Source organism: Paenibacillus monticola, assembly GCF_009664975.1.
In the GTDB taxonomy this organism is placed as follows: Bacteria; Bacillota; Bacilli; order Paenibacillales; family Paenibacillaceae; genus Paenibacillus_AQ; species Paenibacillus_AQ monticola.
Genome location: NZ_WJXB01000001.1, coordinates 115,344 through 346,029 on the forward strand (window position 1 = coordinate 115,344; position 230,686 = coordinate 346,029).

The following is a 230,686-nucleotide window of genomic DNA, read 5'->3' on the forward strand; positions in this document are numbered from 1 at the left end:
TGAGGAGCAGCTTCCAGAAATGCGATAAATGCATCGCTTGGTAATCAGGTAATTAGGCGGACACAGAATCCGTTATTGACCTGAAATTCAGCTAAATGGGTCTCTGTATCAACGAATAACGGAACCTCAGTCCGCTCAAGTCTCTTTTTGCCATCCTGAGCCGTAATAAGGTCTGTACAGTCCGTCTACGGCTTGCATCTCTATTATCTGGCGGCTCTCGACAACAATTTAGAGTGTTTGGCTTGACGTGGGATGCAACTAATACCGAGGAACGACAGCTTTTGGCGGAATGATGTATTTCTTCCAACAATATTTCCATAAATAGCCTATTATAGATACAATAATGTATGAAATACAACATTACATGCCAAAAGGGTGTCTACAGCGAGTGGAAGATGGATTTCATACAACATTTTGTCGCTGCTGTGTCGTCAGGAATAGTAATGCTGTATTTCATACATCATTTACGATTTTTCAAACCTTGTATTGGGCAATATTTTTCTTATGTTCCTCCGAAGAAAGGATGAATAATGATGCAGCGAAAAATCAATCCGCTCCTGCTCGTCTTCAGTCTGCTAGGCGCTGGGGTCGCCTTTCTTATAGGCGAACTGCTGCTGAGCCGCTGGCTTGGCGATATGCCGTCTATTTTGCTTGTCGGCATTTATTTTGCCATAGTAGCGCTTGTTGTCGGAGTAGGCTGTCTGCTGGCGGAGATGATCTCGCCAACGCTGAACGGATACTCTTGGAAACAGCGCTACCTGAGTTTATCGTGGAAGCTGCTGCCGCTGACCGTGGTGCTGCTGTTTGGAGTTGGCGCGGTCACGGAGTTCGTCTATGAGCTGAACTTCGGCGGCGTGAAGCCGGTTAAAGATGTAGTGATGGTCATTGATGACTCCGGCAGTATGATGCAGAGCGATCCGAATAACAGCCGTTACTCGGCGGCTCAGTCGCTGGTGATGCAGATGGATGAAGATAATCAGGCAGCTGTGCTGACCTTCAGTGATGACACTCAGGTTGTTCAGCCATTGATCTCGCTGTCCAAACCGTCAAACCGTGATAAAGTATCGGCTGCCATCGGCAATCTGCAGACCACTGAAGGCGGCACGAATATTAGCGGAGCACTTAACGAAGCGTTGAATGTAATCAATGGTGATGGCCAAACTGCCCGGGGGGCTATGGTTATTATGCTGTCCGATGGAGCCAGCCAATTCGATACTACGCGTGAGTTGCAATCCTATGTGGATCGCGGCATAGCCGTGAATACGATTGGACTAGGTATGCAGGACCCGGCAGGCTCTGCACTGCTTCAGGATATCGCCAACGCAACGGGTGGACAATATTATGATGTCACGGACGCAGGCCGACTGGGCTCGGTGTTCCAGCAGATTTATGATCGTCTAGGAGACCGGACCCTGCTAACTGATCGTAGTGACGCGACCAAAGATAGCCCCTATTATGCAGTGGTTAGAATACTAGCGCTGCTGTTGATTGGCGCGGCACTTGGACTGGGGCTGGGCATTGTGTTCGATAACCGTCATTTAGCCAAAAGCTTCGGCATAGGCGGTGCGGTATCGGGTCTGTTCGCCGGTCTGATTCTGGAGTTCGGCCTTAGCAGTCATTCCTTCCTTAACGGTCTTATACGCCTAATAGCCCTGCTCGTTCTGGCAGCCATCCTTTCCTTATTTACGGGAATTGTGCCCGTAGGAGAAGGACGACTATATCGTGGCAGCAGACGGAACACAGAGGTTCCTGCAACAGCGAAGGACAGCTTTCCTGTGCCACGCAGAAATAGGGGCAGCAAAGGATTTTAACGCAGCTGAAAGGAGCCTACAATCATGAGGTACGCCGAAGTGGATTCATCCACACCGGTCATTACGGATGTCACCTCCCGGGTGGAGGAACGTTTCTGTACGCTGAGCTGGCGCTGGCCCGAAGGGGTGCAGGCGGTCTGCATTCATAAGACTGCCGCAGAGGATCGGGAGAGCGGAGAAGTCCCACCGCCCGGGATGAAGCTCTATACCCGTGAGGAATATAAGGCTAATAATGGTTACCGTGATCGGCTGGAAGAAATCGGTCTGGTCGCGTATACCGTATACATCCGCCTTACGGAGGATGGAGAGACCCTGCTGGTGCGGCAAAGTAATGCTGCCAACCGTATAGTGGTCAGCGCAGGGAAAGCGCGGATCTATTATTCCATCCTTCAGAACAAAGGCTGGTTTGGGAAGCAAAAAACAGTACATATGGCGATTACGGCGGAGGTGCCGGTACCGCGGGATGTATTGTGCTATGTTAAGAAGCGGGGCGGTCATCCGGCGGGCAAAGAGGATGGTGTGCTTTTTCCATTCGTGCAGGATTTCGCTGCCGGGCGTAATGTGCTTCCGCCTATTGAGATCGGCAAGGAGGACTTTGTGCGCATCTTTTTTACTGATGGCCGCAAGTACGGGCTTTATTATGAGCTGGTGCCGGAGTGAGCTCAATTTCTGCTTATGAAGCGAGTTTTATGGCGAAGTCAATCGAGATGTGAATGTCCATAAAACTTTAGGAGGATGAAGAAATGTCTTTTTTTAGCCGCTTTATGAAAAAAAACCAGCCGCAGCCACGGCCGCTCTTTTATGATATTGTGTGTCCGTTTTGCTTCACCAAGTTTGATCCTGCGGATGTTGTCTTTCGGGCTATGCATAGCCGGGAGGACGATGAGAATTACGCGCTCGGTGAGGATGATGCGCTGAATAAATATCGCGAGCGTTTCGGGCTTGATTCGGTAGATGATGTGGAAGCGATACTTAAACCAGTTGATATTCCTGAGGAGTATCATCATTACACCGATCATGTGCTGACGGGTCTGACCGACCGCTACGGTGTGCTCACGCGCAGACGGCTATGTCCGTCCTGCCATAATGAGCTGCCTGTAACAGCGGGCAAGGTTCCGAGCAACATCATCTCGATCATCGGGGCCTCCCAGGTTGGGAAATCAGTGTATATGACCTCATTGATCCATACGCTGCAGAATACGACGGCGGGCCATTTTGACGCTGCTTGTATGCCGCTAAATGCCGAGATCAGCCGCAAATTCCGCACACTGTATGAAGAACCGCTCTTCGAGCGCGGGGACCTGCTGGCCTCTACGCAAAAAGAGAGAATGCAGGAGCCGTTTATCTTTCAGTTTGTGTTTAAGGATGAGGAGAAGCCGCCTTTGACGCTGGTCTTTTTCGATGTGGCTGGTGAAGGCATGGTGGATCAAGATTATCTCGGGCTGCACGGACAGCATATCAAGAACTCTGCTGGTATTCTGTTTATGGTCGATCCGCTGCAAATCCGCTCCATTCGGGAGAAGATTCGGATTAACATCGGTGACCGCCCCGGCGAATGGGTCTCGCAATATGACGAGCCGCGCGATGTGGTGCTGACCATGTTCGGTGATTTCATCGCCTATCAGGAGAAGAGCAAAACCGATATTCCGACAGCCATCGTACTGGCCAAGAGTGATATGCTGCATTCCTTGAAGGATGAGGATGGCGATTACATCAAATCCAACAGCAATGTGTTCAATAACTACGTTCACCGCAAAACGTTGAATCTGGATGAGGTCCGTAATATCGACGGTGAAATCAGCCGATTTATCAGCAAGGTGGACCGTCCGTTCAAGGATACGATGGATGTGTACTTCTCTAATACCGGCTACTTTGCCGTATCTGCACTGGGCAGCAATCCCGTCAATCAGAAGATTGAAGGTGTGGTCAGTCCGATCCGTGTGGACGAGCCGTTTATCTGGCTGCTGCACAAGCTGCATTATATTGAGGGGAGCGACGGCCCGTGAGTACCTTTTCAGGGTCCAAGATCACTCAACAGATGTATACCCGTGAGCGCCGCGGGGTGTACCGTTCGACAGAAGGATTTGATACGGTAGCGAAGTCGGAGAGTCTGGACAATAATTTTGTCAAAAAAACATTGCATCCCTTCTGCCTCTACGATGCGCCAGCGGAGCTGACTGTGCGTGGGGAGAAGCAGGAATCGTTATATCCGGCTGCGCTGCACCTGTTCCATACGGAGTCAGGTGAAACGGTTATTGGAAACAATCAATATCAGGCGACGGATTTCACCGGTCAGCGCAGTGCTTTTTTCGCGCATAACTATGTAGTTCCTGCCTCCCGTGCGGAAGAGATTGTGTTGAGCTACGCGGACTGGCTGCAGGCCGACTTTGCGGGGAGTTATGAAGGAGAGCCGGGGGGCACTTTGCCGGAGCTTACGTCTATTCCTGTCTTGCGCAAAGTGCGGCGCTCCGATCCGTTAGCGGTCTTACGCTCACTGGGTTTTGGAGAAGAATTATTCAAGGCGTTGCTGCAGGCTGTTATGACCTCGGTGGCTGGCAAGAAAAAAATATATGTGACGCTCGATGTGCCGATCTCGGAGCTTTCGGTACGGGCCGCGGAGCTTACAGAGCTTCTGTACGCTGCGCTGCCGTATGAATTCCGCCGGAGGCTGGGTGTGATCACGTATGCCAATGAGCCCAAAAGCCGCAAATATATCCATCTTACCTTTGTGGAAAAGGGTTCGCTCCGCCCTGGGGACCGCAGTGTAGAGAAGGATTTCACCTTCGACCTGGTCACAGGCCGGATAGGCAATGCAGATTTCGGTGAATCCCGGCAGCCCTACGCAGATTTGGTGTGGAAGATGCTAGGACGGAAGGCGGGCGGATTGGATGACTTTGCCCGTTTTGCCGATTCCATGCTGGCTGGAGAGAGCGGAGAGCGTAAGCTTTCCCCTGCACTCTATAATGAGCTGGCTGTTTTTTATGAGATTGAACAGGGCGACGAGGCTCTATACACCGAGAACAAAAGTGCGGTGCTGGGCGGATTGCTCTCCTATCTGCAAGCAGACGATGCCATAGATACGAGAGTTCGACTGAATGATATGTTTCTGGAGCGTTTTGACCGTGAATATGATCTCATTCGCCAAAAAGGCATTCTCGTGCCTGCGGTTATGGAAATCTTCAAAGAGTATTTCACGCTGAAAGGGCATACCTATAAGGTTAAAGTTGTTGATTATTTCATCAATGGCATGCTGAATAGTCAATCGGCCGGACGTGAGGATGTACTGGGCGTTGCTTACGGTATTATCGAGAGCAATGATGAGCTTAGTGCGGCCTTTTTCAAACGAGTGCTGGCTCAGCCCGTGTTCCGTAAACAGCTGCTGGAGCCTTATATTGAAGCCCGGCTGGCTGCCGCAGCCAAGTCCGCTGATATTATGGGCTTTGTGGTCCATTGGGGGCGCTTTCTGCCGGAGGCGCTGCAGCAGCCTTTTGTCAGTGATGCGGTCAGGGACTATTTGATGGAGAAGTTGCAACAGGAGACTGATCCGGTGGCGGCCGTTGCGGCGATTCATGAAACAGTAGATAAGGTGGAAAAAGAGCGGCGCAAAGGGGCCGGGCTTACAGCTGAGGTGTTATCGCTATTGCAGGAGCTTACGACGGTGGCAGATCGCTTTTTGCTAAACCGATTGTCGCTCTCTGAGATGTCGCAGGAGCAACTGCTGGAAATCGCTTTTTTAAGCTATCCCGGGGAGGGAATGGCCTGGCAGCCACCGCTTGATCTCATCAATAAGCAAAAAGCCAACGCACTTCGGGCCGCTTACCGCTGGTTTGGTGAGGAGAAGCCGAACGAGGATATTTTCAATGAGCTGTCGCTGAAGGAATTGGATGATGTGCAACTGTTAGGCAGACGTTGGTTGCAGGAGGCACGGACGCTGGAGCCGTTCGATCGGCTTCCGCTGGCTTTCTACCACAGCAGTGACCGCGAGGGCGGACCGCTTGATTATGACGAGCTGCTGAAGCTGGTCAATCGCAAAGCCGGAGCGGACAAAGAGGGTGTCTATCGGTTTCTGGCCTGGTCACAACGGAATCCTTTGTTCACCATCTCGAATAAGAAGCTTCATCCAGGTTACCGGCGGGCGATCCTGAAGTATTTCCAGAAGCATGACCGCGAAGCTTTCAAGAGCCGTGATTTCCGTAAAAGCTATGTTTCCGCGGCAGGCCCCGCCCTGCAAAATGTCTACAATGAAGCTCGCTCCCAGCTGGCTTCGCCGCTGGCGAGGTGGATCAGCCGCAGCCGATTTCAACTCCTAATCTCCGGCTCTCTGTTGGGAGTCGTGGTGATTATCGCTATTATTATCATTAGCATGCTGCGTCCAGAGGGGGCAGGCACCGCCTTGCCGGAGACAAGTCCTTCGCCAACCCCCGCTCAAACGGCCGTTAGTCAGCTTCCCCCTGCTTCGGTGTATCTGAAGAGCAACAGTGATGTGGAGGTTGGCAGTGTACTGGTGTTCACCTTCGCCAAAGCTGACGAATGTCTCCAGTTCAAGCCGACGGAGATTGGTCTGGTCGACTCCGCAGGGAAGATTACGGATACTTATAAAGTAGTCACCACCAAGAGTACCTGTCCGGTTCCAGCTTCAGGAACGCCAGGGACTGCAGATCAGAACAACGCCGCTACTGGCGGGACCGCAACAGACGGAGATTTCGTTGGGGAAACAGCATCGAATGATGAGGCCGCTGCGTCCCCGAATACTACAGGCGGTAAGGATTCAGCCTCTGCTACTGCGACGGGTGGCTCCGAGCCAACAACGGCACCCGATAGGGGACAGGCTACCTCACTCCAGGTTGATGTCACACTAGAACCGGGAAGTGTGTTAGTGGAAGGCAGTATGCTCAAAGCCGGGGATTACAAGCTGATCTTGCAGCCAGATCCAGGCCCAACATCAACCCCTGACTCAACTGAGCCAAGTAATGATCCCAGCGCAGTACCCTCAGCTACCGCAAGCCCGGAAGTAACAGCCGAATAAAATCGTAAACTCCTGGAACTGTGCAGGACTTGTACCGAGAGGTAAGGTTCTGCGCGGATTCAGGAGTTTTAATTTTTAAATAAGTATTTACATTCTACAAATTTGATGTATATAATGTACTTGAATCAGTTGCAATTAAGTTTTGCTTTTTTTTTGACTTTAACTGTGCTTAATTCGGAAACATATACTGTGAAGTAGGAGGAGATTTAAATGGATACTTTAGCAATAGTCCTTCAGGTATTATTAAGTCTGATTTTTCTAATGGCAGGGTCTATGAAGGTGTTTGGATCGAAAATGCAGGTGGAAAACTTTAAGCATTTGCGACTGCCGCAATGGTTCAGAGTTGTTACCGGATTGATGCAGTATATTGGAGTCATTGGTCTTATCGTTGGCATTTGGGAGCCTAGCTGGGCGGCATGGGCAGGCATCTGGTTTGGAATTATGATGCTGTGTGCGGTCTTGTCTCATGTTCGTGTTAAGGATTCAGTAGCGAACTCCCTTCCCGCCTTCGTGCTGATGGTGCTGGCTGTTGCAGTCACCGTGATCCAATATTCGGAATTACTCAATTAACATGAATTACTGCTGCTAATATGACCCGCGTAGGCCTTCAAGACTCATTACCTTACATTTATGCCTCTAATTCACCACTAGGAAGCTAATTTTCGGAATATGGAGGGAATTAGCAGCATTAATTATAGCTAACTTCAGAATCAAGCCTAAATTCAACGATTTAGAAGCACGACATGCTGTTAAAATCATTGCATTGCATGTTGTTGGGTATCCGAGTGAGTTCATGTATAGAATGCATTAAGAAATCGCTTATCTGGTGAGTAGTGGATGGAAACTCCATTCGGCCGGGGGCGGTTTTTTTGCATCTCATGAAGAGCGGGTTGCTTCCTCGTGTGTTGCCCATGAAGGGGAATACATCATATAATGTGCTTATGCTGAACGCATATTGAATTTTAGGTGAATTAACCATAGATAACATAGAAGAAAGGAGAATAACCAGTGAGTGTAGCGAATAGAGGGATTGATTTTGGTCCTCCACATTTTAAAATAGCGATTCACGCGATTGTAGGGTTAGCCACAAGCGGTGGCATATTGTCCAGTGCGATGATTGCCAGCAAAGTGGATTCCCATGCCACCTTTTTGCGCAGAATACTTCAGGCTTTGGCAAGTGCAGGGATTGTTGAATCCAAGGGTGGGCGAGAAGGGGGATACATGCTCAATAAACCTCCAGCCGAGCTAACCTTAGGAGATATTTATAATGCAGTAGCGATTGTTGGGCGGGAACCTCTCGAAGAGGTTTGTTGTGGGGAGGCAGGTGAACAATTGGATCTGGAATTGGAAAAAATCCTCTGGGAAACCGAGCAGCATACGATTCAATATCTGCATCAGTTTACGATTGCCTATGTCATGTCCCTTGTGAATATATCCTAAACACCGTACAATGAATTAGAACTATTTTTTGAACAATAAAATTAAATATTAATTTTGAAAAAGGTGCAGGTTCTGTCATGAGAACCTGCTTAAAAGGGAAGTCCGGTGCAAATCCGGCGCGGTCCCGCCACTGTAAATGCAGAGCAGCTCTTTCATAGGCCACTGTCCTGGAACTCAAGGATGGGAAGGCGAAGAGACGCGATGGATGCATAAGTCAGGAGACCTGCCTTTTTCGTGAACGTTTCTATTCTTCGAGGGGTGAGAATGTGGAACATATGTAGATTGACTGTGTCACTGGAGCTTTATGCACCACAGACCTCAATATATGTATTCTTCCCGGACCGCCCTTATTTGGGCGGTTTTTATGTTGCGTTATAGGAATTTTATAATACCCAATTCATTCACAGAAAGAGGTTAACCATGAAGAATATTTTCTCCTCCAAGCTGCTTACGCTTGGTCTGGCCTTATTGCTCGTCATTTCGATTCTGGGTACATCGCTTGTTCCGGCTGGACAGGTCTATGCTGAGGCACAACAGTCCGCTGTACAGGAAGGGACTGTGAGTGTGACTGCGGCGACATACGCGGTCGCCGAGTTTGTTTTGAACAGTGGGGTGCAGACAGAATGGCAAGCTATGGGTCTGGCCCAAGCTGGCTATAGAGTACCAGACAGTTACATTCACTCCCTTGAGAATCAAGTGAAGACGGCTCAAGGCAATTTCTCTAATGTTACGGATTACGCTCGGATAACGCTTGCTGCAAAAGCGATTGGTGCCGATCCGGCCAGTTTTACTGACAAGGGTTACAATCTGATTGAGAAGATTTATAACAATGACAAAATGAGCGGCCAGACGCTCAATAATCCAGTCTATGCACTGCTGGCCTTGGATTCAGGTCATTATACCGTTCCTGGGGATGCGTTATGGACAGCGGACAAGCTGCTCACTGAAATTCTGTCCAAACAGAATACGGATGGCGGTTTTACCTTAAACACGGGAGCTAGCGATGTCGATATGACGGCGATGGTCTTGACTGCGTTAGCTGCTCATAAAGATAATTCAGCGGCCAATTCAGCGGGACAACGGGCAGTAGCCTGGTTATCCGCAGCACAGGATGGCAATGGCGGATTTGGGATTAGCAGCGAGAGTGTCTCACAAGCGATCATAGGTCTTGCTTCTTTTGGAATAGACCCTGATGGTGCTGATTTCACCAAAAACAATATAGAGCTCATTGGAAAATTGTTGAGCTTCCGACTCGCAGATGGCAGCTTTGCTCATAGTCAGAACGGCAGCTCTGATGTTCTTGCTACACAGCAAGGATTGCAGGCGCTGGTTGCCTATAACCTGTTCAATAAAGGCGGCAACGGCAAATTATATGATTTCTCTAATCCAGCAGTGCAGAACCCGCTAGTATATGTTCCGCTTACCGTAGAAGGTCCTGAGGGTACCTTGGCACAGGGAAGCACGTACGCAGGGAATGTATTTGAGGCTTTGCAGAAGCTGGCGACAGAGAAGAGTCTTCCGTTAGTAATCACTAAAGATAATTATGTCACGGGAATCGGGAATGTTGTGGCTGGGAACTATGGCGGATGGGATGGCTGGAGCTATGTCGTATCGCGTGCTGGCCAATGGATCTATCCAGATGTAGGCATGAGCGGCTTTGCACTGCAAGCTGCAGACCGGGTGTTGATTTATTATGGGGGAAGCGATACTGATGTTGTCAATTCCGTAATAATCTCCCAGGGACAGCCTACAGAAGAAACACCTTTTACGGTCACTGTCACGAAGAAAAAATGGGTTTGGAACGGTAATACCTCCACCTCAGATCCAGTAACAGCACTGGCTGGTGATGTAAAGGTTCAAGTTGGAACTCAGACGGTTTCCACAGATGCTTATGGGGTAGCGTCATTTGCTGGCCTCTCGGCTGGTAATTACTCGCTGACAATAACCGGTTACCGTTCGGAGAATGTACCGGTTGTAGTGAAGTACACGCAAGCCTTGAAGGTTGCACCTAAAAATGTAACAGCCTCACTGTCCGTCGAAGGACCCCAAGGTCCTATCGCTGCGGGAACCTTACAAGCTGCCAATGCACTTGAAGCATTACAGCAGTTGACTACTTTAAACCATATTCCAGTAGATATTACTGAATCTTCTTTTGGCAGCTATGTATCAGGTATTAATGGAATTACGAGTGGTACTTACGATGGATGGTGGAGCTTCGTAGTCTCACGTAATGGTGAATGGATCTACCCAAGTGTAGGCATGGATGCCTTCAAGCTGCAGGAGTCAGACCAAGTGCTTGTCTATTATGCAGGAAGTACTACACAGGTAGTCAATGCTGTGGCCGTTTCCCCGTCACAACCACAGCCGGGACAGCCGTTTACAGTAACAGTCACCCAGAAGCAGTGGGTATGGAATGACACTACGTACACTTCTGACCCTGTGATTTCATCGGCAGCTAATGTGCAGGTATCCATTGGTGGCAAGACTGAAACGACTAATGCTCAAGGTGTGGTGTCTTTTGCTGGGGGACTGTCAGCAAACACTTATACTATAGCCGTTACCGGTTATGTAGCAGATCGTACACCTACGGTGGCTCGTTATACACAGTCACTGGTTGTTTCTTCGCCCGCCGCAGCTACGGCTACAATCTCCGTAGTCGGGGATAGTGCGCGTGGAACGATTCTAAATAGTACTAAGGTTGCTCTGAATGCAGGAGATACCCCATACAGCCTGCTTGTTCGCCAATTGGGCAACAAGGTCACTACTGATGGCAGCGGGTCAAGTTTGTATGTAAAAGCAATTGACGGCTTGGCAGAATTTGACCGCGGACCCTTAAGTGGCTGGATATATTTTGTCAACGGTGCCTATCAGAATGTTAGCGCAGGCGCGTATATTCTCAGTAATGGTGATACAGTGAATTGGCGTTATACCACTAACGGAGGAACTGATCTGGGCCAACCGGCGGCAGGTTCGTCCGGAACAGGTGGTTCCGGATCTGGGGCGGCAGTAAGCATCACTGTAGACAACACACTGCCGCTCAATCAAGTGGGAGAGACAACAGCCGTTACCAATTTGAGCACCAAAATGACAGCGGCACAAGCGGCGGTACTGGGCAAAACTTTGGCGGCTAATACAGTATCGGTTACACAGGAGGTTACTTCAGGCGCTCCAGCCACTCTGACGGACAGCACACACGAAGTGCAATTGCAGATTCCAGCTGGAGCAGTTTCGGGTCCGGTCAAGATTACAATGCAGGAGCAGAGCTCGAACCGCAGTGAATTGGTGTCTGGTTTGTACGAGTTCACCCCTGACGGCACCAAATTCACCAAGCCCATTGATTTAGCAATTACGGTCCCGGTGACCACAGATTTCCCGGGCAATCTGGTTGTGGCTTGGCTCAACAAGACGACTAATCAATGGATTCCCGTTCCATCCAGTCTGGATGTCAAGACTGGAGTCATCACGGGCAAGGTCAGTCACTTCACTTCGTATGCAGTCATTGACCGCAGCAAATGGGAACCACAGCAAGAACAGCTAAAGAGCGATATCGCCGCTGTGGCGAAGAATATTGCAGCAGCCGGAGAGATTAGTGCTTGGCAGGCTCTTGGTCTGGCTCGATCCGGCAATGTGGTGCCGTCCGGTTTTTTAGCTGGAGTGAAAGAGCAGTTAATCGCGAACAAAGGCGAATTCCGCAAGGTTACCGATTATGAGCGCACGGCTTTGGCTGTAGCCGCTAGCGGCGGTGATCCGCTGAATATCGGCGGATTCAACCTGATCGAGAAGATATACAACAATGCGAATATGATTAAGCAAGGCAGCAACGGACCGATTTTTGCACTGATTGCCTTGGATAGTGCAGCATATAGTGTGCCTGTCAATGCGCAGTGGAATAAGGAAAGCTTGCTCAAGTGGATTCTGGAGCAGCAAAACACAGACGGCGGCTTCCCGCTGACCACAGGTGAGGCGGGTAATGTAGACATAACCGCTATGGCAGTTGCCGCACTTTCGGCTCATGGAGAGCAGGCGGGTGTGAAAGCCGCTATCGACAAAGCGATCAACTGGCTGTCACAGCAGCAGTTAGAGAACGGCGGCTATAAGCTGTCCGGTGAGGAGAATAGCGAGAGTGTAGCTCAGGTTATTATTGCTCTGTCCGCAGCGGGTGCAGGCCCTAATGATTCCCGGTTTGTCAAAGCAAAGGGTGGGCTTCTAAGCAACCTGGCAGCTTTTAAAAAGGCAGACGGGGGCTACGCCCATGCCCCAGCAGACAACATAAGCAATAGCCTTGCGACCGAGCAGGTGCTCTTGGCTCTGACGGCCTATGACCGTTCCCTGAACGGGCAAGCAAAGCTGTATAGCTTATCTTCCGTCCCTACTGCAATAAGTGTGGTCTTTGCCGATGAGCAACAAATTTCGGCTTGGGCGCTGGATGCCGTACATGCGGCCTATGATAGAAAGCTGATGCAAGGTGTCAGTGGCAGCAGCCTTATATTTGCACCTAAAGAGAACATTACACGGGCACAGTTTGCAGCATTGCTGCTGAGATTGACACACAACACGCCAGCAGCGGCTTCCACAGCACCTGTATTCAGCGACGTGAAGGCTGGAGCATGGTACTATGGAGATGTGCTGAAAGCGAAAGAGTTGGGTATTATTGACGGGATCAGCGCGACAGCTTTTAATCCGAATGGGACGATCACCCGCCAGGATATGGCTGTGATGATTGCCAGAGCGTTCAAACTGGCGGGTCCCGCTGACGCGCAGAGCTTTAAAGACGAAGGTAAGATCAGTCCGTACGCCTCGATTGCCGTACATTCTGTATCAGAGCTGGGTTATATGACCGGCTTTAATGGAGCCTTCGATCCTTCAGCTTCTGTCACTAGAGAGATGGCGGCTGTGGTTGCTGTCAGATTGCCCTAAACACTTGTCTTAACATCCAATTGAAATTATATAGAGAATGGATGGAACGGGGGAGGCTTTTGCCAACCCTCGTTCTTTTCCCTTTTTACGGAGGTGTGCAGAATAATGTCCAAACAAGCTTCACGTGTATATACATTACTAACAGTCCTGCTTATAGCGTTGGTTCTGGTGGTTGGATGTTCTTCCGGTGAACCGCAAGCTTCTGGTTCACAAACGACTTTAAACGTTAGCGATAATTTGGAGAGCAGCGCGGCGGAAGCGGGAGCAGGAGCGCCTGCATCCGAGCCTCCTGCGACTGGCGCCAACGCGTCTGCGCAAGCCGCAGCCGCAGGCGAAGGCACAGCACAGCCATCGGCTGCCGCGCCGAGCGGCAAGCCTGCGGCTGCTTCCGGCCCGGAGTCGACTCCGGCTCCGGCAGGAACTACACCGGCAGCAACGCCCAGCTCGGCTGCCGGCAATGCTGGTTCTGCTTCTAAGGCTTCGCCAGAAGCAGATCACGCAGATGGAAGCTCTCCATCTGCGAAGGGATCTGTGCCGTCTATAGCTGCTGCACAGCCGACGGCTACGGATAAGCCGCCGTCCACAACGAAGCCGGCGGCAGCAGTTCAACCCGCAGCTTCGGTGAAACCTGCGGGAAACGCAGCAACAGCAAGTACCGCCACAATATCCATTGTGGGGGATAAGGAGTTTGGCATTATTATGTCTGCGACCTCAGTGAATGTGGAGGAAGGCGACACTGTGCTGGATCTGCTCAAGGCAATCACCCGGGCGAATAAAATGCAGATGGAATTTAGCGGTGCCAAAGGATTTTCTTACATCGAAGGCATTGATAATTTGTACGAATTCGACCATGGTGCAGAGAGTGGCTGGATGTACCGTGTAAATGGAGAGTTCCCAAGCAAAAGCGCTGGGGCCTATACAGTGAAGCCTGGAGATATTATCGATTGGCTGTACACGCTTGATATGGGCAAGGATATCGGAGCCAAGAGGCCATGAACAAAGGCTTCCGTTCCATGCATCCAGCCGTAGCTTTATTGTATTATGCAGGGCTGCTGCTGTTCGCGGCTCTGCTGTTTCACCCCGTGTTTTTGCTTACCGAAATGATCGGAGTGTTGAGTCTGCTGCTTATGCAGAGGCAGGGGCGGCATTTACTGCGAGCCCTGCCCTTTTACTTGCTGATGGCCGGTTCTGTTGCAGTAATGAATCCATTGTTCTCGCATAGAGGCGCTAATATCCTGTTTTATTTGCTGGATCAGCCGATTACGCTTGAAGCCGTTCTCTATGGGGTGATGATGATGCTGGTGCTGCTGACGATTTTTATCGTATTTAGGTCTTATAACTACACGGTTACAACAGATAAATTTATGTATTTGTTTGCAGCAGCAGCACCCAGAACTGCATTGCTGAGCCTGATGGCTATCCGGTTTGTACCGTTGTTCCAAAGGCGTCTGCGCCAAATCACCTTAATTCAGAGCACTAGAGGCATTAACGTTAACTCGGGTAAGTTGCGTAAAAGAATGAAGGACGGCATGACGCTGCTCAAGGTGCTCTTAACGTGGTCGCTGGAGGAGGCGCTGCAAAGTGCGGATTCAATGAAGGCCCGCGGCTACGGTATCCGCAAACGCAGCACTTACGGAATCTACAAGCTGGACCGGCAGGATATCTGGATCTTAATTGTGCTTGCGGTTAGCGGCCTGTGCACGCTGCTTGGCTGGCTACAAGGCTACGCCATGCTGGAGATCTATCCACGCATGAAGCCTGCGGTATTCAGCTGGGGCGAAGCTGCTATGTTCGCGAGCTTTTGCCTGTTCGTGCTGACGCCTTTAGGGCTGGAAGGAAAGGAGAAATGGTTATGGAGATCATCACGGCGGAGCGGTTATCCTTCCGTTACCCCGATGAAAGCAGGAATTCGCTCGATGAGCTTTCGTTCTCGGTAAATGAAGGGGAGTTTGTAGTGCTCTGCGGACCTTCGGGCTGCGGCAAAACAACACTCCTGCGTCACCTGAAGCGGGAGCTTACACCCGTGGGGACCGGTAGTGGAACGCTCAAGTACCAAGGCCAACTGCTGGCCGAGCTGTCACCGGAAAGAGCGGCCGGAGAGATCGGGATGGTGTTCCAGAATCCTGATGCGCAGATTGTGATGGATACCGTATGGCATGAGCTGGCTTTTTCCATGGAGAATATGGGCTATCCGCCTTCAGTAATGCGCAGCAGACTGGCGGAAATATCCGGGCTGTTCGGGTTGGAGCCTTTGCTATATAAGTCGGTGCATGAGCTTTCTGGTGGACAAAAACAGCTGCTAAATCTGGCCTCCGTCCTGCTGCTTCAGCCCAAGCTGCTGCTGCTGGACGAGCCGACCTCACAGCTGGACCCCGTAGCTGCTCGGGAATTCATCGGAATTCTACAGCGTTTGAATGAGGAAATGTCGATGACTATAGTCATCAGCGAACATAGGCTGGAAGAGGTACTGCCCTTGGCTGACCGTGTCCTGCTGTTGGAAGATGGGGCCTTGAAGGCTGAAGGCAGCCCTCGGGAAATGGTGCGGAGGATCGGCAAAGAGCTATCCTCGTCTCATTTAGCTTATTTGCCTACGGCAGCTCGTCTGTTTCTACGACTATCGCCTGAGGCGGAGTATGCGGAGCTGAATTCCCTTCCGCTGACCGTTCGCGAGGGTAAGCAATGGCTGCAAAAGCGGCGGTTATTGGAGACAGATGCTAAAGGAATGGCGGTTGCGGGATCTGTGGCAAATACAGGACTATCCACCGATGCAGAGGTTCTGCTGAACTGCCGTGAGGTTACCTTCAGGTATGAGCAGGATGGCCCGGAGGTGCTAAAGAAGCTGTCGTTATTGCTATTTCGGGGTGAGCTTCTGACCATTATGGGTGGGAACGGTGCCGGGAAGTCCACACTACTGCATGTGATTAGTGGCCTTGCGAAGCCACAGCGAGGCAAGGCGGAGCTGGCCAAGGGAGTAAGTGCCGGCTATCTGGCACAGAATCCGCTGCTCTATTTCAGTCAGGACACGGTATTGGAAGAGCTGCAGCATATGGCTCATTATGCCGGGATGACGGAAGCAGAGTCCCAGCATGAAATTGCCGAATTGACCGCTATCTTTCAGCTTCAAGACCTATGGGGAAGCCATCCGCAGGATATTAGCGGTGGACAGCAGCAGAAGGTCGCACTGGCGATGGTATTGCTGCTGAAGCCTGATATCCTGCTGCTGGATGAGCCTACCAAGGGACTAGATCCTGGGGCTAAAGAAAACCTGGCCTCGCTGCTGCTGCATTTGCGAAGCCAAGGCGCAAGCATCATCATCGTGACGCATGATGTGGAGTTTGCAGCCAGACATGCTTCACGCTGCGCAATGCTCTTTGACGGAGGTATTACGGCGGAAGGTACGCCGGAAAGTTTTTTTAGTGCGAATTATTTCTATACCACAGCTGTAAACCGCATGGTGCGGGATTGGCTGCCGCAAGCATTGACCATAGAGGATGTGAATTAAGCAATGGCACGGTTTCGCTTTCCGCTCCTGATTGCCCTGGCGCTATTTGTAGTGATACTGGCGCTTACTGCCGCACTGAAGGACCGTCATTATATCCTGCTTAGTCTTGTATTGGTTGCTGCAGCGCTGTTTCCGCTATTTGTAAGATTGGAGCGCCGAGCGCTTGAATCGCGCGAGCTGGTCCTGTTGGCTGTATTATCTGCTGTAGCTGCCGTCAGCCGGATTCCATTTGCTGCCTTGCCCAGCGTTAAGCCGGTGTCAGCAATCGTAATCCTTTCGGCCTATGTATTCGGAGCGGAGGCTGGGTTCATCATCGGGGCCGTTGCAGCGCTTGTCTCCAATATTTATTTTGGTCAAGGTCCCTGGACGCCCTGGCAGATGTTCGCTTGGGGAATGGTCGGCCTTACAGCTGGCTGGTTGCGCAATACCAGGTGGATGCGAACAAGAACCGGAATGCTAATCTTCGGCTTCATCTGGGGATTTCTGTTCGGCTGGATCATGAATATATGGTATATTATCAGTTTGCCCGATGCTTTTAGCTGGGGGCTTGTGGCCGCTGCCTATGCTTCCAGCTTTTATTTTGATCTGGCCCATGCGTTATCAAATGTCTTCTTTCTATCCCTATTGGCTGGAGGCTGGATCAAGGTATTGCAGCGTTTCCGCAAGAAATATGGCCTGCTGCAGCAGGAGTAAAGACCTACTAATGAGATTAGTTTCAGGACTCATACGACATATTATTTATAATTCGACAATATTTTCATTGGCGATGTCATGTATTCGACCTTTTTCGCCGATATACTAGGTATATGTAATGTCATCTAGAGGGCGGGATTGAGACATGAGGAATTTGCAAGTGAAATACAAAATGGCACTACTGATGGTAGTAGTTATTATAATGCTTTTTGCAATAGGGATTACCGGCATTGTCACAACAGATAAAATGGCTGGCAGATCGACGGATACCTATAATGAGAACTTGCTCCCGATTTCCTATATTACGCAAATACGGGGCAATAATCGGGCTATTGAATCTTTTTTACTAGAAAATCTATTGTCAACGGATGATACAAGGAATAAGAAGCTTACTAACAGCATCGAGCAAAATATTCAAAAAAATGATGATCTGTTAAGCAAGCTGAAGCTGATCTACTTCAACGATAATACGGTTACCGATAAAGTAAACGAGTATATTTCCTTACTGTCGAATTATCGAGCCCAACGCGATAATATTATCCAGCTCGGCGATAATAATATGGATACTGAAGGATATGACTTATTCTCAGGAAGTGAATTTAGTAGTTCCCGAGAGAAGATGGTTACTCTACTTGATGATACGGCTGAATTGCTGCTTAAAGATGCCGCGGTTCATAACAAGGATACCGTTGCTAGCGCAGATAAATATAAAATGCTAAACATTATTTTTATTACTGTAGTTTGGATCATTTGTGTTTTGATCAGCGTGGTGATCACCCGGTTAATTACGAAACCACTGAAAGAGCTGCAAGGGTTAATGAAGCGTGCGGAAGAAGGAGATCTGACAGCTACAGTTGTCTATGATTCCAATGACGAGATCGGCCTTATTAACCGCTCCTTTAATAGTATGCTTGGCAGTCTGCGGACAATGATGCAGGGGGTCACGGAGAGTGTGGAGATGTTATCGGCCTCCGCGGAGGAGATGAGCGCCAGTGCGGTGCAGACCTCACTAGCTTCAAAAGTAATTGCCGAGACCTCCGGTGAGATAGCAGACGGCTTTGATGAACAGATGGGCAGCATTAACCGAACTTCGCAATCAGTGCAGGCTATGGCAGAGGATATATCAGCGGTTAAACGTAGCAGTAATGAGATGTCAGACCTTATGGCTATAGCCGCCGGTTCAACGGACCGCGGTGCGGATGCTGTACATCAAATCATCATACAAATGAAAGAAATCGATACAAGTGTGACAGAGAGCCAGGAGATTGTCAGTAATCTGGGTAGACTTTCGCAGGAGATCAATACTATTATTACGACCATTAACGGAATTGCCACCCAGACGAATCTATTGTCGCTCAATGCATCGATAGAAGCAGCGAGAGCAGGTGAGCATGGCGAAGGTTTTGCTGTAGTTGCCGATGAGATACGCAAGCTGGCGGAAGCAACGGGGGTAAGCTCGCTGCAAATTACAGACATTATTACACACATTCAGCAGCAAACCGGAAGTGCCGTAGAGTCGATGGTAATGGGTTCCCGGTTAGTATCGCATGGCGTAGTACAAAGTGAGCTGGTATCCCAGGCTTTTGTAGAGATTCAGAATTCTATAAAAGACTCGACCCGTCAGACTGAGGAGATCAGAGCGGCTATGGGTCATATTTCAAAAGAATCACAGGGCGTCGCTGAGGCTATGGATCAGGTTCAAGCGATCTCGAATAAAGGAGCAGAGGATATTCAAGACACAAGTACTGCTAGCGAGGAACAACTTACTGCTATGGGGGAAATGTTGGCTTCAGCTCAGTATCTGGCTACACTGGCAGAGGATCTGCAGAAGAGTCTATCGCGGTTCAGGTTGTAGTCATTTGTTTGTACTTCGAAGTTATAAAAGATAAAAGACTCGCCAGTCTCCGATACTTGGAGATTGGCGAGTCTTTGTTTTGCATAGCCCTTATTAAATTCAAGTGGACTTAAGCGTACCAGCCCCATACGAAGATAAACAGTGTACCGAATATCGTGACCAAACCAACAAATAATGCGTAGGCAAGATTGAGGTATAGTTCTTTCTTGGTCTCGGTATTTTCACCAATATGCATGAACAGGAACAGCTGCAGCGATGCCTGAATCAGTGCTGTAATTAACAGAATAACAATGTTTGCTGAGTCAGACAGATCAGCATAGAGCACTGTGAGTGCAGCGGCAGAAAGGACAAGAGAGGCCAGATAACCCATCACATGGCGAATTGGAAACAGTTGCTTCATCATGTTACATCAGTCCTTTCAGGTAGACGAAGCTGAAGATAAAGATCCAGACGATGTCCAAGAAATGCCAGTACAGCGAGAAGATAAAGGTCTTATTGGCGGTAGCCGGATTAATACCTTGACGCCACAACTGGATCAGAATCGCTCCACCCCACAGGAGTCCGAAAGATACGTGTGCTCCGTGCGTTCCGAGCAGTACAAACAGACTGGATAGGAACCCGCTTGTCTGGAGTGTAGCACCTTCGTGAATGTAGGTTAAGAACTCCATAACTTCAATACCAGCGAAAGCGAGACCCATCAGGAGGGTGATGCCGATAAAGACCATCATCGCTTTTTTGTAGCCATGCCGCATAGCATGAACCGCAAGGCCAATCGTGAATGAGCTTGAGAGCAGCAGGAAAGTCTCATACAGCACTGGGCCGATTTCGAATATCTCAGGTCCGCTGGGACCACTGGCGAAGCGGTTAACCATCACTAAGTAAACGGTGAATAGAGTGGCGAACAGCGCAATCTCGGCTCCAAGAAACACCCAAAAGCCAAAGATCTTATTGCTGTTCTCCTCAGTCGAATATTCTAGCGGCTTAGACGCATCTATTTTCATACAGTCTCACCCCGCAATTTCTTTTCTGTAGCGATAACTTCTTCGGCTGAAATATAGAACCCGTGGTCGCGGTCAAAGGACATGGTGGCCATGACAATAACGATACCCACCGCGGCCAGAATTGCCGGAATCCAGAGACTAAATACCATGGAGAAGCCAAAGATGAAGAAGATAACACCCATGATAAACGGCTTGCCAGTGTTGCTAGGCATATGAATTTTGGTGATCTTCTCCTCAAAGAGCGGGATATTATCTACCTTGGAAGTCCAGAAGGCATCGCGAGTTTGTACTTTTGGAACAATGGCAAAGTTATAAGCCGGAATCGGACTATTCGTTGCCCATTCCAGAGTACGTCCATCCCAAGGATCTCCGTTGGTATCCTTTGGCATATAGCGTGTACTCCAATAGATGTTGTAGACCAAAATAACAAACCCGATACAGAGACCCACCGCCCCGACAAAAGAAAGCGAATTGAGCGGACCAAAGCCTGTTTCTGCAGAGTAGGTATATGTCCGCCGAGTCATTCCCATCAGTCCCAACAGGAATAGCGGGAAGAAGGTTACGTTAAAGGAAATCGCAATCCACCAGAAGGCATGTCTGCCCAGGCGGTCATTTAGGCGGAAGCCGAATACTTTAGGGAACCAATAATGGAAGCCCGCAATAACGGCGAATACCGCGCCAGGAATCAGAACGTAGTGGAAATGCGCTACTAGGAACATGGTGTTATGGTACTGATAATCGGCACTAGCCATCGCCAGCATGACACCGGTCACTCCACCAATCGTAAAGATTGGAATAAAGGCTAGCGTGTATAGCATAGGGGTGGTGAAGGTGATTCGCCCTTTTCGGAGGGTGAATAGCCAGTTAAATATCTTAACCCCTGTCGGTACAGCAATAGCCATCGTTGTAATGGAGAAGAAGCCGTTGACCATTGCCCCTTGGCCCATGGTGTAGAAATGGTGAGCCCAGACCAGGAAGGACAAGAGCGAGATAATCACCATACTGAAGACCATGGAGGTGTAGCCGTACAGGTTCTTCTTGGAGAAGGTCGCGATAATCTCGCTGTATATACCGAAAGCCGGCAAAATAACGATGTAGACCTCGGGATGTCCCCATACCCAGAACAGGTTGGCCCAGAGCATATCCATTCCGCCGTTCGACATAGTGAAGAACTGAGAACCGAATAGCCGGTCAAACATCATCAAAGCAAGTGCTACGGTCAGCACTGGAAAAGCGAAGACAATAATTACGTTTGTAAGCAATGCGGACCAGATAAACATAGGCATCTTCATCAGCTTCATACCTGGTGCGCGCATTTTCAGAATCGTCACAATGAAGTTGACACCCGTTAGCAAAGTACCGATACCGGAAATTTGCAATGCTAGGGAGTAGTAATTGTTACCCACTGTCGGGCTGAACTCCAGACTCGCGAGTGGGAAATATGCGGACCAGCCGGCATCCGGCGATCCCCCGATAACAAATGAAATATTAAGTAGCATAGCTCCAAAGAAGAAGAGCCAGAAGCTGACTGCATTCAGACGAGGAAAGGCAACGTCTCTAGCCCCGATCTGCAAGGGAACGATAACATTCATCAGTCCGATGATAAACGGCATCGCCATAAAGAGGATCATGATCAAGCCGTGAGTGGTAAAGACCTCGTTATAATGCTGCGCATCCAGAAATTTCATTTCCGGCGCTGCGGTTTGCAGGCGCATCATCATAGCGTCAACGCCACCGCGGAATAGCATGAGCAGTGCAGCAAGGATGTACATAACCCCGATACGTTTATGGTCTACTGTGGTCAGCCATTCGCGCCAGAGGTAACCCCACTTTTTAAAATAGGTTAGACCGATGATAATTCCGATCGTAGCCAGAGCAATACTAATCATTGCTCCGTAGATCAACGGTTCGCCATGCACCTTAAATCTTTCAAAATCCATTAGGGTAGCTCCTTTCAGGTTGTTCAATTAAACTTATAGCTAGTTGCTATCGTGTGTATGTTCTTCTACCGCTGAGGTAGGTACAGGCTCATCAAGCTCAGGATTAGGTACACTGTCAAATTCCGTTTCACTGGCTGGTGCCGGTGATGGATGGATCTTTGTGTTGTCCTGATGCTCCATGCTTCCGTTATCCATATCCATGTCCATACCGTCCTCGGAATTCATTTCACCATGATCCGCCGGAGGTGGGCTAAAGGTTAGATGGGTCGAGGAGTAGGTTTTACGTCCGAGATGCTCCATCGCTAGCAGACTCTTGAATTCTTCTTCTGTGAGTGCTGGTGCGGTTTCCTTAACCTCTTTCACCCAATCATCGTAAGCTTTGGTATTCATCGCGAGTGTCTCAAACTCCATGTAAGCAAATCCCCTACCGCTGAAGTTTGCGTTCTTACCAATAAAAGAACCTTCGGAGTCCGCAACCAGGTTAAGCTTTGTAAGCATGTTACTCATCGCATACTTCTGGCCTGCTAATTGAGGAATCCACAGACTGGTAATGGTCCCGAAAGAATACATGCGGAATTCTATTGGGCGGTGAGTAGGGATATTAACGTAGTTCACCGTTTCAATGCCTTCCTCCGGATAGCTGAAATGCCATTTCCAATTCGATGAAGAAGCGTAAATAACGAGCGGTGTCTGATTTTTATAATCCGCTGGAACGTTCTCAACAGCACTGGTCGTCTTAACGGTAATGACGGAGAGGAAAGCCACAATAATGATAGGAATGGCAATCCAAAGTGCTTCCAGCCATTTATTGCCCTCTTCATGTGGAGGTACATAACCTTCATTACTTTTTTTGGCACGATATTTCACAAGGATAAAGATGTATAAGATGTACACAACAGCCAGAACACCGAGCATCACAAGAATGGAGAGGATGATCGTATCCGATATCGTTCGTGCGGCTGGCCCCTTCGGATTCAGAACAGTGAGTGAACTGCACCCTGGTAAGAGGAAGACAAGACTGAGAAATAAAACATATAACGGCCCCTTTTTGTTCATGTTGTACTCCTTCCTTATATAGGACTTTTTCAAAATATAAGAATTTATATGCTTCACGCAATATTTATCCTTATATTTCTCGAAGAAACGGGCGCCGCCCATTTGAAGGACGGCGAAGTCGTTTCATCTTGTTAGCCGAAAACATTAACCTCTACCTATAGTAAGAATTTTGGGGAGATAATGCAAAATACATATTTTATCCAAATTTCCATAAAGGACCTTAATAATGGCGATCTAGTTAAATATTTGTGATCATTTTGTTACAGGTATCTAATGATATGATAAAGATCACTGTCATGGCGCTACTTTCTTTATTTTTTCCATTATTCAAAATTTGTTCAATGTTTCTGTATTGTTACTTAATCTGTCACATTTATTTTACTCGAAAAAACTTAAAATTAAGCGCTTTCTTGAGAATGCGACAGGATTCGACAGATGTTGCAGCGAGCTGAAGAAAGAGCCGGATTCATTTTGCAGATTGAAAAGGTAACAATTCGTCTGCATTCGGTTACAATCTCTCAAATTCCAATCTATTTATGTATGATAAAGTGATAGGTAAATATACATTGATGGGAGTTTGCTGCTTAGTGTCTACAAAGAGAGTATTGTTATTATTTATCGGTTTATTCATCTGTTTATGTTTGACTAGTGAGTCGGGAATAGCCAGTGCAGCGAGTATTGAATCCCTTAAATTGGGAGTCAATGATCATTTGACCGACATTGAAGCTGTATCTGTAAAAGATTCGTATTATGTTCCGCTTCGTGACTTGGCAGGAGAGTTGGATTTAACGCTCACGGGTTTAGTGAACGGGATAGAAGTTAAGGGACAGACGCGATCGCTCAGAATTTTAAAAGATAATGCGAATGCCGTTCTTCAGGATGGAAGCACGATCTCACTCGGCACATTCCAGCAACAGGGGAAGCTGATGGTTCCGCTGCGACTGGTTGCTTATCTTGGGTTTACTATTTCCTTTAAACCTGAAGAATATTTATTGAGAGTACAGGATGCTAAGACTAAATTAACGGATGATGCATTCGTGAGCCAATATAGTAAGGAGTTGAAGCCAGCAGAACCACCCGCAGTAGCTCCGGAAGTAGCCACCGCTAAACCGGGCACTACCGTATTTCTAACCTTTGATGATGGGCCTTCGGCAACGACCTCACAGCTGCTGGATATCTTAGAGAAATATGATGTGAAGGCAACCTTTTTTATGTTGGGGCCACATATCAGTGACTACCCTACTCAGGTGAAACGCATTACGAAGGGCAAATATGGAGTGGGCTTGCATGGGATGACACACCGGAAAGAGAAATTTTATGCCTCACCAGCAGCTGCACTGGCAGAAATGCAGGGGGATAACGCAGTGTTGAAGAAGGTAACAGGGATTAGCACTACGCTGATCCGACCGCCATATGGAAGTAAACCTTATTTTACCCAGTCGTTCAGAGATAAGGTATTAATTCAGGGTTATCACCTGTGGGATTGGAACGTAGATTCGGAGGACTGGAAGTATAAGGATGATAGCGGGACGATTTATAATTTGGTTATGAATCAGGTTCATAAGCTTAAGCGGGCTAACGTCAATCCGGTGATTCTGATGCATGATCAGAAGGCAACGCTAAAGGTTCTGCCGCGCATTCTGAGCTCTCTAAAGAAGGAAGGATATCAGTTCCAGATTATTACTAAGGATCTACATCCGGTGAATTTCTGGAAGGATGAACGGTAATCACTACAGATAAGACTCTCTCTTCTATCGACTCAGTTCACATGCTATGTTATCATTATAGTCTGATAACGTGTTAACGAACTAAAGCACGCTGTGAAGTGTGTTATTTTCTAGGGGGAATAGAGAGATGAAGAACAAAGGATTGTTGATTTTGGTATTGGTTGTAGTGATAGCGACATTGGCGGGCTGCTCCGGTGGCAATGATGGCAAGCTGGTGATCGGAATAGATGATAAGTTCGCGCCAATGGGCTTCAGGGATGACAATAACGAGATTGTTGGTTTTGATATAGACTATGCGAAGGCAGCGGCTGAGAAAATGGGTAAAGAGATCACCTTCCAGCCGATTGACTGGTCTGCCAAGGAATCAGAGTTGAACAGCGGGCGCATTGATATGATCTGGAACGGATACACAATCACAGATGAACGTAAGGAAAAGGTTTTGTTCACTAAACCTTATTTGGAGAATAGTCAGGTTGTAGTTGTATTGGCAGATTCATCGCTAACGAAGCTGGATGATCTGGCTGGCAAAGAAGTCGGGTTGCAAAGTCTCTCGTCGGCCGCTGATGCACTCGATGCAAATCCAATCAAAGAGAAAATTGGCAATATCTCCGAATATCCAGATAACGTGCTTGCCCTGACAGACCTCAAGACCAAACGTCTCGATGGTGTTGTTATTGATGAAGTGGTAGCGAGATATTACATGTCCAAAGAACCGGATAGCTATAAGCTGCTGGATGAATCACTGGCGCCTGAGCAATATGGCATCGGGATCAAGAAAGGCAATGAAGCATTGCTTACGGAGCTGCAGAGGGCTCTGGATGAGTTGAACAGCGATGGAACGGCTGCGGAAATTTCAACGAAATGGTTTGGGGAGAACAAGGTACTGAAATAGATTGTAATCATTTAGGAGTCGGTAGTAGACATGAATGTGGAATATATAATAAAGATTGCCGGGCCTATGCTAGAGGGAGCACGAACAACTGCGTTGCTGTTTCTGATCGTCATCGCGGTGTCGATTCCGTTAGGATTTCTGGTTACATTGATGGCAAAGAGTGCTATAAAGCCATTGGCATGGATTGCACATAGCTATATTTATGTTATGCGCGGAACACCACTATTGCTGCAGTTGCTGTTCTTTTGTTTTGGACTGCCACAGATTCCGGTGATTGGGCAGTATCTCGTTATGGATCGTTTTGTCGCAGCCAGCTTGGGCTTTATCCTTAATTATGGTGCTTATTTTGCCGAGATCTTCCGTGGGGGGATGCTCTCGATTGATAAAGGGCAGCATGAAGCGGCCAAGGTACTGGGCCTCAGCAAATGGCAGACACTGCGTAAGGTTATTGTTGCCCAAATGTTCCGGGTCGCCTTGCCTGCAGTAGCGAATGAATCGATCTCTCTAGTCAAAGATACTGCCCTACTGTACGCTGTTGCCGTACCTGAGCTGCTGAATTATGCCAAAACGGCTGTAAACCGTGATTTTACAGTAACCCCATTTGTTGTGGCGGGTGTTATTTACTTGCTAATGACATTGGTCTTGACGTTATTCTTCAAGACACTGGAGAAACGCTTCAAATTCGAATAGAAGGACTGTCCAAATATGAGTAGCATGATAGAAGTAAAGGAGCTGCAGAAATCATTCGGCAGCCTCGAAGTGTTGAAAAAGGTTACATTTGCTGTGAATCCTGGAGAAGCCGTCGCAGTTATTGGGCCTTCTGGTTCCGGGAAAAGCACGATGCTGCGCAGTCTCGTACACCTGGAGGAGGCAACCGGTGGCAGTATCATCATTCACGGCAAGCCCCTGGTCAAGGATGGAAAATACGCCAGCGCTGCTGAGATTCGTGAGATTACCTCCCCTATGGGTATGGTATTTCAGCATTTTAACCTGTTCCCCCACTTAACGGTACGTGGGAATTTGGAGCTTGCTCCACGTACACTGAAACGGGAGAGCATTAAGGATATCACCGCCAAAAGCAAGGACCTGCTCTCCAAGGTGGGTCTTACCGATAAGGGTGACGTGTACCCATCCATGCTGTCCGGAGGACAGAAACAGCGCGTAGCTATTGCCAGAGCGCTCATGCTCAATCCGGATATCCTGTTGTTCGATGAACCTACCTCCGCACTTGATCCTGAGCTGACTGGTGAGGTGCTGCGTGTCATCCGCCAGCTTGCAGAAGAGCACATGACGATGATCATCGTTACGCATGAGATGAACTTTGCCCGTGATGTAGCGGATCGTGTGATCTTCATGGACAATGGGGAGATTGCGGAGTCTGGAACACCTGAGCAAATATTCGGCAGCCCGCAGCTGGAACGGACCCGAATGTTTCTGAGTCGGGAGTAGATGTTGATACTCTATTTTAGCATTTCAAATTGCCTACAAAAGTATATAAAAATAGGGCTGTCCCATCGTAGATTCTTTCTACGAATGGAACGGCTCTATTTTTTGGATAAATCCTGTATTTTATCCAACATTCATCTCAAAAAAGGCCTGCAAAAGCAGAATTCGTGTATAAAATCCAATATTTAGTTCAAAAGAGACTCCGTAGCTAACGTATGTTGGATTTTATCCAACATTTAGGTAATGAGAGTGAATTAATCAAATAAATCTTGGATTTTATCCAACTTTTTTGTTTAAGAGAGAGTGAGTAGGAGCAAGAAATAGATGGTCTGCTTTACAGAGACAACTTACTTTTTAGATAGTGGGAGTTTTCCTGGTTATTGCTGCCGAATATGAGGCGAAGGGTAGCGTCTGTTTTACAATATATTTATCCTTCTGTTGTTTCAAGAAACAACTGTCGTCCGTAAAGGACAATGAAGAGCCTTATTCTTTGTTGTTGACATAAAGCAGTAACTGTATTAATAATAGTAGTACAGTTAATACACATTGGCAGATACGCTGATGATGCAACAAAGTGAAGGGAGGATTGTCATGTTCGAACTGGACGTTCGCAGTCGCAAGCCGATTTATGAGCAGTTGATTGATAAGGTCAAGGAGATGGTCCAGCATGGTATTTTGCAGGCGGATGAACAGCTGCCTTCCGTACGTACCTTATCCTCACAATTGACCGTGAACCCCAATACCATTCAGAAGGCATACCGAGAGCTGGAGCGTGAGGGGTATATCTACTCACTGCAAGGGAAGGGCAGCTTCGTATCCCCCCTACAGCAGGGACAGAATGAATCCCAAAAAGCAGAGTTGCGAAATGAATTGCTGCGGTTAATGGCAGAGGCGGTTTATCTCGGATTTACAGCATTAGAGATTGGTGCGTTATACCGCCAAGTAGAAGAGCAGAGAGAAAGGGGGAATAATAGTGATTGAGATGCGGGGAGTCACCAAGTTATTTCAAGGCGAAAAGGCTGTAGACAGCATTTCGTTAACCGTACATAAAGGAACGATCTATGGGCTGCTGGGCTCGAACGGAGCAGGAAAGACTACACTACTCAAAACGTTGGCTGGTATTTATTCGCCAGAAACAGGGACGGTGAAGGTAGAGGGGGAGCCGGTCTTTGAAAATCCGGGAATGAAGCAGCGTATTATGTTTATGCCGGACAGTCCTTATTTTTTTCCACAATCCTCGATCAGTCAAATGGCTGCATTTTACCGTTCGATTTACCCACAGTGGAGCCAGTCGAGGTTTAAGGAGCTTGGAGCAGTCTTCCCGCTGGATACGAAGCGCAAGCTTAGTCGTTTCTCGAAAGGCATGCAGCGGCAAGCTTCCTTCTGGCTGGCACTTTGCTGTATGCCAGATGTTTTGATTATGGATGAACCGATTGACGGTCTGGACCCAGTCATGCGGCGGCAGATCAAGAATCTGCTGTTTCAGGAGGTTGCCGAGCGCCAATTGACGGTCATTATTTCCTCGCATAATCTGAGGGAGATAGAGGATCTATGCGATCATGTAGGCATCATGCATGCCGGTAAAATGCTGATTGAGAAGGATCTGGATGATCTGAAAGCAGACACACATAAGGTACAGGTGGCCTTCCGGGATGAACGGCATGAGGCTGCAATATCCGCCAAGCTGCAAGTTCTACATCAGGAGCGCCGGGGCAGTGTCAATCTGTATATTGTTAAAGGGGAATCCGAGCGAATTGCTAAGGTTTTTGAAGTCTATGAGCCTTATGTGTTCGATCTGCTTCCATTAACTTTGGAAGAAATCTTTATTTATGAAATGGGGGATGCCGGATATGACGCCCAGCCGATTATTCTTTAATAGCAGCATCATTCGCCAGAACCTCCGCCAACATGGCTGGATCGGTATTATCTATGCACTTGGTCTGCTGTTTGCGTTGCCCGTGCAGATGTTCACGAGAGAAACACATAGTTCATTGCCACAAGAGATTAAGAATTTATTTCAAATAGGGAATGGCATCCAATCGCTGTTTATTGTTGTGTTCCCTGTTGCTGCAGGGCTGTTCCTGCTATATTACCTTCAGGGCAAATCACCATCAGATCTATGGCACGGTCTTCCTTTTCGTAGGGAGCATCTGCTTGCCACCCATCTGTTAAGCGGACTGCTGTTACTACTGCCTCCAGTCTGGCTGACTGCTGCGGTTACAGCGGTCGTGCGGCAATGGGGCGGGAACATGTTTAGTTACGAGGGAGCGGATATTTGGAGCTGGTGTTTAATGGTAAGCCTGCTTACCATTTTTCTATTCTGCTTCAGTGTGTTTGTAGGGATTTGTACAGGCCAATCCATTGTGCAGGGAATTATCACGTATATTCTCCTGTTACTACCTGCTTTTCTGATCTTATTAATGAATTCTCATTTATCCGTCTATTTATACGGTTATCCTTATGTGTATAATGTTAATTCCAATGCCGAGATATGGTCTCCTCTTATGCATATCATGAACATAGCGGCTAATCCCTTCAGTGTGAAGGAAGTGTGGATTTATGGAGCTTTGTCTGTCGTATTTATCATCATGTCCTTCCTGCTATATCGTAAGCGTCATGTAGAAAAAGCAGGCCAGGCGATTGCCTTCACGGCGTTCAATCCACTCTTTAAAGCAGGCGTAATGTTCTGTGCGATGCTGATCTGCGGAACCTATTTTACCTCCGGTAAGCAGCAGTTAGGCTGGGTGATTGGTGGATATGCGATAGGAGCGTTGATTGGCTATGTTGTTGCAGAAATGATTCTTCGTAAAACCTGGCAAATATTTACCCGCAGAGTTCCGTTGGAATGGGCAGTGTATACAGTGCTGATAAGCCTACTTCTCTATATCCCAGCATCGGGATTAACGGGGTATGAGAACAGAGTACCTTCGAACGATAAAATAAGCGGTGTCTTTGCAGGTGGGAATTACTGGATGCGGGATTACTCTCAAGATACGCTTGCCAACTTGCCGATAGATCAAGATCCCTTCTCCAGCGACAAGGATTATATTGAGGCTGTTCGTAAGCTGCATCTTGCACTAGCCGCTGTACGTCCGGAGAGGAATTCCCAATCTGTAGCCAATTATACCCGTTATCAATCCTTTACTTTGGCTTATCAGCTGAATAACAGCCGCAAGCTGGTGAGGGAGTATCTAGTCCCCGTCAAAGGTTTTGAACCGGAACTCAAGGCAGTGATGGAGACGGAAGCCTACAAGAGTGAGGCTTATCAAATGTTTCAACTGGAAGAGAACACATACAGAATAAGGTTAAGCAATCGAGATAAAGTAGTAGACATCTCCAATCCTGTCGAAATTGCTGAATTCAAAGAAATTCTGAAGCGGGAAATTCTCAACATGTCTTTTGAAGAACAAACAAGCGATAGGACGCCACAAGCTTATATAGAAGTGTACTCTGACCAGAAGCAAAACGTAAATCGTAGTAGTCTTTTTTATGAATGGAAACCCTTCTATCAGGAGCTGGAGAGCTGGTTGGTCGAAAAAGGTTATGCCGATAGGGTTCGTACAACATCTGCAGAAATTAAATCCGCCGAGATTATGAAGGATGACTTTGACGGCAGAATTTCATATGAAGAGCTGTACAATCCTGAGAAACATGTGGAGCTTGCCCGCAGTGAAAAGCGTACGGCTGTGACTGCAGACAAGAATTTTATTACCTCCATCTTGGAGCATGAGCGGGACTTTGCAGCCAGAAACGGAATGATTCTTGTGCGAATGGAGTATAAGAACGGCAACACTGAATATGTTCAATTGGAGGACTCTGATCTGACACCTGCGTTAAGGGCTTTACTTCCTTAGGTTACGTGTATATGGCTTGCAGGGCAGACGCTGAAGCAGTATATTTATTAAACAATCAGGTCATGGATGATAGAGTCCATGGCCTTTGTTTTATTTTGATGAGGTCAGTGGAACTGGTAAAGGAGGCGAATGCGATGAACGAAGTACCCGATCATCTGGATCACGGATTACAGATCATCTTTATCGGTTTTAACCCCAGCCCTCGTTCTGGAGAGGAAGGACATCATTATGCGAATCCACGCAACCATTTCTGGAGAATACTGCATCAGTCCGGACTGACGCCGCGTTTATATAACCCTTCGGAGGATGGAGAGCTGCTGAAGCTCGGACTGGGCTTCACGAACATTGTTGCCCGCCCAACCCGTGGGGCGGAGGATATCACTCGTGAAGAATATAAAGAGGGCCGAGAACTGCTGCGAGCTAAGCTCGAGCAATTTCGGCCGGAAGTGGCTTGTTTTGTAGGCAAAGGCGTCTATACGGAATACAGCCGGAGATCTAAGGTTGATTGGGGATTTCAAGAGGAGGCCGCGGAGCCTCTGGTTGACGGAGTGCGTGAATTTGTAGCACCGTCTTCCAGTGGCCTTGTACGCATGCCACTGAATGATATTGTTGACATCTACCGGAGGTTATACAAGTTTACTGGAGATGTTGCGTCAGGTTTGGATCAACAGTAGAATGATTGACGATAAAGATAGGCAGACACTCACGAGGCACAACACGATAACAACCTGCTTTTGGTTCAGTCCTGCCCGAAGCAGGCGGTAGTGGACCTGGGTAGCGTCGGCTTGATAGATGGACTTCCCTTGGATGAAGCGTTTGAAGACGACAAAGATATTGTCGAAGATCGGTACGCCCATCGCCAGAATCGGGATGAAAATCGACAGGACCGTCGCCTGCTTGAAGGCACCATCGAGCGCAATAACAGCAAGGATGAAGCCGAGAAAGGTTGCGCCTGCGTCACCCATGAAGATTTTGGCAGGCGGCTTGTTATAACGTAAATAAGCAAGGGTAACGCCTACGAGTGCGATCGCCATAACAGCGGAAGTAGATTGTCCTTTAGCCAAGGCAACAATGAACAGGGTTACGGCTGAAATAGCGGTCAGTGCACCAGCTAGACCATCCATGCCATCCGAGAAATTGATCACGGTAGTCACGCCAAAAATCCAAAAAATGGTCAGTAAGAACTGCAATATAACTGGCAGAACGATATAATCCCCAGAGAATGGGTTGTAGAATCCGGTAAAGGCGTTTCCGGCCAGATAGACAAGAACTGCCGCGGCAACCTGAACAATCATTTTGGGCAACGCGGGGAAATCCTTACCCTTAGTTTTGTACCAGTCATCCACCGTCCCAATGGTCAGTAGCAGCACACCACCGATGAATATAGCTAGGGTCTCCATAGTAAAGTCACGGGCAAACACTAAATAGGTAATGAAAAACCCGATAAAGATAGCGTAGCTGGCTGTAAGCGGGATAGGTTCTCTATGTATTTTTCGCTCAACGTCCTGCCGGGGTTTGTCCACAAAATCAATGCGGAAAGCCAGTCTGCCGAGCGGTGGTATTAACAAATAAACAATGGAAAACGACAACAGAAATGCTAATAAATATAAAATGATGTTCACCGCCGTTTTCTCTTTAAAATAACATATCTGCCCATGACTTACCTTAAAAAGTGATAAATTGTCGATTGCTAGTCATATTTTAGAAAAATATATTTATGGAGGTACATATGAAATACGAAATCATTTTATTCGATGCCGATGACACGCTGTTTGATTACGGAATGGCAGAAAGCCATGCTCTATATAACACGTTTGCCCAATTTGGCTTGCCAACGGGCGCGGACGATTATGCCGCCAGCTACAAGGAGATTAACCACGCGCTCTGGAAGGATTTGGAGCAAGGCCGGACTACTTCTGCAGCTCTGCGGGTGGAGCGTTTCAATCGGCTGTTTGTAGCGAATGAGCTAAGGCTGAATTCAGAGGAGTTTAGTGCAGCTTATCTGCGATACTTAGGCGAGGGGACGTTCCTCATTCAAGGGGCTATTGAGCTTTGTGAAGAGCTTGCCGACTTTAGGCTGGCGGTTATCACGAACGGAATTAAGGAAGTGCAGACCTCCAGAATTCAGGGGTCTCCGCTGTGCAGCACCTTTGAACAGATTATTATCTCTGAGGAAGCGGGCAGCCAGAAGCCGGAGACGGGTATTTTTGATTATGCTTTTGCCAAGCTTAAGATTGCGGATAAGGAAAAGGTACTGATTGTGGGCGACTCTCTGACCTCGGATATTCAAGGAGGAATTAATTATGGTATCGATACCTGTTGGTTTAATCCGCTGGGTAAAGTGAATGACTTGGGAGTCCAGCCGAAATATGAAATACGTAGTTTGTCGGAGCTGATTAGTATCGCTAGAGGGTAGCCAGAATAAGTTGCAAATAGAAAAAGATTGGAAGTCCTCTCTCGGTGTTATATATAGGAGAAAGCAATAGTTCTGACAACAGAGGAGCGGATCGTAATGAAAAAGAAATGGCTCATCGCAGCCGTGGTCGCCAGCATGACCATAACCGGTTCAGCCGGCGTGTACGCAGGCGCCAAATTAGAGCAAATCAAGGCCTATTTGAATCACAGCATCGGTCTTGTCGTAGATGGCAATCCTTATTGGATGAAGGATGGTAACGGCAAGACACTAACTCCGATTACATATGAGGGGCTTACCTATTTGCCGGTTCAGTCGGTTGCCAACGCCTTGAAAGTGCCAATTACGTATGACGCCGCCAATTATAAAGTGCGGATCGGACTGAATAGCGCAATCCCCATTGCAACTCCGACTCCAACAGCGGGAAACGGCACAACAACCCCCGTCTCAAGTAACTCACGACCGGTTAATCTGCCACAGGATTTCCCTATACCTGCGGATGCGGTCATTTCCACAACCTTGGATACTGATATCGATGGTGTGAAAAAGGTAGCTTTCACCTATTCTACACAGGAAACGCTTGATATCATGGGATTTGTCTACAGCGAATATGTGCGGATCAAGAAATTGGACAATTCAACGCAGACTATAACCTCTACTACAGTTAAAATCACTGGCAGACTAAGTGGGACAAGTCCACTCTCGATCACAGGAAAAGCTTCAACCGCGCGTCCTGGATATAATAACTTTACTATTACATGGTCAGAAAGCTAAAGCTCGGGATGATTTAGCGAAAAAAGGCAAGTTTCCGCAGTATGGGGAACTTGCCTTTTTGCTATTGCAACGTTCAATCGTTCAAAGGATTGCTGGATTATTGGTGTGTATCCAACGGCTTGAGGTAGGCCTCAATTTGTTCCCGCTTTGACTCCAGGAATGGAGGCAGGGCTAGTGATTCCCCGAGATGCTCCATAGGCTCATCGGTCGCAAAGCCTGGTCCATCTGTAGCCAGCTCAAACAAAATGCCATTCGGCTCGCGGAAATAGAGGGAGCGGAAGTAGAAACGGTCGACGAAGCCTGAATTGGGCAAACGTAGTGTGCCCACACGTTCGATCCATTGCTTCAGCTCTTCTTCGTTATCGACGCGGAACGCGACATGATGCACACCGCCCCGTCCGAGATGTTCCAGCTCCAGATCGTTTCGTTCCTCCAGATGAACCTCTGCACCCGAGCCGCCTTCTCCGGTCTCGAATACAATTACATCCGGTTGTCCGGCTACTGTTGAAGGATATGTGCTTTTACGGCGAAAGCCAAGCAGTTCTTCAAGTATTACAGCCGTTAGATCGGCCGTTTCCACGGTTAGATGCGCAGGCCCCAGACCGACAATGCCATACTGAGCAGGAACCGGACTTTTTGCCCAAGGCTTGCCACCTGCGACACCCTTATTAAACTCATCGGATACCAGCAGGAAACGTTGTCCCTCAAAATCGCGGAAGGATAAGGTCTGTCGGCCTCCTAGCACCGTAATCGCTCCGTGCTCTACATGATATTCCGTAAAACGCTGCTCCCAGTAGGTAAGCGCGGCATCGTTAGGTACACGTAGAGAAAGGGCGGAGATACTATTATTACCGTCGCGGTTGTGCCCCGAATTTGGGATTTCAAAGAAGGTCAGCTCTGTTCCGGGATTACCCTGCTCGTCTCCATAGAACAAATGATAGACGGAGATATCGTCCTGGTTAACCGTTTTTTTGATTAGACGTAAGCCCAGTACTTCCGTATAAAATTTGAAATTTTCCGGTGCTTTGGCTGTAATGGCGGATACATGGTGAAGTCCTTTTATTGTTAAACTCATCTGTGTAGTACCTCCTAGTGAAACATCATGAATAATATTAAGTAACTATAATTTTAATAGTAAACTTTGCAAATTGCAAGAGGGACCCCAACATTCTCAAAAGGCGGACGGAAGTTAAGGATCGGATATACTAGTTTAAACGCTTTAGTGGATGTTTAATCGTATTCTTTTGCTTTGATTGGTATATTAGCTTTGTTAAGTTTGGAGTGAGGGAGAGAAGTGTATGCATACGAAAGCCAGCTTATTGAAACAACTGCAGGAGTTGGAGCTTGACCCGCAAGGGACGATTCTAGTGCATTCTTCTTTAAAAAGTATGGGTGAAGTGCAGGGAGGTGCGGACACGGTTCTGGATGCTTTGGTCGAATATATGCGGGACGGGCTATTGGTATTGCCCACACATACCTGGGCTTATATTAACACGAATAATCCACGCTTCTCGGTTAAGGATTCTCCTTCCTGTGTCGGTATTTTGCCGGAATTGTTCCGTGCTCGTAGAGGGGTCGTTCGTTCCTGGCATCCGACACATTCGGTGGCTGCGCTGGGGGCGGATGCAGCAGAATTCACGGCAGGCGATGAGTTATGGGACACACCATGTGCCCGTGGCTCGGTCTGGGGCAAACTGCTTGACCGGAAAGCAGAGATCGTGCTGCTAGGCGTAGACCTGCGGCGGAACACGTTCATCCATGGCATCGAGGAATGGGTCAATATTCCCGGTAGAATGACAGATGAACCGGAGCAACTGTACACGGTTACTCCTGACGGAACTGTGTTATCTGTACCGTCCCGCAGGCACTGCGGTCTTTCCTGGTCGCAGCATTTCTGGAAGGTAGACGGTGTTCTGCGCGAGGCTGGTGCAATGCGTAAGGGGAGCTTCGGGGATGCAGCGGTTAGGGTGTGCGGCACGGTGGAAACCAATGAACTTCTCAGCCGGATGCTGGCAGTGAACCCGGATCTGTTCTCGGATAATGAACCTTTGAAGGGTGAATATAACAAACTGTAAGCGTGGGTGTATCCTCAATCTGGCTAGACCCTATCAATGTATGGTATATTATTCTCACATAAAACATAGTAAGGAGATTGGAAATGGAAAAAACATTGGTCTTTGGTCACAAAAATCCGGATACGGATACGATTTGTTCGGCAATAGCATATGCTGCACTTAAGAAAGAACTGGGCTGGGATGCTGAGCCTGTTCGTCTGGGAGAAGTAAGTGGTGAAACACAATTCGCACTGGATCACTTTGGAGTGCCAGCTCCACGTCTAGTAGAGAACGTAGCCGCTGAAGTGAAACAGGTTATTCTGGTTGACCATAATGAACGCCAACAAAGCGCGAATGATATTGATCAGGTACGTGTTGTTGAGGTTATTGACCACCACCGGATCGCTAACTTTGAGACGGCTCATCCCCTGTACTATCGTGCTGAGCCCGTAGGCTGTACAGCTACAATCCTTAACAAGTTGTATAAAGAAAACGGAGTCGCTATTCCTAAGGAGATCGCTGGTCTGATGCTTTCCGCGATCATTTCTGATTCCTTGCTGTTCAAATCACCAACCTGCACACCAGAAGATGTAGCTGCAGCACGTGAACTAGCCGAAATCGCTGGCGTAGACGCTGAAACCTACGGATTGGCTTTGCTCAAAGCAGGTGCTGATCTTAGTGACAAGACGATTGCGCAACTCGTTTCTCTTGATGCCAAGGAATTCAAGATGGGCGCATACAAAGTCGAAATCGCGCAAGTAAATGCAGTGGACGTTAACGATGTACTCTCCAAGCAAGCCGAACTGGAAGCTGCACTTACGTCCATAATTGAGGAAAAGGGTTTGGATCTGTTCTTGTTCGTCGTTACAGATATCCTGAACAACGATTCGGTTGGACTGGCTCTGGGACGTAATGCTGGAGCAGTAGAACAGGCCTACAATGTGAAGCTTGACGACAATAAAGCCATCCTTAAAGGCGTGGTTTCCCGCAAATCGCAGATCGTACCGATTCTTACGGAGACGATGGCGAAACTGTAACCAAGATTTCAACTTATAAGCAGAGCCCTTGCCCAGATCATTTGATGATTGCGGTGGGGCTCTTTTTAGTGGCATAGTTTCACTGAAAATATCGCCTTTGCTGAACTGCATTCTCTGCAGCAAAGTCCTGCATTCAACATATGGAGAAGTGCGTGATTTTTTGTTTTCTTGTGCTTTCTGCTACAATATTTCTAGGACTACTAATTGGATGAAACTATACTGTTCTGACTATGACAAGGAGGGGATTCCATGATTCAATTATATACCGCTGACTCCGCACATCGCTTTGACCACGGCTGGCTAAAGGGCAGTCATGTTTTCTCGTTCGGGGATTTCTATGATCCTGATAATACAGCCTTTGGCCCGATGCGGGTCTGCAACGATGACACTATTTTTCCGGGGAGAGGTTTTGGTGCCCATCCACATAGTGACATGGAGATAGTCTCCATTGTTCTATCGGGAAGGCTTCGGCATGAAGATAATTTAGGGAATGTAGTGGAGACAACCTTCGGTGGCATTCAACGAATGTCGGCGGGTACGGGGGCGATCCATACAGAGCATAACCCTTCTGAAGATGAACCTGTACGTCTGCTGCAACTATGGTTTATGCCCCGAACACGTGGCACTGCGCCATCCTATGCCACAGGCCGGTTCGATCCAGCCAAACTAAATGGGAAACTGCTGCCGATTGTCGCTGCTGAAAGTTCAGAAGAGGTCGTTGATATTGGCCAGGACATGACGATTTATCTAGGTCGGTTGGACGTAAGCCAAGAGCTGGTATTTAAGCAGGAGGCCGGAAGACGCATATTTATATATCTTGTCGAAGGGGTGCTGGAGGTAGACGGGAATACAGTACTGCATCCAGGTGATTCGGTACGCATTACCGAGATCAGCGAGCTTAAGCTTGTCGCCTCGGAGGCTGCTCATGTCATGCTGATTGATTTACCTTGATTTGCTATAACTTGTAGGAGGGATGAGAAATGGCGCAGGAGAGAGTGTTGGTTAAACATTCAGTAACCGGACGTTTGCTGCTCAGCAGCACTGATGGGCTAACTTATACCTTTGATCATGCAGGTGAGCTTACGCTGGTAACTATAAATGGTGTACCTGCAGACAAAGGAGCAGCAGTAGTGGAGCTCAAGTCCGAGTTGAATGTGTTCCGCTTCGAGGAACCGCAAGGTGGACCCATTATTAAGCATTGGTATTATGTCGGCGACAATCCGGTTACCTATGATGAAGCCGCCCAGCGGCTAACACTGTCAGTGCAATCGGAGATTGAGTATCGGCCGGATCAATATTGGGAATGAGCCGGGAAGTAATATTGCAAGCTGCTCACACAAAAATAGACTCTCCTATAATAGTTGTATGTGCAACTTAATATAGGAGAGAATTCTCATGGGCACGAATTACCACAGTACATTTCTAACAATAGAGGTTAGATTGTGGTGGAATCCAAATAGAATATACATAAATTTTCACAGTAAAAGCACAAATTATGTTGACAATTATGTCTGCATATACTAGCTTTGTTATGAAACATAACATTAATGATAGATAAGAGACAGGAGAATTGGAGAAATGGAATTGTTTGCAGCAATGGAGCGGGACGATTATGAGGAACTATTGTTTTGTCAGGATAAGGCATCAGGATTAAAGGCGATCATCGCGATTCATGACACGACACTAGGTCCCGCACTAGGTGGAACACGGATGTGGACTTATGCTTCCGAAGAGGAAGCCATTGTGGACGCGCTTCGATTGGCGAAAGGTATGACTTACAAGAATGCTATATCTGGGTTGAACTTGGGCGGTGGGAAAACAGTTATTATTGGGGACCCCAAAAAAGACAAGAACGAGGCCATGCTCCGCGCCTTTGGAAGATACATACAAGGCTTGAACGGCCGTTATATTACGGCTGAAGATGTAGGCACCACCGAAGAGGACATGAACATCATTTATCAGGAGACTGATTATGTTACTGGAACTTCACCTAGCTACGGTTCCTCTGGCAATCCTTCTCCAGCTACGGCTTATGGCGTATACATGGGGATGAAGGCAGCGGCCAAAGTGGCCTTTGGTAGTGATTTGCTGGAAGGCAAGACCGTGGCTGTTCAAGGTGTGGGGAATGTAGCGTATACGCTGTGCAAATATCTGCATGATGAGGGAGCACAACTTATTGTAACGGATATTAACAAGGAAGCTGTAAATCGTGCAGTAGAGGCTTTTGGTGCAACGGCAGTTGATCCCGCTGATATCGTGGGGGTGAACTGTGATATTTATGCTCCTTGTGCACTCGGTGCAACCATCAACGATGTTTCACTTCCCCTCCTAAAGGCAAAGGTTGTCGCTGGTGCGGCTAACAACCAGTTGAAAGAACCCCGGCATGGTGATATTCTGCATCAAATGGGGATTGTCTACGCACCCGATTATGTGATTAATGCGGGCGGGGTAATCAATATTGCCGATGAACTAAACGGCTATAATAAAGAACGTGCTCTAAAGCAGGTAGCGAAGATTTATGATAGCATCACCCGTGTGCTGGAGATTTCAAGTACTAGTGGCATTCCCTCCTATGCCGCTGCCGATCACCTCGCACAGGAACGTATAGCTTCCATCCAGAATAGTCGTAGTACCTTCCTGCAGAATGGCAATCATGCTCTTAGCAGAAGAAATTTGCGCGGATAAAGTGAATTTGGTGCGAATTAATCCATAAGGTGAGAAATGTCGTGGACAATCTCATGGATAATTAGGAAGATAGAACCAAATCCAAGGTTGATTTGAAAGGTGAATGTCCATGTCGGCACTAAATATGGAGTCTTTAACGAATTACGGAAGAGGGGAGTCCTATTTTGACGGTTCCCTGCTAGAGTACATTGGCTGGTGTCTGGTTGGCTGGTTAGTGACGGTTTGTACCTTGGGCATATGCTATCCCTGGTCGATCGTGATGATCTATCGCTGGAAAGTAGAGCATACGGTGGTGGAAGGCCGGCGGTTACGGTTTGAAGGAACAGCAGTAAGCCTATTCGGACAATGGATCAAATGGTTCCTTTTATCGATTATTACCCTTGGAATTTACGGATTCTGGGTGTTTATCAAGCTGGAACAATGGAAGACTAAGAACACTTATTTCCAGTAATGATTTCAATCACCTTTTGAGATCAGCACTCTACATACAAAACTCGGCACGCCCTTATCCGGAAATTGATCCGGTAGAGCTGCCGAGTTTTGTTGTTGAATAGGCCATTTTTTATCATTCTAAATCTGGAACTTTATTGTACCTTTTGTGGTTCAGGATAAGTGACGCCTAGTGTATCGACAGTTACCTTCTTCATCGCTGGCGGTTGATTTGGTCGATCTGAATTGTCACGCGGAAGATTCACGATGCTGTCAACAACCTCAAGTCCTTCTGTCACTTTGCCGAAAGCGGCATAGCTTCCATCAAGACTCGGGTAAGTGTCAGCCATTATAAAGAATTGGGAACCAGCAGTATTGGCTTCCTGAGATCTTGCCATGGAAAGAATTCCCTTCGTATGCAGCACGTTATTAACGAACCCATTGCTGGTGAATTCTCCGGCAATACTGTAACCCGGACCGCCCATGCCTGTACCGTCAGGATCACCCCCCTGGATCATCATGCCCGGGATCACTCTATGAAAAATAGTGCCGTCATAGAAGCCTTTTTGGATTAATGAGATGAAATTGTTCACCGTATTCGGCGCTACCTCAGGGTAAAGCTCAGCCTTAATGATGCTCCCATTATCCATTTCGATAGTCACTATGGGGTGGCTAGCCGTTGCCGAAGGTAGTCCTTCTGTTGCCGTAACGGCATTCCCTGTTGCAGCATTGCTGTTGTCCGGTTTATTCCCGCAACCCGCCACAACTACCAGTAGTATACAGACCATCATCAGAAATAGGCCGTGTTTTGTTCGTCTAAGCTTCACTAGTCAATCTCTCCTTTATCGTGGAAGAACTCATTGTCATTATTCATAATAACTCCTTTGCCCCACTTCTTGCAAAAGTCAGGTGAGCTACTTGGGATTGGCACATGTTCAAAAGAGGTTTAGAATAATAGGGGTGCTTCCGAGAAAACAGCAGAAAGGGTGTGTGCATATTGAATTTTTCATGGAAGCGGAATCTGGTTGTACTCTGGATAGGCGTTTTCTTTTGCAGCATGGCGTATACAATCTCGATTCCATTTCTCTCTATCTTTCTTACCGATGATCTCGGCATAACCAATAATCTGGAGCTTTGGTCGGGTATTAGCTTTGGCATCACCTTTTTGGCCAGTGCCTTGATCTCTCCCTTCTGGGGATCTTTGGCTGATAAATATGGCCGTAAACCGATGCTTATCCGTTCCGGCTTTAGTCTTGCGGCCTTGTATTTGCTCAATTATTTCGTGCATGATCCATACATATTCCTGATCGTGCGTGTGCTTCAGGGTCTGCTGGCTGGTTTTGTTCCGGCTGCCATTGCGATGGTAGCTACCAACACCCCTGAGGACAAGACGGGTTATGCCCTCAGTATTATGTCTACAGCGGGAGCAACGGGCAGCATTTTGGGACCGTTAATCGGCGGTGTAGTCAGCTATTATTCCGGTAACCGTAACGCTTTTTTATTCTCGGCGGTTATGGTGCTAGTCTCGGCACTGATCGCTACTTTTTTTGCCAAAGAGGAGAATTTCGACCGTTCTGCTCCTAGATCCCACGTTAGTGATGACATTAGGGAAGCGCGGGGCAACCGAATATTTATTACATTGGTCTTACTGGCGGGTATAAGTACCTTTTCAGTTATGACTTTAGAGCCACTGATTCCGATCTATTTGCTGGATATGGGCATTTCCAAAAGTAGTGCCTCCTTAAGCTCCGGAATCGTGTTCTCTGCTGTGGGCATTGCTACCGTAATTATGGCTCCACAGTGGGGAAGAATAGGAAGTCGTAAAGGCTTTGGGGGTGTCTTGTTTATTGGGCTCATTGGCGGGGGTATCGGGAATATACTGCAGTTTTTTGTCTCGGGATATGTGGAGTTTGCGGTGCTGAGGTTTGCCTATGGCTTGTTCTATGCTGGGGTACTTCCCTCCGTAAATGCGATGATTGTGCAGGTTATCGAGCCGAGTTTTCGAGGTCGGGCCTTTGGTCTTAATCAAGCGGCAACCCAACTGGCAACGATGGCCGGACCGATTATTGGCGGTTTGCTCGGCGGTTTGATTCCGATACGCTGGGTGTTTATTCTCAATGGGGGGCTGCTGCTTGTGGCAGCGCTATTGGTTAAGTCCCGTAAGCTGGATGCTCAAATTGTAGCTGTGCGTGCAGTTGGGCAATAGGTCATAGACAACAGAAAGCAGTCAGCCTCCATAACCGGAGACTGACTGCTTTTTGAATATCAATGGAGAAGGGCCATTCCTAATCCACGATTAATCCTCTTCACCCTGGGAGCCGTTTAATACGTCGATTCCAGGCATCACATCTGTCGGTGGGGACGCAGGATCAACTGCCGATTCTGGATCAATGTCGTCAGCATCAGGAATATCCTCTAGCGGAAGGTCTTCATCCTCATCTAGGGGAGGCTCTTCGTCATAATCAATAAGGCCTTCGCTTAATCCAGCGGTCTCCGCTGCGAGCGCCGCATCGGACTCCAGCAACTCGTCCCGCTCCGGTGCTGGAGAAGCAAGGATGCTTTCCTCGCGGTCAGCCCGCCGGCCAAGTCCGGAATCCGGAACGTTTAGACCAATATCAGCGGCCAGATATTTATCGCCTACCAGAACGGGATCGGAGCCATCATCAACGATACCATCGAAATCAACCGGGGTAGCTCCAACGGGCTCATGGCTTGTCAGTGATGACTCGAGGGAGCTTACAGGACGTAAATCATCCACAGGAATATCTTGTTCCGGCGGAATATCTCCCAACTTTGTGTAACGCTCGTATGCAAAATCGGCTTCAGTCTTATTGAATTCGTTGCCCATAGCCGTTCATCTCCTTTTTAGTCATGCTCATTAAATCCCTATAATAATAATTTACCCTCTCATGAGATAGCGAATCTTCTCACGGATACAGTCCTGTGCTTAATATATTCATTCAGGTGCTGTATTAACCCCTTTACATTTCAAATTATACGTCTTATTTCGAGCTGTTTTGCGGAGTAGTGGCAGGTATAAGTGCGAAGACTGTCGAAAATAAGAATCAAATGAACCACATAAATACAACTAACGACTTACTGAGGTGCCAGGATGAAGTTGCCCTTACAAAAGACAGCGGCTGCGATGTTAGTTCTTTTGCTGCTGACTGCTATATTATTCATCGGAATTGCCATGGAGTTTAGCGGACACTCGGAGACTGTCTTGGCTAGTTGGGAACTGAAATGGGCAAGTACAGGTGACGTACCTACTACCGAAGATTCTGCGGCAATATCCGAAGCGGATTGGGTTAAAGTAATAGCAATTGGGAGTAATCAGATTGTACCAGAAGGAATAACTGCAGCTTGGCAGCGTTTTTCTTTACCCTATTATACAGAGAATTCTGCATTCCTAATTAATAAAGTCTATGGAAATAATATTAAGGCCTTTCTAAATCATAGTTTAATCTATGACTCGCAAGGACAAAGTAATTATAATGGCAGCAAAGTTCTAATACCCTTACCGGAAGATGCTAGTGGAGGGCAGATCTATCTGTGGAGCAGTAGTGGCGGTAAAGAGTTTGGCATAGAGGGCGGAATTCGGGTGGGCAGCTATGGAGAGCTGCTTGCTTTTTATGTGAAGCAAGATTTAATGGACCTTATCATTGGGGCAACATTAATTTTTATGGCTATCGTGCTTTTAGTATGCTCACTGTTTCTCAAAAGAGAGCTCTTTTCAAGCGGCTTGCTGCTGGTGCTCGTTATTTTATCCTTTGGCGTTATGGTGGTTACCTATTCTCCTTTTCTACCGCTTATTCTAAGCAACCATGGCAGAGTAATCGAGTTGATTTTTGATTTAGCTTTGTTTATTCTGCTGCCAGCATTCACATTCTATTTCGAAAAAATATTTGGTCCCGGCAAGAATAGCATAGTCACCCGTGTCCGCAAATTTCAGATGGGCTATTCGGTATTTTGTGTATGTCTGGCTATGCTTAATGTACTTGTGTCTTACCAACTTGCAGATTTCTATAAATTCATGTCAGTTACTGGAATTGGTGTCTTAATAAGTCTGCAGCTTATTTTCCTGCTGGTCTTGACGATCATATATGCCTATTCTGGCAATACGGATGCCATTATTTTCTCCATTGGGTTCTCTGTATTTACCATTCTCTCTCTCTTTGAACTGGTCTTGTATTATATGTCTTCCGGAGAATATCACTTCTACTGGTGGAAATGGGGCATGGTGATATTTGTGGTCTCATTAATTGTCATTCTGGGCCGGAGGTTCGCGAGGAATCATGAGCAGGTCATCGAATATTCGCGTGATTTGGAGCGATTTAATGATAATTTGCAGCGTTCGGAGAAAATGGAGATCATTAGCGAGCTGGCCGCTTCTGTAGCTCATGAAGTACGCAATCCTCTGCAAGTCACACGTGGTTTTCTACAGATTCTTGGGGAAAGATCCAGTAAGAAGGAGAAGGAATATCTGCAAATGGCAATGTCAGAGTTGGACCGCGCTTCACTGATCATTACAGATTTCCTCACCTTTGCCAAGCCGGGACTCGAGACGGTTGATCTGCTCGAAGTTGATGAAGAACTGAAGCATGTGGCTGGTATTCTGGTTCCGTTGGCTAATCTGCAGGGTGGAGCAATAGAGCTTAAGGTAGAGAGGGGCCTTCAGGTGCTAGGTAGCTCTGCCAAATTTAAGCAAGCCTTTATTAACATTATCAAGAACAGTATAGAATCCTTGCAGGAAGAGGGGCTCATTACGGTTACAGCTTGGAAATCGGAAGATGAGATCATCATCAGTGTGCATGATAACGGAGAAGGTATGAATAGTAGTGAGTTGGCGCGGCTGGGAGAGCCCTATTACTCCAATAAGACTAAAGGAACGGGTCTTGGACTTATGGTAACCTTTCGCATCATTGAGGCCATGGACGGCTCCATTCAGTTTAAGAGTGAAAAAGGCGAGGGTACCAAAGTTGTCGTTAATTTACCGGTTACTGTAAGGAAATAGAAATTATTTTTGCTAGTTCCGTTTTTTTGAAGGAATGGCCGAATTCTAAGCGAAATAGGTATAACAAACTTTCTTCTGAGGTGTTACATATGCGCTTGATAGCCAAAATACTTCATATAACCGCATTGCTCTTTCTACTCTTCACGGCATTCGGGTCTCTCATAACAGCAGCGGCGAGTCAGTCCCCCTCAGATGAAATTACAAAATGGCAAATGAAGTGGGATCAGTATCAGGATCAGCAAGGGTGGATGAATGTTGATTCCCTTCAGGGAGCACCGGAGTTACCTTCTGGCGTTTCGGCTGCCTGGACCAGATTAACCTTACCTGCGCTGAACTATGCATCCCCATCTATATATATTGATACTTTATATGCGCTGCATGTAAAGGTGTATGTAGAGAAAAAGCTTATTTTCGAGGGGAGTCGCAGTTACATAAAGGATAACTATTCTTTGCTTATGCCCCTCAGTCCTAAAGATAGCGGCAAAACCTTATACATATGGACGGAGACACTACAGGATCGAATCGGAATCAAGGATAAATTGGTTATCGGAGAGCATAATGTCTTAATCAATGCTTATATTAAAAATGGACTTGTAGACGTTATTTTGGGCAGCGCCTTTTTCTTTGTAGCATTAGTGTTGTTTGTGTGTGCTTTCTATCTGAATAAGGAGTCCTTCGCTAATGCAGTTTCCCTGGCGATCGTCATTGCCTCCACGGGTATCCTTTCTATTACTTATTCCCCTTTTGTATATACCTTTTACAGCTATCTGGGTCCGATCAGTATTGTGCTGTTGGATGTGGCATTATTATCCTTGTTGCCTGCACTTACCTTCTTGTTCGAAAAAATATTTGGTGGCGGCAAGTTTGGGATCATCCGGCGGTTTCGTAAATTTCAGGTTGTCTATTCCTCGTTCTGTTTGCTTTGTCTTATTCTCAATTCCCTTTCAGGCAACCGTTATGTTGAATTTTATTATTTTATATCTACAACGATTATCGGATTCATTCTGATCTTCCAGTTCATACTGCTGATCGCCTGCGTAATCATTTACTCGTTCAGAGGGAATAAGGATGCGATCATTTTTGCTATTGGATTCGGAACAGCTGCCCTTACGGGTGTGAGCGAATTGCTCTGGTATTATATCCGGAAGGGTAATTATGATTTATTCCTGTGGAAGTGGGCACTCGTAGTTTTTATTATTTCCTTAATTGTAATTCTTGGACGGAGGCTGGCTCAGAATCATCAGCAGGTTGTCAAATACTCCAGTGAGCTGGAGCTGTTCAATAATGAATTGCAGCGTTCGGAAAAAATGGAGATTATAAGCGAGCTGGCTGCATCGGTTGCTCATGAAGTACGTAATCCGTTGCAGGTAACACGGGGGTTCTTACAGTTGCTTAGTGAGAAATCCAGCGGTGATGAGAAAAGATATCTCACAATGGCCTTAAGTGAGCTGGACCGTGCATCGAGCATTATTACAGATTTCCTGACCTTTGCCAAGCCGGAATTCGAGCAGATCTCCACGCTTAACCTCTACGATGAATTTAAGCATATTGAGAGTATATTACTGCCGCTCTGTCATATGAACGGTGGCAAGTTGATATTGGATGTGGCAGATCATTTATGGGTGCGAGGGAATTCTTCGAAATTTAAACAGGCATTCATTAATATCATCAAGAACAGCATTGAAGCGCTTGGGGATGAAGGGACTATTCAGCTGACCGTATATAGTAAAGCGGATAAAGTGTTCATTCATATTAAGGATAATGGAGAAGGCATGAGTCCGGAAGTTCTGATCCGGTTGGGTGAGCCGTATTTCTCCAACAAGACTAAAGGAACGGGATTAGGTTTGATGGTAACCTTCCGAATCATTGAGGCGATGCAGGGGGACATACATTTTATAAGCAAAAAAGGAGTGGGGACAGAATCCATCACTATGCTGCCATTGGCAGGAGATCTGGAAGTTCCCACTCCTTAAGAAGTTTAACCAGGTGTCTTACCAAGAACCGAGTGTTGTAAGATCGGTCTTCATTACGCCTGAGGATGGACTTGGAGGAATCACGAGATAGAATGCATCAGAACCCTCTTCTACAGCTTTCAAGGTAACACTGTCGGGAATGATAACACCTAACGCTTCTTTGAGGGCTAATTTCGGATCTGTGAGTAGTTTTTGCTTAAAAATCGGATCTTCCCATGCTTTCTGGATTACTTGATTTCTAAGAATTGCTTCTGACACAATAATCACCCTTCCCAAATGGTTATATTTTCCTCATGAGTATAGCATGTGGTTATTTCTATTTCTATCATTTTTTGATATTTTTTGATAACCAATAATAGAGGCCGCCATTTTGAAGAATCTGCTTCTCCGCTTCGATCGCTGCTGAGATATGCTGCAAATTTCTAACCAGCACTTGATGGAAGGAAATTAGCTGTGGAGCATCTATTTCATAAACAGCGAGCTTGTTATGAGTCGCCTCTGCGATCTTGGCATAAGTATTCAAACCGCTAGTCGTAAAGATGAAATCTTTGACTTCTCCCTCAGTAAGTGTCTTACGGTCGTCTGAAAGGTGGCTGCGGGTGAGTGACAACAGGCAATTATAATTATTCTCAGCCAGATCCTGTTCCCAATCCTCGTAATCGTCAAGCATTTGCAAAGTAAGCAGTACATCATCGATTAGGTCTTCAGATTGAGCAACCAAAGAATCACTACCTGAGAGAAGCAGGATGCCGGTGCTCGATAATTTGAGCGGACTGGCTTTGTGGGCGATTTTGACTCTGTCGTTTAGAAAGTAGTCTCGTTCTCTTTCATGGCTTACACTGTCTGCCCATTGTGAGATATAGTGGTTGAAGGAGGACCAGAATGATGAATTGGGCGCAAAGTAGGATCTGTAAATATTCAGAAACTCAATATAAAGCAGGTTGGCCAGTGGTAGCTTGGCATGAGCGGAATCCGTGCTGTCCATTAGATCATCCTGAATAAAGAAATACAGCATAAAGAATACGTTGCCCATCGACAATTTGTAAGTATCATCAGGGGAAAGATTATATCCTTTCTGAAACCAAAAAGGTAGCAAGTAGCATATGTAGTTTTTATGGCTTCCTGTTGTAAATACGTTAAAATGATCAAGATAGGATATGCCTTGAGAATTTAAGGGTTCAGGAAATTTGGAGATGATAGATCTACTTTCTTGAAACACCAAGCGAAGCTCTTCCTCATAATCATAAAGCCAATCCATAGGCGTATCTCCTGTCATAATTAATGAATTTATGGAAAAATGTGGCTTGTTCGTCCTGATTATAATCCTCTCAAAAATTCATTTCAATATAAAGTTTGAGGATGTTTAATAAATAGAAGAAGAAGAGTTGCGTTAGTTGCAGAAGGGATGAATGGGATGGAGAAAATCGTCTTTGGATTGCTTGGCGGAGGCTGGAGAGCGGAATTTTATTTGCGGATTGCCAAAGCGCTTCCGGAACAATTTGCCGTTGCCGCCATGTACGTTAGAAATACGGATAAAGCTGAAAGCTTAAGAAAGACTTGGGGAGTAGCAGTCTACAGCACGCTTGAGGAGTTCATTGCAGCTGGAGGATACTCCTTTGCTGTTGTGAGTCTGAAGCGCGAAGTAAGCAAGGACTATATTATCAAACTTTGCCGTGCCGGAATTCCAGTATTAGCGGAGACTCCTCCTGCGGAGGATCTGGAGCAATTGACTGAGCTATGGAACCAAATTAGCACTTCCGCAATTGTACAGATTGCCGAGCAATATTTGTTTCAGCCCATGCATGCCGCTAGAATAAGGCTAGCCCGCTCCGGAGTACTTGGAGAAATCAGCCAAGCCCAAGTATCCGCAGCCCATGGGTATCATGGAATCAGCCTGATGCGACAACTGCTCGGTATTGGATACCAAAACGTCACGATTCGCGGTCAGAAATTTCAGTCGCCTATAGTGAACGGACCGCAGCGCAGCGGACCACCAACTTTAGAAAGAAGGGTTCAATCTGAACAGATAATTGCTACTTTTGATTTTGGAGATAAGCTGGGATTGTTTGATTTTGTTGGTGATCAGTATTTCTCATGGATTCGTGGAAACCGTATTCTGGTACGAGGGGATCGTGGTGAAATCATAGGTAATGAGATATCTTGGCTACAGAGCTATGATACGCCTTTGTATAGTACATTGCGTCGGGTGGATGCCGGACATGGCGGTAATCTGGAGGGGTTTTATCTTAAGGGTATTATGGGGGATGGAGAGTGGTTATACCGCAATCCGTTTACTCCGGCTCGATTAAGTGAAGATGAGATTGCGATCGCAGAAAGTCTGCTCCGAATGGGACAACATGTTCAGGGAGGACCTTCTTTTTATAGTCTGGCGGAAGGCAGTCAGGATCAATATTTGGCACTGCTGCTGGAGCAGTCGGTGAATACAGGCGAGGTGATCATTTCGGAAAGCCAGCCTTGGTCAAAGGGTAAATAGTGACGTATCTATTATAATGAAGCGTTGTAAACAAGAAGAAACGGCTTTGCCGTCCTCTGAAAGAGGCGGCACCCGTTTCTTCGAGAAATATAAGGATAAGTTATCGCGTGAAACATATAAATTCTTATATTTAAAAAAAACGGCTTGGTAAGTCGGAATTCTTACCTTTTCCCGACTTACCAAGCCGTAACCACGTGGAATTATTTCTTAGCTGAACCGGAAAGAATAGCTGTCAAATTCTCGTACTGGCTGCGTAGTCGAATTAACTTTGAGGTGCTTTGCTCCAGACCGCCGAGCCGGTTGCGTTCAGTCCAGAGCTGTCGATATTGATGAAGGAGTAAGTCGAGATCCTTAATCTGCTCTGTGATGAACAGTGGATCAATGAGTTGAGGTTCTGAAGCCAACATTCGTTTGATTCTGCCTAGCTGTATCGCATGCTTCACGAAATGGATACCGTTCTTCAGCTCCTTCAGAACAAGCTCGGCATCATCGCATTTCAGAGAGAGTCCATCCAGTCGACCATCAATCTGTTTGATATATACTTCCAAGCGCTCGAAATGTTCTTCTGTAAGTTGCTCAACCATAAGTACATTGTCCAGATTACATCGCAGCAGCATGGACATTTCTGTATCGTTTGAACGAATAATAGGGGATTCGAGCTTATAATAGTTTCCGAGATCCAGTAGGAGCTGGCCGATGTTCTCGGATTGGTCTTGGAAAACCGATCTATTCAAGTAGCCTGTGACATCAGCTTGCTGATTGGTATCTACACTCCACGCAACTGCGGCACCGTATACGAATCCGGCATAACTGACCGGAAGATGTTGCCAGTGACCAAAATCACCCCAGTCCGTGATCAGATAACCAATGGCACCATTATTTCTACCGTGAATAGCTGCGCTGCGCAGATTGGCCAGCATGTTGTCGCTGCGTCCCGTAAGGGAGTTCCAAGAGTTGGTCCCAGGGCAGACATAGAACGGAATTTCAGCGTCACGGAATTTTTTAGTATCTGCCTCAAAGGGATGCTCGGCAGTATAGCCCCATTCCATGGCAATAATATTTTTGGGAAGTTCAGCAATCAGCTCTGGGTATTGGATAATGATATCGCCCCAGAACTGCATCGTTTTACCGCGACTGACCACCAGTTCATGTATTTTCTGCAGAAAAGATAAATAAAGACGGCCCTTGCCTTGTGTTTCGGCAAGTGCTTTGCTTTTGCCGAGTCCCAGTTCATACGTTTCATCGCAGCCTACATTGAACTGATTAGAGCTGAAGTACGGCAGCAGATCATCATACATTTTACCCAAGAGACTGACTACGGCAGGATCTTCTGTATGAAAGGTTCCGGCCCGCATAAATAATCCTTCTGGATAGAAGTCAGCAGCATACATTTCCTCGGGCAACATGAAGCCTTCAGGGATCTCCGCCAGTTGATTGAATTCAGGTCGGGAAAGCCAGTCTTCCATATGTCCGAAGCTATTCTGGTTAGGAACCAGTTCAATATAACGTTCTCGACAGTAAGCATCCAGCAGCAAAATTTCCTCACCCGTGATCGGTGTTTCAAGCTCTGAAACCTGTGGGAAAGACTCATAGGCAAATGGAGAACCTTCTATATATAGCTGCAGTTGATTCATCTTCAAATCGGCCATAAGATCAACGATCCGGTACAGCGTTTCTTGCTTCGGTATTTTGTTCCGGCTGATATCGATCATCACACCTCTGGCTCCAAAGTCTGGTTCGTCCCGGATATGCAGTTTTGGAATAGTTCTACCGGACTGTTCCACTAGCTGCTTCAATGTTGCTACTGCATAAAAGGCTGCCTCAGGAGAACTATAGAATACCGAAATACCGCTTTCTTCAACAAGGATTTCATAGCCTTGTGCGGGCAGTTCAGGGTTATAACTAAAGTTACAAACAGACAGGACCGCTGAACGAGTCCCGATGGATAAAGGCAGGCTCAGTTGTAGAACCTGTGAGATTACCTGCTGGAGCTTACGGGCAGCAGGCATGGCATTACGATCTGTGGCATTGGCCAGCACAATGCTTCCGGTTGCAGGGATATGAAAGAATCCCTCAGACAAAGTAAGTTCACGCGGATTAGGAAGAAGTAATAGGGAATGGTTGGTCATAGAGTAGCCACCTTTGGTCATATAGAATTAGGATCATCTTTATCCATAACAATATCACTATGAATTTGAGGAAGGAATGTTTACCATGCCCAAGGTCATGGATTATATGGTCAGCCCGTATCCGATACGAATTATTGACCCCAAGGTTGAATCCTCCAGGTTGAAGCTAAAGGCTATCCGGATTGGACAGGCGGGTCATTTACCTGGAAGAACATTATTTCGTTCAGACGTGTTTTTTGAACAGTGGGCTGTTGTATACATAGTTTCTGGAAATGGTTCTTATACGGAGAATGGCGGTAAAGTGCAGCAGGTAGATGAGGGCAGCTTGTTTTTCTTCCGTCCAGGACATAGCTACAGCTATGGACCGCCACCTGGTGGTAGCTGGGATGAGTATTATATTAATTTTAGCGGAACACGTGTTTCCGAATGGCTTGAATCTGGTCTAATTGTCGGGGGAATTGTATTTCAGAGTGATGCTACTCAGGAACTACTGTCTACTTTCGAAGAAGTTCTGAAGCGAATGGACGGTGGTATTCCCGTAGATGCTGATCGGGCGGTCGTACTGCTGGAAGGAATGCTGCTGGAATGTTCGGTGATTATTAAAAAGAATAGCCGGTCTTCACAGGTGGATCTTATGCCAGAGCTTCGAGCGGATTTGAATTCCTGCGTGTATGGTGAACTGGATGTGCAGCAGATTGCTGCCAAACATCACATTTCCATGTCAACGCTTCGTCGTCAGGTAAGACACAGTAGCGGCTATCCCTTGTATGAATATATTCACCGCCTAAAAATGGCTGAGGCGAAGCACCTATTGCTGAATTCTTCGCTGCAAGTTAAAGAGATTTCCGGCATGCTACACTATAGCGATTCGTTCTATTTCTCACGATTATTTAAGAAGTACATGGGCATTTCACCTCAATTATGCCGGAGTAATGTATAAGTGGTGACATGCACAGTCGATTGATATCGTATGTTGTCGTAATTTGAGGATTTATGTTGACGATTTTTAGTAAAAAGTGATATTATTTAGTTAATATTAACAGAATTAACGGGCTATGTTGGAGATGAACTCATGAGAGAATTCTACTGCATCAGTTGTCGCACACTCCACAAGGTGGATGCAGGGGACCATTCACTTCGCATCCTTTCCACCGGCTATCATATTGTGGGGGAACAACGCTATCAGATTTGTATCTGTGATTTGGCACAACCGCAATTGGCTATTCCTCAGAGTTAGACATAGATCAGCAAACCATACGTAATCGCTTAGAGAAATCGTTGATATAATTACAAAAATAGCCTGTCCACAGAGTGGATAGGCTATTTTTGTAAAGAAGGAGAAAATTGAAGTCGTATTAATTTGAATATATGGATATTTATGAAATAATCAATGAAAAATAAGCAAAAAAATGCACTAAATATTTGCAATGTAAACGTTCGCATGAAAAAACTCAACTTGTTATTGTGATTTTTCTCATGTATGATGCTTTTAACACAGCACTATATGGGCTCGCATTTTCCACAAAACTGGAGAATAGGGTGGTGGGATGAAAATCAAATCAACTGCAGAAGACAAAATGATTGCTTTTTACAGATGCTTTTCTTTGTCCCTCACATCGTTGATGTATCTCCTGGATAGGACGGGGCCTTCTGTCATATATAAATCCTTAATCGTCGTGCTATTATTCTTACTTGCCCAACTATTCACGTTTAGTTACCGGACATTAAGAAACAGACCGCGGGTCCTAATGCTTGCTGTAAGCTTAGAAATGGCCGGAATCATTATGCTCACGTTATTTACTGGTGGATATGACAGTTCTTTTAGGCTCTATGTACTAAATCCTGTTCTAATTGCTGCAGGATCATTATCATTTTATTTCGGATGGAGTCTTCTCCTAAGCTATATCGGCATAATTGTCGCGTTTTGTTACCTTTTCCTGAATTCCGCGAATAAATCTTTTTCAGAAGCAATACTGGAGAATGGAAACCTGTTTCTAGCCCTGGTACTTGCGGTTATAATAATGCAAATGGTTAATCGTATGAAGCGCCAACGTGAGGAAGCGAATGCCCGCACAAATGAAACGATGGAGCACATCAAGTCGCTTTATCACATTGTGGAAACCTCTAGTCAACATGATTTCATGAACATTGGCCAAGTGATTACAGATTATGTGGTGAAACTTACGAAACTGGATAGAGCATTGTTCTGGTTCGCCAAAAAAAGTGGGGAGCCTGCTCCGCAGAGCCAGCAAACGGGCTGGCCACAGGAAGAGGAACGTTTTCTTTTTTCAGAACTGGAGAAGCATGAGCATGAATGGCGATTGCAGCGAGAGCCAGTATTCAAAAGCTTACCAGGACTCGGAGACTTTCTGTTTATGCCTGTACGGATGAGTACCCGCTTCGTAGGTATGATTGGAGTTAAACTGGAATCCTCCGAGGGATTGGAAGGCCGCAGATGGTATATTCAACAATTGATGTTTCTGTCTGAGCTGAGTGCAATTATTCTTGAACGCCATGAACTTGGCGTGATTGAGAATCGGTTGATCATCACCAACGAGCAGAATCGGATTGCAGATGAAATGCATGATAGTGTGTCCCAGAGTCTTTTCGGCATTGTGTACGCCACGCATTCTCTGAAGCAGACCTGGAGAAAGATGGAGGAAGCTCTTCTGGAAGAACAAATTGAGCTTATTCATGATTCAGCGACCAAGGTTGCCAAAGAATTGCGGATTACCATTTACAGTCTTAGTTCCAAGAAGAGCGGTGGTCCTACATGGATCGGTATGGTAAGATCACATCTAAAAAGCTTATCCAGATTAAACGACGTGGAAATCGAGCTTAAAATAACGGGTGATGATTTCAGTCTCCCTTATCCATATCATAAGGCACTCTTCCGGATTATATCCGAGGCAACGGGCAATGCCATTCGTCATGGCGCTGCCAGTCGTGTTGAGGTTGAACTGTCACTAAAGCCAAATTGGATCAGGCTATCGATAAGCGACGATGGAGTTGGCTTCGATACGGATCTGTTAGGGACCGAATCTGAAGATAATACCAGCGGACTCGGGATGAAGAATATGCAATATTTAACACAATCGTTCGGTGGTGACTTTCAATTGTCCAGTAATGAGAATACGGGCACAAGAATTTTAATTTCAATCCCTGTCGGTGTGGCTGAATTAAAGAAAGCATAAACTTTAGGCAGGAGGTCGATTAAAGTGAAAATCGTCATTGTAGATGATCACCCTTTAGTGAGAAGAGGATTGGCAGCTGTCATTTTGATGCAACCCAATCTACAGTTTGCTGGTGAAGCCACGAATGGCCAAGAAGCGCTTCTGGTAATTGAGGAGACGCAACCGGATCTTGTGCTGATTGATCTGAAGCTTGCTGATGAGTCGGGGCTGGATGTAATTAAAGCTGCGCGTGCGCGCGGGGTAGTCAGCAAGTTCATTCTACTAACTTCTTCAGCGAGTCGGGAAGACTTCCTGAAGGCGGAAGAAGTACTGGTCGATGGATATGTGCTGAAAGAAGCACTGCCCGAGGAACTGCTGTTTGCTATTCAATTAGTATATAAGGGACGCAAGTACTATGATCCCGGATTGATGGAAGACAAAATGCGGATGAGCGGCAACAGTCCTACTGATGAACTGACCCCGAAAGAGAAGGAAGTACTGATTGAGCTGGGACAAGGTGCTTGCAACCGCGATATTGCCTCGCGCCTCTTTATCAGCGAATTCACCGTAAAGAAGCATGTCAGCCAGATTTTGGCGAAGCTTCAGGTTGCAGACCGTACACAGGCGGCTCTGTATGCAAATGCGGTAGGAATCACCAAATACGAAATGTCTTTTGAATAATACGTACTCATAAGAGGTACTGGTAACTGAGCACGGACAAATGTCCGTGTTTTTTTGTGCGTTCCTTTAAGTTCCTTGTCAATGGTACTAAAGTATACCCTCACCCCACTCTAAAGGGGTAAAGCTACTCACTCCAAAGTGAAGAGGAAAGGGATGGTAGGAGCCATGTGGCAAACGGTAGGGCTTGGTAGAATAAAAAGCAAGATAGTTGAAACTTTCATGAATGCTTTCAGAATGAAGTTTACGCGGAAGGAGGGTTACTGTGGAAAGGACGATTTTGGATTACATTAACCTGATTAAGAAAAAGTTATGGTTGATCATGGTGTTTGTATTAATCTCATGTGCTACTACCTACTATGTCAGCAAAAACTTTGTTGTACCTATCTACTCCGCCTCCGGACAGCTGCTGGTCAACAACATTGCAAATGTGCCTGAGAGTAATAACCTTAATAATTTGAACTTCAGCCTCAATCTCATTGAGAGCTACAAGGACATTCTCAAATCGCCTACTATTATGAAGAGTGTAGCAGCGGCTCACCCGGAATTCAATCTATCAGAAGGACAATTGGCTGGCAAGCTGCAGATTAAATCTACAGAGAAAAGTCAGGTCATTAACTTGAGTGTTCAAGATGAAAGCTACACCAAGGCTGCCGAAATTATAAACGCAGTTTCGCAGACGTTCATTCGTAGCTTACCGTCACTGATGAGCGTAGATAATGTAACATTGCTGACACCCGCTGATCCGGCTGATGTTCGAGGGCCTGTCAATAGTGGCTTTATGATGAATATTATCATCAGCTTTGTAGTATCGCTTATGGCAGCATTAGGAATCATTCTGTTGATGGAAACACTCAACGGTACGCTCCGTTCCGAGAAAGAAGCGGAATTTGACCTCGGTCTTCCGGTCATTGCTACGATCGCTACGATTCGCAAACGCGATTTAGGTAAGGCAGCAGCTTCTAAAGCAAGAGTAGGGGAGGGTGCTTATGTTACGGCTGAATAATAGTCTCATTACTGATATCAATCCTTCTTCACACATATCGGAGTCGTTTCGCTCGCTGCGCACCTATATCCGCCAGCTCGCGGTAATGCAAGGGACTGGAGGCAAGGTGTTGCTCTTCACTTCAGCTGAGGGCGGGGAAGGCAAGACAACGATGCTATCCAATCTTGCGGTTTCTTTTGTACAAGATGGCAAGAAAGTAGCCGTTGTTGATTGTAATCTGAGGCATCCAGGGTTGCATACAGTCTTTGGTATTGAAGGCAGTGAAGGACTAGCAGCTTACTTAAGCGGTCAAGAGGAATCAGATAAGATTTCAGTTCTTGGAACCCTAGCTAACCTGTCTGTTATCCCTGCTGGCAGATCCCATGTCAGTCCACCGGATTTGCTGGGCAACGCAAAAATGACTATTTTGTTGAATGAGCTTAGAGCCTCTTATGATCTTGTCTTGCTCGACTCTCCACCTGCGATTGAGTACAGTGATGCACGAATCTTAGCTCCTCTGGTGGATGGCGTAATCCTTGTGGCAAGGCAAGGCAAATCCAAGCGGGAATCTCTTCGTAAGGTGAAAAGTTTGCTGGAGCAGACGGGTTCCAAAATTCTCGGTATCGCCATGAACCAAACCAAATAACTATTGCTCAGTGCAGGCTCACAAAACTTTTAGGAGGTAAGCGTGATGAAAAAGGTGAAAAAAGTAATCATCCCCGCAGCAGGGCTAGGAACTCGCTTTCTTCCTGCGACGAAAGCGATGCCTAAGGAAATGCTACCGATCATCAACAAACCTACCATTCAATACATTGTAGAGGAAGCCATTGCTTCCGGTATTGAAGATATCATCATTGTTACCGGCAAAGGGAAAAGAGCGATTGAAGATCATTTTGATAATGCATTTGAATTGGAGTCTCGCCTGCTGGAAGATGGGAAGTTGGAACTACTTAAAGAAGTTCAACGTTCTTCCAAGGTGGAAATTCACTATATACGCCAAAAAGAACCTAAAGGTTTAGGCCACGCTGTATGGTGCGCAAGAAAGTTTATCGGTGACGAACCCTTTGGCGTTATGTTAGGTGATGACATCGTAACAGGACAAATACCTTGCCTGAAGCAGTTGATGGATCAATATGAAGAAACTCAGAATTCAGTAATCGGTGTACAGGTGATTCCAGATGAATTTACCAACCGTTACGGCATTATTGAGCCGGATCAGCAGGACGGGCGATTATACCGCGTTAACAATTTTGTCGAGAAACCACCGCTCGGAACAGCACCTTCCAACTTGGCTATTATGGGACGTTACGTGTTCACACCTAAGATTTTTAAATATTTAGAAATGCAGGAAAAAGGTGCCGGAGGCGAGATCCAACTGACAGATGCCATCCAGAAGCTGAATCAAAGCGAACGCGTATATGCTTATAACTTTGAGGGTACGAGATACGATGTTGGTGAACGCCTCGGTTATATTTTGACAACATTGGAATTCGCTTTGCAAAACGAGGATTTGCGTTATCCCCTCATGGATGCAATGGCAGAATGGTTAAGCAAAGCAGGACAACCCACAATCGGTTAAAAAAATGCACCGTAAATATAATAATTAGGAAAAAGGAGAGTTGAGCATGCAAAAACTGCCGGAAGATTACGAGTACGTCCTGCCGAAACTTTACATGCTGCACGCCAAAGAAGGAACGAGAGAAGCAGATTCTTATCTGTTTATGAAACGGATGATCGATATCTTTTTCTCCGCTCTTGGACTTCTCGTGCTGCTGCCTCTGTTTGTTGTAGTGGCCATCCTAATCAAGCTGGAGGATCCGAAAGGGAAAGTATTCTTCCGGCAGAATCGTGTAGGCAAAGATGAAAAACAGTTCCCCATGTATAAGTTCCGCTCTATGGTATCCAATGCCGAAGAGCTAAAGGAGAACTTGATGGCCTATAACGAGGTTAGTGGTGCGATGTTCAAGATCAAGAATGACCCACGCATTACACAGACTGGTAGGTTTCTGCGCAAGAGTAGTATAGATGAGCTTCCACAGTTGTGGAATGTATTGGTTGGGAATATGAGTCTGGTGGGTCCCAGACCCCCACTTCCGGACGAAGTAGCGCAATATTCGGAATATGACAAGCAACGTCTTACTGTAACCCCTGGCTGCACCGGCTACTGGCAAGTTAATGCCAGAAATAGTGTCGGCTTCGAGGAGATGGTACAGCTAGATCTAACCTACATTCATATCCGGAGCACCATGCTGGACCTGAAGATCATTGCCAAAACAGGCTTGATGCTGTTGGGTTCCAAAGATGCTTATTAATACTATGGAAATTAGGTGAATGCCGATGCGTGAATACGGAGACGTTCCCCGTTTATCCATTATCATTTGTACTTACAATCGATCAGCACTGCTAATTAAGACACTTCAGTCCTTATTATTACTGGAGAATTTAGAGCAGGCCGAGATCATTGTTGTGGATAATCACTCTAAGGATGATACGGCAGCTTCCGTGGGAGAGTTCATAGACACACACGGAGCTAAATTAGATATCTATTACATGCTGGAGCCTGTGCAAGGATTATCAGCTGCACGGAATACAGGAATTCTAGCTTCAAAGTCAAAATGGATTGCTTTTCTTGATGATGATGCAATCCCTTGCAAGAGCTGGATCACTACGATAATCAATACTTTTGGAAGTAAGCCGGAAGTGATGGCTATGGGAGGCAAGATTGCTCCGATATTCGAAACGAAACGTCCAGAGTGGTTGATTAAGCCGTTCGAGCTTCCGTACACGATCGTTGATTTGGGAAACCGGATCAAGGAATATCCCGGACGGCTTCACCCGTGCGGCGCTAACATGGCTATGCGCAAGATTGTATTCGATATCAGCTTGTTCCCGCTAGAACTAGGTAGAAAGGGAGATTCCCTACTATCCGGTGAAGAGTCCTGGTTATTCGGACAGATTCAGGCAGCAGGGCATTCCATTCTCTACCATCCGCGGATGGCGGTTAACCACTTCGTTCCGGCACAACGTTTGACCGAAGCATGGATTATGAAAAGATATTACAGCCAAGGCATATCCAACGCTATGAAGAGCGAAGGTGTAAAGGACAATCTGCTCCTGCTAGGAAAGACGGCTGCTAAAGTAGCATACATACTAGCCGATTCGATCCTCTCAAGAAGTCAGGGAAGAAAACTTCTGAACAAATGCAGGCTGGAGAGTATTCGCGGAACTCTTCATATGATCTGGAACCGGAAGAGGCAATCTGCAGCGGGGTGAGGAATGACATGACTAATTTTGAGTGGGGCTCCAAATTAAACGTTTTGCCATACGGGATGCTCTATCTCATGTCCGCCCTGCTTCTGGGAACAGCGGTGATCTACCAGCCGGTGATTGCGATAGGCGTAGTATTCCTAATTATTTTGCTTGGTGTCTCAATCTCGCGTCCTGATCTAATCAGCTATTTCGTTCTCCTGACCACGGCGATATCGATCAACTTCTTATATGACGGTAGTCTTTTTGGAGTAGAGATATTGTCGCTCTATAAGCTAGGTATCCTGATGTTGCTGGTGCCTTGTATTCTGGTTAACGGCTTGCGTTTCCGACTAAGTTATCCTCTCTGGGCAATGGTAATTCTAGTGTGTATCACCTTCGGCTTCTCGATCTGGTTGCCGCAGATGAGTTCCTCCATTGCCATTAAAGCTTTCATTGGTTTATCACTTCCGTTTGTTTTTCTCTTAATTAATTGGAAAAAAGAAGTGGCCGAACGGCATATCCGGATGATCTGTTTATTGCCCGTAGTAAGTGTTCTGGCAGGAGTATTGCTCCAACTGGTCCATCTTCATTCCTTACTGGATGTCGAGTTTACAGGTGCTGTACGGATCCAGGGTGCGAATATTCCAGCGCATCTGGCTATGCTGGCCTTTATGGGGGTTGCCATTCCGTTTATAGAAATTAAACGAAATCCGCAACGAGCCCGCTTTTTTTATATCATGTTAGCGCTGAACTTCTTCATCCTTGTCGGAACCGGGACACGTGGACCGATCTTAGCACTGAGCCTAATGGTGCTCTACTACTTCTACGATATCTTCCGGCAATATGTAAAGGGTAAAACAAAATACCTGATTCCGCTGGTGTGCTCGATTGTTTTGATCTTTGCCGCCGTGTATACGCAGCTCGACAATCTCGAGAAGCGCTCTTTTCAAAGATCGACCGATACAGGTGTTGACTTGTCTGGTCGGGCGGAGGCTTGGGAGTATTTCTTGAATAAGGTAGCTGATTCTCCTTGGTCCGGTAGAGGACTTGGAGCAGTCACTGTGGCGAATGACGGTACATTGTACAAAGGTTTTGTTGTTCCCCACAACGAGTATATCCGGTTTTACTTCGATGGAGGGTACATCGGCTCCATACTGTTGTTGTTATCCTTATTGGCAGTATTCATTCTGGTTTACAAAGCTTTGGCACCGCCGGTAAAACCCTTTTATCTGCTATTTATTGCAGCGTTTCTGATCTATTCTTTCTCTGACAACACGCTGTCGACGGTCCAATCCATTATCCCGTTCTGTTGGTACCTAAACTGCCTGTATCGATCTTCACAGCCAACCGATTCCCCACAAAAAGAAGTGATACGATGAATCAAGTGAATATGTTTGATGTCAAATTCGATAATTATGATTTCATGGACCTGCTTGAGTACATTGATAAGACGATCAGGGAACGGAGTCAGTCTTATATCCTGACCTGTAACGTGGATCATGTAATCAAGCTTCGCAAGGACAAAGAGTTCCAAACGGTATATTCCGAGGCGGGAGCCGTTGTCGCTGATGGAATGCCGCTGATCTGGGCTTCCAAGATGCTAGGCAAGCCATTGAAACAGAAAGTATCCGGTGCGGATCTCTTCAGTCGTCTGGGCAATGCTTTTGAGCAAAGGAAGTACCGGCTGTTCTTCCTGGGCTCAGCAGAAGGCGTACCGGAGCGAGCTACAATGAATCTTAAAGCGGCCTATCCCGGAATGAATATTGTTGGCTGCTATTCTCCATCTTACGGATTTGAGCACAATGATGAAGAGAACCAACGGATTATAAAGATGTTGACTGAGAGCCAGCCCGATATTGTATTCGTCGGCGTGGGTGCTCCCAAACAAGAGAAATGGATTTATCGACATTACACCTCTTATCAGGCTCCGATATCTATCGGAGTTGGAGCAACTTTTGACTTTCTCTCAGGTTCCGTGAAACGGGCACCGGATTTTATGCAAAGAACAGGCTTGGAATGGTTCTGGCGGTTAAGTCAGGAACCCGGGCGATTATGGAAAAGATATCTTGTCGATGATGCTCAATTCCTGATTCTTCTGCTAAAGGAGCTGCGTAAGCGGGATAAGGATAAGGGAGGAGGATAGGAAGATGATGAACCGCAATGAAGGGAGCTTCACTCTTCCATCCCTGTCGTCGATCAAGACAGCTGGCATTATAGGAGTGGTTGCCGCCATTTGCATGGTATTACCCCTAATGATTGGTTTTGGCAGCGCGAAGCTAAGCGCTACAAGCAGTCTGCAGGGAGTGATCCTAGCCGGCATCCTATTCCCGGCCTTTCTGCTGGCCCTGCTCAGACCGCGCTTGCTAGTATCTTATACTTTGCTAATCTGGGCGGTTGCTCCGGAGCTACGCCGTATATCCGATTGGTCAGAGGGAGTTTATCACTCCGTATCACTGCTCAGTCTGGCGCCCTTGCTAACCGGGGCAACATTGGCCATTCCAGTACTGAGAGAGATTCACAAAATACAGAAATCCTCCACCCGAATTATCCTGTTATTCGCTGTAGCATTGGCTTACGGGGCCTTGATAGGTTTGGCTAAGAACGGTATGGGCTCGGTGTACGACCTGGCGAACTACATTGTTCCGCTGCTGCTGCTGCCCTATTTCGCGGTTACACGGTTCAAGCCCAAGGATATTGACCGGTTGCTGTATGCCTACGCTAATATCGCGGTTTTGGTGGCATTGTACGGAATTGTGCAATATCTAACCGTTCCACCCTGGGATGCCTTTTGGATGAGGCATGCAGATATGATGTCCATCGGGACACCTTATCCCTTGGAAATCCGGGTCTTCTCTACCCTGAACTCTCCGGGTCCGGCAGCAACTTTTCTGGTGTTTGCTTTAGTGCCGATGATTCTGGAGAAAAGATGGCAGGGAACACTGCGTTGGATTGGCGTTCTACTCGTGGTGGTATGCCTGCTTACTACCTTAGTTCGCTCGGCATGGCTGGTACTGCTAGTTATGCTGTTGGTGTATATCGGGACTTCACCATCCAAAGGAAAGTGGAAGACATTACTCCAAATTGTATTCGTTGCAGCGGCTCTGTTCTGGATTGTTCCCAAGTTACCCGGAGCAGAGGGGCTGGTTGCAAGGATGGAGACGCTCACCTCTGTTTCGGAGGATCATTCCTATAATGAGCGGCTTGGCCTATGGCAGAATATGCTGCCAATGGTTGCTGCTAACCCGGTAGGTCAGGGAATTGGCAGCGTAGGCCAGGGAACAAAGCTCGGGAATGGCGGTGAACTTGGTGAGTACGGCAATATGGATAATGGTTTTATTGCCTTGCTGCTCACCTTTGGAGTGATTGGGGCCCTGTTCTTCTTCGGAGCTTTGGGGGCCATTGCCAAACAAATTGTTTCCCGAGTAATTAGCAAAGACAATCTTCAATCGTACGCCCGCCTTTCATTGGCAGCATGGACAGGGGCCGTGGTTAGTCTGGTTTCAGACAATGGCTTTCCTGGATTAAAAGGTTACTTGATCTGGATGCTGATCGGCTTAGGCCTCAGTGCAAAAGAGATTATTGAGAGCAGCAGAAAGAAGGGAACGCCCCATGCAGCAATTGAACGCAAAATCACTTCCCATTAGCTCCGTTTGGTCTTCACTCCGGCATTTTACGAAGAGTAAGGACAATAGCTCGGCAGCCGTCAAGACTATGTTCGTCAGCGTATTAATCCTGCTGGTCAACATGGTCACCGGTGTACTAACGGCCCGGTATCTAGGACCAACTGGCCGTGGGGAACAGACAGCAATGGTGAACTGGTCACAGTTTCTGGCGTTCAGCATGAGCTTCGGTATTCCTTCGGCATTGATCTACAATGCCAAAAAAAACCCGGATGATGCCGGGCTGCTGTATCGCATATCCTTACTAATTGCGCTGTTCTTCGGAACCGCCGCCATGATTATAGGTGTGCTGATTCTACCCTATTGGCTGAAATCTTTTAGTCCAGACGTTATCAGGTTTGCACAATGGTCCATGATCCTTTGTCCGCTGATTGTAGTCACTCAGGTGAATAACGCGACCTATCAATTCAGAGGGGATTATAAGAGATTCAACTGGCTGCGCTATCTGATTCCTTTACTTACACTAGTGGCAATCGGAATTTTGATCCTTCTGGATGCTATGAATCCTTTCACCACAGCACTAGCATATCTGGTTCCATCGGTGCCGATCTTCATCTGGATGACGATTTCTCTGCTTCGCACTTACAAGGTGAAGATGAGAGATACTTATCTTAATTTCAAAAGATTATTCACTTACGGGCTTGGCTCCTACGGTAACGACTTGCTCGGACAGTTCTCTTATTATATCGATCAGATCATTATCGCCGGCTTGCTAAGACCTGCTGATCTGGGGCTTTATGCAGTAGCCGTGAGTCTTTCACGGATGGTCAACTTCTTCTCGAACTCGATTACAGTGGTGTTGTTTCCTAAAGCCTCTGAGATGTCTAAGGAAGATGCCATCGCCCTTACCTTCAAAGCTTTCCGAATCAGTACTACCTTTACACTATTGGGTTCGCTGCTCTTAATGCTAATCGCCCCTTTAGTTATTCCGCTGCTGTACGGTAAAGATTTCAACACAGCATTGCATGTATTCCGCCTTCTACTGCTGGAAGTAACGATAAGCGGTGGGACACTTATTCTGGCCCAAGTCTTTATGGCGCTTGGCAAGCCGAAATTTGTATCCATCCTCCAGGGTGTTGGTTTGCTCTTGGTCATTCCACTACTGTTTCTAATGGTACCGAAATTCGGGTTAATTGGAGCGGGTGTGGCTATGCTCTCGTCGGCTGTACTGCGGTTCATATTTATCATACTCAACATAAGGTACAACCTGAAAGTAAAACTACCGCGTTTACTCATCAACAAAGAAGATATCCAATGGATGAAGACGACGATGAATTCCTACATTCGAAAAAAACCAATGGACGCTAACAGATAACTGGAGCGTTAAATTGGCACATAACAAAAAAAGGAGGAAACCTTCATGGATTCAGTGACAAGCGTACTTGGCGGCCCGGGTAGTTATCCCATCTCAGCAGTCATCATTGCTCAGGATGACGAAGTTCGAATAGCCCAAGCCATTCAGTCTTGCAGACTATTCGCCGACGAGGTGGTTGTAATCGACGGAGGCAGCAAAGACGGAACGGTCCAGTTGGCTGAAAGCTTGAATTGCCGGGTGTTCGTCAATCCATGGCCCGGATACGCGAAACAAAGAGAATTCGGAGTGGAACGCGCGGTCCATGATTGGGTCTTCCTTATTGATACCGATGAAGTAGTCAGCCAAGAGCTGGCGGCAGATATTCTTGAACATAAGCGTGGGCTAACGGATGTAACTGTGGCTTACTCGCTTTACCGGATTGGTGATTTTCTTGGGAAATGGCTGGATCGTGGTGAGTATCTTGTACGCCTATACAATCGCAAGGAGTATGGGATCCGCAACAGTCTTGTGCATGAAATGCCCGAGGTTTCGGAGGACCGGGTTGTTCGTTTGACTGGAACACTTTGGCATCAGGGCTTCCGCAGCATCAATGATCACGTGGCCAGATTCAATAAATACACTGATTTGGAAGCACAAAGCGCATATGCCAGCGGTAAGCCATTTCGGCTCAGTCACCTGCTGCTTCGTCCGCCGGCACGTTTCCTGCAGAAGTATTTCCTGCACGGATTGTTCAAGAAAGGATTGTCTGGTTTCGCAGTATCGGTATTTTGGGTGATGTATGAATTCATGGTCGGCTTCAAGCATTACGAACTAAACAGCGCAGGTAAGCTGGCCCAGCACAATGCCATGCTTCCCGCTGAAAAGGAAGAGAAAGGGGAGAGAAGCTATGCCGTACAGTGACGGACTGAACATTATGACGACGGGTCTTAGTTGGCCATCGTTACAGCCTGGCGGACTCAATACCTATTTCAAATCCGTTTGCGAGCAGCTCTCCTCACGCAACCGGGTACACGCGCTGATCTGCAGTCAAGAGACGCCGTCTACCTCGGAAGAGTTGATTATACACAATGCAGGTGATCCGAAAGAAACGATCTGGAAACGTAAGGATGCCTTCCAGCGTAAGGCAGCAGATCTAATGGGGAACGGCAGTGGACGCATTGATATCCTGTACTCCCATTTTGCCCCTTATGGTATTGGTCCGGCGATAGAAGCGAAGAAACGTGGAATTCCGGTAGTGATGACCTTCCATGGTCCATGGAACGAAGAGATGAAGATCGAAGGCCAAGGGATTAAGCATCGGGTCAAGACTACCATCGCCAAATCGATAGAACATAAGGCTTATAAGCTGGCAGATAAATTTATTGTACTTAGCGAGACCTTCCGCGATATGCTGCACTCCTTGCATGGTGTGCCACTGCACAAAATCATAGTTATACCGGGAGCAGCCAATGTGGAACGTTTTGTTCCCGCTACGAACCGGTTGGCCATCCGCCGGACCTTGAATTTGCCGGAAGGAGCTACCACTGTATTTACAGTACGGAGACTGGTAAATCGGATGGGGCTCTTGCAGTTGCTGGAGGCTTGGAAGCAGGTAGCAGAGCGTTTCCCCAATGCAATTTTGCTAATCGGAGGCAAAGGTCCACTGCGCGGAGAACTGGAAGAAAAGATCGCTGATTATGGGCTTAGCAACAAAGTACGGCTGCTCGGATACATTCCTGATCATGAATTAACCTCTTATTATCAAGCCGCCGACTTGTTCGTGGTTCCATCTCAGGCGCTAGAGGGCTTTGGCCTTATCACCGTCGAGGCAATGGCCACAGGGACGCCAGTCATGGCTACTCCAATTGGTGGCAACAAAGAAATATTACAAGCTTTTCGGCCAGAGATGCTGTTCAAGAGTGCAGCTAGCGATGATATGGCTGAAGGTATGATTCATATGTTGAGTAATCGTAAACTGCTTCCCAGTCGTGAGGAATGCAGGGGACATGTACTGGAGAAATACACATGGGAGAATGTTGGTGAACAAGTAGAATCTGTCTTCCTTCAAACTTTGGGAAAGGGTGTGGCTGCAGGATGCTAAGAGTAGCTTATATTGATCACACCGCCAAATGGAGTGGTGGAGAGGTTGCCTTGTTCAATATCCTTACCAATATCGGAGAGCAGATTGATCCTCTGGTCATTTTGGCGGAAGAAGGTACACTGGCGGAACGGTTGCGGGAAAAAGGGATCGATGTCCGAATTATCCCATTAGATGAGAGTATTCGCAGCCGCGGTCGGAATGCTGTCAATCTGGGAGCACCAGCCGCAGCCTTCAAGCTTTTGGCTTATGGCCGTAAGCTGGCCCCTCTCTTGAAGCAGGAAAAGGTAGTCTGTGTGCATACCAATTCCTTGAAATCAGCACTGTATGGAACCATCGCAGCCAAGAAGGCGGGTGTTCCACTGATCTGGCATATTCGGGATCATATCGGAGCCCCTTATCTGAAGCCCGTTGTGGCCAAAACCATCCGCGTGCTGTCACGTCTGATTCCGAACGGTGTCATTGCCAATTCCCACTCTACGCTGAATGCATTGGAGTTGCCGAGTTCGAAGAAAACGCTGGTTGTTTACTCCGCCTTCGCCAAAGCTATTGGAGCCGGGATCGGCAAACGGGATCAGAAGACCTTCAACGTCTTGTTGGTGGGTCGGTTAGCACATTGGAAAGGCCAGCATATCGTGCTGGAGGCAGCCAAGGCTTTCAAGCAGGACACGCGGGTGAAGTTCTGGCTGGCGGGTGATGCTTTGTTCGGTGAAGAGGAATACAAACAAGAGTTGATTCAGAAGATGGCGAAGGATGAACTCACCAACGTTAGTCTACTGGGACATGTGGAAGATATACAAGGATTAATGAATAAAGCGGATTTGCTGATCCACACTTCGATCACTCCTGAACCCTTTGGTCAGGTCATCGTCGAAGGCATGGCAGCGGGTCTACCGGTGATTGCCTCTGCTGAAGGTGGCCCGGTAGAAATTGTGATACCCGGTGAGACAGGGCTGTTGATCCAGCCAGGAGATGCCAAGATTCTTGCAGATTCCATCACATGGATGCTAGAACATCCCGAGGAAAGAAAACGGATGGCTGATAATGGAATGAGACGGGTGAAGGAGCATTTTGTAATCGAGAATACAGTCAGGGACATCGTCGACTACTACAAGGGATTGCTGGCGAGCACCTAATCGTTTGAACCCAGTAACTCTGATGATGATGCTCCATAAAACTTTGAGGATGATTCACATGAAAATTGCGATAGCGCATGATTACTTAATCCAAATGGGCGGAGCGGAAAGAGTGGTTGAGGTATTCCACCAGATGTATCCGGAAGCTCCAATCTATACAACGGTTTTTAATGGAAGCCGCCTGACTGAGAACCTCAAAGATGCTGATATCCGGACCTCCTGGTTGCAAAAAATTCCGGGAGTGAAGACCAATTTTAAAGGGGTGCTGCCACTTTATCCTATGGCCATCCGTGATTTGGACTTTCGTGGTTTCGATATTGTCCTGAGCTCCAGCAGTGCTTTTATGAAAAGCATTCAGGTGCCGCAGCATACGTTTCATCTTTGTTATTGCCATACTCCAATGCGCTTTGCCTGGGATTATGACACCTACATGGAACGGCAGTCAAACTCAGGCTTGTTCAAAAGGTTGCTGAAGGTATATATGCAGCAGCTCAAGACCTGGGACCAAAAGACATCCAAAAATGTGAATCAATTTGTAGCCAATTCTTCAGTAGTGAAGAAACGGATACAAAATTACTATCACAGAGACTCGGATGTAATCTTTCCGCCTATTAATACGGCCCGCTTCAAAAGCTCTTCATCCATCGGTGATTACTATCTGATTGTTTCCCGCCTGGTATCCTACAAGCGGATTGATTTAGCAGTAGAAGCCTTTAATCGTAACGGCCTAAAGCTGTATATCGTAGGTGACGGACCAGACAAGAAACGTTTGGAGGGAATGGCCAAGAAAAACGTTTCGTTTCTCGGTAGGCTGGAAGATGAGCAGGTTACAGGGTTGATGGCCCAGTGTCGGGCTTTCGTTTTTCCAGGGGAAGAAGATTTCGGCATTACACCGCTGGAGGCTAACGCTGCAGGTAGACCGGTCATTGCTTATCAGGCTGGTGGGGCACTTGATACCATCGTCCCTTATGTCAACGGTGTGTTCTTTCAGCATCAAGAGGTTGAAGATTTATTGAGAGCCATTCACGAGGTAGAGTCTTATGCCTGGGATATCGGTCAGATTGTCGGGCATGCACAGAAATTCGATGAACAGACATTTATGGTCCAGTTTAAGCAGTATGTGGAACAGGCTTATGTTAATTTTCTAAAAGGAGGATGATTGTATGAAGCTGGCAGTAATCGGCACCGGCTATGTCGGTCTTGTATCAGGCGTATGCTTTACGCTTAACGGAAATCATGTCGTCTGTGTGGATAAGGATGAAGAGAAGATCAACAAGCTGAACCGGATGGAATCTCCCATCTATGAGCCGGGAATCGAGGCGCTGATTGAAATGAATCTCCGGGAGGGAAGGTTATCCTTCTCCGCAGATCTGCAGGAATCAGTGGGTCGTTCTAATATTGTCATCCTTGCTGTAGGTACGCCCTCCCTGCCCAATGGAGAAGCTGATTTGCAATATATCGAAGGGGCTGCAGCGGAAATCGCGCAAGCGATGGAAGGCTACAAAATCATCATGACCAAATCGACCGTTCCGGTAGGAACGAACGAGAAGATTCGCAAGATCATTGCTGAACATACCCAGCATCCTTTCGATATTGTGTCAGCCCCTGAGTTTCTGCGTGAAGGATCGGCGATCCAGGATACCCTGCATCCTGACCGGATCATTATCGGAATCGATAATCCGAAGCTGGAAGAGGTCATGAGGGAGCTTCATAAGGGATTCACAGAAAATGTATTTGTGACTGATATCCGCAGTGCGGAAATGATCAAATATGCATCGAATGCGTTCCTGGCCACGAAGATCTCTTTTATTAATGAGATTGCGAATATATGCGAAAAAGTGGGAGCTGATGTGACCGAGGTGGCTCAAGGCATGGGTATGGACCGAAGAATCGGCTCATCCTTCTTGCAGGCCGGCATCGGTTACGGAGGCTCCTGTTTTCCGAAAGATACCAATGCGCTCATCCAAATTGCCGGCAATGTTGATTACGAGTTCAAGCTGTTAGAGTCCGTAGTCGAGGTAAACAAAGGGCAGCGGTTCATGATCATCTCCAAGCTTCACGAATCTCTGGGTGATCTGCGCGGAGCCGTTATCGGAATTTGGGGCTTGGCGTTCAAGCCGAATACCGATGACGTTCGTGAAGCGCCTGCACGTGAGATCGTCGAGGCACTGGTAGCAGAGGGAGCTACAGTTAAGCTGTATGATCCGATTGCCGCTGATAATTTCAGGAAGCAATATGATCATCCGCAACTCCGCTGGTGCGGCCTGCCAGAAGAAGCAGCGGAAGGCAGTGATGCCGTTTGTCTGCTGACCGATTGGGCGTTGTTCAAGGATATTGATCTGCATCAGTTAGCGAAAGTTATGCGTCGGCAGATTCTGATTGACGGCCGCAACGTCTACTCCAAGCAGCAGATTGAAGGTACTGGGCTTGTGTATCATTCTGTTGGGCGTCCACAAATGGGTGGTCTCAGCGGGTATTCACCCAGTGTAGCTGGTGCAGTTTAAACCTATAACACATAAATAATGAGGAGGGTTCACTTATGAAACTAGTACTATTATCAGGTGGTTCAGGTAGACGGTTGTGGCCTTTGTCCAACGATTCGCGTTCGAAACAATTTCTGAAGGTACTTGAAAGCCCACTGGGTGAACCGGAATCCATGGTACAACGGGTATGGAGACAACTTCAGGAGACGGGCATGGCGGATTCCTCTTATCTAGCCACAGGCCGCAGTCAAGTAGAGATGATTCAGAGCCAGCTGGGTTATGACGTGCCTATCATTGTCGAACCGGAACGCCGCGATACCTTTCCTGCGATTGCGTTGACGGCCACCTATCTATATTCAGTAGTGGGGGTTTCTCCGGATGAGACTGTAGCAATCTTACCTGTTGACCCTTATGTGGAAGCATCCTTTTTTGATACGGTAGCCCAGCTTGAGCGGACGATGCTGGAAAGTGGTGCAAATCTGGCGTTGATGGGTGTGGTTCCCGAGCATGCTTCGGAGAAATACGGTTATATCATTCCTACCACAGAAGCAGCGGGTGAGAGTGGATATTTGCGGGTGAGTCATTTTCAGGAGAAACCGGAACGAAAGCAGGCCGAAGAGCTCATAAGTCGCAATGCCTTGTGGAACTGCGGCGTGTTTGCCTTCCGGTTAGGATATTTACTAGATATTTTGCAGCAAAAAGGGCTGCCTCTTAATTATGAAGACTTGCAGAAGCAGTATAAATTATTGTCCTCAATCAGCTTTGATTATGAAGTGGTGGAAAAAGAAGAGAATATCGTTGTACAGCCGTATGAAGGCTTCTGGAAGGATCTTGGAACGTGGAATACATTGACCGAGGAAATGAGCAGCAATCATGTGGGCAAAGGTTTCATTACTGCAGATTCCGTAGGAACCTGCTTGATTAACGAACTCGACATTCCAATCACGGTCATTGGTGCAAAGGATTTAATTATCGCAGCCAGCCCTGATGGAATATTAGTCACGCATAAGGCAGAGAGTCCGCGGATCAAAGAAGTGCTGAAAGCTTTTGAACAAAGACCGATGTATGAGGAACGCCGTTGGGGTCATTACAAAGTTATTGACTATGTGAAGTATGAAGAGGGCAATGAAGTGCTGACCAAGCGGATCTTTATATCCGAGGGCAAAAACATCAGCTATCAGTTGCACCGCAAACGTAGTGAGATCTGGACTATTATCAGCGGCGAAGCAAGTATCGTGCTGAATGAGAAGATGCATAACGTTAAGGCAGGCGATGTCGTGCGTATTCCCGAGGGGACCAAACATGCCATTCTGGCGCTGACTGATGTTGAATTTATTGAGGTACAGACCGGCTCCGAGCTGGTTGAGGAAGATAATATTCGTATTACCTTGGACTGGAAAGATATCGAGCTACAACAGTTCATTTCATAGGCCTAAACTATCTATTTAACCAATTTTGACGGAAACAAAACGGGTAGAAAGTCTCAATTTTAAGGAAATTTTGTAAATGAACTAAACAAAAATAAAATAGAGTCGATACATACGGTAAGAGGGAAAATTCCTTCAAAACGATAAAGGCAAACCTATCGAAAGATAGGGACGCAAAGCTAAAGGGCCTTCGCAAGAGTGGCAGCCTGGCTACCGAAAGGAAGATGAATTTGAAAGCTCATCGTATGTATCGACAGTTCTGCATGTTTCTGTCACTAGTTCTGTTTGTCATTGCTATTCCACTTGGAATGGGGATTGCACCATCTACTGCAGGAGCAGCAACAAGCTCTGGAACACCGGTTAACGCAGCCGCATCACCTGAAGCAGTAAAGCTGCTTACTTATCTCAATTCGATTTCGGGGCAAGGCATTATCACGGGACAGCATGACTATCTGGAAAGTCCGGATGAAATCAGCAACAAATTAAAGGGAACCAGCGGTCAATACGCTGCTCTTCACGGCTATGAACTTGGCGCAATCACTGGCCAAACAGAAGCTACCGTAGCTTCACAACGGAAGAACGTAGTTAACAGTGCTATCAACTGGAGTAAGAACGGCGGTATTGTCGCCATGACCTTTCATGAGAAACTGCCGGGAACAACGTATGACTGGTCCAATGTTCAAAAGACGATTAGTCAGTCGGATTTCGACAAATACGTAACACCGGGAACGACACAGTACAACAGTCTAATTGCCGATCTTGACAAAGTGGCAGTATCCTTGAAAAGCTTACGTGATGCTGGAGTTCCAGTACTCTGGAGACCCTATCATGAAATGAACGGGAATTGGTTCTGGTGGGGAAAGAAAAATAATTTCGCTGCACTCTGGAATATTATGTATGACCGTTTTGTTAACGTTCATCAATTAAACAACCTGTTATGGGTATGGAATCCTAATGCACCTAACGCTTGGGCTGATTCTTATGCTCTAACGTACCCTGGTGCGGATAAGGTTGACATTCTCGCAGCAGATATATATGACAATGACTATCAGCAAAAATATTATGACAGCTTGCTTAGTCTGGCTTCAGGCAAACCGATTGCTATCGGGGAAAATGGGCAAATGCCAAATACGACAAAGCTGCTGCAATCGCAGAATAAATGGGTATATATGATGAACTGGGGAAAAATGCTTTACGAGAATAACACCACAGATACCATTAAAACCTTCATGAATAACAGCTACACGCTAACCCGGGATGAGTATAAATCGGGGGTGATACCGTCCGTAACACCAACACCGACAGTAGCTCCGACGGCAACACCAACGCCGACAGTGTCTCCGACGGCAACACCGACGCCGACAGTAGCTCCAACGGCAACACCAACGCCGACAGTAGCTCCAACGGCAACTTTTTCTTCGGGGGATCAGGCTCCTGCACTGAATGGTTTGCATGGTGAATATTTCAAGAACATGCTGCTTACAGGGACAGCAGTTCTAGTGAGAGACGATGCTAATATCAACTTTAACTGGCGCCAGGCGGCACCGGATGCTGCGCTCGGTATCGACAATTTCTCGATCCGTTGGACCGGAAAGATTAAGCCGCTCTATAGTGAAACTTATCAAATTTATACTGCATCGGATGACGGCATACGCGTCTGGGTAGATGGGAAATCGGTAATTGACAGCTGGATTAAACAAAGTGGAACTGAACGTCAGGGAAGCATTGATCTTAAAGCCGGTCAACTATACGATATTAAAGTGGAATATTATGAGAATGCAGGGGATGCACGAGTAAATCTGATGTGGCAAAGCCCAAGTCAGGTAAAAGGAACGGTACCTTCAAGTGCATTGTTCATTAATGCTAGTTCTTCTGTTGCTAGTGCAGCATCTTCGTCATCGCTTGCAGCGACGGCAACACCAACGGCGGCACCGACACCGACACCAGCGTCGACGGTAACACCAACATCAGCGCCGACGGCAACACCAACAGCGGCACCGACGGCAACACCAACAGCGGCACCGACGGCAACACCAGCAGCGGCACCGACGGCGACACCAGCAGTTGTTAATGTTGTTGCACCGGCTACGAATGGACTGCAAGGTGAGTATTTTGGCAATATGCAACTATCAGGTAATCCAGTGATTGTACGTAATGATGCTGCTCTAGACTTCAACTGGCGTCTACTCTCACCGGATGCAACACTAGGCGTTGACTTCTTCTCTGTACGCTGGAGCGGTAAGATTAAGCCCTTATATAGTGAAACATATCAAATATTTACAACTTCAGATGATGGTATCCGTGTCTGGATCAACGGCAGTCTCGTTATTGATAGCTGGACGAAACAGAGCGGAACCGAGCGTCAGGGAAGCATAACCATGAATGCCGGACAGCTATATGATCTTAAAGTTGAATATTACGAGAATCAGGGTGATGCAAGTGCACGTCTGATGTGGGGAAGCCCAAGTCAAGCGAAAGGAGCGGTTCCTTCAAGCGCCCTTTTCCTCCCCTCGTCTATTCAGGATTAAATAGGTAGCTGTATTTATTACTAAGGCTGATACAGGTTAAGCAGTTATAATAATTCCTTTCACTCGATGCTTAGTGGCCCTGCTTCTTAGCAGGGCTACTAAGCTATAGACTTCATTGGTCCGAAGTTGCTTGTCCAAAAAGCAGGGGAATCATCTTTGTTACCTGCGGCGGCTCTTGGCTACCAGAAGGAGGATTACTTTGAACACTTACCGTAAGTACCGGCTATTGACCACTGTAATACCTATTATCATTATTTTAACTTTGATACCTTGGGGGGAAGTACGCAGCCTCCCTGTGGCCCGAGTAATAACAAGCACATCACCTGTTACGCCAGTGAATCCAGCAGCTTCTGGGGAAACCAAAGAACTGCTCAGTTATCTGGTGAACCTCAGTGGTAAGGGAATGATTTCAGGACAGCATGACTATCTGGAGACTCCCGACGAATTTAACAATAAACTGAAGAATACCACTGGGCAATATGCAGTATTGCATGGTTATGAGTTGGGAGCTATTAACAACCAGTCCGAGAATACGATTGCCTCCCAGCGTCAAGCCGTGGTGGAGAGTGCGATCAAATGGAATAAAGGCGGCGGGATTGTAGCTATGACATTCCATCAGAATCTTCCAGGAACTTCTCCGGAATGGTCCAATGTTTCCATGAACTTGAGCCAGGGGAATTTTGATGCTTACGTTACACCTGGAACTCCTCAATATAAGAGGCTGATTGCTGATCTTGATGAGATTGCTGTATATCTGGGAGAACTGCGAGATGCAGGGGTCCCGGTCTTGTGGCGGCCCTATCATGAAATGAACGGCAACTGGTTCTGGTGGGGACAAAAGGACAATTTCTCTAAGCTCTGGAACATTATGTACGATCGATTAGTGAACACGCACAAGCTGAATAATCTGCTGTGGGTCTGGAATCCAAATGCGCCAAATGAGTGGGCGGACCCTTATCAATCTTATTATCCAGGAGCAGACAAGGTGGATGTTCTGGCAGCAGATATTTACAATAGCGATTTTAAACAGTCCTACTATGAAAATTTGCTTGACCTTGCCGCAGGCAAACCTATTGGTATAGGTGAGAGTGGGGAACTACCAGACCCCTCCATACTATCCCAAACACAAAGTAAATGGGTTTATACGATGACATGGGGAAAGATGCTGACAGAGAATAACGACCTGCAGCAAATCAAAAGTTTCATGAATAATAACTACACAGTATCCAGAGATGAGTATGTCCGTACAAAAGGCACTAAGCACGAAGGTGCAGCGGTTGTCACCCGTAACGGTTTAACCGGCGAATATTATAATAACGCAGAGCTAGCCGGTGCTGCGAGCCTAACCCGTAATGACGACATGATAAATTTTAATTGGCATGGAGGTTCACCGGCAGCAGCGATAAGCAAAGACTCTTTTTCCGTACGTTGGCAAGGTAAGATTAAGCCGGTTTATAGTGAGAAATATAAATTCTCAGTCTCATCTGACGACGGTGTCCGTGTCTGGATTGGCAATAAGCTGATTATCGACAGCTGGAAGAAGCAGAGTGGTGTCACGCGTGAAGGAAGTATCCTACTGACCACAGGGAATATCTATGATATAAAGGTTGAATATTACGAAAATCGCGGCGATGCGAGCATTCGCCTAATGTGGGAAAGTCCGCTTCAGAAACAGACTATAGTTCCTCAAAATGCATTGTTTCTGCCCTGATGCATGAAGAAGCTTAAGGGTCAAACAATTCAGAAGAAAGTGGGGGGACAATGGAATGAGAGCGAAGAGGAAAAAAAGAAATAAACCCTTACTGATCTTACTAAAGTTCGCCGCCTTGGCTGTCATGTTCCTATTGTCTGTTTCTGTCTTTGGATCGGATGGAACGAAGATTGATGAGGCTAATCTGGATATGCCTGCTCAGACAGCAGCTAATAGTTCGGAGTTGCCGGAGGGTACTGTATTATGGAGACTTGGGCAACATGACGGGTCGACTCATGAGTTTGCTGCGGCAAGCTCCTCTAATGCCAAGAAAATATTCAGTATTGCCTCTTCTGGAGTGAAGACTACTGCTCTGCAGAGCATTCCATCGGGTCTTGATGGAGTGAATAATCCAGAGTTGAAGATTACGTACCAGCTTGATAAGATCCCAGCCAATGGGGTTTTATTTCGCGTAGGAATAATAGATGCTTACAAATCAGTTCCGCAAATGAGTGTTTTTTCCAACCAGCAACTATCAGGAATTATTCAAATTGCTGGAGTATCAGGTACGGATAGCAAATATAGTTTCCGCAAAACTTATGAGCTGTACATTCCTAAAGAGCAACTGCAGACGGGAACCAATGAGCTGAAGCTACGAACTACTCATAGTATTTATGCTTCTGATTCGGAAGATAAGTACACATGGTGGACTTGGGATGATCTCAGTTTGGAATCGCTGAATTCTCCAATTAAAGAACCCATTCATGGCAGCTATGCATTGACTGGCACCATGGTGAACAACAAACAGTTTTATTTTGACGAAGGTGCGGTAACGCATTTGCCTTATATTATGAAATGGCTCGGTATAGCTTACAGTGGCAATATTATGCGTACCAGCTGTGCCAGCGATGTAGGGCGTTCCTGCTCCAATATGGAGGATTATTACAAGGAATTGAAGGATTATAATATGCAGTCCGTAGCACTGTATTTGTACACTGGTGATATCAAGCTTAAGGCGGATGGTTCGCTGCCGGATGATGCAGTGAAGAAGCTGACTGATTATTTTGAACAGTACGGTACTTATTTTCAGTATTATGAAGTAGATAACGAACCGGGCCTATTTAATAGATCCAAGGCTGTAAATTTGGCTGTGGCCCAGTGGCTGAATACGAAAGGCAAAGAAATGGCGCCGCATGTACAGACCGTTGCACCAGGATGGGCTTATTGGCCAAGCTACGATGAAGATTCCTGCGGACATCAGAATGCAACGGTGCGTGAGTGTGGCGACCCGGATGGATGGGAACGTGATCCGGAGCAGCGTATGGAGCTGGAGAAAGTAACTGATTTAACTAACGGACATTCCTATGGGAGCTCCTATATTTTTAGCAACGGCGGCAGTTTTACGGAGAATCTAAAGACCTTCGGTGGAGCTACAAATGGACTTAGCAAAAAAATGCTGACTACCGAATTCGGTACTTCTGATAGTCATGTGGATGACTATCAATATGGTGCTACCGAAAGAACGGCAGCCGTATTTGACCGAATTATGCGCGGACATATTGGTTATGCCGATATGTTTGTGCAGCATGCTGCTTTTTTCAAGAATTTTAGTTTATTCAAATATGGCTTTAATCTGGAGGAGCATGACCCGGCTAAAACGGAGATTTATTATACAAAAGAAAAAGAGGATTCACGCGTTAGTATTATGAGGAGACTCAGTCTGGCTTATGCCACTCATGGTGCACCGCTAACCTATCAAATTACTAATAAGACAGCTTTAGCGGATAAGTTAGTTTATGTACGCGCTGTGGATACCTCGACTTTGGAGCCGCTTGCGGGCAGTGGAGCCACTTCGAACAAGGTGCTGGTTAACTTCGTTAATTTCGAGGAAACAGCGCAGACCGTTACTGTAAATGTAACTATGCCTAAGAAAACGGTCTATGAGGGTGAACGCTTTGGTAATGGAGATACGTATGAAGCCGCACGAAGTTATGTGACTGGGAAGAAAGCAACGCCTGTGCTAACCTTTACAGAGACTTTAGCGCCAGGGGAAGCCGTACAATATATTTTGGAGCCTTCATCGGAGATGAAGGCTTCTGCTCCGCAAGGCTTTAAAGCCACTGCCGTAAAAGGTTTATCCGTTGCGTTGAACTGGCTGGAGGCTCCGGGAGGAAGTTATGAAGTGCTTCGGGCGGATGGTTCCGGAAGTGAGCTGAAGGTTGTCGCTTCCAAGGTGCAGGATACGCATTATACGGACCCTAATTTGAATGAAGGTACATTATACTCATATGCAGTAAGAGTGACTGGCGCAAAGTTGATGTCTTCGACCGTACAGATTACAGCTACCGGATTGGTTCCTTTAGACCGTACCGACTGGAAGGTATCCTCCAATGTAAATACTACTGCTTCTGATCCTTTTAGTGCCATTGACGGTGATCGGCGTACACGTTGGGATACTGGTGTACATCAGGTTCCTGGGGAGTATTATCAGATCGACTTAGGGAAGACACATAGCATTGAAGCAATAGATCTTGACAGCACATTATCAGCTTATGATTATCCAAGAGGGTATGAGGTTTATGTCTCTAATGACGCCAATAACTGGACATTGATAACTTCCGGCAAAGGCAACAAGGAGATTACAACGATTCATTTCCCTGAGGTGAGGACGCAGTACGTCAGGATTGTACAGACAGGCTCTGGTGGGAATTACTGGTCCATTCAGGAAATGCAGATCTATTCCAGAGAATAAATGAAGACGGCTTCGGTTCCGCTCCTAAGGAGTAAGAATCGAAGCCGTTTTATTTTAAAAGGAATTGAATAAGGGTAATAATAACAATGTACAAGAAAGGCGTGAATCTAACTTATGACTCAACTTGCGGACAATGTTATTTTATTGCTGGCCGCACTGCTGCTCGTAGGCGTGCTCTCCACCAAATTTTCAACCCGTTTTGGCATGCCAGCATTGGTGCTTTTTATTGCCGCTGGGATGGTACTAAGCCGTTTTATTTATTTTAATAATGCTTCTTTAACACAGATCATCGGAATTTTCGCGCTGGTTGTTATTCTGTTTGAGGGAGGAATGCAGACGAGTATAAAGGAAATTCGCCCCGTGATCCGGCCAGCCTTATCCTTATCCACAATAGGTGTCTTGCTGACGACCGCCATTGTAGGGGGATTCGCCAAGCTTGTGCTTGGTGTGCCTTGGGCAGAAAGCTTTCTGTTTGGCGCAATAGTGGGTTCAACGGACGCGGCAGCAGTCTTTTCAGTACTTGGTGGCAAAAACATTGATAAACGCCTAACCTCAACGCTTGAGGCAGAGTCTGGCAGTAATGATCCTATGGCGGTATTTTTAACCGTTTCATTGATCGAATGGATTCAGCATCCTGATATGGCTTTATGGAGGCTGTTTTTTTCTTTTGTGTGGGAAATGGGCATCGGATTATTGTTGGGTATATTGCTCGGTAAAGTGGCTGCGTATATGATCAATAAAATCAATCTGGATTCCTCTGGTCTGTATCCGGTAATGGCAATCGGTTTTGCCGTGTTGACCTACGGTTTAGCAGCAACAGTACACAGCAGCGGCCTGCTTGCCGTTTATGTTATGGGCCTTACGCTCGGCAATACCGAGCTGATGTATCACCGTACTATTATGAATTTTAACCATGGCTTTGCCTGGATGATGCAGATTTTCATGTTCGTTTTGCTGGGCTTACTAGTGTTTCCGCAAGAGCTAGCGAGTATTGCCTGGCAAGGACTGTTGCTATCTGTCATATTAATGGCTGTAGCCAGACCTATCGGAGTCTTTGTAAGTCTGTATTTTGCCAAATTCAACTTTCGTGAAAAAACACTGCTCTCCTGGGCGGGTCTTCGTGGAGCGGTTCCAATTGTACTGGCTACCTATCCCTTGCTTGCTGGCCTTGCACACGGGCGTTTATTCTTCAATGTGGTCTTCTTTGTTGTGCTAACCTCAGCTGTTATACAGGGAACCACGATATCACCGTTGGCTTCCCGGTTAAAGTTAGTCGGACAGGAAAACGAAGCGCAGCCTTCTCTTATGGAACTGGTAGCATTGTGTCAGACGGACTCTGAATTCAATCATATCGAAATCGAGTCACATATGCCGATTGCCGGTATGCAGATCGCGGCAATAGGATTGCCAGACGATATTCTGTTTACGGCGATTATACGAAATAGAAATATTGTGACCCCACACGGAAGCACAGTGATTATGAAGGGTGATACTGTATACGTGCTCAGCCCTAAAGCTAAGCGCGAAGAGATGAAGGCATTCTTTCGGAGCGCCAAGGGTAAGGTTGCGGAGGCGGATATCACCACAATGTAATAGTTCCTTCCACAGCCAGGTGATTTGTTACAATATGGGTGCATTTCGATAAATGTGACGTTACTAACAGGTTATAAAAGGAAAGAAAGCTATGCTAGAATTTGCAACAACAAAATTTTTGCAATAGATTGCAAAAAGGATGATCTTATGTTAAATTATATATAGATTTAGAACGAGTCTAAATATAATATAACATAACAACAAACTATTCTCCGGGAGGTTTTATTAATGAGTACACAATTGAAAAGCCAGACAGAACTGCATGCTGCTTTGAATCGCCAGACAGCGAACTGGTCATTACTCTACGTAAAGCTGCACCACTATCATTGGTATGTTAGCGGGTCACAGTTCTTTACACTACATGCCAAATTTGAAGAACTCTACAATGAAGCTACCGGTTATGTTGATGTTTTGGCTGAGCGCTTACTGGCTATTGGCGGGCAACCAGCTTCTAGTATGACGCAATATTTGGCTCTTTCCGAGCTGCAGGAAGCACGCGGTGGCGAAGATGCTAAGGCGATGGTGACTGAATTGGTTAAGGACTTTACTACTGTTGCTGAGGAACTACAAGGTGTAATCACAGCTGCGGAACAACTGAGTGACCAGCCGACTGCTGATTTGTTAATTGGCATTAGAAGTAGTGTTGAGAAACATGTCTGGATGTTAAATGCCTTCCAAGGCTAAGACAGAATTTCAGTTCTGACAGAAAAAAAAGCAAGTCTCCGGTAAGGGGACTTGCTTTTTAGCGAATATCAGCACAATGGTTATTTAATAAATACGCCCCCAAAGGGCAAGGCTTCACGCAAAAAGCGCTTGATAATCCCATCCTCATTATTGTCCCGTTCAAAGCGACGACTCTGCCTGCCTGCCTGAAACAGTACATATCCATGCCCAGTCATTTTCCAGTGATAGCTCATATGCTGGCTGGCTAGATGGTTGCCGTACACAGTAAGTTCAAGCTGGGCATTCTCTGGATAAGCAACTACACTGCCGGCATCTACATAAAGCGGCTCTAAGGGATCAAGCTCTGCTTCACACACAGTTCCCTCAGTCAGTATGCCGATAGTGCCATGGCCAGAGAATTTAACCTTGATAATATCTCTGGTGATGAACATATTTTTCATACTCAACACCCGTGTCTGCATAGTGATACCTTTGCTATAGAAGAAAAGATGCCTGAAGTCGTAGAGCAGATCGCTTTTCCCATCCATTTGCAGAGTCTTTATGCGATATCCTGGGGGGAGGGCTGCGACGAACCGACAAGGACCAGACAGATCGGAACGAATCAGCTTGCGCTTGCGGTACATGCCTTTTACATCCATTAGTCTATCTGCCCGTCCAGATGAGGGACCCTGATACGCAATAATCTGCTGTGGATGCAGTACATGAACCTCTTCATTCTCTCCTATTGTGAAGGCTACGGCTTGTCCACTGCCGCTATCTCCTTCATCTTGGATATCGACGTTCATACTCAATCCCCCTTGTAGTTACCCAAATTACCGCAGACGATCTCCTCTTCTAGAACGATGCCGCATACCGAAACGAACCAGTCGTGTCAAAATAAAATAACCAAGTACAAGACCTATTCCCGTAAACACGGTTATCTTGATTTTGTGCAAATAAGATTCACGAGCCGTACGGTCATCTCGTAATTCATCAACCACCTTAGTCAATTGAAGATTCTGTTCCTGCAAGGCGGCATTCTGGGTACGATACGTATCCATCTCTTGTAGCGTTTCACCTAATTGATCTTGTGTATTCCCAAGCTCGTCTTTGGTCTGCTGCAGTTCTTCTGTTGTCTGCCGGTAACTTTCCTGTAATTGATTCACGTCACTTGGTAGCTCCGAGAACTTTTGCAGTCCATTATATATATCATTGAAATAATTAGCGTGGGCTGCAGGCACCGGAAGGGCAGCCGATATCCCGAGCAGAAGCAGGGCCGAACCTAATAGTTTCATGAACTTGCGACATCTATTTTCTTTCATTAGACTCACCACCTAGTATAGGCTTATATTACCCTTATTTTATCATAGCTTGACAGCGTCCGACAGTTTATGGCTAAGAACAATCTTCTTACAGAATTGAGCAAAGGCCATGAAATATCGTATACTTTGGACGAGAGGGGATAGTTGTTATGAATAAATGGCTCAAAACAATATTATTTCTGGCCGGATCAGCGCTTTTGACGAGATTCATTCCTTTTTCGTCCTTGTTTCGCAATCTGGATACGATGATCCATGAATTTGGTCATGCGTTGGTTACTTTGCTGCTTTCGGGTAAAGTTCTGCGCATAGAGCTGTACGCTAATCATAGTGGTGTGACGTATTCGGCGATTCAAGCGGGTGGAAGGGCGATATTAGTATCATTGGCTGGCTATCCACTGGCCTCATTATTTTCACTGTTGCTATTCTATTTATATGCCAAAGGCCGGCATCAATGGGGACTGGTGCTTGCTACCGGAGTGGCGGTACTTATGCTGCTGCTATATGTGCGTGGTAGCTTCGGCGTTCTTTGGTTAAGTGGTTTTATTGCATTGAATGTTGCGATGGTAGTCTTCTGGAAAAAGGTTAGCAAATACTATTACCTCTTGCTGGCCTTTCTGACACTGGAAGAGTCTGTAACAGGTACTCTATATTTACTATCTTTAGCGTTAATATCACCAGACCGTGCCGGAGATGCTAGTAATCTTGCGAGGCTTACACCGCTGCCAGCCGTAGTATGGACCTTATTGTTTTTTGGTATCTCTTTGTTGTGCGCCAAGTGGGCACTGGGATTCTTCTTCAAAGGGGATAAGAGGCGAGCTCAGCAGAGCTAATAGATAGAATTACAGTCAATGTTTCGTCAAAATCAGACAAAACGGCATTTAACCCCAAGAGGCAGTCTACTTTTTTAGTAGGTTGGCTCTTTTTTTGTCGATATTATAGAACCGAACGTATATTCCATGACAAGGAGTTGTCCGCCAATATTGGTACATTAATAGAAGACCCAAAAAAAGAAAGAGGTGGAAATATGCAAGCAAGTATCCAGCCCATATTTACATGGAGTAAAGAGCGTATTTTTGCAGGTGGAGCCCAAAGTATAGCTTTGCTTGTCGAATGGAAGGGTGTCACTGCAATAGAAGAATCTCAGAAAAGAAGCCGTAAGGTAGTTGCACGTGAAATTGAGCTGAGAATTTGGTTTGAACCCCATGTAAAGTTCACCCAGAGTTATGGCTGTAACGTAGAAGCTGGGGAAGGGCGTTCGCTGTTGCTCAAATTGGGTAAGTTACAATCTGGACAACGTAATTATGTGGTGTTGGAATTTGCATTGGCTGCTATGCCTGCCGGCAGATATGAAGCCCTCTGGCTGCAGTGGCAATATAAACAGCGGCAGGGAGAACGAATACGAGAACTGCCCGTACAAAAATTAGGTTTGGAATACACTCATCATACAAGTGTACTGGAAGACTCCAACAGCTTTTATGTGGAGAAGCATATGGAATTATTGAAGACAAAAAAGGTGCTCGAAGACGCAGTAGAGCTGCGGAAAAAGGGACAACTCCTACCAGCCCATGAGCATCTCCGTCGCCATGCTGATAAGCTGTTGCTATTAGCGGTACGTTCAGGAGATCATTTATTACTAAAAGAAGCAGAAATACTATATCGGCAAAGCGAATTTGTACTTCATAGAGACGATATAGCCGTTGGACAAATATCATATAGAATGGGTCTCATGTGATGCATAAAAACGAAAATTAGAATTATACATATGATCACAATTTTCATCAGTATGAAAAAGTGAACAGCGGAAAATGTGACTTCTAATTATGGTAATATAGTAAAATAGTTCTATTATATTTTTGTAAATCTCGGTTTTTAAACCACTAGTCATAGATATAAAAGACTAGTTTTTCGTAAAATAATGGGCCTATTTTACCATATATCAAGGAGAATTGAATATGACAGACCGATTAATCCGATTGATGCGCATCATTACGCTAGTTCAAGCCAAACCAGGAATACTGGCGCGTGAATTAGCCGAACGCTGCGGCAACAGTGAGAGAACGATATACCGGGATATGGATGCACTTAGTGCAATGCATATTCCTATTACCCATTTGGGACATGGAAAAGGTTACGCTTTTATTGGGAATTTCGCACTTTATCCTTTGGACTGGTCAGAAGATGAGGCCATAGCATTTTCACAACTTCTCAACATTATGAAAGATATCAAACCTTTATTGCCCATGGATTTTGAAAGTGCCTATGAAAAAGTACTGGCGAGCGAATACAAACACAAGGCTGAACGGGAAGAAAAGATGGAGAGTGCCAAAAGAGAAGCAGGGACGATCTGGCTGGAAAGAAGCAGCTCCCAGGTGGAGCAGCCACCCTTTCTGACTGCCATTCTGGCAGCGGCGCTGAAACAAAAGAGTATTCAGGTGGATTATAGTGAAAACGCTTATGAAGAGAAAGGGATTAAGATTGACCCTTATTGTCTGGTTCCATTGGAGAATCGGTTTCATCTCATCGGCTTCTGTCATCATTTTGGTGTTATTCGAACTTTTCATCTTAATGCTTTTTCGAGTGTGAAGCCCTTGAATCGCTGGTTTTCCAAGAAGCAGTTTGATTTGCAGGCCTTTATGAAGCAGAAATGGTCTTTGGATCGGGATAGCCTGCAGATAGAGTTTAAAATCAGGTTTTCCGAACGAATGATGGATAGAATTAAGGATGAGGAAATGGCCATCAAGCCGAATAAGGTGGATCGTCAGGCGAGGCATATTCATTTTAAGGTAGCTATTGATCAGGATATAAGCTTCATCCGGTGGATTATGAGATTTGAAGAGGAAGCAGAGATCATCGAGCCCTCATACTACAGGGAAGCGTTGAGGAATCAGTTGGAGAAATGGATTATGTTATATAAATAACATTATCTTACTTTTATTCTAGTAGAAATAAATCACATAAAATCGATAGTGTTAGCTATTGTGATAAATCGCTCTTGTGCATCCCTGATTTATATAGTAAGTTATACATTAAATAACAACTTTGTTGCTTTAAATCGTTATTATTATCATTAGATGTTAGGTTCGAGTCAATATATCTCTCTGTTATAGGAGAGATTTTCTTTTGTGGCATTTGACCCTAGTTCAATTTTTAAATAGAAGAGAGGGTTCATCTTGATCCAGCCAATTCTGAAGATTGAAGATCTGCACACCCATTTCTTTACCGACCGCGGTGAGGTTCCGGCGGTTGATGGCGTCGATCTTTATATTAATCCTGGAGAGGTACTAGGTATTGTTGGAGAATCGGGTTGCGGCAAAAGTGTCACTTCCCTATCGATATTAAAGCTGGTTCCCAATCCACCGGGCAAAATAGTAAGTGGCCGTATTCTTTTTAAAGGCAAGGATATCGTACCGCTTAAGGAAAAAGAAATGCGCAAAATTCGTGGTGACTCGGTCTCTATGATTTTTCAGGAACCGATGACTTCGCTTAATCCATTGTTTACTGTAGGGCAACAAATTATAGAAACAGTGCGTTTGCATCGTGGGATGTCCAAAAAAGAAGCGCGTGAGCATGCGGTGGAAATGTTGCGTAAAGTAGGTATTCCACGACCTGAAGCCATCATTGATGAATATCCTCATCAGTTATCGGGAGGTATGCGCCAGCGGGTCATGATCGCGATGTCGATCTCCTGTAATCCTGAACTGCTAATTGCTGATGAACCAACGACGGCACTCGACGTAACCATTCAGGCACAGATTCTGGATCTCATTCGCCGTCTGAACGAAGAGCAGGGAACTGCGGTAATGATGATTACTCACGATCTTGGAGTTGTGGCGGAAATGTGCCACCGTGTCGCTGTTATGTATGCTGGTAAGGTTGTTGAAGAAGGCAGCGTGCATGATATATTCAAAAATCCGCTTCACCCCTATACAAGAGGACTAATAGAGTCTGTTCCAAGAATGGAAGAGACCCGGGAACGGCTGTATTCCATCCCAGGCAATGTGCCTATCCTCAGTAAAGATATGCAAGGCTGTCGCTTCGCACCACGATGTGCACACGCTATGGATATATGTCATCAATCTCTTCCTCAGCTGACCCTGCAGGAGGAACGTCACAGCTGCAGATGCTGGCTGCATGAAAGTCAACAGGAGGACGCGGTATGAGTGAGAGCCTGCTAGAGGTCAAGAGCCTCAAAAAGTATTATCCGATCAACAAAAGTTTTTTTAATAAAGCTCAAGGATTCGTTAAGGCAGTGGATGATATAACTTTCTCGGTAAACAAAGGGGAGACCTTTGGTCTGGTAGGAGAAAGTGGTTGTGGTAAATCTACAACAGGCCGTTCACTGTTGCGTCTGATTGAGCCAACGGCCGGAGAAATCTGGTTTGAGGGACAAGATATTACAAAGCTGTCTATGGAAGAGATGCGCAAACGACGTCGCGAGATGCAGATTGTATTTCAGGACCCGTTCTCCTCACTTGATCCACGCAATACCGTACAACGTATTCTGGAAGAACCGTTGATTGTTCATGGCGTAGGCAATGCCAAAGAACGTCGTGCCGCTGTAGAGCGGCTTGCAGATGTAGTTGGTTTAGCGAAGGTGCATCTGCAGCGTTATCCGCATCAATTCTCGGGCGGACAGCGTCAGCGGATCGGGATAGCCAGAGCCCTGGCGCTGCAACCAAAGCTAATTATTGCGGATGAGCCAGTGTCTGCGCTTGATGTATCTATCCAATCTCAGGTAATTAACCTGATGCAGGATCTGCAGAGTGAATTCGGCCTAACCTATATATTTATTGCCCATGATCTCAGCGTAGTGAAGCATATATGCGATCGGGTTGCGGTTATGTATTTGGGTAGAATCGTTGAGATTACCGACAAGGATAAGTTGTATTCTCATCCACTTCATCCCTATACACAAGCACTATTGTCGGCTGTGCCAGAACCGGACCCGGATATTCGCAAGGAACGGATTATTCTGCAAGGTGAGGTGCCAAGTCCTTCAAATGCACCAGTCGGCTGTGCGTTTAACACGCGTTGTCCCCGGGTGATGGATGTATGTCGGAATCTAAGACCTGCTCTGCTGGAAACTGAACCTGGACATTTGACTGCCTGCCATTTATATGAGGGGGAAGTTAAGACATTGTTGGCTTAATTAATCATTAAGTAGTAGGACCCTGATATTTGCCTTGGTTTATCGCAGTGCTCTGGCGCTGCTCCAAATAAACGTTTTTATATTTCTAATAGAAGAAGGGAGTTTTCTAGAGATGAAGAAATGGAGTAGTCTTTCACTGGTAATGGTGCTAAGTGCAGTATTGGCCTTAAGCGGTTGCGGAGGAAACAACAACGCAAACACAGAAGCGACTGCGGGAACAAATACAGCAGCAACGACTGCACCGGAGAGCTCACCTGAGGCAACTGCTCAGGATACATTAATTGTAGGTCGTGGTGGGGATTCTGCTTCACTCGATCCTGCTATCGTTACCGATGGTGAATCTTTGAAGATTGCTCATCAAGTATTCGACTCCCTTTTGGAGTACAAACCAGGTACTTCTGAAGTACAAGCTTCCCTTGCGGATAGTTGGGAAGTTACTCCAGATGGCTTGACCTACACATTCAAACTGCATCCAGGTGTGAAGTTTCATGATGGAACTGACCTAAATGCTGAAGCAGTAGTATTCAACTTCCAGCGTTGGAGTGACCCGAAGAGCGAATTCAAATTTGAAGGCGATTCTTTCGACTACTTTGATTCTATGTTCGGACCTGATGGTAGCCGTGTCATTAAAGAAGTAAAGGCAGTTGACGCAACTACAGTACAATTTATCCTGAACCAACCGCAGGCGCCTTTCCTGCAGAACATCGCTATGACTTCTTTTGGTATTGCCAGCCCGACAGCAATTAAAGAGAAGAAAGAGAACTTCAAGAATGAACCCGTAGGAACAGGACCGTTCGTCTTCAAGGAATGGAAACGTAATGATTCCATTACGCTGGACAAGAACGCTACCTACTGGAAAGAAGGACTTCCTAAGCTGAATAAGGTTATCGTACGTTCCATTCCTGATAACTCGGCTCGCTTTAATGCTCTGCAGAACGGTGAAATCGACTTGATGGAGGATTTAAGTCCGGATGATCTGTCCACTCTCGAAGGAAACACTGAATTGCAAAAAATTGAACGTCCACCGTTCAATGTTGCGTATCTCGGCTTTAACTTCAAGAAGAAACCTTTTGATAATGTGAAAGTAAGACAAGCACTTAATTATGCCGTAAACAAACAAGCTATCATTGATGCTTTCTTTGCAGGACAGGCAACGGCTGCTGTTAACCCAATGCCGCCATCCCTATGGGGCTACAACGACAGCGTGAAGGACTATGATTTTGATCTGGACAAAGCGAAGGCGCTGCTAGCAGAAGCTGGTTACCCTGATGGTCTGCCAGATACTGTAACACTGTACGCAATGCCAGTATCCCGTCCTTATATGCCTGATGGTAAGAAGGTAGCGGAAGCCATTCAAGCAGATTGGGAGAAAATCGGCGTCAAAACCGTTATCGAATCTCCAGAATGGGCTACTTACCTGGATGATACAAAGGCTGGCGAGAAGGATGATATCTTCATGCTCGGCTGGACTGGTGATAATGGCGACCCGGATAACTTCTTGTATACTTTGCTGGATAAGGATGCAATTCCTGGTAACAACCGTGCATTCTATGCCAATGAAGAGCTGCATACCATTCTGATCAATGCACAGAAGGAAACCGATCAAACCAAGCGGTCCGATCTGTATAAGCAAGCACAGGTTATTATCAAAGAGGATGCACCGTGGATTCCATTAGTGCATACTACACCGCTTCTAGCTGCTAAAGCTAATCTGAAAGGTTTCGTTCCTGGACCGACAGGTACGGAATACTACAGTGAGGTTTACTTCGAATAGTCTTATGTATAATATATTTTCTCTTGCCGCCGCTAATAGCGGCGGCAAGTATGTTGTTTATCGAAAATTGGGGTCCTAGCATAAGTAGTTGAAATAAGCTTTAAAGCATAAGCTCCACTTTGTGGAGCTGTTTTATAATTACACCTTTGGAAGGTGAGCCAACTTGAACTCCTACCTATTAAAACGTGTTATGGTACTAATTCCCGTATTAATCGGGATGACGATTATCGTCTTCTCTATCATTCATGCCATTCCTGGCGATCCGGCAGAGACGATCCTCGGTCAAAAGGCTACGGAGCAGTCCAAGCAGGCGTTGCGGGAACAACTGGGTCTCGACAAGCCATGGCTGCAACAGTATTTTAACTATATGGGTGAATTGCTACACGGTGATCTTGGTACATCGATCCGTACCAAAACGCCAATTGCCAAAGAAATTATGCCATATTTAGCGGCTACTCTTGAACTGACGGCAGCCAGTATGCTGTTTGCCACTTTCGTAGGGGTGAATGCAGGTATTCTGAGCGCCTGGAGGCAAAACTCATGGTTTGACTATACCGCGATGATTATCGCTCTAATTGGAGTATCCATGCCGATCTTCTGGCTTGGTCTAATGGAACAATTGATATTCGCATTAAAGCTGCATTGGCTGCCTTCTATAGGAAGGATGGACCAGCGTAACCCAATCGAGACTATCACTAACCTCTATGTTCTTGACAGCCTATTGGCGGGACGCTGGGATCAGCTATGGATAGTCATTAAGCATTTGATCCTGCCAAGTATTGCTCTGGGGACGATTCCTATGGCCATCATTGCCCGGATGACTCGCTCCAGCATGCTGGAAGTCATGAACTCCGATTATATCCGTACGGCAAAAGCCAAAGGCTTGTCGCAATTTCTGGTTGTGTACAAGCATGCGCTGAAGAATGCGCTGATTCCCGTGCTGACCGTGGTTGGTTTGCAGACGGGGGCGCTGCTTGGTGGTGCTGTGCTGACTGAAACGATCTTTGCTTGGCCGGGCGTGGGACGGTATATATTTGAAGCGATCAGCTCGCGTGACTACCCTGTCATTCAGACAGGTATTCTGATCATTGCGTTTATCTTTGTCTTTATCAATCTGCTTGTGGATCTTATGTATGCCGCTATAGATCCGCGCATCAACTACAAGTGAGGGGTGAACCTATGGCACAGACAGCAATAAATGTAACTCCTCCGAATGTACCTGCCGAAAAGGTATCCAGTCCTTGGCGCGATGCGTGGAAGGCCTTTCGCAAGAACAAGACGGCAATGGTCGGACTTTACATTATTGTATTTTTTGTATTGATTGCAATTTTTGCACCATTGATTGCACCTTATGGTTTCAAGGAACAGGTGCTGGTTAACCGGTTGAAGCCACCTTCTTCTGCGCATTGGTTCGGTACAGATGATCTCGGAAGAGATCTGTTCACCCGTGTGATGTATGGCGCACGAATTTCGCTCTGGGTTGGATTCTTCTCGGTTATCGCTTCCATTTTTGTGGGTACCATTCTTGGTATTCTGGCCGGTTTCTATGGTAAATGGATTGATATGCTGATTTCTCGCCTGTTCGATATTCTACTGGCGTTTCCGAGCATACTGCTAGCTATAGCTATTGTAGCTATTCTGGGTCCATCTCTGCAGAATGCGTTGTACGCCATTGCCATCGTTAATATTCCGACCTATGGACGTCTTGTACGTGCCAAGGTACTCAGCTTGAAATCTGAAGAATATATTACGGCGGCGAGAGCTATTGGAATGACAAATACCCGTATTCTGGTCACCCATATTCTGCCCAACAGTCTAACGCCAATTATCGTGCAGGGTACGTTAGGTATCGCAACAGCGATCATTGAAGCAGCCGCACTTGGGTTCCTGGGTCTGGGTGCCCAGCCTCCTGATCCCGAATGGGGCAAGATGCTCTCAGACTCTCGTCAGTTTATCCAAAAGGCTCCTTGGACGGTGATCTTTCCAGGTCTGTCCATTATGTTGACAGTGCTGGGCTTTAATCTGATGGGTGACGGTCTGCGTGATGTACTGGACCCACGGATGAAGAATTAGAATTTGCAGATAACCCTTTCAGCAAGAAATTGCTGAAAGGGTTATTTTTTATGTTTATAAATTCTGAATATGTCCATTAATAACTAATTATAAACAAACATAACTAAAAGTATAGAAAAATGAAAAAGTATATGCTAGAATGACTTCTAAACATATAGATAAAATTATTGGGAGGAATGGAAATGTTCAAGAAATGGGCAACAGGATTGCTTGCGATCGCCATCCTATTGGCAGTGGGTTTAACATCGGTACCTCAGGGGAATGTGGAAGCGGCAACCAAGAAGACAGAGATCATAGTATCTGCTGCAGCAAGTCTGCAAGACAGCCTCGACAAGATAGCGGTGCTGTATGAGAAGCAGCATCCTGATATCGACCTCGTCTTTAATTATGGCGCATCCGGCACATTGCAGAAGCAAATTGAACAAGGGGCTCCAGCGGATCTCTTCTTCTCAGCAGGAGATAAGCAGATGAATGCTCTGGTAGATGCTGGATTGATTGCGGATCACAAGATGCTGCTCAAAAATCAACTCGTACTGGTCGTTCCTTCCGAGTCAAAAAGTAAGATTACGACTATTACACAGCTTACGGATAAAACATTCAAAAAAGTCGCTGTCGGTCAACCGGAATCAGTACCCGCAGGTCAATATGCTCAGCAATCATTGACAACCAAGAAGGTGTGGGATACACTGCAAAGCAAGCTGATATTCGCTAAGGATGTTCGTGCGGTTCTCTCCTATGTAGAGACGGGAAATGCTGATGCAGGCTTCGTATATAAGACAGATGCGCTTACCTCTAATAAAGTGAAAATTGCCCTAACTATAGGCTCTTATGCACATAAAGCTATTAATTATCCGGCTGGAGTGGTTAAGGATACCAAGAATCTGTCAGCCGCAAAGGCGTTCTACAGTTATGTTCAAACTAAAACAGCAAGCGATATCTTTACAAGCTACGGATTTTTGCTTCCTTAACTACTAATTTCACTACTAAATTCTCACATAAGCGGGTTGAAGGTATATGGACATCAATTGGACCGAATTTTTTGCCCCGGTTTGGTTGTCGGTCAAGATCTCAGTGATTACCAGCATAATTGTGTTCATCTTGGCAGCAGCTGCAGCCAGAGCGATGGCAAACAAAAAGTTCCCTGGCAGAAGTCTGGTGGAAACGGTGCTGCTGCTGCCTCTGGTCTTGCCACCGACGGTCGTAGGGTTTGTATTACTAGTTATCCTAGGCCGCCGTAGTTGGATTGGCAAGCTGTATGAGCAGTTTACGGAGCAGACCATTCTGTTTACATGGGGTGCAGCCGTTATTGCGGCAGTCGTCGTAGCCTTTCCCCTCGTATACCGCACCGTTAAAGCCGGATTCGAGGGGGTTGAGAAGGATCTTGAGGATGCTGCGCGTGCACAAGGAGCCAGTGAGCTACAGGTACTGCGTTATGTAACTATTCCTTTGGCTGGCCGATCGTTGGCTGCTGGTTATGTGCTGGGCTTTGCTCGCGGATTAGGGGAATTTGGAGCTACCATTATGGTGGCCGGTAATATTCCAGGCCGAACACAGACGGTACCTACAGCTATCTATGTTGCAGTCGATGGCGGTAACATGACTTTAGCCTGGATGTGGGTGTGTTCCATTATTGTTATCTCGGCCGTCATGCTAATGTTCATAAACCGTCATTCTTAATTATTTAACTAGATGAATAGGAAAGCCCCAGCTTTGCCTCTGAACCTTGGCAAGCTGGGGCTTTTTATTGGATGAGTACTTCAGGTCTCGAAAATGACTTTTCCCGTATCGCTGAGGTCATAACCATGGATGGAGCCAAGCTCATTCTGGAAGGCTGACGAACGAAGGATATCAATAACCGCATGGATCCATTGCTCTTGACCGGTTTTTTTGACCATAACGAGATCATAACGCTCCTGAATCAGGGGGATGAATTCAATACCGTCGATTATTTTGGCGGCCTTTTCTGTGCCGATACCCACATCAGCCTCGCCTCTAGCGACTTTTCCCGCTACTGCAAAATGGCTATTCTCCTCGGTGAAATAACCGGTCAGGCTTGCTGATTGAATGCCATGCAGTCGTAGCTGTTCATCTAGAAGCACCCGTGCACCAGACCCACGCTCCCTGTTGATTAATGTAAGTCCTTCCTGCTTCAGATCAGACCATTTCGTAATGCCCTTCGGGTTTCCCTTCTGCACATAAAATCCGGCGCTCCGAGCAAGCATGTGAACAACGATGTAGGAGAAGCCAACCAGCAGCTTGCGGATATAAGGCAAATTGTATTCTCCCGTATCTCCATCCAAAAGATGCGTACTGACGATATCCGATTCGCCTTGGTACATGGCAATTAAGCTGTCTAGACTGCCAGCGTAAGAACGAAGAGGACGGGTAGAGGGTAGACTGCGCTCCAGGTGTGTGGCTAGAATATCCAACGACATATCCTGACCAGTAATCACAATATTTCGTCCAGCTGCTTTGGCTTGAGACGCCATAGAATGCGGGAAAAGCTGCTGAACGACCGGATGGCTTGGATTAGCATTCATGATATTAGTAGAAGTTTCACTCCGTGAATTCTGTTTATAGGCCTCCAGATCGGAGAGATCGACACGCATCTGTTTGCCGACACGGTAAGAGGGCAACTCGCCTTTTTTGATCAGATCATATACTTTCAATTTGGATATTTTCAACAATCGGGCAATTTCTTCGGTCGTAAAAGATGTGTTCTCAGACATGGATGAATCCTCCTAGGTATTGACTACTGCAGCAGCACTTCAAGTGAGTGTCATACTAGCACAAGCCTACCTTATTTTGTGGTCCTGTGCAATTACAGAAGACCTAGGAGGGGCCGAGTTTAGCTCAACTTAATACATGTCCACTTGTTGGGTATTGGATAATCTGATCATTTCCGAAACCGTTACAAATCGGAAGCCCTTTTTTTCTAATTCAGGCAAAATAATCTGGAGAGCTTGTCGGGTCTGCGACTGTCCATGGACATGATCGTGAAACAGCACGATGTCGCCATTATGTGCATTTTGAATAACTTTTGTGGAGATGCTGTATACCCCTGGACGATTCCAGTCATGCGTATCCTGATGCCAAGACCACAGAACTGGCTTTAAGCCCATACCGTTGGATACATCTATTAAGGTCTCATCGTACATGCCGCCCGGCGGTCGAAACAAAGCGCTTGGTTTGCCGGAAATCTTGATAATTTCATTCTCTGTGAGCGCCAGCTCCTGCTGGATTTGCTGCTCGGTAATAGGCTTTTTAAAATAAATATGGTTATAGGTATGGTTAGCTAATTCATGCCCCTCGGCGACCACTCGTTTGGCCACGTCCGGATAAGCTGCTATTCTTTTTCCAATGGCAAAAAAAGTGCATTTCGCATGGTATTCATGCAGTACCTTGAGAATCTGGTCAGTCTCGGAGGGGTCCGGGCCATCGTCGAAAGTAAGGGCAATTACCTTTTGGTTAGTATGTACTTCCCAGATCATATCCCCTCGCTGTTCATAATAGAAACGGTTTTTCTCATGGGGACTGCTTTGGGCAGAAATAGAAGTAGTAAAGCCTAAGAGGAGCATAAGTGTCACACTTATAATTCTGGTACATGGTTTCATGGGTTCACCTGTTTTTTACTTTAGAATGCTCTAAAGGCCGGATGAAATATTCATAGAGGAGCATTCTAAAGAACAAATTCATTAAAGCGTGAAAGTTTATATGAAAATGACTTATAATTAACACTAATACAGCATAATGAATAGGGGCAGCAAAGAAATGACACTTATTGAGAAAAGAGAGCACAGGCAATACCCGGAGATTACTCGGCTAGAAACGTCAAGAGCCGCCTATGAACGCGATTATTCGCGTCTGATTCATTCGCCGACCTTTCGTCGGCTGCAGGGGAAATCACAGGTGTTTGGTGCAGGAACCGGGGACTATTACCGGACGCGCCTTACCCATTCCTTGGAGGTAGCGCAGATTGCTCGCGAGGCGGCCAAAAGCTTGCTGCGTTCCTACCCGGAGGTAGAAACAGGGCAGGCTGAGAATCCCGGTCTTGTTATTGATACTGAGGTGGTGGAATGTGCGGCTATTGCCCATGATTTCGGCCATCCGCCGTTCGGGCATAAAGGGGAAGAGGTGCTCGACAGCATTCTGCAGCAGCTCATCGAAGATAAGACGAATGAGGAAGCTAAGCGGGCAAATGCGGGTCCGGTGCAACGACAGTTGATTCATGAGAATATGAAGCGGCGGTATGAGCATTTTGAGGGCAACGCTCACAACTTCCGTCTGATTATGTTCCTGGAGAAACGTGAGAATATTGACGGACTCAACCTGTCTGATGCTGTGCTGCTGGGGATTAACAAATACCCTTTTCCCGGCACCGTGCTCAAAAAAGGTATGTATCTGCATGAATGGAACTATATCTCAGACATCCGTAATCAATGGGGCATCCCTGCCGGTAAGAAGACACTGGAAGCCCAGCTTATGGATCTGTGCGATGATATTGCCTATTCAGCACATGATCTGGAAGATGGCATAAAGGCAGGTAAGATTGAGGTACACGAGCACTTTATGAATGATCCCTACACCCAGCGGTTAGTTGTGGAGAAGATCACGACGCTGGAAGATTTCTTTTGGAAGGACTGGAAGGAAGAGGGCATCCACGCTAAAGTTGCAGAGGTGTTAAGTTCGTTCCTTCGAGTCTGGGAGGAGAAGATGCCAACCTGTGAAAATGATTATTCCCGGACCCGCCGTGAAGTTAAGGCTTATTGGGTGAGTACCTTTGTTGCCAGCCTTGGCGTTATTCCGGATGGGGATTGGAAGAAGGTCACTTTTATTAAGGAAGGCCAAGAAGACGAGGATATGCTGCGGACGGTAAGTGTACTGAAAAGCTTTGCCTGGGTTACGATGATCCGTGATTTGCGTGTTCAGCGGCTGCAGAAGAGAAGCGAGTGGATTTTGCGCCGGTTATGGGCAGCTTTCCTTGATCCGGATACCTCAAAGGCGATCATTCCTTCAGATTGGCTGCAGCGTTTTGAGAAGGACCAGAAGCAGATCAAGCCGATCTGGACCTGGGAGCATATGGTGATTGATTATATCGCTGGTATGACGGATTCTTTTGCCGAAAAAATCTACAATGAGCTATACGGTCTGAAGGTGGGTTCGATTTACGATTTGGATTAGTTAGTTCTGAGCACAGCCCGGCCGCTTGCTATAGGTGTGATAAAGAGGGCAACGCCGGTGCTGGAACGCTTGAAGGATGGGCAACTGCATCTTTTTTTTTGCTTATTTATGAAAATGAAAAGTAACACTATGGAAAAATATGAAATGTTTTTGAAAAGGCTAGGGGGGCGTACATATGAATAAAAGTCCGGGAGTTAAGAACTCTGCTGGCAAGAGGTTCGGAGGAAAATTTACAAACGTGGTACAGAACAGCAGACAAAGTATTAGCTTCAAGATGGCCGCCAGCTATGCCGTATTGGCGCTCTTATTTTTGCTTTCCGGATTAACTTCAATTTACCAAATGAATGGCATGCAGAAGAATACGGATGATCTCGTCAGCCAGATGATCCCTGCCCTGGACAGAATCCACAATCTGAATTATTACACCGAGCATATCATGTCTATTAGTATGCAGCATATCCAAAGCTCCGATCAGGCGGAGAAAGAGAAGCTGGATGAGGAACGGAATCAGTATATCCGTAAGGTAGCAGATACCATGAAGAGCTATTCGCAAACACTGGGAATAGAAGCTCAGAAGCAGCAATTTCAATCTCTGAGCGCTAAATGGACTGAATTCTTGAACATTAACAATCAGGCAATCAAGCTGAGTACCTCGAATGATGATGAGCTGGCGCTGGAAGTATCCAATAAGGGGATATCCGCCTTTAATTCAATGCAGACCGACCTGGTGGCGCTGGTTAAGAAGAGTCAGGATGAGGCTGCGGCCAAGGGCGAAATGTCAGTTCGCATTTTCCATACTTCTCTTACACTGATCATTATAATAATTGCACTGGTTCTACTAGTTATTGGAGTGATCAATAGTTTCATTCGCCGTAATTTGATCTCTCCCCTCAAAAGAGTAACCGGGCATTTACAGCGAATTGCCGGAGGTGATTTGACCGCTGAGGATACTTTTATCGCTAATCAGGATGAGGTCGGATTGTTGGCCAAGACCGTGAACGAAATGAACAGAGCTCTGTTGGAAATTGTAAATCGTATCCGAAATGTCTCACAAATCATTGGTGATCAGAGTGAAACGTTGGTGGGTTCGATATCGGAAACGAAGGAAGGTGGCATTCAGATCGCTGCTACTATGGAAGAATTAGCAACCGCCGCTGGAAGTCAGGCCGAAGCGGCTGTAGATGCTTCCAAAGCCATAGAAGATCTGAATATGCTGATAGAAGCTTTTGCCAATAAAGGAAATGAGCTTACGCTTCATTCCCAGCAGGTACTGCTTAAGGGTGACCATGGCCAAGTATTAATGGAAAGCTCAGTGGCCAAGATGGGGCAAATTTCACAAGTAGTATCGAAATCGATGGAGAATGTACAAGAGCTGAATCGTAAGAATGAAGGGATATTCCGGTTGGTAGGTTCCATTCGCAGCATTTCCGAGCAAACCCATTTGCTGGCGATTAATGCCGCTATTGAAGCGGCGAGAGCCGGGGAGAGCGGTCGTGGCTTCGCAGTTGTAGCCACGGAGGTTCGCAAGCTGTCGGAGGATGTGCAGCGGACCGTTTCGGAGATTACCGGGATTACGCAAGGCATTCAGCAGGACTCGCAGGAAGTGGTTAGATCATTGCGTGAAGGGGTCAAGAAGACAGAGGAAGGCAGCCGTCAAATTGTTGAAACAGGGGAAGCTTTAGCCGAAATTAACCAATCGGTTCAGGGGATGGCAGCAACGATCGAAACGATGAGTAATGATCTCCAGCAGATGACGGGGTCCAGTGAATCCATGAATGAGTTCAGCCAGCACATCTCGGCGTTATCTCAGCAATCTGCAGCAGCAGTAGAGGAAACCGCCGCCTCTATCCAAGAGCAGGTTCACTCCACGAGTGAAGTGGCCGCAGCCATTGAGTATCTGAAGAAGTTATCTGGAGAGCTGAAGGAATCTGTAACACGCTTTCAAGTGTGAAGTAAAGGAATGGGGTATCCCAGTTAGCCGATTAATGGCTACTGGGACACCCCATTTTTCAAAATAGAAGAATTTAATACTGGCGGCTGTAATCAATCAAATTACGTGAGGGTGAACCTGTCTCTACATAAGATTTCATGTTGTGGATAAAAATATCGACAACCCGCTCAGCATAGCGGTCTGTAACCCCAGCGCAGTGGGGAGTGATGATAACCTGCTCCATGGCCCAGAGAGGATGATCCTGCGGTAGAGGCTCCGTCTCAAATACATCCAGCCCTGCTCCACGGAGATGTCCGCTGTGTAGAGCTGCAATCAGGTCTTCTGTATTGGTGGTATCGCCCCGGCCGATGTTAATATAATAAGACCCCTGCTTAAAGGCGGAGAAGATGCTGGCATTAAACAAATGTTGTGTCTCATCGGTAAGCGGGAGTGAGTTGATAATGAAGTCACCCTGACTAACGGCTTCCTGTATATGATCGGTGGTGAATACTTGGTCAAAATCAGCCACTGGATGGCCTGAACGGCTGACACCGATCGTCTTCATCCGAAAGGCTTTGGCAATTCGGGCTGTTTCACTGCCAATGGCTCCAGTGCCGGCTATAACGACTGTTTTGTCGGAGAGCTCACTTTCACTGCCGTCTGAGTGCCACAGGCGATTCTGTTGATTGCGAACGGCTATATGCAGGTTCCGTGTAAAGAGCAGCATGAAGCCAAAGATCACTGCCGAGATAGGCTCCGCATGAACTCCAGTAGCGTTGGTTAAGAGAATGCCCCGTTCTGCCAATCGTTCAAGCGGTAGCTTCTCAATTCCGGCAGACCAGGTCTGCAACCAGCGGAATGCTGAATCTGGGCGCAGCAGTGTATCGCTGATGCCTTTTGCCCAGCCGATGACAATTTCCGCCTCTCCAAGTTGCTGCAGATCAGGATTCTTGGAGTTTCCCTCTAGTAGTGTATAACCTGGGGCAACGGCTCTAATACTCTCTTGCTGCTCGAATGTTAGTGGATGAAAATAGATGATGGATTTAGTCAAGATGTTTCCCTCCCGTTATACTATTTAATGAATGTGGACAATGTATAAGTTTAAGAATAACAAATCTGCCCGGAAAGGTGAAATGGAGATGGAAATGAAGAAGTCTGCCAACCAAACTGAGCGTCTATTCATTGCGATTAGAATACCCGCCGAGATTCGTGAGGCTATGGGACGCATCAGTAACCGCTTGTCACAGCAATTGCGCTTTGCCAAATGGACATTTCCTGAGGATTATCATATTACGCTGCAATTTCTGGGTGACACCCCTGTGGAGGATATTCCTGCTCTAATCAAGGTGCTGAAGCAGGTGGCTGCGGAAAGTACGCCCTTCGAATTGGCGTTGCAGGAGTGGGGGACATTTGGTGTTCCGGCTGCTCCGCGGGTATTGTGGGCGGGTCTTTCCGGGAATATGGACGAGCTGAAACAGCTGCAGCAGAAAATAACTTTGGCTACGCTTCCCTTAGGATTTAAGGCCGAAGCGAGGGACTATAATCCCCATCTTACTCTGGCTCGAAAATATCGTGGCGATAATCCTTTTAGTGCTGACTGGCTTCAAGACTTGCATAGGCAGGAGGTTGAGGCGGAGCCTGGACTTACAGGCCATTACTGGACGATTGATAGTATTATGGTGTATGCTACCATGATGCATGCCATTCCTATGTATGAAATTATTGAAAACATATCATTTTTCTAAAAAAATCGACAGGAAAGTTTTCAAAGCTTCCATTTTCGGTTACATACAAATAGGAATGTGCCGTAAAATAGGAGGAATAAAATGTTAATTTTCAAACAAAACCGCTGCATTGCGCTGCTTGTTGGCGTGATCCTAGTGTGTTTCTCTGCTATAAGCTTGCTACATCCTGGACAAGTCACGGAGGGGAAGCTGCAAAAGGTACAAATGGCTAAGTTGCAGTCAGCCGGTCGGGCTTCCGTGCTTGCTCTTGTTCCACACGTAGCGTTATCTAGTGGGACGAAGATAAATAGTACCGTTCATTCTAGTCTTACTAACATAGCCACTCATCTTAGTCCCGCCTGGAAGCCGGACCAAAAAACGGAATGGGTCAGCCGCACCCAGCTTACGCAAGCAACTACTGCACAACCTGCAAGTGTTCACGTGAAGGCTGCTGTAATCACACCTTCGCTAGCAGCGCAGAAGGTGCTGAAACAGACAGCGATAGCAACAAAAGTGAAGCAGGCCGTTGTCAAAAAGGCCATAATCACACAGCAACACCCCCCCGCAATATTATTCTTCTCCCGGACGAAGCTATTAAGCCAGGACCAGCAAAGTCAGGCCACCTGGAAATACGCAGTATCCGAAGAAGACCTGCTTCTGCTGCAGAAGATTGTAATGGCAGAGGCGGAAGGCGAACCGTACCAGGGCAAGGTGGCAGTCGCCAACGTTGTTCTGAATAGGCTGCGGTCAGCCAATTTTCCCGACACGATATACAAAGTAATCTTTCAAAAAAGCCAGTTCAGTCCTGTAGCGAACGGACGCTTTGAACGGGTGAAGCCCAATGGGGATAGTATCAAGGCAGTGAATGCTGCACTCTCCGGAGTAAAAGAAGTCACTGACGACACTTATTTCTTTCTGTCGCTAAAGCTAGCCCAGGATCTTACAGTGAAGAATTCGCGGGAGTATGCCAAGACGATCGGGGATCATACTTTTTATAAATGATTTGACGAATCTGTTAACCTCAGCTATATATAGGGTAAACTAAACTATATGAATCAGGAGGGAACAGCAGTTATGAAAATCACCTATTACGGCCACTCAGCTCTGCTAGTGGAGACAGAGAGTGCCAAAGTTATTATTGATCCTTTCTTGTCAGGGAATCCGAATTCTGGTATTTCGCCTGAAGAGATTTCTGTAGATGCCGTTCTGCTTACTCATGCTCACTCCGACCATTTCGGAGATGCTCTAGAGATCGCCAAGCGTAACGATTGTCCAATATTTGCTGTCTATGAGCTTGCGGACTATTGCCAGGCTAAGGGTGCGAAGGTGAAGCATATGAATATAGGCGGCAGTCATACTTATGGCACCATTACCGTCAAATATACGCAAGCCTTTCATTCTTCTTCTATTCAAGAGGGCGAATTCTGGATTTACGGTGGACAGCCTGCGGGCATTCTGTTGACGATGGACGGCAAGACTTTATTTCACTCCGGTGATACGGCATTATTCGGGGATTTGCGTCTGATTGGAGAAAGGAATGCCATTGATATTGCAGCCTTGCCTATCGGCGATATGCTGACCATGGGACCTGATGATGCTTTGCTGGCTGCACGCTGGCTGCGGGCGGAGAAAGTTATTCCGTTGCACTATAATACGTTCCCGGCTATTGCCCAGGATGGTGCGGATTTCTGTGACCGGCTGAAGCAGGAGGGAATCGAAGGCTTCCCGCTTAAGGCGGGGGAGAGTATAGAAGTCTAATGTGAATAGGGGTGGGCAGGGATTTCTTGCTCCACGCGTAGAGACAATATCGTATAAATCCAGCATTAATGTAGCCGTTAATTTAGGTGGAACGCCTGAATGGTTGCAGTTCGACTCAGGCGGACTGTAGATCCGCTATTTTTCTTTCGAGGGGTGTGCGGAAGAGGAAGCGGACTCAGAAGACGCTATTGAAGCTAAAACAGGTTCTTTTGGAAAGAAATTTAATCAATAGCTTCCCTTGAGTCCGCCAAACTCCCAACTCGCCTGATTTCGAGCAAATAGGGGCTTTTCAGTCCGGACGTTTCTTCTTATCGAACGATGTATTGAATATGTCAAAGCGGCAGGATCACGCGTATTCAGCTACACGCTATACGAAACTGGCGTAGAGTAACGGACAAAATAATTGCGTAATAATTTGGGGACGAACCAAAGTGGAAGCATTTAACATGAATTAATGTTGCTAATGTAAGCTATGTACCGTAGTGGCACGAAATGCTGTTAAGCAAACCAGCCTCCTGAGTTTAGGCAAAGATCAAATGAGTAATGCAATTGTTCTGCTGTAACGGTTCGTCCTAAAATCTAAAGAACCTCAAATCCACATTTCAAGTGGATTTGAGGTTCTTTGTTTTATAATTCATTAAGATATGAAATTCGCTTAAGGTGTCAGATATACAGGTTCTTCATTTCGGGCTTGTGCCCGTGAACCTTGGGCTTCTCTAGCCCTATCTACCGTATTGCCTAGAATCTCCAGTACAGTTGTGGCGCAATTGCTCGGCTGATGGCGGTCCGGTGCAAGTCTGCGTCTGCGCTGCTCTTCCAAGGCTGCATATTCACGAAGCAGCAAGGAGAACCATTTGTTCACTACAGTTGAATCCAATACTTCTGCTAAGCCAAGTTCGACAAAGTATTGGCAATTCTTCTCTTCCTGGCCAGGAATGGCTTTATAGAAAAGCATGGGAATTCCCTTAGCCTGACCTTCCGTGCAGGTCATCCCACCAGGCTTGGTAATCAGCAGGTCGGAAGCATCCATCAGCTTATTGATTTCACTGCTGTACCCAAGAATTTTAACATTAGGATGCTGGAGCAGAGGGTTTGCCCGCATCTTGGCTACTAATTTGTCATTGCTGCCCATGCAGAATATGAGTTGGATCTCACCCATCCTCGCTGTGAGGGAGTTCATGATTTTTTTGCCGAACATTAACCCCCAGCCGCCGCCCATTATGAGCACTGTCGGGATATCGGAAAGACCCAGTTCTTTACGCAGCACAGTCTTGTTGGAACGTTCCCAGAACTTTGGATGTACCGGAATTCCGGTCACTGTTACAAGCTCAGGATCGATTCCCCGACCGGTCAGGATCGACTTGACCCGTGGAGTAGACACTAGATAGCCATTAACCTCCGAATTGACCCAGCTGCCGTGGGCATCATAATCAGTAATCAATGTATAGAGCGGCACGTTGAGCCCACGGCGCTTTAATCTGGAGATGACAGCCCCCGGAATAGGATGGGTGCAGATAATCAAATCCGGCTTTAGCTGCTCAATGACCTGTGAGGCATGTGTATAAAAAATCCGGTGAAGCGCCAGCTTGGTCAACCGGTTCAGTGATTTATCATATTGTGTTTTATACATCATGCCGACCAGCTTTGGCTGACTGCTGACCGTCTTTCGGTAAGCGGAAAGAATCCAAGGAGCTACAGTCGGGTTAAGGAACTTACCCAGTTCAATAACTCGGCACTGAACATCAGGGTTCAGCAGCTTGATTCCTTCGGCTAGAGCATAGGCTGCCCCTGTGTGGCCCGTACCGAAGCCTTCCGAAAACAGCAGTACTCTTTTCTTTCGCATAAGTTCACCTGCTACTTTCCTACTCGATAGAATTGCTAACTCTCTTCTTATTATACTAGGAAAAACACTTTACTTCTCACATTATACAAATTAGACGTAAATAGAAAGTTAAAACACTGCAAAAATTAAAAATATAAATATTTGCCCAGAGTCTTGCAAAGGCCATGACAAAGTGATAAAGTAATAAATGACCAAGTGACCGGATTAGTAAAATGGTCAAAAGCGCATGGCAACGATATTTTCTGGAGAAAGGAAGTGTATAGATGGCTGTGATAGATCGAAGGCAGCAAGTGCTGAAGGCCGCGACTAAATCTTTTTCATTATTCGGCTATAAAGCAACTACAATGGATCAGGTCGCTAAAATAGCGAATGTTGGCAAGGGCACTATTTACACCTTTTTTACAAATAAAGAGCAGTTGTTTGATGAGATCTTGCGCGATGTAACGTTAGAGATGAAGTCGATTGCCGAGCGGGAAATCAAACGTGATAAACCCTTCTTTGATAATCTGCACCGTGTGCTGGATGCTCTGCTGGATTTTCGAAGCGAACACGAGCTGTTCATTAAACTTTCCCAGGAGAATCGCGAAGTCGGAACGCCGCAGGCGCAAGAAGGACTAGACAAGATCGAGAACGTTGTTCTTGAGTATTTGGAAAGGGAGGTGGAATTCGCGATTCGTCAGGGAGAGATTAAGCCCTGTGATCCCAAAATCATATCAATGGTAATGTTCAGACTATATATTGTACTGACTGCTGTACTGAACAAGACGCACAAACCTTTAAGCAAAGAGGAAATCAAGACGTACTTTCATTTATTTTTGGCTGAAGGATTGGCGCTGTAAGTGTTAGGCACATGAACTGAATAATCGAGTGATTTCCAAACAGGATAGCGCTCGGGATTTTTTTATGCTCATGACTGACTAAATGGGGAAAGTGGTCAACTGGTATTACAGAAAGTTTCACGAAATAGCATTTCTTGAAGCAATTAAAGAGAGCATAAGGAGAGAACCAGAATGAAATCATTATCCGTGTTTACCAAGGACCTTGGTGCAGCGCTTAGAAATCCTAAAGTGCTTATTCCAATGTTCGTTGTCCTGTTCATTCCGGTGCTGTACAGCGGATTGTTCCTGAAAGCATTCTGGGATCCATACGGCAAAATGAGCGATTTGCCTGTCGCTGTCGTGAATGAAGATAAAGGCGCCGATTATGAAGGCCAAAAGCTAACTGCCGGAAATGACATGATTGCAGAGCTCAAAAAGACCGATGGCTTCCAGTGGAACTTTGTCACCCGCGCACAAGCGGATGCCGGACTTAAGGACAATAGCTATTATATGGCGATTGTGGTCCCAGAAGACTTCTCCGCCAAAGCGACGACACTTCTGGATGATGAGCCGCAGCAGGCCAAAATTATTTTTGAGCCGAATGAAGGCTATAACTTTCTGGCTGGCCAGATCGGTGGCACGGCTGTAAAGGATATTAAGACAAAGGTATCGGCTAAGGTAACAGAAGCTTATACAGAATCTGTATTTGATAAGATTACAGAAATCTCCACCGGGATTGGTGAAGCGGGAGATGGAGCAACCCAAATCGCCGCTGGCGCGGGAAAGCTGGATGACGGTGCCGTCAAGTTGCAGGAGAATCTGCTGTTGCTGACAGATGGAACTGGGAAGCTGCTGAATGGCGTAGCGCCACTGACTAAAGGCGTAACTGATCTGAATACCGGTGCAGCGGCACTGGAATCCGGCAGCAGCACATTAGCCGGCGGCTTGCAGCAATTATCCGCTGCGCATAAGCAGCTTCAGGATGGCGTTACGCAAAGCAGCGCGGGCAGTAAGCAATTAAGTGACGGCTTGCAGAAGACGGCAACTGGTGCTGCACAACTGCAGGCTGGAACACAGTCAGCAGTAGAAGGCACTACCAAGCTGCAAGCAGGAACTGCCTCTGTGGTTGATGGCAGTGCGAAGCTGCAAGCAGGCTTGACCTCCTCTGTGGACGGCAGTGCCAAGCTTGCAGCCGGTCTGAAAGCTTCGACCGATGGCAGCGTGAAGGTAAGCGCGGGCGCTAAAGCAGTAGCCGATGGGCTGCAGCAGCTGGCGAAATCCGATCCACAGCTGGCAGCTAGCCCAGCCGTACAAAAGCTGCTGGCTGCTAGCGCAGCAGTCGCCACAGGAACCGAACAGCTGCAGCAGAGTCAGCAGCAGTTAGCCGAGGGCGCAACTGCACTGCACAGCGGTCAGGAACAGCTGGTGCTTGGTGCAGATCAGCTGCACACAGGTGCGCAGCAGCTGGATGCGGGTGTAACCCAGCTGCACGAGGGTGCACAGCAGCTTAATGCAGGCAGCACACAGCTGCTGAATGGCCAGAAGCAGCTGTCTCAAGGTGCAACCACGCTTGCAGCCGGCGGCAATAAACTTGCTGCTGGAATGAAGCAGTTCGGCGCGAAACTTAGTGAAGCTGCCGCAGGCGGCACTCAGCTCGCCGCAGGCGGTAAAGCGCTCCAAGCCGGAACATCGACACTCCTGAGCGGCGTAGGCCAGCTGGGTAGCGGTATCAGCTCTGTAGCTGATGGCTCGAAGCAATTGTCTGATGGTGCAGGCGAGCTGAAGAAAGGTATGGATGAGCTGAAATCCGGTTCGAATGAATTAGCAAGTAAGCTCACTGATGCTGCTGCACAGACAAGTACAGTGAAGAAAACAGATGCAATGGTGCAAATGTTCGCTCAGCCTGTAGAAATTGAGACGCAAGTCGTCAACGAAGTGCCGAACTATGGCACGGGTTTTGCTCCATACTTCCTGTCTCTTGGGTTGTTCGTCGGTGCACTGATCTGCACACTGGTTATTCCTATGCGTGGATCTGAGGTTATCGGTGCAAGCCGCTTTAACCGCTTCATCAGTCGGACATTATCCTTCTCACTGATGAGTTTGATCCAGTCACTCTTAGCATCCATTGTCGTCTTGTACGGTCTTGGGCTGAATGTACAGAATGTACCCCTCTTCTACGCATTCACCTTCATTACGAGTCTCTCTTTCATGTGGGCGATTCAAGCGGTTGTTACCTGGCTTGATCAACCGGGACGTTTCGTTGTTATCGTAATTCTTATTTTCCAATTAACAACAAGCGCAGGTACGTTCCCACTGGAATTGATTCCTAACTGGATGAAGTTCTTCAATCCTCTGCTGCCAATGACGTATAGCGTTAAAGGTTTCAAGGCAGTGATCTCTACGGGTGATTACAGTGCGATGTGGGGAGATGCGGGTACACTTGCTATTTATGGCATAGTATTCCTGGCACTTACACTGGCTTACTTCATGACCCGAGATCTGGAAAATGAAGTTGAAGTGACAAGTGAACAAGTGTTGACTGTATAATTCGATAATTAAAAAAGTTGAAAATATAACAAAAGAGCGCCCCCAGTGGGGTGCTCTTTTGTTGTAAGCTAATAAATGAACGTTTCTGTAGTGTGACAATCCGAGTGAATATTGATTAAAACGGTTACATTGCATAAGGACTTATTCGGTTTTTGTGTATAATTATGCACTGAGAAGATTTTTTACGCTTTTATTCACTAAAGCTGTACCGCAAAAGCATTTGTTAATCAATCTCATAAAAAAGTTTAAATTGCGCTCATGTCAGGTCGATGATAAAATAATATAACCAATCTGCCTTGAATATTTATTAAGATTTAATGTGAAATTTTTCTTGAGATAACTTCCACTTTATAATAGAAAGGTTGCGTGAGATGAGACACACTGAACTGCCCAGCAAACAGGGCCTTTACGATCCTCAGTTCGAAAAAGATGCTTGCGGAATGGGGTTTGTTGCCCATATTAAAGGCAAACCGTCCCATGATATTGTAACTAACGCTTTAACTATGCTCTTTAATATGGAGCATCGGGGAGGCCAAGGAAGCGAACCTAACTCTGGTGACGGAGCTGGCATCATGCTGCAAATTCCGCACCGTTTCTTTGCCGGTGAAGCCAAGAAGCTTGGTTTTGAATTACCGGAGCAAGGCCATTATGGCGTGGGCATGATCTTTTTGTCACATAATGCAGAGATTCGCGCTCGCCATGAAGCTCTTCTGAGCGATATCATCGCTGAAGAGGGTCAGGAAGTACTCGGTTACCGTGACGTGCCTACCCATGATGAAATGCTGGGCAAAACGGCGAAAGCCGCCAAGCCTTATGTACGTCAGGTATTTATCGCTCGTTCGGCTGCGATTACGGATGACATGGCTTTTGAACGTAAGCTGTATGTTATCCGTAGACGCGCTGAGCTTGCTATCCGCTATGGCAATGTAGAAGAAAGTGAATCCTTCTACGTGCCAAGCTTATCTTGTCGCAAGATCGTATACAAAGGTATGTTGACTACTGTGCAGGTAGGGCAATTCTATCTGGACCTGCAAAGTGAAGAGCTGGAATCGGCTATTGCGCTGGTTCACTCCCGGTTCAGCACCAATACGTTCCCAAGCTGGGAACGGGCGCATCCTTATCGCTTTATGATTCATAATGGCGAGATTAATACACTGCGCGGTAATGTGAACTGGATGCATGCCCGGCAGTCCCTGTTCAAGAGTGAAGTCTTCGGAGAATCCTTAAATCAGATCAAACCGGTGATTAACCCGGATGGCTCGGATACTGCGATGTTTGACAATACCTTTGAATTCCTGTACCTTAGCGGACGCTCCCTGCCACAGGTTGCCATGATGATGGTCCCTGAACCTTGGAGCAACCATGATAGTATGGATGAGAAGAAGAAGGCTTTCTATGAATATCACAGCACCTTAATGGAGCCATGGGATGGACCAGCGGCGATGGGCTTTACCGACGGCGTGCAGATTGGCGCTATTCTCGACCGTAACGGTCTACGTCCCGCACGTTATTATGTAACCAAAGACGACATGATTATTTTGTCCTCCGAGGCAGGGGTACTAGATATTCCCGCGGAGAACATCCTATACAAAGACCGCCTGAAGCCAGGACGTATGTTGCTTATTGATACGAAGGAAGGCCGCATTATTTCCGATGAAGAGGTTAAAGCGGCTATTGCTTCCGAGCAGCCGTACCGTGAATGGCTGGATGAGCATTTGATCAGTCTGGACGATCTTCCGGATGCACCAGAGCTGCCTAATCCAAAGCACGACAATGTGCAGCAGTTGCAGCAGGCTTTTGGCTATACATTCGAAGATTTACGCAAGGTGCTTGAGCCCATGGCATCAACGGGTGCAGAATCCGTAGTCTCTATGGGTTATGATTCTCCGCTGGCTGTGCTGTCGGATCGGCCGCAGCGGCTCTACAATTATTTCAAACAAATGTTTGCCCAGGTAACCAATCCACCAATCGATGCGATCCGTGAAGAGCTGGTTACGTCTACAACTACAACTATCGGACCTGAGCGCAACCTGCTGAAACCGGAACCGGAAAGCTGTCGCCAGATTACACTGGATACGCCAATTCTGTCCAATGAGGATTTTGCCAAGATCCGTCATGTCCGCCGAGCAGGCTTCAAATCGATGTCGATTCCAATTTTGTTCCCGGCTGAGCTTGGGGGAGAAGGCATGCGTCTCGCACTTGAACGCATGAACGAGGCCGCTGACCGCGTTATGGCCAAGGGACATAACATTCTTATTCTGTCGGATCGCGGTGTAGACCGTGAGAATGCGGCGATTCCAGCATTGCTTGCCGTGTCCAGCCTGCATCACCATCTGATCCTGCAAGGAACACGGACTAAAGTGAGTATCTTGCTGGAATCCGGCGAACCACGTGAGGTTCATCATTATGCGCTTCTGCTAGGCTATGGCGTGAGTGCTGTAAATCCGTATCTGGCTTTCGAAAGTCTGGATGATATGATCGGCCAAGGCCTGCTGCGTGGAATCTCGCATGAGAAGGCTGTGAAGAATTATATTAAAGCGGCGACTAAGACCGTTGTGAAAATACTGTCCAAAATGGGTATATCTACGATTCAGTCGTATCGTGGTGCGCAGATATTTGAAGCGGTGGGCTTGAACTCTGAATTCGTGAACCAGTATTTTACCTGGACGCCTTCCCGCATTGGCGGAATTGGTCTCGAGGAAGTGGCTATTGAGGCCCTTACGCACCATAACCGTGCTTTCACCGAGAAGGACGGCAATGATAAGGTGCTTGATTCCGGCGGCGAATATCAATGGCGCAGCGATGGGGAGGAACATTTGTTCAACCCGCAGACGATTCATATGCTCCAGCAATCGGTACGCAGTGGCGATTACGAGTTATACAAGAAATACGCTACGCTGGTTCAGGGAGAAAACGAGAAGTTTCAGACCCTTCGTTCCCTGCTGCAGTTCAATTCACCTTATGAGTCCATTCCACTGGATGAGGTAGAATCAGCCGCCTCTATTATGAAACGCTTTAAGACAGGGGCAATGTCCTTCGGTTCGATCAGTAAGGAAGCGCATGAGACACTGGCGATCGCGATGAACAGAATCGGCGGCAAGAGCAACACAGGTGAGGGCGGTGAAGATCCGGCGCGTTTCATTCCGGACAGCAACGGCGATTCCCGCCGCAGTGCCATTAAACAAGTAGCATCGGGACGTTTCGGAGTCACTTCGAACTATCTCGTTAACGCGGATGAAATCCAGATCAAGATGGCACAAGGGGCCAAACCGGGAGAAGGCGGGCAGCTTCCAGGACGTAAGGTATATCCTTGGGTTGCTGAGGTTCGTGGCTCTACGGCAGGTGTGGGTCTAATCTCACCGCCACCACATCATGATATTTATTCCATTGAGGATTTGGCGGAGCTGATCTATGATCTGAAGAATGCCAATCCACGTGCCGCTATTAACGTTAAACTTGTCTCTGAGGTTGGTGTGGGCACGATTGCGGCCGGTGTGGCCAAAGGGCGTGCTGATATTATCCTGATCAGCGGTTATGACGGCGGAACAGGCGCATCGCCAATGAACTCTATCCGTCATGCAGGTCTTCCATGGGAGCTGGGTCTGGCTGAAACTCATCAGACTTTGATGCTGAACAATCTGCGTGACCGGGTTGTATTGGAAACAGATGGTAAAATGTTGAGCGGCCGCGATCTGGCGGTAGCCGTATTGTTGGGCGCCGAAGAGTATGGCTTCGCCACAGCACCACTCGTATCCGTTGGATGTATTATGATGCGTGTATGCCATATGGATACTTGTCCGGTTGGTGTAGCTACTCAGAATCCAGAGCTTCGCAAGAACTTTACCGGAGATCCACAGCATGTGGTTAACTTTATGACCTTCATCGCCGAGGATTTGCGGGAAATTATGGCCAGTCTTGGCTTCCGTACCATTCAAGAAATGGTAGGTCGTACGGATTGTCTGGATGCTGTGCAGGCATCGCATCACTGGAAGAAAAAAGGTGTGGATCTTAGCAGCTTGCTGCACACTCCAAAATTAGCAGAAGGAAGCACTCGTTACCGTAGTCAATCTCAGAACCATGGTCTAGAAGAGACGTTAGACGTCTCCACACTGCTGAAGTTGGCAGAACCTGCCTTGGAGAACGGAACGCTTGTAGAGGCTTCTCTGACGATTAGAAACGTTAACCGTGCGGTTGGGACCATTCTGGGCAGTGAGCTTACACGTAAATACGGCGCAGCAGGTTTGCCTGACGATACGATTCGTCTGAACTTCACCGGTTCTGCGGGGCAAAGTCTAGGTGCATTCATGCCAAAGGGAATTACGATTACGGTTGAAGGCGACTCCAATGACTATGTAGGCAAAGGTCTGTCTGGTGGTAAGATCATCATCAAACCATCACCTTTAGCCACTTTCGCTGCTGAAGATAATATTATTATTGGGAATACAGCGCTTTACGGAGCAACAGGCGGTGAAGCTTATATCAGCGGTATCGCCGGCGAACGATTTGGTGTTCGTAACTCTGGGGCAAATGTTGTTGTAGAAGGCGTGGGCGACCACGGCTGCGAATACATGACTGGCGGACGCGTGGTAGTGCTTGGCGAGACGGGCCGCAACTTTGCGGCGGGCATGTCGGGTGGTATTGCTTACGTGTACGACCCTGACAATACTTTTGTTAGCCGTTGTAACCTGGAAATGGTATTGCTGGAGCGGGTAGAAGAACCTGAGGAAATTGCAGAGCTGCAGGCCCTGATTGTCCGTCATACGGAGCTTACGGGCAGTGCGCTTGGTTCGCGGGTACTTGAACAGTGGGCAGATAACCTGCCGAAGTTCGCTCGTGTAATTCCGAAGGATTATAAACGCATGATGCAGCAGATCCGTAAGGTAGAAGAAAGCGGGCTGACTGGTGAGGCCGCTTTGATGGCCGCTTTTGAAGCGAACATGCGCGAACTTGCACGTGTAGGTGGCTAGAGTACGGCTATTGAAATAAAGTTATTTAGACAATCAGTAAGGGTGAACTGAATCACTGGCATCACTAACAGAGGGGCTTGACGTGCTTCCGCTTGCGGAAGGGGTCAGGTCCCTTTTTCTATGCTTGCGTAGTTCTCTGAGAACAATAAAAAATATAAATACAATATACAGTTGAAATGTATAGTTTAACTGTATATAATATGACTATATAGTTCAACTGTATATAAAGGTGGGAGCGTAGTGAATAGAAATTCTTTGTTACCTTTAACAGAGACAACGTATTACATAATGTTGGTGTTACAAGAACCTGCGCATGGCTATCTAATTATGCAAAAGGTAGAAGAAATGAGTCTGGGAGACGTACGGATTGCCGCTGGGACGTTATATGGTGCAATTGAAAATTTACTGAAGCTCCAATTAATTGAACGAATGGAAGATGGTGATAATCGGAGAAAGGTCTACGTATTAACTGAAAAAGGACGTGAAATATTAGGGCAGGATGCCAAACGAATGAATCATATGACAAGCCTTTTAAAGGGGAGTGATGATAATGAGGAAATTTAAGCTATTCGTTAATTTTAAGAAAGAAGAAGAATGGTTAAATGTGTGGCTTCAGAAGGGCTATGAGTTAATAAAGGTAAACAGAATGGGAATTTATACTTTTAAGACAACCGAACAACGAAATCAAGTCATTAAAATTGACTTTCAAGTATTGAAAACCAAAGATCACTTAGAGAATTACGAAGCTCTGTATGAAGAATTCGGCTGGAGGCATATTGCTGGAAACAAAGGATATTCTCATCATTATTTAATCAAAGAGAAGGATGGTCAGAATGTACTTTTTTCCGACAATCCTTCTGAAGCTGCTCTTTACAAACGTCTGGCGACTTATTACGGGACTGCGGCGATTATACCGTTTGTATTTCTTTTTAATCATAATGCAGTGACATATTATTTTAATCCGAAAGCAGCTTATTTAACCCAGGGACTATGGCAAATGGAGAATTCGGATTTCTGGTCCGCATTCCTATTTGAAACTCCGTTTGCATTCATGAGAATTAGTTCGGTTTGGAGTTTTTTCATAATTACATTGATATTTTTATATAACTTTTTTAAATATCAGACTACTGCTAAGAAAATCAAAAACAAATTGTAGCTGCTATCAACTTCCAATTTTCAAGAAAAAGGGTATATGTGGTAAACTAGGATGTAGATGAAAGGAAGTGAGACTATGCCCAACACGGCAGAAAAAGTGGAACCTGTAGCCCGCCTGCAGGGAGTGAGTAAGAAAATGGGCTCTAAGACGCTCATTAGCGATCTAACGCTGGATATACCAGCAGGTCAAATCTTTGGTTTCCTTGGACCGAATGGAGCAGGGAAGACAACTACGATCCGGATGATGGTGGGGTTGATCTCCATTAGCAGCGGTGACATTTTGATCTGTGGCCGCAGTATTAAAGATCATTTTGAAGAGGCGGTTGCCAACATTGGCGCCATTGTAGAAAATCCTGAAATGTACAAGTTCCTGAGTGGATATCAGAATCTGCGCCAATATGCGCGTATGGTATCAGGAGTGAGCAAACAACGGATTGATGAGGTTGTAGAGTTGGTAGGTCTTGGAGCTAGGATTCATGACAAGGTGAAGACCTATTCCTTGGGCATGCGCCAACGGCTTGGCGTAGCTCAGGCACTGCTGCATCGGCCGAAGCTGTTGATTCTGGATGAGCCGACAAACGGGCTCGATCCGCAAGGTATCCGTGAGCTTCGTGACTATTTGCGCCGTCTTTGCCAGGAGGAAGGAACAACCGTTTTCGTATCCAGTCACTTGCTGTCCGAGATGGAGCTGATGTGCGATAGTGTAGCCATCATTCAGAATGGACGGCTGGTAGACGTGAAACAGCTGAAGACGGTTGGGGATGTCATTATGCCGATCGGTGAAACCTTGTTTGAGGTGGATGCGCCGGAAGCAGCGTTGGCGCTGATGGGTCACGGAGTCTTAAAGAACGGAGGCATTGTCCTCGCAGCAACACGGGAAGAAATTGCCGAACTGAATGCAAAGCTGGTGACAGGCGGAATTAAAGTGTATAGCATCAAGACACTTGCCCGCTCGCTGGAAGATCAATTCTTGGAGATCACAGGAGGTGAAGGTATTGGGTAATTTCGCAGCTCTCATACATAATGAGAATATCAAAATATATAGTCGTGTCCGCACATGGATTATGCTGATTATTCTGGCAGTCATGAGTGCGCTGATTCCGGTGCTAGTCTATTTCACAGGCAATGGGGATGCTGATTCCGGAGGTATGGGGGTTTGGGATAATTTCCAGGTGAGTATAGCGATTGCGTTTTTCCTGAACACGATCTTTACGGTTGTTATAGCCTCGGACTCCGTAGCGGGCGAATTTTCCTGGGGGACAATCAAGCTGCTGTTGATTCGCCCGTGGAGCCGCTCCAAGATTTTGCTCTCTAAATACATTGCATTGGTATTATTCAGTCTGCTCAGTACGGGTGTACTGATTGCCTTCGGTTTGGGAGCATCGCTCATTTTCTCGTCAGGTTCCAGTGAGGGAGTGGCGGGTATGAATTCAAGCTGGAGTCCGGCACAATATTCTTTCCTGGTTATCCTCTGTCAATATATTCAGCTGTTCCTGACTGCCGGGATTGCGTTCATGGTGTCCAGTGTATTCCGTGCTAGTGGTCTGGCTATTGGGCTGTCGCTGTTTATAATATTTGCGAGCGGCATCTTCAGCCTTCTCTTTAATCCGGATCGGTTTGAATGGGCGCGATATTTAATCTTCAATCACATGGATCTGTCGGTTTATATAAACTCCGACACCGGAGCGGGTGGATCTACACTTGGTTTCTCAATCGCGGTGCTGGCCGTCTATTACGCCTTATTCATGTTGGTTTCCTGGATCGTATTCCGCAAAAGAGATGTTGCCGCTTAACTGACCTCCAGAGTGCCTTGTGTTTTGGAAGGGCGTTTAGCAGCTGTCTTGTCCATATGAATATGATTCTCCGGCTCGCCCGCTACCTCAGGGGTGGGCTGTTCTTTCATGGCCACAGCTCCATTAAGCAGACTGCCCTCCATAATGCTAAGTGTTCCCGCCAGGATATTGCCATAGAGCTGCCCGGTGTCTGTCATAATCAGCCTGTGTTCTGCACTCACGTTACCGAATACCTTGCCGGCAATGACTATCTCCTTTGCGCTAATACTGGAACGGACTATTCCTTGTTCCCCTACCGTAACTGTACCGCTACAATGAATTTCACCGCTAAATGTACCCTCTATCCGCAGATTGGTATCGCAATGTACCTTGCCCTCCAGTGTTCCTCCGTGTCCAATCAGGGAGTCTGTAGCTTTGATTGAAGTGCGCTGCTGTCTCTTCCACATGGTTAATCCTCCATTCTATTCTTGAATTTAAAGGCATTCACGGTTTGACATATGTTAAGGGGTTCACCGGCTTGTTCTGCTTCACTACTTGAAAATGAAGATGAGGTCCTGTGCTGCGCCCGGTATTTCCCAATAAACCGATCTTTTGCCCTTTGGCCACCTTGTCTCCGACAGAGACAACCATACCGTTCAAATGCATGTACCATGTCTCAAGACCGTTCGGATGTTTAATAATAATATATTTGCCGCGGGCTCCCATTTGTTCTGCCGCCGTAATCTCGCCATCCATGGCTGCGTACACAGGATCTCCTATATTTCCAGCGATATCGATACCGGCATGGTAGGCTGATACGCCCTTAAAGGGATCGGAGCGGTAACCAAAATTCGAGGAGATCACCTTGGATTGGGTGGGCCAGAATACAGCCGGCTTCAATTTGGCTTTTTCCGCTAATGCCTTTTTGGCCTGGAGATTCGCCTGTACGGTATTGGCTTTCTTTGCCTCAGTAATCGTGTTGGAGATACTGTCAACCATCTCATCAAGCAGGCTGCTGATTTCGGCAAAATCATCCTTAGTTTGATCTACTAGCTCAAAGGGATCGTTCAGATGGACAGCAACATATTCGCCGCCTACCTGAGGGGTAACTGTACTGCCTAGTGCAGCATTGATCGCTCCTAGACGGAAGCTGACTGCGCTCAGAGATGAGAATGGAGAGGCAGGCGAAATCCCAAATGTAGCCCCAGAGGGTGCTGATGAGGTCGTCTCGTTGGATAATCCCGTTGTACCAGAGGTTGCGCCAGAGGTAGAAGCCTTACCTTTGTTAATCAGTGATTGCAGCTGTTCTTCCAGCTCACTCACACCTTTAAGCTTGCCTTTGATATTCTCAGCCTCCTCAGAGAGCTCGGTCACTTGGCTGCGTAGCTGCAGCAGTGTCTGATCCTTGTCGGCGACCTTCATTTCCATACGAAGATTGGTGAGTGTAAGCGCAGCAGCCTCTGCTTCCAGCTGAGAGATCGATTGTGAGGCATGATAGTGCATGGAGGTGACCAGACTAGAGATGGACAGTACAGCCGCGGCCGGCAGGGCTAAAGCCAGCGGTCTAGATAGCTGAAGTTGTCTGACTGGACGCCCTGCATCCTGGACGACGAGCAGCGTAATCCGGTTATGATCTGGCTGACTCTTCATGGCTACTCCTTCCTGCGGCTTCTGTCAGCCGCTTTGTAAGCTTAAGACCAATGTCATTTCTTCCATTACGCTCATCCGAATTGTCCTACTACTCTATGTATTCCATGTCTTTCGTGAACATGACAACGGTTTGTTTGAATAAAGAAAGAGAGTTACGGCAAAACCTGTACTAGTAGAGGGGTGACAAGTATGAAGATACTCGCGATAATTCTTGGTTTTTATCTTATTCAAATTGCTGCAATTGTGCTGCTGGAGTTCCGCCGTCCGCAAAGGGCAATGGCCTGGGTGTTTATTACCCTCTGTTGTGCTCCGCTGGGGCTAGCTTTCTATTACTTCCTGGGTCGTGATTACCATCAAAGCCGCAGAATTAACCGAAGATGCATCTCACTGTTTCGTGAAATTCGCAATCATGTCTCCGGAAAAAGCTTTGCTGTGAGAAGTACAGCAGAGTGCGGGAATTCACAGTTTGAGCACAACGAGGAATTGTTGATCCTGCTCTCCAGGCTGTCAGAAAGCCCAATTACAGGCCACAACAAAAGCCGTCTACTGGCAAGTGCACGGGAAGCCTATGATTCCATGCTGGAAGCGATGGAGGGCGCTCGGGAGCATATCCATATGGAATTTTATATTTTTCGCGATGATGAGATTGGCGAGCAGTTTCAGGAGCTTCTGATCCGTAAGGCGCGTCAGGGTGTTAAGGTGCGTCTGCTATGCGATGGTCTGGGCAGTCACAAGCTGAGCAGTAGATTCATACGGACTTTAAGAAAGGCCGGAGTTGAGTTTCATTTTTTCCTGCCTCCGCTGACCTCATTGCTGGACCGTCGCTTTAATTATCGCAATCACCGTAAAATTCTGGTTGTAGATGGACTCGTTGGCTTTACTGGTGGAATGAATGTGGGTGATGATTATCTGGGGAAGAATCCCGCAATGGGCTTCTGGCGTGATACACATCTACGTCTTGAAGGAGATTCTGTCTATTATATTCAGTATATCTTCTTGAAGGATTGGCGACTGGTTACCAATGACGGAATGAGCCACCCCCGCCTGTTTCCGAAACATTCCTGTGAGGAGATGGAGGCAGTGCAGATTGTCGGGAGCGGACCCGATGGAGATATGGATGCTTCCCAGGAGATGTATTTTGCAGCGATGTGCTCGGCTAAACAGCGAATCTGGATTACCTCTCCCTATTTTATACCCGATCCGGCAATTTCCCGTGCGCTAAAGAGTGCTGTCCTTCGTGGAGTAGACGTAAGGATTATAATACCAGCCAAGCCTGATAACAGGCTTGTTTATTATGCCACTTTATCCTATCTGGAGAATTTGCAGGATGCAGGAGTGAAATTCTATCGCTATACCAAAGGTTTCATGCATGCCAAAGTTATGGTTGTGGATGAGCTGTTAGCCTCGGTAGGGAGTGCGAATCTGGACATGCGCAGCTTCTATTCAAACTTTGAGCTATCTGCGGTGCTGCTGAGCCCAGAGGTAATATCCGCACTGTCTTTCGGCTTTGAACAAGATCTAAAGCATAGTGAGTACATAGATCCACTTCAATTTAGGAACAGGGGGAATTTTGTCAAGTGTGTTGAGGGCTTATGTCAGCTGTTATCACCGCTATTATGACGGGAAAAGTGATGAAATAGCATCTTATCGAAGGTTATTTACCTCTACATTCATTTTTAGGGTCCATTTATGATATAATAGATTGTATAAAATGAAATTTACAAAAGTATGGTTCATATTTATACTAGTAGGTTTCTAAAAAAACACTGTTACTCTAGGGGGAGTTCTATGACTGTAAGCCAAGAAGTCTTTGCGAATGGGGATCATCAGAAGCCGCAAAAGTCCGGTGCTTTCAAAACGGCAAAGCTAGCGCAGCGAATTATCATGATCGTATTAGGGGCATCCATGATGTCCGTAGCGCTTGAGATATTCCTCGTTCCCAATCAACTGATTGATGGTGGAATTACCGGTATTTCTATTATGCTGTCTCACATCTTCAACATTCCTCTCGGTATTTTGTTAACATTGCTTAACCTTCCGTTCCTCGTTATTGGTTATAAGCAAATCGGTAAGACCTTTGCCTTATCCACATTATTTGCTGTAATCCTTATGTCCATTGGTACTCAACTGCTGCATCCTGTAATGCCAATTACTGTTGAACCGTTGCTTGCTGCTGTGTTTGGTGGTGTAATACTTGGTGTAGGCGTAGGGTTAGTTGTAAGATACGGTGGATCACTGGATGGGACGGAAATCGTAGCTATTCTAGTATCCAAAAAGCTTCCGTTCTCTGTCGGTGAAGTTGTGATGTTCTTTAACCTGTTTATTCTTTCAGGAGCAGGTTTCGTGTTTGGCTGGAATAATGCCATGTTCTCACTTATTGCGTATTACATTGCTTTTAAGATGATTGACGTTACGCTTGAAGGTCTCGATCAATCGAAGTCGGTATGGATTATCAGCGATAAATTCCGGGATATCGGAGAAGCGCTGACAGAGCGTCTTGGACGCGGTGTTACTTATCTGGAAGGAGAAGGCGGATTCTCCGGTGATAACAAGAAAGTAATTTTTGTAGTCATCACGCGTTTGGAAGAGGCAAAACTCAAATCTATAGTTGAGGATTGGGATTCTGATGCATTCGTCGCGATTGGTAATATTCATGATGTTAAAGGTGGACGTTTCAAGAAAAAGGCCATTCATTAGCGAAGTTATTTCTGAGCTTTTATAAAAGAAGGTATATATTTACGAACGATAGAGCAATAAATACGGTGAAGGGATCTTGTTGTGCCGTATTCTCACATATAATACCTTCTGTCCATTAAGTTGGTTGCCTGATAAGCCCGTAGCATGTTTCTAATGCTGCGGGCTTATTGAATGTATTGATCCCTGCCCCTGGCTGCTTCAAGACAGCTGCGAGATAATATCCTCCACCCGCTGCGCAGGTACTTTTTGAATAAGATCACCTTTGCTGCTAAGACGTTCTTCGATGTTCAGCAAATGGAAATCAGTCGGTGATACATTCTGTTCAACCTCCATCCACAGCAAAGGCGTGGATACCGTCGCAAGCGGTCTTGCGCGAGGGGTATAGGGAGCGGCTAAAGTCTTACCGCCATAGTGCTGCAGATAATCAAAATAGATTTTGTCGCCACGATTTTTCTTCAAGCGCTCTAGAGTAAATAGTTCAGGATGTTTCTCGGTCACGAAGCGGCCGACAAAATGACCTATTCGGCGCAAGCCGTCAAAGGTAACTCCCGGATGAATGGGTACAATAATCTGGACTCCGGTCGCACCGGAGGTCTTGGGGACGGAGTTCAGTCCAAGTGATCTCAATACGTCACCAACAATGGCGGTGGCCTCCATGATGCGCGGTTCGACTTCGCGGGAGGGGTCCAGATCAATCATCCATTCACAGGGCAGTTCACTTCCTGCATAATGCAGCGAAGGATGAAACTCCAAGGCAGCGAGATTGCCCAGCCAGAGTAACTCGGGTAAACCTTGGAGCATAATATAGGTAATATTGTCTTGCGTTGCCGTCTTTACAAACGGAGGGAGCGGCTCCGGGGCATTTTTCTGATAGAAGGACATTCCAGGCACGCCATGAGGATAGCGGATAACCGTGAGCAGTCGGTTCTGACAATAGCGCAGGAGGTATGGCGAGAGCGCAGCGAGCTTTTGCAAATAGATTTCTTTCGTTATGCCCATTTCCGGCCATAAGAGCTTGTCCGGGTTCGTAATGGCGATCGCTTGTCCATTCACGGTAATGGAGCCTTTAATGGCCGCTGGCATAATGCACTCCTCCTGTCTGTGGTGTTCATTGCGGAATTGCTGTGATGCGTTGCTCTAAACGGCAATCCCGGGCAGGGATATCGACCATTGCTTGAATGACAGGCTGGCGGAGGGTTCCTGATTGGTTCCATTCCAGAAAATGAATCTTGAAAACCAACTGGGGTTTGATCCAGTAAGCGCCTTTGCTCCGCTGTGGAATAGCGGCAAAAGGCATCTGTTCGCAAGCCAGGCTGATTGCTTGTACGGTCAGGCTCCGCCAATCCTCCACGGTCAGACGGCCAGCACCGGCATGCCCGATATAATGCAGCTTGCCAGCATTATCATATAAGCCCAGCAGTAGGGCATTTACCATACCGTCACGAAAAGTAACACCTCCGGCTACCGCCGTAATATCGGAAATGATCTTACGTTTCTGCCAACGTTTGTCTTTACCACCTGGTGCATAAGTACTCATGATATCCTTGCATACTATTCCTTCTAGACCTTTACTTTGTACAGCAGCAAAAAGCTCGGTAGGATCGGAATAGCTAGGAACAAGATGAACATGGGGATGCGGCAACAGCATCTCGCTTAGACGCTGCTGCCGCAGGGATAAAGATTGATCTAGCAGCCATAGGCCATTGCAATACAGGATATCAAATACCATATAGACAACAGGAACCTGATGCTTAGTGGCCTGAATGGCCGCCTCATTCTTCAAGCTGTCCCGTCGCATCACCTCATGAAATGAGGGTTTGCCGTTAAGAAGTGCAATCACTTCGCCATCGAGAATGATCGAATCGGCTTTGCTGTAGGCGCGAGCATCATTAAGCTCGGGGTATTGTCCTGTCCGGCGATTTCCGCGCCGATTGACCAGTTCCGTCCCGCTGCCGTCATAAAAGGACAGCATACGCACACCATCCCATTTGATCTGGGCGATCCACTGATTGCCCACCGGCAACTGACTAGCCAAAATAGGCTCAAAGGGGGTAACTGGCGAAAGCTTCATTAAGTGGACCTCCTAGGACACCGTTTCTTTGTTTTTGGCACTGCGACGTTTCGGTTTGGGAGCAATAACCGGGATCGGACCAGTGGCATTGTTAAGCTTTGCCTCCGCGGTTGGCTCCACAACAGGGTTCGCAACGGATGGAGCAGTGCTTTTCGCATCGGAAGATGCTGCAGTTACTGCTGCTTTGGCTTTAGCCGGTTTCTTTTTGTTCGTGGCTGTTTGTGGCTTGGTGCTTGTCTTGCCGGATATTGAGGGTCCGGGCTCTGATGGGATATGCTGAACCGCCTCAATACTGGCCTGAAGGGCAGCCATCAAGTCGATCACATTATTCTCCTGCCGCGTTGGCGCAATATGGAACTCCTCACCTGCAACCTTATGTGAGATCAGATCAAGCATCCGCTGGCGGTAGTCATCGGTATATTTAGCCGCGTCAAAAGGAGTGGATAATTGGGAAATGAGCATTTTGGCCATCTGAAGCTCTTTATCATTCACTACTCCTGCTTCAGGGAGGTTAGGAACCTGTGAAGCGGGTCGAACTTCGTCCGGATAATAGATCGTTTCGATCGCCAGACAATTCTCCAGCACGCGGATAGCCGCGAGGCTGCTTTTGGAACGAATCGAAATTTTGGCGATGCCAATTTTGCCGGTCTGCCGCATGGCCTCCATCAAGAGACGGTAGGCATTCGCTCCTGCCTGGTCGGGAGCCAAGTAATATGTTTTTTGAAAATAAATGGGGTCGATCTCCGTTAAATCTACAAAATCAAGAATCGAAATACTCTTGCTGCTCTCTTCCGTAAGCTGGTCCAGCTCGGCTTTGTCGAATAACACAAACTTGCCCTTCTCATACTCATAGCCCTTGCCGATTTCTTCCCAAGCCACTTCCTTGTCACAGACTGGACACTTACGCACATAGGACAGCGGACTCCCACATTCCTTATGAATGTATCGCAACGAAATATCTTTATCCTCCGTAGCGGAGAACATTTTGACCGGAACATGTACGAGCCCGAAGCTGATAGCCCCTTTCCAAACGGTATGCATGAGATCTCCTCCAGATTATAAGAATGGCTACTATGGCTTAGTATGAGGTGGAGAACGTTTTTCTAGCCTGATGCATTTTTTGAGAAGCATGGGAAAAAATAAACTTGGGCGTATAAGCTAAGTACCCATACTAATTGGGCAAGCAACGGAGGGATAACATGGAACAACGGTTGAACATTTGGAGCGATGTGTTGAAGGAACAGAATATTCCTGCTGAAGTTGTAGATTGGGAGAGCATCATAGCTGTCCCGGAGGACGAAGTAGATGCCGATTCAGAAAAACTAGATGCGGAAGATACCATAGGGGAGCCGCCATATATGGAGGAGGTGCAGGAATGAATATACAGCGGGCACAGGATATTTATGCATCCAAAGAGATGATATCTGTTCATTTGGACGGGAAACCGGTCTGGATTGAGCATGTGGATGTGGACAATGGAATGGCAACGGTACAGTTGGGCTCCAGCCCGACTAATACGCATACAGTTGGCGTAGAACGGCTGGAGGAGCAGGGGCACTAATAGGAAATGTGTATTGACGTTGATCCTACTCAAAAATAACAAGGGTTGGCACAAGTAGCCATTTCATGGCTTTTGGGTCAGCCCTAGTTTGCTATACGGCACCTACTTGTGAAACAAAGGTTGACGGTGTCAGATATAAACCCATACCATTAAAGAAACTAGGAATGAAAAGAGATGATGGTGTGCGGCCCCTATTGCTCGGCGTATGCGCTGCGCTGTTCTTTGCAGTATCTTTTGTGCTTAATCGACGGATGGAGTTATCCGGTGGAAGCTGGGCCTGGAGCGCCTCACTGCGCTATTTATTCACATTACCCTTCCTGATGGCTATCGTAGCCGGACGGCGCAGGCTGAAGCCCCTGCTGTTGGTTATGGCAGAACGTCCGGCTACCTGGTTGTTATGGGGGACAGTAGGTTTTGGTTTATTCTATGCACCGCTGTGTTATGCTGCGGCCTATGCTCCAGGCTGGCTGACAGCAGGAACATGGCAGATCACCATTATCTCTGGGTCCTTGCTTGCTCCCTTGTTCGGACAATGGATGACTGGGCCGAAGGGTCCAATTTACATACGTGGTAGAATTCCTATTCGCGGGTTAGGGATGTCCTTGATTATTCTAGCCGGAGTGGCACTACTTCAAATAGAACATGCACAGCATCTGGCAATGACTCAGATTCTACTGGGTGTCCTGCCTGTATTGGTGGCGTCCATGGCCTATCCGCTCGGAAACCGTAAAATGATGGAACTCTGCGGAGACCGACTGGATGTCTTTCAGCGTATCCTTGGCATGACCTTAGCCAGTCTTCCGTTCTGGCTCCTGCTTGGGATTTACGGTCTTGCTGATGTGGGTCTGCCTTCCCCCGGTCAGGTGGGTCAGTCCGTTATAGTCGCCATATCCTCGGGAGTAATAGCAACTGTCCTGTTTTTTCGTGCCACCGATATGGTCCGCGGCAGCATGAGCGGCTTGGCGGCAGTGGAAGCCACCCAATCGCTGGAGGTTCTATTTGCATTAGTAGGGGAGATGTTGATTCTATCTTCATCAGGTCCTTCCTTATTGTCATGGGCAGGAATTGCCGTGATTATTCTAGGAATGATCCTGCATAGTCTATTTTCTCAACGTTCAGGAACGACAGCATCTACTGGACCGAGAATGAAGAGCAGGATATCTCCTCCTTCAGCTTGAATTACTGAATAGTGACAGTTGTTGCGGTGAGGGATTCATACCGATATAATTAAATGTATTATAATTTTGCAGGCATTTTGTTTAAAAGGTGGTAGTTGGTGTTGGACAATAACGTCGAAACGGTTTTCACTTACCGATCATACAGTCCGCAGGATACCGAACAGCTTGCGGCTGCGATTGCGGCTGTATCCACAGCAGGTTTGGTGATTGGTTTGGACGGTGATCTGGGAGCAGGGAAAACGGCATTCTCACAAAGTTTTGCCCGCCATTTGGGGGTTGAGGGTATCGTTAGCAGTCCTACATTTACAATTATAAAAGAGTATAAAGGCCGTCTGCCGCTATACCATATGGATGTTTACCGGATATCCTTTCAGGAAGCGGATGAGCTTGGACTAGATGAGTATTTCTATGGACAGGGTGTTTGTCTGGTGGAATGGAGCAGTATTATACAAGAGTTGATGCCGCCGCGGCATATGCACATACACATGGAAACGACCGGACTGGATGAACGAATCATTACGGTAACCGGAATCGGCGAGCCTTATGGCGAACTTTGCCGTGACTTAAGCCAGAAGTGGGGTTAAGAAAGATGACGAATGAAAATAAGGAGCCGCGCAAGCGGTTTTTGGCGTTGGATACATCTACGGCTACACTTGGTGTAGCCATAACAGAGAATGGGCGATTGCTGCATGAGATCAATGCTTCCGGTGAGCGGAATCATTCGGTACATCTGCTGCCCATTATTGAGCAGGTGCTGCAAGCCACGGGGACAACCGCTGCTATGCTAGGCGGAGTTTCTGTGGGTGTCGGGCCCGGCTCCTATACAGGGACACGCATCGCGGTTACGGCTGCCAAGACGCTGGCTTGGGCCTGGAATGTGCCCGTAGCGGGCATATCCACTCTACAGGCGTTAGCATGGGGGGGACGTCTTGCGGGCCTTGTGAGCCAGTCTGAGGCTATCCTAACTCTAGGTGAACAGGCCGAAGGGGAGGGTTCTGACTGGGTAATTCCACTGCTGGATGCACGCCGGGGCCAAGCCTACACGGCGCTATTCTGCGCTGATGGGACAGGCAGTCCCTATCGTCTTGAGCCAGACGCGATCCGCTTGATGGCGGATTGGGTGCAACACTTAGCGGAACGTCTTGCTCAGGCCCAAGCAAACGGGTCAAGTCCGCGCTTGATCTGGTTTGTCGGGGACACTGGACTGCACGGCAGCGTGGAATCACTGCAGCCACTGCAGGAACTCAGTAGTATTCGCGTTGCAGCCTATGAGCTTGAGGGACGTTGGACGGGATTTCTTGGTGAGGAACGCCTGCAGACAGGCAGCGACGATATACATACCCTGATCCCCAATTATACGCAGCTGTCAGAAGCAGAAGCCAATTTGCGCCGAAGCAGCGAAGGGAGCTTAAACAAACGATGACGGAATCGGAGCCGGTAAGAGAGCAGGAAGTTGAACCTATTTTTCGTCTGATGAAGGTGGAGGATATTCCGGAGATTCTCGTGATTGAACGGGAAGCTTTTACGATGCCGTGGACGGAGGAAGCCTTCCGCAACGAGCTGACGCATAATCACTTTGCCAAATACATGGTTATGGAGTTATCCAATCACATTATCGGTTATGCCGGAATGTGGGCTATTGTTGACGAAGCACATGTGACGAACATCGCCTTGCTGGAGGCTTATCGGGGACGCAAATGGGGAGACCGGCTGCTGGACGAGCTTATGAAGACAGCTTCTTTTTTAGGCATGATATCCATTACGCTTGAAGTGCGGGCATCTAACGAGATCGCCCAGAATTTATATCGCAAAAAAGGCTTCCGCTCTGCTGGCACTCGCAAAGGGTATTACTCCGATAACCGCGAGGATGCGCTCATTATGTGGGCTGATCTGCCGGCTCACGGAGAGTAAGAGCATCATGGAAGGAAGCGTGGACTTGAAATGAAGACAGAAGCAGGTACAGCACAATCTGTACTTATATTAGCCATAGAAACCAGCTGTGATGAGACGGCGGTAGCCGTTGTAAAAGATGGTCATGAGGTGTTGTCGAGCATCATCTCCAGTCAGATCGAGATTCACCGTGCTTATGGCGGTGTTGTACCGGAAGTAGCATCTCGCAAGCATGTAGAGGTTATTACTCTGATTATCGAGGAGGCTCTGTCTGCTGCAGGCATTAAGCCAGAGCAATTGACGGCGGTAGCTGTTACTCAAGGCCCGGGACTGGTTGGGGCCCTGCTGGTCGGTGTCGTAGCTGCCAAGAGTCTGGCTCTGGCCTGGGGGAAGCCATTAATCGGCACCCATCATATCGCCGGACATATTTATGCCAACCGGCTTGTTGCGGAGTTGCAATATCCCAATATGACCCTGGTTGTGTCCGGTGGACATACGGAATTGGTTCATATGGAGCGGGAGGGTGAGTTTCGGATTATTGGCCGCACCCGTGACGATGCCGTGGGCGAAGCCTACGATAAAGTAGCCCGGGCGTTGGGCTTCCCTTATCCTGGCGGTCCTCATGTGGACCGTCTGGCGCGTGAGGCAGCAGCAGCCGTTCCGCTGCCACGTGTCTGGCTGGAACATGATTCCTATGATTTCAGCTTCAGCGGATTGAAGTCGGCTGTGCTGAATGTAGTGAATCAGAGTAAGATGAAAGGTCTGACGCCGGATGTAGCAGGCATCGCCCGCGGCTTCCAGGAATCCGTAGTAGAAGTACTGGTTGAGAAAGCTGTGCGTGCCGTAAGGTCCTGCAATGCCAGACAACTGCTTCTGTGCGGTGGTGTTGCTGCAAATGTCGGGTTGCGCACAGCATTGACCTCCCGCTGTAAAGCGGAAGGCATCGAACTTATCATTCCACCACCCATATATTGTACGGACAATGCCGCAATGATTGGTGCTGCTGCCTACGTGAAGTGGCAGCATGATGGTGGTACACCGCTGGACATGGTGGCTGACCCCGGATTCTCGCTGGAGAAATGGTCCGTAGCTGCCTATTGACAGCATTTGATTGATGCAGGTATAATCAGACCAATTATACAAGGATCAAACGCGATGAATGGAAGCAGTAAGGATACTCCGGGTTAAGAGAGCTGCGGGCAGGTGCGACGCAGTCGAAGGGGCCCTGAACTCGTCCGGGAGCGGAGCGGTGGAAGCAGGATGCTCTTTAAGTTTAGAGGGTGTTGACCGGCAAGCAGTACGCCGGGCCTTTCGTACATCGTTACGGGTTACCTCCGTGAGAGGGTGGTCGAGTAAGGAAAGGATGAGATTATTTGTCTCCACTTATCCGGCTGTAAAGTGGATGTTCTTGTATTGGCAGCAATCTAGTCAATCTTGAAGGATGTCAACAAGAGTGGTACCGCGAAGGTTAACAGCCTGTCGTCTCTTGAATGAGAGGGCAGGCTTTTTTGTGTCCATTTTTAAGAGAACAGCAGAGAGCAAGTCTATAGGATAAACGCAATGAACGGGAGTAGTAAAGAGTGATGGTGAACAGAGAGCTGCGGGGTGGTGCGACGCAGTCACCAGGAACTCTTGAATCTCGCCCGGGAGCGGAGCGGTGGAATGGAAGTGATACTCCGCCTACGGATGTCCCCGTTACCGGACCTTTTGGAGAGTGCTCACCTTTGGTTGTGAGAGTTCCCGGAAGAAGAGCTGGACGCAGCTAGTGGCTACCAATTTGTAGCTTATGCGTCAAAAAGAGTGGTACCGCGGAGGGGTGACCCGCCGTCTCTTTATATAGAGACGGTGGGTTTTTTGCGTTGTTGTGAACATGCTGCCGGCAGCAGTGGGTGGGATAAGTTGCAGAGCCGCAAGTCGACGTGCGGTCCTGCGTGGAATCAACGTTATGGATATTCAAAAACTAGGAGGCAACCCCATGATTATTCCAGTAAAGAAACGTATACAGATTTTTGATACCACGCTGCGTGATGGTGAGCAGGCTCCCGGTGCAAGTCTCACCCCTGAGCAAAAAATAGTTCTGGCCTACAAGCTCGTAGAGCTGGGGGTTGATGTGCTTGAGCCGGGCTTCCCGGTCTCAAGCCCCGGTGATTTTGCAGCAGTGGAGACCATTTCGCGCATGGTGCAGGGCTTAGAGATCTGTGGTTTCGCACGGGCGGTGAAAGGAGATATCGATGCTGCTGTTCGGGCTACGCAGGATGCGAATCGGCGGCGAATTCACCTGTTCATCTCCTCTTCGGATATTCATCTGCGCCATCAGTTGCGCAAGAGCAGACCCGAGGTCGTTGCTGCCGCCCGTGAGATGACGGCCTATGCGCGCCAATTCTGTGAGGTTGTTGAATTCACAGCGATGGACGCAGCGCGGACAGGGATTGATGATCTGATCGAAATGGTTGAAGCGGTTATTGCGGAGGGAGCTTCGATCATTAATTTGCCAGACACCGTTGGCTATGCGTTGCCGCAGGAATACGGAGAGATGTTCCGGCGTGTACGGCTAGGGGCCAGAGGAGGGGACAGTGTGAGTTACAGTGCACACTGTCATAATGATTTGGGGCTGGCCGTAGCCAACAGCCTGGCAGCGATTGCTGGAGGTGCCACCCAGATTGAGGTCACCGTCAATGGTGTCGGAGAACGAACTGGCAACTGTGCGCTGGAGGAGCTGGTGATGGCACTGGAAACACGCGGCGATGTGCTTGGCGCGGAGACGGGAATCGTGCTGGATAAGTTATATGAAACCTCACGACTGATTAGTGGGGCGATGCATTTTCCCATTGCATATAACAAGCCAGTGGTCGGAAGGAATGCCTTCCAGCATGAGTCAGGCATCCATCAGGATGGTCTGCTAAAAGACCGTAGCACTTATGAAATTATGGACCCGGAGCGGTTGGGTATTCCACGCAGTATGATCATTCTGGGTAAGCATTCCGGCAGACATGCGCTGAAGGACCGGACGGCAAAGTACGGTATAACGCTGGCCCCTACGGAACTGGATGCACTGTATGAGACATTCAAGGAAACAGCTGACCGCCAAAAGGTCGTCAGTGATGACCAACTGCTGCAAATGGTGAGCCAGGCAACCGGGCAGCAGGCTCAGGTCTACGAGCTGGGCGAAGTTCAAGTGTTGGCTGGCAGCGCCGAGCGCCGTGTTGCCGCAGTTACCGTCCATCACTTGAAGAGTGGTTTGGAAACCTCGCATACAAGCACTGGTGATGGACCGCTGGAGGCGATCATCGCTGCTATTGGACAGGGGATTGCTGAGAATATTGATTTTGTGGGGCTGGAGTTGCATTCCTTGGGCAGCGGAGAGAACGCCCAGGCTGAAGCAGCCGTTATGGTGGAGTGGGAAGGTCTTAAATTTAGAGGAACAGCCACCCATCAGGATATCATAATGGCAGCTGGCATAGCTTATATTGCAGCCTGCAATTCAGCACTGCTCTCCACGTTGGCCCTAAATGATTCAACAACGTAAATATTGTTGCCCGCCGCCACATTTGGAGTCGGCGGGTTCTTTTTTTCGGTAAAAAGGCCAAAAAAATCCCCGTCACATCTTTTGTCAAGTTGTGGACAAAGTTATCCACATATTCCTCTCTAATTGTGTAAAAACCATGTAAAATCAGCAATAACGCCCCTTTTTCGGGCTCTCCAAAAGCCGATTTTGCGATAGGTGAATTTTTGAGGAAATTGTGGATAGTGTGGATAATTCGGTGGATAAAAAATGCTTGACAGCACAAATAGCGATTTTAAGCCTAAAAAAAGGCCCAAAGGGCCTTTTCAGAGAGATAGTTATGCACGAAAACTGGGGATAGAGCTGTGGATAACTATTTATGAACAATTCAGGAACAGTTGAAAATTATTTTATAGCAGCATTTACATTATTCGTCAGCAAGAATTTCCCATTCGCTAAAATAATCGCTTAAAGATGATTTTTTGTCCTTTAGATCTGCTTCATAGCCCTGAAGTGCCAAATAATCCTGATAAATTTCAGGCTTCGTCATTTCATTCTCAATAAAAGCGACTTCTTCCTCTAGCTCGGAAATATTCTTCTCAAGTTCGGCAATACGTCGTTGGCGATTGCGCTCCTCGCGTTTGGTTTGCTTGTCTGCTTCAAAGGTGGAAATGGCGCCTTTATCCTGTGCAGTAGCTTCATTATTGGTATTCTTGGAGGCCGTTGTCGCAGCTAATTCCGCAGCTTCGTTCGCAATTTCCTCCAATTCCCGCTTTTTATCGACATAGTCGTCGTAATTGCCGAGGTATTGATCGATTCCGCTGGGATGCAGCTCCAGAATACGCTCAGCCATTTTGTTAAGGAAATATCGGTCATGTGAAATGAAGAGCAGTGTGCCCTCGAAATCCATTAAGGCTGCTTCCAGAACCTCACGGCTGACTAGGTCCAGATGGTTGGTTGGCTCATCCAGAATAAGCATATTGGCACCGCGCAGCATGAGCTTGGATAGAGACACGCGTGCTTTTTCACCACCGCTTAAAGCGGCGATTCTTTTCTGAACATCCTCACCACTAAATAAAAAATTACCAAGAATGGTGCGGATTCGCGCCTCCTCGAGCATGGGATATTCGCTCCAAAGCTCTTCCAGAACAGTATTGCGCGGATTCAGATGCGTCTGTTCCTGATCGTAATAAGCGATTTTCACTTTAGTGCCCCAATTAACAGATCCAAGAGAGGGCTCACGGCTTCCTATCATACATTGCAGCAATGTCGATTTACCGATCCCATTCGGGCCAATAAGTGCAGCGGTTTCACCCCGGCGTAGTTCGAAGGAGGCATTCTTGAATAAGGGCTGGCCTTCATTAAAGGAAACGGAGACATGGCGAACTTGCAGCACCTCTTTGCCGGACATGAAGTCTGGCTCGAAGGAAAAGTTGGCTTTCTTCATGTCGCCCATCGGCCGATCAATACGATCCATTTTGTCCAGCGCTTTACGTCTGCTCTGAGCTCGCTTGGTAGTAGATGCCCGCACAATATTGCGCTGCACGAAATCCTCCATCCGCGAAATCTCGTCCTGCTGCTTCTCAAACTGCTTCATTCTGATTTCATACTCGGCGGCCTTCAGTTCCATATAACGGGTGTAATTGCCCGTATAACGGCGGGACTCATGCCGCTCAATCTCGACAATGGCAGTAACAAGCCGGTCTAGAAAATAACGGTCATGGGACACAACCAGAATCCCGCCGGCATAACCGCGCAGGTAATCCTCCAGCCAGGTGAGCGTTTCGATATCGAGATGGTTGGTTGGCTCATCCAGCATTAGAAGATCAGGGGCTTGAAGCAGGATGCGCGCCAGGGCAAGCCGTGTTTTTTGCCCTCCGCTAAGTGTGGAAATGGATGTTTCCGGTGCAAATTCACCAAAGCCCATACCATGCAAGACACTGCGGATTCGCGTATTCATTTCATAACCACCGTGATCCTTGAACCAGTCCGATCGGACCGCATATCGTTCTAAGAGTTCTTCATAACGTTTCGAATCCTCCGCCACTGCCGGATCGGCAATGCTTGCTTCCATCCGCCGCAGTTCGGCCTCTGCCTCGATCAGCGGAGCAAAAACGGCCAGCATTTCTTCATGAATCGTCTTATCCGATTGCAAGCCGCTGTTCTGGGCTAGATACCCGATCGTTGTTTCTTTTGCTTTATGAATTTGACCGCTGTCGAAAGACATTTCACCCGCGAGAATTTGCAGGAAGGTTGACTTACCGGCACCGTTGACACCAACCAGGCCGACCCGTTCTTTCTCATTAACCTGTAGGCTTATGCCGTCCAGCACGCTCTGTATTCCATATGATTTACTAATTCCTGTCGCTTGAAGAAGCATAACGATGAAACCTCCACCCTTGCATTTTTCGCTTTGGCAGCAATCGCCGCAGCCGTTCGGAACAACTTAATCTATAGTTTACATGAAAAGCGTTTCCGGCGCGAGAGCCTGTCATTAGGCAAGTATGAGATGTGAGGGCTGAGGGGGTGAACTTCTTGCCCAGAGCCATCTTGGCGAACGGGGGATAAGAGTGGTAAACTGAATTTACAAACAGCTAAGAAAACTAAAGGTAAGTAAAAATAAACCATGATTAGATAAGGAGGCAGCCGACGATGACGGGCAAGAGTGTATTGCTCGCCGAAGTAAAGCGGGAGCTGCGCGTGCAGAGGGCTACCGCCCGAGACAAGCTGCCTGCAGTCCAGAGAGAGCAACTCTCTTCTCAGGTCTGCAGTTATGCATGGGAGTGGATGAAGACGGAAGGCGCAGCATCACTGCTGGCCTATGTACCGTTCCGCTCTGAACTGGACACCCGCCCGCTTATTACGCGGGCGTGGGAGGAGCAGTGTGAAGTGCTGCTGCCCCGTGTGCTTCCGGGAAACGGAGCAATGACCTTGCACAAGGTTCGTTCTTGGAACGAGCTGGCACCGGGAGCTTATGGTATTCTCGAGCCAACACTTTCAACTGGAGCACAACAAGAATCAGAGGTACACCCGCTACCTAATGTCATATTTGTTCCGGGACTGGCTTTCGACCTTCGGGGCGGTCGTCTTGGGTATGGCCGCGGGTATTACGACCGCTTGCGGGCTGCTTGGGAGACTAATCCACGAGTGAGCGCGAAGCCACCTGTATGGATCGGTCTGGCTTATGGGATGCAAATCATTCCAGAGGTGCCAATGGCTGCCCATGATGCATTTATGGACTTGCTAATTACGGAGAATGGCATACTACATTGCCGTAAAGGAGAATGAAGCTTGGAATTGACGCATTTCAATGAAGAGGGCAGAGCACGCATGGTGGATGTCAGTGATAAGGAGATTACCAAGCGGACCGCTATTGCGCGCAGTATGGTTACAATGGATTCAAGGACACTCAGTGCCATCAAGGAGGGCAAGATCAGCAAAGGTGATGTGCTTGCTGTTGCCCAGGTTGCCGGAATTATGGCGGCGAAAAAGACATCCGACTGGATTCCGATGTGTCACCCGCTGCCGCTTACCGGGATTGATATCCGCTTCTCAGATAACAGCGAAGAAGAACTATATATAGAAGCAACTGTCAAGACTACCGGAAAGACCGGCGTGGAGATGGAGGCGTTGACCGCCGTTTCGGTTGCAGCATTGACCGTATATGATATGTGCAAGGCTTTGCAGAAAGATATGATGATCGGACCTACGCTATTGGTTTCCAAGAGCGGCGGCAAGAACGGAGATTATGCACGAGAGGAATCATAACAGCTTCAATCATACATAGTACATAAAGGGAGGGCTTAAGCCTATGGCGTGGAGAACAGCAATCCTGACGGCCAGTGATAAAGGGGCCAGAGGCGAACGGGAAGACACGAGCGCCCAGGTGATTCGGGAACTTGTGGAAGAAGAGCTTGGCGGAGAAATAGTCGAATATCGGATTGTACCCGATGAGCAGGATGAGATTATTGCAGCATTGATTGAGCTTACTGATTATTTTCAGGCGGATCTGGTGCTTACAACGGGAGGAACGGATCTGGCGATTCGTGATGTGACTCCGGAAGCAACCCGGCGAGTCATCGAACGGGAGGTACCGGGATTGTCTGAGGCCATGCGGAACACGGTGATGCAGAAGAATCGGGCGGTTATGTTATTCCGTGGGATTTGTGGTATTCGTGGACGCACGCTAATCGTTAATTTGCCCGGGACACCTAAAGGTGTTCATGAGAATCTGGCCGCAATTATGGATCAGCTGCCAGAGGCACTACTTATGGTAACAGGCCAGTATCGCCAGTAAGTTGCTTATCCTTGTCCTATCACAGCAGCAGCCAAAGATAGTCGATGGATGTGTGATATAAGTTATGGTATTATTAAATTATCGACAAAATATCATGAACGGACAAATGTGACAAGGAGGAATAACAACATGCTAAGTGGAATTGGTACTCCCGGAATTATTATGCTGGTCATATTGGCACTGCTACTCTTTGGACCGAACAAACTTCCTGAGCTGGGTCGTGCGGTTGGACGGACTTTCCGTGAATTCAAGGAAGGCGCACGTGATGTTATGAGTGAACCTGAATCGGTGAAGAAGAGCGAAGCTCCTGTACCGCCAGCCCCTCAGAAAGTCGTTGCGGAAGTTCCACAGGATAGACGTTTACCAGAATAAATAATACAAATACATGCGGGGGTTATTTTTCAAGTCTGTATCAGGCTTTGAGGATACCCCCTTTTTCTAGTTAGCCGCAATCATTCATAAGAAAATTGAAATGTCACAGGATGGTGTCAGCATGTCTCTGGAATCGGAAGAAATGTCGGTGGTTGATCATTTAACCGAACTGCGTAAACGGATTATTTATGTGCTGATTGTCTTTGTAGCGGGATTGGTGGTCGGTCTGTTCTGTGCCAAACCGATCTATAACTATTTGATCCACGCCGATTTGGCTGAGGGCTTTGTATTGCATGCTTTTTCCTTCTGGGACGGAATCGGCATGTACATGAAGATCTCCATGGCGGTATCCCTTGTGGCAACTGTACCTTTTATCGTCTATCAGCTCTGGGCATTCATAAGTCCCGGACTCCGCCAAGCCGAGCGCAGCGCTGCACTGCGTTATGTCCCTTATGTATTTATTCTTTTTCTGTTGGGCATGGCTTTTGCGTATTACATTGTGTTTCCGATGGCACTTTCTTTTACTATTTCGATCACTAGAAGTATGGGACTTGAAGAAACTTATGGGATCGCGCAGTACTTCAGCTTCATGTTTAGTCTGGTTCTGCCACTGGCACTGCTGTTTGAGCTGCCGCTGTTAGTGATGTTTCTGACGAAGCTCAGAATTCTTAATCCACTGCGGTTGCGCAAAATACGCCGGTACGCCTATTTCGTGCTGGTCTTCATTGCCGTGGTAATCACACCGCCAGATTTCATTTCAGATTTTCTGGTGACCATTCCATTGCTTGTGCTGTATGAATTCAGTGTGCTCCTATCCGCCTTTGTTTTTCGCAAGCAGCTAGCTGCGGATATGGCGCGTGAGGCAGCTTATGTTAGGAAAGAGGATTCTTAGGGTTGAATGAATCATGCGAAGTCTCTAGAAGGCATATTTTGTCGGTGAGTGGATAAAATGGTATAGAGTATGTGTCGGACAACCCTCCGAAACCATTTTTTTCCGAAAACAAATACGAATTTGTGTAAAAGGACTTGAAATCCTGCCTCAAGTTGAGTATCATAAAAATTGTTGTTAGCACTACAAGCTGTCGAGTGCTAATGATCTTGAAAAATATGGAATTGGCCAGTATTTACTGCGTTAAGTCAATATTTTTCATAAATACCGCTGTATCGCAAAGATCGACGGTGTTTCTAATCTCTGTTTTCAAGGTAAACAACATAATTCTAAAGGAGGCTATTTTTTCATGATCAAACCATTAGGTGAACGCGTATTAGTGGAAGCAAACGAAGCGGAGGAAACGACTTCTTTCGGTATCGTGCTTCCAGACTCCTCCAAGGAGAAACCACAAGAAGGTAAAGTTATCGCAATCGGTAGCGGAGCTTTGAAGGATGGCGTACGTATTCCATTGGAAGTTAAAGAAGGCGACCGCGTTCTTTTCTCGAAATATGCCGGAACAGAAATCAAATACGAAGGTAAAGAATATTTGATTATGAAAGAAAGCGACATTCACGCAATCTTGGGCTAAGCGATTCTTATAAGTGGTAACTCAATTACTTACGAAATGCTCACAAAAATTTTAGGAGGTTAATTCCATAATGGCTAAAGAAATTAAATTTAGTGAAGACGCTCGCCGGGCAATGCTCCGCGGTGTAGATGCTTTGGCAAACGCAGTAAAGGTAACACTTGGACCGAAAGGCCGCAACGTGGTATTGGAGAAGAAATTCGGAAGTCCGCTAATCACTAACGATGGTGTTACCATCGCTAAGGAAATCGAGCTGGAAGATGCATTTGAGAACATGGGCGCACAACTTGTTAAAGAAGTTGCTACCAAGACTAATGATGTAGCCGGCGACGGTACTACAACTGCAACGGTTCTGGCACAAGCCATGATCCGCGAAGGTTTGAAGAATGTAACTGCAGGCGCTAACCCAATGGTTATCCGCAAAGGGATCGACAAAGCAGTTAAAGCCGCTGTTCTGGAATTGAAAAGAATTTCCAAGCCAATCGAAGACTCACAAGCTATTGCTCAAGTAGCTTCAATCTCCGCTGCTGACGAAGAAGTAGGTCAATTGATTGCTGAAGCTATGGAAAAAGTCGGTAAAGACGGCGTTATCACCGTTGAAGAATCCCGTGGATTCCTTACTGAGCTTGAAGTAGTAGAAGGCATGCAGTTCGACCGCGGTTACATTTCTCCGTACATGATTACAGATACGGACAAAATGGAAGCTGTTCTGGAGAACCCATACATCCTGATCACTGACAAAAAAATCTCCAGCACGCAAGAAATCTTGCCACTGCTTGAAAAAATCGTTCAACAAGCTAGACCGCTTGTAATCATCGCTGAAGATATCGAAGGCGAAGCACAAGCCATGTTGATCGTGAATAAACTGCGCGGAACATTTAACGCTGTTGCTGTTAAAGCTCCTGGCTTTGGCGACCGTCGCGAAGCTATGCTGCAGGATATCGCTGCTCTGACTGGTGGCCAAGTAATCACTGAGAAGCTTGGACTTGACCTGAAAAGCACTACCATCGAACAACTGGGTAACGCTCGTCAAGTGCGAGTAACCAAAGAAAACACAACAATCATCGACGGCAGCGGCGACAAAGCAGACATCACTGCACGTGTTAGCCAAATCCGCTCCCAATTGGAAGATACAACTTCCGAGTTCGACAAAGAGAAATTGCAAGAACGTCTGGCTAAATTGGCTGGCGGCGTAGCCGTTATCAAAGTAGGCGCTGCAACTGAAACTGAACTTAAAGAGCGCAAGCTGCGCATCGAAGATGCCCTGAATGCAACCCGTGCTGCGGTTGAAGAAGGTATCGTTTCCGGTGGTGGTACAGCTCTTGTGAACGTATATGCCGCTGTAGCTGCTGTAGATGCAGTTGGAGACGAAAGAACAGGCGTTAACATTGTACTGCGCGCTCTGGAAGAGCCTGTACGTACAATCGCTGCTAACGCAGGTCAAGAAGGTTCCGTTATCGTGGACCGTCTGAAAAAAGAAGCAATCGGCATCGGCTACAACGCTGCTACTGATGAATGGGTAAACATGTTCGAAGCCGGTATCGTTGACCCTGCGAAGGTAACACGTTACGCGCTGCAAAACGCAGCTTCTGTAGCTGCTATGTTCCTGACTACTGAAGCAGTTATCGCTGACAAACCAGAGCCTGATAAAGGCGGCGGAATGCCAGATATGGGCGGTATGGGTGGAATGGGCGGCATGATGTAATAAGGGTCACAAACCCTGCTTGACCACATTGCACAAAAAGGAGAGACCTTTCAAAAGTTCATTGAACTTTTGGGAGGTCTCTCCTTATTTTTAATCATGCACAGGTGGGTAGGTTTCAATCTAATTCTTGATCAACAAAAGGTTGTACTAAACGACGTACTTCATCGGTTGACGTGGTATCCATTAATTGGTTTCTTAATTCGCCTGCGCCTCTAAATCCACGAACATAGATTTTGATAAAGCGAAGAAGGGGTTTAAATAAACGCGGCAGGATTTCTGTTGAATATTTATCGTGAAGATCCAACTGTAAAAGAAGTAAATGGAGAAAATCCTTCGCGCTATGTTCTTTAGGTTCTTGTTCAAAAGCAAATGGATTGGTGAAAATGCCACGGCCAATCATGACACCATCAACGCCGTATTGTTCTACTAATTGTAATCCTGTTGCACGGTCAGGAATATCTCCATTAATGGTTAACAACGTATTTGGAGCAATTTCATCGCGTAATTTTTTTATTTCAGGGATTAGTTCCCAGTGTGCAGCTACTTTACTCATTTCTTTTTTTGTTCGAAGGTGAATGGAAAGATTCGCAATGTCTTGTTTCAATATGTGTCCTAACCAATCGCGCCACTCGTCAATGGTAGAGTAACCCAATCTTGTCTTCACACTAACCGGCAATCCACCTGCTTTTGCTGCTTGAATAATGGCTGCTGCAACTTCAGGATGATGTATTAATCCAGCCCCTTTTCCATTGGCTGCGACGTTTTGTACGGGACATCCCATGTTTAAATCGATACCACGAAAACCAAGTTTTTTCATATCAATACTCATCTGTTCAAAAAATGCAGGTTTATTGCCCCAAATATGAGCGACAATCGGTTGCTCATCTTCTGTGAACGTTAATCGACCACGAACACTTTCATTTCCTACAGGGTGACAATAACTTTCTGTATTTGTGAATTCCGTGAAAAATACGTCAGGTTTTGCAGCTTCACTAATGACGTGACGAAAGACAATATCTGTGACATCTTCCATTGGTGCTAATATAAAAAACGGCTTTGGTAAATCAAGCCAAAAATTTGTTTCGTTACTCATATTATCTCCTCTTGTTGCAACATATAAAAGCGATAAAAGCGATAAAAGCGATAGCAAAGTCTTTTACCCATCCATACATATTATCATTTTTTTCGTTTGCTGCACAGAATCAAATGTGTGAAGTGCATGTTCATTCTGCCCCATTCTATGGGGATAATCCTTCATTGGCTAATATAAAAGAACAAACACTCGTCGCGGAAATTGATCATTTATATGGATAAAGGAATGGAATAGTTGTGGATTTGCGTGAAATGCCAATAGAGATTCTAGCTGCAAGCCACGAACGGACGGATATATAATCAATACATATTCAATGTATATATGTTTATTTATTAAATCCACTTGTGGTATAGTAATGGTACAAAAAACGTACAATGCTAAGAGAGTCGTGCGCTAACACGACTCTCTGGCAATAGCCGCTTTTAAGGGCGGCGGCTTTAAACAGGCACTACCCACAGATATAGGTCGCTATCCTGGAGAGGGGCGGCCTATTTCTTTTTGAGGTAATTTAGCAGAGCAATAATGAACATGCCAAACATGAACATTAGTGACAACGCTTGATAAACCTCCATGGCATCACCTCCCTTCCAGGAGATTAGCCGGCCGCCCTTGCAAAGCCTTCTATTGCTGCGATTATACCACGACACTCTAGACTTGGGAAAGATTGTGCAGTACAACCTTCTTGATGTGAAATTGACGTTAAACCGCCATAGAAGCCGATAATACAGCACGTACCTTTCTACGCGGTTTCTTGCCACCCTAATAATGGGATGGTTGCCCGCATACAACACATGTGCTTTAATGATTATTAAATTTTTGAACACTTTCCTCCCGGTTTGACCCCACGTGTGGCAACATATTAAAAAGGCTTCTCATGAGTTCAATTTGAACTCTTTGAGGAGCCTTTTTTCATTATGTAAATGATTGCACATAAATCTGCAATTCCTTGCAATATATTAAGTAAATAATTTAGTGAAATACATCGATAAAATAGAATTTAATCACTATCGTAGTGAGATCAAACAAAAAACAACATCTGAATATGTGATAACGATGAATGAAAGGGCTTGCAATTATTGTAATGGCGTGATAAAATTTTATTATTAAGTAAATATATTAACTAAAAAGGCGTGGTGATGAAATGGCTACGTTAAAAGATATTGCGAAAGAAGCCAATGTCTCTCCGGCAACTGTATCCCGTGTATTAAACAATGATGCTACTCTTTCGGTAAGTGAAGGGACGCGCGAGCGAATCTTTCAAATTGCAGAAATGATGCATTATAAACCAAGTCGTGTGAAACGATTGAAACATGAAAGTGATTTATCTAGCAAGCAGATAGGTTTGCTGATATGGGCTTCTGCCGTTGATGAGAAAGAAGATCCGTATTTCGCCAAGATCCGTATTAGTGTTGAAAAACGCTGTGATGAACTGGGGATCCCCATTGGGCGAGTGGTCAGAGGGAATGAGGTAGATCCGATACTTTGTCAGCAAATGGACGGTTTGATTGTAATGGGTTCTATTGACACGGATGATATCAGTAAGATTTTCCCTAATCACAAGTCCATTGTGTTGGTAAATCATATCGTTGAGGATTTAAGAGGGTATGATTCGGTCAAAATCAGCTTTAAACAGGCTGTGAAAGATGTGGTCGAACATTTTATAACTTTGGGATACCGGGATATTGGGATGATTGGCGGCCAGGATTATCTTTACAAGCTATGGATCAAGCATCAAGACGATGTTTTGATAGATAAGCGGCAGGTTTATTTTGAGGAACTGATGAAGGAAAAAGGATTGTACAACGAAGAGTTTATGTTCTTTGGGGATTGGAGTACAGCAAGTGGTTATGAGCAAATGAAAGAATTGCTCGGAAGACCTAACCTCCCGCGGGCCTGTTTTATTGCTAGTGATCCGATGGCCATTGGTGCGCTCGCGGCATTAAAAGATCAGCAGGTCAAAGTGCCGGAGGAGATGGCAATCATAGGCTTTGATGATATTGAGGTTTCGGCATTTATGAATCCTCCTCTAACAAGTGTTCGAGTGTTTCCGGAGCAAATCGGCAGAACTGCTGTGCAACTTCTAATGGAGCGTCTGGAAGGAAGAGAAACAGCTGTGCATGTTGCGATTGAAACCGAATTAGTAGTTCGGGAAAGCTGCGGGGGCACACACAAATAAAGGTGTGAATTCTATAGGGAGGTGATGCATGGAACAAGTTATAAAAAAACCTAGTCACGCTCATGACTAGGCCGGTTTGGAAAAACACCAATTTTATTGTAACGGAAATGCAGTTTGCAATCAACTTAAATATCAGGGGGCACTTCAATGAAGAAACCATTATCTCTGGCACTAGCATTGCTTATATCCATATCCATGTTAAGCGCATGCGGTAGCAACAAGAGCTCTGACAGCAGTACAAATGGAGAGACCACTAAAAGTGGTGAAAAAGTAAAAGTTGAGTTTTTTCAATATAAATCAGAAGCGGTTGCTACGTATGACAAATTAATTGCGAAGTTTGAAACCGCTAACCCGGGTATTGACGTTGTTCAGACTAACGTTCCTGAGGCGGCTACGGTACTGAAGACACGTATTGCCAAAGGTGATGTGCCTGATATTATTTCGGTGGGTGGCGATGCTCAATTCGAAGACCTTGCCACAAATGGGGTACTGGCCGATCTTACGGATTATCCTGGTCAAGCTAACGTAATTGAGAACTATAAGAAAACACTGCAAGCGATTACAGGTACCGAAGAGCTCTATGGTGTTCCTTTTGCTGCTAATGCAGACGGTATTATCTACAATAAAGATGAGTTCACGGCTTTGGGTTTAAAGGTTCCAACTACTAAAGATGAAATGGATAAGGTATTGGAAACCATTAAAACAGCAGGTAAAGTACCATTCTACTTTGCTTTTAAAGATGCCTGGACTGCGGTTCCTGCCTGGAATGTATTTGTAGCAGACTTGCAGCCTGCTTCGTTCTTTACGGATCGTAAAGCAGGAACTACAACCTTCGCCACTGCTCATAAAGATCTGATGAATCAATATATTGAGTTTATGCAGAACGGTCAGTCGGGGGACCGGTTTACCAATGGATATAATGACGGGAATGCTGAATTCGCTAAAGGCTCGTCCGTAATGTACCTTCAAGGGGTATGGGCAATTCCAGAAATCTTGAAGGCTAATCCTGATATTAAACTTGGTGTATTCGCTTATCCATTAAGCAACGATACGTCTAAGAACTATCTTGTATCTGGTGTTGATGTGTTATTTTCTCTCTCTGCAACATCTAAGGTTACTGCGGAAGCCACGAAATTTATCGACTTCATGATGGAAGCGGATAACGCCCAACAATATATAGATGAGCAAAAGTCGTTCTCTACAATAAATAATATTTTCCAGAATGATGAAGTCTATTCTGACCTCAAACCTATATTCGCGGAAGGCCGAGTAGCAGATTTTCCGGATCATTATATTAATGGAATGGCGGTTGACGTCATCTTGCAGGAATTGATGCAGAAGAAAAATGTCGATAATGCCTTGGCGGAAATGGATACACAGTATGACAAAATGGCTAGTCGTTAAGATGGATGCCTAAATAATATTGTGAAAAAGGGATGAAAAGCATGATTTCGCTTTTCATCCCTAATTTAATGGGGAGAAGGAAGTTATACGGTGAAAAAAAATAATTTTGGAATCTACTTATTGCTGGTTCTGCCCGCCACGATTCTTTTCTTTATCTTCCATACCATACCGGCAGTGATGGGGATATTTTATAGCTTTACGGATTGGAATGGACTTAAGCCTACTTATAAAATGGTCGGGTTTATAAACTACCTAAATGTATTTAAAGACAAGGATGTGTTGGACGCCTATTTATTTACGTTCAAATTCGCTATCTTAACGACGGTTATTGTGAATGTTGTAAGTTTATGCATAGCGCTGGCACTAAACAGCAATATCAAATTAAAAAACTTTTTTAAAGGGCTTTATTTTATGCCTTATATCTTAAGCATGTTGATTGTGGCCTATATTTTCAACTATTTCTTTGCAAACTTCTGGATCGATATTATGGGCTACCTGGGAATTGAGAAATGGATGGTCAATCCGCTTGGAAATGAGAAAGGCGCTTGGTTAGCCATTGTGTTCGTTACCGTATGGCAGTCTGCAGCGTTTAACACGGTATTATACCTGGCAGGACTACAAACCATTTCTGAAGATCTGTACGAAGCCTCGGCTCTGGATGGGGCCAATAAATGGAAAGAATTCTGGGGCATAACGTTTCCGATGATTGCTCCATTCTTCACTATAAATATGGTGCTCTCTTTGAAGGGGTTTCTGCAGGTCTTCGATCAGGTTCTTGCCCTGACGGGCGGCGGTCCCTTTGGAGTTACCCGTTCGATCGCGCTGTTGATATACAAGAATGGATTCTCGGGTAATGAATTTGCCTATCAATCGGCTAACGCTGTTATTTACTTTGTGGTCATTGTAGCGATTTCGTTAATCCAACTTCGTTATCTTCAGAAGAGGGAGATGAATTTATAATGCGTACAAAACGGACAAACTGGTTAGCCACTTGTTTTCTGATTGCTGGCTCCGTATTTTTGCTATTTCCCTTGTACATGACCTTTATGTTATCCATAAAAGACAATAAGGAAATTGCGGATAGCGTCCTTGCCTTTCCGAAAGTGTGGAGATGGGAGAATTTCATTACTGCTGCAGAAAAGGTGAATTACTGGCAAAAATTTAAGAATAGCTCCATCATTACCGTGCTAACGGTTACTTTTACACTATTCACTAATTCTTTTGTTGCCTATGCAATCAAGAAGAAATTTGATCATAAGTTTTTTAAAGGTTTGTATTTTTACTTTATAAGTGCAATGTTTGTTCCATTCCCGATTATCATGCTGCCTGTAGTGAAATTGACAGCCAGATTAGGCTTGGATAATTTGTATGGTCTTATCTTACTGTATATCGTTTATGGCTTGTCTTTTAATGTCCTTCTATATGTCGGATATTTAAGAAGCTTGCCTCAAGAACTGGATGAAGCAGCAATAGTGGATGGGGCTTCGGTATGGCAAACGTTCTGGAAGATTATATTTCCGTTGTTGGCGCCTATTAATGCTACAGTTGCCATTATTACAACGGTATGGGCATGGAACGACTTTTTGCTACCACTGATTATGCTGGATCAAGAGTCGCAAACAACTTTGCCACTGGCACAATTTATATTCCAGTCGAAATTTGGGCAGGACACGAACTTAGCGTTCGCTTCTTATTTAATGGCTATGGCCCCTTTGCTGATTGTCTATATACTAGCGCAAAAATGGATCATAAGTGGTGTTACACGGGGTGCGGTGAAATAACAACAAAAGATTTATTATCATATGACATTAAGGAGATTTCATTATGGCTATCTTTTATCATGAACAAGAGGGGTTGTTCCATCTTCAGTCGAGGGATATGAGCTACGTAATTCAAATGGCTCATGGTTACCCGGCACATGCGTACTGGGGAAAACGATTAAGCGAGCAGGGGGATTTGTCAGGACTGATTCAGCACGTAGAACGATGCTCCTTCATCCCTAATTCGGTGCCGGAGGACAATAGCATATCCTTGGATACCTTGCCTCAGGAATACCCGCAATATGGAACGGGTGACTTCCGAACTCCGGCTTATCAGGTTCAGCTAAACGACGGTACGCGGGTGACCGAGCTGAGATACGTAGCTCACCGCATACTTAAAGGGAAGCAGCCGCTCGCAGGGTTGCCAGCGGTCTATGCAGAAGACGGAGATGAGGTGCAGACGCTTGAACTAGAGCTGAGTGATGACAACTCTGGACTTACCGTTGTTTTAAGCTACACGATATTCGAGACATTTAACGCTATTGCTAGATCCGTGAACTTCATCAACCGCGGCAAGGAAGCCTGTCGTCTCTTGAGAGCATTAAGCGCCAGCGTAGATTTTCAGGATGCGGATTTCGAATGGTTATGCTTGCACGGTTCGTGGACTAGAGAGCGCCATATTGAAAGACGAGCCATAGGGCATGGAGGAACATCTGCCGCGAGCCGCCGAGGCTCCAGCAGTCACCAAATGAATCCATTTATTGCGTTGCTCCGGCCGAATGCGGATGAGGATCAAGGCGATGTATACGGATTTAGCCTTGTGTACAGCGGTAACTTCGAAGCGGAGGCTCAGGTGGATCAATTCGATACGACAAGAGTATCCATCGGGATTAACGCTTTTGATTTCTCCTGGCTCCTGTTGTCTGGGGAGAGCTTTCAAACACCTGAAGCCATAATGGTATATTCATCGGAAGGCTTGGGCGGCATGTCGCGTACTTACCATAAGTTGTACCGGACCCGTCTATGCCGAGGGATCCACCGCGATCGAGAGCGTCCCATTCTGGTCAATAACTGGGAAGCGACTTACTTCGATTTTAACGCGGAGAAGATTGAAGCTATCGCAACAAGCGCCGCAGATCTTGGAATTGAACTCTTCGTCTTAGATGACGGCTGGTTTGGCAAACGGGATGATGATACCAGCTCCTTGGGAGATTGGATTGTAGATCACAACAAACTACCTAAGGGTCTAGCGGATCTGGCAGACCGGGTCAAACGTCAAGGACTGCAGTTCGGTCTTTGGTTCGAGCCGGAGATGATTTCTCCCGACAGCGACCTGTACCGGAAGCATCCGGACTGGTGTCTGCACGCTCCAGAACGGCGGCAGACGGAGGCTAGGAAACAACTGGTTCTGGATATGTCACGCCAAGATGTACGTGACTATCTGTTTGAACGTTTAAGCGGGATCCTCTCAGCGGCTCCTATTACGTACATCAAGTGGGACATGAATCGGAACATGACAGAGATCGGATCGGTATTGGCAAGCGCGGAACGGCAGTCTGAGACCGCACATCGGTATATACTTGGACTTTACGAGCTGCTGGAGCGGTTGACGGAAAGATTCCCGGAAATATTGTTTGAGAGCTGCTCTGGCGGAGGAGGTCGCTTCGATCCGGGGATGTTGTATTACATGCCGCAGACCTGGACGAGCGACGATACCGATGCGGTGGAGCGACTCAAGATTCAATATGGCACCAGCCTTGTGTATCCGATTAGTACGATGGGCGCCCATGTATCAGCAGTGCCGAACCATCAGGTAGGTCGGGTAACCCCACTTAAGACGCGTGGAGACGTAGCGATGTCAGGGAACCTTGGCTATGAGCTTGATTTGACTGTCTTTACCGAGGAAGAGAAAGTTGTTGTTCGGAGGCAGGTATCTGTATACAAGGATATACGGTCCCTGGTGCAGCAAGGTGATTTATATCGGTTAAGAAGTCCCTTTGAGGGCAGCGGAAATGAAACGGCGTGGATGTTTGTTTCCGAAGACCGCAGAGAAGCCTTGGTATGCTATTTCCAAGTGCTGGCGATTCCGAATGCTCCACTTAAACGGCTGGCTTTGAAAGGGCTCAATCCCGAATGGACCTACAGCTTTGAGGATTTGGGAATTCTCTACAGAGGAGATCGCCTCATGCAGTCAGGCCTCCACCTTCCCCAATTTCATCATGATTATGTAAGCCAATGCTGGAATGTGAAGGTCGTTCAGGAGTAAACGTGAGTAGTTACTCCAGGAACGACAGACCATACTTAAAGAAGGAATGCTGGCCTCGATGAGGCAGCATTCCTTCTTTAAGGTTAAAAATTTATTAGAATTTAACTGCTTTCAGAATATAACTGTTGGTTGCGCTGTCCATTTCAAAACTTAAATAGATAATAAAGCTATATATATAACCGGGTAACGTTACTTTGTAGCCTAAGGTAGCAAAGTAAGGGGATTTATCAGAGAAGTCCTTATTAAATTTCACATCACTAAGTGGTGCAATCTTTAAAAGACCCGCATATTTCGTCATTGTGGCAGTATCATCGGTTTGGCGATATGAGGCAACACTCCGGCTTAAATATTCCTTTGCATTTTTTTTGTACTCCATATTATAGTCACCGATATCATCAATCAGATATTTATCAACCAAAGTATCTAGACCGGCGTTTGATCCGGAGATTAGGGCATTTCCGTAAGCTTGGACAAAAGCCAACGCTACGGATTTGTTTTTTTCATTTTCACCCGAAGCATTTATATCAAAATTAGCAGGCAATGAGAGCACTCCGCTTGGAAGGTTGTTTTGCTGAGGTGCCGGAACATTCGTTGTTGGTGTAGGTGCTGTTGTTGCAGTTGGTGTTGATGTAGTTGTTGTAGTTGGCGAAGCGTCGTTGTAAGGTTCTCCGGCAGTATCACTGCCCGTGGTTGTAATTGCAACAGTTTTACTGCTGCCATTCCATAGAACTGTTGCATTCATTGCTTCACCGACTGCCTTGGCGGGAAGGTAGGTAGAACCATTGTAGACAAGAGGCGAGAGTTTATTTCCATTAGCATCTTTAGGAGTCCAGGAAGAGCCATTCACAGTAAACTTAATCGTACTATTAAGGTAAGCTTGTACTACAGAAACCCCGTTTGAAGCATAGACGCCAACGGCCCCGCATAATAATCCGGTAACCAAAATGGAAGAGACAAATACTTTTTTCGTAATATTCATAAAAATTAAATCCTCCTAAATCATCATGTGGTATTTTTTCCTATGTACTGCAAATCTCAATAATTCATTTATTTTCCTTTCTGTATAATTTATAGTGCATTGTTACTATCGACATCTATAATGTTATTCTTTAGGTATTTTTAATTTTATTAAATTCCCTGGAACAAGGGGAATAAATCGAGGAGGGGTTAAAGAGCAAATTGTGTTAAATATAAGAGACCTTTCGTTAGTTCACTGAACTGATGAAAGGCCTCTTTTTCTTCGTCATTGTACCCTTTCGGTATAAAGGTGGGATAGTTCTCATTTCAAATAGGTAAAGCTTCTTATCGGTACTTGTAGAACGCGGCAATAATCCTCAATGTTGGAGTTTGGGATTCTAGAAACTAATTTGAAAAATGAGAAAGAAAGCCTGTATGGTTTTGGCTCATAAAATAGGATGATAGGTATTAACCGAAGGGGGACGTTTGTTAGAGACCCTTAAGAGTAATGTTAGCCTTACGTGAAAGGAGACGAGTCCACTAGCAATTGTACGTTGATCGCGAGGGTGAGACAGAAATTGAAGGCTAAGCTCCCTGCTCAAGCAACAGCGGAAACCTTACTTCCCTATTCGGATGCAGCAGATGCGTCCAAATGGGCCCAGAGCAGCATTTCTGATTGTTTACAGTCAGGCATTGTGACCGGAAGAAATGAAAGTAACCTGGCACCTAAGGCTTTTATTACAAGAGCTGAAGTGGCTGCGATTGTACAAAGATTGTTGAAGAAATCAGAACTGATCTAATCCCCCTCATTGCCGAAAGCCTCTCTTAAGTTCAATGAACTTATGGGGGGCTTTTTTCTTTTTACGCTTGGTAGTAACATGTATGATAAGAATTGCCACAGAAGGGAAGAGGATTATGACCTACTCACAACGCTCAACCAGTGCATCGGCTGCATCCGACATCTCCTATCTTGAATATCAAATAAAGGCCACCCAAGAAGAAATAGACCAGACCAAAAGCGTAGCTGAAGGTTACGAGTCCATGCTGAATGCTCTGCAGACTTCTCCAGGCTACGACCCGGAGGTTCACTCTGAGGAGGAGGGACATCTGCTGGAACTACTGGCTGGGAAGCAGGCATGGATCGACGCAGCTAATAAAAGGATCACTGAATTAGAGACTGAACTGGACAAGCTTGATGAATAAGCAGCATATGAATGAAAAAGATTCTGGTGAACAACTAGCTACCTTTGCCGGAGGATGCTTTTGGTGTATGGTCAAGCCATTTGATGAACTGCCAGGCATTATCTCCATCATTTCAGGTTACACAGGTGGACATACGGTGAATCCAACTTATGAGGAGGTAGGCACGGAAACAACAGGGCATGTAGAGGCGGTTCAGATTACGTTTCAGCCGGATATTTTTCCTTATGATCGTTTGCTGGAGATCTATTGGCAGCAGATTGATCCTACTGATAACGGGGGACAATTTCTGGATCGGGGTTATTCCTACCGGACCGTGATATTTGTTCACAATGAGGAGCAACGGGTGAAAGCAGAGGTTTCCAAGCAAGCGCAGAAGGTCAGCAAGAGGTTCAAAGGTCCTATTGTGACAGAGATTATGCCGGCAGGACCATTTTATCCCGCTGAAGAGCTTCACCAGAATTACTATAAGACTCACCTTACGAATTACAAACTCTATCAGAAAGGTTCGGGGCGTGACGAGTTTACGGAGCAGGTCTGGAATAACAAAGAGGACAAGAAGCGACTGCGCGAACAGTTATCTGAGCTGCAATATGAAATCACCCAGAATAAGGGGATGGAGCCTGCTTTCCAGAATGAGTATTGGGATAACAAGCGGGAAGGTCTATATGTGGATGTGGTTAATGGAGATCCGTTGTTTAGTTCAAAAGATCAATTCGACTCTGGCACCGGATGGCCCAGTTTCACCAAGCCAATCGAGGAGGGTCTGATCCGCAAGGAAGCGGATTATAGCCAGGGTCAAGTGCGGACGGCTGTACGCAGCAGATTAAGCCAAGCTTATCTCGGACACGTATTCTACGATGGTCCAGAACCCACGAAGCTGCATTACCGAATTAACTCTGCCTCATTGCGGTTTATAGCGAAAGAAGAGCTGGAACAGAGAGGGCTCGGACGGTATCTGAAGCTATTTGATATTCCGATTAATAAAAAAATATCATTTGAGGAATAAGTATAAATATACATTCGTTTAAACAGATCAAATCATTTCGTGCTCAAGGGCAGAATGATTTGAATGTTTAAACGATTTTTCTAATATTCTATGCTCATTGAACAACTTTCTGAGGGTCGGAGTGCGGCGAACAACAGGTTAGGACAGCGCATCCATTGATACCTGCCATAAGTGCGCGGCTGCTTCGGGATCAAGGGCATAAGAAGCGACGCCGCTTTGAGTTCCAGTTACATTGGGTCCAGCCTCGTTACAATCCACGAAATATCGGCCACCAATACCATTGAGCAGAGGAGAAGTCGCGAGTAGCACAGAGGTAGCTGCTCCCTGTTGAGGTGTCCTCCATAGGAGGTTCAAACCGCTTGTTCGAGTCGCCTCCAACTGGGCGATCTGCTCAGCGGTGATTTGTAAGTTTTCAACCCCAGGAGTACGAATGGCACCGGGCATTAATGCGTTAACTGTTATACCATCATAGGCCCAGCGTTTTGAAGCTTCTACGGCGAATAGTACATTAGCCGTTTTGGATTGCCCGTAAGCAAGAAATGGATCGTAAGGACGACGCAGGAAATTTATATCGTCGAACATGACCGGTGACCGGAGATGGCCCGCAGAGCTAACCGACACGACACGAGCACCGCCTGCCGCCATCAAAGCATCATGCAGGCCATTAGCCAACGCGAAATGTCCCAGATGATTGGTCGCGAACTGAAGTTCCCAACCTTCAGGCGTTCGCATCTCGGGTGTTGCCATAACACCTGCGTTATTGATCAATATATCCAGCGGCCCATCCCACGAGGCCACAAACGAGGCCACTGATATCCGATCGATAAGATTTAACAATCCCACCTTAATGAGTGGGTTGCCGGTAGTTGCAGCAATATCTTCGGCGACGCGTTTGCCTGCGTCGAGGTTACGAACTGCCAGTGTTACTTGGGCACCGGCCTTGGCGAGGGCACGGGCCGTCTCAATTCCGATTCCAGAGGCTCCCCCGGTAACGATGGCTTTGCGGTTGGTGAGATCGATACCGGCTACAACATCGTTGGCAGTGGACGAGGCATCGAAAGGTGTGGTGATAAGTGTGGTTTCAGACATTTTGATTTCCTTCTTTCCTTTGGTCCGTGAACGTTTTCTTGAACGTTCTTAAGTATATTATTGCTCGAATCAGCGAACCGAAATAGTGGATTTCTGCTTATAACTTGCTCAAAGCTGCAAGAGGATGCGATACTTTGTTTTTAAAATGTACAAAAGGAAGGTAAAAAAATGCTGGAACAACAATTTGATTTCCGCACATCATCTGGAGAAAACAATCCCATTCATGCCATGGAATTGAATCGAATCTTAGGTATGACAGAGAAGATTATGCATACTGAGGGCCGAATGCAAACTATAATTCCTTTTTTTTCGGTTGCACGTTACAGTCACCAAATCCCAATGATTCCCGGTGTTTTGACTCCTTCTTTTTGTCTGATTCTACAAGGAACGAAGAAACTTCACCTTGGCCAAGATATTATTCATTATCATGCAGGCGATTACTTGGTATCTGTAATTGATCTCCCGGCATCCGCGCAAATTATTGGAGCTAATAAGCAGTCACCGTATATCGGTCTACGTATTGATTTTACGACGAAGGAAATCGCTTCTGTAGTGATGGAGGCTGGAATTAATGTTAAACCCAAAGATAAAAAGCTGAACACCGGAGCCTATGTTGGAAAATCGGATGCAGACCTTTTAGAATTATTTATCCGGTTACTGAAGTTAATCGATAAACCCCAAGAAGCTCACTTTCTATCTTCACTCATCAAACGCGAAATGATATTTCATTTGCTGATGGGAGAGTATGGGCACTTCTTTTTGCAGCAGGTGTTCATTGATCAGCAAGGCGACGGGATTGGTAAAGCCATCGAATGGATCAAACAAAACTACTCTCGCCCATTTACCGTTGAGGATCTCGCAAAATTAACCAATATGAGTGTCTCGGCACTGCATCACAAGTTCAAAGCAGTAACAACAATGGGGCCTTTACAGTATCAGAAGCAACTTCGCCTTCAAGAAGCAAGACGTCTCATGCTGAGCGGTTCATTGAATGTTACGACTGCTGCTTTGGAAGTTGGCTATGAAAATTCGTCGCAATTTAGCCGAGAATACCGGAGACTCTTTGGACAGTCCCCTTTTAAAGATATAAAAGCGTTGCAAAAAAATGTTGCAGTAGAAACATTAGAAAATAGTTAGCATCAATTAAATTAAGCAAACCTTCATAAGTCTTTCATACTAGCTTAAGCTAGGAGGTATATATTAAACACATAACCCCCTTATAATATAAACTTTGACCCTGCCGAACGTTGGTGGGGTCACTTTTTTTGTCCAAGCCTGCACAAGCATTCTAATCTAGATAAACAAATGATGTCGTAATAGTACACACTATTTGTCGTATATTCCTACTAAAAATTACCCTTGTGATGTGTTACCTTATAGATGGATGTCAGAATAATATATATTGGAGGTAAAGACTGGTGAGCATTAGAATAGGCAAGATCAGCTTTTGGCATGTCCATGCCTGGGATTACACCAAGCAAGCTCAAGAGCATGAAGATACAGTGATGACTGCAGTCTGGGATGAAGATAGTGAACGTGGGAAAAAGGCGGCTGAGAGCCTGAATGTTCCTTTTTATGATTCCCTCCAAGAAATGCTAGCCCAAGTGGATGCCGTGATTGTAGATGCACCTACCAACCGGCATAAAGAGGTAATCATTGCGGCCGCCAAAGTAGGCAAACATATCTTCACGGAAAAGGTTATAGCTGCAACATTGCAGGATGTGAATGATATTATGGCAGTTGTTGCGGAGAACCAGGTCAAGCTGACCGTCTCCTTACCTCGTTTAAATAATGGGTATACCTTAACTATTCAGGATATTTTAAATCAAGGTTTGCTTGGCCAAATCACTTACGTTAGAGTTCGCTTGTCTCATGATGGGGCGATCGCCGATTGGTTGCCCGCTCATTTCTATAATCTGGAACAATGCCAGGGAGGCGCTTTAATTGATCTGGGCTGTCACCCTATGTATCTGGCTAAACTCTTTTTAGGTCAAGCAGTAACGGGTGTAAGCGCCAACTTCGGCTATGTCACAGGTAAGGAAGTCGAAGATAATGCGGTTGTAACCTTGCATACGGACTCAGGGGCGATTGGCGTAGTGGAAGCGGGTTTTGTGAATAGTCATTCTCCATTTGCGATTGAGGTTCATGGAACCGAAGGTACGCTTTTATTCGGAACACCAGAGCCGAAGCTGCTGCTCAGAACTAAGCTAGTACCGGAGACAGCGGATGTCTGGACTGAACAATCTCTGCTAAGCAATCGGGAGAGCGCCTTTCATCAATGGGTCAGCCATATCCAGAACCATACATTAGCTGTTGATAATATTGAAACCGCTGTTGAGCTTACTCGATTAATGGAGGCAGCGAATATCTCGGCCACTGAAGGTCGGATGGTTCGGTTGGCCCTTGAGTAGATTTCCTTTCGAGGTCATGTTTGAGAAGCGGGATATTCTAGAAAGGTTGGATATTTCCATACTCTGGGGTCATTATGAGATCCGGGTGCTGAGATTCCATTTGACGTCTTTCCCGGCAGGCAGGAGCGTTGACTTCCATAATCATGCCGAGTTCGAATTTCATTTTATTCCACGAGGCAAGGGTAAGGTTATTCTTGATGGGCATATGTACCCCTTGTCTGAGGGAATGCTCTATTTGACGGGACCAGGCGTTGTACACTATCAGGAAGCTGACTCCGCAGAGTCCATGGACGAACTGTGCCTTCATGTCGATATTGCGGAAAAGCACCGGGAGAGCGTTGATCCTTGGGAGGTTGCTGAAGCAGATGAGGTCATTGGGAAACTTCGTGGACTGCCCTTGATTCCTGCACAAGACTATCATCAAGCTATGAAGTGCTTTTTGGAAGCGTATATCGCCTGTGACAGCAAGCTGATTGGATATTACACCTCTATTAAACAGCTGGTGATCAGTATTTTATTGAAGACTGCCAGAGCCTATGATACAGGTGGAATTCGTGCAGAAGCACCGGTCAGGGATATGTCAACTTATCGGTATGAGTATGCTTTGCAGTATATGGAGGCGAATCACTCGGCAGTGGTCACTATAGAGAATGTGGCGGAAAAGCTGCATATCAGCACTAGACAGCTGCAAAGAATTTTTAAACAGATCAATCCTGAACGACCGTTCAGCCGGGTGCTCGAGGACTTTCGCTTGCAGGCGGTATGCCACAGTCTGGAAGAGAACGCCTTCCCCCTTGAGCAAATTGCCGTATCAGCGGGGTTTACGAATGCGAATTACTTACATACTGTGTTTCGCAAGCGTCTGGGCATGACTCCAGCTACATTTCGCAACAAGCAGCAGCAAATAAAAAGTGAGGGTGAATTAAGATGAGCAAAGTATATCGTATAGGGATTATAGGCTGTGGCGGGATAGCAAACGGAAAGCATTTACCAAGTTTAAGCAAGCAGAAGAACGTTCAGCTTGTGGCGTTTTGCGACATTGTCGTGGAACGCGCTGAAGAAGCTGCGAAGAAGTATGGGGGCAATGAGGCCAGCATCTATGCAGATTATACAGAGCTGCTGCAGGATACTTCCATTGATATTGTGCATGTGCTTACGCCTAATATCTCCCACGCAGAGATTTCAATTGCTGCATTGGAAGCGGGTAAGCATGTCATGTGCGAAAAACCGATGGCTAAGAGCGCTGCTGAGGCCAAAAGTATGGTTGAGGCTGCGAAACGTACAGGGAAGAAGCTAACGATTGGCTACAATAACCGCTTTAGAGAAGACAGCTTGTATCTGAAGAAGCTTTGTGAGGCTGGCGAGCTGGGATCTATCTATTTTGCCAAGGCACATGCGATCAGACGAAGAGCCGTGCCGACGTGGGGAGTCTTTCTCGATGAGGATAAGCAAGGTGGCGGCCCGTTAATTGATATTGGCACTCATGCGCTGGATCTAACGTTGTGGATGATGGATAACTATCGGCCAAAGGTTGTTCTGGGCACTACCCATCACGAGCTTTCGCAAAAAGAGAACGCCGCCAACGCCTGGGGACCTTGGGACCCCAAACAATTTACCGTGGAGGATTCGGCCTTCGGGATGATTGTCATGGAGAATGGGGCGACCATTATGCTCGAATCCAGCTGGGCGCTTAATTCGCTTGATGTGGATGAAGCGAAATGCAGCTTAAGCGGGACTGCAGCAGGCGCTGATATGAAGAACGGACTGCGCATCAACGGAGAAGCACATAGTCGCTTATATACCAAAGAAATTGAACTTAGTGCGGGTGGCGTGGCCTTCTACGAGGGTCTCGAAGAAAGCGCCCCTGACATTGAGATGAGAAAATGGATTGAAGCTATAGAGCAGGACAAGGAACCTGTGGTAACTCCCGAACAGGCTTATGTCGTTTCGCAGATCTTGGAAGCCCTCTATGAATCTGCTCGCACAGGCAAGGCTGTTTATTTGAATGAATAGTAATCTTTCGATAATTAAGCCAATTTTCATAGTGCCTTCATACTAGGTTAAGCTAAGGGGTATATATTAAACACATAACCCCCTTATAATATATATCTGGACCCTGCCGAACGTTGGCAGGGTCACTTTTTTTGAAATATAAGAATTTATATGCTTCACGCAATAATTTATCCTTATATTTCTCGAAGAAGCGGGTGCCGCTCATAAAAGGACGGCGAAGCCGTTTCATCTTGTCTAGACTCTTACCCAAACGAGTAACCTCAGAGGGGCGTAAATAAAACACTTGCCTTAAAGTGCACTTTAAGGACTACAATGTGCTTGTGAGGCCGGAAACAGCAAATACAATTCTGAGAAACGAAAGAGAGGTTATAGATAATGGAAACTCGTAAACTGGGCAATAGTGAATTGATTGTTTCATCCATTGGTTTAGGTTTGATGGGAATGTCTCCAGGGCTGTATGGTGAGACTAATGACGAGCATTCCATCCATACGATTCACCGTGCTTTGGAATTAGGGGTTACCTTGTTGGATACTGCAGATGTATATGGAAATGGGCATAATGAAGAGTTACTGGGTCAAGCTTTGAAAGGTCGCCGCGACCAGGCTGTAATAGCTACGAAGTTTGCTTTCGGACCTAATTTCCAAGGGATTAATGGTCATCCGGACTATGTGCGGAAATCAGTGGATGACAGCCTACGTCGCTTAGGTTTAGAATATATAGATCTTTATTACCAGCGCCGGGTTGATCCTAATGTTCCTATTGAAGATACAGTAGGTGCAATGGCTGAACTGGTTGCTGCCGGAAAGGTTCGTTACTTAGGCTTGTCCGAAGCAGACGCCTCTACCATTCGCCGTGCCCATGCGATACATCCGATCTCTGCCTTGCAGACGGAATATTCGCTTTGGAGTCGAGACGTTGAGGATGACATACTGCCTGTTGTAAATGAACTGGGTATTACTTTTGTGGCGTACAGTCCATTAAGCCGAGGTTTTATTACGGGTGAGTTGCAAAAGTTTGAGGACTTCGCAGCGAATGACATTCGCCGGCATTTACCGCGCTTCCAAGGTGAGAACTTCCAGAGAAATGTGGAACTGGTAAACAAGATCCAAGATATGGCTGCAGAAAAAAACGCTACTGCTTCACAGCTAGCATTAGCTTGGGTCATGGCAAACGGTGCACTGCCCATTCCAGGAACAAAACGTGTGAAGTATTTGGAGGAAAATGCCGGAGCCGTTGAACTTAAATTAACTACTGAGGATTTAGCACGCTTAGAACTCGTTAATCCGAAAAATGCCGCGCATGGCGGTCGATATTAATAAAAGGGATATGTCATGAAAAATCACACAAATATTGACAAACCACTGAGGCGAGTATATATTCTACTCAGCGATAGTTAGTTTTTAGTCAACAGAATGTAGCTGAGAAATTAGGGAAAGAGCGTTTCCTTGTTTCGGTTGCATTTTTTTTATGCCTATACGAGCAAGCACTTCATGAAACAATCGGCATACATTAACGTAAGCCCAGTCGCCCAGACTAGACGGATTCCAAGAATAGAGGAGCGCTCCAACATGCAGGAAGCATCAGGTTCAACATCTTTTCCTATTGGTAAATTAGCTATTCTTCTGGCCGTTCTGCAGGAGCATGAATGGAAAAAGGTCGTGGAGCAGGAGTTAAAGTCTCAGGATTTCCGCTATACGATTGGCAGGGTGGGTGCTATGGACATGATTAAGGTGATTGCGGCGATCGAAACGGCTGCGAAGAACAACAATATTATTGACAGTAATAAGTACCGGGAAGTGCATTCACTCTATCACGCTATTATTGAAGCTATTCAAAGTATCGGCCGTGGTGTCGTGCAATTCGGTGATATCTTGCGTACAGTAGGGCTCACTTTTGCCATAGTCAGGGGTAAGATGACCGGTGCAGTGGAGCATGAAGGAGAATGGATTGCAGTGTGTGCTTATGGCACGATTGGCGCTCCCAAAAAGGGATTTGAGCATGAAGCCATTGGCTTTGGATTTAATCATATTTAGAAGGTATTTGCCTGGAGAAGCAGCCTTAACAAAGAATAAGCCGTAATTTAGTTTTTTAGTGATATAGAAGCCGGTACCTCTTATTAGGGTATGGGCTTTTTCTATTACTCGTAAAGCAGGTGAGGATCATGTTGGAAATAGCCAATAACACAACCATTATCCATGGCCATTCATTAACAATAGAAGAGGTCGTTAAGGTAGCACGGTATTACAAAACTGTGGAGATCAGCGAGGAAAGCTGCCGCAAGGTCAATCACACTCGGAAGTATGTAGAGAAGCTGCTGTTGGAGAAAAAAGTAGTTTACGGCTTGACCACCGGCTTCGGTAAATTCAGCGATACGTATATCTCCCCTGAAGATACGAAGGTGCTGCAGCTTAACCTGATTCGCAGCCACTCCTGTGGCATTGGTGCCCCGTTCCCGGAGGAAGTGGTCCGCGCCATTCTGCTGTTAAGAGTGAATGCGTTGTCCCTCGGCTACTCCGGTATTCGTCTGGAGGTGATTCAGCTGATGGTGGAAATGCTCAATCGGAACGTTGTGCCGGTAATCCCGGAAAAAGGCTCCTTGGGCGCAAGTGGTGACTTGGCTCCGTTATCACATATGGTGCTGGTTCTGATTGGTGAAGGCGAAGCCTACTATCAGGGTGTTCGTATGCCGGGTGGGCAGGCCATGGCGAAGGCGGGCTTAGCGCCGATTGTTCTTGAGGCCAAGGAAGGCCTTGCCCTGATCAACGGAACGCAGGTTATGACTGCAGTCGGGACGATTGCTTGCTGGGATGCCATGAACCTGGCGAATTGGGCCGATTGCACGGCTGCCTTAACTTGCGAAGCGTTGCGGGCTGTTCGGGATGCTTTTGACCCGGCCACACATGTTATCCGTCCTCATAAAGGTCAAAAAGAAGTGGCTGATAATATCCGTAATATGACGGTTGGCAGCAAGTTGATGACTGGGCAAGGAGAACTAAGGGTGCAGGATGCCTATTCCCTTCGTTGCATTCCGCAGGTGCACGGGGCCAGTCGGGATGCTTTAGCTTATATCGCCGAAAAGCTGTTGATTGAGATTAACTCGGCGACCGACAATCCGTTGATTTTTGCAGATGAGGAGCGGGTAATTTCAGGGGGCAACTTTCATGGTCAACCGATTGCGTTGCCGATGGATCATCTGTCCATAAGTGCAGCGGAATTGGCGAACATCGCTGAGCGAAGAATTGAACGGTTGGTCAATCCGCATCTGAATGAAGGGTTGCCTCCCTTTTTAACTAAGAATGGCGGACTGCAGTCGGGCTTTATGATTGCTCAATATGCGGCGGCATCCGTCGTTTCGGAGAACAAATCACTTGCTCATCCGGCTAGTGTGGATTCTATTCCTTCTTCAGGGAATCAGGAAGATCATGTCAGCATGGGCACGATTGGAGCGCGTAAAGCGAAACAAATTGTGGATAATGCCTATGCCGTGCTAGCTATCGAGCTGTTGTGTGGAGCACAAGCCATCGACTTTCGTGACCCGCAACTGTTGGGCAAAGGAACGAAGTGGCTGTATGAGCGCTGCCGGGAGTGGGTACCTTTTCTCGATGAGGATCGGGTGCTGTCTAATGATTTTGCGAAGATCGCAGATTGGATGAAAGAAGCGGGTGTGTTGGAGGAATTGTTCGTCATGGTTCCATTTCATTCTTAACTTATCCTAGAAGGGAGATCGTCAGATTATGGGCTTAAATGCAGAGAGAGTGTACCGCGCTCCAAGAGGAAACCAGTTGAATACTAAAGGTTGGGTGCAGGAAGCTGCACTGCGTATGCTGATGAACAACTTGGACCCAGAGGTAGCGGAGCATCCCGATCAACTGGTCGTTTACGGCGGAATCGGCAAAGCCGCCCGTAACTGGGAGAGCTTTGACGCTATTGTAAACACGCTTAAAGTCTTAGAAGATAATGAAACTTTAATGATTCAATCCGGCAAACCGGTTGCCGTCTTCCGCACACATAAGGACGCGCCGCGCGTGTTATTGGCTAATTCCAATCTGGTGCCGGCCTGGGCGAATTGGGCCACCTTCCATGAGCTTGATCAAAAAGGGTTGATGATGTACGGGCAAATGACCGCAGGCAGCTGGATTTACATTGGGACTCAAGGGATTGTGCAAGGTACGTATGAGACATTCGCGGAGTGTGCGAAGCAGCATTTCGGAGGCAGTCTGCAGGGGACGATTACGCTCAGCGCTGGATTAGGTGGGATGGGCGGTGCTCAGCCGTTAGCTGTAACTATGAATGAAGGTGTGTTTATCGGAATAGATGTAGATCAGACCCGTATTGAGAAGCGGATTCAGGCCCGATATTGCGACCTCATGGTTGAAACCCTGGAAGAGGCGATTACCCTAGCTGAAGCTGCCAAAAGCGAGGGCCGCCCGCTCTCCATCGGCTTGATTGGCAACGCCGCCGAATTGCTGCCACGGATGCTTGCCCGGGGTTTTGTTCCAGATATTCTGACCGATCAGACCTCGGCCCATGATCCATTAAACGGTTATTTACCGGTAGGCTACACCGTGGAGGAAGGCAAACGATTGAGAGAAGAACATCCGGTAGAATACGTAAAGCTAGCTAAAAAAAGCATTGCCCGTCATGTGGAAGCGATGCTTACGTTCCAGAGTCTAGGAGCGGTCACCTTTGATTATGGCAACAATATTCGGCAGGTGGCTTACGACGAAGGAGTTGCGCAGGCCTTTAGCATTCCTGGCTTTGTTCCAGCCTATATTCGCCCGCAATTTTGTGAGGGCAAAGGGCCCTTCCGTTGGGTGGCCTTGTCGGGAGATCCGAACGATATCTATAAGACGGATGAAGCTATTCTCAGAGCATTCCCCGAGAATGCGGGCTTGCAGAAGTGGATTACTATGGCTCAGGAGAAAATCTCTTTTCAAGGGCTTCCGGCCCGTATTTGCTGGTTGGGTTATGGCGAAAGAGCCAAATTCGGCCGCATAATCAATGACATGGTCGCTACAGGCGAATTATCTGCGCCGATTGTCATCGGCAGGGATCACTTGGATGCAGGCTCCGTAGCCTCTCCGAACCGGGAGACCGAAGCCATGCAAGATGGCAGTGATGCCATCTCCGATTGGCCTCTTCTAAATGCTCTGGTAAATACAGCTGCGGGTGCCAGCTGGGTATCGCTTCACCATGGCGGTGGTGTAGGCATGGGGTATTCACAGCATGCCGGGATGGTTGTTGTCGCAGATGGAACGAAGGACGCGGAGACCAGACTGGAACGGGTGTTGACGTCAGATCCGGGTATGGGTGTGATTCGTCATGCGGATGCAGGTTATGCGTTAGCCGTGGAAACGGCCCGACATCATGGAATAGTGATGCCTATGCTCGGCGATGCTGGGAAGGAGCTATAGGATGAGTATGATCTACATTCGTAACGCAGCCCAGATCGCCACCCTTAGCGGAGCCAGCACGAAGCCGAAGACAGGTAAGGAGATGGATGAGCTTGACCTTATCGAAGACGGCGGCATAGTCATTGAAGACGGAATGTTCACCTTTGTCGGCAGTAACGAGGATGCTTTCCGTTATGTTGAGAGTCACTCCATGAGTAAGCAAGTCTTGGTGCTCTCAGCGGAAGGGAAAACCGTTACACCAGGTTTGATCGATCCACATACCCATGTTGTTTTTGCCGGTTCCAGGGAGTTCGAGCTGAACCTGCGTTTGCAGGGCGCTAAATATATGGATATTCTGAATGCTGGCGGCGGAATCTTGTATTCAACAGAGCGTACCCGTGAAGCTACAGAAGAGCAGCTAATCGCCGAAACTACCAAGCGGCTGGATCGGTTTCTGGCATATGGAGTCACGACGATTGAGGCTAAAAGTGGATATGGTCTGCGAATAGAGGACGAATTGAAGCAGCTTCGGGTAGCCCGCCAGCTGAATGCTGCCCATCCGGTAGATCTGGTGTCTACGTTTATGGGAGCCCATGCCGTGCCGGCAGAGTTTAAAGGGAACACAGAAGGATTTGTGCGGACGGTGATTGAGGAGATGATTCCGGCGGTGGCCCGTGAGGAATTGGCAGAATTCTGTGACGTCTTTTGTGAAGAAGGAGCATTTACAGTTGAGCAATCCCGCGAGATCCTAGTGGCCGGGAAAAAGTGGGGGCTGAAGCCTAAAATCCACGCCGACGAAATCGTACCTTACGGAGGTGCAGAACTGGCTGCTGAGCTGGGTGCAGTTTCGGCCGATCATCTGCTGCATGCTTCCGAAGAAGGCATTAAGCTCATGGCGGAGAATGGGGTGATCGCCGTCCTGCTGCCCGGCACGGCCTTTTTCCTCATGGTTCAGCCAGCCGCCGCGCGGGCGATGATTAATGCCGGTGTACCGGTCGCGCTGTCCACAGATCGAAATCCCGGCTCCTCACCAACAGAATCGCTGCCTTTTATTATGAATTTGGCTTGTCTGACCATGAAAATGACTCCGGCCGAGGTGCTGAGCGCTTGTACGATTAATGCTGCTCATGCGATCAACCGAGCCAATGTTATTGGCAGTATTGAAGTCGGAAAACAAGCCGATCTCGTGATGTTTGATGCGCCTAATTACCTTTATTTGCAGTACCATTATGCGGTTAATTTAGTCGATACCGTGCTCAAGAAGGGTGAGGTTGTCATTCAGAACGGAAAGAGGGTATACGGATGAATACATTACGCATAAATGCAGAACGACTGCAAAACAACATCCGGGATCTTGCCATGTTTGGGCTGAATGAAGTTACCGGCGGACTAGAGCGCACAACCTTTACAGCAGCTGAATTGAGCGCGCGGGAATGGCTGAGAGATAAACTGCATCATTTACAGCTGCAAGTCAGGGTGGATGAAGCAGCGAACGTTTGGGCGTTCAGAAGCGGCGACTCAGAGGCGGCTCTCCCCGTGATTGCCTTCGGTTCCCATATCGATACGGTTCCCAATGGGGGGAAGTATGATGGTGCTCTGGGGGTCTTGTTAGCGCTGGAAGTTATGACTGTACTGGAAGACAACAAGATTGCTACCCGCCATCCCCTGGAATGGGTCTCTTTTAGCGCCGAAGAACCGAATCCCTTTGGTCTTTCGACCTTTGGGAGTAGAGCCATATCCGGTAAATTGAGCCAAAAGGATCTTGCTGGTGTGCACAATGAGCAGGGGGATTTGCTAACAGATGCGCTTAGGTTGGCGGGTGGTGATCCGGATCATTTCGAAAAATCGCGACGCAAGCCGGAGGAATTAGCAGCATTTCTCGAAGTTCATATCGAACAAGGGAAAAGGCTCCTGGCCCGTGACATCCCTGTAGGTATTGTGAGCGCCATAACAGGTATTTACCGTGAAGAGATCACGGTAATAGGGGAAGCGAACCATGCGGGGACGACATTGATGGTGGACCGGAAGGATGCGCTGATGGGAGCCTCCGAGATCATGCTTGCCTTCGAAGCGGTCTGCCGCAATCATCCTGCGGATGAGGTTGTGGGCACGATTGGTAAGATCAGCAATGAACCGAATGCGGCTAATATTATCCCGGAAAAGGTAATCTTTCATCTGGAGGTCAGAGGGGAACGACGCTCACAGATTCAGGAGATCTTGGAGGCTTGGAGCAAGCTAGCCCTATCCATTACCGATAGAAGAGGCATCCGTTTGGAACGCCGGTTAATTCTTGATCAAGTACCGGAGCCGATGGATTCCTTCGTTATAGCCGTCTGTACGGAACAGGCGCAGGAGCTGGGACATCCCATTCTCCAGCTAGGCAGCATGGCTGGTCATGATGCTACGCATATGGCCTCTTTGACTAAGGCAGGGATGCTGTTCGTGCCTAGTCTTGGCGGAAAAAGCCATTGTCCGGAAGAGGAAAGCCGGATAGAGGATATCGAGAAGGTTGGTAACGTACTGCTGCAGTCCATTCTGGCTCTAGATCAACAACTGAACCGTTAGGAGGATTCTAATGCGCCAATTATATTCTGCTGATTATGCATATATCGAGGATGGATTTAAGGAGCATGCAGCTCTGTTGATAGACAACGGAATGATTATGGATGTTGGTGACCGTGCAGAACTACAGCACCGTTATCCAGAGGCTGAACACATAGAGTGGGCTGGAAAAGCGATCGTACCCGGCACGGTCAACGCGCATAATCATTCTTTTCAAAGCTTGTTGCGGGGAATCGCCATCGATAAACCCTTCTTGGAATGGCGGGATGAAGCATTGTACCGCTTTACGCCACTGCTAGATGAGGAGGCTATTTACACCGGTGCTTTGCTGGCTTTTGGGGAAATGCTGCGTTATGGAGTCACGACGGTAAGTGATTTCTTCTATGTCCATAATGGCGGCACCGCGCATGATGAAGCTGTGATCAGAGCTGCCCAGGATCTGGGCATTCGTCTAGTCTTTGCGCGTACCCTGTATGATTGGGCGGGTGCACCACTCGCCTACCGCGAAACGGTACCAGAAGCGGTAGAGCGGACAAGGTCATTAGCTATAAAGTATCAGGGCAACTTCATGGTCACGATTCATCCGGCTCCACATAGTCCACATGCAGCTTCGCCGGAGATGATTAAGGCCGGACATCGTCTAGCGATGGAGCTGGATACACCTTTTCATATCCATGTGGCTGAGGAAATGTTTGAGGTGGAGGAAATCGTCCGCGACTATGGACTGCGACCTGTTCATTACCTGGATTCCTTAGGTGTATTAGATGAGCGAATGATTGCGATTCACTTGGTGTGGTTAGCGAATTCTGAAATTGAGCTGATAGGTCAAAGACGCGGTTCGCTGGCTTATTGCCCGTCCAGCAATATGTTCTTGGCAGACGGCGTCACCCGTATCCCGGACCTAGTTAAAGCTGGAGTCCGAGTGGCACTTGGAACGGACGGTGGGTGCAGTAACAATCGGATCAGTGTGTATGAGGAGATGCGCATGTGTGCGCTTTTGCAAAAGGTCAACCGTCTGGACGGTACCTGCATCACCGCTGAGCAGGTCTACAAGATGGGGACCTCTAACGCCGGTGAAATACTGCGGATGCCCATCGGATCTCTCCAAGCTGGACAACACGCCGACTTCGTCGCACTCGATATTAACGATCTTTCCCTGGCACCGAAAAAAGAACTGTTTGCCAACATGACCTATGCCATGCAGCCTGGGGCTGTCTCCACTGTTGTTGTTGCAGGTCGGATCGTATTTGAGCATGGAAAGCTACAAACTGTATCCGAGTCTTCCATCGGCGGACGGGTGGACCAGCTATTTGCGAAATGGGATATGAGATAGCACTTGTTTCTCATTTAATTGTCAGAAATGGAGTTTATACTAACAAATATAACTACTCACGTGTAGTGAACATCAATATCAAAAAATGTATTTATAGAGGAGAGGGCAATGCGTATTCTATTAGCGGAAGATGATCTTCGACTGGGGCCGCTCATTGTGCATATGCTGAACAAGGAAGGACATACGACGGACTGGGTACAGAATGGACTTGAAGCATTGGATTATATTAGTGTTACAAGCTATGACCTGCTGCTACTGGATTGGATGATGCCGCTAATGGATGGTGTCACGCTCTGCAGGCAGTTAAGAAAGGATGCGTACGCTGGAGGAATTATTTTGCTTACTGCAAAAGATACCTTGAATGACCGGATCAGTGGGCTGGATGCAGGTGCTGATGATTACGTGATTAAACCGTTTGAATTCTCAGAGCTATTTGCTAGAATCCGCAGCATCTCTCGGCGTATGGTGCAACCGATTCAGGACGATTGGATAGGGATATCGCCTTATAGATTACTATTAAATGAAAGAAGCCTACAGTGCAATGATGAACAGGTTACACTAACTACCCGGGAATTCCAGTTAATGGAGCTCTTAATGAGAAATGAGGGTAAGGTACTCCCGCGATCCTTGCTTATCGAGCGAATATGGGGATACGATTCGGAAGTGAATAGTAATACCTTGGATGCTTTGGTCAAACAGCTGCGGAAGAAGCTTGATTGCACAAAAGGGCAGATGCATATTAACAATGTACGCGGCATGGGGTACAAAGTGGAGGTATCTGTTGTTTGCACAAACGAATAAAAGGCTGACCACTTTTTTTGCTGGTTTAATGATCGTATTCTTGTTATCAATGAATGTGACAAGTTACATTTTATTATCTTCTATTATCTATAAGGAACAGAAAACAAAGCTGGAAGCCGTGGTAACTAGTGAAATACAGGAGCACTCAAATGAAATGCTTACTTATAACCATAAGACAAGTACTAGCAAATATTATATAGGCAAGGAGGAGACAAACAGTCCATCTGGCGAGATCGAAACGCCCCTGCGTCCCTTTTACATGCTGATTGATCCTGAAGGGCAGATTATTAGAACAGATGCGGTAGATGAGGATCTGGCAAATGATATCAAGGAGAATGTAAAGGATTGGATTCCTCAAGAGAAACAGACTCTTCATCATATCTATGATATTGATAAAGAGAATGTCCATCTGTTCTTGGCGGGTAGAGCCGTCTATCGAGAAGGTCTCTACGTGGGAAGCATAATAGCAGGTATTGATATTACAGAGCAGCAAAGATTGTTGGAACAAGTAACTCATACCCAGATTATCATTTCTGTTTTATTTCTTGTCGTTTCCATTATTTTTGCCTACGTGATGTCTCGTCGTGCCATGAAACCAATCATTCATTCCTTTGTTAGGCAGCAGAAGTTTACTGCTGATGCATCTCATGAGTTGCGCACGCCGCTTACAGTGCTGCATTCGTCTATTGAGGTATTGGAGAATGAAACAGAGGATATACTTTCCCCTTTTGGCAAGCAGGTGATGGATGATATGAAGGATGAGGTTCGACGCATGACGAGTCTCATCTCGAATTTATTGAGCTTGGCACAAGCTGACGCAGCTGTTGTGGATCTTACATATGATGAATTCTCGTTGGATGGAGAATTAGAACGGGCGTTCCGAAATTTTCAGCCTATTGCACAGCAGCAAGCGATTAAGCTTGTGCTAAAGGCAAATACACAAGTTATTGTGAGGGCTGATCAGGAACGACTTCAACAGCTGTTCGTGATCCTTTTGGATAATGCTGTACAATATACTGCTGCAGGAGATCGTATCATGATGAAGGCCACAGTGAAGGGTAACCTGTTGACCCTGCAGATCCAGGATACAGGTATTGGAATTCCGGAAGCTAAGCTGCAGGAAGTGTTCGAGCGTTTCGGTAGGGTAGATGAATCTCGCAATCGTACGCAGGGCCACACGGGTTTAGGGTTGTCGATTGCAAAGTGGATTGTAGAATCGCATGGTGGTACCATCTGGGTCGAAAGTGAAGTGGGTATTGGAAGTACATTTTTCATTGCTCTGCCGATTGTTTCACATTTGGCAACAACCTGATAGATTAGCGTAATTATAAGGCTAGCCCAAACCAATCCCAAAGGAGATATTTATTATGAGTACGCCCCTTCATCCGCTAATTGTCCACTTCCCAATCGCTTTATTATCTTTAGGTGCGATTCTCCAATTAATCGCCTTGTGGAAGCCGGATTTCTGGAATAAAATCGCCAACTTCTGCCTGATGATTGGCTTTGTCTCTGCTATTGTGGCCTATCTGACTGGCGACAGTGGGGAGCATTTTGCTAAACAAGTGTTCGGGACGCAAGAAGCAGCCGTTCATACCCATGAGACCTTTGCCATGTTTACCTTAATTGTGTTTGGAATAATTGTCGCGATTAAATTGTATCAACTGTTTCCAATGATCCCACAATTAAAGAAATATGCGAAATTTAGCTTCTCCAAAGTATTTATCCCAGTTCTGATTATCTTATCACTGACAGGCGGAACATTGGTAGTATTAACAGGCCATTATGGAGGCAAACTGGTGTATCAAGCAGCTTCCCAAGGGAAATAACACCAAGAAATAGTTGCATAGCTGAAGTGTTAAACCAGCGCGTACCAATCCCCCCCATTGGTGCGCGCTGGTTTGATTTGTGTGTTACAATTTATTTGTAGAAACATAAGAATCTATAGGTTCTACAATATAATTTGTCCTTTGGAGGATACATATGAAAAAAGTAGAAGCCATTATTCGCCCAGAGAAGCTTAGAGAAGTCATTGATGCCTTGCGAATTATTGAAGTAACCGGCTTTACCGTTACTCAGGCACAGGGGCGCGGTCAGCAGAAGAATACAACGGGAGTTTATAGAGGAAAGTCTTATACGGTTAATTTGCATCACAAAATAAAGATTGAAATCGTCGTATCTGACAATAAAGTACAAGAAACCATTCAGACGCTTATCAAGACAGCACAAACTGGAGAAATGGGCGACGGTAAAATCTTCGTTCTACCTCTACTAGAAATGTATAATATTAGAACAGGTCAGACTGACGAAACCATAGATGAATTGAAATAAAAGCCGAAATGAAATAGATCACAGCAGGGGACAAAGACATACTTTGTCCCCTTTTTGTGTAAGGAAACATTACATTGGATGTTGACAATTTGACCCCTCTCCCTATAATATAACTTATGTTATATAAAGTATCAGGGAGGGTAACACCATGAATGCCGGAAGTGATATCGCTTTAAATACGGTTTGGGTAGTGCTTGCTGCTGCGATGGTTTTGTTTATGGAGGGCGGCTTTAGCTTGCTCGAAGCGGGATTTGTTCGTACGAAGAATGCAGTTAATGTGACTATGAAAATCTTTGTTGATCTCACCATTGGGGTGTTAGCCTTTTTCTTAGTAGGTTTTGGAGTCATGTTTGGAAAAGATTTTTCCGGAATCATAAGTTTTAATTTTTGGGGTGCCTCCCAGACTTTACATATCGATTTGAATCTACCTTTGTCAGCCTATGTGCTGTTTCAGATTGGATTTGCCATCGCGACAATTTCCATAATATCCGGTGCTGTTGCTGAACGGATGTCTTTTAAGGCGTATATCCTGATCGCTTTTTTTGTAGCCGCTATTTTATATCCGATCTCAGGCCATTGGGTGTGGAATCCTGAAGGATGGCTTGCGCAGTTGGGCATGAAGGACTTTGCTGGCTCGGCTGCTATTCATGCTTTAGGAGGTTCGGCTGCCTTTGCTTTTGCCAAAGTGCTGGGGCCCCGCCGTGGCCGGTTCAATACGGATGGAAGCGTGAATGTGTTTGCCCCGAGTAACATTCCACTAGCCTCAGCCGGTACTTTTATCCTGTGGTTTGGCTGGTTTGGATTCAATGCCGGCAGCACCTTGAACGCCGCTGATGTCAACCTTTCGCTAATCGCTCTGAATACCATGCTGGCCGCTGCTGCGGGTGGGACTTCTGCTATGATCTACACTATGTTCCGCTATGGAAAAGCAGATCCCAGTATGACGATGAATGGTGCGCTAGCAGGTCTGGTTGCTATAACAGCTGGCTGTGCGTTTGTAACTCCGTATTCATCCATTCTAATTGGTCTAGTTGCTGGTGTTCTTGTGATTTGGGGAACGCTCGCCATTGATAGGCTGCAGGTTGATGATCCGGTAGGAGCCGTTGCTGTTCACGGGATTAATGGATCATTTGGTGCCTTGGCAGTGGGGCTCTTGGATCAAAAGGCGGGCCTCCTGACTACAGGGCACTTTCATTTGCTGGGTGTTCAACTGCTTGGAGTCATTGCTGTGGTATTCTGGGGCTATTCGTTAAGCTATGGTGCAGCCAAACTGATCCAAGCAACCGTCGGCCTGCGGGTTAAGGATGATGAGGAAGAAGAGGGTCTGGATATGGCGATGCATGGTATTCCTGCTTATAATGAGCTCGAAAGATTTAGCGATCAACCCGTTAGCGATCAAGCGTTGTATCTGAGAACAGGATCAGAGGATTAAGAATGATTCAATATAATAGCCTGCTAGCAAGAGGTCTTTCGCGAGTATTCAAACTTGTGGAGGATCTCTTTTTTTGGAAAAAATACGGGATAATCTATATTATAATATAATGAACATTTTAGTAAACTTTGTTACTATTGAATAAACTGATTATGGGAGTCTATTATGCCAGATGTATATCAGACTGAAATTTTGCAGTATTCGTTATACTCTTATGTTGAGAACAGCCCGGATGCTATCTATATTTTAGACACCAATAAAAGGGTAGTATATGTTAATTCATCTTTCACAAAAATGTATGGTTGGACTAAAGAGGATTTAAACAATATGAAACTCCCCCACATTCCCCCTGAATTAATTGAGGAACGGGACAGACTCTCTCAGTATATTGACCAGGGGACTGAAGTTTTCTCACTGGATACGTTTAGGTTGAAAAAGGATGGCGAACTGATCAGTGTCAGTCTGTCTATTACTTCGGTAAAAGAGCCTGCGGGGAAGATTATTTCTTATGTGTGTCTTTCCAGAGACGTTACAGAAACGAAACTATCGGAAATGAAATATTATAGATTGTTTAACCAAGTCAATGACGCTATCTATTTCTATCAGCAGGATCATGAAGGAAAACCTTCGAAGTTTATCGATGTAAACGAGATGGCTTGCCAAATGCTTGGTTATACGAAGCTTGAACTTCTCTCGAAATCAGTAAATGATATTGCCCACCCAAGTCTTAAAGATAAAATTGAGGATACCTTCTCAACTATTATTCAAGGAAGGTCCACTTTTACAGAGTGGATTCATATCACCAAGGATGGATCGACCAAACCAGTGGAAATTAGCTCGAGAACATTTAAGCTGAACAATAAGACAATGGTAGTTTCTATAGTTCGTGATATTTCGGAACGGAAAATAACGGAAGAATTATTAAGGAAGACTGAGAGCATCTCGTTAATCGGAGAGCTTTCGGCTGGAATAGCCCATGAAATACGTAATCCATTAACTAGTATTAGAGGTTTTGTGCAATTATTATTTGCCCAATCTCAATTAAGTGAGAAATATAGTGATTTGGTTATCTCTGAGGTCGATCGAATTAATTCAATTATTGGGGAACTACTGCTGCTTGCGAAACCAACAAGTTCCGAATTTCTTGATAAAGATCTTATAACCTTATTGAAACAAACAGTAACCTTACTTAATGGCCAAGCTCATTTGTCGGAGAATGAGATTGATTTAGAAATATATGAGCAAGAGGCTAGTTTATACATAAGATGTGCTGAGAATAAACTGAAGCAAGTTTTTATTAATATCCTAAAAAACGCCATAGAAGCTAGTCCCCCGGGAACGGAGATTAGAGTTCAGGTATGTAGACAGAAGCAGCATGTATTAATCCGGTTTATGGATCAGGGTAAAGGCATACCCACTGAAATTCTAAGTCAAATAGGTACACCTTTCTTCACAACGAAGTCCGGTGGTACAGGATTAGGAATTATGATTAGTCAAAAAATTATCCGTGATCATCAGGGGACGATTCAGTTTAGTAGCAATAATCTGCAAGGTACCATTGTTGAAATAACATTGCCCTATACCTATACATTGGAGTGATTTACGAATGAATATGACCTGGAATCTGGATACATTGTATCCTTCTTTTGAATCCCCAAAGCTAAGAGCAGACCGAGAGCTGCTTGATCAACATAGTAGGGCCTTAAACCAGTGGACTAAGAGTAAGCTTGCGAACACGCAGGGTCCTACAGCAGCAATCGAAGCCTTTCTGAGACTGTATAACCAATATAAAAGCGTATATGTGTGTTTGTTGGCTTATGCAGAATTAATTCTCAGTGCGGATAGTGACAATAAGGAAGCTATGAATCTTGCAGATGATATAGAGCAGGTGAATTCTGAAATTGCCGGGACCATTGCTGGCTTTAAGCTTTGGCTTGCCGGCTGTGAGAATGTTGATAAGTTTATCGGGAGCTCACCTTATCTGTTGGAGCATCGATTTTATCTGCAAGAGTTGTTAGCGCAATCCCGTCATGTGTTAAGTGAAGAAGTAGAAGTGGCTATAGCCAGCATGCAGAGTACAGGTTCCAAAGCGTGGGAGAGGCTCTACATGGAGCGGGCCTCAACTGTGCGTACAAGTATCTCTATTGAAGGCGATCCCAAACAGTTTACACTTTCCGAACTGAGAAGTATGGCTTATGAGAGTAAGGCGGAATTAAGACTCGCTGCGTATACTGCAGAGATTGAAGCCTATGAACAGATTGCCCCAGTCTGTGCAGCCAGCATCAATGGAATTAGTGGCGAGGCGCTAACGATCTATGGAATGAGAGGTTACTCTTCCGCACTGGAGAAGGTGCTGGTGGCTTCAAGAATGGATAATGAAACCTTGGAGGCCATGCTGGTTGCGCTCAAAGAAAGTCTGCCAAGCTTTCATACCTACTATCGGACGAAGGCTGAACTTTTGGGGCATCAGGACGCACTTCCTTTTTATGATATCTTTGCACCGATCGGTGAAGAGACGGCACAAGCAACCTACACGGAGGCAAAGGACATTATTATATCCAGCTTCACAACCTTCAGCGCAGAGCTGGCTGAATTTGCCGAGAAGGTCTTCGAGCAGCGCTGGATTGATGCAGAGCCACGAGCAGGCAAGGGTGGATTTGGATTATGCATCGATATTTTTCCTATTCAAGAGAGTAGAATTATGACCCACTTCACCGGAACTTCACTGGATATTAGCGTGCTTGCCCATGAAATTGGCCATGCCTATCATAGTTCCTGTCTAAGTCATGAAACGATGCTGAACACAGATTATCCGACACCGATTGCCGAGACGGCCTCAATATTCTGCGAGACCTTAGTGAATCAGGCCTTAATCAGCAGTGCATCGGGGAAGGAAGCTCTCCCGATTCTGGAAAGAAGCATTTCCGATGCCGGTTACTATCTGGTAGACTTCTATGCCCGCTATTTATTTGAACTTCAATTATTTACAAGAAGAGCGTCAGGGCCATTATCCGTTCAGGAACTGAATGAATTAATGCATTCCTGCATGGTAGAAGCTTATGGTGAAAGCATTGATGAGACTACACTCCATGCTTATATGTGGATGAACAAGGCTGGTTATTTTATGGCTGGGAATGAATTTTTGAATTTCCCATATTCCTTCGGACTGCTATTCTCTAAAGGGCTATATGCTGAGTATTTAAAAAAGGGAGAGGAATTCTTTACCCAATACCGCCTATTCCTGAGTGCAACCAGCAAGAATAATATTGTTGATGCAGCTAGTATTATGGGAGTAGACGTACATTCTATTGATTTCTGGAGAAATGCGTTACAGCTGATTAAGACAGATATCGCAGAGTTTATTAGCAAAGCATAGTTATATACTTAATTATAGGTTTCTTTTGGGTTCTTTGAACTTGGAAGAGGCCTTTTTCTATAGCGCTATAGGAACTGTTTCTTATTCTAGTGGGATCACAAATAGGAAACAAGAGTGATTACCAATAGATGTAATTAAGCTTAAGATTAGGAAACCACCTTAATGTTACAAATTATAACAATATTATCGCGTTACCTCACAATAATGGTACTAATTAGGGTAGCGAGTTATATTTCCAACATTTTATATAATCTTGTCATTTTCTGTTCATGTATTTGTATTAATACTGAAATTAGCAAAGGTTGCAGTATAATGCACGGAAGGTGGACTTGAAATGACAGATGATATGGATATTGTGAAGCGGATGGCGGCGGGTATTGTTCATGAAGTAAGAAATCCTATTACGGTTATAAAAGGGTATACGACACTGCTGAGGGATTCTATAAGCCCTAAGCATTCTAACCTCATTCATTCACAGATCGTAATTTTGGAGAAATTAATGGATGGCTTAGAATTCTTGGCAAGGGTTGATGACATCGACAACCTGAATTTTAGAAACGTTAAGCTTAAGAATCTTGTCCACGATTGTCTGGACGATCTGTATCCTGTTCTACAGGAGGCAGGAATACAAGTGGAGATCAAATGTGAATACCATCGGGAGATACAATGTGAGCAGAAATTAATTTGTATGCTGCTGAACAATCTCCTGATCAATGCTGTTGAGTCCATGTCTGAAGGTGGAGTTATTGCGATCCGAATAGCTGAATATGATCAGGATTTTGTGAATATCCAAATAGAGGATAAAGGTACGGGCATTTCGGCAGAGCGAGTTCCTTACCTAGGACAACCTTTCTTTTCAACCAAGGAAAAGGGGATTGGAATGGGAGGAATGCTGAGCAGAAGTATTGTCCAGAAGCATTATGGTACGCTCATTTATTACACGGATATCGGAATAGGAACTATGGTTAACATTCATTTACCTAAACAGCAGCCTATTAGCAGTGTTGAAATCGATAATTCTGTACAGTCTGATTTAGATACACTGACTTGTAATTAATTTTACTAATGGGGGTCTGTTAAATATGATAATGAAAAAGATCTTAATTATCGATGATTCTGCAGAGAGCTGCTCAGTTCTAGGGATTATGCTGCGGAAAATGGGATTCATTGATATTACTGTTGCCAATACAGCAAAGGAAGGGCTAGAGAGACTAAACCTAAACCAAGCAGCAAGTCCTCAAATGGATTTGATTTTATTAGGTATAGATCTGCCGGATTGCAGCAGCCTGGAAATATGCGAGCAAATTAAAACAAATGATGCCTATGAGAATACTCCAGTAATCCTATTGTTAGCAGCAAGAGAAATGGATTTGGTTGAGACAGCCGTACTTGCCGGAGCTCAAGATTTTGTGGAAAAACCATTTAGATATACCGATCTTTGCTTAAGAGTAAAGTTTGCTTTGAAGAATCTTCAAGCGCCAGAGATACGAACAGATTTGCTTAAACCATCAGCCCCCCTATTGGATCAACTGCGCAATTTAATGTCTAAGGTAGCCAAGAAGGTAGATACAGAAGGTGGAACCCAGGAACGATTTCGAAGCTTATTTGAAGATACCCCTGCCATGATCTATGCAACAGATGCCACTGGTTATATCCATGATGTAAATACATATTTTTTGAATAAGATGCAATGTTCGTTACAGACGGTACTTGGTAAAAACATTTTTGATTTTTTGACTGCGGATTCCGAGCTATTGTTCCGGGAACAGATATATCCTAGGTTATTAGAACAAAAGGAAGTATGTGATATTGAGCTATCTTTTGTAATACCTAATGGGAAGGTGATTGAAGGGTTAGTGAATCTGAAGATAACAGAAGATGCAAAAGGGCATCTACTGCGTATTTATACAATGATCAGCGATAATACAGAAAGAAAAAAGAGTGATCGGGAAATGCTCCATTTGGCATATCATGATGATCTTACAGGCCTGCCTAATCGAGCGTCTTTTTACAAAAGCCTACATTTAGCTATAGATATCGCTAAGAAGGAGCAACATCAGCTTGCTGTGATGTTAATCGATTTGGATCATTTCAAGGATGTTAATGACACCTTGGGACATCGAATCGGAGACAAGGTGTTACGTGAAATATCGAGCATTATTGCAAATCAGATAGGTGAGAATGGAACGGTTGCCCGTTTGGGTAGCGACGAATTTGTAATTCTAATTAATGATCTTAAATTTGAAGAAGAAGCGATACATACTGGGAAAATGATTCTGCAGGCTTTTAAGCATTCAATGAAATTTAGAACCATGGGACTGGAGACAATGGCCAGTATAGGGGTTAGTATTTATCCGCGAGATGGCGAGGATGCAGAGTCATTAATTAGCATTGCTGATATCGCAATATATCAGACCAAAAACAAGGGGCAAAATGATGTCCAACGATACCAGAAGGGAATTATTAGTAGATTCCAAGAGAAGAGAAATATGGATCTTCTGGAATTAGCCCGATTGTAAGTGGAGTTATATATATGTATATATATTCTAATCATATTTTGTATATAATTTATGATTAAAATAGCCTTACAGTGAATTATGAGGTGATTATTGTGGGCTACTCTTTTGATGGAGAACGACTATTGGGTATTGTCAGTATTCAGGGCAATAATATTAAGATTGCCTCCAATCAATCCTATAGCATCGATCCTCCTTTTAAAGATTTCGTTATTAGTGTAAACGATGTTACTTTGAAAGAAAGAATGAGGGTTTCTTCAAAAGATAATCTGATATGGACATACATAGGAGAACAAATCTCTGGCTACACGTTAAGCCTAAGAGCGCAGGACATGGAGTTGTATATACTTATACATCATAAGTTTGAACTTGAAGCAGCTCCCACCGTTAGACTCCAAAATGATAACATTTTTGTGGGTATTGCCTATAAACCCGATCTTAAGAGAAGATTAACGCTTGAAGGGCTTATGGGTCAGATTGAAGAAATGGATGTTGTGCCCCAGTTTGTAAATCAGAATGTATTGAAACAAGAGTTGGAATTGCCCACAGGTAAGGAAATACTCATAGGCAAAGGTGTAGCGAGCCTAAAGGGTTCTGATGCTTGGATCGAAACCTTCTTTTCTGATGAAACCTTTCATAGAGGAGTCAATGAGAACAATGGTGTAGTTGATTTTACATCTGAGATGGTAATTCCCACTGTGGACAAAGGGACAAAGATTGCTCTTTATCATGCTTCTGAACCAGGTGAACCCGGGACAGACCTTAAGGGGAATCCAATACTAGCAGAACCTGTTAAGGATATCCTGATCCCCTTTGACCCTTCGGTAGAATACAGAACTAATGTTTGGTATGCAATGATACCTGGAAGACCGTTACTAGTAGCCAATAAGAATAGTTATTTATTAAGGATTATAGCTGTATATGAACATCATGGGGATGCCACTTATGAAAAGGGAAACATCTATTTCACCGGAGATATAACGATTCATGGTGATGTTCATGACGGTGTGCAGATTGAAGCATTGGGCAAAGTAATGGTGAAAGGAAATGTATTTAAAAGCTCAATACTTGCGGCCGGCAGTATTTCAGTCACCGGTACCATTCTGAACGCAACATTAAGTGCGGGTAAGCCCTCTATGCTGGCTAGTATGTTTTATAAAGAACTTTTTCAACTGAATAAATCCTTTGAAATCTTAATCGCTGCTATGAAGAAATTTAGTGAAATGGCCAATAACAAAGGGTACGAATATGGCACACTTTTAAATATACTCATTCAAGTTAAACATAAGAAGTTTTTTGAAGAGGTAACTGAATTCGTGCAAAAACTGGACAAAGTGAAATCTGGATTGCCTGAATATATACAAATCTTAAAAATTCGCTTAAGCGGTTTTATGAATGAAGAAAGAATCGCCTTGCAAAAAGATGAAGGACAGATGAAGGGGATTAGTATATATCTCCAAACTGCAGTGGAAAGGGTCGAAGCCTTGTCTACCCAACCTTGTGATATTAGGTTCGCTTCTGCATCATATTCTGAGATAGGTACAGGAGGCAAAGTTGAAGTAACAGGAAAAGGCACAATTCACTGTAAAATTCATACAGAGAAGGGAATAGCCTATCTTATCCCAAGCGGAAAAAGTCATGGCGATGAGATCCATATTAAGGGGGCACTGTATGAAGCTTAGATTAGGTATTACGGGGAAACTATCACTGTTGTCCATATCTCTTGTCCTCTTTAGTGTGATCTCCATCTTGACCGCTGGCTACTATGTGAATTACAACCAGATTGATAAGGCTGCCGGTGAAGAATTGGTCGGGTGCGCCAATATTACAACTACCTTGATTGATCCCAGCCAACTGCTGCGAGTTATTCAAGGGGATAATACAGCACTTCCCGCTCTGCAGGACAAGATCGATGGTATTGTGGACCACAAACCCATTTTTCTGGATGCAGCTATTATAACTGTTGATGGAACAATCCTGGTTGCAGATAGTCGCATGAGAGAAAGTGGAATAAAGCCCGGAGACACCATGCCTATAGCTGCATCCCTGCGTGATAGTCTTATTCAAATGCATCACCCCGTGTATTCGGAACTCTATAATTATAATGGCCTCAAACGAAAAGCAGGTTATGCCCCCATCTTGAGTGCAGATTCTCAGATTATTGGCTTAATGATGGTGGAGTTTGATGCCAACATTATTACGCAGCGCACCAAGGAAATGCTGGCTTTTACCTTTAAGATCGGCGGGATATTTCCGATCCTTGCAGGTTTAGTCGGTTGGATCATGGCGAAGCGATTAACTAAGCCAATCAAGGATCTTACCCATCTAATGAAAAAGGTCGCAACGGGAGATCTAACGGAAAATATAGAAGTCAGTACCAGGAAGGATGATTTGGGAGAACTCTGGGAATCGTACCGCTACTTGATCTTGAGCCTAACTAAGGATATTCATGAAATATCCCAGCATGCCGGCCAGTTGGATTCTCATAGTAAACAAATCAATCAAGCATTTGAATATCTGACTCAAGGATCGTCAGGTCAATTCGATTCCGTACTACAAGTATCCAATAAAATGTATGTAATGGAGCAGGGAGTGCAATCCGTAGTCAAGTTCGCTTCCATGGCCAGCGCTTCATCAGAAGAAGCCGTTCACCTTGGGAAGCAAGGTGGGATAGTTGTAAATAGCTCTAGAGAAAGTATGTTCCATATCCGGTCTACGACTAATGAGCTCATTGTGAATACTTCGAAAATTTCCGACACCGTTTCAATTATTAGTGATATTTCCAGTCAAACTAATCTTTTGGCGCTTAATGCAGCTATTGAAGCCGCTAGAGCAGGAGATTCAGGAAGAGGGTTTGCCGTTGTAGCCGAGGAAATTCAGAAGCTTGCGGATCGAACCTCACAGTCTACACAAGTTATCAATGCATTGATTCTCGGTGTGAATGAGTATATGCGGCATGCTGAAGAGGCCATTAAGATCGGTGTTGAACAGAATATGGAGACTGAACAAGTGTTCCAGAGGATTCTTTATGCCATTGGTGATATGGAGAATCGCATTGCAGACATCCTGCAAGCAAGCGATGAACAGGAAGTTCATACCAAGGAAGTTATGGCTTCAGTGAATCAAATTTCTATGCTTGCGGAAGAGAGCCAGACTCATATTACTAAAACGTCTACATTAGTGGGTCATCTCACTCATATGTCGCATAGCTTGAAGGATATGTCTAGTAAGTATCGGATGAACTCGCAAGAAGATGACCAGAAAGAGGACAAACTATGATGACTATGAGCGCCGAACATTGCTTGCTACTTAGAGGCGAAACAGATATTGAATTAGCGATGGACTTGACAGGCTCTTATGCAGAGGATATAGGATTCGATTCCAAGGAAACCATTTTTCTAAAGCTGATGACTGAAGAAGCCTGTATGAATGTGGTGGATCATGGGAGTATGTATAGTACTTTCTGGCTGAAGTGGGAGTTATATAAAGACGGGATGGATCTTTTGATCAGTCAAATAGGCTCTCCGTACAGTATAAATTCAAACCTAGAACTGCAGACGGAAGCCTCTAGAGGCCGTGGATTATACATTATTAGGAATTTATGTGACAGTATGAAAGTTGAACAACATGGGAGCGTTACTTCTTTAATTATTACTAAAAGAAGAAAATTATTATCGATAACAAGCTGAAATGTTACGAGGGATATATAACAACCAGATGGGCGGGTTAGAGCTATGAAACACTGTATGGATGGGTTTGGGGTCATTCAGGATGGATTATCAAACAAAGTACAGTTATCGATATTCATCACCAATGTGGATGGGGAGTGTATTATACCACCAACCATTATAGATCCCATCACAGATCATGTTGCTCAACACTTTGCTATTCAAGAATATATGAAAAGAACAATATTGACTTACGGTGCTTCAAAGAGTCCACAAGTCATTGAAGGACAGTCTACAGCCTTTTTTGGTACAAAGCTGATGCTCTATCCGGTGACCCTGGCAGATTATCCTGACTACTATATTTGGTCTGGATTTTTTACTGAAGAAGCTGTAAATGTTGATTTGAATGACAGGCCATTTAAAGTGTACGGTGAAATTATCCAAAAATCTCCTGATGAGGTCCAACAAGTCATTCATTATTTTGATATTTACTCGAGCCTGCTAACTACTATACTAACTAGCCAAATGGAAGTAGAGAAGCGGGAAAAGGATCTGGGGCAATTGAATCAGATCCTGGGGGCTATTCATACGCAGAGAAATACAAAAACTGAATTTCTTGAGAATCTTCATGATTTTTTGCCTGAAGTCGACTTTTTGGCTTACGCCGAAAAAAATAAAGATGATTCTTTCCAAATCCTCTATACCAGTGGTAAACAGAGTGAAGTTCTAAAGGAGCAAAGTTTTCTCCTGGGGGAGGGAATTCTGGGGAAAGTTGCAGCGACTTCTAAACCTGAGATTTGGAAGCATGCAGACAAAGATCCAAGGAATGTTTTTTTTAAGAAGCTCAATCTGCCCATCAAACAGTTATTCTGCTATCCTATTTTTAATGATTCTGCTGTTGATGGAGTGTATTTTGGAGGGATGTATTCCTACCTTCCGGAGCTTCAGTCTCAGCCATTTATTAAGATAAGTACAGATTTATTGCAGCTTCACTTAGTGAATACACGTTTAAGAGCCGAGCATAATGAAATGAATGCTTTAATGACCATTGTATTTGAATTGTTCAAAAGTATTAAGGAAACCAATCAAGTAAAACAGCTGTTCTATCTGCTGCTCGACGCTACTTTAAATATAACGGAAACCACATTAGTTTGTTTGTTATACCGTGATAAGTTTAGAACAGGCAAGCTGCATTTTCTATCTCGGGGTATTCAACAACCTGAATTACATGACGTAACCTCAAAGCTAATCAGCAAATATTTTGATGGGGAAGTCACTTCGAGTGGAGAAGAACAAGTATGTCATTGGGAGCAAGGGCGTGCAGTTCTTGAAGTTCCTATTATGTTCAATAATTCTTTGGTTTCGGTATTATGTGTTGAGGTTATGCGGGATAAATATGGACTAGCAGGTTATTATGCAGATGCCTTCAGGCTGCTGTATACGCTGCTGATTCAAAAGTTAATGATTAATGAACTGGAAGAACTTGCTCGCATTAAATTGCTGCAAAGTGCTCTACAGCAATGGAATCCTGAATTATTTAAGGAATTACAAGTGCTGGAGAATTATCTATCAGACCTATTGCCACATTTACCGTTAACAGAAGATGAGCAACATCGGGCTTTATTAATTTGTCCTATCCTTTTTTATGATACAGAAATGCTGCGTTCTCATACCTTTGCGAAGGATACTATAGATATCATTGACGAATTCCAAGTGTGGAACAAAGGTGGGGCAATTCCTGTTTCTATCATTGGACAAGTATTGGCACTTAGCTACCTCCAAAAGGATGATGAATCACATACGAATTCCGTGTCGGGGTTTTCAAATGCTTTAATCCAAGCTTTTGACAAATATAATCGGAAAGCTATTTTCCTGGAAGCTGACCTTTCTATTAAAGATAAAGAAGACGAAGCGGCTATCCATAAAGTGAAAGAGAATATGGAGCAATTGTCCAAAAGGGAAAATGAGGTTCTTCGACTGGTTGCAAAAGGACATGGGAATAGGGAAATAGCTATGAAACTATTTATAAGTGAACATACGGTTAAAAATCATATCAGTAGTATATTCCAAAAATTAGATATAAAAGATAGAAATAAAGCAACAGCGGCACTTTACAAACAAATATACGGTATACAATAAAACATCTCGTATGAGTTGTTTTATTTTTTTTGTAGTCATAGTTACTTATTATATACTGTTTTCTTTGAAATATAATAAGACTATATGGGGATTTCTTAGCTAATCTAAACGGATTATAATAGGATTAATAGAAAACATCTATAGCAAAGAAGGGGAGAAGATGAAGGGTAAAATACATATCTTATTGCAAATGGAATGCACACAATTCTTCCAACAGAATTCAGGCGCTTTCGAGAGCATTGAAGGCTTATCCCTGAAGCTAGGCAGGTCCGTAGACCAACTTGAAGCGGTTCTTTCTATACTATGTAAAATAAAAATATTAGAAAAAAAAGGAGACGGTGCATTCAGCTTTTATAGATATCTGCTACCTGATGTAAACGTGATAATGGAGCAGGAACTTGAAGATGCTTGACCTTATATAAACTGTGTTTCCGGTACTGTGTTCCCGATCTTTAGCATATGCTTGGTCTATCAGACTTGTCCTGTAAGGAGTTGAAGACTTGGCAAATGCGCTGCTCGGTAGTTTATTATCAGCAATGGCGACTGTGCTTGGAGCGATTCCCATTCTGTTCATTAAGAGGTTATCGGAGAAATGGAAAGACATTCTCGTTGCGTTCACTGCGGGTATAATGGTCTCTGCCTCCACGTTTGGCTTAATGCCGCAAGCGATTATAGAGTCGGGAGTTGTCTCTTTGACCTTGGGCCTGGTTACGGGTGTACTGCTGCTCGATTTGATTGAGAATAACATTCCCCACATTGATGTAGAGAATTATCCAGGTTACACCAATATGGACTCAAAGGCATTGCTCGTCATGATCGCACTGTTTATTCATAATATTCCGGAAGGTCTCAGTACAGGTTTCAGCTATGCCAGCGAGCAGGGGAATCTGGGACCTATGGTTGCCATTGCTATCGGTGCGCAAAACATACCGGAAGGATTAATTCTGGCCGTCTTTCTAATGAACTCACGGAAAACCAGACTAAAAGCGTTGATTATAGCTGGGCTCACGGGTCTGATGGAAATGGTTTCAGCGGTGATTGGTTATTTTACAGCCAGCTCTATACAGACTGTGGTCGGCTACGGTCTGGCTTTTGCGGCGGGAGCCATGCTTTTTATCGTCTATAAGGAACTGATTCCGGAAAGCCATGGTCATGGTTATGAACGGCCCTCCACCTATTCCTTTATTTTGGGACTGTTAATTATGGTATATATTACGCAGATATTTGGGTGAGGTTAGAAGGAAATCAGGCAGAGCTCGTCGAACAAGAAGACTACTATGATGAAACATAAACCGATTGAAGAAATGTCCTTTTGTATTTTGCTGGTCTATATTTTTGCCGGAGCACTTGGAGCGGGGTATTTTTATACCCGTTCCTTTTTGGCATTGGATGCCCTTTTGTATACGGCGGTACTAATCACTATTTTGCGCTCTGGTCAGTTGACACTGCTGCGAGTGCATGCCTTTCTGTTATTGCTTATCGTACTATATTGGTTTTCTGTAGCAGTGGCGGTCGACCATGAGCAGGCATTGCTTGAAGCTGCGAGAATTTCATCTTTGCTCCCGTTGTCACTGCTGTTTGCGGGCTTGTCTCAGGAGCGGAGAGATAGGATCTGGTCGGCCTGGGCCTGGAGTGGGGCATTGCTTACCCTTTGGGGGTTGGCTTTCGGACTGTTCCGGGAGGGACGCCTGGAGTCCACGTTCGGATATGCTAATGTATTTGCCTTACTTACCGCGGCAGGATTGGTGGCAAGCTGGCGTTCCTATAAGCGGTCAGGGGACAAAAGGTATTGGATGCTTTGCGCCATTCAACTTGTTGGCCTGTTATTATCTGGCTCAAGAGCGGTGTTGATTCTGGTTGTGGTCGGTGTAATCATTCATGTATTTATGAACAGACAGGATAAGAAGACTAGACTGATGGGAAGCGTGCTATTGGCTGCTCTACTTGTGGTGGTAATAGCCGAAGTTATAACGAATGGCGGTAGGACGTTCAGGGAAATTGCCTGGAATGCTCCAGAGTTTGCGCTGCGCCGCATCTATTGGGTAGACGCTTTTCATTTGTGGCAGGAGCACTGGCTGCTGGGTGTCGGTGGGGGCGGGTGGGCCGTGCTGTATCCTTCCGTATTTGTGAGATATGTACATCAGCAGTATTTGCAAATTGCGCTAGATACCGGAGTATTTGGGGCTTTGGCATTTATCGGAATGATTGTAGTCTCCATCTTGGGAGGTTTGCGCAAGGGAAGCAGGGACGCTGTTCTTGCCGTTGTCCTGTTCTGTGTCCATCTTGCATTTGATATCGATCTGGCTTATCCGCTGGTGTTCGGGTTGTTCGTTATGCTTCTCACCGGGATTGAAATAGAAGGGGATAAGAGGAGAGAAATACGACTTCCCCGCTCTTTAAGGGTAACTTTAGCATTGCCGTGTGTACTCGCTGTGTTTACTTTTACATGGCTGACTGCCAGTTATATTCTGCTTGCCAAAGGAGAGTCGGCCATTGCCCGACAGGATTGGGATAAGGCGTCAGAGAACCTGCATTCGGCGCAAGCGATGCTTCCTTGGTCCCACGACGTTCACTATCATTTGGCAGCCGTCTATTCTGGAATGGCACAGTCAGAGGGTAACGAGGCATACATGGAAAAGGCTATCGAGGAGATCAAAATAGCGTCCACCATGATCCCGGAAAATAGAAGCTATAGAGAGATGCTGAAGCAAGTAAAGAAGCATGAGAATTAGTACTTATAATCTATTAAAAAAGATATTGATATTTGTCGGTTTTGCACTTATTATGGTAAAGATTTCCGAATCATACATATCCAATAGGAGGAATTGTTCTGAGAAACACGATGCGCAAGATTAGCGCTTCACTGGCAGTACTTATGCTGCTGGTATTATGCGCTCCGGTATTAACCTATGCGGCAAGTATACTTAAAGTATACTATAACGCAACTACCGGGGATATTTCAGGGGTTATATACTCTGATAATAAAAATATTAGTTTGAGTATGGATCAAGATGGCGAGAATCATCAGGTCCCTTCAGCGATGCTGGGAGAGGTGTATCATTCCAACAGCGCTAATGTATACTGGGCCAAAGTTAATGGCAAGATTGACGCAGGCCTGAAGCCAGACAATGCGACTGTTATTGCGGGCGATACGAGGAGTTTTGCTGCCAGTGTGGCAGATAATGTGTATTCGTTTGAGAATGGGGTTGTGGCTCCTTACTGGGTCCGACAAGATACTTATTTATCAAGTCAACCGACAGGGGAGATGGGTTTACAATGGCGTTCTCCCTTTGATTTTGGGTTTTCGCATTATAATCTTTATGAGAATGGTCAATTAATTTCCTCACCGAAGGATCCCTATTATTGGATATTTAATTTACCGTTTCATTCTATGCAAAATTTCGAAGTGAGTGTAGTAGACATACTAAATCATGAGTCGGCGCGTTCTTCTTTTGGAGCTATTCGCGTTCCGGGATTGGTTGCAGAGGGAGAAGTACTGTTTAATGGAAAGGGTCAAGGCTCGTCCCTACAGCCTAATGAAGGACTAATAGCGTTCAGACCGTCCTCCCAGCCCCTTGATAACAAATCTGGATTCGATATTCAGCTCACCTTACCGGAGGCGCCTACCTACGAATTTTCCAGCGTTCCCTTTCTGTTTGATGGGGCGGAAATAGAGGCATCTGACTTTGAATTGGTAGACGACAGTGGAAGAATTATTCATATTGACAGGTTCATTTATCTGGGTGATACGCTTCAGTTTGAGTTTGATAGTCTATTAAATGCGGAGAGCAAATATACGCTGAAACTCTCATCTACGGCATCCGGTAAAGAGATTCATGTTCCTAATGTTAATACGAGACTAGCACACGTATATTTTTATTTGAAGAGTTCTGGAGACACAGATAATTATTCTTTTGAATATTCTCCCCGGAATATTGTCTTCGGTACTTTCCCAGATAAACCGACTGGGTTAACTGTAACAGCAGGAGATGGGACGTTCAACCTGAATTGGGATGCTAACAAAGAAGCGGATTTGGCTGGATATTTGGTCTGGCTGGACGGTAAATTGTTGACCGAATTACCTATTCAGAAAACGACATTCTTCATCGATGGATTGCTTAATGGAAAAAAATATCACGTGAACGTTGCCGCAGTGAATAAAAATGGGGGGAGATCCTATCAAGCCTACCTTTTCCCGATTCCTCAGGCTCTGACACAAAGTGGTGGCGGAGGCGGAGGTAGCGGTGGCACAGGATTGGGAATGACTGATACAGTGGTAACAACCCCTGCGGTAACAATGGTCGATCAGACCGGGACCGAGAAAACATTGGATATCGTATTAAAGAGTGATAGCGGCAAGGTGACAGTTTCCGTTGGTAGTGATATTAAGCAACTGCTGCTGCCTGCTTTGTCTAGTGCTATCAATAAAGACAATATGCTAGTCGTAACTAAAGACAATTTCTCACTGCAAATCCCGGGCCAAGTGCTTGAACAACTAAAGGCTTCAGTTCAAGCGGACCAATTGAAGAATGCGAGAATCTCAGTTGCATTTAACCCGTTAACTAGTGAGGACATTGCTAAGGAAATGGACAAGGCCGCTGGAAAATCAGCGAGTACAACAATCACTTCTGCAGGTGCGGCTTTCGACATTTCGTTGTCGCTTTTGGCGGCTGATGGCAAAGAAACGAAGCTTGCCCAGTTCAACCTTCCGGTCACCTTGAAACTAAAGGTGAATGGGGACAGCAATCTCAGTTTGACAGGAATCTATTATCTGAACGATCAAGGGGAGCTGCAATATATCGGCGGCAAGCTGGACAATGGATACCTGACAACGGAAATTAGCCATTTCAGCAAGTATGCAGTACTACAATATAGCAAGACCTTCAGCGATGTACCGGCTACCCACTGGGCGCTAGGAGCGATTCAATCGTTAGTAGCTCAGCAGGTAGTAACGGGTACGAGTGATCTGACGTTCTCACCGGACAAAAATGTAACGCGAGCAGAGTTTGCTGCATTTATTGCCCGCAAGCTAAACTTGGAAGCAAGCAGCACTAGCCGTTTCAGCGATGTTGTGGCTACTAAGTGGTATGCAGACGAAGTTGCGGCAGTAGCTGAAGCTGGTATTGTAACCGGCACTTCAGAATCGATCTTTGCTCCAGAGTTGACCATCTCTCGCCAGGAAATGGTAGCTATGCTAATGAAAGCTTACAATTATAAAAATAAACAGCCGCTTAGTGTGCTGGAAGAGGATCATCCGTTTGCAGACGCTACTTCTATCTCTGAATGGGCTAAGGCTTATGCAAGTTCCGCCCATCAGCTCGGCTGGATTCAGGGACGGAGTGGTAATAAGTTTGAACCGCTGCAAAGTGCGACCCGCGCCGAGGCGGTCCAATTAATCTCCAAGCTGTAGAAACAAAAGGTTAAGTGTAATCCACCTCCAGGGTCTAGACACCAGAGGTGGATTTTTTTGTTGGGAAGTATAAGTTAGTTTATATTTGCGGAATTAATTCGCAGAGCATAAAGTCAGTAAGATAAATAGATAAGCTGTCCTATAAGTAGATTTTCTATGACAGGAAACAGTTCACTTCATTCTTAAAACCATAAAAAGCAAGCAAAGCAGCGATTCACCTGTTATTGGGGAATCGCTGCTTTGCGTTTTTGGTCATTGGTTGCTTGCTTCAGCAGATTGTGAGCAAGCGAAAGCCACCCGACCTGGGGCGTCACTTTCTCCATGCCGCGAAGCAGAAATCGCCGGAAGCCCCGGTTGTTCTTCAGTTGTCCTAACACACTCTCCGGTTCCGTCATTCTACGCACGGTCAAGGTGTGACCTTCCTTACTTCGTAGAATTTCCCGAGCTAGTTTCTGGTATCGCAGTCGTTCCAAACTAACGACCACTTCCCGATTCCCTGCCGCTTTTGTACACCCTTCCCTCCGTGGACAACCTTCGCAACTTTCGCTGCGGTAATGACGTTTTCGAATTTCATATCCACTCTCTACGATTTCCTTGCTTTCTTTGCGGAAATACAGCGTTTGTCTGGCTGGGCACATCCATGTATCCTCGGTTTCGGTGTACGTCCAGTTCTCAATCTTTCCGACATTCTCTTTGCAAGCTTTACTCTTTTCTTTGTGATAGCTGCCGTATTTCACTACCGCCTGAATCTCTTTCTTTTCCAGATAGGCGTAGTTTTCTTCACTCCCATAGCCTGCATCCGCAATCACCGTCTGCGGGAGTTTCCCCAAGATCTGCCTTGCTTTTTCCATACGCGGCTGTAAACAACGGGTATCGGTAGGTCTCGGATGTAGACTGTAGCTTAAAATAAACTGGTTTTCGGTTCCGATCTGTACATTGTATCCTGGTTTGAGCTGACCATTTCGCATGTGATCTTCTTTCATCCGCAGGTTGCATCCGGGTCTGTCTTGCTGAAGCTGTTCCGGTCACCGAGCAGTACTTGGTACTGTTCGTACTTCAACAGCCTGGTCAGCAAATCCTTGCGAAGCTTCCGAACGACTTTCTTCAGGGGCTTGTCTTTGGTTTCTCTATTAACTGGGCTTCAAGCTTCTGTGTCACTTGTTCGAGTTTCTCACTGCTCAGCTCGGAAGACTCCCCGAGTTCAGGGAGGTCTCTTCCGAGGCACTCATGTTCTTCTTGGTCCTCTGCTGCTTCGATGTTCGCGAACAGGGCATATACCTGTTCTTGCAATTTCACTTTATGCTTACTGACCGCTTTGCCCCAAACAAAGGTGTAGCGATTGGCGTTGGCCTCAATCTTAGTCCCGTCGACAAAGTAATGATCCAAAGAGATATATTTTTCGTCAGCCAGAAATTGGAGTACGGTGGTAAATACGGTTTGAAGGACGTCTTTCATCCGCTGGGAACGAAAACGGTTGATCGTGCGGAAGTCTGGACGTTGCCGTCCGGCCAGCCACATGAAGGAATCCATTGGCAAGCAAAGTTGGTCCATGGTATATTGAATGTACAAAAGAAACCTCTCCTTGATTTAAAATGGTTGGTCGCACTTCCATTTTACCAAAGAAAGGTTTCTTTTTTTTATGATTTTTAGAAGGTTTGTAGATACGATTCCCGCTTAAAAAGCGGAGCGAACGGAACGATTGTGGAAAAACGATAGCGTTCGCCTTGGTCTCCGGATTTTCACCGCTAAGGGGAATGAAAAAAATCTGGAGACCACAGCGATTGGAACAACGGTCCGTTCGCGGAGCGTCCTCATAAGCGCAACCGTCTCGTCTATCTGACTCCAAAAAAAGAGCTGCCCCAAGCAGCCATTTCATGGCTTATGAGACAGTCTCTTTTTGCTATGATGATGCCTTTTTATTACTCTCCAGCTACTGCATCCAATGCAGAATGAATAGCTATTAATGCAGTCAGATATTCCTGTACAGTAGAATTTGGATTATTTAATACTTCATTTGCATTATCCATGGCTTCCTGTAAGGCAGCATCAAATGATCCATTATTTAATAAAATATGAGCTGCATTTACAGATTGCTGCAGTGCCGAGAATACGGTTGGAACGGTCAATATAAATTCTTTGTTTGTGGTGGCAAATCCCCGTCTCAGTTCTAATGTAACTTTATACTTTATGGGTTCATTGGTTCCGTTATATTCGAGGTACCGAATATTGCTGTAGTCTTTATACAGATAAACCGTATCGCTTACACTTGTTGGAGAATAATATTCTAGCGATTTAATATCAATCACTAAATCACTTGGGAATACCTGCAGTGGATTAGACTGAAGATAGACTACATCTCCTACACTTAATGTGCCTGGCACTTCTTTGTCAGCGAAAGCATTGGCAATCGTCGTAGAAAGTTCAGTATAGTTTGCTTCTGATATTACAGGCACCGTCAAACGTCTACTTTCATCCAAGCCTGGGCTTGTTAAGGTAACATAAATGATGCGTTCATTTGCTCCGAAGTCCAGACCTGTTATTTCAGTCGTATCCGAACCTTCTTGGACGGGTTCAGACTGGATAGGGGGACCCGTTTCATTGGTATACACCGATACGATATCTCCAGGTGAAAGAGAGTTTAGCTTAACAACATCTGTGGCTCCGGGATGATTCTCAACACTGAAAGCATAGGAATCGGGTAACTGTGAGTCTAGATCAAAATCTACATTCGCAAGCGGCTGTGTATTTGTCAGCTCATTCTTGTCCTCGAAAGTTAAGTTGTTACCATCGACTGACATGTTAAATACATGCCAGTATAGTTGGTTACCTGCACCGGCAGGAACTTGGTAAGTCTTCACCGGTACTGCGTTATCGCCGTTGTAGACTTCCACTTTGGCGCCTGATGCGGACAAGGTGTCCAATCCGGCTTGTCCGTTGCCGCTGAAATTAACAATATAAAAGGTATAGGTTCCATCCACACGTTTGCGAATAGTGGTGGTCTCCGGACCGTAAGAGTTCGTGTCATCGTGGTCCAGATCAGCATATAGCACATTGTTCTTAGTGTACTCATTGTCAGCGTACCAGGTATGGAAAAACTTGTTGTTCGCTGCTGGACCGACCAGATGTGAGTCCTCATCTAGCGGCAATAAATCCCAAGTGAGTACAATGCGGATTTCATCAGCCGCTGGTATGCGGATTGCGGTAGCATCTTGAAGTGTATTCTTATAATCCGTCAAAGAAGCAGCAATTACATAAGTCGTAATATACCCTGCTTTCACCAATTGTCCAGTGTAAATTCCAGGAGAGAGGCTGGCAAAGTAATGCCCATTAATATCAGTTACAACAGTACCTGATATAGCTCCTGTAGTGTTTCCCAAGCCTTTGCGGAACTGAATCGTCAGATCTGCTACTGGCTGATGATTAACATCTGTAATAGTACCTTCAAAACCGTATACAATCTCCGTAACTGAATTCGGGTTGCCCCCGTTAGGAGCGGGTGATCCGATGGTCACCGAAATGTTATCAGCTCTGGTCACATGGTTCGGAGTCTGGGTAATAGTTGAACCCGAGACATTAATTACGGCTGTTCCAATAGATCCTTGCCCGGTCACTCTGGCGACGGCATTAAGAATCAGGGTGGTCAAGCTGGCTCCACTGCTAATATTAATTCCGGTATTTGAAGCACCAGGTGCAACTTGCAGCTCTTGAATAGATCCTGAGTTTAGATTAACTTGGATAGCGGCCGCGTATACATCCACAGTTTCAAATGTTCCGGCTAATGTGACTTGTGAGTTCGCGGGGATAAGCCCGGATAGATCAACATTGTCGAATCCACTGCCTGTACCGGTTCCCTCCTCCAGCAAAGCTCCAGATTGTAGAGTGATTTGCTGTACGGAACCGGAACCTTCAGTAATAATACGGATACTGCCGTCTTTCTTATTTACAATAACCGTTATCAAGGTGGAATCAATAACATGTATGCTATTTTTTCCGCCACCAGTTATGGTAGTTGTTCCTCTAACGGTCACGTTCTTTAAGGACACATCACCTTTCCCAACACCTTCGCCTATTAATAGATCGCCTGTAATTATGGTATTGCTTAGCACAATTCCAGGTGCGTCGATATATACAGAACCAGTGATTGTAGTAACGCCAGTCTCAGGACCATAATTCCCGGCTTGATTATAAACTACTGTTTCTGAGTCCTTGGAGAATTTGAGTGCACGATCCAGTACGCTAACAGCCTCGGCTCTTGTAGCACTGGTCAGGGGGTTGAACTTTTGTCCATATCCAACCATAAGACCGGCTTCAACAATAGCTCCGATCGGGCCTTTGCTCCACTCGTGTCCCGCTGTAGTATCCGTGAATACAGTAGGCGTAACAGATCCTTTAAGTTGCAACAAAGAGGTTACAATAACCGCCATCTCTTCCCGACTAAGCGATTGATTCGGTTTGAAAGTCTGATTCGGGTATCCTTTTATGTATCCAGCAGAAGTAGCTTTGGCAATATCGGTGTAGAACCAGTCAGAATGCTTAACGTCCTTAAAGTCAATTGTGGCCGTATCCTTAAAGCCAAAGGATTTGTTAATTAATACGGCAAATTCTGCGCGAGTGATCTTATGATTAGGCTGAATGGAACCATCTTCGTATCCCGTAATCAGCCCTTTCTCCTGCCACTGTTTCAGGGTGCTTTCCGCCCAGTGGCCAGTGATATCGTCTACCTTGTTGGCATTTGTACTTGCGGCGAAGACTTGGCTCAGTGATACCAGATTCATACACAGGCATAACAAAATAATAAGAGTTTTCTTACTTAACCGGTTCTTGTTACTCAATACGACACCAACCTCTATTTAATTTTATGTACACAGACACGGCTACCTTTTCCTACTTCTTCCTCTCTTGGGTGATTCAGTACATTATAATAATAACATCCTAAGTCTATGATATTTAAGTCGCTTTTTAAGATAAAAAGTAATATTTTGTCTAAAAAAGGTGTGAATTGGGACGAATTAAAAAAGACGGCACCTAAGTACCTAGGCAGCTGCAGTGCTACCCCGGTCTCATGTGCCGTCTTTGCTGATTAAGCTTACACTTCAATTATCCCCGCAAAATAGTCTCAATCTGTTCCAGTTCTTCTGCACTAAGTTCTGGTGCATTCAAGGATGCTACGGCATCCTCAATCTGGCTTACCTTGCTGGCGCCGATAAGCGCTGAGGTTACTTTACCCCCGCGGAGTACCCATGATAAGGCTAACTGCGACATTTTCTGTCCACGTGCGGCGGCAATCTCATTTAGCTTCTGTACCTTGCCAATAACCTCTGCAGTAATTTCCTTCTCGGATAGGAATACGCTAGGTCCAGCAGCACGGGAATCGGCAGCGATGCCGTTCAGATAACGATCGGTCAGGATACCTTTTTGCAGCGGTGAGAATGCGATGGTGCCGATTCCTTCTTCAGCCAATACATCCTGAAGTCCATCTTCGATCCAACGTGACATCATGGAATAGTTAGGCTGATGAATGAGGCATGGTGTTCCTAGCCGGCGCAGGATCTGGGCCGCTTCACGTGCTTCTTCGGGCTTATAGTTCGAAATCCCGACATAAAGAGCTTTGCCTTGGCGGACAATAAGATCCAGCGCAGCCATAGTTTCTTCCAGTGGTGTGTTTGGATCTGGACGGTGGTGGTAGAAAATATCGACATAATCAAGCCCCATCCGTTTCAGACTCTGATCCAGACTGGAGACCAGATATTTCTTGGAGCCCCATTCGCCATAAGGCCCTGGCCACATATAATATCCGGCCTTGGTGGAGATGATCAGTTCATCGCGATAGGCGGTGAGATCTTTGTTCAGAATAGCCCCGAAAGTCTCTTCCGCAGAACCTGCCGGTGGACCGTAGTTGTTGGCAAGATCAAAATGGGTGATTCCGAGATCGAAGGCTCTTCTAACCATAGCTCTGCCATTCTCAAAGACATCATTCCCGCCGAAGTTATGCCATAGTCCGAGCGAAATTGCCGGAAGCAGCAAACCACTTTTGCCTGTGTGGTTATATGTCATATTGTCATATCTAGTATCACTTGCACTGTACATTCTGATTCCTCCTAAAAGTTTTGTAGCATACGCTACATGGATTACTTCGCAAAACTACTTCGAAAGCATGGGCTTAAGTTTTATGATGCTTCTACCTGTCCCTGCCACGTTCTAATTGTAGCGAAAGAACAGAGTGAAGCGTATGTCAGCATGGAAGCTTTTTATAGAACAATGTCTTCTTTATGGAGATGACGGAGGCGATATTCCTTGGGAGAGCAGCCTCGGACCTTCTTGAACATGCGCGAGAACAGCAAAGGGTCCTGATAGCCGACAGAGCGTGAAATCTCACCAATCGTACATGTGGTTTCTGTCAGCAACTCACAGGATTTAGCAACCCGAAAGTTCAATAAATACTGCTGTGGAGGCAGGCCAATGGTCCGCTTAAATAGGGTTGATAAATATTTGCGGTCCAGCTTTAGCGTTGCAGACATCATCTCTACCGTAACGTTTTCACAATAATGGGCATGCAGGAAGTGGAGACATTGCTCGACGTAAATGCTTTTTTGCTTCGGTAAAGGAAGGATGTCAGGTGCAGCCGGTACGGTCTGCAGTAATAGAGTAAAGAACTCATACATAAGCGCTTTTAATGGTAGATCTAGGCAATCTGTAGGCTCCGCCGCTTGGACTAGATGTTCGTACAGAACTGGCATCAAGTGCTCGTCCATGGGGAAGACAGGTTGCTCCGGCGACAAAGAGGTTTTGGATAATATAAACTCGACCTGTTCGCCAGTAAAAGCCACCCAAGAATAATTCCAGGGGTCAAAGTTGTCTGCTGCATAGAAAGTAACAATATGGGGATAGGTCAAAAAAGCCTGACCAGCCCGCAAGGTATAGGAATGTTCTCCGACAGAAAGCGTGCCGGTTCCTCCATGAATAAAATGAATTTTGTATAAGTCGCGTACTCCGGGTCCAACCGAATGCCCGGGAACACACTGTTCCTGGCCCCAATAATGGAGATGTAAATCGGGATTGCCACGGAAGGGACGTTCGGAATTATAATGGAATATAGCCATGGCTGCTTCAGCCTCTTTTCTGAATAAGGTTATCCTTGGGTAATCTCATTATACCTTGAAAAGAGGGATAACATGCAAAAAGCCCCATCCTCTGAAAACAGAGAAGGGACTTCCACCATTTCTTGATGTGCACATATGAATGAAGAAAAGGTTCGCAGATCAAACTAAAGTACGGCATTTGTATACAAAAGTTGGATCAGGCTTCCATCTTCAGCATAACCAGATCCTCAACAGGTACTCCATGAATCAAATGCTCTTCTACAATGCGCTCAACATCATCAGTAGTTACGTTGTAATACCAAATGCCATCCGGGTACACTATCACAAAAGGACCATTTCCGCATAGGCCAAGACAGCTGCTTTTGTTAATTTTGACCGTTTTATTGATGCCTTTCTCTACTAGTTGTTCCTTGAATGTCTGCATAACTTCCTCGACATCTTGATTATTACAATGCTCACTACAGCAGAAGAAGAGATGCTTCTTCAGAACCTTCAAACGCATATTCATAATTATGCCTCCTTGTATATGTTGCTTTTGTTCACATATCTAATGGGAGTATAGCTCCTTTTAGAATATCTGTAATGTGCTTAAGGCAAATGTTCTCAAAGGGTTAACAAAGAGGCATTTTAGGCGAATCTGATGAAAGCTAAGGTGACTTCAACTTCACGTACTTAGGTTAATAATGGCGAATTATTGTGTGGAATCTCTTGGTTAATTAAGCAATAAAGCAGGGCAAACTAGTTCAATCACTAATCAGGAGGCAAACGATATGGATAAGAGAATTGTGGGTGTCTTTACAGCCGAGCAAGATGCTTCAGGAGCTATTGAGGAACTAAAACATCATGGGTTTCGAACAGAAGATATCTCTGTAATCACCAAAAATAAAAAGGATTCTACCTCAATCCATGAGGACACAGGGACAAAAGCACCTGAAGGGATGGCTTCTGGAGCCACAACAGGCGGTCTGCTGGGAGGACTAACAGGGTTATTGGTGGGTATTGGCGCTTTAGCGATTCCCGGAATCGGGCCTATTATTGCAGCTGGGCCTATTGCAGCCACTTTGGCTGGAGTAGCCGTGGGTGTGGGGACTGGAGGTTTGGTCGGCGGTCTGGTAGGGCTTGGTATTCCAGAGGATGAGGCGGAAAGTTATGACCGCTATGTGGGCCAAGGGCACATTCTTGTAATGGTGGATGCGAAAGGCGAACATGAGCAGGATGTCTATCGTATTTTTAAGCAATATCATTCTCTGAATGGAGATCGCTTTGAGGGAAAAAGTGCTGCTGCCACAGAGGGAGATGGCGACCGTGATGTGCAGGCAGCTGCGGGCAATTCTGTTAAGAATACAGTGGAAGCTGCATTTAACGGCACCGGACTCGAAGACAGAAAGGATGATGGTTTGGGTATCGCACCGGAGCCTGAACTGACTGGGGACAGAGCAGAGCATGATATTCATAGACCGGGGATGACAGGCGCGGTTGAGGAGACCGATGAATAAGCTCAGGGGATAATTGAACGAACAAGAGCGGCGGTGGGAACTGGAACTGGAACTGGAACTCCTGAGAAATAAATAGTCTGATTAATCCCCTTTTCTAAAAGATAAGGATTTATAGGTTTCACACGATAACTTATCGTTATATTTCTCGAAGAAACGGATACCGTCCATATAAAGGACGGCATCCGTTTCTTCTTGTGAAAAAATCTTAATCTATAAAGATGCTACGTTTTGTCTGCCTGTCCATGTATCCGGTATTTCCTTGCCGGGAAGAAAATGAATGCTGCGAATATAGCGGATGGTGCGACTCTGCGCCCGCATGATTACTGAATGCGTCTCGGCCCGCTCTTTGCCGATAAAGCGAACACCACTTAAGAACTCGCCTGAAGTTACTCCGGTTGCGGCGAAGATCACATCGCCTGTGCCGACCATGTCCTCCATGTACAACACTCGTGTCGGATTGGCGATCCCCATGTGCAGGCAGCGCTGCATCTCGAAAGGACCGTCAGGCAGCAGCTTTCCTTGCATTTCTCCGCCCAGGCACTTCAGCGCAGCGGCGGCGAGTACGCCCTCAGGCGCTCCGCCCGAGCCCATATACAGATCAACATCACTGTCCGGCAGCGCTGCCGCGATTGCGCCGGCCACGTCGCCGTGTCCGAGCAGCTTGATGCGCACGCCGGCCTGACGCAGGCTGGCAATCAGCTTCTCATGCCGCTTGCGGTCCAGCACCATTACTGTTAACTCTGAGAGGGATTTGCCGGTAATGAGACTTGCTTTTTGCAGAGTGACCTCTACAGAATCTTCAATATTGAGGTGGCCAGCCAGCTCAGGACCGCAGGCCAGCTTCTCCATATAAATATCAGGAGCATGGAGCAGGCTGCCTTTGTCGGCAATGGCGATCACAGATTGGGCGTTATGCAGTCCGCAAGCAACCACCTCTGTTCCTTCCAGCGGATCAACGGCGACATCGACCGAAGGACCGTTCTTGTTGCCAACTCTCTCCCCGATATAGAGCATCGGCGCATCATCCATCTCGCCTTCGCCAATCACTACGGTCCCGTCAATGGAGACGGAATCGAACATGGAACGGATAGCGGTTGTAGCCGCATCATCAGCTGCATTCTTATCGCCCCGGCCAATCCAGCGTGCTGAAGCCAAAGCACCCAGTTCCGTTACCCGTACAATTTCAAGAGCCAATTCGCGTTCCATAGTAATTCCCTCCAGTACAATTTTTGTGTGGTGAAATTCCGAGTGCTATTATATATATCCCATAATAATACCGGCGGTTTCTTCAATAGCTTTGTCGGTGATGTCGATGACAGGACAGCCTAGCTTGGTGAACAGCACTGCGGCATATTCCATTTCTTCCGTGATCCGCGCGAGACTTGCGTACTGGGAGCCTACTGGCAAGCCCAGCACCTTCAGGCGCTCGGAGCGGATCTTCAACATATGCTCCGGGTCCATCGTCAGTCCGATCAGTCGGTTCGGCGGCAGGCTGAACAACTGGTGCGGCGGGCCGATCTCCGGTACGATCGGATAGTTGACCACCTTCTTACCCCGATGGGCCAAAAAGATGCTGAGTGGTGTCTTGGAGGTGCGGGACATGCCCAAGAGTACGATATCTGCCTTCAGCATAGCGCCAAGATCACGCCCGTCATCGCAGGCGACGGTGAATTCAATCGCTTCAATCCGGCGGAAATAGTTCTCGTCGAGCTGGTGCAGAAGGCCAGGTCTTGCTTGCGGAGCATCGTCGAAGGTATCGATAAAGGTCTGCATCATTGGGCCCATAATATCTACGATGCGCAGGTCGAGACGGACCGATTCCTCGCGAATCATCTCCCTAAGCTCTGGTTGTACCAGGGTGTAAGCGACAAAGCCTTGGTGCTTAGCCGCTTCTTCCATAAGCTTTCTAAGCTCGTCTTCATGTCTTACATTGCCATATCGTCTAATCGTGACACGCTGATTCTGGAATTGGTGTAAGACGGCCTGCACGACAGCCTCCGCCGTATCTCCTAAAGAATCCGAGCATATCGTAATGAAGTGAGAAGGTTCCTCCATGCTCATTGATTCCTCCTGTTATCCTTTGGGTTCAAGTTCGAGGAGAAGCTTTATGATGGAAGTCTTCGTTAGGCGCCCAACCACATCTAGCTTCGTGCCGGCATCCTCCGCACTGTACGGAACAACCACCGGCAAACTGTCTACCTCGTGAAAAATCATCTTATGCGCAGCATCAAGCACCGTGTCGTCAGGGAATATCGTTACTACCTTGGGCTGACGCGTCATGACCATACTTACAGGCATGGAAACAGCGCCGGGGTTACCAAGCGTGACCTTTAAGAAATCCTTGCGGGAAGCGACACCAGTCAGCTTGCCGTCTACGTCACAAATAATAAGAGTGCCGACATCCTGGAGAAACAGGGTAACGACCGCATCCTGAATCGTTGTAGTCTCCCGGATAATAATAGGCAAGCTTTGAATAGCCTTGACTTTCGTTTCCTGCAGTAGATAGCTGCTGCCCAAGCCGGATGAGGCTTTTTTGCCGGGGAAATACCCGACCTTTGGTTTGGCATCGATATACTCGAGCATGACCAGAACCGACAGATCGGAGCGAATCGTAGGCCGGCTAAGAAGCAGGCTTTCGGCAATTTGTTCGCCGGAAATCGGCGATCTTTTTTTTACAATATCAATAATTTGCAATTGACGGGATGTCAGTTCGATCACAGTTTCCCTCCACTTCCGAATACAGCAAGGTGACCCTCAGTATGAAAGGAGCGCCTGATGCCGATTCCTCCTTTCATATATGAGTCATATTAGAATATTTTTCCCTTTGCATGGTTATATAATACGCATTAATGGTCATTAATGCAACATATAGTACGTCATATATCAGATATTTTTTGAAAGAGAGGCTTTTATCCGCGGTTTTAGGATTAAATGCTTCAAGGCGGTGGCATTCACAAGCAAGGTTCCGCCAATGATCGTGAATACACCGAGCAATGTTACCCAAGAGACAGCCTCCGAGTAGAACAGGAAGCCTACGCCGACAGCAATAGGAGGGGAGATATAGAGCCAGGTGGAGGGGAAGACCGGATTCGTCTTGGCGACGAGCCAATAGAACAGTGTATGTCCAACCATAGAGCCGACCACGGTCAGATAGAGCATCGAACCTGCTGTTTTGATCGAGAAGAGGAACTCAGGGTGTACATTCTCTGTAGCCATAGACAAAATGGACAACAATACCCCGCCATACAGCATCTGTACAGCATTGAGCGCAATAGGCGAAACCTCGGGCATGCTGGTAATTACTTTTTTGGAATAGATGGCACCTGCTGCATAACAGCATTCACCGATCAGAACGACAACGCAGCCGATAATCCACAGCGGGGAGACATCGAGCGCAAGGTTAGGCAGAACCAGCAGCAGCACACCGATGAAGCCGATGATGCAGCCGTAGAGCGAGATAGCAGAGGCTTTTTGACGAAGCACCGTGGCTTGCATCAGCAAAATCATGATCGGACCGGTGGCCGAGAGCACAGCAGCGAGCCCCGAAGATACATATTGTTCAGCCCAGTACAGGGCCGAAAAGGTCCCGAAGGTCAGTGCAGCCCCGGTGAACAACAGTTCTTTGCGCAGTAGCAGGGAGAAGCTGGCTTTGCGTTTCCAGACCATCCAGAGAAATAGAACAGCACCCGCTATGAAAAAACGTAGCCCTGCCGAGAAGAAGGGAGGCGCACCGGCATCCACACCGATTTTGATCGCGAGAAAGGTTGTACCAAAGATAAGGCATACGAGAGCATAAGCAACAAGAATCATGTTCATTTCCCCTTTATGATGTGGTTGAGACCGGAAGTCCATTGGTAATTCGTTTAATCATATAGGGGAGGAGACAGAACAGATTACATAGAGTAGAACAGATCCTCCCGAAAATCGTGTACAATATGTTAAATAGGTTATTTGGTGAGGAGCTTTAGGCAGATGAAAAAAGCAGTTGGAATGGAGCAGACTCATCCCTTATTCCGTCAGGTGTATGAGTTTATCTTAAACCGTATAGAACGGGGGGAGTGGAGAGCGCATGACAAGCTGCCTTCCATCCGGCTGCTGGCTGATGAAACCAAGGTGCACCGGCTGACGGTATTTAAGGCTTACAGAGCGCTGGCTGAGCATGGCAAGGTTTATGTAAAAGATAAATCCGGTTATTATGTGTCTCCAGATAGTCTGCTACCTCTGGATACTGGAGAGGGCACTGTAGTGTCTTCTTATCAACTGACCAACCCACTTTCCGACATCCAGCGGATTCCGGCCAAATATCAATTCTCACAGGCGCTGATTGATCCTAATTTGCTGCCCAATCTTTTTCTGTCGGATTATGTGAAGAAAGTGTTTGACCTGTATCCGAAAGTGATGGGGACGTATTCCAGTGTACAGGGGGACGAAGAGCTGCGGGAGACGCTAAGTCAGCATTTCAGGCAGCATCATCGGCTGCAGCTGTCAGCTATGGAGCTGTTAATTACCTCCGGCGCACAGCAGGCGATTAATCTGGTGGCCAGAATTCTGCTTGGACCCATGGACACGGTGCTGGTGGAGCGTCCGACTTACAGTGTGGCTATGGATATTTTTCGGCGGGAAGGCGCGCGGCTGATTCCGGTTGAAATTACTGCGCAGGGATATGATCTGGAGAAAGTGGAAACTCTGATGCGCAAGCATAAGCCACGTATGTTCTATATGAATCCAACCCACCATAATCCTACGGGGTACTCGGTTCCGGCGCGTCAGCGCAAACTCTTGGTTGAGCTGGCAGAGCGCTACCGCTGTATGCTGGTGGAGGATGATCCTTTTCGCGATATGTACTTCGCAGAGGAGCCACCGACACCGTTATTTGCTTATGACACGGAGGGGTGGGTCATTTACATTAGCAGCTTCAGCAAATATGTCGCTCCAGGCTTGCGGATCTGTGCGGTGGCCTGCCGTTTCCCGTTCATGGAGCGCTTGATCACAGCCAAATCTCTGGCGGATAACGGTACTCCGCTGCTCAATCAGAAAATCTTTCTGCACTATTACACTTCACCGCGATTGCAGCAGCATCTTGGCAAGCTGCGCACAGCGCTTCAGGTGCATAAGGAGATTATGGAGGAGGAACTGGCCGCGGCAGGGTGGGAATGGACTGCTCCGCAGGGCGGGCTGAATCTGTGGGTGAAGCTGCCTTCGACGCTCTCTGTGGAAGTGCTTTTTCGCAAAAGCATGGAGCAGTCCATCGCGTTTGTCCCCGGTGAGATTCTGGACCCGCTGGGAGAGATGAAGTCGTGGATTCGCCTCAGCTACTCCTTCGCCAGCGAAGCGGTGCTGCGTGAAGGAATGCAGCGATTGACGGCGCTCTCGCGGACGCTGTGAATGTTGCTATTTCTAATGAAAAAAGTTGACATAAACATAGTTACAACTCACTATATAGGTATGATGTCTAGAGGAGTATGAAGAAGCGATGAGTATAATGTCTAAAACGGCCATCATTAAACAGCAGTTGAAGGAGCTGATTGCCAAAGGTACGTTCATGGTTGGCGAGCGGTTGCCTTCGGAGCTGGAAATGTCCAAGAGACTGGGAGTAAGCCGCGAGACGTTCCGCGATGCCGTTAAGCAAATGGAGGCGGAAGGGCGGCTGCGAGTAAAGCATGGAGTGGGAACGTTTGTTATCAATCCTCTACCCGCTATTCCCAGCAGTCTGGATAAATTATCAGGCACCAGCGAGATGATCCGCTCCGCGGGCCTTCAGGAAGGAGAAAGCCGGGTCTCACTGCGGAAGATAGACTGTCCTTATGAAGTTGCTATGCAGCTAGGGATTAACACAGGAATGGAAGTGACGGTATTGGAGCGGATTCGCACGGCTAATGAAGAATCTGTGGCCGTAACCGTAAATTATTTTCATCCGGACAGGGTGGGTGATCTATTTGAGCGGCATGATTTCTCGGGTTCCTTGCTTGAATTTATCGAGTTGCATTTGCCCGTGCGAATTGTCAAATCGGATACCGAGATTTCCGTTCCTCTCCATATTGACCGTAATTGCCAGAAGCTGCTCGTGCACCCGACGACAACCGTGCTGCTGTTCAAGCAGCTGCATTATGATGAGGAGCACCGGCCAATATTTTATTCGCTGGACTATATGCGTAACGATGTATTCACCTTTCAGATTCGCCGGACACGCGAGTAAAGGTGACGATTAGGAATTAGAACTGCGAAGGGCCATCATTCGATGGTCCTCTTTTTGTTGCGAAATTTACAAATATCCGTAACGCCTTTTAAAAATATAGATTATTCTAATTACAGGAGATGTCTATACGTCTTGAAGAAATGATCTGGAAGGGGAACATTCATGGGCTGGTATGTCAGGTCTCTTGGCAAACGAAAAATAATTGAATTTATGGTACTGCTGCTGTTCGTTTTCTTCTTTCTCGGTCCACTGCTTAATCTCACCCTGCTGGCTTTTTCGGGGAAATGGCAGTTCCCGGCCATGCTGCCTCAGGTGTGGTCACTGGAATGGTGGTCCTTTGTCTTAACCCAGGAAGAAGTGCTGTCGTCCATCTCCCTTTCGTTCGGTATTGCTACTATTGTTACGATTGCTTCCATTGTGATTTGTATTCCGGCCGCTTACGCGTTTGCCCGCATTCGCTTTCCGCTCAGCCGTTGGTTCTTATTTTCTTTTCTGCTGACGAACGCTTTCCCAAAAATGGGCTTGTATGTCTCCATCGCTGTTCTGTTCTACCAGGTCGGTCTTATGAACACTTTACTAGGTGTCGTTCTGATTCACATTGTCAACACATTGATGTTCATGACCTGGATTCCGGCAGCGGCCTTCAAGAGTATTCACCTGGCGCAGGAGGAATCGGCACGTGATGTTGGAGCTGGACCGTTTCGCGTATTCTGGCATGTGACGTTACCGATGGCCTTACCGGGAATCCTGGTCGCTTCAATCTTTACCTTCCTCTCGTCGTTGGATGAGGCGCAGGGTACATTCTTGGTTGGAATTCCAGATTTCAAAACGATGCCACTGGTTATGTATTCGATTGTGGAGGATTACCCGAGCACGGCTGGTGCTGTATTTTCCATTATTATGACGCTTCCGACGATTGTTTTACTGCTGGCGGCCAGAAGGTTTGTCAATGCAGATGTGATGTCGAGCGGATTTCAGATGAAGTAGGGAGAGAATGCCATGGAACAAACCATTCAATTATCCATAAGCGGTTTGCAAAAAACATATAAGTCCGGCGAGGGGGTGCGTGACATTAACCTGGAAATCCGCAAAGGGGAGCTGATCTCCTTGCTGGGTCCATCCGGCTGCGGGAAAACCACGGTTCTGCGTACTATAGGCGGGTTTCTGTCCCCCGATTCGGGAGAGGTCAGAATTGAGAATCAAAGCATTCTCCACCTACCGCCGGAGAAACGGCCGACAGCTATGGTATTTCAGAGTTACAATCTCTGGCCGCATATGACGGTATATGAGAATCTTGCCTTTGGCCTGAAGCTGAGAAAGACGAGCAGAAGTGAAATTCGTCAGAAGGTGGAGCAGGTATTGAAGTTAGTTCGGCTTCCAGGGATGGAGAAGAAATACCCTTCGCAGCTCTCCGGGGGGCAGCAGCAGCGGGTCGCCGTAGCACGTGCCCTGCTGCTGGAACCAAAGGTTCTGCTGCTGGACGAGCCTTTCTCGGCGCTAGATGCCAAGCTAAGAATGGAGATGCGCGAGGAATTACGCGAAATTCAGGCGGCTGGAAATTTGACGATGGTCTTCGTCACTCATGACCAGGAAGAGGCCTTGTCCATTTCCGATCGTATCGTAGTGATGAACAGCGGCAGAATTGAACAGGTTGCCTCCCCGCAGGATATTTACGATCAGCCGAACACATTGTTCGTTGCCCAGTTTATCGGACGGATGAACTTTCTGCGGGGACAAGCGGTTGGAGACCGGATCAACGTACAATCCTTTGGGTTCCACAATGAGAAGGGCTTGAGGGGCGAAGTGACGGTCGCTGTAAGGCCGGAAGATATCGTCATGCTGCACGATGAGAGCGCAGGAATGGGCGGGACGATCAGACAGGTGATGGTGCTGGGGCATTATGCTGAAATTTCGATAGAAACTCCGGCTGGTTTGACCAAAGTATTTCTGCCGCGCGAAGAAGCGCGGAGCTTATCAACCGGATCAGCGGTAAGGATCGGTATTACGCGGGTAACCGCTTATTCACAATCATCATAATATGAGGGGGATTTACACAATGAAAGGAAAGAATCTGCTCGTGGGTCTGATTATGCTCGTACTGGTGCTGTCTGGTTGTGGAAATAATGCGGGAAATAACAGCGCAAATAGTAGCGTGAATAGCGGAGAGGCAGCGGCCGCAGCCGGAAATGCAGTGGAGCCGACAGAACTTAGCTTTTATTTTACAGGTTCACTGAACGTGAAGTCGATGTGGGAGAAGATCGTACCGATGTTTGAAGCGCAGAATAAGAACATTACTGTTAAACTTGTGCATATTCCGTCCGGGCAAGGTGGACAGTCCACGATGGATCGGCTGATAGCGGCTAAAAAAGCGGGTGAGACCTCCGTCGATATCGATTTGTACGAGGCTTCCGGTAGCGATGTGCTATTGGGTGAGGCCGAAGGCATCTTCGAAACGGTGGGAATCGATACCATTCCGAATATCAGCAAGATTGAAGCAAGCTATATGACTGACCTGAACAATTTAGCCGTACCTTACCGTGCCTCCTCCGTCGTGCTTGCTTATAACAGCGACACGGTGTCCACTCCGCCGCAAACGGCTGATGACTTGTATGAATGGATTCGCAGCCATCCCGGCCGCTTTGCTTATAACGATCCGGCTACTGGTGGTGCGGGCAGCTCATTTGTGGTCACAGCGCTGTATAATTTCTTGCCGGATGAAGCGGTGCACAGCCAGGACCCGGCGATCATGGAACAGTGGAAACAGGGATTTGATCTATTGAAGGAACTGGGCCCATATATGTATCAGGAAGGCGTCTATCCGAAGAAAAACCAGGGCACGCTTGATATTCTTGCGACAGGTGAAGTGGATATTATCCCGGCATGGTCAGATATGGCGTTGGAGCAATTGAACAAAGGTCTGCTGCCAGAGAACATCAAATTGACGCAAATCGAACCTGCCTTTACAGGAGGGCCAGCAATGCTTGCTATCCCGGCAATGTCGGTAAAGAAAGAAGCCGCACAGACATTTATTGATTTCGTGCTGACACAGGAGGCCCAAGAAACGATCGTCAACGAAATGTTCGGTTATCCGGGAATCAAATGGTCCGAAATGCCGGCAGAGCTGCAGTCCAAATTCGAGAGCGTTGCGAAGGGCTATCGTCAGTTCCAGATCGGCGAGCTAGGAACTGAAATTACGAAGCGCTGGCAGGCAGAAGTAGCGGCCCAATGAATCTGGATAAAGCCGGTGCGTTAAGAATGAAGACAAGCACGGCGAAGTCTGGCCTCAGCAGGCAGACGAAGGATTCCATCACAGGCTTGCTTATGGTCTTCCCTTCATTTTTACTGCTGGTCTTCATTGTTATTCTTCCAATCTCATTGGCGGTCAGGGAAAGCTTACTAGACCCAAACGGAGCTTTATCCCTAGCGAATTATAAGTACCTGTTCACGGATAAGGCCATGAAGAACAATATTATATTTACTTTGAATCTGACGGTAGTCAGCACCGTGATTACCCTTATCCTTGGCTACATTCTCGCTATCTATTTAAGATTCAGCAAGGGACGGATCTCAGAGTGGATTCGCAAGCTGTATTTTATCCCGATGTTTATTCCGGCAGTCATTGCAACGTACGGCATTATTAACATGTATGGAAACCATGGGTGGCTAGCGAGAATAGTGCTGGCCCTCGGTGGCGATAGCTTCCCGCGTTTCATTTATGATTACAACGGTTTGCTGCTGGCCAACCTGTGGTTTAATATTCCGTTTACGGCAATGTTGCTAAGCTCGGCACTTGCAGGGATTCCGAATTCCCTCATCGAAAGCGCCCGTGATGTCGGCGCAGGGAAGCTTAATCTTTTCACCAAATTTATTGTTCCAATGACATACAAGACCGTTCTGGTCGCGGCTACCTTTTCGTTTATGGGGATTATCGGCAGCTTTACGGCCCCTTTTCTGATCGGTCCGAATGCTCCGCAGGTGCTAGGGATAGCGATGCAACAGTCCTTTTCCATCTATCACGATGTGGGAATTGCCAGTGCCATGGCGGTATTCATGTTCCTGCTCTGTTCAGCAATGGGATATTTCTATATTCGCAGTATGGTCAAGGAAGAACCGGCGGGAAGGTAAGGGAATGCAGGGGAAATCTGCTGCATAGGAGGAGAGCTACAGTGGAGAAGACGATTATTGTACAAAGGCAGCTTCCTGAGTGGGAACTGCTCAGTGAAGGCAAAGATTGGAACTGTACGTTTCAGATGGATAGGTCCGGTTACGCAGAGATCACGCTGCTGGCAAGCTCCGAGAGCCATTGGAGTGTTCAGGATAAGGAATCATCCCTTGTAGTGATTGAATTGGACGAGTCCTACAATCAGAGTCTTATCTTATTTTATGGAAATCAGCCGTTCCAATATACACGACTTCTCGGATGGCTGGAGGCGGGTGAGCATCAACTGAAGTTCGCATTCAGCTGTGATTCTTCACCGCTTGTACGGCAGGCCTCCCTGAAGGAACTACTAATTGCAGTTATAACTGAGGATTCTCCGTTGGCGTTAATCTACCGCCATGCTCCGGTGCTATACGGGCGGAATCTGACGCATGCCTTTGAGAGCCGATTCACAGATACGCCGCTGCTCATGATGTACACTACGGAGACGTCTTTGTCGGGGGTCATCCTGGAATATCATATTATGTACAGTCATGAGGATGCCGGAACTCCGGCACCACTGCTTATGAGCAAGTGGGGGCGGTTGACCGACATTGAGTGGACGTATCGCGTGACCCTTGACCATCAAGGTGAAGTGTTAGCAGCGGTGTTTCAAGGACCTCATCATGAAACAACAGATTTTGCTGGTCATTATGCTCTCGGTGGTCATCCGGTGCTGCAGGCCGCTACAGATAATGGGAACGTGAGCGACGTTACGTCTTCGTCCTACCGCTTCCTGCTGCCTCCAAGTTACCATTGGCATCCGGAACGTGAACCGCGGGAACGTGCCATGGATGCTCATCCGTTCACTTATCGGATGATGGCCTGGGAGCTTATGCGCCAGGAAACGTGGGAGAATCCCTGTGATCCTGATACGATGCAGTTCACGGACCCAAGACATTATTTATACATTCAAACCTCAACGCATGAAGTGAAAGATGATGAAGCCCGCAGGACTTCCATCGATATTAGAGTTAAACGGTTTGGGGATGACCGCTGGTATTCCAGCAGCTTCAATGATTTACGGTTCGGAATCCACCGGTCAGCATATGACGGACCGTATAACCATTTCGCAACGACTGTTAAAATGCCGCAGGGAAGTTCACTAGAAGAGCTCGAGGAAATTAGTGTCACCCTTCTTCCGGGAGGAGCGGACACAATCATAGTCGAAGGGCTGAAATTTTTCTATCTGGATGAGCAGTTTACACCCGGAGAGGCTGTAGAGGATGAGGTTGTGGTCAGGCTGACTGTTAGCACACCTGCAGCAGTCCTGTGGAAAGCGGGCGCATATGTATAAAACGCTGCTGGATATCCGTTCCACGATAATACCTGCGGACAGGCATGTCCATCTTGTTCATCGCTTTGCGCTCCCGCAGGGGATAAGCAAGCTGGTAATCACCTTCGCCTATTCTCCAAAAAAGCTGGAGGATATGACGAGGATCAATGAGCTTGTCGTCAGCGCTGTAGAGCGGTATGTGGAAGCGGATAGTCGCATGGCGGCTTATGGTAATCCCGATTATGGTCTGCTGCACAATCTGCTGACCGTCTCGCTGGATGATCCCGCCGGATTTCGTGGGGCCGCCCACCGACCGTCACCGGAACAGAAAATATTCCTGGCGGAGTCGGAGGCTACGCCAGGTTTTCTGGCCGGCCCTCTGCCTTCAGGGCTATGGGAATTGACGATCAGCCTGCATGAAATTGTCACGGATACCTGTCAATTTCACCTACAGGTACAGTCAGAAGAAGAAAGGCGGGCGGGCGTATGACTATCGATTGGTTGGCGTGTGAGCTGCACACGCATACGATTCATAGCGACGCCACACATACCCTTAGCGAAATGGCGGAAGCCGCTCGTGAACTGGAGTTTGACTGGATTGCATTGACGGATCATAACACGGTTAGCGGTCTGATCGGCAAGGAAACGGTGGTAATAGAGCAGGGGATTTCCATCCTGCCAGGGATGGAGTGGACAACCTTCTACGGACATATGCTGACCCTAGGTGCGAATGTGCAGCAGACAGCGGATTGGCGATTGATCGGCGCTGATGATATCGGAAAGGGGCTAACCGATATACATGAATCAGGAGGGATAGCAGGTATAGCGCATCCTTTTCGCATCGGCAGTCCGATCTGCACCGGCTGTTTCTGGGAGTTCGCCATCGGTAAATGGCAGCTACTTGACTATATTGAAGTGTGGAACGGGACATCCCCCAACATGAAATCATACAATCGACGTGCCTTCGAGTACTGGACTGAACTGCTGAATCTGGGTATCCGTATCACGGCGCTCAGCGGTAGGGACTGGCATCACTCACAGGTATCTGGGGAAACCACGATTTCGGTCACTTATTTGGGGTTAGGCTTGGACGATCGGGCTTCTGAACATGATTCAGGAGGAACAGCCGAACAGCGGCTACTGAAAGCAATCCGCCACGGGGCGGCTTCAGTCACACTGGGACCGCTATTGACACTTAGTGCCACGGAACAGCTGAGCAGAACGGAAACGGGGCAAACTTATCGGTTAGGCGACACCGCAGTGATCCATTCCTCCAATGGCAATACACTATCCATAACTATAGAAGCTGACTTTGGGGTGCGAAAGCGGCAATGGACAATCGTACAACAGAAGCTTTCCTTGTGTTTGGTCGGCAGCAAAGGGATAGTGGCCGAATGGAAGATTGTGGCCGGATCGACTATCGTCGAGGCTTGTCTCGATCTGACGGATGAGCTATGGCTTCGCGCGGAGCTGTACGGCTCTATGAACGGCCAAGAAGGGCTGCTCGCGTTCACCAATTGCATCTATATCGAACAGGCGAAAACCACGGTTTCATAAAACCGTGGTTTTTTTGGGCTCAATGTCAAAATCAGTGCTTCTAAACTGCAATCAGGAGTACTTAAAGGGGGGGATGGATTATACCCACCCGAACAACTGGGCAAGCTGGGCGACGGCAAAGGTAACAACCAAGGCGATGCCTAGCGGAATGACGGCTGAGAGTACCGCCCACTTCATGCTTTTGGTTTCTTTGTAAATGTTCACGAGCGTTGTACCGCATGGGTAGTGAAGCAAGGAGAACAACATCATATTAAGCGCGGTTAACCACGTCCAGCCGTGCTCCAGGAAGATATCCTTGATGCTGCCAAGGCTGTCGACATCAACCAGAGATCCGGAGGACATATAGCCCATGAGCAGAATTGGCAATACGATCTCATTGGCCGGCAGTCCGAGGATAAAAGCCATAATAATAAAGCCATCCATGCCCAGCAAGTGGGCGAAAGGATCGAAGAAGGCAGCCATATGGTTTAGAACACTTTCTCCGCCAACAAAGATGTTGCCAAGTATCCAGGTGATAATTCCTGCTGGAGCCGCAACGACAATGGCCCGGGTGAGGACGTTCAGGGATTTCTCCTTGGAGGAGATGAGTATGGTCTTCCAAATTTGTGGGCGGCGGTACGGCGGGAGCTCTAATGTGTAATGCGTGGGAACGCCGCGCAGAGCTGTTTTGGACATCACCCAGGATACGGATAAGGTTACGATAATACCGATCAGTACCATTCCCATCAATACGGAGGCCGTTGTTAGCGTACGCATTGTCCCTGTTGCTGCTGCTCCTGACATGAATAGTGAGGCCAGCAGGATCAGCGTCGGCCAACGACCGTTGCAGGGCACAAAATTATTGGTTAGAATAGCGAGCATCCGCTCACGTGGCGATTCGATAATACGTGTCGAGAGGATAGCAGCAGCGTTGCAGCCAAAGCCCATCGACATGGTCAATGCCTGCTTGCCATGACCACCGGATTTTTTGAATAACCGGTCCATATTAAAAGCAACGCGGGGCAAATAACCGAAATTCTCCAGCAGTGCGAATACGGGGAAAAATATCATCATCGGCGGCAGCATTACGCTGATTACCCACGCAGTCCCTCTGTACAATCCCAGAACAAGTACACCGTGTAGCCAATCCGGAGCATGGACGGCTTGAAAGCCGGTAGTCAAGTAACCTTCAATGAAGCCGAAGAAGGAAGCGAGCCAGCCCGAAGGATAATTGGCGCCAGCAATCGTAATCCAGAACACGACCCCAAGGATGGCGAGCATAATGGGGAAACCCCATATTTTGGAGGTGACAATATTGTCGAGCTTATAAGTACTGTTCAGCCGCTTCTTATCTTGGTAGGTGATGGCATCCGCACAGATGCCTGAGGATACTCCATAAATGCCGCCGACAATCTCATCGCGTATGGCCCCTCCGTCAGCTAGTTTCTTGGCTCTAGCGAGCAGGGAATCAAGAGTGTCCATCCCCTTAGTGACATGCGGTGACTCCATGGCCCAGAACCTCCTTTGTCCCAGGAAGAGCTTTGCCCTTGCTGTTCATATTTGCTTTGAGTGAGGTCAGCAGGCTGTCATCACCGTCCAGCAGGCGTAGTGCAATCCAGCGGGCTGGATACATGGAGCCGATCGTTTGCTCTACCATTGGTGTAAGCTCTGCAATTCCCCGCTCAATTTCATCGTTGTAAGTGATCCGCAGCGGCGGTGCAGTGACGACACTTGTCGCGACAAGTTCCACCTGATCCAATAACGCTTCAATGCCGATTTTATTGCGTGCGGATATGGCTACTACAGGGACACCAAGCCGCTTCGAAATCTTCTTCAGGTTGATGTCGATGCCAAGTCGGCGGGCCTCATCAATCAGGTTGATGCAGATCACAGTCCGCCCTGTAATCTCCAACACTTGCAGGGCAAGATTAAGATTGCGCTCCAGCGAAGTAGCATCGAGCACCACAAGGGTAACGTCTGGCTGTTCAAAAATGATGTAATCTCTGGCCGCCTCTTCATCAGCCGAGTTGGAATACAGCGAGTACGTACCGGGGAGATCAACTGCGAGGTATTGATGGTCTTTGTGAGTAAACTCTCCCTCGGCGCTAATGACAGTCTTGCCAGCCCAGTTTCCCGTATGCTGGCGCATGCCGGTCAGCAGATTGAACAGTGTACTTTTGCCTGTATTGGGATTGCCCGCAAAAGCGACGGTATATTGGCTCATGTCTCAGCACCTCCGATCAGTTCCCCGTAAATCAATGAGCTTTCTTCTCTTCGTAAGGCAATAGTAGTGTTGCTTACCCGAAAGGCTGTAGGGTCACCAAGCGGGCTGCGCCGCAGTACCTCTACAGCATTGCCGACTACAAATCCGAGGTCAAGCAATCTTCTTCTCAGCACACCCTGCACTTCAATGCCACTAATACGCAGCCTGCTGCCGTTTAAGGCTTCAGACAATGGAATGGGGATTACTGTTGCTGTCATAACATCTCCTTCTTTCTTTCTAGGTTTTAGGCAATCGCATATGGGTTGTCAGTTGTCACTTATATGTTGCATCTCGGATATACTTTTGTTTTCTACCACAATATTAGTATATGTGAATAAATTTGTCCTTGCAACAAAAATGTTTCACTAGGGAAACAAATTCTGTATTTTGAATTATTGTTCTAGTAAAATGGCAAAAAAAGAACCCTGCCAGAACAGCAGCTGTGCTGCGTCCTAAAACAGGGGAAGGGTTAGAATTCTGTTGCAGTCTTACTCCCAGCTTCCGAAATCAAGTGTTCGGCCGGTCTCCACCAAGGTCTTTGTATTGCTCAGGATTTGCCACCATGCACTGTCACTAGCTGCATAGGAGGGGTCCGCTGAATCCCATTCGTCATGAATGAGTGTCAGCTTTGTACAGCCGCCCACCGGCTCCAGTAACCAGGAAATACGCGATTCAAAGGCTCGTCCGCCTTTAAGATAGGAGGGTCCTACCTTATGTGTAAAACGCAAAGCCTTGTTCGGCGTGTGTTCCAGCACTGTACCGTATACATGAACGGTTTCTGCACCCTCAGCGCCAGGTCCAATATACTCCAAAGGATCTCCTTCCTTATAACTGGAACGGATGACACTTCCGTAATAAATCTGCTTCGTGCTCTCTGGGGTGACTAGAGCCGCCCAGACCTGTTCGGGTGTTCCGCCAATATAGAATTCATATTTTAGTTCCTTCATTATTTGTTCCTCCTTGTGGAATACTTTCATTTTTGCCTTAGTCCTAGCTCCACTATACAAAAGGATCACTGACAACTACGGTCAGTGATCCAAAAACTAAATTTAAGTTTGGTAATGAGTGGCCAATTCAGCGGCAATAACCGCCATTCGCTGCTTCAATGCCAGAGGCTCCAGAATGTGCAGCACCTTGCCATAAGGCAGCAAAAAATATGGAACATAGGTGTATAAAGAGGTTGCATCAACCCTGAAATGGGCTTGTCCTTCTAAACGCTGCACTAAAGTATGCCCAAACAACCAATGGCTGCACAGATCATTAAGGACACCTTCGCCCGACTCTATGATGACCGTGACTAGCTTCTCTTGTTTATCCTGACCAGGTAGGATACCCTGCAGCAGAAAATCACGCGCCGAGAAACCGGCTGGACGGGCAAAGGAGGTTCCAGTCCGCAGCAATCCGGCAATACGGTCTACCCGAAAGCTGCGGATCTCCTGTCGCTGATGGCAATAAGCCACGGTGTACCATTGTCCTTTCCATAGCACAAGTCCATAAGCATCAATGGATCGTGAGGATAAGGCTTCCCCATTCCCCTTACGGTATTCCATTTCTAGTGTGTATCCATTCGCAGCAGCTACCTCCAGCTCTCCGAGTAGATGTTCCAGAGGAACAGAAGGAGAATACAGAGCTTCAATACCGTTCTCGTGCCGCTCCATATGCTCTAATTGACCGCTGTTACTATAGCGTTTTAGCTTGGCAATTGCCCGATCAAGGGCTTCGACATAAGGATATCCGGTCCCGCGTGCGAAAGCGGAAGCTTGCACAAGCGCCCGCTGCTCCTCAGAGTCGAAGAATAGAGGCGATTCGGTAAAATGCTCAGGTAGGCTGTAACCACCGCCTGCTCCGGCATCGGCAATGATGGGCACACCGCTGGCACATAACGCGTCAATATAACGGTATACCGAGCGAACGCTGGTTTCAAGCTTCTCCGCCAGTTCCCGCGCAGTTCTTCTCCGCTGCTTCAGCATCCAGAGAATAGATAACATATGATCAGCTTTGGACATCGTCCTGACCCTCCCCTAAAGGCTGCATAACTATAGCCAGTTTACCGCTATAGTCTCCTAATCGCCAATAGGGTGTCCTACAAATCTTCTATACCATCATTTTCTTAAGACTACTGATATAACGCGATTTAGCGATGAGGAAGAACAGGCTCTGCAGGATCAGATAAGCGGCAAAGGTAATCAGAACGGGCTCAATAATATTTTTGATACCTGCTTCAGTTAGAATAGGGCTGATGACCACAAGACTCTGAATAGCGGATACGACAATGGGGATATAGAACAGAATCGCAATCTGTTTGGTTGCTGCCGCTGACATTTCACTTGTACTGAGTCCGATTTTGGATAGAGCACGGTACATGCGGATGTCTGTTGCCAGCTCACTGTTCAGCTTAAAGTATAGGAAACTTGCTGAGGAGACGGAGAAGATCAGCGCGACAAAGATACTGACGAAGCTGAGCATAGCTGTGCTCTGCTTGAGAAGTATATAATTATTGGCACGTGATTCCAGATAGAAATCATCTCCGCTGTTACCACTCATGTCATCATTCCATTTGCTCAGCTTGGCTCCAGCGATCGATTCCGGGCTGGATGGTGTAGGTAGCGAGCCGGTATTCCACGCCGGAACATCATATAGATACTGAACTGCAGGCTGAACCTCATGCCCTAATTCAGCTGATTTGGCTACTCTGAGCGTTTCCATCCACTGTTCCGGAACGATTAACAGTGCGGTTGCGGACTGGAAACCTAAAGAGTCTGTTCTGATATTCTTCTTGACAGCAAGTGACACGGCGGGTTGTTCCTTTAAGGTAATCATATGGTTCTGAATATAATCAGAGGACTTATTCTCCTTCGTTAAGATAAGAATAGCCTCATTTAAGCCCAATGTATTTCCGGCAGGAAGCCCGAGAAGAGGGGCTAATTGGTTATATTGCGGCAGGCTCATCAGCGGCAGATAGTTGCTCTGATCTCCGCCAGCCAGTGCTGAACCGGATAATGTATCGATTCTCGTCTCTGTGTAATCTACCCCTGCTGCGTCTAGCTCGTGGTAGATTACACTGCGGTCAGGTTCTACCGAAGAAGTATCATAATAGGTATTGGTAATCGCAAATGGATTATTCGTATACAGTTCTCTCCCAGCCTGGTTGATCGACAACACAACGCCTGCGCCCATACTCGCCAAGGCAGTAACTACAGTAATTAGAAACAGCATGCGCGAGTTATCCCGCAGCTTGTAGCTCATCTCCGAAACCCAGAGCAGCCGAGTGCCGCGCCAGGTGGTTCGCCGGTTTCGCTGAAGCAGGCGGATGAAGAGGACGGACAATTGGGAGTAGAAAAAATAAGTTCCAGCGATACCCGTCACAGCTGCAATAATAATACTTTGGGGCGTTAGCTCCACGCGAATGGCAAAGTATCCGACGGCCAACAGTACAGCACCGAATAGAGAAAGAAGAATGGAGGCCTTCGGTTGTTTTTTAGGCTTGGCATTTCCTTGCAACAGCTCAAGCACCTTATTTTTTCGGATAAATAATAGAGTGAAGATAGAGATCACGAGAAACAGGGCCAGGAACGAAATAGAAGTAACCAACATAGCCTTTATGGGCCAGTAGAAGGGCAAATCCTCAATCCCGATCGTTCGGGTGCTGAGCAGCAGAAATAGTTTGGAGAGCAGCATGCCGCCGGCAATACCCGTAACAATTGCGGAGATACCGATCAGCATATTTTCCAGGAATACCAGCTTATTAATCTGGCCCGGACGAGCCCCCAGAATAGACAGGATACCAAATTCTAAATTGCGGGATTTCAGAAACGAACTGATTGAATAGAGCACGAAGAAAAAGGCAAATACATATACAATATAGGCTGCTACCTGCATGCTTGTTGCTGCTCGTGGTCCCATATCGTTATTTGCGATTTCCGGATGATAGATGAATACCGAATAGGCAAAGAAGACCATAACCATGAAGGCGCTGCTTAGGAAATAGGCAATATAAGCCCGCGCATTGCGGCGGACATTATTAAACGCGAATTGAGGAAAGCTCATGACTATTCCCTCCCCAGAATGAAAGTGTGTCAATAATCTTCTGAAAGAACGCCTGGCGATTATCTCCCCGGTGAATCTCGGCCGCCAGCTTGCCATCCTTAATGAAGACAATCCGGTTGCAGTAGCTCGCCGCCAGCGGATCATGCGTAACGAGCAGGAGTGTAGTTCTCTCGCTGCGATTGATATCCTCCAGTGATTCCATCACCGTTCGTGAGGAATTAGAATCGAGAGATCCGGTCGGCTCATCGGCTAGAATCATTGCAGGCGCAGATATAATCGCCCGGGCGATGGCTGTCCGCTGCCGCTGCCCACCGGAGATTTCATAGGTTCGTTTAGCTAGAATATCCGTAATATTGAGGCGTTCGGCGACTTTTTGCAGCAGGGACTCCATTTCAGCCAACTTGCGGTTGTCCAGTGTCAGTGGCAGAACAATATTTTCAGCTATAGTTAAGGTCTCCAGCAGATTAAAGTCCTGAAAGACAAAGCCGAGCTGTCGGCGGCGAAAATGGGCTAAATCTTTCTTACTCAGAAGAAAGGGATTGTTGCCATTAATCTTCACCTCACCTGAAGAGGGTTGATCGATGGTGGATACCATGTTGAGTAATGTGGTTTTGCCGCTGCCTGAAGGTCCCATGATGCCAACAAATTCTCCGGCCTCAATGCTGAGATGAATATCGGTGAGGGCTTGGGTTATTATTTTGCCCGGGTATACCTTGTTGAGTGCTTTGACCTCTAATATGCTCATTGTATAATTTCCTTCCATAAAAGTTATTTCGTCCTTCTTCTGCGCAGGGACAATGTCTTGTTTATAATCTACAAGAAAAGTAGTGCTCAGTGCTATGTATTTGCCTTAACGTTTCCTTACAGGAGCTTTAAGGTTATGTTCGTGTCAATACAACAACGCCCCGCAAGAAGAAGCCGGGGCGTTGTTGTACAGAGCATATTTATCAGCGGGTTCAAAGATATCATGTACGTGTAGTAGAGTTGGCTTTCTTATGGCCACGTATCAGAATGGATAGCGCCAGCAGCAGGGGAATGGCGACTTGGAAGATGGGGTCAATCTTCAGGCTGGGTCCGAGGCCGAACGCAATATGCTGTGTATAGTCTCTCTCTATAAAGGAAGCGGCATAAATCAGCGCTCCTACCGGAAAAACCCACCACTTTGTCGGTTTGTTAGTCAGGCTTGTAAGTCCCTTTACAGCACAAAAGTAGAAGAGCATCATCTTGATCAACAGCCCAATGAAGAGCTGAATGGTGACCAAGATATCGAGACGTTCAATAAATTTCAAATGAGACAAGGTGCGTACCACTTTTAAAAAAGGCAGTTGGCTTATTCCTGCTACTGCTGGACCGAGTACAGCTACATTCAGTGCATTCATAAAGATCAGAAATATACTGATAAGTGTGTAGGCAGCAAGTGAATTTTTGACTGGAACACCAGGTTTTTCCCACAATGTCCATAACATCAGGAATACAATCATTTGACCAAAGGGAAAAGAAACAATATCTGGAAGAGCGGTCTTGATGATCGTCTTCAGATCGCTTTCGAAGACAGGCATTAGTCGAGTGAAATCCAGTGAGCCCATGATACCCAGCAGCAGAATAATAATGAAGTAAAAGAACAACACGAGCGGCAGCAAGACCTCGGGCAGACGGAAGATGACTTCAGTACCTTTCCATATGGCATAAAGTGCAGTTAATACAAAAATCAACATGGTGAGAGACATCGGAGTCAGAGGTAATAGGGTCAATGATGTCAGTTCGCCCAAATCGCGCACATTACGCATCGATTGGTAAGCAAAATACAGACAATAGATCCCACCGATGAGGGACCCGGCGATACGTCCAAAATGGAATGTAAGCATGCCCATCAAGTCTTGCTTGGGTGAGCGAGACTGAATCCACAACAGCAGCAGCAGCAGAATGAAGCCGGCAGCCGAGCCGAAGCTCATCGCCAGCCACGAATCCTGTTTGGCCTTGCCGCCAAGCAGAAACAGGGGGGTGCTGCCGATCTCAAAGAGCATGATCATGAACACAATTTGCAGACCGGATACTTGTTCCTTTTTTTTCATCAGCGAAATCAACCTCCTAACCATCGGATAATCACTTCTGTTGCGGGTTGAAAGTAAGCCGTATAGAGACTGGAAATGCTAACATGAGGTGTCCCTGTAATTCCGGATAGATGCACATAAGCACACCAGGCCAAAATACACCCGTACCATAGTCGATGTAGATTACGTTGTTTCCCCTCTAATTTTCGATAGCCCCAATAAAAGGCGAGGCCGTAGAGTATAAGAATTACCGTTATTTTCATATAAGGCTCCTTTAGTCCTGCTCTATAGACTTAAAGGATTTATTGCTGAGGCCCATTCGTTCAATCTTGATAGATACGTGGGGGCGAATTTCTATCTGCTGGAATACAGTATCCCAGCTTTTATCTTTCTTAATTTGCTTCCACCGTTTACGGTCACTGCGATGGATCTTCACCGCAAAGCCTGTGACGTCAGCATTGAGCTGCTTAACGGTCTGCCAAGAATTTTCTATGAGTTCCAACACGTGATTTTCGATGGACTTTTCCATCTGTGATATCGAAGCCCGGTCATTCAGATCCATAGCGCTTCCGATCTCCGTGATTACACCACTGCCTTTGATATTCACATCCATGATGAAATGATCCTTCGCCCATATAGGATGAACGGTAGTTGCTGATTTCTGTAGTATAAAAGAGCCGTCGATCTTATCGCTGGTTTGGGGATGCGTAGCAAAGGATATATTAGCCATCTTTATCTTACTGGTTATAAAAGTTAAACCGAATGCTTGCTTTTGCGATAACCAGCCTACCATCTTCTCGCCTTTTAGCACAGCAAGTCTCCCGAGAACCAGCCGGGATGGAAGATCCGTACGACCGGTTTCACTCGTCTCATCCATGATGTCCTTGCCAGTCAGTCGAATTTCTGGAATTACCGCACTTCCGGATTCAGAGGACAAGGCCATAGCCAATTCAAACATGCGCACGCTCGGATAATAGGAGAGCAGCTTGGATTCTTGTTCGATCATCAGCTGAATACCGGCGCCCTGATTCTTGGTCAACTGCATCAGCTGGTCCAGAATTCTGCCAGCATTGCCTTTGGCAATAAATACGTAAACGGTATCTCTGGCATCCTGCTTCCGCAGAAAAAGATCGATGATTTGATTAACTCCCCTGCGGGCTACAGATTCGCCGAGGATGCTGATTCGTGAATGGGAGGTGAATAATTCACGTACACTGGTCAGATTGGTTCTTTGGATAGCCTCTATAATCGTTTTTCCCTTAACCGCAAATGTCAGAAAAGGCGGCGAGCTACTGCTGCCACCACCGCCACCACCCATGCCACTGGCACCGGATGAAGGGTTAATGATCTGGTAGGTAGCTTTCCACTGATTATCTTCCCAATCATAGGCAGATCCAGAGGCAATACCCAGCTCGCTAAGCTCACGATCATCCCAGCAGCCGCTTAATAGAGTGCTTAACAGCGGGAGGAGGAGCAAGCAGCGCAGCTTATGTATACAGTGCTTTTGTTCCTTCATGTTTCGCATCCCTTTCTCTTGTTTTTGGCCTGATGGAGCCCGGTTAGCAATAAGACTGCCAGTGGGAGCAATACATTAAAGAGTATAAACACCAGAAAACGCCCTTCCTTATTGTATATATTCAATTTGGCAGGGTCACTCCAGGTAAACAGGCATTCCAGGGCGATCACGAGCCCCAGTGCCCCAATAAACGGTCTGCTGCTCTTCACTCGGAAGGTTTGTTTAAAGCATTCTACGGTAGCAAACAGAAAGATGGAGAACTTGAGGTAAATAGCTAGTACCCAATAGGATATGAACAGGATATCCAGATTCTCAACAAATCTGCCGATCTGAATAATACCTACAGTGGAGAATCCAGGATAGGCCGTAAGCTTGAGATATTGAGGTCCAAAAACCATCATGGTTGTAATCATCGAGAACATCATCATCAGAAAAACGAATAACAGGCCCATGTATCCAATGAGGCGAGCTTTCTGTGGGGATTTCAGATAAGGGGCGAGAAATAACAGGATGGCAACCTCTGACATCCAGGAAGTAGGCGTTAAGCTGGCAAGAGTTATTGTAGATAGGGAATGGTCAAATATGGGTAGTAAACGGTGAACATTCATCTCCCCTGCTAATCCGAACGTATATAGCGGGATAAAGAACAGGAATAGGAGAATTACAAGACTATTTACTCTGGCGATACACTCGATGCCCTGTCTCACCATATAGATCGTAATCACGAGAATAAGCGTAGTCATTACAGTTATCGGAGTATTCAGGAGCACGGTATCCTTAACGAAATTTACAAATTCCCGCAAAATAGTTGCTGAGGTATCTAAATAAAACTGCAGCAGCAGCAGGCCGAGCAGGGTAGCCAGCAGGGGTGAGCTTCGCGCGCCAATCCAATCCAGAAAAGGCACACCGTTATTGTAGCGGATAATTGTCCCAATTAATGCAGCAATGCCAACTCCGAGCAGGGTGGCCATCATAATGGCGAGCGGTGAATCCTGTTCAGCATAGGTGCCAATAATCTCGGGAAGAACGACGATTGCCGTAGGTAGGATAGTAGTCACAACCAGCATGGCAGCCTGTGAAGTGCCGATTTTTCCATTCAAGATGAGTTACCTCCTTGTTGGTTCTGTTGTTGTTGCTGATCTTCCTGAGGTTTCGGTTTCTGATTGGAAGCTTGTCTTCGTGTTTCCTTACCGAGATTAGTCATTGGCCGGGTAGTCATATCCCATAGAGGGACACGAATGAAAATATCCTTGAGATACCTTGGAGTCATGGGAGCCATTGGAGATAGGTACGGCACTCCGAATGAGCGCAGTCCTGCCATATGAATGAGCAGCACAATCAGGGAGGACATAATTCCGAATAAACCCAGAGAGGCGGCAATCAGCATCATTGCAAAGCGGATGAGACGAATCGAATTGGCGATAGCCAGCGATGGAATGACAAAGTTGGAGATGGCTGTGAAAGAAACAACAATAACCATTGCCGCTGAGACGAGTCCTGCCTGGACAGCTGCTTGTCCTAGCACGAGTGCCCCAACGATGGAAATCGCCGGACCAATGGTCCGGGGCATGCGCACTCCGGCCTCCCGCAGCACATCGAAGGTTAGCTCCATCAGCAGTGCCTCTGCCAGTGCGGGTAGAGGGACACCTTCGCGCTGGGCAGCTAGGCTAATCAGCAGTGTTGTCGGTAGCATTTCTTGATGAAACGTAGTTACGGCAATATATAATGCAGGAAGTAGCATAGATACAAAGAAAGCGGAATAGCGGATCAAACGTAAAAAGGAAGAAATATCATAACGCTGATAGTAGTCTTCACTGGATTGAAAAAAATTGAAGAAGGTAGAGGGGGCGAGTAAGGCAAAAGGAGTTCCGTCAATAATAATACCAACCTGACCTTCGAGAATGCCGCCTGCTATCGCATCTGGTCGCTCCGTATTTTGCATGGTAGGAAAGGGGGTTAGTCCGCCGTCTTGAATAAATTCCTCGATGTAATTACTCTCTAGAATACTATCGGTATTGATGGAATTCAGCCGACGGCGAATTTCTGCAAGTACGGATTCACTCGCAAGTCCATTCAGATAAACGAGGGCTATGCCGGTCTGGGTCCGTTGCCCGATCTTATATTCTTCGATCCGCAGATCGGAGGTTTTCAGTCTGCGGCGCAACATAGAGGTGCCTGTCCGCATGCTTTCGGTGAAGCCTTCCTTGGGTCCGCGGATGACCCCCTGAGAAGTCGGTTCGTTAATGCTTCTCTTTTCCCAGCCAGCAGTGTCGGCAGCAAGTGCTCTCTGAATTCCGTCAAACAGGATGAGTGTATAACCCTCAAACAACAGACCGAGCAAACTTTCCACAGTCTGGCCTTCCTTCACCCCTCCGACGGGCAGCATCTGATCTTTAATCATGCTAAAAGCTGCTTCCGTAGCGATGGAGTCGCTCTTCAAAGTGAAGGTCTCCATGAGTGGCTGCAAAAGGTTGCGGTTTATTATTTCGGAATTGACTAAGCCATCAATATAAATAAAGGCTAAGGAGAGAGAGCTTAAAGATTCATTAGTGAACCGTCTGAATACAACATCAGAGCTTTGGCCGATACGTTTGCTAATTTCCTGCAGATTGGCTTCCAATGAAGCATTAAGTTGAAGTGGCGCAGGTATGGATTTTTCTTCAGGATCTGATTCTTTTTTACGTTCAGCCTGTTGCTTCTTCTTCATGCTTATCCTCCTTGCTGCTGTTTTTTATTGGTAACTGTGGCTGTATTATCCCCAGCGGTTAGCTTCCTTATTCTACCGTGGGAAATAACCCCTTCCTGCAACTTCACCCATATGAAAAAGGCCAACCAGTATCTCTGGTTGACCTCATGTCTGCTTATTTCTATCTGCGTTCAGGTGTGCTGCCAGCACTAGATGTGCCGCCTAAAAGTAAGTCGAACGGTAGTTCCTTCACCAGGCCGTGAGTGCAGTTCCACCGTATGTCCGAGTCGGTTGCAGATCTCGTGAACCAGATACAGACCCATCCCGGTCGATTCGTGATATTGCCGTCCGCGCTCGCCGGTGAAATATGGATTGAAGACCCGACGCAGATCCTCGGGAGAGATGCCGATACCTTGATCTGTAATGTTCAGAACGGTATCTGTTCCAATCTGCGTGCTGGAGACTGTAACTGTTTTGCCAGTGCCAGAGGTATAATTCACAGCATTGGTCAGGATTTGGGTCAGCATGAATCTCAGCCATTTAGCATCACTATAGACGGAAATGTCGGCGTCGACCTGTATATCTACCTGCACGCCCCGGCGAATGAACAACCGCCGATTCTCCGAGACGGCTTCGCTCACCGCTTTGCGTAGAAGGAGGACCTCCACCTGAAAATCGTCCTCAAACCGATCAAGCCGTGACGTATATATGACCATTTCCAGCCCTTTGCGCAGTCGCTCCAGCTCCTCCTGAATACTGCTGGCGACTTCGTCCTCAAGTTCCGGAAGCGTAAGCTGAATGACAGAGAGGGGAGTCTTCATCTGATGAACCCAACGGTTGATGAACACAATATGCTGATCCATTCGGCTGACATGCACATTTAACTGTTCCTGATATTTACGCTCTATGATCTGCAGATGTTCATAAACGGCTTCGGGCAGCGGAGCATCCCCGAGCGGACTGGAATGATATTCGGCCATAGGAACTGTCGAACTTAATTTGGCGAACAGTCTGTAATACTGAATGTATCTGAATCCAAGATACAATAACAGAATTACACTGCTCAGCGCCATTCCGTAGAGCACGATTGCGATCGGTCTATGTTCACCGGCTAGCCAATACAGTACCGGAACAAGCAGCATTTGGAGTAGGTAAAAGAGCAGCAGCGGAATCTGGTCCTTCCAGAACAGCTTCATAGCGCTTCGCTGGAAATATTCAGTCGGTAGCCAGCGCCTCTTACTGTTTCCACAAGGTCTTCAAGGCCGAGATCCTTGAGTTTCTTGCGAACACGGGTTATATAGACGTTTAAAGTATTGTCATCAATGAAATGCTGGTCCTCCCACATGAGATCCAGCAGCCGCTCACGAGTGACTACTCGTCCTTCCTTCAGCAGCAGTGCCTCCAGCAGAATGGCTTCTTTCTGTGTTAGTTCGGCGGATTGCCCGCCAAATTGGATAACATACCGTTCGGGATAGAGGGTCAAGCCTCCCGAATGGATCTTGCGTTCTTCCTGGGTCTGTGCGTAAGAGCCGTACGCTCTGCGCAGATGGCTGCGGATTTTGGCCAGGACGACCTCGTAATGAAAAGGTTTGGTGATATAATCATCACCGCCGTTCTCAAGAGCCATTACCTGATCCATTCCGCTGTCTCTTGCCGAAATAAACAGAATTGGACAAATTGAGGTCTTGCGAATCTGGCGGCACCAATAAAAGCCGTCATATCGGGGCAGGTTCACATCCAGCAATACCAGGTCAGCAGAGCATTCTTTAAAGGTCGCCAGCACGGCATTGAAATCCTCCACCCGAATGGTGTTGAAGTCATATTTAGAGAGATAAACGCTGAGCAGCCCTGCAAGCTTGGCGTCATCCTCAACGATCAGAATTGTCTCCATGTGATCACTCCTTAATGACAATTGCATTGCTGATGAGGCGTCCGGGAGCTGTCAAATACTTTCCGTTATAGTAGAGTCCACTTGATGCGCCGCCATCGAGATTCATGGCCTGATAGGCACCCGCCTGCTGCATAATTGCCGCTAGCTGGGGGATGGTGGCTCCACCTGAGGTCAGGAGAATCAGTTTGTGGTCACGCGTCAGACCCAGGGCGCTGCGAGCACCGCCCCCTGTTAGAATCTTGGCATCCTTGAAGCCTTCAGCAGCGACATTTAGCGCTACCTGGCCATTCACCAACAAGCGGGGACCAGCCTGAAGACCGCCCTTAATCGAACCAGCGGCGAAACGGTTGGTGAAATCCAGACCGGGGATAAGCTCAGCAAGATTGTTATTGTCAATCGTAAAAATAGTTCGGCGGTCCCCAGAGCTTTTCATCAGTATTTTACCTCCGCTGACAATATAACCGTAAGGCGCCTTATAATTATCTTTGGTATAGGCGTTAAAGAACGTTCCATTGATCGCGGCGATCGCGCTGCTGCGCTTGGCCAGACTGTTCAGCGCCTCTACCTTTCCTACGCTATTGCCTGCCAATACGACATCCAGACTGATTTTGGGATGGAGAAGGGATATCGTCACGGTCTGAACATTGAAGCTGCGGCTGCCGACTTTGAAGGTTCTTTGGGCACTGACCACTGCAGGGGAGGCTGCTTTAACGACCGACCCGCTAAGCACGGGCAGGGTGGTGTTATCCTCGCCATTTGTAAGGGTTATTGATGAGCTATTAGGATTCCATGTGAGCGTAATGCCTAATGATTGACTGATCAGGGACAGCGGAACATAGGTAGTTCCATTCTCACTAAAAGCCCGCTCGCTTATCGTAACAGGCTTACCGTTGACGTATGCGGTGGCCTGGCCTACAGTAAGAGTGACAGAAATATCTGTTGAATAGATATGAATCTCTTTTGTGGCTGCATTCCACTCAGTCTGTATGTCTCCAAATCCAGTCAGGAAACGTAGCGGTATGTAGGAATGATTACTTTTATCCATGTACACGTTATTTTTGGGAAGTGCCGCAGCAGCGGATTGGCCGGAGGTTAAACCAGACAAAGTCAAGATAAGAGTGAGGAAGAGCAGGATTAGCATTTTTTTCATGAGTAAACGTATTCTCCTTTGACCTGTAGCAGCATGTAGCTGTAAATTAGGATGTATAAAACTTCAATATACTCCATCTTTAGGCGCCTCTATCATATAACCGAATGAAAAGAGGCGTCAATCTAATAACATACAAAGGCGGGTAGTACAGTGACAACATTGGGACTCATTCGGCACGGCAGCACATACTGGAATAAAGAAGGCCGCATTCAGGGGCATACCGATAATTCTTTGGATGAAGAAGGACTGCAGCAAGCAGCTGCGATTGCCGAGCGACTTAGCGGAGAACAGTGGGATTTCATTTATTCAAGTGATCTTTTGCGAGCAAGACAAACGGCAGAGGTGATTGCCACAAGACTGGGCATTGAAATAACAGGCCTGGTTCCGGAGATTCGGGAAATGAACGGTGGTTTAATTGAAGGAACTATAGAGAGTGAGCGGGTAGAGCGTTGGGGTCATGAATGGAAGAGTCTGGAGCTCGGCTTGGAAAGCTTTGAAGCAGGTCTGTTAAGAGGCAGTCAAGCGATTAAAAAAATCGCCGGGAAGCATCCTGGAGCGAATATACTGGTGGTTAGTCATGGCGCGATTCTGCGCAGCACCCTTAAGGGCTTAATTCCTGAATTAGATGTAAGTGAGTTTCTGAAGAATACCTCCATTACCCGAATTACCCAAGCTGAGGATGTCTGGAGCTGCGAATTCTACAATAGTGTGGAGCATTTGAATTTCTAGTCTGTTGCGTAAATACCTAAAAAGCGTGAATTCGGCCGAAGTAGAGGCACTAATTCACGCTAATTCTACGAAGTAACAGCAATTAACCTGCGAATCGTTTTAGTAGTTTTATCGTATTAAAATGCATTCCCTCGTGATAGAGCGTGTAGCTTAAGAATTCTCCGATCGTACTTAATGTTAAACCACTGCTTGTTGTTAACGGATTGTTCACTGGTTCTTCTAAGCGATTATAGAAAGATTCTTGAATACGTTTGGGTTGCTGTGCAAGCATCTCAAGTAAGACCTCAAGTGTTGGAGTTTCCTCGTTCCAATCGGCGGGTTTAGTACCATTAGCAAATAATCGAATAAAGTTCTCAGGTAAGACACTAGGCTCACCTGCAAAATGAAAGGCAAACTTTTCTTGAACCCCGTATATATGTCCCAAATTCCATCTCAAGTTGTTACTAAACCCTTCTGGAATGATATCTAGAGTGCTTTCTGATGTTCCCTCCACAGCCTTGATTGTTAGTTGACGTATAAATTCCAGTTGCTGGAACACGAATTGATTCATAATATCCCCCATTCTTTTTTATAGTGAGTATCTCTAACCAAGTATCTCGTGAATCTAAGTTGATTGAAACATATATTCTTTATATTGTCCATTATCGCATGAGAATCTAAGAATATTCCGATCTTCAGGTATACGTTCAAAATAAGCCCCGATTTAGATGATCTCTTAATGATTCCGCTTGCTGTATTCCATATTCATTTAGGAGCATACACAGCTTACCTTGAAGTCTTCCTTCTTTGTTCAAATCGGTTTGCCCGTGTTCAACTACATAAAGCATGCTTTTAACCTCCCTATTATATAGTACAAGACTATGTAAACACCTTTATGGTAAAATATTGGTTCTACTACATAAAAAGGAGAATCAAACGTGCCTAAACTAGTATACGGTAAACAAGCTGTTCAGTCGAGAGATGTCGAAAAGACTTCAGGTCTAGTGTTAGCGTTAGTTGCTGCTTTTGTATTGTTTTTGGCTTGGACCCCATTTCATGTAGGATTGTTCAACGGACAGCTGGTGGAGTTTGAAAAGCCAATATATATGTCTGCACTGCTAAGTGGGCTGTTGTTACTTATTTGCGCGGGTATCTACTACAAGAAATTCAAGCTGGACGAGCAACGGGATTTGGTGAGTGTAGCTGCAATACTGCTGCCCCTTACGTATGCATTATCACTGTTTGTCGCCGTCTCGCATTATATGGCGATGAATATGCTGTTTATTCAGAGTACGTATGTTGCAGTCTTCATTATTGCCTTTTATCTCTTAAAGCAAAAGAAACTAAATCTTGTCATTCAAATTTCGGTGTTAACTATTGCATACCTAGTCGTAGGCTTCGGGCTATTGAACTGGCTGGGGAGCTGGAAATTTGCAGGTAGCCTGGTTGGCTGGTTCTCAGCTGTAGTTCAGAATGGCAAATATACGGATGCCGTGATGACCGACTCTAACGGACTGCGTCTGACTTCAGTTTTCCAATATGCAAATACATATGCAGCGTTCCTGATGGCATTTCTATTTGCTTCACTATTTGCGCTTGTTCGCTCCCGGAAGTGGTATGGAACGCTTATGCACGGTTTTATGCTAGTGCCATTTATTGTTTCTCTATTACTCACTTTATCACGCGGTGGGCTCGTATTACTGCCTGTAGTATTTATTCTACTGTTGCTTTTCCTGAAGCCTGCGCAGCAAATACTGTGGATTGTACAACTCGGCATTGCCGGCATTGCCTCCGTGGTTATTACAAGCCCAGTAACGACTCTCGGAATAGAGTTGAATACGGCATTTTCCTCCTCAGCAGCAATTAAGGGCTGGGGGTATCTTCTGGGTGCATCGGCAGTTGTGGCAGTACTGGGCTGGCTTGTTCAGCGTTTTGCTGCACCCTGGCTGCAGAAGAAGCTGGGCGGTGCGGAGTCACGAAAATGGACGGGGTTGTGGATTCCACTCGGATCTGTTGTGCTGGTCGGGATGTTAGCTTTCCTGCTGATTGGTACGAGTGCCCGGAATATACTGCCTGCGAATATCGGGACCCGGCTGGAGAACATTAACTTTAAACAACATAGTGTACTGGAACGTTTAACTTTTTATAAAGATGCCTTGAAGGTAGTCAAGGATTATCCCATTTTGGGCGCCGGAGGCGGGGGGTGGTCTTCCTTATATGAACACTATCAGAACAACCCATATACGAGTCGTCAGGTGCATAACTTCTTTTTACAATATCTCATTGAGGTGGGAATCCTTGGTTTTATCGTGTTCATGAGCTTTATTTTGTATATTTTTTATAAATATATTCGAGGCTACATGAAGCGGGATAAAGACGATTTTACTAACGGTTTCTTTTATCTTATTATTACCATGTCTATTCTTATTCACAGTCTGCTGGATTTCAATATGAGTTATGCATTTATGGGTATTATGGTCTTTCTGGGCCTGGCCGGAATGAGTGTAGTCATGGAGAGCAAACCGCTGCAACTCCGTTGGAACACAACCTGGCTGCGTCTCAGTTATTTTGCGGTACTGGGGATTGGAACTGTGTTCCTGCTGTATCTCTCCTTAGGCTATATTAGTTCAAGCAATGATGCCTATACAGCTAAGAAACTGGTTAACGTCAGCCAATCCTATGAAGAGATTAAAGTTCCTTTAGTAAAAGCATTAAAGGAGCGTCCGAATCATCCGGAATCAGCGATGTACCTGTCATTACTAGATCAAAAGGTATTTAACCAAACCCAAGATGAGCAGTATTTGAACGAATCCTACATTGTGTTAACCCGCGCACTTGAAGATGAGCCATATAATAAGATTCTTTTGTCGCAGCTGGTGAGTTACTATGACCTGAAAGGGGAGAGCGACGAAGCTTATCAGGTATATCTGGAGAATGCAGACAAGTTCATCTGGGATATTAAATGGTATGATGCATTAATTAGCCGAGCTTCCTCATTTGGACAAAAGGCTTATACTCAAAAAGATGAGGCTAAGAAACAGGAGTATTTTACTGTGGTGCTTGAATCCTATAAACATGTCACTGAAGGTATAGAGTATCTGTTGACTCTTCCACCGGAACAGCTTCAGGGACGCGAATTCTTTATCACTCCTGCAATTGCACTTAATGCAGGAAAAATACAGCTGCTCTCAGGACAAGAGGAGGCGTCTCTTGAAACCTTAAAGCTTGGTTTTATTAATGGTTACGAAGATTTCATTAACAGCGAGAAGCCCTGGGGAATGGATTGGTACAGTGGGGTAATCAGCCGCTCCTATGATCTGGGATATCAAGCTTTGGAACGAGCACAACAAGCGTATAGACTGGGGCAGACAGCACTGGGAGATCAAGAGGATACCAACAAGCAGCGGTATCTCAACACTGGCCTTGATGCATATAATCATGTGAATTCTGATTTAGCATATTTGAAGACTCTGACTGCTAAAGAGCTGCAAGGAAGGTCGCTAACTGTTGCTCCGAATGTAATATTATACGCGGGTAAAATACAATATATTTCCGGGCAACTGCAAGAAGCGACGGATACACTGAAGCTTGGCCTGAGCGAAGATTATACAGATGCAACAAACCGTGAAATTGCCCGTTGGTACTTAGCGGCATTGAAGAAAAAACAGAGTGTTCAGGATCAGGTCGTGTATGACCGTCTGATTGCAGCCGATCCTGCAGAAGCAGCGCAGATTGATGAAATCGCGAATTTGCAGCTTTAACTTTAAAGTTTAAAGTCTGGCCAGCTAAGCGAGAAAATGCCATACCAAAGAGCGCCCACCGTGACAATGGAGCGTTCTTTGGTATGACTATGGGAAAAAGCAAGTTATAAACAATAAAAGCTTTTGCAGGATTACTTGTCCAAGGACTCTATTGTTGTGAAAATTCGTGTGTAGACATCCGCAATATTGGATTTATTCACTTTATCGTTGTATAGCCCATAACCCCAATATTGAGAACCCTTACCTAATTGATAGTAGCCAGTGGCCTGCATTTGTATATACTCTTACGTATTCTTGATTTGCAGCTTCAGTTAGATGTTCCTTCATAATGAAAATGGCATCAAAGTCAGGCGAAAGATCCTCTAATTGCTTAAAATCTATTTTTTTGAAGTCCACATTTTCTTCTCTAACTTTAGGAGCCTCTCCGATAACACCAATCACTAGGCTTATGCCTTCGTAGCGAGGTGAATCAATTGTATCTGAGTTGCAAGCCGTTACGATAAAACAAATGAAAAATAGGAATATTGAGATTTTCTTCATTCTTGAGAACTTCCTCCCGAAGATTGTTCAAACCTCTATCTTTTGATCTGATATTAATCACTAAGGTCTATCGAACCATTATCTCGCAGATCGCTGACTGTTTTATTAGCTATGAGATTCCCTTCTGCATTAAATCCCTTGATCTCAAAAGAAGTGTAATCTGCTGAGGGGAGCAATACGAACCAAATCCTGTTCTCGTTGTCCAGACCTGTCAATTTCGCTTCATAGTTACCTGTATCCTTACCCTTGATCTCGACGATTACTTTGTTAATTGATGGATCAAGCACATCTCCGAATACTATCGGAAAAGGTGTTGAGATCCCTTCTATTTCAGGTATGCTCATGTAATTTAAAGCAGCTTTAGTTTGTAGAGATCCACCGATGCCGTACCCCCCACCCCAACCCCACTTCCAGCCGAGCCATGTTTTTCGTGCATATTCTACTTGAAGATCGTTTCCATCTTTTTGGTAATATCGCTTAATGAATAGAAGAATGCCCCCGTCTACAGGTTCTCGGTGAATGACTTGCATCGATGGATCATTTCGAAACTGTTGAACTGCGTCTTCAGGGGTCTTGCCTAATGGAATTTGAATTATACCGTTTACTCCCATAGCGCGTGACATCCGCCAATCTGCTAATCCACCCGATTTATCATTCACAAATATAAATGCATAGAACAGAAGGGCAGAGGCCAAAACCACTCCGGTAGTCATCCATACAATCCTTTTTTTCTTAGTTCGTACGGGCATGCCCCGTCACCTCAATTTATTGGTATATTGCTTTTATGTAATCCACTAACTCATCTGGATGGTTCATGAACGCTCGTGCACGGCTTCCGCGTACTCCAGCCCCGACTTATAAACAACATAGGTTCCGGCCATCTTGTCGTGGAGCGCTTGGTTACGGACCATAAAAATAATGAACAGCCCATCTATGATGAAGACACAAGTCATCAAGAAATTCAGCGCAGTGATCTGGTCTGTCCCATGGGAAGTAAAGGTGGATATCACGACAAAAAGAGAATTTATAATATAAAACCCGTATCTGAGCAGCGCTTGAATGATCGTTGGATAATTCCCTTTTGCATTGATAATTCTTGTTCTCAGAAGTAAACGGCCTGGGGTTCCCCCAAATCTTGAAACTAAATACACATAATAGACTATATAGACTAGCCAAGGGATAATAATAGGTATTTCCGAATGCCAAGTATTCATTAGGAATGTAGCCCATCGATTAAGCAGGTAGATCGGGCCTATGAGTATAACCCCGTCAATTAACGCAATCAGCAATCTAGGCCAAAACCCTACGAAGTCATCCTCAAGAAGTTGATCAACCTTAGAATTGTCCATGTATGTCCTCCTGTCTCTTTTTCCATTTTCAGATAAGTATTTATTACATTATACCTAATGATTGGAAATTGATGTGCGATTTTATATGGATGCTCGTGGTTGGAGCATGCAACAAATAACGGCTCGCCACTCTAGTGAGTGACAGGCCGTATGTTTGGCTGTTTACTGTTCCGACTGCTTCAGCAGCTTAGTTTCTTCCGAGTTGTCGTACTCTTCTTGATTAACCAGCCCTCTTATGAATGCTTCGAAATCCTGGGCCAGAAAAGTAATCCGGGGTTCATCATCTACCTCAACATCAACATGAATGACGCAGGGTTCTCCATCCGGACCACACTCCCGGTAGTCCAGCATCACAGCATCATGTCCTGCAGATGGACAGGAACAGACCACAATCCCAATGTTGGGATAACCCCACTCTTCGATCATAAAGCGGCTGCCCAGATCATCCGAGTCGATGCCCCACTGTCCTCCGAGGCCACAAATTCCCGAGATCGCAATATGATCCTCAGACCAGGAGGTTGAGGTGAGGGTAGGGAAGCAG

198 protein-coding genes, 1 pseudogene, 2 riboswitches and 1 other annotated feature (2 of these 202 only partly in view) are annotated in these 230,686 nt (G+C 46.5%); of the genes and pseudogenes, 143 read left to right on the forward strand and 56 right to left on the reverse strand.

What is annotated here, in order from left to right:
• From GJB61_RS00535 to GJB61_RS00595, 13 genes are all read left to right on the forward strand, one after another.
• A protein-coding gene (locus tag GJB61_RS00535) for an FtsZ/tubulin family protein (RefSeq protein ID WP_154116110.1) crosses the window boundary here: on the forward strand, positions 1-28 show its 3' portion. Its footprint begins 2,384 nt before the window's first position; only the last 28 of its 2,412 coding nucleotides appear in the window; its start codon lies beyond the left edge, outside the window; its stop codon occupies positions 26-28.
• Between the two features lie 502 nt (positions 29-530).
• The gene (locus GJB61_RS00540; protein WP_229521390.1) at positions 531-1,811 is read left to right on the forward strand and encodes a vWA domain-containing protein; all 1,281 of its coding nucleotides are present in this window, start codon (positions 531-533) and stop codon (positions 1,809-1,811) included.
• Between the two features lie 24 nt (positions 1,812-1,835).
• Positions 1,836-2,471 (forward strand): beta-mannanase, encoded by a 636-nt coding sequence (locus GJB61_RS00545; protein WP_154116112.1) that lies wholly within the window; start codon positions 1,836-1,838, stop codon positions 2,469-2,471.
• A gap of 83 nt (positions 2,472-2,554) precedes the next feature.
• A complete protein-coding gene (locus GJB61_RS00550) occupies positions 2,555-3,817 on the forward strand; it encodes a hypothetical protein (RefSeq protein WP_154116114.1) in 1,263 nt (420 codons plus the stop codon).
• A complete protein-coding gene (locus GJB61_RS00555; protein ID WP_154116116.1) occupies positions 3,814-6,837 on the forward strand; it encodes a GAP1-N2 domain-containing protein in 3,024 nt (1,007 codons plus the stop codon). The genes GJB61_RS00550 and GJB61_RS00555 overlap by 4 nt, the downstream gene beginning before the upstream one ends.
• A gap of 210 nt (positions 6,838-7,047) precedes the next feature.
• On the forward strand, positions 7,048-7,407 hold the full coding sequence (locus GJB61_RS00560; RefSeq protein ID WP_154116118.1) for a DoxX family protein: 360 nt from the start codon (positions 7,048-7,050) through the stop codon (positions 7,405-7,407).
• Positions 7,408-7,845: 438 nt separating this feature from the next.
• Complete coding sequence (locus GJB61_RS00565) at positions 7,846-8,277, forward strand: RrF2 family transcriptional regulator (protein WP_338115626.1); 432 nt, start codon at positions 7,846-7,848, stop codon at positions 8,275-8,277.
• Positions 8,278-8,321: 44 nt separating this feature from the next.
• A riboswitch (cobalamin riboswitch) is annotated at positions 8,322-8,522 on the forward strand.
• 175 nt (positions 8,523-8,697) lie between these two features.
• On the forward strand, positions 8,698-13,194 hold the full coding sequence (locus GJB61_RS00570; protein WP_154116119.1) for an S-layer homology domain-containing protein: 4,497 nt from the start codon (positions 8,698-8,700) through the stop codon (positions 13,192-13,194).
• A 105-nt stretch (positions 13,195-13,299) separates the two neighbouring features.
• Entirely contained in the window at positions 13,300-14,190 is an 891-nt protein-coding gene (locus GJB61_RS00575; RefSeq protein ID WP_154116121.1) for a DUF4430 domain-containing protein, read from the forward strand.
• Positions 14,187-15,131, forward strand: coding sequence for an energy-coupling factor transporter transmembrane component T (locus GJB61_RS00580; protein ID WP_154116123.1), 945 nt, complete (start codon positions 14,187-14,189; stop codon positions 15,129-15,131). The genes GJB61_RS00575 and GJB61_RS00580 overlap by 4 nt, the downstream gene beginning before the upstream one ends.
• On the forward strand, positions 15,047-16,696 hold the full coding sequence (locus tag GJB61_RS00585) for an ABC transporter ATP-binding protein (protein WP_154116125.1): 1,650 nt from the start codon (positions 15,047-15,049) through the stop codon (positions 16,694-16,696). The genes GJB61_RS00580 and GJB61_RS00585 overlap by 85 nt, the downstream gene beginning before the upstream one ends.
• Positions 16,697-16,699: 3 nt before the next feature.
• Positions 16,700-17,389 carry an ECF transporter S component gene (locus GJB61_RS00590; RefSeq protein WP_154116127.1) on the forward strand — a complete coding sequence of 230 codons (690 nt, stop codon included), beginning with the start codon at positions 16,700-16,702 and terminating at the stop codon, positions 17,387-17,389.
• A 145-nt stretch (positions 17,390-17,534) separates the two neighbouring features.
• Positions 17,535-19,244, forward strand: a complete 1,710-nt coding sequence (locus GJB61_RS00595) for a methyl-accepting chemotaxis protein (RefSeq protein WP_154116129.1) — start codon at positions 17,535-17,537, stop codon at positions 19,242-19,244.
• A gap of 109 nt (positions 19,245-19,353) precedes the next feature.
• Here GJB61_RS00595 and qoxD read toward each other — a convergent pair whose 3' ends face one another.
• Genes qoxD through qoxA form a run of 4 tightly spaced genes read right to left on the reverse strand, consistent with a single transcriptional unit; the run spans position 19,354 to position 23,241 of the window.
• Positions 19,354-19,647 (reverse strand): cytochrome aa3 quinol oxidase subunit IV, encoded by a 294-nt coding sequence (gene qoxD, locus GJB61_RS00600; RefSeq protein ID WP_195724180.1) that lies wholly within the window; start codon positions 19,645-19,647, stop codon positions 19,354-19,356.
• 1 nt (position 19,648) lies between these two features.
• Positions 19,649-20,245 carry a cytochrome (ubi)quinol oxidase subunit III gene (locus tag GJB61_RS00605; protein WP_154116131.1) on the reverse strand — a complete coding sequence of 199 codons (597 nt, stop codon included), beginning with the start codon at positions 20,243-20,245 and terminating at the stop codon, positions 19,649-19,651.
• Complete coding sequence (gene qoxB, locus GJB61_RS00610; protein WP_154116133.1) at positions 20,242-22,185, reverse strand: cytochrome aa3 quinol oxidase subunit I; 1,944 nt, start codon at positions 22,183-22,185, stop codon at positions 20,242-20,244. Before qoxB ends, GJB61_RS00605 begins: the two co-directional genes overlap by 4 nt.
• A 39-nt stretch (positions 22,186-22,224) precedes the next feature.
• Positions 22,225-23,241: a cytochrome aa3 quinol oxidase subunit II gene (gene qoxA / locus GJB61_RS00615; RefSeq protein ID WP_154116135.1), complete on the reverse strand. Its 1,017-nt coding sequence runs from the start codon at positions 23,239-23,241 to the stop codon at positions 22,225-22,227.
• A 587-nt stretch (positions 23,242-23,828) separates the two neighbouring features.
• Here qoxA and GJB61_RS00620 point away from each other — a divergent pair.
• The 8 genes from GJB61_RS00620 to GJB61_RS00655 all read left to right on the forward strand — a co-directional run bounded on the left by GJB61_RS00620 (position 23,829) and on the right by GJB61_RS00655 (position 31,834).
• A complete protein-coding gene (locus GJB61_RS00620) occupies positions 23,829-24,968 on the forward strand; it encodes a polysaccharide deacetylase family protein (RefSeq protein ID WP_195724181.1) in 1,140 nt (379 codons plus the stop codon).
• A gap of 127 nt (positions 24,969-25,095) precedes the next feature.
• Complete coding sequence (locus tag GJB61_RS00625) at positions 25,096-25,860, forward strand: amino acid ABC transporter substrate-binding protein (protein ID WP_154116139.1); 765 nt, start codon at positions 25,096-25,098, stop codon at positions 25,858-25,860.
• A gap of 30 nt (positions 25,861-25,890) precedes the next feature.
• Entirely contained in the window at positions 25,891-26,550 is a 660-nt protein-coding gene (locus GJB61_RS00630) for an amino acid ABC transporter permease (protein WP_154116141.1), read from the forward strand.
• A 15-nt stretch (positions 26,551-26,565) separates the two neighbouring features.
• Positions 26,566-27,309: an amino acid ABC transporter ATP-binding protein gene (locus tag GJB61_RS00635; protein ID WP_276568316.1), complete on the forward strand. Its 744-nt coding sequence runs from the start codon at positions 26,566-26,568 to the stop codon at positions 27,307-27,309.
• Between the two features lie 588 nt (positions 27,310-27,897).
• Positions 27,898-28,287: a GntR family transcriptional regulator gene (locus tag GJB61_RS00640; protein ID WP_154116143.1), complete on the forward strand. Its 390-nt coding sequence runs from the start codon at positions 27,898-27,900 to the stop codon at positions 28,285-28,287.
• Complete coding sequence (locus tag GJB61_RS00645; protein ID WP_338115627.1) at positions 28,280-29,182, forward strand: ABC transporter ATP-binding protein; 903 nt, start codon at positions 28,280-28,282, stop codon at positions 29,180-29,182. The genes GJB61_RS00640 and GJB61_RS00645 overlap by 8 nt, the downstream gene beginning before the upstream one ends.
• Positions 29,157-31,160, forward strand: a complete 2,004-nt coding sequence (locus GJB61_RS00650; protein ID WP_154116145.1) for a DUF6449 domain-containing protein — start codon at positions 29,157-29,159, stop codon at positions 31,158-31,160. Before GJB61_RS00645 ends, GJB61_RS00650 begins: the two co-directional genes overlap by 26 nt.
• Before the next feature lie 134 nt (positions 31,161-31,294).
• Positions 31,295-31,834 carry a mismatch-specific DNA-glycosylase gene (locus GJB61_RS00655; RefSeq protein ID WP_154116147.1) on the forward strand — a complete coding sequence of 180 codons (540 nt, stop codon included), beginning with the start codon at positions 31,295-31,297 and terminating at the stop codon, positions 31,832-31,834.
• On the opposite strand, the gene GJB61_RS00660 is transcribed toward GJB61_RS00655, so the two are convergent.
• Positions 31,814-32,773: an MraY family glycosyltransferase gene (locus GJB61_RS00660; protein ID WP_338115663.1), complete on the reverse strand. Its 960-nt coding sequence runs from the start codon at positions 32,771-32,773 to the stop codon at positions 31,814-31,816. The genes GJB61_RS00655 and GJB61_RS00660 overlap by 21 nt on opposite strands.
• Positions 32,774-32,889: 116 nt before the next feature.
• Here GJB61_RS00660 and GJB61_RS00665 point away from each other — a divergent pair, with 116 nt between their 5' ends.
• Positions 32,890-33,576, forward strand: a complete 687-nt coding sequence (locus tag GJB61_RS00665) for a YjjG family noncanonical pyrimidine nucleotidase (RefSeq protein ID WP_154116149.1) — start codon at positions 32,890-32,892, stop codon at positions 33,574-33,576.
• 96 nt (positions 33,577-33,672) lie between these two features.
• On the forward strand, positions 33,673-34,347 hold the full coding sequence (locus tag GJB61_RS00670; protein ID WP_154116151.1) for a hypothetical protein: 675 nt from the start codon (positions 33,673-33,675) through the stop codon (positions 34,345-34,347).
• A gap of 97 nt (positions 34,348-34,444) precedes the next feature.
• Here GJB61_RS00670 and GJB61_RS00675 read toward each other — a convergent pair whose 3' ends face one another.
• Positions 34,445-35,422, reverse strand: a complete 978-nt coding sequence (locus GJB61_RS00675) for a ring-cleaving dioxygenase (protein ID WP_154116153.1) — start codon at positions 35,420-35,422, stop codon at positions 34,445-34,447.
• A gap of 223 nt (positions 35,423-35,645) precedes the next feature.
• On the opposite strand from GJB61_RS00675, the gene GJB61_RS00680 reads away from it, so the two are divergent.
• The 6 genes from GJB61_RS00680 to GJB61_RS00705 all read left to right on the forward strand — a co-directional run bounded on the left by GJB61_RS00680 (position 35,646) and on the right by GJB61_RS00705 (position 40,574).
• On the forward strand, positions 35,646-36,422 hold the full coding sequence (locus tag GJB61_RS00680) for an AAC(3) family N-acetyltransferase (RefSeq protein WP_154116155.1): 777 nt from the start codon (positions 35,646-35,648) through the stop codon (positions 36,420-36,422).
• An 83-nt stretch (positions 36,423-36,505) separates the two neighbouring features.
• Positions 36,506-37,438, forward strand: a complete 933-nt coding sequence (locus GJB61_RS00685; RefSeq protein ID WP_154116157.1) for a manganese-dependent inorganic pyrophosphatase — start codon at positions 36,506-36,508, stop codon at positions 37,436-37,438.
• A 249-nt stretch (positions 37,439-37,687) separates the two neighbouring features.
• The gene (locus GJB61_RS00690) at positions 37,688-38,389 is read left to right on the forward strand and encodes a pirin family protein (protein ID WP_154116159.1); all 702 of its coding nucleotides are present in this window, start codon (positions 37,688-37,690) and stop codon (positions 38,387-38,389) included.
• A 29-nt stretch (positions 38,390-38,418) separates the two neighbouring features.
• A complete protein-coding gene (locus GJB61_RS00695; RefSeq protein ID WP_154116161.1) occupies positions 38,419-38,745 on the forward strand; it encodes a hypothetical protein in 327 nt (108 codons plus the stop codon).
• A gap of 271 nt (positions 38,746-39,016) precedes the next feature.
• The gene (locus tag GJB61_RS00700; RefSeq protein WP_154116163.1) at positions 39,017-40,123 is read left to right on the forward strand and encodes a Glu/Leu/Phe/Val family dehydrogenase; all 1,107 of its coding nucleotides are present in this window, start codon (positions 39,017-39,019) and stop codon (positions 40,121-40,123) included.
• 109 nt (positions 40,124-40,232) lie between these two features.
• Positions 40,233-40,574: a DUF898 family protein gene (locus tag GJB61_RS00705; protein ID WP_154116165.1), complete on the forward strand. Its 342-nt coding sequence runs from the start codon at positions 40,233-40,235 to the stop codon at positions 40,572-40,574.
• Positions 40,575-40,707: 133 nt separating this feature from the next.
• On the opposite strand, the gene GJB61_RS00710 is transcribed toward GJB61_RS00705, so the two are convergent.
• Positions 40,708-41,379: a peptidylprolyl isomerase gene (locus tag GJB61_RS00710; protein WP_420819718.1), complete on the reverse strand. Its 672-nt coding sequence runs from the start codon at positions 41,377-41,379 to the stop codon at positions 40,708-40,710.
• A gap of 170 nt (positions 41,380-41,549) precedes the next feature.
• Here GJB61_RS00710 and GJB61_RS00715 point away from each other — a divergent pair, with 170 nt between their 5' ends.
• Entirely contained in the window at positions 41,550-42,758 is a 1,209-nt protein-coding gene (locus GJB61_RS00715; protein WP_154116167.1) for an MFS transporter, read from the forward strand.
• 90 nt (positions 42,759-42,848) lie between these two features.
• Here the strand turns inward: GJB61_RS00715 and GJB61_RS00720 are convergent, their stop codons facing one another.
• Positions 42,849-43,400: a hypothetical protein gene (locus GJB61_RS00720; RefSeq protein WP_154116169.1), complete on the reverse strand. Its 552-nt coding sequence runs from the start codon at positions 43,398-43,400 to the stop codon at positions 42,849-42,851.
• A gap of 264 nt (positions 43,401-43,664) precedes the next feature.
• Between GJB61_RS00720 and GJB61_RS00725 the strand changes: the two genes are divergently transcribed.
• Together GJB61_RS00725 and GJB61_RS00730 are read left to right on the forward strand one after the other, a co-directional pair.
• Positions 43,665-45,566: a sensor histidine kinase gene (locus tag GJB61_RS00725; RefSeq protein ID WP_154116171.1), complete on the forward strand. Its 1,902-nt coding sequence runs from the start codon at positions 43,665-43,667 to the stop codon at positions 45,564-45,566.
• Positions 45,567-45,778: 212 nt separating this feature from the next.
• Positions 45,779-47,539: a sensor histidine kinase gene (locus tag GJB61_RS00730; RefSeq protein WP_229521391.1), complete on the forward strand. Its 1,761-nt coding sequence runs from the start codon at positions 45,779-45,781 to the stop codon at positions 47,537-47,539.
• A gap of 18 nt (positions 47,540-47,557) precedes the next feature.
• Here GJB61_RS00730 and GJB61_RS00735 read toward each other — a convergent pair whose 3' ends face one another.
• Both GJB61_RS00735 and GJB61_RS00740 read right to left on the reverse strand, forming a co-directional pair.
• Positions 47,558-47,800 (reverse strand): NHLP leader peptide family RiPP precursor, encoded by a 243-nt coding sequence (locus GJB61_RS00735; protein WP_420819725.1) that lies wholly within the window; start codon positions 47,798-47,800, stop codon positions 47,558-47,560.
• A gap of 64 nt (positions 47,801-47,864) precedes the next feature.
• A complete protein-coding gene (locus GJB61_RS00740; protein ID WP_154116177.1) occupies positions 47,865-48,797 on the reverse strand; it encodes a hypothetical protein in 933 nt (310 codons plus the stop codon).
• Positions 48,798-48,953: 156 nt separating this feature from the next.
• On the opposite strand from GJB61_RS00740, the gene GJB61_RS00745 reads away from it, so the two are divergent.
• Positions 48,954-50,033: a Gfo/Idh/MocA family protein gene (locus GJB61_RS00745; RefSeq protein WP_154116179.1), complete on the forward strand. Its 1,080-nt coding sequence runs from the start codon at positions 48,954-48,956 to the stop codon at positions 50,031-50,033.
• A gap of 200 nt (positions 50,034-50,233) precedes the next feature.
• Here GJB61_RS00745 and GJB61_RS00750 read toward each other — a convergent pair whose 3' ends face one another.
• Positions 50,234-52,162 carry a family 20 glycosylhydrolase gene (locus GJB61_RS00750; protein WP_195724182.1) on the reverse strand — a complete coding sequence of 643 codons (1,929 nt, stop codon included), beginning with the start codon at positions 52,160-52,162 and terminating at the stop codon, positions 50,234-50,236.
• A gap of 85 nt (positions 52,163-52,247) precedes the next feature.
• On the opposite strand from GJB61_RS00750, the gene GJB61_RS00755 reads away from it, so the two are divergent.
• The 23 genes from GJB61_RS00755 (at position 52,248) to GJB61_RS00870 (ending at position 81,612) form a co-directional block, all read left to right on the forward strand.
• A complete protein-coding gene (locus GJB61_RS00755) occupies positions 52,248-53,102 on the forward strand; it encodes a helix-turn-helix domain-containing protein (protein WP_195724183.1) in 855 nt (284 codons plus the stop codon).
• Positions 53,103-54,201: 1,099 nt separating this feature from the next.
• Complete coding sequence (locus tag GJB61_RS00760; RefSeq protein ID WP_229521392.1) at positions 54,202-55,356, forward strand: sensor histidine kinase; 1,155 nt, start codon at positions 54,202-54,204, stop codon at positions 55,354-55,356.
• Positions 55,357-55,380: 24 nt separating this feature from the next.
• Positions 55,381-56,016, forward strand: coding sequence for a response regulator (locus GJB61_RS00765; RefSeq protein ID WP_338115629.1), 636 nt, complete (start codon positions 55,381-55,383; stop codon positions 56,014-56,016).
• A 262-nt stretch (positions 56,017-56,278) separates the two neighbouring features.
• Positions 56,279-57,019 carry a YveK family protein gene (locus GJB61_RS00770; protein ID WP_338115630.1) on the forward strand — a complete coding sequence of 247 codons (741 nt, stop codon included), beginning with the start codon at positions 56,279-56,281 and terminating at the stop codon, positions 57,017-57,019.
• Entirely contained in the window at positions 57,003-57,644 is a 642-nt protein-coding gene (locus GJB61_RS00775) for a CpsD/CapB family tyrosine-protein kinase (protein WP_154116187.1), read from the forward strand. The genes GJB61_RS00770 and GJB61_RS00775 overlap by 17 nt, the downstream gene beginning before the upstream one ends.
• Before the next feature lie 45 nt (positions 57,645-57,689).
• Positions 57,690-58,577, forward strand: a complete 888-nt coding sequence (galU, locus tag GJB61_RS00780; protein WP_154116189.1) for a UTP--glucose-1-phosphate uridylyltransferase GalU — start codon at positions 57,690-57,692, stop codon at positions 58,575-58,577.
• 40 nt (positions 58,578-58,617) lie between these two features.
• Positions 58,618-59,310, forward strand: a complete 693-nt coding sequence (locus GJB61_RS00785; RefSeq protein WP_154116191.1) for a sugar transferase — start codon at positions 58,618-58,620, stop codon at positions 59,308-59,310.
• 25 nt (positions 59,311-59,335) lie between these two features.
• Complete coding sequence (locus GJB61_RS00790) at positions 59,336-60,271, forward strand: glycosyltransferase (RefSeq protein WP_154116193.1); 936 nt, start codon at positions 59,336-59,338, stop codon at positions 60,269-60,271.
• 8 nt (positions 60,272-60,279) lie between these two features.
• On the forward strand, positions 60,280-61,626 hold the full coding sequence (locus GJB61_RS00795) for an O-antigen ligase family protein (protein WP_154116195.1): 1,347 nt from the start codon (positions 60,280-60,282) through the stop codon (positions 61,624-61,626).
• The gene (locus tag GJB61_RS00800) at positions 61,623-62,390 is read left to right on the forward strand and encodes a WecB/TagA/CpsF family glycosyltransferase (RefSeq protein WP_154116197.1); all 768 of its coding nucleotides are present in this window, start codon (positions 61,623-61,625) and stop codon (positions 62,388-62,390) included. Before GJB61_RS00795 ends, GJB61_RS00800 begins: the two co-directional genes overlap by 4 nt.
• A gap of 7 nt (positions 62,391-62,397) precedes the next feature.
• The gene (locus GJB61_RS00805; RefSeq protein WP_154117261.1) at positions 62,398-63,891 is read left to right on the forward strand and encodes an O-antigen ligase family protein; all 1,494 of its coding nucleotides are present in this window, start codon (positions 62,398-62,400) and stop codon (positions 63,889-63,891) included.
• Entirely contained in the window at positions 63,857-65,242 is a 1,386-nt protein-coding gene (locus tag GJB61_RS00810) for a lipopolysaccharide biosynthesis protein (protein ID WP_154116199.1), read from the forward strand. The genes GJB61_RS00805 and GJB61_RS00810 overlap by 35 nt, the downstream gene beginning before the upstream one ends.
• Positions 65,243-65,287: 45 nt before the next feature.
• On the forward strand, positions 65,288-66,142 hold the full coding sequence (locus tag GJB61_RS00815; protein WP_154116201.1) for a glycosyltransferase family 2 protein: 855 nt from the start codon (positions 65,288-65,290) through the stop codon (positions 66,140-66,142).
• On the forward strand, positions 66,129-67,322 hold the full coding sequence (locus GJB61_RS00820; protein WP_154116202.1) for a glycosyltransferase family 4 protein: 1,194 nt from the start codon (positions 66,129-66,131) through the stop codon (positions 67,320-67,322). Before GJB61_RS00815 ends, GJB61_RS00820 begins: the two co-directional genes overlap by 14 nt.
• Positions 67,316-68,455, forward strand: coding sequence for a glycosyltransferase family 4 protein (locus tag GJB61_RS00825; protein ID WP_154116204.1), 1,140 nt, complete (start codon positions 67,316-67,318; stop codon positions 68,453-68,455). Before GJB61_RS00820 ends, GJB61_RS00825 begins: the two co-directional genes overlap by 7 nt.
• Positions 68,456-68,513: 58 nt before the next feature.
• Positions 68,514-69,614: a glycosyltransferase gene (locus GJB61_RS00830; protein ID WP_154116206.1), complete on the forward strand. Its 1,101-nt coding sequence runs from the start codon at positions 68,514-68,516 to the stop codon at positions 69,612-69,614.
• 4 nt (positions 69,615-69,618) lie between these two features.
• Positions 69,619-70,959, forward strand: a complete 1,341-nt coding sequence (locus tag GJB61_RS00835) for a UDP-glucose dehydrogenase family protein (RefSeq protein WP_154116208.1) — start codon at positions 69,619-69,621, stop codon at positions 70,957-70,959.
• Positions 70,960-70,994: 35 nt separating this feature from the next.
• Positions 70,995-72,368: a sugar phosphate nucleotidyltransferase gene (locus tag GJB61_RS00840; RefSeq protein WP_154116210.1), complete on the forward strand. Its 1,374-nt coding sequence runs from the start codon at positions 70,995-70,997 to the stop codon at positions 72,366-72,368.
• 135 nt (positions 72,369-72,503) lie between these two features.
• A riboswitch (cyclic di-GMP riboswitch) is annotated at positions 72,504-72,583 on the forward strand.
• A 6-nt stretch (positions 72,584-72,589) separates the two neighbouring features.
• Entirely contained in the window at positions 72,590-74,893 is a 2,304-nt protein-coding gene (locus GJB61_RS00845) for a PA14 domain-containing protein (RefSeq protein ID WP_420819719.1), read from the forward strand.
• 199 nt (positions 74,894-75,092) lie between these two features.
• Positions 75,093-76,604 (forward strand): glycosyl hydrolase, encoded by a 1,512-nt coding sequence (locus GJB61_RS00855; RefSeq protein WP_154116212.1) that lies wholly within the window; start codon positions 75,093-75,095, stop codon positions 76,602-76,604.
• A gap of 190 nt (positions 76,605-76,794) precedes the next feature.
• Positions 76,795-79,335: a discoidin domain-containing protein gene (locus GJB61_RS00860; protein ID WP_229521447.1), complete on the forward strand. Its 2,541-nt coding sequence runs from the start codon at positions 76,795-76,797 to the stop codon at positions 79,333-79,335.
• Positions 79,336-79,449: 114 nt separating this feature from the next.
• Complete coding sequence (locus tag GJB61_RS00865; RefSeq protein ID WP_154116214.1) at positions 79,450-80,928, forward strand: potassium/proton antiporter; 1,479 nt, start codon at positions 79,450-79,452, stop codon at positions 80,926-80,928.
• A 228-nt stretch (positions 80,929-81,156) separates the two neighbouring features.
• Positions 81,157-81,612, forward strand: coding sequence for a Dps family protein (locus GJB61_RS00870; protein ID WP_154116215.1), 456 nt, complete (start codon positions 81,157-81,159; stop codon positions 81,610-81,612).
• Positions 81,613-81,692: 80 nt separating this feature from the next.
• Here the strand turns inward: GJB61_RS00870 and GJB61_RS00875 are convergent, their stop codons facing one another.
• Positions 81,693-82,397 carry an AIM24 family protein gene (locus GJB61_RS00875; RefSeq protein WP_154116217.1) on the reverse strand — a complete coding sequence of 235 codons (705 nt, stop codon included), beginning with the start codon at positions 82,395-82,397 and terminating at the stop codon, positions 81,693-81,695.
• Between the two features lie 27 nt (positions 82,398-82,424).
• The gene (locus GJB61_RS00880; RefSeq protein ID WP_154116219.1) at positions 82,425-82,913 is read right to left on the reverse strand and encodes a coiled-coil domain-containing protein; all 489 of its coding nucleotides are present in this window, start codon (positions 82,911-82,913) and stop codon (positions 82,425-82,427) included.
• A gap of 149 nt (positions 82,914-83,062) precedes the next feature.
• Here GJB61_RS00880 and GJB61_RS00885 point away from each other — a divergent pair, with 149 nt between their 5' ends.
• The 10 genes from GJB61_RS00885 (at position 83,063) to modB (ending at position 93,586) form a co-directional block, all read left to right on the forward strand.
• Positions 83,063-83,743, forward strand: coding sequence for a M50 family metallopeptidase (locus GJB61_RS00885; protein WP_154116221.1), 681 nt, complete (start codon positions 83,063-83,065; stop codon positions 83,741-83,743).
• Positions 83,744-83,937: 194 nt separating this feature from the next.
• On the forward strand, positions 83,938-84,645 hold the full coding sequence (locus GJB61_RS00890; protein ID WP_154116223.1) for a hypothetical protein: 708 nt from the start codon (positions 83,938-83,940) through the stop codon (positions 84,643-84,645).
• Positions 84,646-84,865: 220 nt separating this feature from the next.
• The gene (locus GJB61_RS00895) at positions 84,866-85,831 is read left to right on the forward strand and encodes a helix-turn-helix transcriptional regulator (protein ID WP_154116225.1); all 966 of its coding nucleotides are present in this window, start codon (positions 84,866-84,868) and stop codon (positions 85,829-85,831) included.
• A gap of 252 nt (positions 85,832-86,083) precedes the next feature.
• A complete protein-coding gene (locus GJB61_RS00900; RefSeq protein ID WP_154116227.1) occupies positions 86,084-87,073 on the forward strand; it encodes an ABC transporter ATP-binding protein in 990 nt (329 codons plus the stop codon).
• Positions 87,070-88,062: an ABC transporter ATP-binding protein gene (locus tag GJB61_RS00905; RefSeq protein WP_154116230.1), complete on the forward strand. Its 993-nt coding sequence runs from the start codon at positions 87,070-87,072 to the stop codon at positions 88,060-88,062. Before GJB61_RS00900 ends, GJB61_RS00905 begins: the two co-directional genes overlap by 4 nt.
• Positions 88,063-88,174: 112 nt before the next feature.
• Positions 88,175-89,836 (forward strand): ABC transporter substrate-binding protein, encoded by a 1,662-nt coding sequence (locus GJB61_RS00910; RefSeq protein WP_154116232.1) that lies wholly within the window; start codon positions 88,175-88,177, stop codon positions 89,834-89,836.
• A 163-nt stretch (positions 89,837-89,999) separates the two neighbouring features.
• Positions 90,000-91,004: an ABC transporter permease gene (locus GJB61_RS00915; RefSeq protein ID WP_154116234.1), complete on the forward strand. Its 1,005-nt coding sequence runs from the start codon at positions 90,000-90,002 to the stop codon at positions 91,002-91,004.
• Between the two features lie 11 nt (positions 91,005-91,015).
• Positions 91,016-91,909: an ABC transporter permease gene (locus GJB61_RS00920; protein WP_154116236.1), complete on the forward strand. Its 894-nt coding sequence runs from the start codon at positions 91,016-91,018 to the stop codon at positions 91,907-91,909.
• A gap of 176 nt (positions 91,910-92,085) precedes the next feature.
• Entirely contained in the window at positions 92,086-92,877 is a 792-nt protein-coding gene (modA, locus tag GJB61_RS00925) for a molybdate ABC transporter substrate-binding protein (RefSeq protein WP_420819720.1), read from the forward strand.
• A gap of 46 nt (positions 92,878-92,923) precedes the next feature.
• A complete protein-coding gene (gene modB / locus GJB61_RS00930) occupies positions 92,924-93,586 on the forward strand; it encodes a molybdate ABC transporter permease subunit (RefSeq protein ID WP_154116240.1) in 663 nt (220 codons plus the stop codon).
• Positions 93,587-93,666: 80 nt separating this feature from the next.
• On the opposite strand, the gene GJB61_RS00935 is transcribed toward modB, so the two are convergent.
• Both GJB61_RS00935 and GJB61_RS00940 read right to left on the reverse strand, forming a co-directional pair.
• Positions 93,667-94,638, reverse strand: coding sequence for a substrate-binding domain-containing protein (locus GJB61_RS00935; RefSeq protein ID WP_154116242.1), 972 nt, complete (start codon positions 94,636-94,638; stop codon positions 93,667-93,669).
• Between the two features lie 129 nt (positions 94,639-94,767).
• The gene (locus GJB61_RS00940) at positions 94,768-95,523 is read right to left on the reverse strand and encodes a polysaccharide deacetylase family protein (RefSeq protein ID WP_154116244.1); all 756 of its coding nucleotides are present in this window, start codon (positions 95,521-95,523) and stop codon (positions 94,768-94,770) included.
• A 157-nt stretch (positions 95,524-95,680) separates the two neighbouring features.
• On the opposite strand from GJB61_RS00940, the gene GJB61_RS00945 reads away from it, so the two are divergent.
• Both GJB61_RS00945 and GJB61_RS00950 read left to right on the forward strand, forming a co-directional pair.
• Positions 95,681-97,090 (forward strand): deoxyguanosinetriphosphate triphosphohydrolase family protein, encoded by a 1,410-nt coding sequence (locus GJB61_RS00945; RefSeq protein WP_154116245.1) that lies wholly within the window; start codon positions 95,681-95,683, stop codon positions 97,088-97,090.
• A gap of 175 nt (positions 97,091-97,265) precedes the next feature.
• Entirely contained in the window at positions 97,266-99,041 is a 1,776-nt protein-coding gene (locus tag GJB61_RS00950) for a methyl-accepting chemotaxis protein (protein ID WP_154116247.1), read from the forward strand.
• Between the two features lie 73 nt (positions 99,042-99,114).
• On the opposite strand, the gene GJB61_RS00955 is transcribed toward GJB61_RS00950, so the two are convergent.
• On the reverse strand, positions 99,115-100,071 hold the full coding sequence (locus tag GJB61_RS00955) for a D-2-hydroxyacid dehydrogenase (RefSeq protein ID WP_154116249.1): 957 nt from the start codon (positions 100,069-100,071) through the stop codon (positions 99,115-99,117).
• An 88-nt stretch (positions 100,072-100,159) separates the two neighbouring features.
• Between GJB61_RS00955 and thpR the strand changes: the two genes are divergently transcribed.
• The 3 genes from thpR to GJB61_RS00970 all read left to right on the forward strand — a co-directional run bounded on the left by thpR (position 100,160) and on the right by GJB61_RS00970 (position 102,502).
• On the forward strand, positions 100,160-100,765 hold the full coding sequence (gene thpR, locus GJB61_RS00960; RefSeq protein ID WP_229521394.1) for an RNA 2',3'-cyclic phosphodiesterase: 606 nt from the start codon (positions 100,160-100,162) through the stop codon (positions 100,763-100,765).
• 81 nt (positions 100,766-100,846) lie between these two features.
• Complete coding sequence (locus tag GJB61_RS00965) at positions 100,847-101,746, forward strand: cell wall hydrolase (protein ID WP_154116253.1); 900 nt, start codon at positions 100,847-100,849, stop codon at positions 101,744-101,746.
• 72 nt (positions 101,747-101,818) lie between these two features.
• Positions 101,819-102,502 carry a metal-dependent hydrolase gene (locus GJB61_RS00970; RefSeq protein ID WP_154116255.1) on the forward strand — a complete coding sequence of 228 codons (684 nt, stop codon included), beginning with the start codon at positions 101,819-101,821 and terminating at the stop codon, positions 102,500-102,502.
• A 655-nt stretch (positions 102,503-103,157) separates the two neighbouring features.
• On the opposite strand, the gene GJB61_RS00975 is transcribed toward GJB61_RS00970, so the two are convergent.
• Entirely contained in the window at positions 103,158-104,345 is a 1,188-nt protein-coding gene (locus GJB61_RS00975; protein WP_154116257.1) for an MGDG synthase family glycosyltransferase, read from the reverse strand.
• Between the two features lie 263 nt (positions 104,346-104,608).
• On the opposite strand from GJB61_RS00975, the gene GJB61_RS00980 reads away from it, so the two are divergent.
• From GJB61_RS00980 to GJB61_RS01010, 7 genes are all read left to right on the forward strand, one after another.
• Positions 104,609-105,184 carry a TetR/AcrR family transcriptional regulator gene (locus GJB61_RS00980; protein ID WP_154116259.1) on the forward strand — a complete coding sequence of 192 codons (576 nt, stop codon included), beginning with the start codon at positions 104,609-104,611 and terminating at the stop codon, positions 105,182-105,184.
• 171 nt (positions 105,185-105,355) lie between these two features.
• Positions 105,356-107,710, forward strand: coding sequence for a YhgE/Pip family protein (locus GJB61_RS00985; RefSeq protein WP_154116261.1), 2,355 nt, complete (start codon positions 105,356-105,358; stop codon positions 107,708-107,710).
• Between the two features lie 371 nt (positions 107,711-108,081).
• Entirely contained in the window at positions 108,082-112,677 is a 4,596-nt protein-coding gene (gltB, locus tag GJB61_RS00990) for a glutamate synthase large subunit (RefSeq protein ID WP_154116263.1), read from the forward strand.
• Between the two features lie 240 nt (positions 112,678-112,917).
• Positions 112,918-113,241, forward strand: a complete 324-nt coding sequence (locus GJB61_RS00995) for a PadR family transcriptional regulator (protein ID WP_338115631.1) — start codon at positions 112,918-112,920, stop codon at positions 113,239-113,241.
• Positions 113,228-113,833 carry a DUF2812 domain-containing protein gene (locus tag GJB61_RS01000; protein ID WP_195724185.1) on the forward strand — a complete coding sequence of 202 codons (606 nt, stop codon included), beginning with the start codon at positions 113,228-113,230 and terminating at the stop codon, positions 113,831-113,833. Before GJB61_RS00995 ends, GJB61_RS01000 begins: the two co-directional genes overlap by 14 nt.
• Positions 113,834-113,890: 57 nt before the next feature.
• Positions 113,891-114,835 (forward strand): ABC transporter ATP-binding protein, encoded by a 945-nt coding sequence (locus GJB61_RS01005; protein WP_154116267.1) that lies wholly within the window; start codon positions 113,891-113,893, stop codon positions 114,833-114,835.
• Positions 114,828-115,625, forward strand: a complete 798-nt coding sequence (locus tag GJB61_RS01010; RefSeq protein ID WP_154116269.1) for an ABC transporter permease — start codon at positions 114,828-114,830, stop codon at positions 115,623-115,625. The genes GJB61_RS01005 and GJB61_RS01010 overlap by 8 nt, the downstream gene beginning before the upstream one ends.
• Here the strand turns inward: GJB61_RS01010 and GJB61_RS01015 are convergent.
• The gene (locus GJB61_RS01015) at positions 115,622-116,071 is read right to left on the reverse strand and encodes a bactofilin family protein (protein ID WP_154116271.1); all 450 of its coding nucleotides are present in this window, start codon (positions 116,069-116,071) and stop codon (positions 115,622-115,624) included. The genes GJB61_RS01010 and GJB61_RS01015 overlap by 4 nt on opposite strands.
• 37 nt (positions 116,072-116,108) lie before the next feature.
• Complete coding sequence (locus tag GJB61_RS01020; RefSeq protein ID WP_154116273.1) at positions 116,109-117,254, reverse strand: M23 family metallopeptidase; 1,146 nt, start codon at positions 117,252-117,254, stop codon at positions 116,109-116,111.
• Between the two features lie 189 nt (positions 117,255-117,443).
• Between GJB61_RS01020 and cls the strand changes: the two genes are divergently transcribed.
• Both cls and GJB61_RS01030 read left to right on the forward strand, forming a co-directional pair.
• Positions 117,444-118,874, forward strand: a complete 1,431-nt coding sequence (cls, locus tag GJB61_RS01025; RefSeq protein ID WP_154116275.1) for a cardiolipin synthase — start codon at positions 117,444-117,446, stop codon at positions 118,872-118,874.
• Between the two features lie 168 nt (positions 118,875-119,042).
• Complete coding sequence (locus tag GJB61_RS01030; protein ID WP_154116277.1) at positions 119,043-119,951, forward strand: YitT family protein; 909 nt, start codon at positions 119,043-119,045, stop codon at positions 119,949-119,951.
• 198 nt (positions 119,952-120,149) lie between these two features.
• On the opposite strand, the gene ligD is transcribed toward GJB61_RS01030, so the two are convergent.
• From ligD to ku, 3 genes are read right to left on the reverse strand one after another with little or no spacing between them, the layout of a single operon-like run.
• A complete protein-coding gene (gene ligD, locus GJB61_RS01035; protein WP_154116279.1) occupies positions 120,150-121,034 on the reverse strand; it encodes a non-homologous end-joining DNA ligase in 885 nt (294 codons plus the stop codon).
• A 25-nt stretch (positions 121,035-121,059) separates the two neighbouring features.
• Complete coding sequence (locus GJB61_RS01040) at positions 121,060-122,022, reverse strand: ATP-dependent DNA ligase (protein WP_154116281.1); 963 nt, start codon at positions 122,020-122,022, stop codon at positions 121,060-121,062.
• A 12-nt stretch (positions 122,023-122,034) separates the two neighbouring features.
• Positions 122,035-123,063 (reverse strand): non-homologous end joining protein Ku, encoded by a 1,029-nt coding sequence (gene ku, locus GJB61_RS01045; protein ID WP_154116283.1) that lies wholly within the window; start codon positions 123,061-123,063, stop codon positions 122,035-122,037.
• Between the two features lie 158 nt (positions 123,064-123,221).
• On the opposite strand from ku, the gene GJB61_RS01050 reads away from it, so the two are divergent.
• The 8 genes from GJB61_RS01050 to GJB61_RS01085 all read left to right on the forward strand — a co-directional run bounded on the left by GJB61_RS01050 (position 123,222) and on the right by GJB61_RS01085 (position 130,177).
• On the forward strand, positions 123,222-123,401 hold the full coding sequence (locus GJB61_RS01050) for a hypothetical protein (protein WP_154116285.1): 180 nt from the start codon (positions 123,222-123,224) through the stop codon (positions 123,399-123,401).
• Positions 123,398-123,583 carry an H-type small acid-soluble spore protein gene (locus tag GJB61_RS01055; protein WP_154116287.1) on the forward strand — a complete coding sequence of 62 codons (186 nt, stop codon included), beginning with the start codon at positions 123,398-123,400 and terminating at the stop codon, positions 123,581-123,583. Before GJB61_RS01050 ends, GJB61_RS01055 begins: the two co-directional genes overlap by 4 nt.
• Positions 123,584-123,765: 182 nt before the next feature.
• Positions 123,766-124,761: a DMT family transporter gene (locus tag GJB61_RS01060; RefSeq protein ID WP_338115664.1), complete on the forward strand. Its 996-nt coding sequence runs from the start codon at positions 123,766-123,768 to the stop codon at positions 124,759-124,761.
• A 101-nt stretch (positions 124,762-124,862) separates the two neighbouring features.
• Positions 124,863-125,345 carry a tRNA (adenosine(37)-N6)-threonylcarbamoyltransferase complex ATPase subunit type 1 TsaE gene (gene tsaE / locus GJB61_RS01065; protein WP_154116291.1) on the forward strand — a complete coding sequence of 161 codons (483 nt, stop codon included), beginning with the start codon at positions 124,863-124,865 and terminating at the stop codon, positions 125,343-125,345.
• A gap of 5 nt (positions 125,346-125,350) precedes the next feature.
• Positions 125,351-126,184: a tRNA (adenosine(37)-N6)-threonylcarbamoyltransferase complex dimerization subunit type 1 TsaB gene (gene tsaB / locus GJB61_RS01070; RefSeq protein WP_154116293.1), complete on the forward strand. Its 834-nt coding sequence runs from the start codon at positions 125,351-125,353 to the stop codon at positions 126,182-126,184.
• Positions 126,181-126,672 carry a ribosomal protein S18-alanine N-acetyltransferase gene (rimI, locus tag GJB61_RS01075; protein WP_154116295.1) on the forward strand — a complete coding sequence of 164 codons (492 nt, stop codon included), beginning with the start codon at positions 126,181-126,183 and terminating at the stop codon, positions 126,670-126,672. Before tsaB ends, rimI begins: the two co-directional genes overlap by 4 nt.
• A gap of 30 nt (positions 126,673-126,702) precedes the next feature.
• Positions 126,703-127,752: a tRNA (adenosine(37)-N6)-threonylcarbamoyltransferase complex transferase subunit TsaD gene (gene tsaD, locus GJB61_RS01080; protein WP_154116297.1), complete on the forward strand. Its 1,050-nt coding sequence runs from the start codon at positions 126,703-126,705 to the stop codon at positions 127,750-127,752.
• 450 nt (positions 127,753-128,202) lie between these two features.
• Positions 128,203-128,486: a binding site (T-box leader), on the forward strand.
• A gap of 140 nt (positions 128,487-128,626) precedes the next feature.
• Positions 128,627-130,177 carry a 2-isopropylmalate synthase gene (locus GJB61_RS01085; protein ID WP_154116299.1) on the forward strand — a complete coding sequence of 517 codons (1,551 nt, stop codon included), beginning with the start codon at positions 128,627-128,629 and terminating at the stop codon, positions 130,175-130,177.
• A 403-nt stretch (positions 130,178-130,580) separates the two neighbouring features.
• Here the strand turns inward: GJB61_RS01085 and GJB61_RS01090 are convergent, their stop codons facing one another.
• Complete coding sequence (locus GJB61_RS01090; RefSeq protein WP_154116301.1) at positions 130,581-132,533, reverse strand: ABC-F family ATP-binding cassette domain-containing protein; 1,953 nt, start codon at positions 132,531-132,533, stop codon at positions 130,581-130,583.
• A 272-nt stretch (positions 132,534-132,805) separates the two neighbouring features.
• Here GJB61_RS01090 and GJB61_RS01095 point away from each other — a divergent pair, with 272 nt between their 5' ends.
• From GJB61_RS01095 to groL, 7 genes are all read left to right on the forward strand, one after another.
• On the forward strand, positions 132,806-133,441 hold the full coding sequence (locus GJB61_RS01095) for a 5-formyltetrahydrofolate cyclo-ligase (protein ID WP_154116303.1): 636 nt from the start codon (positions 132,806-132,808) through the stop codon (positions 133,439-133,441).
• A 3-nt stretch (positions 133,442-133,444) separates the two neighbouring features.
• Positions 133,445-133,921, forward strand: a complete 477-nt coding sequence (gene moaC / locus GJB61_RS01100) for a cyclic pyranopterin monophosphate synthase MoaC (protein WP_154116305.1) — start codon at positions 133,445-133,447, stop codon at positions 133,919-133,921.
• A gap of 43 nt (positions 133,922-133,964) precedes the next feature.
• On the forward strand, positions 133,965-134,450 hold the full coding sequence (locus GJB61_RS01105; protein WP_154116307.1) for a MogA/MoaB family molybdenum cofactor biosynthesis protein: 486 nt from the start codon (positions 133,965-133,967) through the stop codon (positions 134,448-134,450).
• A 129-nt stretch (positions 134,451-134,579) separates the two neighbouring features.
• Positions 134,580-134,822, forward strand: a complete 243-nt coding sequence (locus tag GJB61_RS01110) for a twin-arginine translocase TatA/TatE family subunit (protein WP_154116309.1) — start codon at positions 134,580-134,582, stop codon at positions 134,820-134,822.
• Between the two features lie 121 nt (positions 134,823-134,943).
• Positions 134,944-135,714, forward strand: coding sequence for a twin-arginine translocase subunit TatC (tatC, locus tag GJB61_RS01115; RefSeq protein ID WP_154116311.1), 771 nt, complete (start codon positions 134,944-134,946; stop codon positions 135,712-135,714).
• A gap of 346 nt (positions 135,715-136,060) precedes the next feature.
• Positions 136,061-136,342, forward strand: a complete 282-nt coding sequence (gene groES / locus GJB61_RS01120; protein WP_154116313.1) for a co-chaperone GroES — start codon at positions 136,061-136,063, stop codon at positions 136,340-136,342.
• Between the two features lie 70 nt (positions 136,343-136,412).
• Positions 136,413-138,044 carry a chaperonin GroEL gene (groL, locus tag GJB61_RS01125; protein ID WP_154116315.1) on the forward strand — a complete coding sequence of 544 codons (1,632 nt, stop codon included), beginning with the start codon at positions 136,413-136,415 and terminating at the stop codon, positions 138,042-138,044.
• Positions 138,045-138,159: 115 nt separating this feature from the next.
• Here the strand turns inward: groL and GJB61_RS01130 are convergent, their stop codons facing one another.
• Together GJB61_RS01130 and GJB61_RS32095 are read right to left on the reverse strand one after the other, a co-directional pair.
• On the reverse strand, positions 138,160-139,137 hold the full coding sequence (locus GJB61_RS01130; RefSeq protein ID WP_154116317.1) for a tRNA dihydrouridine synthase: 978 nt from the start codon (positions 139,135-139,137) through the stop codon (positions 138,160-138,162).
• A 488-nt stretch (positions 139,138-139,625) separates the two neighbouring features.
• Positions 139,626-139,709 carry a putative holin-like toxin gene (locus GJB61_RS32095; RefSeq protein ID WP_219214875.1) on the reverse strand — a complete coding sequence of 28 codons (84 nt, stop codon included), beginning with the start codon at positions 139,707-139,709 and terminating at the stop codon, positions 139,626-139,628.
• Positions 139,710-140,278: 569 nt separating this feature from the next.
• Here GJB61_RS32095 and GJB61_RS01135 point away from each other — a divergent pair.
• The 5 genes from GJB61_RS01135 (at position 140,279) to GJB61_RS01155 (ending at position 146,743) form a co-directional block, all read left to right on the forward strand.
• Positions 140,279-141,313 (forward strand): LacI family DNA-binding transcriptional regulator, encoded by a 1,035-nt coding sequence (locus GJB61_RS01135; RefSeq protein WP_154116319.1) that lies wholly within the window; start codon positions 140,279-140,281, stop codon positions 141,311-141,313.
• A gap of 147 nt (positions 141,314-141,460) precedes the next feature.
• A complete protein-coding gene (locus GJB61_RS01140) occupies positions 141,461-142,717 on the forward strand; it encodes an ABC transporter substrate-binding protein (protein ID WP_154116321.1) in 1,257 nt (418 codons plus the stop codon).
• Between the two features lie 90 nt (positions 142,718-142,807).
• Positions 142,808-143,677: a carbohydrate ABC transporter permease gene (locus GJB61_RS01145; RefSeq protein WP_338115632.1), complete on the forward strand. Its 870-nt coding sequence runs from the start codon at positions 142,808-142,810 to the stop codon at positions 143,675-143,677.
• The gene (locus tag GJB61_RS01150) at positions 143,677-144,498 is read left to right on the forward strand and encodes a carbohydrate ABC transporter permease (protein ID WP_154116323.1); all 822 of its coding nucleotides are present in this window, start codon (positions 143,677-143,679) and stop codon (positions 144,496-144,498) included. Before GJB61_RS01145 ends, GJB61_RS01150 begins: the two co-directional genes overlap by 1 nt.
• A gap of 43 nt (positions 144,499-144,541) precedes the next feature.
• Positions 144,542-146,743 (forward strand): alpha-galactosidase, encoded by a 2,202-nt coding sequence (locus tag GJB61_RS01155; RefSeq protein ID WP_154116325.1) that lies wholly within the window; start codon positions 144,542-144,544, stop codon positions 146,741-146,743.
• 94 nt (positions 146,744-146,837) lie between these two features.
• Here GJB61_RS01155 and GJB61_RS01160 read toward each other — a convergent pair whose 3' ends face one another.
• Entirely contained in the window at positions 146,838-147,722 is an 885-nt protein-coding gene (locus GJB61_RS01160) for a stalk domain-containing protein (protein ID WP_154116327.1), read from the reverse strand.
• Between the two features lie 556 nt (positions 147,723-148,278).
• Between GJB61_RS01160 and GJB61_RS01165 the strand changes: the two genes are divergently transcribed.
• The 3 genes from GJB61_RS01165 (at position 148,279) to msrA (ending at position 149,909) form a co-directional block, all read left to right on the forward strand.
• A complete protein-coding gene (locus tag GJB61_RS01165) occupies positions 148,279-148,500 on the forward strand; it encodes an S-layer homology domain-containing protein (protein WP_229521395.1) in 222 nt (73 codons plus the stop codon).
• Between the two features lie 115 nt (positions 148,501-148,615).
• The gene (locus GJB61_RS01170) at positions 148,616-148,903 is read left to right on the forward strand and encodes a hypothetical protein (RefSeq protein WP_154116331.1); all 288 of its coding nucleotides are present in this window, start codon (positions 148,616-148,618) and stop codon (positions 148,901-148,903) included.
• 7 nt (positions 148,904-148,910) lie between these two features.
• Positions 148,911-149,909: a peptide-methionine (S)-S-oxide reductase MsrA gene (msrA, locus tag GJB61_RS01175; RefSeq protein WP_154117266.1), complete on the forward strand. Its 999-nt coding sequence runs from the start codon at positions 148,911-148,913 to the stop codon at positions 149,907-149,909.
• A gap of 138 nt (positions 149,910-150,047) precedes the next feature.
• Here msrA and GJB61_RS01180 read toward each other — a convergent pair whose 3' ends face one another.
• A complete protein-coding gene (locus tag GJB61_RS01180) occupies positions 150,048-150,998 on the reverse strand; it encodes an SDR family NAD(P)-dependent oxidoreductase (RefSeq protein ID WP_154116333.1) in 951 nt (316 codons plus the stop codon).
• A 168-nt stretch (positions 150,999-151,166) separates the two neighbouring features.
• Between GJB61_RS01180 and GJB61_RS01185 the strand changes: the two genes are divergently transcribed.
• From GJB61_RS01185 to GJB61_RS01320, 28 genes are all read left to right on the forward strand, one after another.
• Positions 151,167-152,135 (forward strand): AraC family transcriptional regulator, encoded by a 969-nt coding sequence (locus GJB61_RS01185; protein ID WP_154116335.1) that lies wholly within the window; start codon positions 151,167-151,169, stop codon positions 152,133-152,135.
• Positions 152,136-152,416: 281 nt separating this feature from the next.
• Positions 152,417-153,409, forward strand: a complete 993-nt coding sequence (locus GJB61_RS01190; RefSeq protein ID WP_338115633.1) for a Gfo/Idh/MocA family protein — start codon at positions 152,417-152,419, stop codon at positions 153,407-153,409.
• Positions 153,402-154,340 carry an AraC family transcriptional regulator gene (locus GJB61_RS01195; RefSeq protein ID WP_229521397.1) on the forward strand — a complete coding sequence of 313 codons (939 nt, stop codon included), beginning with the start codon at positions 153,402-153,404 and terminating at the stop codon, positions 154,338-154,340. Before GJB61_RS01190 ends, GJB61_RS01195 begins: the two co-directional genes overlap by 8 nt.
• Positions 154,337-155,422 (forward strand): Gfo/Idh/MocA family protein, encoded by a 1,086-nt coding sequence (locus GJB61_RS01200; protein ID WP_154116337.1) that lies wholly within the window; start codon positions 154,337-154,339, stop codon positions 155,420-155,422. Before GJB61_RS01195 ends, GJB61_RS01200 begins: the two co-directional genes overlap by 4 nt.
• Positions 155,423-155,797: 375 nt before the next feature.
• A complete protein-coding gene (locus GJB61_RS01205; RefSeq protein WP_154116339.1) occupies positions 155,798-156,739 on the forward strand; it encodes an aldo/keto reductase in 942 nt (313 codons plus the stop codon).
• A 252-nt stretch (positions 156,740-156,991) separates the two neighbouring features.
• Entirely contained in the window at positions 156,992-157,456 is a 465-nt protein-coding gene (gene hutP / locus GJB61_RS01210) for a hut operon transcriptional regulator HutP (RefSeq protein WP_154117268.1), read from the forward strand.
• A 128-nt stretch (positions 157,457-157,584) separates the two neighbouring features.
• Complete coding sequence (hutH, locus tag GJB61_RS01215) at positions 157,585-159,129, forward strand: histidine ammonia-lyase (protein ID WP_154116341.1); 1,545 nt, start codon at positions 157,585-157,587, stop codon at positions 159,127-159,129.
• Between the two features lie 28 nt (positions 159,130-159,157).
• The gene (gene hutU, locus GJB61_RS01220; RefSeq protein ID WP_154116343.1) at positions 159,158-160,837 is read left to right on the forward strand and encodes a urocanate hydratase; all 1,680 of its coding nucleotides are present in this window, start codon (positions 159,158-159,160) and stop codon (positions 160,835-160,837) included.
• Position 160,838: 1 nt separating this feature from the next.
• Positions 160,839-162,122 carry an imidazolonepropionase gene (gene hutI, locus GJB61_RS01225; protein WP_154116345.1) on the forward strand — a complete coding sequence of 428 codons (1,284 nt, stop codon included), beginning with the start codon at positions 160,839-160,841 and terminating at the stop codon, positions 162,120-162,122.
• A complete protein-coding gene (locus GJB61_RS01230) occupies positions 162,119-163,381 on the forward strand; it encodes a Zn-dependent hydrolase (RefSeq protein ID WP_154116347.1) in 1,263 nt (420 codons plus the stop codon). The genes hutI and GJB61_RS01230 overlap by 4 nt, the downstream gene beginning before the upstream one ends.
• 10 nt (positions 163,382-163,391) lie before the next feature.
• A complete protein-coding gene (locus GJB61_RS01235; protein WP_154116349.1) occupies positions 163,392-164,711 on the forward strand; it encodes an amidohydrolase family protein in 1,320 nt (439 codons plus the stop codon).
• A gap of 108 nt (positions 164,712-164,819) precedes the next feature.
• The gene (locus GJB61_RS01240) at positions 164,820-165,512 is read left to right on the forward strand and encodes a response regulator transcription factor (RefSeq protein ID WP_154116351.1); all 693 of its coding nucleotides are present in this window, start codon (positions 164,820-164,822) and stop codon (positions 165,510-165,512) included.
• A complete protein-coding gene (locus tag GJB61_RS01245; protein ID WP_195724187.1) occupies positions 165,493-166,824 on the forward strand; it encodes a sensor histidine kinase in 1,332 nt (443 codons plus the stop codon). Before GJB61_RS01240 ends, GJB61_RS01245 begins: the two co-directional genes overlap by 20 nt.
• A 55-nt stretch (positions 166,825-166,879) precedes the next feature.
• Positions 166,880-167,338, forward strand: a complete 459-nt coding sequence (locus GJB61_RS01250; protein ID WP_154116355.1) for a DUF2231 domain-containing protein — start codon at positions 166,880-166,882, stop codon at positions 167,336-167,338.
• Positions 167,339-167,492: 154 nt separating this feature from the next.
• Positions 167,493-167,840, forward strand: a complete 348-nt coding sequence (locus tag GJB61_RS01255) for a P-II family nitrogen regulator (RefSeq protein ID WP_154116357.1) — start codon at positions 167,493-167,495, stop codon at positions 167,838-167,840.
• A 148-nt stretch (positions 167,841-167,988) separates the two neighbouring features.
• The gene (locus tag GJB61_RS01260; protein WP_154116359.1) at positions 167,989-169,272 is read left to right on the forward strand and encodes an ammonium transporter; all 1,284 of its coding nucleotides are present in this window, start codon (positions 167,989-167,991) and stop codon (positions 169,270-169,272) included.
• 165 nt (positions 169,273-169,437) lie between these two features.
• The gene (locus tag GJB61_RS01265; protein WP_154116361.1) at positions 169,438-170,871 is read left to right on the forward strand and encodes a PAS domain-containing sensor histidine kinase; all 1,434 of its coding nucleotides are present in this window, start codon (positions 169,438-169,440) and stop codon (positions 170,869-170,871) included.
• Between the two features lie 7 nt (positions 170,872-170,878).
• On the forward strand, positions 170,879-172,648 hold the full coding sequence (locus GJB61_RS01270) for a M3 family oligoendopeptidase (RefSeq protein WP_154116364.1): 1,770 nt from the start codon (positions 170,879-170,881) through the stop codon (positions 172,646-172,648).
• A 334-nt stretch (positions 172,649-172,982) separates the two neighbouring features.
• A complete protein-coding gene (locus tag GJB61_RS01275) occupies positions 172,983-173,705 on the forward strand; it encodes a sensor histidine kinase (RefSeq protein WP_154116366.1) in 723 nt (240 codons plus the stop codon).
• Positions 173,706-173,730: 25 nt separating this feature from the next.
• Positions 173,731-175,167, forward strand: coding sequence for a two-component system response regulator (locus GJB61_RS01280; protein ID WP_154116368.1), 1,437 nt, complete (start codon positions 173,731-173,733; stop codon positions 175,165-175,167).
• 122 nt (positions 175,168-175,289) lie between these two features.
• Positions 175,290-176,846: a FapA family protein gene (locus tag GJB61_RS01285; protein WP_154116370.1), complete on the forward strand. Its 1,557-nt coding sequence runs from the start codon at positions 175,290-175,292 to the stop codon at positions 176,844-176,846.
• The gene (locus tag GJB61_RS01290) at positions 176,836-178,443 is read left to right on the forward strand and encodes a methyl-accepting chemotaxis protein (RefSeq protein WP_195724188.1); all 1,608 of its coding nucleotides are present in this window, start codon (positions 176,836-176,838) and stop codon (positions 178,441-178,443) included. Before GJB61_RS01285 ends, GJB61_RS01290 begins: the two co-directional genes overlap by 11 nt.
• The gene (locus GJB61_RS01295; protein ID WP_154116374.1) at positions 178,440-178,853 is read left to right on the forward strand and encodes an ATP-binding protein; all 414 of its coding nucleotides are present in this window, start codon (positions 178,440-178,442) and stop codon (positions 178,851-178,853) included. The genes GJB61_RS01290 and GJB61_RS01295 overlap by 4 nt, the downstream gene beginning before the upstream one ends.
• A gap of 57 nt (positions 178,854-178,910) precedes the next feature.
• Positions 178,911-180,971, forward strand: coding sequence for a helix-turn-helix domain-containing protein (locus GJB61_RS31435; RefSeq protein WP_229521398.1), 2,061 nt, complete (start codon positions 178,911-178,913; stop codon positions 180,969-180,971).
• A gap of 160 nt (positions 180,972-181,131) precedes the next feature.
• Complete coding sequence (locus GJB61_RS01305) at positions 181,132-181,383, forward strand: hypothetical protein (RefSeq protein WP_195724189.1); 252 nt, start codon at positions 181,132-181,134, stop codon at positions 181,381-181,383.
• Between the two features lie 88 nt (positions 181,384-181,471).
• Entirely contained in the window at positions 181,472-182,203 is a 732-nt protein-coding gene (locus GJB61_RS01310) for a ZIP family metal transporter (protein WP_154116376.1), read from the forward strand.
• A gap of 45 nt (positions 182,204-182,248) precedes the next feature.
• Positions 182,249-183,703, forward strand: coding sequence for an O-antigen ligase family protein (locus GJB61_RS01315; RefSeq protein WP_154116378.1), 1,455 nt, complete (start codon positions 182,249-182,251; stop codon positions 183,701-183,703).
• 110 nt (positions 183,704-183,813) lie between these two features.
• The gene (locus GJB61_RS01320) at positions 183,814-186,381 is read left to right on the forward strand and encodes an S-layer homology domain-containing protein (protein WP_154116380.1); all 2,568 of its coding nucleotides are present in this window, start codon (positions 183,814-183,816) and stop codon (positions 186,379-186,381) included.
• Between the two features lie 221 nt (positions 186,382-186,602).
• Here GJB61_RS01320 and GJB61_RS32475 read toward each other — a convergent pair.
• From GJB61_RS32475 to GJB61_RS01345, 5 genes and pseudogenes are all read right to left on the reverse strand, one after another.
• Positions 186,603-187,902 (reverse strand): annotated as a pseudogene (locus GJB61_RS32475) (IS1182 family transposase); the annotation flags it as partial.
• Between the two features lie 398 nt (positions 187,903-188,300).
• Positions 188,301-191,156 carry an S-layer homology domain-containing protein gene (locus GJB61_RS01330; protein ID WP_195724190.1) on the reverse strand — a complete coding sequence of 952 codons (2,856 nt, stop codon included), beginning with the start codon at positions 191,154-191,156 and terminating at the stop codon, positions 188,301-188,303.
• Positions 191,157-191,478: 322 nt separating this feature from the next.
• Positions 191,479-192,468 (reverse strand): aldo/keto reductase, encoded by a 990-nt coding sequence (locus GJB61_RS01335; protein WP_154116384.1) that lies wholly within the window; start codon positions 192,466-192,468, stop codon positions 191,479-191,481.
• Between the two features lie 161 nt (positions 192,469-192,629).
• Positions 192,630-193,481 (reverse strand): AraC family transcriptional regulator, encoded by an 852-nt coding sequence (locus tag GJB61_RS01340; RefSeq protein ID WP_154116386.1) that lies wholly within the window; start codon positions 193,479-193,481, stop codon positions 192,630-192,632.
• Positions 193,482-193,677: 196 nt separating this feature from the next.
• Positions 193,678-193,989, reverse strand: coding sequence for a (2Fe-2S) ferredoxin domain-containing protein (locus tag GJB61_RS01345; RefSeq protein WP_154116388.1), 312 nt, complete (start codon positions 193,987-193,989; stop codon positions 193,678-193,680).
• Positions 193,990-194,251: 262 nt separating this feature from the next.
• On the opposite strand from GJB61_RS01345, the gene GJB61_RS01350 reads away from it, so the two are divergent.
• Positions 194,252-194,977: a general stress protein gene (locus GJB61_RS01350; RefSeq protein WP_154116390.1), complete on the forward strand. Its 726-nt coding sequence runs from the start codon at positions 194,252-194,254 to the stop codon at positions 194,975-194,977.
• Between the two features lie 210 nt (positions 194,978-195,187).
• Here the strand turns inward: GJB61_RS01350 and glpX are convergent, their stop codons facing one another.
• From glpX to GJB61_RS01370, 4 genes are all read right to left on the reverse strand, one after another.
• The gene (gene glpX, locus GJB61_RS01355) at positions 195,188-196,183 is read right to left on the reverse strand and encodes a class II fructose-bisphosphatase (RefSeq protein WP_154116392.1); all 996 of its coding nucleotides are present in this window, start codon (positions 196,181-196,183) and stop codon (positions 195,188-195,190) included.
• A gap of 48 nt (positions 196,184-196,231) precedes the next feature.
• The gene (locus GJB61_RS01360; protein WP_154116394.1) at positions 196,232-197,032 is read right to left on the reverse strand and encodes a pyruvate, water dikinase regulatory protein; all 801 of its coding nucleotides are present in this window, start codon (positions 197,030-197,032) and stop codon (positions 196,232-196,234) included.
• An 18-nt stretch (positions 197,033-197,050) separates the two neighbouring features.
• Entirely contained in the window at positions 197,051-197,695 is a 645-nt protein-coding gene (locus GJB61_RS01365; RefSeq protein ID WP_338115634.1) for a helix-turn-helix transcriptional regulator, read from the reverse strand.
• Between the two features lie 165 nt (positions 197,696-197,860).
• Positions 197,861-198,787, reverse strand: coding sequence for a DMT family transporter (locus tag GJB61_RS01370; protein WP_154116396.1), 927 nt, complete (start codon positions 198,785-198,787; stop codon positions 197,861-197,863).
• Positions 198,788-198,949: 162 nt separating this feature from the next.
• Here GJB61_RS01370 and GJB61_RS01375 point away from each other — a divergent pair, with 162 nt between their 5' ends.
• The 9 genes from GJB61_RS01375 to GJB61_RS01415 all read left to right on the forward strand — a co-directional run bounded on the left by GJB61_RS01375 (position 198,950) and on the right by GJB61_RS01415 (position 208,204).
• Positions 198,950-200,362 carry an aminotransferase-like domain-containing protein gene (locus tag GJB61_RS01375; protein ID WP_154116398.1) on the forward strand — a complete coding sequence of 471 codons (1,413 nt, stop codon included), beginning with the start codon at positions 198,950-198,952 and terminating at the stop codon, positions 200,360-200,362.
• Positions 200,363-200,450: 88 nt separating this feature from the next.
• On the forward strand, positions 200,451-201,173 hold the full coding sequence (locus GJB61_RS01380; RefSeq protein WP_154116400.1) for a GntR family transcriptional regulator: 723 nt from the start codon (positions 200,451-200,453) through the stop codon (positions 201,171-201,173).
• Positions 201,174-201,335: 162 nt separating this feature from the next.
• Entirely contained in the window at positions 201,336-202,160 is an 825-nt protein-coding gene (locus tag GJB61_RS01385; protein ID WP_154116402.1) for an ABC transporter permease, read from the forward strand.
• A gap of 12 nt (positions 202,161-202,172) precedes the next feature.
• The gene (locus GJB61_RS01390) at positions 202,173-203,210 is read left to right on the forward strand and encodes an ABC transporter ATP-binding protein (protein ID WP_154116404.1); all 1,038 of its coding nucleotides are present in this window, start codon (positions 202,173-202,175) and stop codon (positions 203,208-203,210) included.
• A 19-nt stretch (positions 203,211-203,229) separates the two neighbouring features.
• The gene (locus tag GJB61_RS01395) at positions 203,230-204,402 is read left to right on the forward strand and encodes an extracellular solute-binding protein (protein WP_154116406.1); all 1,173 of its coding nucleotides are present in this window, start codon (positions 203,230-203,232) and stop codon (positions 204,400-204,402) included.
• Entirely contained in the window at positions 204,399-205,298 is a 900-nt protein-coding gene (locus GJB61_RS01400; protein ID WP_229521401.1) for an ABC transporter permease, read from the forward strand. The genes GJB61_RS01395 and GJB61_RS01400 overlap by 4 nt, the downstream gene beginning before the upstream one ends.
• 41 nt (positions 205,299-205,339) lie before the next feature.
• Positions 205,340-206,668 carry a hypothetical protein gene (locus GJB61_RS01405; RefSeq protein ID WP_154116408.1) on the forward strand — a complete coding sequence of 443 codons (1,329 nt, stop codon included), beginning with the start codon at positions 205,340-205,342 and terminating at the stop codon, positions 206,666-206,668.
• Entirely contained in the window at positions 206,661-207,137 is a 477-nt protein-coding gene (locus GJB61_RS01410) for a hypothetical protein (protein ID WP_154116410.1), read from the forward strand. Before GJB61_RS01405 ends, GJB61_RS01410 begins: the two co-directional genes overlap by 8 nt.
• Positions 207,134-208,204 carry a CehA/McbA family metallohydrolase gene (locus GJB61_RS01415; protein WP_154116412.1) on the forward strand — a complete coding sequence of 357 codons (1,071 nt, stop codon included), beginning with the start codon at positions 207,134-207,136 and terminating at the stop codon, positions 208,202-208,204. The genes GJB61_RS01410 and GJB61_RS01415 overlap by 4 nt, the downstream gene beginning before the upstream one ends.
• A gap of 78 nt (positions 208,205-208,282) precedes the next feature.
• On the opposite strand, the gene GJB61_RS01420 is transcribed toward GJB61_RS01415, so the two are convergent.
• From GJB61_RS01420 to GJB61_RS01485, 14 genes are all read right to left on the reverse strand, one after another.
• Positions 208,283-209,692 carry a nucleoside recognition domain-containing protein gene (locus GJB61_RS01420; protein ID WP_154116414.1) on the reverse strand — a complete coding sequence of 470 codons (1,410 nt, stop codon included), beginning with the start codon at positions 209,690-209,692 and terminating at the stop codon, positions 208,283-208,285.
• Positions 209,670-210,407, reverse strand: a complete 738-nt coding sequence (locus GJB61_RS01425) for a FeoB small GTPase domain-containing protein (RefSeq protein WP_154116416.1) — start codon at positions 210,405-210,407, stop codon at positions 209,670-209,672. Before GJB61_RS01425 ends, GJB61_RS01420 begins: the two co-directional genes overlap by 23 nt.
• Positions 210,404-210,664, reverse strand: coding sequence for a FeoA family protein (locus GJB61_RS01430; protein ID WP_154116418.1), 261 nt, complete (start codon positions 210,662-210,664; stop codon positions 210,404-210,406). The genes GJB61_RS01425 and GJB61_RS01430 overlap by 4 nt, the downstream gene beginning before the upstream one ends.
• A 270-nt stretch (positions 210,665-210,934) precedes the next feature.
• Entirely contained in the window at positions 210,935-211,393 is a 459-nt protein-coding gene (locus tag GJB61_RS01435) for an SRPBCC domain-containing protein (RefSeq protein ID WP_154116420.1), read from the reverse strand.
• A gap of 102 nt (positions 211,394-211,495) precedes the next feature.
• Positions 211,496-212,452, reverse strand: a complete 957-nt coding sequence (locus GJB61_RS01440; RefSeq protein ID WP_154116422.1) for a helix-turn-helix transcriptional regulator — start codon at positions 212,450-212,452, stop codon at positions 211,496-211,498.
• 88 nt (positions 212,453-212,540) lie between these two features.
• The gene (locus GJB61_RS01445; protein WP_154116424.1) at positions 212,541-214,493 is read right to left on the reverse strand and encodes an ABC transporter permease; all 1,953 of its coding nucleotides are present in this window, start codon (positions 214,491-214,493) and stop codon (positions 212,541-212,543) included.
• The gene (locus GJB61_RS01450) at positions 214,468-215,238 is read right to left on the reverse strand and encodes an ABC transporter ATP-binding protein (protein ID WP_154116426.1); all 771 of its coding nucleotides are present in this window, start codon (positions 215,236-215,238) and stop codon (positions 214,468-214,470) included. The genes GJB61_RS01445 and GJB61_RS01450 overlap by 26 nt, the downstream gene beginning before the upstream one ends.
• A gap of 220 nt (positions 215,239-215,458) precedes the next feature.
• Positions 215,459-216,565 (reverse strand): GerAB/ArcD/ProY family transporter, encoded by a 1,107-nt coding sequence (locus tag GJB61_RS01455; protein ID WP_154116428.1) that lies wholly within the window; start codon positions 216,563-216,565, stop codon positions 215,459-215,461.
• 253 nt (positions 216,566-216,818) lie between these two features.
• Positions 216,819-218,060 (reverse strand): Ger(x)C family spore germination protein, encoded by a 1,242-nt coding sequence (locus tag GJB61_RS01460; protein ID WP_154116430.1) that lies wholly within the window; start codon positions 218,058-218,060, stop codon positions 216,819-216,821.
• Entirely contained in the window at positions 218,057-219,160 is a 1,104-nt protein-coding gene (locus GJB61_RS01465) for a GerAB/ArcD/ProY family transporter (protein WP_154116432.1), read from the reverse strand. The genes GJB61_RS01460 and GJB61_RS01465 overlap by 4 nt, the downstream gene beginning before the upstream one ends.
• Positions 219,157-220,767 (reverse strand): spore germination protein, encoded by a 1,611-nt coding sequence (locus GJB61_RS01470; RefSeq protein ID WP_154116434.1) that lies wholly within the window; start codon positions 220,765-220,767, stop codon positions 219,157-219,159. Before GJB61_RS01470 ends, GJB61_RS01465 begins: the two co-directional genes overlap by 4 nt.
• A gap of 188 nt (positions 220,768-220,955) precedes the next feature.
• Entirely contained in the window at positions 220,956-221,942 is a 987-nt protein-coding gene (locus GJB61_RS01475; RefSeq protein WP_154116436.1) for a sensor histidine kinase, read from the reverse strand.
• Positions 221,939-222,637, reverse strand: a complete 699-nt coding sequence (locus tag GJB61_RS01480) for a response regulator transcription factor (RefSeq protein ID WP_154116438.1) — start codon at positions 222,635-222,637, stop codon at positions 221,939-221,941. Before GJB61_RS01480 ends, GJB61_RS01475 begins: the two co-directional genes overlap by 4 nt.
• Before the next feature lie 4 nt (positions 222,638-222,641).
• A complete protein-coding gene (locus tag GJB61_RS01485; RefSeq protein WP_154116440.1) occupies positions 222,642-223,787 on the reverse strand; it encodes a phosphodiester glycosidase family protein in 1,146 nt (381 codons plus the stop codon).
• Positions 223,788-223,937: 150 nt separating this feature from the next.
• On the opposite strand from GJB61_RS01485, the gene GJB61_RS01490 reads away from it, so the two are divergent.
• Complete coding sequence (locus GJB61_RS01490) at positions 223,938-224,516, forward strand: histidine phosphatase family protein (RefSeq protein WP_338115635.1); 579 nt, start codon at positions 223,938-223,940, stop codon at positions 224,514-224,516.
• 82 nt (positions 224,517-224,598) lie between these two features.
• Here GJB61_RS01490 and GJB61_RS01495 read toward each other — a convergent pair whose 3' ends face one another.
• Together GJB61_RS01495 and GJB61_RS01500 are read right to left on the reverse strand one after the other, a co-directional pair.
• A complete protein-coding gene (locus tag GJB61_RS01495) occupies positions 224,599-225,066 on the reverse strand; it encodes a DinB family protein (protein ID WP_154116442.1) in 468 nt (155 codons plus the stop codon).
• A gap of 136 nt (positions 225,067-225,202) precedes the next feature.
• Positions 225,203-225,343, reverse strand: a complete 141-nt coding sequence (locus GJB61_RS01500) for a histidine phosphatase family protein (protein WP_154116444.1) — start codon at positions 225,341-225,343, stop codon at positions 225,203-225,205.
• 90 nt (positions 225,344-225,433) lie between these two features.
• Between GJB61_RS01500 and GJB61_RS01505 the strand changes: the two genes are divergently transcribed.
• A complete protein-coding gene (locus GJB61_RS01505) occupies positions 225,434-228,256 on the forward strand; it encodes an O-antigen ligase family protein (RefSeq protein WP_338115636.1) in 2,823 nt (940 codons plus the stop codon).
• Between the two features lie 240 nt (positions 228,257-228,496).
• Here GJB61_RS01505 and GJB61_RS01510 read toward each other — a convergent pair whose 3' ends face one another.
• From GJB61_RS01510 to GJB61_RS01525, 4 genes are all read right to left on the reverse strand, one after another.
• On the reverse strand, positions 228,497-228,796 hold the full coding sequence (locus GJB61_RS01510) for a hypothetical protein (RefSeq protein WP_229521402.1): 300 nt from the start codon (positions 228,794-228,796) through the stop codon (positions 228,497-228,499).
• A gap of 53 nt (positions 228,797-228,849) precedes the next feature.
• Positions 228,850-229,545: a hypothetical protein gene (locus GJB61_RS01515; protein ID WP_154116446.1), complete on the reverse strand. Its 696-nt coding sequence runs from the start codon at positions 229,543-229,545 to the stop codon at positions 228,850-228,852.
• Between the two features lie 63 nt (positions 229,546-229,608).
• Complete coding sequence (locus GJB61_RS01520; RefSeq protein ID WP_154116448.1) at positions 229,609-230,145, reverse strand: RDD family protein; 537 nt, start codon at positions 230,143-230,145, stop codon at positions 229,609-229,611.
• Positions 230,146-230,307: 162 nt separating this feature from the next.
• Positions 230,308-230,686, reverse strand: the 3' portion of a protein-coding gene (locus GJB61_RS01525; RefSeq protein ID WP_154116450.1) for an SMI1/KNR4 family protein. 185 nt of this gene lie beyond the right edge of the window; 379 of the gene's 564 nt are visible here — the last part of the coding sequence; the start codon falls outside the window, past its right edge — the gene reads right to left on this strand; the stop codon is at positions 230,308-230,310.

Coding starts and splice junctions, on each gene's coding strand:
- GJB61_RS01495 (WP_154116442.1), bottom strand. CDS start 225,066: ATGAATCAATTCGTGTTCCAGCAACTGGAATTTATACGTCAACTAACA.
- GJB61_RS00970 (WP_154116255.1), top strand. CDS start 101,819: ATGAAAATCACCTATTACGGCCACTCAGCTCTGCTAGTGGAGACAGAG.
- qoxD (WP_195724180.1), bottom strand. CDS start 19,647: ATGATGAAGCAACTGTTTCCAATTCGCCATGTGATGGGTTATCTGGCC.
- GJB61_RS00845 (WP_420819719.1), top strand. CDS start 72,590: ATGAATTTGAAAGCTCATCGTATGTATCGACAGTTCTGCATGTTTCTG.
- GJB61_RS01265 (WP_154116361.1), top strand. CDS start 169,438: ATGCCAGATGTATATCAGACTGAAATTTTGCAGTATTCGTTATACTCT.
- GJB61_RS01390 (WP_154116404.1), top strand. CDS start 202,173: ATGGAACAAACCATTCAATTATCCATAAGCGGTTTGCAAAAAACATAT.
- GJB61_RS00945 (WP_154116245.1), top strand. CDS start 95,681: ATGACACTTATTGAGAAAAGAGAGCACAGGCAATACCCGGAGATTACT.
- GJB61_RS01400 (WP_229521401.1), top strand. CDS start 204,399: ATGAATCTGGATAAAGCCGGTGCGTTAAGAATGAAGACAAGCACGGCG.
- GJB61_RS01375 (WP_154116398.1), top strand. CDS start 198,950: ATGAAAAAAGCAGTTGGAATGGAGCAGACTCATCCCTTATTCCGTCAG.
- msrA (WP_154117266.1), top strand. CDS start 148,911: ATGAATGAAAAAGATTCTGGTGAACAACTAGCTACCTTTGCCGGAGGA.
- GJB61_RS01170 (WP_154116331.1), top strand. CDS start 148,616: ATGACCTACTCACAACGCTCAACCAGTGCATCGGCTGCATCCGACATC.
- ligD (WP_154116279.1), bottom strand. CDS start 121,034: ATGCCAGCGGCCATTAAAGGCTCCATTACCGTGAATGGACAAGCGATC.
- GJB61_RS01135 (WP_154116319.1), top strand. CDS start 140,279: ATGGCTACGTTAAAAGATATTGCGAAAGAAGCCAATGTCTCTCCGGCA.
- GJB61_RS00935 (WP_154116242.1), bottom strand. CDS start 94,638: ATGTCTGAGAACACATCTTTTACGACCGAAGAAATTGCCCGATTGTTG.
- GJB61_RS01230 (WP_154116347.1), top strand. CDS start 162,119: ATGAATACATTACGCATAAATGCAGAACGACTGCAAAACAACATCCGG.
- GJB61_RS00630 (WP_154116141.1), top strand. CDS start 25,891: ATGAATGTGGAATATATAATAAAGATTGCCGGGCCTATGCTAGAGGGA.
- GJB61_RS01105 (WP_154116307.1), top strand. CDS start 133,965: ATGGCGTGGAGAACAGCAATCCTGACGGCCAGTGATAAAGGGGCCAGA.
- hutU (WP_154116343.1), top strand. CDS start 159,158: ATGGGCTTAAATGCAGAGAGAGTGTACCGCGCTCCAAGAGGAAACCAG.
- GJB61_RS00910 (WP_154116232.1), top strand. CDS start 88,175: ATGAAGAAATGGAGTAGTCTTTCACTGGTAATGGTGCTAAGTGCAGTA.
- GJB61_RS01250 (WP_154116355.1), top strand. CDS start 166,880: ATGAGTACGCCCCTTCATCCGCTAATTGTCCACTTCCCAATCGCTTTA.
- GJB61_RS00975 (WP_154116257.1), bottom strand. CDS start 104,345: ATGCGAAAGAAAAGAGTACTGCTGTTTTCGGAAGGCTTCGGTACGGGC.
- GJB61_RS01410 (WP_154116410.1), top strand. CDS start 206,661: ATGTATAAAACGCTGCTGGATATCCGTTCCACGATAATACCTGCGGAC.
- GJB61_RS00795 (WP_154116195.1), top strand. CDS start 60,280: ATGACTAATTTTGAGTGGGGCTCCAAATTAAACGTTTTGCCATACGGG.
- glpX (WP_154116392.1), bottom strand. CDS start 196,183: ATGGAACGCGAATTGGCTCTTGAAATTGTACGGGTAACGGAACTGGGT.
- GJB61_RS01040 (WP_154116281.1), bottom strand. CDS start 122,022: ATGAAGCTTTCGCCAGTTACCCCCTTTGAGCCTATTTTGGCTAGTCAG.
- GJB61_RS00920 (WP_154116236.1), top strand. CDS start 91,016: ATGGCACAGACAGCAATAAATGTAACTCCTCCGAATGTACCTGCCGAA.
- GJB61_RS01445 (WP_154116424.1), bottom strand. CDS start 214,493: ATGAGCTTTCCTCAATTCGCGTTTAATAATGTCCGCCGCAATGCGCGG.
- GJB61_RS00670 (WP_154116151.1), top strand. CDS start 33,673: ATGAAAAAGAAATGGCTCATCGCAGCCGTGGTCGCCAGCATGACCATA.
- GJB61_RS01180 (WP_154116333.1), bottom strand. CDS start 150,998: ATGTCTGAAACCACACTTATCACCACACCTTTCGATGCCTCGTCCACT.
- GJB61_RS00665 (WP_154116149.1), top strand. CDS start 32,890: ATGAAATACGAAATCATTTTATTCGATGCCGATGACACGCTGTTTGAT.
- GJB61_RS01305 (WP_195724189.1), top strand. CDS start 181,132: ATGAAGGGTAAAATACATATCTTATTGCAAATGGAATGCACACAATTC.
- GJB61_RS01440 (WP_154116422.1), bottom strand. CDS start 212,452: ATGTCCAAAGCTGATCATATGTTATCTATTCTCTGGATGCTGAAGCAG.
- thpR (WP_229521394.1), top strand. CDS start 100,160: ATGGAAATGAAGAAGTCTGCCAACCAAACTGAGCGTCTATTCATTGCG.
- galU (WP_154116189.1), top strand. CDS start 57,690: ATGAAAAAGGTGAAAAAAGTAATCATCCCCGCAGCAGGGCTAGGAACT.
- GJB61_RS01095 (WP_154116303.1), top strand. CDS start 132,806: ATGACGGGCAAGAGTGTATTGCTCGCCGAAGTAAAGCGGGAGCTGCGC.
- GJB61_RS01295 (WP_154116374.1), top strand. CDS start 178,440: ATGATGACTATGAGCGCCGAACATTGCTTGCTACTTAGAGGCGAAACA.
- hutI (WP_154116345.1), top strand. CDS start 160,839: ATGAGTATGATCTACATTCGTAACGCAGCCCAGATCGCCACCCTTAGC.
- GJB61_RS01090 (WP_154116301.1), bottom strand. CDS start 132,533: ATGCTTCTTCAAGCGACAGGAATTAGTAAATCATATGGAATACAGAGC.
- GJB61_RS01515 (WP_154116446.1), bottom strand. CDS start 229,545: ATGCCCGTACGAACTAAGAAAAAAAGGATTGTATGGATGACTACCGGA.
- GJB61_RS00570 (WP_154116119.1), top strand. CDS start 8,698: ATGAAGAATATTTTCTCCTCCAAGCTGCTTACGCTTGGTCTGGCCTTA.
- GJB61_RS01030 (WP_154116277.1), top strand. CDS start 119,043: ATGACTGTAAGCCAAGAAGTCTTTGCGAATGGGGATCATCAGAAGCCG.
- GJB61_RS01430 (WP_154116418.1), bottom strand. CDS start 210,664: ATGACAGCAACAGTAATCCCCATTCCATTGTCTGAAGCCTTAAACGGC.
- GJB61_RS00790 (WP_154116193.1), top strand. CDS start 59,336: ATGCGTGAATACGGAGACGTTCCCCGTTTATCCATTATCATTTGTACT.
- GJB61_RS00875 (WP_154116217.1), bottom strand. CDS start 82,397: ATGAACGTCGATATCCAAGATGAAGGAGATAGCGGCAGTGGACAAGCC.
- tsaB (WP_154116293.1), top strand. CDS start 125,351: ATGACGAATGAAAATAAGGAGCCGCGCAAGCGGTTTTTGGCGTTGGAT.
- GJB61_RS01435 (WP_154116420.1), bottom strand. CDS start 211,393: ATGAAGGAACTAAAATATGAATTCTATATTGGCGGAACACCCGAACAG.
- groL (WP_154116315.1), top strand. CDS start 136,413: ATGGCTAAAGAAATTAAATTTAGTGAAGACGCTCGCCGGGCAATGCTC.
- GJB61_RS00755 (WP_195724183.1), top strand. CDS start 52,248: ATGCCCAAGGTCATGGATTATATGGTCAGCCCGTATCCGATACGAATT.
- tatC (WP_154116311.1), top strand. CDS start 134,944: ATGTCTCTGGAATCGGAAGAAATGTCGGTGGTTGATCATTTAACCGAA.
- GJB61_RS01150 (WP_154116323.1), top strand. CDS start 143,677: ATGCGTACAAAACGGACAAACTGGTTAGCCACTTGTTTTCTGATTGCT.
- GJB61_RS00885 (WP_154116221.1), top strand. CDS start 83,063: ATGAATAAATGGCTCAAAACAATATTATTTCTGGCCGGATCAGCGCTT.
- GJB61_RS00820 (WP_154116202.1), top strand. CDS start 66,129: ATGCCGTACAGTGACGGACTGAACATTATGACGACGGGTCTTAGTTGG.
- rimI (WP_154116295.1), top strand. CDS start 126,181: ATGACGGAATCGGAGCCGGTAAGAGAGCAGGAAGTTGAACCTATTTTT.
- GJB61_RS00965 (WP_154116253.1), top strand. CDS start 100,847: ATGTTAATTTTCAAACAAAACCGCTGCATTGCGCTGCTTGTTGGCGTG.
- GJB61_RS01155 (WP_154116325.1), top strand. CDS start 144,542: ATGGCTATCTTTTATCATGAACAAGAGGGGTTGTTCCATCTTCAGTCG.
- GJB61_RS00605 (WP_154116131.1), bottom strand. CDS start 20,245: ATGAAAATAGATGCGTCTAAGCCGCTAGAATATTCGACTGAGGAGAAC.
- GJB61_RS01160 (WP_154116327.1), bottom strand. CDS start 147,722: ATGAATATTACGAAAAAAGTATTTGTCTCTTCCATTTTGGTTACCGGA.
- GJB61_RS00695 (WP_154116161.1), top strand. CDS start 38,419: ATGGCGCAGGAGAGAGTGTTGGTTAAACATTCAGTAACCGGACGTTTG.
- GJB61_RS00890 (WP_154116223.1), top strand. CDS start 83,938: ATGCAAGCAAGTATCCAGCCCATATTTACATGGAGTAAAGAGCGTATT.
- GJB61_RS00540 (WP_229521390.1), top strand. CDS start 531: ATGATGCAGCGAAAAATCAATCCGCTCCTGCTCGTCTTCAGTCTGCTA.
- GJB61_RS01280 (WP_154116368.1), top strand. CDS start 173,731: ATGATAATGAAAAAGATCTTAATTATCGATGATTCTGCAGAGAGCTGC.
- GJB61_RS01370 (WP_154116396.1), bottom strand. CDS start 198,787: ATGATTCTTGTTGCTTATGCTCTCGTATGCCTTATCTTTGGTACAACC.
- GJB61_RS01350 (WP_154116390.1), top strand. CDS start 194,252: ATGGATAAGAGAATTGTGGGTGTCTTTACAGCCGAGCAAGATGCTTCA.
- GJB61_RS01015 (WP_154116271.1), bottom strand. CDS start 116,071: ATGTGGAAGAGACAGCAGCGCACTTCAATCAAAGCTACAGACTCCCTG.
- GJB61_RS00800 (WP_154116197.1), top strand. CDS start 61,623: ATGAATCAAGTGAATATGTTTGATGTCAAATTCGATAATTATGATTTC.
- GJB61_RS01455 (WP_154116428.1), bottom strand. CDS start 216,565: ATGAAAAAAAAGGAACAAGTATCCGGTCTGCAAATTGTGTTCATGATC.
- GJB61_RS01415 (WP_154116412.1), top strand. CDS start 207,134: ATGACTATCGATTGGTTGGCGTGTGAGCTGCACACGCATACGATTCAT.
- GJB61_RS01395 (WP_154116406.1), top strand. CDS start 203,230: ATGAAAGGAAAGAATCTGCTCGTGGGTCTGATTATGCTCGTACTGGTG.
- GJB61_RS01500 (WP_154116444.1), bottom strand. CDS start 225,343: ATGCTTTATGTAGTTGAACACGGGCAAACCGATTTGAACAAAGAAGGA.
- GJB61_RS01320 (WP_154116380.1), top strand. CDS start 183,814: ATGCGCAAGATTAGCGCTTCACTGGCAGTACTTATGCTGCTGGTATTA.
- GJB61_RS01385 (WP_154116402.1), top strand. CDS start 201,336: ATGGGCTGGTATGTCAGGTCTCTTGGCAAACGAAAAATAATTGAATTT.
- GJB61_RS01380 (WP_154116400.1), top strand. CDS start 200,451: ATGAGTATAATGTCTAAAACGGCCATCATTAAACAGCAGTTGAAGGAG.
- GJB61_RS00840 (WP_154116210.1), top strand. CDS start 70,995: ATGAAACTAGTACTATTATCAGGTGGTTCAGGTAGACGGTTGTGGCCT.
- hutH (WP_154116341.1), top strand. CDS start 157,585: ATGTTGGAAATAGCCAATAACACAACCATTATCCATGGCCATTCATTA.
- GJB61_RS01340 (WP_154116386.1), bottom strand. CDS start 193,481: ATGGCTATATTCCATTATAATTCCGAACGTCCCTTCCGTGGCAATCCC.
- GJB61_RS01235 (WP_154116349.1), top strand. CDS start 163,392: ATGCGCCAATTATATTCTGCTGATTATGCATATATCGAGGATGGATTT.
- GJB61_RS00750 (WP_195724182.1), bottom strand. CDS start 52,162: ATGACCAACCATTCCCTATTACTTCTTCCTAATCCGCGTGAACTTACT.
- GJB61_RS01470 (WP_154116434.1), bottom strand. CDS start 220,767: ATGAAGAAGAAGCAACAGGCTGAACGTAAAAAAGAATCAGATCCTGAA.
- GJB61_RS01520 (WP_154116448.1), bottom strand. CDS start 230,145: ATGGACAATTCTAAGGTTGATCAACTTCTTGAGGATGACTTCGTAGGG.
- GJB61_RS00835 (WP_154116208.1), top strand. CDS start 69,619: ATGAAGCTGGCAGTAATCGGCACCGGCTATGTCGGTCTTGTATCAGGC.
- GJB61_RS01260 (WP_154116359.1), top strand. CDS start 167,989: ATGAATGCCGGAAGTGATATCGCTTTAAATACGGTTTGGGTAGTGCTT.
- GJB61_RS01335 (WP_154116384.1), bottom strand. CDS start 192,468: ATGTACAGTGCAAGTGATACTAGATATGACAATATGACATATAACCAC.
- GJB61_RS00700 (WP_154116163.1), top strand. CDS start 39,017: ATGGAATTGTTTGCAGCAATGGAGCGGGACGATTATGAGGAACTATTG.
- GJB61_RS00595 (WP_154116129.1), top strand. CDS start 17,535: ATGAGGAATTTGCAAGTGAAATACAAAATGGCACTACTGATGGTAGTA.
- GJB61_RS00880 (WP_154116219.1), bottom strand. CDS start 82,913: ATGAAAGAAAATAGATGTCGCAAGTTCATGAAACTATTAGGTTCGGCC.
- GJB61_RS00895 (WP_154116225.1), top strand. CDS start 84,866: ATGACAGACCGATTAATCCGATTGATGCGCATCATTACGCTAGTTCAA.
- GJB61_RS01000 (WP_195724185.1), top strand. CDS start 113,228: ATGAGGAAATTTAAGCTATTCGTTAATTTTAAGAAAGAAGAAGAATGG.
- GJB61_RS01360 (WP_154116394.1), bottom strand. CDS start 197,032: ATGGAGGAACCTTCTCACTTCATTACGATATGCTCGGATTCTTTAGGA.
- GJB61_RS01330 (WP_195724190.1), bottom strand. CDS start 191,156: ATGAATCTGGTATCACTGAGCCAAGTCTTCGCCGCAAGTACAAATGCC.
- GJB61_RS00690 (WP_154116159.1), top strand. CDS start 37,688: ATGATTCAATTATATACCGCTGACTCCGCACATCGCTTTGACCACGGC.
- GJB61_RS01140 (WP_154116321.1), top strand. CDS start 141,461: ATGAAGAAACCATTATCTCTGGCACTAGCATTGCTTATATCCATATCC.
- GJB61_RS01420 (WP_154116414.1), bottom strand. CDS start 209,692: ATGGAGTCACCGCATGTCACTAAGGGGATGGACACTCTTGATTCCCTG.
- GJB61_RS00650 (WP_154116145.1), top strand. CDS start 29,157: ATGACGCCCAGCCGATTATTCTTTAATAGCAGCATCATTCGCCAGAAC.
- GJB61_RS00550 (WP_154116114.1), top strand. CDS start 2,555: ATGTCTTTTTTTAGCCGCTTTATGAAAAAAAACCAGCCGCAGCCACGG.
- groES (WP_154116313.1), top strand. CDS start 136,061: ATGATCAAACCATTAGGTGAACGCGTATTAGTGGAAGCAAACGAAGCG.
- cls (WP_154116275.1), top strand. CDS start 117,444: ATGAAGATACTCGCGATAATTCTTGGTTTTTATCTTATTCAAATTGCT.
- GJB61_RS01290 (WP_195724188.1), top strand. CDS start 176,836: ATGAAGCTTAGATTAGGTATTACGGGGAAACTATCACTGTTGTCCATA.
- GJB61_RS00860 (WP_229521447.1), top strand. CDS start 76,795: ATGCCTGCTCAGACAGCAGCTAATAGTTCGGAGTTGCCGGAGGGTACT.
- GJB61_RS00655 (WP_154116147.1), top strand. CDS start 31,295: ATGAACGAAGTACCCGATCATCTGGATCACGGATTACAGATCATCTTT.
- GJB61_RS01255 (WP_154116357.1), top strand. CDS start 167,493: ATGAAAAAAGTAGAAGCCATTATTCGCCCAGAGAAGCTTAGAGAAGTC.
- GJB61_RS00830 (WP_154116206.1), top strand. CDS start 68,514: ATGAAAATTGCGATAGCGCATGATTACTTAATCCAAATGGGCGGAGCG.
- qoxB (WP_154116133.1), bottom strand. CDS start 22,185: ATGGATTTTGAAAGATTTAAGGTGCATGGCGAACCGTTGATCTACGGA.
- GJB61_RS00905 (WP_154116230.1), top strand. CDS start 87,070: ATGAGTGAGAGCCTGCTAGAGGTCAAGAGCCTCAAAAAGTATTATCCG.
- GJB61_RS00725 (WP_154116171.1), top strand. CDS start 43,665: ATGAAGTTGCCCTTACAAAAGACAGCGGCTGCGATGTTAGTTCTTTTG.
- GJB61_RS00810 (WP_154116199.1), top strand. CDS start 63,857: ATGCAGCAATTGAACGCAAAATCACTTCCCATTAGCTCCGTTTGGTCT.
- GJB61_RS01460 (WP_154116430.1), bottom strand. CDS start 218,060: ATGAAGGAACAAAAGCACTGTATACATAAGCTGCGCTGCTTGCTCCTC.
- GJB61_RS01055 (WP_154116287.1), top strand. CDS start 123,398: ATGAATATACAGCGGGCACAGGATATTTATGCATCCAAAGAGATGATA.
- GJB61_RS01510 (WP_229521402.1), bottom strand. CDS start 228,796: ATGAAGAAAATCTCAATATTCCTATTTTTCATTTGTTTTATCGTAACG.
- GJB61_RS01475 (WP_154116436.1), bottom strand. CDS start 221,942: ATGAAGCTGTTCTGGAAGGACCAGATTCCGCTGCTGCTCTTTTACCTA.
- GJB61_RS01270 (WP_154116364.1), top strand. CDS start 170,879: ATGAATATGACCTGGAATCTGGATACATTGTATCCTTCTTTTGAATCC.
- GJB61_RS01275 (WP_154116366.1), top strand. CDS start 172,983: ATGACAGATGATATGGATATTGTGAAGCGGATGGCGGCGGGTATTGTT.
- GJB61_RS00730 (WP_229521391.1), top strand. CDS start 45,779: ATGAAGTGGGATCAGTATCAGGATCAGCAAGGGTGGATGAATGTTGAT.
- GJB61_RS00545 (WP_154116112.1), top strand. CDS start 1,836: ATGAGGTACGCCGAAGTGGATTCATCCACACCGGTCATTACGGATGTC.
- GJB61_RS00640 (WP_154116143.1), top strand. CDS start 27,898: ATGTTCGAACTGGACGTTCGCAGTCGCAAGCCGATTTATGAGCAGTTG.
- GJB61_RS01200 (WP_154116337.1), top strand. CDS start 154,337: ATGAGCAAAGTATATCGTATAGGGATTATAGGCTGTGGCGGGATAGCA.
- GJB61_RS00625 (WP_154116139.1), top strand. CDS start 25,096: ATGAAGAACAAAGGATTGTTGATTTTGGTATTGGTTGTAGTGATAGCG.
- GJB61_RS01020 (WP_154116273.1), bottom strand. CDS start 117,254: ATGAAGAGTCAGCCAGATCATAACCGGATTACGCTGCTCGTCGTCCAG.
- tsaD (WP_154116297.1), top strand. CDS start 126,703: ATGAAGACAGAAGCAGGTACAGCACAATCTGTACTTATATTAGCCATA.
- GJB61_RS00940 (WP_154116244.1), bottom strand. CDS start 95,523: ATGAAACCATGTACCAGAATTATAAGTGTGACACTTATGCTCCTCTTA.
- GJB61_RS00825 (WP_154116204.1), top strand. CDS start 67,316: ATGCTAAGAGTAGCTTATATTGATCACACCGCCAAATGGAGTGGTGGA.
- GJB61_RS01005 (WP_154116267.1), top strand. CDS start 113,891: ATGAAAGGAAGTGAGACTATGCCCAACACGGCAGAAAAAGTGGAACCT.
- GJB61_RS32095 (WP_219214875.1), bottom strand. CDS start 139,709: ATGGAGGTTTATCAAGCGTTGTCACTAATGTTCATGTTTGGCATGTTC.
- GJB61_RS01480 (WP_154116438.1), bottom strand. CDS start 222,637: ATGGAGACAATTCTGATCGTTGAGGATGACGCCAAGCTTGCAGGGCTG.
- qoxA (WP_154116135.1), bottom strand. CDS start 23,241: ATGAACAAAAAGGGGCCGTTATATGTTTTATTTCTCAGTCTTGTCTTC.
- GJB61_RS00575 (WP_154116121.1), top strand. CDS start 13,300: ATGTCCAAACAAGCTTCACGTGTATATACATTACTAACAGTCCTGCTT.
- GJB61_RS01315 (WP_154116378.1), top strand. CDS start 182,249: ATGATGAAACATAAACCGATTGAAGAAATGTCCTTTTGTATTTTGCTG.
- GJB61_RS01130 (WP_154116317.1), bottom strand. CDS start 139,137: ATGAGTAACGAAACAAATTTTTGGCTTGATTTACCAAAGCCGTTTTTT.
- GJB61_RS00705 (WP_154116165.1), top strand. CDS start 40,233: ATGTCGGCACTAAATATGGAGTCTTTAACGAATTACGGAAGAGGGGAG.
- modB (WP_154116240.1), top strand. CDS start 92,924: ATGGACATCAATTGGACCGAATTTTTTGCCCCGGTTTGGTTGTCGGTC.
- GJB61_RS00870 (WP_154116215.1), top strand. CDS start 81,157: ATGAGTACACAATTGAAAAGCCAGACAGAACTGCATGCTGCTTTGAAT.
- GJB61_RS00680 (WP_154116155.1), top strand. CDS start 35,646: ATGCATACGAAAGCCAGCTTATTGAAACAACTGCAGGAGTTGGAGCTT.
- GJB61_RS00865 (WP_154116214.1), top strand. CDS start 79,450: ATGACTCAACTTGCGGACAATGTTATTTTATTGCTGGCCGCACTGCTG.
- GJB61_RS00720 (WP_154116169.1), bottom strand. CDS start 43,400: ATGGGCAACGAATTCAATAAGACTGAAGCCGATTTTGCATACGAGCGT.
- GJB61_RS01485 (WP_154116440.1), bottom strand. CDS start 223,787: ATGAAAAAAATGCTAATCCTGCTCTTCCTCACTCTTATCTTGACTTTG.
- modA (WP_420819720.1), top strand. CDS start 92,086: ATGGAAATGTTCAAGAAATGGGCAACAGGATTGCTTGCGATCGCCATC.
- ku (WP_154116283.1), bottom strand. CDS start 123,063: ATGCATACCGTTTGGAAAGGGGCTATCAGCTTCGGGCTCGTACATGTT.
- GJB61_RS00760 (WP_229521392.1), top strand. CDS start 54,202: ATGAAGCGCCAACGTGAGGAAGCGAATGCCCGCACAAATGAAACGATG.
- GJB61_RS01050 (WP_154116285.1), top strand. CDS start 123,222: ATGGAACAACGGTTGAACATTTGGAGCGATGTGTTGAAGGAACAGAAT.
- GJB61_RS00685 (WP_154116157.1), top strand. CDS start 36,506: ATGGAAAAAACATTGGTCTTTGGTCACAAAAATCCGGATACGGATACG.
- GJB61_RS00980 (WP_154116259.1), top strand. CDS start 104,609: ATGGCTGTGATAGATCGAAGGCAGCAAGTGCTGAAGGCCGCGACTAAA.
- GJB61_RS00745 (WP_154116179.1), top strand. CDS start 48,954: ATGGAGAAAATCGTCTTTGGATTGCTTGGCGGAGGCTGGAGAGCGGAA.
- GJB61_RS00775 (WP_154116187.1), top strand. CDS start 57,003: ATGTTACGGCTGAATAATAGTCTCATTACTGATATCAATCCTTCTTCA.
- gltB (WP_154116263.1), top strand. CDS start 108,082: ATGAGACACACTGAACTGCCCAGCAAACAGGGCCTTTACGATCCTCAG.
- GJB61_RS01085 (WP_154116299.1), top strand. CDS start 128,627: ATGATTATTCCAGTAAAGAAACGTATACAGATTTTTGATACCACGCTG.
- GJB61_RS00580 (WP_154116123.1), top strand. CDS start 14,187: ATGAACAAAGGCTTCCGTTCCATGCATCCAGCCGTAGCTTTATTGTAT.
- GJB61_RS00815 (WP_154116201.1), top strand. CDS start 65,288: ATGGATTCAGTGACAAGCGTACTTGGCGGCCCGGGTAGTTATCCCATC.
- GJB61_RS00740 (WP_154116177.1), bottom strand. CDS start 48,797: ATGGATTGGCTTTATGATTATGAGGAAGAGCTTCGCTTGGTGTTTCAA.
- GJB61_RS00590 (WP_154116127.1), top strand. CDS start 16,700: ATGGCACGGTTTCGCTTTCCGCTCCTGATTGCCCTGGCGCTATTTGTA.
- GJB61_RS01205 (WP_154116339.1), top strand. CDS start 155,798: ATGGAAACTCGTAAACTGGGCAATAGTGAATTGATTGTTTCATCCATT.
- GJB61_RS01450 (WP_154116426.1), bottom strand. CDS start 215,238: ATGAGCATATTAGAGGTCAAAGCACTCAACAAGGTATACCCGGGCAAA.
- hutP (WP_154117268.1), top strand. CDS start 156,992: ATGCAGGAAGCATCAGGTTCAACATCTTTTCCTATTGGTAAATTAGCT.
- GJB61_RS00635 (WP_276568316.1), top strand. CDS start 26,566: ATGAGTAGCATGATAGAAGTAAAGGAGCTGCAGAAATCATTCGGCAGC.
- GJB61_RS31435 (WP_229521398.1), top strand. CDS start 178,911: ATGGATGGGTTTGGGGTCATTCAGGATGGATTATCAAACAAAGTACAG.
- GJB61_RS00585 (WP_154116125.1), top strand. CDS start 15,047: ATGGAGATCATCACGGCGGAGCGGTTATCCTTCCGTTACCCCGATGAA.
- GJB61_RS01425 (WP_154116416.1), bottom strand. CDS start 210,407: ATGAGCCAATATACCGTCGCTTTTGCGGGCAATCCCAATACAGGCAAA.
- GJB61_RS00805 (WP_154117261.1), top strand. CDS start 62,398: ATGAACCGCAATGAAGGGAGCTTCACTCTTCCATCCCTGTCGTCGATC.
- GJB61_RS00985 (WP_154116261.1), top strand. CDS start 105,356: ATGAAATCATTATCCGTGTTTACCAAGGACCTTGGTGCAGCGCTTAGA.
- GJB61_RS00675 (WP_154116153.1), bottom strand. CDS start 35,422: ATGAGTTTAACAATAAAAGGACTTCACCATGTATCCGCCATTACAGCC.
- GJB61_RS01110 (WP_154116309.1), top strand. CDS start 134,580: ATGCTAAGTGGAATTGGTACTCCCGGAATTATTATGCTGGTCATATTG.
- GJB61_RS01185 (WP_154116335.1), top strand. CDS start 151,167: ATGCTGGAACAACAATTTGATTTCCGCACATCATCTGGAGAAAACAAT.
- GJB61_RS00560 (WP_154116118.1), top strand. CDS start 7,048: ATGGATACTTTAGCAATAGTCCTTCAGGTATTATTAAGTCTGATTTTT.
- GJB61_RS01345 (WP_154116388.1), bottom strand. CDS start 193,989: ATGAATATGCGTTTGAAGGTTCTGAAGAAGCATCTCTTCTTCTGCTGT.
- GJB61_RS01240 (WP_154116351.1), top strand. CDS start 164,820: ATGCGTATTCTATTAGCGGAAGATGATCTTCGACTGGGGCCGCTCATT.
- GJB61_RS00950 (WP_154116247.1), top strand. CDS start 97,266: ATGAATAAAAGTCCGGGAGTTAAGAACTCTGCTGGCAAGAGGTTCGGA.